The following is a 230,686-nucleotide window of genomic DNA, read 5'->3' on the forward strand; positions in this document are numbered from 1 at the left end:
TGACGACGGATCAGCTTAATGTGCAGCCGTTTCTGTTCTTTGTGCCGGCGTTGGCGATATTCGCGTTAGGATTGTTTTTCCTGAGGCTGTTCCCATGGCTGCTCAAGTTGTTCAACTGGCTCGGTCGCAAGTTCCTTCCCGTGCCGTTGTACTTGACGCTGACGCAGCTGTCGAGATCGTCCAAAGGGTATTACCCGTTAATGATTTTACTCGTGCTGACACTCGGTCTTGGCGTATACAATGCGTCTGCCGCACGTACGATTGATCTCAACTCGACCGAACGCACCCTATATAAATACGGATCGGATGTCATTATTCAGACCGTATGGGACGGAACCGCCGAAGTAACGCAGCCAAGCGGCGGCAATGGCGGTAACGGCGGCGGAGGCAACGGTGGCGGCGGCGGAGGCAACGGAGGAAGCCCCGGCGGCGGAGGAAACGGCGGCGGCAATGGAGGCGGAGTGCCGACACGTATTCTGTACAACGAGCCGCCATTCGAGATCTTCCGGACATTGGATGGCGTGGAAGCGGCCGCCCGCGTTCTGAAGTCCAAGGGCAATGTCGTTATCTCCGGCAAGTCGATCGGCCAAGGAACCATTCTTGGCATCGACAACAAGGACTTCTCCGAGGTTGGCTGGTTTCGGGATGACCTGTATCCGGTGCATCCGTTCCACTACCTGGCGAATCTTGGCCTAGTGGAGCATGCTGCGATCATTCCGACCGGAGTTGCCGAGAAGTATCAGCTTAAGCTGGGCGACACCGTATCCGTTGGTTTCACCGATGGCATGATCGATTTCTCGGTAGTAGGCATTCTGCCTTATTGGCCGAGTCAGTATCCGGACAAATCGCCATTCATTATTACGAATCTCGATTATATCTATGACCAGCTTCCGATCATGCCTTACGAAGTATGGCTTAAGATGGAGCCGGATGCGTTGGTCGCGCCAATCGTCGATAAGCTGCAGAAGGAAGGCATTGAGCTCGCGTCTGTAGATGATGTACGGACCGAACTCATAACCGAGTCCAAACATCCGACGCGCGGCGGGGTATTCGGCATTCTGAGCTTAGGGTTTCTTGTATCCGTCGTGATCACGCTTGCCGGATACATTCTATATTGGTTCTTTAATCTGTCCGGTCGTGTCGTGCAGTTCGGCGTATTGCGAGCGATGGGTTTGTCGCGTAAGCAGCTTACCGGTATGATGCTTCTGGAGCAGTTGTTCACCGCGGGGCTTGCTATAGCTCTCGGAATCGTGATCGGAAAAGTCGTCAGCTTGATCTTCCTGCCGTTCCTGCAGACTGCGGATAACGTCGCGGAGACTGTACCGCCTTTCCGGGTCGTGTTCGAGGCAAGCGATACGAATCAGTTGTTCTACGTCGTTGGTTTTATGATGTTCGTAGGCGCGTTGCTGCTCTTCCTGCACATCCGAAGATTGAAGGTACACCAAGCGGTCAAGATGGGAGAGGAGCGTTAACGGTCCATGATTCATTGCGAAGGGTTAGTCAAAATTTATAAAACGGATGATCTCGAGGTCGTTGCGCTTCAAGGCTTGAACTTGACGGTCGAGGATGGCGAGCTGATGGCGATCATCGGCAACAGCGGCAGCGGCAAGTCGACGCTCCTGAATACACTGGGCGGGCTCGACCGTCCCTCGGCAGGTCAGGTAAAGGTTGGACCTTGGGACTTGCTCAAAATTACGGAAGAGGAACTCGTCCAATACAAGCGCGAAACCGTAGGGTTTATCTGGCAGAACAACGCCAGGAACCTGCTGCCTTACTTGACGGCGCTTGAGAATGTCGAGATGCCGATGATGCTTTCCGGCAAGGTGGATCGCGAATATGCAAAGCAATTGCTGGAGTGGGTCGGCTTGAAGGAGCGGATGTACAACAAGCTCCATCAATTGTCGGGCGGCGAGCAGCAACGCGTGGCGATCGCCATCTCCTTGTCCAATCGTCCCAAGCTCCTGCTCGCGGATGAGCCGACCGGCTCCGTTGATACCGCGACGTCGGATATGATCATGGGGATCTTCCGGAAGCTTAATCGCGAGATTGGCGTCACCATCGTCATCGTTACGCATGACATGACGCTTGCAAGCAAGGTCGATCGGGTTGTTGCAATACGAGATGGACTAACGAGCACCGAATTTATTAAACGGAATCCGAATATCGGTCTAGATGGATCCGATTCCGTGCAGCCGACCGCGAAAGGTCTGACGGGCGTGCACGAAGCTTATGTAGTCGTCGACCGGGTAGGGCGGCTGCAAGTGCCCAAGGAATTTCTTACTGCACTGGGCATTAAGGATAAAGCAACAATGGAATTCGACGGAGAGCGGATTATCATCTCTTCGCCAAAATTATTGGGGGGTAATGGCAATGATAAATCCTAGTAAACAATCACGTTTCTCCAGATGGACTATGCTGGGCATGTCGCTGACATTGACTGCGGGCATGTTGTCCGCTTGTTCGGGCGGGAACGATCCTTCCGGGGCAGAGACCAGCGTTCTGCGTATTGGCGTCTTGTATGGCGGTTCTGACAATGAGCCGTACTTCCGTCAGCAGTATACCGATATGTTCGAATTCCAATACCCGAATGTCGCATTCGAGATCGTTGGGGCGATCAATTACGACAACCAACGATTTACGCAATCCTCGGAGCCTGGCAAGCCGGCTGATCAACCTGATCCTTACGAAGAAATGAAAAAGCTGATGGAAGGGACGAATCCGGTAGACGTCGTGGTCATCGATTACAATCTGCTCAGAAGATTTACGCAGGATAACCTGCTTAAGCCGCTTGACCCGCTCATTGCGCAGGATAAATTCGACCTGACCGATTATGTCCCAACGGTTATCGAAGGAATTAAAGCGGCAGGAGACAACAGCATCTATGCTCTGACTCCGACATTCACATCTTCTGCGCTCTACTACAACAAAAAGCTCTTCGCAGACAAGGGTGTTGAGCCGCCGACTGACAAAATGAGCTGGAACGACGTATTCGCCAAAGCTCGTCAGCTTGCAAACGGCGAAGGGGCCGACCGTACGTTCGGCTTCTCGTTCAACCGCTGGAATTCCGACGGCTTTAATGATGTGCAGAACTATAGCACTGCGCTTCAACTAAGAACATGGGATGACAAAGGCGAAAAAATGCTTGTCAACAGCGATCAATGGGCTGAAGTATTCGACACTGTGTCTGGTCTGTATAAAGAAAAAATTGTACCGGATCAAGAGTTCATCAATCAGATGTACGAAAAAATCGCCCAAGGGGGCGGCAATGATCCGTTCTACGGCGATCTGTTCGTGCAAGGCAAAGTAGCGATGATGATCAGCGAATCTTATTACGTCAGCGAATTAAAGAAATTCAGCGATAACGCTGCAAGCATCAAGGACTTCGAGATGGTAGACTGGGACGTCGTCACGGTACCAACTCATCCGACCAATGTCGATTCCGGCGGCAACATCAATTTGAGTCAGTTGATGGCGATTAATACGAAAGCTCAGAATCCGGACGGTGCTTGGGACTTTATCAAGTTCTCCAATAGCAGAGATTGGGCAAAGCTGAAATCCAGAAGCAACTACGAACTTGTAGCTCGTAAGGAATTCCTGAAGCCGGTAGGCGGCATGACGTACAATATCGATGCCTTCACGCTTCTGAAGCCGCTCCCGCCATCCTCTGTCAATGAAGAAGCGATTTACCGTGAAAAGCCAGGTATCTGGGAAGCGCGTCAAATTGGTTACGAAATGTTCCAGAAGGTGCTTGAAGGCACCATGGAGACAAAAGCGGCCCTGGCCGAGTGGGAGACACGAGGCAACGCGATCCTCGCCGGACAATCCGAGATGGGCGAAGGCGGCGGCGTCGGCATTCCGAGACCTTTAGATGACGTCAAAGTCGAGGCAACGGTTGAAGAAGCTGTAGTCGCTGAGTAAGCGGATCGTGAGAGTTTAATCGAAATCCCCATGCACATGTTAGCCTTGTGCATGGGGATTTTTTTCTTGAGGATATTTTTTCATGGAGATTTAACTATCGTGGAGCTGAAAAGACTGGTAAGCGGTCCAGCCACCTTGCTCCGTCTGGTAGAGCAAATGAACGCGATCGATAATCGTTGTAAGTTTCATCTGCTTCATTCTCAGGTTGCCGTACAGGTCATGCAGCTCTCCCGGGGGCATATTCCTGCCAATCGTAATATGGGGTGTGTAGACGTAATTGTGGAGCGTCTGTGCCAGCTGACCGGTGCAGATGGTCTCTTGAAGCGTCAAGACAGGAGCGGGGTCCTCCAGGGCGAAATAGAGCGTCGGCGTAACAGGAAAAAACGTGGATACCCGATTAAATGTGACCTTGAAAGGACTTAATGACGCAGTCGTCTTGGACAGATGATCGACAGCAAGCTTTAAAGTGGATTCATCCCATTCTTCGGCTTCCCGGATCGTCATATGAGGCGGAATATTGCAATAGTGGGGATCATGGCGAATTCGCCATTTATTTGCTTCGTCCTGGACGTTTTTCTCGGGAAAGACGCAAATACCGAACAGCATTCTGATCAACTCCTTTTCGGCAGGTGGTTATTTCTAATAGTATACCCATTAGACAGCTTTACTAAGAACTTCTGGCAACGGACGATTGTAATCAAGATGCAATGGATTTCCGGCTTTGGGGTAAACTAACTGCATATTACTCGTCGAACAGCGGGAGGGCATCATGATGAAGATACAATGGGTATATTGGCTGCGTTTATATGAGACTAAATTTCAAGCGGGCTGCTTGGTCAGGCGGATGGAAAATGATTGGTGGATCTACGGTTATGACTGCCCTCGCGAGGTAGAAGTATTCCGTTCCAAGAGAGGCAGATATGGCGTGCGATTTTTACCGTGAATTTTTTATAAAACTAATGCTTGACTGGAAAGGTTCACCTGTAGTATATTAATTGATGTCGCCATTAAAGATGTGGTGTTGAAAGTGGACAATTTCGCGGGGTGGAGCAGCTCGGTAGCTCGTCGGGCTCATAACCCGAAGGCCGCAGGTTCAAATCCTGCCCCCGCAACCAAACTCGACTATAACGTTATTATAACGTCTTCGAGGGCCCTTAGCTCAGTTGGTTAGAGCGGTCGGCTCATAACCGATTGGTCGGGGGTTCGAGTCCCTCAGGGCCCACCATTTTTCACACAAACTTTGCTATCCTGCCGGGGTGGCGGAATTGGCAGACGCACAGGACTTAAAATCCTGCGGTAGGTGACTACCGTACCGGTTCGATCCCGGTCCTCGGCACTTCTCGAAAAAATCCCGTAATTATGCGGTTTGCCAACGCTAAGCCAGGCGAAAGCAGACGTTACATATACGGTATTATATCAGAAAAATACGAACCGTAAAACACAAATCCTGACGCGGCTGCTATGTAAATGGTCGCTCAAGAGACACCTTATAACCGCGCAATATTCGGTTTAAACCGAAATACACGCGGAAGAGGTGTCTTTTTATTATCCGGAATCAAAGCGGAATTAGACGGAGAAATACTATTGCCGTTAGTGGGAGCGGCGCGACTAAATTACCAGCCGAGGCGGAAAGTTTCGAAGTAGCGGAGAGCACGTTTCTACGACACTGTAAGATTCGTAACTTATCCGGAGGTACGCTCATCTACTATCGAGACGTACTCGGAAGACTACGTAAGGAAATGTCGAAGGTGGGCATAGAACGGCCGATCGACGTTACCCACGACCATATTCACAGTTTCATGTTGGCTACGCGTGAATCTGGAGCCAAGGATGCGACTGTCGACAAATACATACGTGGGTGGAAGGCATACTTCAACTTTATGGCGACGGAAGGGTACATAGTTGACAACCCGTTCGATAATGTCGTGAAAGTAAAGTCGGAGAAACGGATTATCGAAACGTTCAGCAAGCCGCAGCTTAAAGCGCTGTTCGGGGCGCCGGATAAATCGAAGTTTACCGGATATCGGGACTACGTATTGATGCTGGTTTTGTTTGAGACAGGAATTCGTATTTCAGAGGCGGAGGGTATCACGATTAGCAACCTCAACTGGCGTGAGCGGCGAATTAAGGTATATGGCAAGGGACGGAAGGAGCGGTACGTACCGTTTCAGAAGACGCTAGATGGACACCTACGGCAATATGTCGAGATCCGCGGATTACTCGATCACGATTTCCTGTTCGTCAACATAGACAACACTCCGATGAAGGTTCGTACGATGCAGGAGAATATCCAGGAATACGGCGTCAGAGCCGGAATCAACGGCGTCAGGGTATCACCCCACACATTCCGTCACACGATGGCAAAAACATACGTTATGAACGGAGGCGATCCGCTTTCGCTGCAATTAATTCTCGGACATACTTCGTTAGACATGGTTAGAAACTACGTTACACTTTTTTCGAACGATATCGCCGAGAAACATGCGCGCCATAGTCCGCTTGAATCGTTAGGGGACGAATAAATATGAAAAAGCCCCGATATGTCCGGAAAACTCTCCGACGCCATACGGGGCTTTTTACGTTATTTACTACGTTGATCGTCGCGCTCATTTACGCCGAGATTCGACTTCAATCCGTCCTGTAAAATCCGCGAGAAGTTAACGTTATTCTCTACGGCTAAGTCGTCGAGCCACTTCGGAATCGTCAACGTTTTCTTAACAGCCCGCTGCTTCATTTCGCCGCTGAAACATGGAGGGAAACGTTAAGCCTCATATATTGATCCCATAAACTACCGCCTCAATACGGTTACCTACGACGGTATAATCGTATAGAGGTGGTTTTTATGTTCATCGAACCGATGTTACTCGGAAAGCGCGAAGAACCGTTTGACGACGATCGATACGTCTTTCAACCGAAGATTGACGGTCATCGTCTCATTTTATCGCGCGCGGCCGGAGTAACACGCTTATATACGCGCCATAATAACGATGTCACACGTCAATATCCAGAATTGCACAACGTTCCGATTGCGGCTGGCACGGATATCGTTTTGGACGGCGAAGTCGCACGAATGGATGATACGGGATGGATCGATTTCGAGGCGGTCATGGAACGGTTCCGGTTGACGAAGCAGGCGAGGATTGACACGGCAGCCATCGCAACGCCCGTTCATTACTACGTGTTCGATATTCTACGTCATAACGGAATAGACGTCCGGAGCTGGCCGCTATCGGACCGGCTGGCGTTGTTGGCGGAGGTATTGACGTCAAACCCGTACTATTCGAATGTTCTAACGGTCAAGGGAGGAGGGGCGGCGTTATTTGAGACGATAAAGGCACATCGGCTAGAGGGTATCGTAGCGAAACGGAAGGACAGCGTATACGTCGGGCGCCGGTCGGATAACTGGTTAAAGATCATCAATTACGAATACGCCGACGTCTATATCGCGGGCTGGCGAAAAGGTGACTTCGGATGGCTCGCGCATATGAACGGGCGGCCGGTGGGCGTTATCGAGTTCGCCGTTCCAGCCACGCATAAAAAGGCGTTCCGCAACGTTGCCCGCTCGTTAATAACCGGCGAGGACCGGAACTTCGTATACGTAGAGCCACGTATAAAGGCCCGCGTCCGATTCCGGAATTACTATAAGAGCGGCATGTTACGGACGCCTGAGTTCGTTGATTTCGTAAGCTAATCGGCGTAGGCGAACGTACAATTTGCGATAATAAACCGCTCATTCCCGATTCGCAGCGTCTCCGGACCAACGTCACTAACCCGGCCTGACCCGATTAACTCACCGTCCTGGAACGCGAGTATAACGGTACCGTCGATCGCGGCCGTATGGAAGTGGAGCGGAGACGTTAGCGTACGGAATCCTGCGTACCTTTTCGACATTATTCGTCACCTCAACGTAAAATATTCGGCATATTACCGGATATATCCTGCCGCCGACAACGAGAAAGCCCGCCATAATCGACGGGCGTTCTATCTGAAAATCGTATAAGATTCCCATAAACATCTTTAAAAGGATATATTCCAGAAACGAGACATATTAACCAAGTTGATGGTATAATGTTCCTAACCGAGGCGCCATAGAGAGAGGAGCCTTATGGGGATAACAGACGTTGTTAATATAATCTATCAGACCGCTGGGTTAATTGTTTCGTTAATGACGTTAATTGTCGCAATCATTGCGTTGTTCATAAATAGAAAATAGCCCGTCATCGGCCAAGATAACCGGGCTATCTTCTAGGTATAATAAAAATAAACGCTTTGGCCCTCGGTTTCAAAAGTATATACTTTTGTCAACGAAAAGGTTTACAGATAGTATACTACATAAAAAGAGAAAAATGTACTGATTAGTGTACTTATTTTACCTCTCTGTTTTTAATAGTGCACTAAGCCCGCCACCTTATCGGTTTACCCGCTGCGGTGGAGTTTCTGCATTCCCAGAAAATGTTCAAAAAAGCTATTCGTATTGTAAGTTTTCGATCGGAGAAAAAGACTTATGAGAGTCTCGGACCTCACTGCTAAACAAGTTAACATATGTTAGAACTTGGTTCATCGTACTATGCCCAAGGATTGATTGAAGAGCAAAGAGATTCGCCTTATTCTGGACACTCAACCGTGCGAATGTGTGTCGCATTGTATGAGGCGAGCAGCGAACGTTAGTAATTCCCGCCTTTTTACCGTACATATGTATCTGTTCGTGCACAGTACGACGATCGATTGGTTGTAGATTTCCACGTTTTATAAAGAGTATTCTATGGTGAATCTCTCCCCGTGATTGAATGTAAGTAGCAAGTTGGTTCCTCATCTTTTCCTGGAAGTATACAAATCGTTCCTTTGCACCTTTCCCGTTTATTTTTACTGACATTTCGTCCCAGTCGATGTCGTCAATACTAATGTCACACAGCTCCCTAACACGAACACCAGTCTCTAAAAGTAATAAAATCATCGTATAGTCTCTTACACCACTAAACGTATTTAAGTTGGGCTGTTGTAACAACTTGAAAAGTTGTTCATTAGTAAATGTGTTAACGATTGCCTTATTGTTTTTTAAAAGTCCGACATTGTCAAAGGGGTTTTCTATATCAACTATCAGCTTCTCATTAAATAGAAAATTAAATAAAGCCCTGGCTGCCCTCAGTAAGCAGTTAATCGTCGAAGCTTTCAACTCCTCTTCTTCGAGTAGATAGTATATTACATTCTTTTTTAACAAACCGGCTGTTATTTTTGAAGGCTCTGTAGACAGTCCTTGTTTTTCTAGGGTTCTACTCAACTTCAATAGCTCGCGTTTATAAAAATCAAGTGTGTGGGAGCTTAGATTGGAACATTTACGATCTCTTATGAAAAGCTGAACGGCTTCCTCAAACGTAAGGTTGTTCATTAAATAACTCCTTATCATTGAAATGAATTTTTTCATTTAATCCGTATTCATATATTTATCGGCATCTTATAAAAATACTTTAGTACTTTAATGCGTGAAACGGAAAAAACGCGAATTAATGACTAAGAAATAACGAAAGCTTGGCGAAAAAACGCCACATCGCTTATTTGCCAGCAGGAGGAGGAATGAAGCGTTGCCGTAATCGTTGGACGATCGTATTTAACCAATACATAAGGCGGACCTCCGATTATCCCCAAATAAACTTCTTAACTGACTCAGCTGCATGATCGTATAGTTGATCGCGCATCTCCCATACGTTCAGGCATACGATGGCAAAAATGTACGTCATGAACAGCGGAGACCCGCTGAGTCTTCAATTGATGGTATAGATTCACGGAATAAATTAATGCTATCACTCAACGTTATCAATATATATGGTTAGAATTATTAAATAAATCTACATATAGTTGTGTGAATGGAAAAATTCCAGTATAATGAAATTAGCACTCATATTGAGTGACTGCTAATAGGGAGGGGTGGCGACGTGAGAGTTCTACATATTAGTTACGATTTACATGCACCTGAGACACGTTCGGATTACCTGTTGCTTATAGGAGCAATTAAAAAGCTTGGGGAAGTTAGGAAGATACATCAATCTTTATGGGCGGTGAAGACCAGTAAAACCGCTAGTCAAGTACTTAATATGCTAAAATCCTTTATCGATTCTAACGACAGTCTTCTCGTAACAGAGGTAGTTGCATATGCATCAGTTAATATACCCCAGCAGGCGTCCTCGTTAATGAATTCTGCGTGGCGTCCTGCTCCACCTATGCCAACGTTTCCATCGGTAAACGGTACATTAGGTACAAAACTGCATAGCCAATTAAGACCCTTGCAAAGAAATTCTTTAGGATTGCTTCCTCAAAAGACAAATCGACTTTATTAGTTCAAAGAAAAAGAGCGTAAACCATAATCAACGAATAAGCTCGCCATAGTCGGCGGGCTTTTCTGCGTTTAAGTCTAGCGTTAAGCCGTGTAAAATCCGTTCTACGGCGTCTTGTGTCGTTCGGAAGGGGAACGGTAGGGCAGACGGACGAGGCCCTTATTTTACGGTGATTTTTGAACTTGAAAAAACCGCGCAACCTCGGCGGGCTGGCGGTCTACTTGTTACTTGTTTGCTTTTTTATTGTGTACCATCTCGTAGATGCGTTGTAAAGCCTCGAACTCTTCTTCCGATAAGCTGTCTAACCGCTCTTTTAGCGTTTTGACGGACTCGTCTTCTTCAGTTGTAAATTCCACGACATCTTGTATTTTGCACTCCAGATATTCGCATATACGAGCAATTACTGAGAGGGAGACGAACTCCCCGTTCGACATCTTAGCCAGTGTTGTGCCCGAGATATTCGCCTCGTCGCGTAAGTGCTTTTTGAGTTTATTTTTATTTACAAGGGTAACCTCTAGTGGCCTATATGAAGGTATTAGACTCAAAGTGGACTCCTCCTACGCCTTTATGGACTTATAGTAACATAAGTTGATTGGGAAATAAATAAAAGGCTTGACGCGAAAAACTTGATGTTATACTATAAGTCCATAAACACTTACTTTGAATTCAACATTACTAAATATTTATACACTATTAGGAGGTTTTGTCCCATGCCAAACGTACCAACGCTGTCCTCACGTCAGCTCACGCACCGTCTCCGTTATGCACTCATTAACAACGTATTCCGCGTCACGATCCTCGATTCCGATAATTGGACGTGCTTTGTCGTACAACCGCCATTCTTCCGGAGCGTGACCGGTATCGATGCCCGCCGCGTTCTCGGAACCATCCGTGTAACCTCTGCCCAATTGTCTGCGCTCACGGGCTTAATCCCCGGACGAAAGGAGGTAGACGCCAATGTTAGTCTTAGTCTCGTCCAACACGCCTAATCGTACCGCCGCTCGCACGCCGCGAAGCCGCTATATCGCCCGCATTCTTGGGCTTGTCGTAGGCGATTTCCTGCGCTCTATGTTCGGTGCCATGATCGGAGGGAACGCACGATGACCCGCTATAACATCCGCATTTTCAACTACGAAACTGGCGGCGTCGTAAAGCCGATCGCGGAACGCATCGCATTCTACACACGCAAGACTAACGAGTACGGGGCGCGCCGGTTCGATTACCTTCGGGGTCGAACGGTACAAGCTCCGCCTGCGTCCCGTTACCGCCGGTTGATTGCGTATCGTGACGGATTCCTTGCCCGGCTCGAAGCGGAGAGGGGGCAGCTTGCATGACGCTGAAACGCGTAACCTACATCGCCGGCCCGTTTGACGGGCAGTACGTTCAGCACGACGCGACTTTGATTGACCAGTTCAACCTTATGTACATCGACGTGGAAGGAACGCTCTGGATCGAGTCATGCAAAGCGGTCGACCAGTGTCCGGACTTGTATACAGCCGGTCGATACGGCGGATACATCCTCGCGCAAAACGTGACCCGCGGCGATATCGTCATTCACGAACTGGCCGCCAAGCTGAAGGAAATGACTGCGCTTGATTTCTTGACGAAAAAGCTGATGCAATCCGGCTGCGACTTCGAACTAGAGTTGGTGAAGTACCATCTCGAATAATTTCCGCTTGAATAAGAGCCGGATGGCAACCGGCCGAAACGGGGAAAGCTTTTTCCAAAGCTGGAAAGACCTTTCCTTGTCGCGGAAAGCCTCGTATGCCAGGGCCCGGCGTGCGGTAGTTTTCCTATGTGTTTCTACGCCGGCTTTGGCGAGCCGGTACGTTGTGTTGAGGAGTAGCTGCAAATGCTCCGAGGGTTTTTGCGGTTCATGCGGCGGCGTCAGCGGCAACTGGCGTTGGATTTGGCACGTATGAATCGGCGATTGACTTGACGTCCGGCTTCGGCTGCAACCGTTGTCCGGGCGTCTTACTATCTAACGAGGAGGAGTTACGGGGATGGAACGTGTTCATATCATTGGATATTACGAGGAACCGGATTTAGCCGTTCGGGAACGGACAGTCGAGGAAGGGACATTGATTGCTCCGGATGTGGCCGTGGTAACATGCACTAATACGATGTACTTCATGAACGTCAAGCCATCCGCCAGCGAACCGGGTATGTACGAAGATTGCGGCATTTTCGCGGACATCTGCGCACTGAATTATCAATTCGATATTGCTTCAATTCCGCCGGCTGCCGCGTTAGACTTCGCGTTGTGGGTTGCGGGCAAACCGGCGTTAGCTGCTGCGGTTTAAATAAAAACGGAGGTGCGTGAAATGAAACAAATAGAAGTCGTTTATTACCTCGAAGACCATATGGTCGAGGGCGGAATCTACCGTACTGTCGAGCGCGGCTACTTACTAACGCCTGAAATTGCTGTCACGCCTTGGACCGGTAAACTACTCTTTCTCAACGTCGCCCCATCGGTGACCGATCCGGGTTTTTACGACAATGTCGGCGACATTACCGAGATCGACGTTCCGGACGATGTGCCAGACCGGGTTGCGAGCTTGCCGCCGGCCGAGACGTTGTCCTTTGCGATGTGGGTCGCGGGAATATTGCCAAGTCGGCCGGCTAAGAACGAATTGCTTGCCGGGCTTATCGCCTAAAGGGCCGTTGGGTAACGGTTGATGCTGACGGAGGGGACGTTGGTAGCGTCTCTTCCCCGTTTTATACCCTGTAATACGAACGTATGTACGAGTGGTTTCAGAAGTTTCGAAAATAATTTCGATCGAATGTCCCAACTTTGCGAGAAAGTATAGTTATGTAAGTAGAAGAAAAAAACTTCTTACTAAAATGTGCGAAATCGCCGTTTTATCCGACTAAGAAAATGTAGGGTAATAATTCGGAGTTCACAAAATAGACACATATATCGTAAAAAGCCGGTACCTACTTGCCAAAAGCATGTACTTACTCTAGTAGTTGTAAAAACCACTCTAGGCAAATTGTGCGAAACGACCTGTAGTAACGGTTCTATAGGTATAGACGAAAGTTCAATCATAGCCGAAAAGGCTGTAAAGGAGACGGTAACATGAACGCACTTCAAAACGCAATCCAGCAACGCGAATACGAAACATCCAGCGTCAGCACGCAGGAGATGCGGGTTTACATCGCGGCGATGCGGACCGGCTACGGAATCACGACGTCAGCCCTGGCTAAGGAGATTGGCACGACGACGGACATGCTGCGGCGCTATGAACGTGGCGAGAACGTCTTTGCGTCCAAGTTGATCGAGAGAGCCGCGCAGCTATATTTTCGGCACATCCGGGAACGCGGCTACGTGTCGAGGCCAATCGGCGAAGTCACTGTCGATAGCGGGCAACTCGCGATTATCGATCCGTGTTACCTCGAACGTTGGCAGCACGGCGAGTACATGCCAGAAGTCAACGGTCCGGCTAACGACTTTGACTCGGCTTGCAAGGCGTCAGTATCGCGGCGGGGCTTCGGTCCGATCATGGACGAGCGTGGGATCGCGTTCAGCTCCGGACATGGTGACGGCGTGTATCCGGTGCGGGCGGTATTCGATGGGGACGGCCGAGTCGTTCGAGTTGAAATCGATATGAGCGTGGAGTAGACGGCAAAGTGTGCGAAGTGTTTGCGCTGGACGGGCAGTAGCTTTCCGGCAAAGTGTGCGGAAGCAAAAGTCGATCCGAATAATACGGAAGGAATGAAATATAGCGGTATGTGCGGGCGCGGGGTTAGCGGTGGATAGTTTAATGGGGACTATTTTTAGTGAAGCCGTGCGGAATGGGAGGGAGACTTTAGATACTACCGTTTGGGCGAAGTTTACGTGACACAAAACCAATCGAAGAGGAGCGATTATATGACGGTTCATCTAGCGTTAAAGCCTGGCGTGTACGTGGAAGAATGCGAAAGCTGCGGCGAGGTTCAACGTCCGCCAGCTAGAGGCTGCATCGTATGCGGATCGATGTTGTTCCGTGATTATGTGGCGCCGCGACCGGTTCCGGAAATCAAAGGCTACACGACGAACGAACTGGCGGAGCGTTGGCGGATTAAATACCGGAGATGGTACAAGGACGCGACGACCGCGGACATCGAGGAGAGCAAGGACAATCAGTCCGTTATTTTCGACATTTACATTGAAGCGCAGTCTTCTCCGGACATTTTTGTGCAACTCGTAAAGGACATGCGTGAGTATGCGGTCAAACGCGTCCAGTACTTACGGGAAGACTTCCCACATTATCCGGCGATTACAATGTTGGACGCATTACTAGCGATTACGGACGACTACTGGTTTTCGTCGTACATGCTCGACCTATACTCGACGCTAGACGACGCTTAGACAACTACGTGCCAATACTGGCGCTTCACATAGATAATAAATAATATAGGGGGAATGACGATTGGACAATTTACTGACGATTAGCGGAGTACGTGGTTATGTGGACGAAACGGGTACAGCGCAGTTGAACCTCGAAGACGTTGCGGCAGGACTTGGAATCGTCAAGATCGATAGGAAAGACGGGGTAGAGTACGAGAGGGTTAATCGACAGCAATTGAAGGCATGGTTAGCCTCTTTCGGAATTTCAAATTCCGAAAATGAGTTACCCACGTTCATCCCGGAAAACGTCTTCTACCGCCTAGCGATGAAAGCCCGAAACGCTGTCGCCGAAACGTTCCAGGCGAAAGTAGCCGACGAGATCCTGCCCGCGATTCGAAAGCATGGCGGATATCTGACGCCAGAGAAGATCGAGGAAGCGCTGCTCAATCCGGATACACTCATTCAGTTAGCGACGCAGCTCAAAACGGAGCGCGCGGAGAAGGAACGGCTGCAACTCGAAACCGAACGCCAGGCCGCCGTTATTACCGAACAGGCGCCGAAGGTTGAATATCACGACCAAATTCTCGCGTCGGAGGGAACGGTCAACGTTTCGCAGATTGCGAAGGACTACGCCATCATTGCGCAGGACCTTAACCTCATACTGAAACACGAAGGCGTACAGTTCCGACGTAACAAACAATGGCTGTTGACCGCGAAATACCAATCGCAAGGATTTACGGACTCTCACACGGGCTTAGCCGATAACGGATTCTCGTATGTCAATACGAAGTGGACGCAGGCGGGACGCCTCTTCATTCACCAACTATTGACTCGCAAAGGTATTCGCCCGTCACTCGGTCCGGACAGCACCGGCGAAGCGTATATAGAACGATTGCGGAAGGAAGAGGCTACACGTAAGCAACGGAAACGGCCAGCACGCCGCAGGGCCAGTTAATTACCGCGTTAGATAACGTAACATGGACGGCTGTCGTAGGCAAACGGCCGTCCTTCTTATATCCGAAAACGGGGAGGAATTTGCGTATGGGTAATGGATGGAATCAGCTCGCATGGAAACGCCGGTTTGACGCAGCTCCGCGATATTACCGGGCGCCGCGCGCTCAATTCGATCGGGACGACGAGACGTTCCTGCGCCGCGAGGAAGCGGTTGGCGATTATCGTATCGTCCTGCTGCAGACGAACAAGTACCGCGAGCGCACGAAACTATTCCGGGTCGAAACGTGGTCGGCCAGTCAAGACGTCGACGCGCCGGTAACCTATTACGAGGAGTCTACGCAAACGGCCGCCGAGATAATATTCGAGCGGATTGTATCGGAACTTACTGAAATCGTTACGGAAGGGGAGACGTGCGAATGAGAAGCCCGCGGTATCTTACGAAGCAAGTATACGTGTATAACGTTGACACGTCCGCCTTCTATACGGATGAAGAAGCAACTCTAGAGGCGGAAATTCGGAAGCTAAAACGAGAGAAGGACGAACTCGATGCGTCGGGAGCGGAGGAAGCGCGGGCCTTACGCGAGCGAATCAAGGAAGCGGATATGGCCTTGCGCGCGAGTATCGACACGTTTGCCGGCGTCCGGGCTCTCCGCGCTGACCGGATGAGCGACAAAGCGATCATATCGCTATTCGAATCGACGTTAACCCGGACGCTCGGCGTGGCGCCTGGTACGGTTACGAAGGACCTAATCATAGTCGAAACGTACTTCCAAAACGTCCTCCGATCGCTAATTATCAATGGATTTACGTACGATGGCGTTAAGTACGTCTGCTTCACTGCCGGCTCCGGGCAAATCCGAGAGAAGAAGACGGTATTTATCCGCGAGGAGGCGTGGATCAAGCACGAAAATACGCTAACGGCCGGCCTTAGTATCGACGCCATCAACGCGCGAGGCGGTACGAATACGAATAAGCTCCTCGCCTATCTCGCGTTGGCAAATTCGGCTACGGAACCATGGCGGAACTTCAGGATCGATCGGGCGATCGTGGTCGATGATATGGAGTTTCCGGTCGAAACGCTCGTTGAATATATCGACGGCGAGACGTTCGATATCACGCGGAAGGTTATGCCGGTAACGATTAACCATACGGACGGCTGCGGTATGATTCTACCACGTAAAAGCCGGAAGAGCTTCATGGTACGGATGCCGTGGATTAAGGGACTACTCGTTCCGTTTCCGTTCGATAAGTTCGCGAAAGAGCGCGGCGGGCAAGTCGTAACGGACATTTACGGCAAAGAATGGGACATCGTGCGCGACGATATCGAGGTCATATTTACACGGAGCCAGTTCAAAATGTGGAAGTTCTATGAGAGCTGGCAGCATTACGTCGGCTGCTTCAAAGAACACGGGTGCCAAGCCGCCAAGCGTGATGAGGAGCCCGATAACTTTGCGCAGGCAGAAATGAATTATCAAATGCTGCAGACGCTACCAGACCTATCCGACGAGGAACTGCGGAGGTTGACCGCGGAAACGGCGCAGGATATCGTTAAAATAGGCAGCGACCGTGATACCATGCTTAACGTAATGGGTGTGACAGTAGCGAATCAAAACAAGGACTACTACCAACAAGCACTCCAAATATACCCCGAGTTGCTGGCGGACGAGTACAGTCGACAGAGGCTAATGGACGTCAAGCGAAGTATCGTGAAGAAGGCGCGATCCGGTAAGTTCAAAATCGATGGCATATTTACTTACATCGTTCCGGATCTGTACGCGTTCTGCGAGTGGCTTTTCTTAGGCGATAAACGACCGAAGGGGCTGCTCGCAGACGGACAAGTATCCTGCAATGTATACGCGGCCGAGACGAAACTGGACTGCCTCCGGAGCCCGCACTTATACCGAGAACACGCCGTCCGGACCAACGTTATCACGGACGATACGCGCCGCTGGTTCAAATCTCACGGGCTGTATACGAGCTGCCATGACGCTATTAGTAAACTCCTGATGTTCGATTGTGACGGAGACAAAGCGTTCGTTATGCGAGACGAGACCCTGATCGCTGCGGCCGAACGGAACATGGCGGGGATCGTACCGCTACACTACGAGATGAAGTCGGCCACGACCGAAATTGTCAGCGGTGAGAGCATTTTTAACGGACTCCGAGCGGCCTACACTGGCGGAAACATCGGTGAGGTGAGCAATAACATATCGAAAATATGGAATAGCGAGAACATCGATCTCGACGCTGTGAAGATTATGTGCTGCTTAAACAACTTCGTCATCGACTACGCCAAAACGTTGTACAAGCCCGAGGTTCCGGACGCTGTAAACGTTAGGATTCGCGAGTTTAAAAGCGCTAAGTTACCGCATTTCTTCCGATATGCGAAGGATAAGGAGGTCGAGAAGGTTGCGCCGACTAACCGGTCAGTCGTGAATCGGTTGAGTACGATTGTCCCGAATCGCCGAATCAACTTCAACGCAGCCAATCTTGGACAATTCAACTACCAGACATTAATGCGGAATAAACGGGTAGCGCTTAAATCTGACGAGGCGCAGGCGATTATCACGAAGTATACGGAATTAGATACGGGAAAATTTATGAAGTCGTTCAAAAAATACGAAGAGGCGGCTATCCCGTATGTATACATGAACATTCGGAATCAAATCCTGGATACGAACTCCAACTTGAATTATGTCGTGGACGTTCTCGTAAAATACTTATACGTAGAGAAAGCGAGCAGCTACAAAACGACGTTATGGTCGAGTTTCGGTGACGTAATCGTGGCAAATCTGCGGAGGAATATCGAAGATGGGCTCGATAACGGCTTCATTCTATGTGCTGATTGCGGGGATCGTGCGCAGCTCGTTAGACAGCGTCAGACTCTATGCGATCCGTGTCAAATGGTGCGAACGAGGGAGAGGAAACGGATTCAAAAACGTCGCGAACGGGCAGCGGTAGTCGCCGTGAGTTAGTACGTAATCCGCGATAGGACGGGCTTTTGCGGTAGTATACGGGGAGTTTAAACGTCAAAAACGCCGGGAATCCGTACGTGGCGCGGGTTTCCGGCTTTTCTACTTATCCGTATTGAAGGGAGAGAAGCAAACCTAAATAACCACAAAAGAGAGGCGAGCTTTTCTTTTTTACCACAAACGTTATATTACCCCTGATAATATACTATCACCCGAAATCGGCTATGTCAAGCCAGTCGATCGGCCGCGGAGGAATTGCCATGAAGTATACCGTAGATAAGCACGGAATCGTCACGGTTATTCAAACGAAAGAAGATCGAAGCACGAACAAGCAAACGCGATAAATCATTATGGAGGCGATATTGGAGTGGATAGACGACAAGAGTTCTGTTTGCGAACGGAAGAGTTTATTAAACGCGTTGTAGATTTCCCACTAATGCGTTCCTTAACGGACGAAGCTTACGGCCGTTTCATCGAGAAAATGGTCATCCTTCTTAGCCGAGAAACGCATCCGAAGCACGTTTACAACTTAAATAAAGACGAAGTGCGCCGTATATTTACGGACGTGCTAACCGATATCACGCAGCCAAAGCGTATAAGCCTGGAGGATAAAAAGGCGTACAGCTACGCCACGCCATTCCGCGAGTACCGGCTAGTCTTCGCAAGATTCAAAAAAGAGGCTCGCGAAATCGCCCGTATGATTCCACTTAGCGTCAACACAATCGGCCGGCTAGATTCGCTGCAGAGGGTAGTCACGCTCGGCGACGCGTCATACATAACGGAATCCGGCGAGGAACGTCCGTGGGAACCGTGGGCACATACGATTAACCTATATGGAGTGGGGGAAACGATCGATGAGCGATAAGTATCTGTTCTGCTACGCGCCGGCTATGTACCAGTTCTTACGCGCGAGGGGTATACGCTATATCTGCGTTGGGGTCAACGAGAGATCCGGCGGCCGATTCTGGCTATTCGAGAAGAATGACGCAGTTAGGATGGCACTGGACGAGTATGGCGCGGATAAGCCTCGTAAGGAGGTGCGCTGACTATGAGTTACGATATCCCTACGTACTATGACGAGGACACAGGCGAATCCCTTATGCTTGTCGATTCTCAGAAGTATAGCGTTATGAGTCACGAGGAGATAGATGCGATCCGTGAGTCTCGTCGGCGCCAAAAGGTGATCGACAACGCCGGAAGCGGCCGAAGCTATGTCGTTTCCTATCACGAACCGATACGAAAGCTAAACGAAATTTTAACGCTTAACGAGATTGGCGTCATTATGAAGCTGATTCCGTACATGAGGTTCGACAGAGCCGGCGAGTTAATGGACGGGAAGCGCCGGATGGGAATCGACGAGATAATGAAGGCGATCGGTAAGTCGCGGCGTTGGACCGTAGAACTAGTAGGAAATTTGGCGAGGTTTGGCGTGCTGGTGGCGGAGAGATCGGGTAAGCGCAACGTATATAACGTTCACGAAAGCTACCATACAATCGGTTCGACGGTTGAGACCGGCCCGTTTACACGCGTATATCAAACGAAGACGCGGGCAGATATAGCGAACGTCTCAATTCAGGCGGCCGGACTACTGTATAAAATGATCCCGTATATTCACTACCACTACCTCTACCTTTGTTGTAATCCGAACGTTCGGAAAGCAGAGGATATCCTCCACCTATCGCAAAATAGGTTCGCGGCCGAAGTAGGAGTGGACGACGACACGGCAAGTCGCGGCATGCAAGAGTTGATACGGGCCGGATTCGTAATGCGATCGGAAGCGTTCGGCGCGAGGATTATACGGATGAATCCTGACGTTATGTTCCGGAAAAGACCGCGAAAGGAATACGACGATTACACGGAGTTTGTCCGTCAGGAGTTTCGCCAAGCTGCGCGCGCTTCCGTAACAGGTGACGCTGGAGAAATCGAGATAGATACGAAGGCACTTCCGTACTAGGTCGTACGGATTTCATCTTATATACTGCATAGCAAACGGATATTCCGTCTTATATACTGCATAGTTGGAAAGTCGCTTCGTCCCAATAACGGCGCGGCTTTTCGGCGTTTTCGTGTAATTCGTCCTCTTATTCTTAGAGAAGGACGGAACGCTGCGGTTCCTATGTTGTAGCGGTATTACAGTAAGCTCACGTTAACTCGGTTCGAGTTGTCGGCGAGCAGGGCGGGGTCATACAACATTACCGTCCTCTTTTAAAACCGAAAGAGGCCGGGACAAGTAAGGCAATGACTATTCTTGGCGTGGGTCCTTTTCCACGACAAGGGGTGAATTGGCGTAGCCAAGAGGGTCCCCTCATCTTGTATGTCCATGGTCAATCACATTGATTGTACGCGGACAAACGTAATAGGAACGGAGGTTGACGTAATAAATGACGAAACAATTAAGCGCGGATCAACTCGTAGCGATCGAATGGCTATCGTTACCGAGAAGAGGCGGTAAGACATACGAAGAGATTGCGGCTATATGCGGTGTTCATCCGAATACGATCGCTAACTGGCGTAAGAACGAAACGTTCCAACGCGAACTAAAGCGTGAGATGGTACGGAAGAACACGGAGCGATTACCGGAGCTGATCGAATCGTTAACGGATATAGCAATTACGGATCGGAACGCAGCGATGGCGAAGCTTGCGCTACAAGTCAGCGGAATGTTGACGGATAAGGTCGAGGTGGAGACGCGTGAGAGCGAAGGTACCGATGTGGAAGCATTGAAGCAACGGTTGATGGCGTTGAAGGCAGCGGGTCACAGCAGCGGAGATGATACGGAATAGGAACGTTATTAGATGTAGGGATACGTAGAGGGAACGTAAGGTAACGTTGTGAATCCGTGTGGAATGGGGCGGATTACTTGCAACGGACCTCTGACGGACGCCTGCCGAGAAATTTTCGAATGCGGCGCGAATATGCCGAAATCCAGCGATGGGATACGTAAAATAGTGCAAATTTCGGCCATATTAGCGGCTCGGCTGACGTTCAGCGAACGGGCGATAACGTCAAGAATGGCGTAACCATGCGGGTTATCGGCGATTTGGGAACGTCCTAGACTATTAGTCAAAATTCGGATTTTGCGCATATGTAGGTTGCGTTAATGCGTTAAAGCATTGACCCCAAGGCACCGACCGCAGGAGGCCGCTTTAGGCGACAGAAAAATCAACATATCAAAATTATCGTTTGAGACTACCAAATGATAGCTTTGTAATATGTAATAATGACGCCAGGCAGGAAAGCAATCCCGGTACCCCAAAGTAAGACTTGAATTGTCATTACCCACAACCACCAAAACGTAGTTCTAATATTTGGGGCTATCCAACGAACAATTTGATTGATAAATACTGCGAGCATGAAGAATGACAATATCGTTGCTAAGCTAGCCGTTGTTGCCATTACAGCACCGTAGTAGCCGGAGATACTGACGTTGTAAATTAAAGACAATACAGTAGGGGTAAATAGTAGACCGGTTACCACGGTTATAACGGTTAATATATTACTTATTATCGCTAGCTTGCCAGTGCCATTCGCGTTATTGAAATCTTGTAAGATATCTCGAAAGAATCTCATTCTATTCCTCCCAAGTAGCTGTCTATACCTAAGTATATCGTTCATTCGTCTTCGATTCGTTAACTCATAATATAAGCCGTCTAAAATCCTCTCAGACGGACGCAAGCATATCCGGAGTATAATCCGGGCTTACCGCCTGCAAGGCCGTCCACTTACGTAGTGAGGCGGTTATTTGACGTGAAATTTACGATCAATATCGCAATGGCCGTAAGGCTGAAAGGAGGCGAATCAATATCGCATGGTCACACGCCGACTCACGTTGGCTCACACGCCAGGATCGCGATACTAAACTAGCGGAATACACGGCGTTAATGGAATCGGCGGCCGATGCGGATATTGATTCGCTGCCTGACGATATCCTACGTGAGCTAGACGCGGCCGCCGCAGTGTACGAACGGCTCGACCGGATCAACCGGGCCGAAGACGACTTATTAACGTTTGCGCTCGAATACTTCTCGGAATACGGTAATCCTGGAAATATCGGTAATTGGGACGGATTTGACGCGGTTAGCGTTGATGATATGCCGGAGTTTCACCGCGAGATCGCTGATATTATGGACGACGTATCCAACAACGAAGTCAACGCGAAAATAGCGGTAGCGGCTCCGCGGTCGCACGCCAAGTCAACGTATCTGTCGAAGGCATTTCCACTCCGGGAAATATGCTACCGCAAACGGAAGTATACGATTCTCATATCGGAGACGCCTACCGTTTCCTCGGGTAACCTCGATTGGATCGCGACGCAATTGAAGCACAACGAAAAGCTCCGGCGCGACTTCGGCCCGTTGCTCTCCGTTAAGCAGCAGGAAAATGTCAAAGATAATTCAGCGGAGTTTATCGCGTCCGAACCGCAGCCTGACGGAACAAAACGGCCGTTAGCGCGAATAGAGGCGGCATCGACCGGACAAGCGCTCCGTGGCCGCAATTGGAACGGCGTACGCCCCGACCTAATCGTATGCGACGACCTCGAAGACAAGCGGAACACGAATACGGAGCTGTTACGGCAGGAAATGCGCGATTGGTTCTCGCAAGTTGTCATCCCGCTCGGCGATCCGAAAGGTAAACGGACGGCGATCGTATACATGGGAACAACGGTCCACCATGACGCACTGCTCGTCCGGATCTTAAAGGAGCGGTCGGACTTCCGGAACCGTGTCTACCGGGCGATCATCGAATGGCCGGAGCGGATGGACTTATGGGAAGCGTGCAGACTCGTATATAAAGATCCGGATCGACCGGTCGCGGAACGTGTTGCGGAAGCCGAGTCGTTATACGAAGCGAATCGAGCCGAAATGGACCGAGGCGCCGTCGTATTGTGGCCGGAAGCGCAGCCGTTATGGCGATTGTTTAAGTGGAAGTGGGACAACGGTTCGAAGGCGTTTAACACGGAGTATATGAACAATCCGATTGACGAAGAGTCAGCCGTATTCCATCCGGACAAGTTTACGTATTGGGACGGCAAGCAGGTCGATTACATGTCGGCCGAATATGACGTATATATGGGCGTTGACTTTGCAATGGGGAAAACGCGGGGAGACTACTCGGCTATCGTTACGGTCGCTCGGAATAGGAAGTCCGGTACGGCCTACGTTATCGATGCGTGGGGCGAGCGGGTACATCCTGACGTATTCCTTCGGGCGATTACCGATAAAGTTGTCCGATATCAGCCGGCTGGGATCGCGGCGGAAGCGCAGGCGGCCCAGGAATTCTTCGTGCAAAAACTGAAACAAGCGCTCACGGCCGCCGGTTATCCCGCGAGAGCCCGCGTCAAAGAGATATATCAGCGTTCGCGTAAAGAGTTACGTATTGAAGCGTTAGCCCCCGACATTGAGTCCGGGGCTATTCAGTTTTCTCGGCGGCATTCGTTATTGCTCGAGCAATTCGAGATGTACGGGACCGGATCGCATGACGACGTGATCGATGCGCTGGAGATGGCCGTAAGCATATCGAAGACTAGCCGGAAGAAAGTACGAAGCAAGCCGGCGGTGTTTTATCGGTAGAGGTCAGGTTATTTGTTGCGATTGACGTTAATTCCGCTTAACCCTATAGCCATAGCCAAAGCATCATCTTGAACTATAACACTTCTTACCTGCTTCTTGTGAAGTCTTTCTATAAGATCGTCTAGTGACAACAGCATCGATTTGGTAGTTTTACCGGACTTGTGGCTTTTGTAAAAGAAATAACCTGCAATGTCGCTTTCAAATACTTGCACTTTTGGCAACACACCGCCTCCTAACTAGAGTTGAATATATCATAGCACCGATTTACGAATCCCAAAATAAGAGAGTTGGTAGGATGTGTCTAAGCTTTTTCAAAAAGGCGCGCAATACCCTCCGGCTGCGGATATAGAGCGCATATCGAAGTATTACCGTGGCCGCACGATATTCGCCGGCAAACAAGCGGAAATTTACGAACGCGCGACGGAGATTCTAAAAGGCACGCCGCATGAAGCGCAGCTCAAGTCGCTCTATATCGCCGTCAACGTAATGGACGTTATGCTCACGAAGCCGGCCGATTTGATGGTAGCGGAACCGCCTACATTCGAATCCGGTAAAGCCGGCGATAGCGCGGAACAGGCTCGTTTAAACGCTATCGTCGAAGAGAATGATCTTACGCAGATGATTCACGAAACGGTTATCGGCGCCGGTTATCGGGGCGACTCGTTTATCAAAACGTACTACGCACCGCGCGCAGACGTAACAATGACAGAGGAGCTTGCGGCTGAGTACGAAGGAATCACGCTGCCGGATACGCCAGCCGAGCCGATTATCGAGGCAGTTGACGCGGCGATCGTGTTTCCGGAATTATCGCGGGGATCGCGTAAGAAATTCGCGGCCGTTAATATCGCGTGGGTCGAATGGGTCGAGGAACCGGCCGGATTCGTAGACTCGAAGCTGGGACGTATGAGTACGGTTGACGTACCGTACCTCAACGTTGAGCGGCACGTTCCGGGATATATTGTTCATGAGCGTTTTAAGCTATCAGAAGCCGGCGTTGTGAACGAGTACGGATATCCGTTGTCTACGTATACGATCGGTGACCGCGTTGCAACCGGCCGAGCGTCCGATATCGAACCGACAGGGATTCCGCAATTACTCGTCCATCACATACCGTACAAAACGACCGATGATGATTGGCGTGGAATCAGCGGTGTCGAGAAGATAGAATCCGTCCTGGCCGCGATTAACGACCGGCTTGTCCAGATCGACTATATCTTATGGAAGCATTCGGACCCGATTGCCTACGGGCCCGACGACATAGGCGACGACGACAGCGATGAGCCGAATGCGGTACGGTGGGGCGGCAAGTATATTCCCGTCGGCAAAGAGGATCAGATTCCGGGATATATGGTATGGAACGGGCAACTCGACGCGGCATTTAAGGAACTCGATATTTTACTCGGCCTCGTATTCCAAATGTCCGAAACGCCGCAGTGGCTATTCGGTACGACGTTGTCCTCCGATAAGGGTGGAACTGGTACGTCGCACACGGACGGGGGCGCCATCAAAGCACGGTTCATGCCGATACTGACAAAGGTTAAGCGTATCCGACATCACGTCGACAAGGTGGTCCGCGACGCACTATGGACGGCGATGCAACTCGAAAATGCCGCGAACGCCGGCGTAGAGGGCTACCGGCCGTATGACGCGGTTTATCCGAAGATAACGTGGCATGACGGTATCCCACGCGATGAAAAGGCGGAAGCAGAGGTATACGCGATCCGGACCGGTAACAAACCAACCGTCGACGTTAAGTCCGCTATTAAACGTATGGATGGGCTTGATGATACGCAAGCTGACGTAATTCTAACGCGAATAGACGACGACGAAGCGCGGGTGAATGGAACAGTTTACAGCAGCGTGTTTAACGAGGTTGTCGTTTAATGGCTACGTTTGAAAACGAAATCGCCGTCCTCGTCGCGGCTTATAAAGAAGCGATCAAACGGATTCGGGCGGAACTTTTATCGCTTGATATTATGGAGATGTCCCGAGCACACACGGAAGCCGCTCTCCGCGAGGTTGCGCGAATCCTTGCGTCGCTTAACGAAGAGTCGGCCGCCTGGGTCGCGAAATACGTACCGGAAGCCGGAACCGCCGGCGTCGTCGATACGCTGGTCGCGCTTGGCGTCGCCGAGTCCCGGAAAGCCGCGGCTGATATCGCGAAGTTTAATCGTATGAATAGTCGATACGTCAACGCGGTTATTGCCGATACGCAGGCGGATTTGCTAGCAGTAACGCAAAATGTTGACCGACGAGTTCGCGCTGCTATCCGACAGGTTACCGCCGAATCGATGCGTGCGAATATGGCAGCCGGCATTAACGGTCGACGGACGATCAATCGGGATACACTAGCCGGCATGCGGAAGGCACTAGGCGACGCGGTTGATACCGGAATAATTGACGCGGCAGGGCGCCGTTGGAAGCCGGAAACATACGTCGACATGGTGACACGTACGAAACTGGCGGAAACGGAACGGCAGACGGCAATGAACGAAGCCGTACAACGCAGTGCACTTTACGGAATCATATCGAGTCACGGTGCGACGGACGCCTGCCGGAACTATGAGCGGCTTATCGTTAAACTCGTACCGGATGCGCCGGGCGATTACCGTTATATTGGCGACTTACCGCGCCGGGAGATATTTCATCCGAATTGTCGCCATCAAGTTACGGCATTGCGTGACCCGGACCGCGTACTTGGCGAATCACGGACAGAGCCCGGAAACGCTCCGATTGAAAAATAATATTCAACGCTATTGGACCTACGATACGTCCTTAAACTGACGGATATTGGCGACGGCCATTAAACGGAGGTATGACGAATGAATGACGTAACAAAACGTAAGTATAGATTGCCGTTAAATTTGCAGATGTTTGCGGAAGGCGATCCGGAACCAACGCCAAATCCCGATCCAACGCCGCCGGAGCCGAAAACGGTCACGATGACGCAGGACGAACTCGACGCGTTGATTGGCCGCGAGAAGGCGAAGGCGAAGAAACCGTACGCGGATTACGACGAACTGAAAACGAAGCTTGCCGGACTTGAATCCGCGGAAGCTGAACGTACGAAAGCGGCTATGACGGAGGCTGAACGATTGCAGGCGGAACTCGCCGACGAGCGAAGGAAGCGTGAGGAATCGGAGAGTAAAACGTCAGGTCGGCTGATTAAGTCGGAGTTTAGAGCGCTAGCGAAAGAAAGCGGAATCCGTGCGGATGCTATCGAAGATGCCTTTAAATTGGCCGATATGACAAGCGTAAAGGTTAGTGATGAGGGTGATGTTGAAGGCGTAGCAGACGTGATTAAAACACTGCTCGAATCAAAACCATATCTCGCGGAAACAGCGAAGCCGGCGCCTCGCCCAATCGGCGGACCTGCCGGTGGGGACCCAAAACCGGAGAAGACGAAGGAAAAGCGATTATCAGAAGCAGCGGATAGGGCGCGCAAATCCGGACGTTTGGAAGACAAGGTTGCTTATGCGAGCCTCAAAGCAGAATTGAATAAATAAGCCGAAGGCCGAGCAATGGGGCCTTTTTGTTATACCCAAAATTATCCTTACAGGGGGAATTACCTACCATGCCAAAGATTTATGATTCGTCTCTTGTCGGTAAACGCGAGTCTGTAGTAGACGAGATTCTACTTCTCACCCCAATGCAGACTCCTCTATTGAACGCGCTGGGCTTTGCGGCTCCAGTATCGCAAGTTGAACACATTTGGTACGAAGACGAGACGTTTGCTACTGAGTCGGTAACAACGGCATCCGCTCTTATCGACGCAACAGCCGTTGTAGTCGCGGACGTTGAGCCTTTCCGTGTCGGCTCCGTTATTAAGATCGGCGAAGAGCTGCTATACGTTTCCGGCGTTAACGCTGGTACTAAAACGCTGACAGTTACCCGCGGATATGCTTCGACTACGGCAGCAGCTATCGCAAACGCCGCGAAGGTTGAATTTATGTTCGTTGAGGGCACGGAAGGCGCTGACGCTCGCGCAGCTCGTTACAAAGCGCGCGTACGTAAGTCCAATCTGACGCAAATTTTCGATGACTCGATCGAGATCTCCGGTACGGCGCAGGCGGTTACACAATACGGCATTGACGACTTGTACGAGTACGAGAAGCAAAAGAAGCAACTCGAACTGGCGCTGCAGCTTGAAAAAGCACTGATCAACGGCGTTTCGTACGAGTCCGGCGAGGTTCGTCAAATGAAAGGCATCCGCCAATGGATTACAACTAACGTAACGAACGTAGCTGGCGCGCTGACGTTGGGAGCGATTAATACGCTGGCCCAAGCAGTCTATAACGCGGGTGGATTCGCAACTGGCGGCGATTACAAGATTATGGTCGGGGCAAAACAGAAGATCGCGCTTTCCGGACTGGATGCGAATAAAATCGTAATCGAACGAGCGGAAAACGCCCGTGGTCAAGTTGTAGAGCGTATCGTTACGGACTTCGGTGCGTTCGATATCGTTTTGAACCAAAACCTCGCGGCCGACGAATTGATTCTTACGGACGCTAACCGTATGACTATCAAACCGCTGAACACGCGCGAATTCGGTCACACGTACCTGGGCGTTAAAGGCGATTACACGACCGGCATGCTCGTAGGCGAGTACACGCTGGAGTTCCGTCAGGAGAAAGCGCACGGTCGTCTGAAAGGATTGTCGTAATAATGGCGAAATTCGAGTCGCCGCGCTATCCGGAACTCGGATTTTACGTAAACGGAGGCTTCCGCAAATTTAGCGGCGGCCTCTATGTTACGGACGAACCGGCCGATATCGCGGTATTGGACGCTTTATCTGATGCGCGACGAGTTGACGAAGGAGTACCGGCACCCGAGCCGGAAGTAGTACCGGAGGATAAACCGAAGCAGCTCGCCAAAGGACGCAAGCCCTCCGTTAAATAAAGCAGAGGAGGCGGAATATGGCGATTACAATACCGAACGCGGATACGTACATTAACGCGAACTGTATCGATATTGAGGATTGGACGGACTCGGACGAGGCGAAAAAACAACGGATACTCAACGTCGCCGATCGGAAGCTGACGACCAAATACGCGCAGTATACGATACCTGACACGGCGGTTTACGAGTACGCGAACGAATTAGCAACGGCGTTTAACGATACGAACCGGTTGCAGCAACAAGGCGTCGCATCGTTCGGATTGACGGGAGTCGCTAATTTTACGTTTAAGGATTGGGCTAAATCCGGTCTCGACGCGTGGATTAGCGATACTGTGCTCGACTTGATATCGGAGGCCAATGGTGGCGTTAAGCTATCCAGGCGTGAAACGAAATGGACCGTCCTATGACCGGAGGTGTGATATAACATGGCGTTAATACCGCTGAAACAAACGATCACCGTTTATCCGCCTGGTAATGACGATCCGTGGAACCCGGTCCCAACTGTCCCATTTACGTTGCGCTGCCGGTTCCAAGAAGGAGTCGAAGTTGTTACGGATGAGCACGGCCGCGAAGTCGTATCGTCGGCGCAGATATTTTTCGATAAGTTTCCTGACATCACCGCCGCGCACACGTTCCGCTATACGGACGAGTCCGAAATCGAGCGCTCCTATGACGTTGCGAGCATAGGACGTAAGCGTTGGCTGAACGGCAAAGCGATTCTAACGGTGGTGTACGTAAAATGACGAATACAAACGGGATCTCGATTGATACGTCCGGGTTTGTCGCCTGGACTACGCAGGTGGAAGCGCGAGCCCGGCGCGGTGCCCGAAACGGAGTGTATGACGGAACGCAGGCGATACACGACGCAAGCCGACAACTGGCACCGCTCGAAAAGGGTACGCTCCGACGCGAAAGTTGGACGGAATATTCGGAAACGTCCGATACGATATCAGGCGAAATTTACTACAGCGCGACCGAAGACGGTAAGTCTGGCCGGTTTAATTACGCGTTGTGGTTGCACGAGTTCGGCGGGAAGACTTCGTTTGCGAATCCGACAACGCCGGGCACGCAACCGAAGTATCTCGAACAGCCCGTCAAGCAGCACGCGGACAAAGTATACGGCTGGATTGCGGACGAAATCCGGAAGGAGTTGGGGTTATAACGTGTTTACTATCGCGGAACTAAAATCATACGTCGAGTCCGTCGTACCGTACACGTACTATCACAACGAATTTCCGAGTTCGGCCGGCGACAACGCAGCGTATGTCCGCATATTCGGAGGGTACGCGCCAAGCCAATGGTTGCCTACACGACGGCCGTCGTTCCAAATTATCGTGCGTAACAAGTCGGGGCCGGCGGCCGAATCGAAAGCATACGAGTTATACGACGCATTCCACCGGCGGGCATCATACGTAATCGGCACGCAGCGTATCGTAGCATCATTCGCTGACCAATCCGCGCCATTGTATCTCGGACTCGATGAAAATAACCGCCCTACGTACTCCGTTAACTTTACGGCGACGTTAGTAGACGGGCAGAACATCTAATTTAATAATGGCAACGTTTAGGCTACGTCAATCTGGCGTGGCCTTTTTGCGTTGACCACATGAGGAGGCAATTCAATGGCAGTAGATGCAAACAAGATCGCGCTGGGTCCAGCACGCGTAACATTCGACTTTGGCGGTACATCTCCCGTCGTATTCGAGCAAACGCAGGGCGGAGTAGTCCTCACGTACGAGGAGACGACACGGGATATTCCGATTGATCAGCTTGGCACAACGGCAGCGGACGTAATTATCACGGGCCGGACTGCTTCGGTTGCGGTACCGATTGCCGAACGTGATCTCGAAAAGCTTTCGAAGATCATTCCTGGCGCGGTTCTCGTAACGGACGGAGCGGACCCGACAAAACAACGCGTCGACGTAAGCGCGGCCGTAGTTGCGCGGCTGTTCCCGTTCGCGAAGAAAGTAAAAATCGAACCGCTCGATATTTACGCTACGCCGGCCGATACGGTCATTCTCCACAAAGCGGCTCCGCAGTCCAATCTCAATTACACGTACTCGTACGATAACGAACTCATCACGAATACTACGTTCCGCGCGTTTCCGGATACAGCGCAAGACGGTTTGCTTATCTCGTTTGGTGATCCGGACGCCGACGCAGACGCAACTCCTTAATCAACGCTTACAGACGGTCCTTAACGGGGCCGTCTTCGTTTTTATCCGACACGATACGGATTGGAGATGAAAATTAACGTGCTATCACGCTTATTTAATAAATCGGCGGACTATACGGTTCTCGCCGGTAAGTCCGTCAAGATCCCGAAACTGACGCCGTCAAAGTTTAAGGAGTTGCTCGAACGGGTCGAAACGCTGCCTGCGATTATCCAGACTGTTTTTGCGGATCGTGACGTCGATTCCGCTATCGCAACTTTGATCACGGGACTATATCGCGGCATGGACGAGATTGCCGATATCCTCGCCGTGCTGTCCGGCCTAGAACGTGATGAGATAGCGGCGGAAGCGGATGCGGTCGAGATCAGCGAATTTATCCGGGCGACGCTCGAAAAGAACGATTTGCAGCGCGCGCTAAAAAACTTCCGAGCCGTCCTCGGTCACTTCCGGGCGAGTCCGGTGCCAACGGACGGCATTTAACGTTAGACGAATTTTTAACGCAGACAGCCGTAAGGCTCAACGTAAGCCAGCACGTTATCGAAACGGAATATTACCTCGTCGATTTGCCGGGCTTGCTTCGATATAAAGCGGCTACGTTAGCGGCGGATCGTTTGATGGCGTTAAGCATCGCGACTATCAGCCAAACAACGGACAAGGACGCGCGCGAGCGGTTTGTTAACGGACTACGCGCAGATATAGACGTGCACGGCGACGGTGAGACGAAGGAACCGGGACTCGACCGCTCAGCGTTGGCGGAGCTACGGAATAAGCTCGGAAGGAGGTAACGACAATTAACTACAGTCAAGGTACGGCAGCAGCGCAGGTCGGCGCAATTAAGGCGCGACTCGACCTCGATATCTCTGCGTTTAGCGCTAATAAGTCGAAAGCCGCACGTGAAATGGACGAATTGACGGCGAAAGCGAAGAAGACCGGAAGCGGATTTGACGAAGCAGCGGCCTCGGCGAAAAAACTGGCGGATACGCAGGGTCAAATCGGCAAACTTACGAATGTCCTCGATAATACGAACGCTAAGATCGATTTACAGCGGAAACGGCTGGCGGACTTGAAGCGTGCGTATGACGAAACGTTTAACGATAAGGATCGGGACAAACTACGCACGCAAATCGTACAGACGGAAGGCGCGTTGTTATCACTCGAGAAAACATCGGATGCAACCGCTAAGAAAATATGGGAACTCGAAGACAGTCTCAATTCGGCCGGAGATGGCGCAGAGAAGATGTCGGGTAAAATGGAGTCCTCCGTCAGTAAACTCGGCGTTGCCTACGGAGTTGTAGCCGCTGCAATGACGGCAATTATCGCTAAGTCTGTCGATACGGCGGCCGCGTTCGAGTCGTCAATGGCACGTGTACAGGCGATGTCTAGCGCGACGGCGGCGGAGTTTAAGCGGCTCGAAGATCAGGCGATTAGCCTCGGCGTCTCGACCGTATTCAGCTCGTCGCAGGTGGCGGAAGGTCAGGCGTTTTTGGCCGTAGCTGGGTTCAAGGCTAACGATATCATAGCGGCTATGCCCGGATTGCTCGATCTCGCGGCGGCTGCCCAAATGGATCTCGGTCGCGCGGCGGATATTACTTCGAACATACTGACGGGGTTCCGGCTTGAAGCGGAGCAGACTGGACGCGTATCGGATGTACTGGCGAAGGCATTTACGTCGTCGAATACGTCGATGGAACAGCTCGGCTACGCCATGAAATACGCGGCTCCAATCGCGGCTAGCCTCGGTATATCGATCGAGGAGACAGCGTCCGCCGTCGGTATCTTATCGAACGCCGGTATCCAGGGCGAAATGGCCGGTACGCAGCTCCGGGTGATGTTACTCCGGTTGGTCAATCCGGTCGGCGACGCGGAAAAGGTTATCGAACAACTCGGTATCAAGACGGCGGACGCGTCAGGCAAAATCTTGCCTTTCTCCGATATCCTCCGTCAACTTCAAACGGCTATGTCCGGTCTAACACAATCGGCGCAAGCTGAGGCGGCCGCTCTTATCGCTGGAACCGAAGCGGCTTCCGGCTTTTTGACGTTGGTATCGGTAGGTGCAGACGAACTGGAACGGTTTACGGGTGAACTCGAAAACTCCGGCGGCACGGCGCAGCAAATTGCGGAAATCCAGATGGATACGTACAATGGCGCGCTGGAAGAGATGCGGTCGGCCTTGGAAGGCGTAGGCATTGCGATCGGCGACGATTTTAAGCCGGCAATGCGTGAGGCAGCCGAAGAGATTACGCGAATGCTGCTCGGAATAGCGGAAATGGATGACGGAAGCCGGGCGTTTATCGTGACAATGCTTGCGGTCGGTTCCGGAGTAGGCGTACTCACAACTGGAATCTACGGCATGATAATCGCGTTAAAAGCGTTATCGGCAGCGGGGAAAGTTTCTTTGGTATCTCTCGGCTGGATCGCGGGGATCGCGGCGGTAGTCGGAATGGCGGCGGGCGCTTTCGTGTCCTATAAGGTGAATGTAGAACAGGCAGCGGCGGCACAGCGGGAACTAAACGAATTGATTGAAAAGTCACCGATGAATCGCACAGCCGGCGAGGTCCAGGAGATGCGCGACAAGGCCGCTGAACTGAACGATGTACTAAAGGAACGCGAAACAGTCGAGAAGCGCTTGATAAAATTACGCGAAGAGTTTGCGCGTCAACAATCTGAGGCCGCCGGCGGTTTCGTTGCGCCTTCGAAGGAACTGACGGAAGCATCGAAAGAGCTTGACCGCCTGAACAAAGCACTACAGGAGTACGGATTTACCACGGAACAAGCAGCGGCAAAGGTGCGAGAATTGAACGCTGCGGTTGAAAAGTCTGTTCCGGCGCTATTTGAACTAACGAAAGCCGAGCGTTCAGAACTCGACGTTAAGTTAGCGAAGATATCGGCGACAAAGGACTTGCGTTCTGAATACGACGAGCTGACGAAGGCGGAAAAGCTGAGCGAGGTACAATCTGCCCGGCTTACGGAGGTTGTACGCCAGCTCGCCGAACAGTACCCGCAGCTTAATCAGTACATCGATGACGAGCAACGGTTGCGTACTGACGGGCTTACGGTACTTGACGAAGCAGTTGGCGCTGAGGAACGGTACTACGGACGTAAAGCGGACTTGATGAAAGAAAACCTTCGCAATATGCGCGAAACAGCTGTCGCGGAAAAAGCGCTTATCGATGCACGAGTCGCTAGTTTGAAGGAGTTTGCGGACGTAGCTAAGCAAGCCCCCGCTAATCTTCCGCCAGCAGCTCGGATGGCTGCACGTACGACGGCGAGACTCGCTACCGATGACGCCGCGAAGGAACAAAATAAGGCGGATTTACTCGCACTTGCAATCGCAGATATCGACGCGGCAATCGCTGGCACTGCGATATCAAGCGGCAAACCGCCTTTAAGCACAGGCACCGGAACACTCGACCTTGGCGGAGGTAGTAGCGGTAAAAGCGAGAAGCAGCAGACAACGCCAGAACAGCTTGCGCAAACTGCGTACCGGGCCGCGCTACAGATGTTGGAGAAACGGCGCTTACTCGGGACTCTGACGGAGCAACAAGAGGCGGACACACTCGGTCGACTAGCGAAACAGTACGAAAAGTACGACGATATCTGGATCGACGCAGAGTCGCGTCGTCAGCGGGTCGTATCGCAGATGGCTGCGGCTTCCGCGAAGTCTGCCGAAGAGACGGCCCGCGCATCCGAAGTAGCTCAACGGGCTAGCTACGACAAGTCCGCGGAATGGATCGAGATGGAAACCCGCCGCATGACGGAGCGCGGCGAATCCGAACGCGACATTACGGAAATGACGCTCGAGGCATGGACGCGTGTCCGGAATCGCTACGGTAAGGATACGGAATATTTCAAGCGCGCGGATAAGGCGATGTACGACGCGCGGATGTCGCTACGCCGCCAAGACGAAGCCAGCGCTAAGGCGCTTGCCGATGATGCGGAAAAGGCCGCGAAAGCAACGACGAAGTCCGTACTCGATAATATCGACGCGCAACGGAAAGCGGAACTCGCGGCGTTGGACGAGCGGAAAAAGGCCGTTCAGAAGTACTACGACGATATCCTTCGTATCATCGACGAGTCGGAGCGCGGCCGGGAACGTCAGTCCATCGAAGCCGAAGCTGCTAAGTACCGGAACGCGACATCCGAGCAAGGCAAGAAACGTTACGCCGAGCTACAGGAACAACTCCGGAAGATGGACGTCGAGGACAACCGGCGGGCGCTACAGGACGAACGTGACGATAAGCTGGCGGCACTCGATCAGCAGAAACACGATATCGACGCATGGTACGGCGACTTGAAGACGGCGGCCGAATCGTTCAATGGCGACATGATTACGTTGTATCAGCTCACGGAAGATGAGCGGTTGAAGGCGTTCGTCTCAACAAACGCGGAGATTAAAGCGGAAATGCTTCGGTTTCAAACGGAAATGGCCGCAATTACCGCGAAGCAATCGGCAGCAGCCTCCGTAACCGATCCGCTCAAAGCGTCAACAATCGCGCAGATGAAGGCGAACGCGGCCGCTTGGCATACCGCAACGCCCGAAGTCAAGGCGCTGTTATCGGCGGATAATCAACGGCTCGGAACGTCAATCGGCGCTAATTACGACGGAAGCTCCGGTAAGTGGTTCGGTTCCGATGGGGCGTCACTGTTCCACACGGGCCGCGACGGACTGACCGGCCGGACATTCAACGCTGGCAACATGCTAATGCCGGACGAAATTACGGCGATTCTCCGACGCGACGAGTACGTATTTACACCAGGGCAACTCCGGAGTTTAATCGACGGGGCTGGCAGCGGTGGTGGTACGAACGTAACAATCGAACGAATCGTCGGCGTGGAAATGAACGATACGACGTTGGAAGACGAAATCGACGTACGGGCAATCGGACGGGTCGGCGTAGACATGGCGACAGAGATGGCGCGGAACAACTTTACGGGAGGTGCCTAGTAGTGGCGTATGGATTTACGTACAAGGGGCGGCATTGCTCGGAGTTGGGCGCGCGCCTTCTTCGCTATGTCGTAAATAGCCCGGAGCTGCGCGAGTATGAAGACGAACCGGCCGGACTGCCCGGCGTACTCGACTTCGGGACCGAACTCGGTAAACGCGAAATCGAAATCACCGTCGATATCGATCCCAACGCGGTCGAATTCAAGCGCCGGCAATCCGAAATATTAACGTGGCTCAAACCGACGGCGGCCGTGGGCATACTCGTATTTGATGACGTGCCGGACCGGTTTTACTACGCCAAGCTATCGGGACGTTTGGTTCCGGAGCAGATCGGACGCTACGGTGAGTTCCGGTTTACGATGAAATGTACGGACCCGTTCGCTTACGGACCGGAGCGGATACATGAGGACAGCCTAACGGCTAGTCCTTTTTTGTTTGCGCTGGAATCCGAAGGGTCCGAGCCGACGCCGCCAGTCATCGAATTAACGAATAACGGGGCGGGCACGATTAACGAGTTTACGTTGACGATCGAATATGAAACCGAATAGACGCGGAAGCGGCTACGGAGTAACAACTACGAAGGAGTGATAAACGATGGCATTAGCGGTATCTAATTATCTAGCGGACGCGCTACTTAACCAGGCGTTCCGCAACATCGCATGGACACGGCCCAGCACGGTATACATCACGTTGTACACGTCCAATCCGACAGCGGCCGATACAGGCACGGAGGTAACTGGCGGGGCGTATGTCCGGCGGGCGGTTACGTTTGGTGCACCGGCTACTGACGCAGGCAAGCGTACGATTAAAAACAGCGCGGAGGTTGCGTTTCCTACGGCTACAGCCGATTGGGGCACGGTAACGCACGTTGGCATCCGAGACGCAGCCACGGCGGGCAATCTGCTATTTTACGGTGCAGTCGGAAACCCTCGTACGCTGCTCGTGAACGACTTGCTTAAGTTCCCGGCAGATTCCGTCGCATTATCCCTTAACTAACGAAAAAATAACGAGGTGAAAACGATATGTCAACGTTATATCCCGCAATGGTCAACTCGCCAGTAACCGAGTTATCGGCGGCAATCGATGCGGCGGCAACGACGATTACGGTACTTAACGGTAATGCGCTGCCAGACGCGCCTAATATCGCGACGATCGGACAGGGCGATACGGCTGAGACGGTCCAGTACAGCGGCAAAACGGGGAATACGCTTAGCGAGGTTGTGCGTGGATTCGAAGGGACAGCGCGTTCGTGGACGTCGGGAACGAAGATAGCGAGGAATTTTACCGCGTACGATTACGATACGATTCGGACGAAGCTCGACGAAGGCCAAACAATCCCCGCCCCAATCGTACGTGGCCCCAACGTCATCAACGCTACACAGGCGAGCGGGGCTACGTTTAAGGTGCTGGGCTGTACACTCTGCAATTGGGCGGGTCGCGGCGGAAACTTTGAAACGGATAGTAATAGCGATGGCTTAGCGGATGGATGGCTAGCCAGCTTAAAGGGCGCTACTGCATCGTTATCCACGGAATCGGTCTCGTACGGTCTCCGAGCGCAACGCATTACGTCCACGGCTGGAGACACAAACGTCTCCCGCGATATATACCGCACATTCGCCGACCTTGATTCGACAAAGTACTATGTTGCAATCGTCAATGTTGTGACAGACGGCAGTACCACGGCTCGTTTGACAGTTGGGGCCGCGAACATCGAAACAACTGCTGCATCTGGCGTGCTGCATATTAAGTTTACGGGGGCTACTTCGGCAGTTGTGTACTTGACTAACCGCAAGGCGCTCGGACAAGTCGGATGGGTGCAATTCGATGGCTTCCGCCTCTTCGAAGTAACCACCGCCGAATACGCCGCCATAGGCACGACGATAACTGGCGAAGCGATTGACCGCCGTTGGCCTTACGTGGATAGTGTGCAGCATTTGCAGGGTGTGAGCGTTCGGAAGACGGGAAGAAACTTAGTACCGCCGTTCAGCCAATGGACGGTACATGCGAATGCGAAGGTATTAGAGCCGTATAAAATGCAGTTGGATGCAACTGGAGAGTTTCAAGCAACTATAGTATCAATACCAGTAGTTCCGAACCAGACGTATACATTCACTGTAAAAGGGCAACAAGCTGGTTGTTATTACTACGGTATTGAATACGATTCGGCCGGAGCCGTTATTACATCGGTTCTTTTCACTACTAACGGGCAGTCAGGCGACTTAGTAAGGCCTTTCACGACTAAAGCAAACGCTGCAAGTATCAGCTTTCGCGCTCTTAATCAAGGTCCTCCTCACAATACTGGCACGTTCATATTTAATCAGCCGCAAATTGAAATTGGTACAACATCCAGCCCATTCGAAGCACGCGTTGACCAATACGCCCACGCTCCAATCAAGCTTGCCAGCAACGTCGACCGAACGATTGCGGACAGCTACGACAGCGCGACGGGGCAAGTGTTTAGACGGTATGTGATGGATGTTAAGTTGGATGGAGCGTTAAGTTGGTCACTTCACGATGATCAAACAACCTTCAAGCGCATAAAGGTTAGCAATACGGGCTTGGGCGCTCCATGGGTTGCGGGTAGCGGGCGTATGGTCAAGTACAACGGCTCGATTATTCCTAACGGTTCGTCATCTGCTGGTGCTGACATTCATTCAAATCCATCTGACGGCATTCTGTACCTGTCGGTTGCTGACGCCGACTCCGGATGGACTGATACGCTTAACCCGAATGCCAACGCCATCAAGGCGCTCATGAACGGATGGAAGGCAAACGGCAACAACGGCACCGTATACAACTCGTGGGTATCGATTCTCGACGGCAGCGCCCCACCAACAAATACGGAAGCGTATGTCGCCGCAAACAAAGCGCCGGGATGGGACGCATACGCGACGCTCGACTACGTGCGGGCTACGCCGATTACGGAGACGCTGACGGGCGATCTTGGCGCGCTGTCGATGGTTAAGGGCGGTAATGCGGTCGAGCTGCTGGAGGGCGTGATTGTTCGCGAAAAGGCAACCGTGAGTTATAACCCAAACGGTGCAGGATTTTATCGCATCAATGTAACTGGACATCCAAGCTATACGCCTAACTCACCGCTTAGTCGACGTGCAGCCAGTATAATGTGCGTCTATAGAGATAATCTCCCGGATGATAGATGGAGTTTTCTAGCCGATCCCTACGCATACGGTTCAGTCGTGGCCCAAATCACAGCAGCAAATTACGATCCTGCCGCCGAATACTACGTCGATTACATCGTCCTGGACAAGTACCAGTATACGACCAACGCCGTAGACGCAACGCTTGTCTATCAATCCACGCTAGGCGGGGCAGTTGCGCAGAATACACAGGATATAGCGCGTATCAAAGCGCAAATGGGTGTTCACGAATGGCAACTGATGCTAGACGAGGCGTATGCGGATAACTTGCGGATGGATCTCGACGCAGCAACCGCCCGCGCAACTAACAATATACGCGCATTGTCGCAGGGAGGCATGATCTAATGGCAATCGGAGATCGCACACCAACAGAGCTGATCGCGCCAACAGCGCTATCGGCTACAGCTACGGTCCGCTACACCAACACGGCAAGCAATCGTACGCAGATGACCGCGCTTGTCCTGTCCAATACGGGCAGCTCGACGCGGGTCGTCACGATTTATAAAAACGGTACAGCCGCCACCAATCAAATTCTATCGTCCATTACGCTGGAGGCAGGCGCATCCGTCATCATCGACTTGGTCGGCAAGGCGCTCGTATTTACCGGGACGCAGACGCTTGCCGCCAAGCAGGATACGGGCACGGACGTAAATATCTACGCAACGGGCGTAGTCGAGCAGATTGCGTAAGGGGGATACGGCATGATTAGAGCGTTCGGAAACGTACGGGGCATCACGAATCAACCTCCGGGGCTACTTGTCGGCCTTGGGTCGGGTAACGCGGAGCCGGGCGAGGTACTGGCGGGCAAACGGTTTACGAACGATCGCGGGCAGCAGACGGGCACCATGCCGGACCGAGCGGGCGATACGGCGGCGTTATCGAGCGTAGTGAGCGGTACAACGTTACGACTTCGGGCGAGCGAAGGGTATCGCGACGGGACGAATGATTTTGTGACGATTACGGATGCGGACTTTGTGCCGGCGAATATCCGTAAGGACATGGATATGTTCGGTGTGACAGGAACGATGATACCCTCCGATGAAGCATTCCCAGGGGACTTCGAGATTCTGAGGGTTAACGAAGTCGAGGTAAGTAGGGACGGCGGTACTAGCTATGGGTTGGTAGGGGCGCCTGTATACGTGAATGCTGTTGGAACCTATCGAGTATCGTTTACTTTAAAATCAAACCTTTCGTACCCTGTGTGGGGTCACCTTTACTATAACGGTGAGCCAATTGCAGGTGGTCCCTCATCTGGCGGTTTGATTGGGGCTGAGTATACAATTGCTGCCGGCGGTGCATCACAAGTCTTCACCCAAGACGTTTTTATTGACCCGACAGGACTGACGAATTACCGGGTATATGTCGCGCTTCGTACCAGTACTTCAAGTGCATTCCCCGTCTATACTTCTAACCTAATTTTCAAGAATGCTGTGAAGCCTTTAGTATCGAAGGCCGTGGTCTAAGGAGGTTTAAACATGAGATACCGTTATCAATATACGGACGAAGCAAGCAAGCAATCTCTTATTCTCGAGCATGCAGATAAGAATTTGGTCGAGCAGCAAAATATTCAGGAGGGCGATTTTCTGGTATTTGCAGACGAACCTATCTCTACTCCACCGCAGCCACTCGAACAAGAAATTGCAGACCTTAAAGCGCAACTCGCACTTGTCCAGACTGCGCTTGATGATCTCATCCTTGGAGGTGGGCTGTAATGGCGGCATATATGGCACAAAGAATTATCGATGGAGTGTATACGTATGGGTATGTGATTGACCGCCGTCCTGACCTTAAAGACGGTATCGACACACATTTAACCGATAACGGTCATGCAGATTTGATTGAGGGCTCCGCATAAGCGGGGCCTATTTTTATTACGGAAGGAGGCGCGTATAAATGTTTAATCAAACGGCATTCGGCGCTACTCCGTTCAATCGGCCGTTCCTAACGGAAATATTCTTCGCTGCTACGTTATCCGGCGAGGGAGACATATCCGCTTCCCCTTCCGTCACCTATACGGCATCGCTCGTAATGTCCGGAGAGGGTACGTTGTCTTCCGATTATATCCGCGAGTTGACGTACGCCGCCATCCTAAACGGAGAGGGCACGTTATCAGCCGAGATGTCCCGCGAAATGATATCCGCCGCGATTATGTCCGGAGAGGGAACGCTAGTCGCTCGACCACGCAAGTATCACGTTCAATCGCTTACCGTGGACGGACCGTTCGGGCCCGGCGATAAGATTACGGTCGACTCCGGGCGGCTCCGCGTATTGCGTAACGGTGAATACACGGCGTACGACGGCGACTTTTTCGACTTGTATCCGGGCGAAAATACGTTGACATATTCGGATAGCAACGGGGCCAGAACGGTACAAGTACGCGTGACGTGGAGGGATCGCTTCCTATGATACGTAGCAGACTCGAAGTCCACTCGGTTATTAACGGTCAGCCGGCCCGGCAGATTCTCACGGCGGCCACGGACGTATGCGTGAAGGAGACGTTAAACGGTCAATTCTACGTCACCTTTTCGTACCCGCGACTACCCGACGACAATAGCCGGTATGCTGCGTTGGCCGAGGCGAATGAGGTCCGGTTTCCCTCCGATCTATCTGACGCAGGGCTGGCCGGTCAATACTTCGTTATCAAACGTGTCGATGAGGAGCGGCGGGGGCTCCGCGTATACAAACGTGTCGAGGCGCATCACGTCGCCTTCGATCTCAACCGTTATTTTTACGACGGATATATCGATTTCCTTGCCGCGCAGCAGCCGACGCATCAACTCGGATTACTTGCGTTAGGGACACCGTATACGTTTACCGTCGAGGGTACGTTCCCGGCAACGGATATATTCGAATGGGGCGAGAAGCGGCGGTTCGACTTGTTAAACGAAGTCCGGGCGCTCTATAACGGCGAGTTGGCGTTTAACAATACGGCAATCACGTTAACGACCCGACGCGGCGGTAATTACGGCGTTGAGATCCGTTACCGGAAGAATCTAACCGGTATCGTCCGGAAATCTCACGATATGGAACGGATTACGCGGCTGTATGGCTACGGTAAAGCTGGACTCACGATCGAAGGGTTGCCGGGACATTCCGTTAAGTATATCGATAGCACATACGCTACGCCCGGTCACATCTACGAGGGTTCCGTCGAGTTTCCGGATATCGACGATCAAGCCCGGCTGCTTGCGGAGATGCAACGTTATCTAGCGACCGTTGAGCTTCCGAAAGTGGCGTACGAAGTCGATTTCGTTGAGCTCGAAAAAGTCGACGTAGATTTCCGGGCGGAGGCGATCCGTAGCGTTGGCGACACGGTTACGATCATCGACGAATCGATGGGCTACCGGTTTGACGCGCGGGTTACGGAGTACGAACGTTATCCGTTTGAACCGAAGCGTGCCCGGATTGTCCTCGCCAATTTCCGCGAGCTGAAAACGGCCGATTACGTATTCCAGGCGACCGTCGGATCGAAACGGGCGATTACGTATACGACGAAGAATGCCGTACTCAAAGGCGTTAAATACGACGATTCGGTTACGCTCGTCGACGGATTCGGCATGCGGGTATCTGACGATATGAACCGGACGATGGTACGTTTGGGACAGACGGCGCCGGGCGAGTACGGATTAGCGCTGTTTAACAAGGCGGGCGTCCGTACGATATGGCAGGATAGCGCGACGGGGAACGCGTACTTCTCCGGGACGCTACAGGCGGCTAACGGGTCGTTTTCCGGATCGATTACGGCGACGTCCGGTACGATCGGAGGCTGGACGATTAATAGCGGAAGCTTATCCGGGTCAGGCTCGATTATCGGCGGGAGTATTATCGGGAGTAGCGTTTCGGGCGGCAGCGTTATGGGCACGACAATTACAGGTGGTACGATTACGGGGACAACAATTCAATCGGCTGCAAGCGGTGACTTCGTACGTCTAACGAGCGGATTTGCTACCATAACGATTCATAACGATAGTAACCTACAAGCTAGTTTGCAGATCCAAGGCGGAAATGCTGGCGGGCAAATCTGGAGTCCACGCGGAGGGCCTATTCAACTTGGAATTTCTGGAAACACAATCAACGCTGTTGGCGGTATGAATTTTTACAATTACACAACGTTCAACGCCGGTGTTCACTTTGACTTAGCGGCCACGGTTACCGGATTTACAATCGCACATGTGGCTGGGCTTCAGACACAACTCAATTCGCTTGATGCACGAATTACGGCGCTAGGAGGCTAGTCCGATAGTCTTACGATTCCAGCCGTTGTATAATGGTGGAAAACTATCGGAGGTATGCGCTATGAAAAAATTATCGTATTTTATCACAGGAACGCTTGTTGGCGCGGTTGTCATGACGGCTGGCTCCGCATTCGCTTCGGAGATTAAGCAACTTGTCGGCGCGAAAGTCGGCAGTGTTTGGGAGCTGCACGTCAACGGCGAAGTAGTCGGCGATGTACCGATTATCAGCGGTAGTAGCTACGCACCTGTCCGTCAGATTGCGGAGATTGCCGGAATGGACGTCGATTTCACGCAAGGAAAAGTGTTCCTCGAAACTAAGGAGGACGGTATAGAGATGGGTGAACCAACGAGGGTTGACGTAGTTGAATCACGGCTACGTTACTTAGATGCTATTATCACAGGCGAGAAGAACGCTATATTCGGTTACGAGACGTTAATCAAACAAGAGAGTTCGCCGAAGAACGAGGTCGTGGCAATTTACCGCGAGAAGATTGCGGTTATCGAGGCTCGGATCGCAACGCTCGAATCCGAAATTGCCGATCTCGAAGCGGAACTCGCCGAAATCGAGACAAATCCGCTATATACGCAATCCGGCACATCCGGTAACAATCCGCTACATGAGTAATGTTTGAATATTAATATGCAACGCCAACGAAGCCCTATCGGACCTAACCGTCTGATACGGGTTTTTTCGTTGTGCAAAAACGGAGGTATAACGTGGCTCATATTACGCCTAAACTCGAAATTCTCGTTAACGTCAACGAACCGGTCGCGGAGATTAATAACGTCATCTACGCGTTCCTGCAGCATCATCCCGGCCGCGAAACGGAGATCCTTACGGCATTACAAACGGAAATTACGGCAGCAATCGAACATTACAAGGGGGACGCGCAATGAATCTCGTAACTATTAACGGAACTACCGGAACACTGGCGTCGGCGGCTGGGGCAATTATAGCGTTCGCATTCGGACATTGGACGGAGGCGTTGACGTTCCTATTAATCGCGTTCGTCATCGATATTATTACGGGCATCTACGCCAGCCGAGCGGAAGGTCGCGGATTATCGTCTTCAATCGCAAGTATCGGGGCCGGCAAAAAGGGGCTCGCGTTACTCGTCATAATCCTGGCGCACCGGATCGATATCCTACTCGAACTCGACGCGATCGTGATGACGGCGGCCGTCTACTTCTACGTGGCTAACGAGTTGGTTTCGATTACGGAGAATCTCGGTCGTGCCGGTATGCCGTTACCTCCGAAAGTCATCGATATTATCGACGTGTTGAAGACGAAAGGTTCCGCTAAGAAGGAGGAGTAACGCATGAGCTTAACGGTAACGAAGATACGTGTATACGTGTCCGGCGGCAAGGTTTATCGCTGCGACGGTAACTATACGAAGAAAGCGACCGATGTCCGCTACGTCGTCATCACCGCAGCCGAATACGACATCAAAGCGGTCGCCCGGACTGGAGCGAAGCCTACGGTACTGGCGCGGGAGAATAACGCGGAATTGGCGATCAACTTCCCGTATTATAATGATGCTGACCGGGCATTACTCGGTACGGCTATCGTAAATTGGACAAAAGGGGCTACGCCCCTTGCATACGAAACGTCGAAAACGCGTGGCCGTGCGGAGTTATACCGTGAGCCGTCCGGTAAATACGGGATTGCCACGTCGCCGCCAGCCATCGTTGATTTTGCGGTACAGGGATCGCCGGAGTTGTTACGGGCTGGCGCCGTTGTTGTAGCGGAATCGCATAAACGGGATCAGCTGTCGATATCGCTCACGGACCGGAGTCAGCGTACAGCGGTCGGTATCCGCGCCAATGGAGACGTTGTATTCGTCGTATCGGACGGACGGACATCGTACGATATCGGGCTTACATTCGAGGAACTGGCGTTGGTATTCCGGGATCAACTCGGCTGTATTAACGCGATCAACGGCGACGGCGGCGGATCATCGATTCTGTACGTCAAGTCGGCCGGAGGTGCCGTTAACCAGGCGTCTAACCGGAACGCTGAACGTGGGACCGGTTGTGCACTCGTCGTCACGAAGAAGGCCGTCGTTGTCCCGCCGAAACCGGACGCTGGGCTTAACGTTGATATCGACGCCGGTCACGGTCCGAATACGGCCGGCAAACGTTGCCCCGACGATTCCATGCGTGAGTTTGCGTTTAACAGCGTAGTCGCCCGTTACGTTGCGGACGAGCTCGCCGGATATACGACAGATACGGGAAAACCTGTATCCACACGCTTCGTTCACGCAGCCGACGGAAGCCGGGACGTACCGCTGTCGGAGCGTGTGGCGTTCGCGAACGGTAAACCGGCAGACACTTACGTGTCCATACACGCTAACGCGTTCGGCTCCGGCTGGAACGACGCAAACGGAATCGAGACGTATGCGGCTACGGTGGCAAGCGCGACTTCCGTTAAATTAGCGCAGGCGGTACAAAAGGCGTTGATTTCCGCTACAGGACGTCGGAATCGCGGAATGAAGCGAGCGGACTTTACCGTTATCTCCAAAACGACGATGCCGGCTATACTTGTGGAGGCGGGCTTCATGAGTAATCGCGAGGAAGCCACGTTGCTCAAATCGGATAGCTACCGGAGGAAGGTCGCGGCCGCTATCGTTGCGGGGCTCGTTGACGTGTACGGGCTACGGCAGAAAATCGTTGCTGAACCGGAGAAGCCTACGAAGACGACGAAGGACGTAACGATTACGTCGGTGAACGTTGAGGTGAACGGGACGCGGGTCCTGGACGGACACATTATCGAGGGGACTTCGTATGTGCCGGCGCGGGCGGTTGCAGAGTCGTTAGGCGGGGCGGTCACGTGGGATGAGGTGGCGTGGACGGTTAAGGTAACGCGATAACGGTACGTCGTTATCATTCGGTAGACTGATGTTAGGGTAACGAAGTATGAAGGAAACTGGCGGTCGCTGACGGAATCATTCGTAGGTGGCCGCCATTTTTTCGTTTATGCTGAAAATAATGTGCTGACATTATTACGCTACGAATGTAGGCAGTGATTTTTTTTTACCACTTATATCGTTCGAGTATTGATTTATTATAAAATATAAACGAGGTAAAAAATAGGAGGCTTAATATGAGGTTAAAAAATATCTCTATTAGAAATAATCCAACACTTGGAGATCTAGACATTGATTTTTGTAACTCAGACGGGAAAGTTTGTGACACAATAATTTTAGCTGGGGAAAACGGAACTGGAAAATCAACTATATTGAACATACTTTTTGAGCTTTCTGAATTTCGTCCTATAACTGTACCTAAAGATGAAATTAGAACGTTTCAAATAGTTCTTAATGAAAGTGAAATTGAATTACTTTCAGGCTTGCAATCATTTACTGATGGCGTTCTTAATGGTGAGATAACTTTAAAAATTGACTACTCAATGGCTTTTAACTGGAAAGCATTTTCAATTATTTTTTATGACAATTATAATAATTCAAGAGAAATGGATGCTAGTGTATTGCAAAACCACAAATACATAATGAAATCACTTTATTCGGATGTTGAAATAAATTTTAATCCACAAGAGATTAATTCCGTCACATCCAAGGATGTTGATAAAAAACAAGAGGTCAGCATAAAATCAGATACGAATTTAGCTACAAATATAGCTCAATTATTAATTGATATAAAAAATATAGACGATTCAGATCTATCCGATTGGGTAGAAAACAACCCTGGAAAAATACCTCCCGATGAAATGAAGAGTATTAGAATGAATAGATTTAAAGATGCATTTCATTATATGTTTCCATTTAAAAGATTCAAAGGAATCACAAATAGATCTGGCAAAAAAGCTATCTTATTTGAGGAACATGGAAAAGAGATAAGTTTAAATGAACTCAGTTCTGGAGAAAAGCAAATCGTTTATCGCGGTGGCTTCTTACTAGAAGATATAAAAAGCAATCAAGGGGTACTTGTGTTAATTGACGAACCCGAAATAAGTTTACATCCTTCTTGGCAACTTAGAATTATGAATTTCTTTAAAAGGTTATTTACGAACGAAGATGGCAATCAGACATCACAAATAATTGTAGTTACGCATTCACCTTTTATTGTACATGAACAGAAAGGTTTAAATGAAAAAGTAATTATTTTGACTAGAAACGCTGCTGGCCAAGTTGAAGTATCTACTGAACCTCAATTTTACGGATGGACAACGCAAACGACTATCCAAAAAGCATTTAATATACACTTTGATTTAAAGCAGGATAAACCGGTGGTATTTGTAGAAGGTGAGACGGATGAAAAATATCTTTTGAAAGCAATGGAGGTATTTAATATTTCGTTAAAATCACTTGAAATAATATGGATAGGTAGGACTATTGAGAACGGTAAAACTGAATTTACTGGTGAGTCAGCATTGAGTCAAACTAAAATGTTTCTATTAGCCAATCCAAAATTCTTAAAACAAAAAACTGTTTTGTTATATGATTCTGACACCAAACAAAGAGAACAGGATTTTTCAAATCTATATGTAAGAATAATGCCATTTATTAGAGATTCTAATATCAAGAAAGGGATAGAAAATCTGTTGGTTTTCCCCTCGGATTTCCCAAGAAATCAATTTTATCGTACCTACAAATCAGTAAACGATTATGGTGGGGAAGCAACCCATGAGGAAATCCAAAAGGCTAGCCTTTGTGAATGGATCTGTAGTCTACCAGATAATGAATCAAGAACATATTTAACACACTTAAAAGACGTATTAGAGAATTTGAATAATTTATTATCCGAAACGGAAACAGTTATCTCTTAAGTCAATAACTTATTAGCAAGGTCTTATTCAGCTAATGTTGAAAATAAGTTCAATTTAATTACGTTGCTATCATGTGACGCGCACTTCTTGAAATCGAACGTATGTTCTTGTATCATGTAAATATACGATAAAAAAGGCGGTGGCGTCACATGATACAGGAAGACGTAGAGGCCGGATTAATACGCAGTTACGTGGCACAAACACACTTAATTATCGCGATTCAACGTAGTCAGGCGGATATGAATTCGACAAGGACAACGCTAAGTGGCGTATTGTTACGGTGCCTCGATTACTTTGCGCTCACGGCCCGCGAAGAGATGAACGTAATTAAACGTGACCTTTATCGTCAACGCATCCGCATAGAGGACGCCGTGGCCGCGCGGACGAGCGGGTTGTTCGAATATCGTTGCCGCGATCGCGTGGACACGGTCGAACTCCGACGCGACGAAATACAAGCGGAAGTGTCCGCGAGAATGGCGCGATATATGCAGGCGGTATCCGCGAGCTTCCGGGGAAAGCAGCGGGCGTAGACGTAAGGCGGAATAGGGCGGTCACCAACGTATTCTCTACGCCAGCAACCGCCCCTTTTTTAAAAGATTATGTAGTGTGTAAAGCAAGTGGGATATTATCATATTGATATAATTAAGGCCGGATAATCTGAGTAAGTGAATTATGGAAATTAAAGGTTTGAAGAACTCTAACTCACTTACTATACGAATCACGTGCTGCTATTATAAAGATTACTTCTTTGTGTTCGGTGTTGGTGGTTTTTGTACTTGTCCTGGTCGATTGGTAGATGTGCCCTCATTGAATTTATCTCGTTTTACTATAGTGGTTCCTTTTCCTTGCAGTGGATTATTCCCTTTATTACTATTAAAAGACGATCCTGAGTCACGTTGAAACATACTTAATTACCACCTCTACAATATAATGTAAAACGAAAATCAGAAATGACCAACTTATGTATTTGAGTCCGTTGTCGTAATCATCTGTCTTTTCTTCTATTCTCTGACGGTTTGCGATCACAGCATCTTTGTAAGTGGCAGCTATTGAGAGATGAGTGTCGTTAGCGGGTTCTAGAGCAGTTTCTTCATTAACTATATTTTCAAGAGTTAATTGGGCATATCCGTTAGATTTAAGAGATCTATAGAAGAAAAAAGCCGCAACTAGAAAAAAGACTACAACAACTGCTTTAAAAATAAGACTGTACGTAAGATAGCCTATGTCTTTATTTACAGGAGTGTTTGACACTGCAAACGTGATGAACCCACCAAAAAATATCCCAGCAAAAGCAAGTGCTATGTTTGTTTTTGCTTCTACTTGCTTAAATCTATCAATTTCTTCGTAGTACACGGTTTTAGCAGTATCTAGTATTGCAATACAGCTTTGTGAATCGTATTCTTTAGGGTTAACCTCGGGTGAGATGTGGATCACTCCTACGATTACATAATTTATACTATTATACCAGTAAAAAAAGCAATAAGAAAGCATTGCTGGGATGTATTGATAAAAAATATCATTAACCATAATATCGTAAAGGAGATTGATTGATCTATCGGTTGCGCTCCGATCTAGCAGCGTGGTACAATAATTTTGCGAGTTATAGGGTGCGCTTTACTCGACGATTACGAGTTTAGCCGCGTCAGGATTCGGATGCCGTCGTTAAGCCAACGTTTAAGCAACCGGAAAAAGTCTTACGGTCACTACCGAATATTACGAGATGGCCCGCACAGGAAACGCCTTACGACGCATGGCATAGACGGTTTTGTGCCAACGCCGTAAAACTTAAAATCCTGCGGTAGGTGACTACCGTACCGGTTCGATCCCGGTCCTCGGCACTTCAAATGCATTTAATGGAATTACATAGCGTTAGTTGTTTTAACATCAGTTAGAACACGGACACCTCCATCATATGATGGAGGTTTTTTGTTGTGCGAGTAGCGTTATCCTTCGCATGCAACCCCGTCGCCATCCCGATCAAGCTGAGAACGATAGCCAGGGTCGCCTTTATGCAGGGGAGCAGCTCCTGCTGCCTTGACCGCCGTACAGTTCGCGTAATACGTTTCCTTCGTAGGCTGCGGTTCTTGCGATTGCTCGGCCGTCTCCGGCTCGGGAAATAGCTTAGAGGGCTTATCAACGACGAATAAGACCTTCGTCCCATTGGCATATTCCGACAGTTGATTGCCTACCCAGCTCCCGGCCCCGCGATTATCGCTGGCATCGATGTAGGCGACACTGGCTCCTTTGCCGCCTTCCTCGCACATGGCCATCGGCCATTCATCACGGTCATAACCTGATCGGGTTTCAATACCGGCAAGCGATTCCTTGCGATTAGCTTCCGCGCCTTCACGATCAATTGTGCAGATATTGGAGAAACCCTGTTCAATAGCACCTTGAATATGAAGCGCTGTTTCCGGATATTTATCGCTGGGGAATACCAGCTCGATATCGTAGTCTGTCGGTTGTGATATGTTACTCCCCGTATAAGTGCTGCATGCTGTCAGAAGACACAGAAGAGCAATTATAATGATGTTTCTGCTTAACAAAAATTCTAAGCTCCTCTCATGATGACTAGACTGGCAATCGATCAACTTTGCCGATCTTTATGCGCTACTCCCCCTAGTGTAAAGGAATCCGGAAGTTTCTACAATATTGGCACGCACAAAAAAAACTCCCGGACAGGAGTCTTTATGACAACTGTCCAGAAGTTATTCTGCTTTCTTATTCGTTGCTGCTCACGCTATCGTCCGGGGAACCCGTGGAGCCGGGAGTCGAGGAGGCAGCCGCTGGAGCCAGTTCGGGCTTCAGCTTGGCATCCACGTACGTGGATACTTTGGCTTCGGTTATGACTTGCGGATACATTTTGTCTGGATCCGGTTGCACGACTTCAACGCTTATCAGCGCTTTATCGCCTTCGAAGGCGATAGAAGCAATGCGCAGCCCGTAACCTGGATGCGGCAGCTGAGCAGAAACCGTAACTTTGTTTACATCCGCATTAACGGCATCGACGCTAAGCTCGAAGTCGTAGGCTGGTTGCTCTGGCTCGGGTTCGATCGGCGTTTGCTCCTCCACGAACCGGATTCCGTCGAACAGCCAACCTGCCGCTTCGCCACGCGCAATTGCTTTAGTAGGATGGAAGTTTTGTTTGTCGTCCAGGGATACGATTTTGCTGATTAGCAGCTTCTGGATGCTGTCCATGTACTTCGAGTCGATGTCCGCCTCGTCATTAATAAGCATGAAGATTTCAATGAACGCGTAGTCGCCTTTGGTCATCATCGCTTTAAACAGGTGATGGGCGTATTGCTCTTTCGTAATTTTATCGGTCGCTTTCACGTCCTTGGGAATGCCCAAGTCGTAGAAGTCCGCAATAACGAAAGCCTGGGAGTACCAAGCATCATCTTCCAGATTAGGGTGGTTGTCGCTTGCCAGCGGCATACGAATAAAGCGTACATGATCAAGGTTAAGATCCAGGCCTTTCACGATCATGGAAATGGCAGAAGCGTAAGACAGTGTGCCATTCGGCTTGAACTCGCCATCCGCATATCCGGAAAGAATCCCTTTTTCCTTTAATGCGTTGATTTTGTCTGCATTCGGATCCTTGGATACGTCGGAGAAGGCCATGACGGATTGTCCCAACGTGAAGAGCAGGACCGCGACGATCGCCATAATAAACAACGGTTTCTTCTTCATCAATTTCACCTCTGATTTTGTTTTTTGCAGCTGCATTGTCATTGACGGGAAGTTTAACCAATAGGTTGCAGGGAGGAGGGGACAAATTATTATTACAATATTTTAAAGAAGCTATTGACTAGCTTATCCGGATTTGATATATTATATCTTGTCACTGCGATACGATCTGTTAGCTCAGCTGGGAGAGCACTATCTTGACAGGGTAGGGGTCAGTGGTTCGAGCCCACTACAGATCATACTGAAAACCCTTGATATTCAAGGGTTTTTTTCCTTTTTCATCTTGAACGATTTGGAATAGTAAGAGAGGCGTCGCGAACGGAGATCAGGACAAATTTGACTGATTACACTATTGGGCAATCAAATAAAAAATGATAAAGGGTGATCAGGCATGGCAAAAGATAAAGGACCGAAAAGGCCGACTAGAGATGAATATGTGTTAGAGGAATTAGGAGAACGCCTGGTAGAGGCTCATCAAGAAAAAGAAAATGTAGAACTGGAGATTTGGAATCAGGGATCGGTTGTCGGAAGGATTGTCAAGCTGGATTCCAGAACAAAATTGATTCATGTCGAGAAAGGAAATGGCGAAACAGAAAGAGTGCCGTTCATGGATATTATGAAGGTGGGGAATGCGGGATAGGCTCGATAGGTTTTTCCTTTTTTAGAAATTAAGGGGTTCTTACAGCGCTAAAGGCGTTGTTAAGAGCCCCTTTCATTTCTCGGATTAGCCCGGAAAAAATGCTATGGCCGTATGGTTACCCGAGTTCCTACAGGAACAAGAGACTGAAGCTCCATCACGTCTTGATTGTACATGCGTATACAGCCATGAGATACCAAGTGACCTATGGAGCTGGGATCGTTGGTGCCATGGATACCGTAATGCGGTTTGGAGAGTCCCATCCAGAAGGCGCCGAACGGTCCGCCAGGATTCAGCTGTTTGTTGACGATCGTGAATTCGCCCGCAGGCGTGCTCGTGACCATTCGGCCTATGCCAACGGGGTAACCGCGAACGACGGTATTATCCTCCAATAAATATAAGTGACGATCCGACAAATCAATGATGATTCTTCGATAGGGCATAGGCAATTTCCTCCTCGTCACATCTTACGAAGAAGCATACCAATTGGACTGGGTGAACGCACTAAAAGAAATGGGAATAAGGTTTAAATAATCAGTGTTCAACCCAACGATTTCAAGTATAATGAATTCATGGTTATTGCTGGATAAGTGACGTTAGATGAAACAAGGGGACTGGCATGAAGAAAACAATTGAGGTTAGGCCTTCGACGGGATTTGTGCCCGTTTTTGTATTTCTATTTTTTTTGTTCATTCAAATCTACTTATTCATCCGGACAGAACCAGAATGGGGCAGTCTTTTGCTTTTATTTATACTTAGCATCTTGATTGCCTTCAGTGCGGTTGTTGCTTATTTACTAAACGCAATCATTATGAATAAGAAGCCTGCGCAGTTACATATACATCAGTCAACGTTAGAATTATTTGGCCGTCGAATAGACGGCGAAGCAGTGGAAGCCATTTATTCGAATGGTTATTTTCGTCCTATCATCGGATTCAAACGTCATGGTAAAAAAATGATACCTCCAATGTTATGTTTCAGAATGAAGAACAGCGGCGAAGAGGATGAGTGTATGGAGGCGCTGAAACATTGGGCGATGAAGCAGGGCATTACAGTTAAATATAAGCGTTTTCCCCGTTGGTTTTAACCCATAACAATAATGAGGTGAAGAGCTTGAATGAAAACAATCCATACCCATCAACGAATTTCAATCCGGGCAACAACTGGGATCAACAGCAGCCCCTTCCGAACGATCCGGCTGGCTTCTGGATTCGGTTCGGAGCCATTTTGCTGGACGGCCTGATTATCGGAATCCCTCTAAGCGTTCTTTCCCTCATTTTAACAGGCGGTTCTTCAGGCGAATCCATCTTCACAAATGTGTTGTCTTTCTTGTATGCGTTATTACTGCCCGTCTTCTGGAATGGCTACACAATCGGTAAAAAAATATGCAGCATTCGAATCATTAGGGTCATTAACAATGAGCCGCCGCATATCGGTAACATGTTGATGCGCAATGTTGTATGGGCTGTCATTGTCGGAGTTACATTTGGAATCGCCTTGATTGTGGATTGGTTTATGGTGGGTCTTCGCGAAGACAAACGGGGCATCCACGATTTTATAGCAGGCACTCAAGTCGTACGCGTTTAAAAAATAACTAAAACAAGCACAGGAGGAGCGTGTGGCGATTCATCGCTGCCGCTCCTTTTTCGTTATCCATTCGCCCATACCTTATCCGCCTATCTGAATAGACTATTATCATAACTTTACTGACGGGCGGGATATATGGTCATGGCCAAATCTAAACGAGGAAGGGAGGCTGGAGCCTCCTCCAATACCATCAACAGCAATAACAAATCGACCATTTCATCTGATGATTTGGCGATTATTGCGGGTGTCGTCGTAGTAATTGGCGATCTTCTTGCCTTATGGGCTCTTCTTCTGGCGAAGCAGGAGGACGATGAACAAACCGAAGAAGAAGGATTGACCGCTTTGATATCCAGCAAAAAGTCTCGAAGGAAGAAGAGATGACTCTCCTCCCTTGTACGCAGTCAGCAGTTGTGGGAATAATCCGAAGGATGTCGAGGGAAGCTAATTCCGTACCGATTGTAAATATTCGGGAGGAGTGATCAGGTATGGATCAGAATCAAATTTCGGAAGATGCAAGAGAGACGATTGTAGCGGTACAGAAAAATGGTGACGGCGATTTAACGGCATTTAAAACGTCCTCGGGTCGTCAATTGGACTATGCAACGGCCTTGCAGGAAGTACAAGCAGGCCGAATCTCCGGCGTTAATGCTTTTAAAGGCAGGGATGGAGAAACGTATCTGCGCGGCGATGCCGATGGCGATCCAACCAATAACCTGGATCAGTTGCCGCTTTTCTAAATAACCAGTAAATCTGACGGTCAAACGAGTTGCGAGCGACCTCGATCTTCTATTGAATTGGTGCAAAGGAGTTCTTCTCCCGATCACCTGTTTATATGAAGGATCGGGGTTGTTTGGCTTGAACTATACCTTGTGTTTCTCGCCTTGCTCCACAATACGCATTGCCCCGATTTTTCCCCGGTAATTCTCAAGCGCGTCTCCATAATGCATGAGATAGATATGATCCTGGATTTCCCGAGGCAGCGTCAGCAGCTCGTCCAAGCAGGCATGGACAACTCCGGGCGATTCAAGCTGACAATCATGATAGATAGTCGTAACACCCGCTTGTACCAGGTTTGTTAGAAGCTCTCCATTAAACACCATGTCTGCCGTATAGAAAAATGTCTCATTAAAGAGGAAAGAGTAGCTGTCCTTGCATGGTATATGCTCCGTCTTTATTAATTTAACCTGCAGTCCCGGCGCAAGCTCGTAAGTTTGGCCGCGTGTCAGCGGTCGTACCTCGAAGAAATGATCAAGGGCATTAAGCTCTCCTTGCACTAATCCGCCTCTCAGCGTATGCTCCCAAAGCGGTTGGGCGAGCGACTCCTCGATATAAAGGAGGGGCTTGCGGCCGTATTTGAACATCATTTGGAACGCAAGCTCTTCGAGTCCTCCAACATGATCTGCATGAATATGGCTGATCAGCACCGCATCGATCTCTGCGAACGTGACTCCATGGTCGTGCAGAGCCTTGGGCAGCGTTATACCGCAATCCACAAGCAGACGATAATTTCCCGACTCTATTAAAGCGTTGTTATTATTGTATCGTTTGGCGAAAGCGCTGCCTGTTCCAAGCATCGTTATGTACATATATTCACACTCCTATTGCTCGTATGGTTATTTTTGCCGTTACTCTCTCTACTGTAACAAAATTTGCGAGAGCTTGCCATTTCGAGGTGCAACATTCCGTCCTCATTCATACGATGTTGAAGCTGGACCTAAAGGGAGAGGATGGTCAGGATGAGCAAAGGCGGCAAAGGAAAAAGCGTGAAGAAAAAAAAGGTGGCAAGCGACCACAAACAGGTTCATTATAAGCTGGTGTTGTCGGAGAGCTGCAGAGTATGCAAGACGCCTTGCGCCAAAGGGATGAACTACTTGGCGCGTATGCAAGAGCCTGGTGCAGTGGGCAAAGGGGTGCCGTGCATCCTGACCAGAACATACGGGTAATACTCTTTGATTGTATTTCCCAGGCAAGCGCAGTATTCAACAGCATTTGACAATGGATCGCATTTATGATTTTGACGAAAAAATGATAAAAATTGAGCGCAACTTTGTTGGACGGCATGAGTATAAATTTACATCCAGAATAGGCGGATGGGGGTTTATGCAGCGATGAAGTTCAGGAAAATTGCGATAATGCTGACGTTGCTGTCCATATGGGGTGGCACAATGATATTCGCGGACGCCACTACCCAGAAGGTACGCGTCATGATTAATGGCACAGAGCAGGATGAAGGCGGCGTATTATTGGAAGGAAAGACGTATTTGCCGCTGCGCCAGATTGCGGAAGCGATGGGAGCCATCGTCCGATGGGACGATAACAATAAGCGGGCGATTCTTTACAAGCCGAACGTCCATATGTTTCTGTACAATGGCAGTCAGCCGTTCGGCGGCGTGAACAAAGGATATCAGGGCAAAATTAAAGTATTCTCCCAAATTGACAATGTTAAGACCGATCTTGCTTCCGTTAAGGTAACGATTGAGGATCCGTCTGGCAAGGAGCGGTTTATTCAAAGCGAGAATGTGACGAACAACAACGATTCCTTCTGGTTCATCACGGATGAATTCGATTACAAGTTCGACGCCACGGGCAAATATAAAGTACGATTCTATATGCGACTGTCGAACTCGGAAGATTGGGTAGTCGTATCGGAGAAGCTCATCACTTCCTCATCCAAAGGTTAACTGCATTAAATATCAGGAGGTCCCTCCATGGAGGGGCTTCTTTCGTTTGACCCGCGATATACGAACATGTTAGGATAGACAGGTATGATTAATTAACGGAAGCGGGGTTGCAAACATGAGCGAGCATCAGCACGGACCGGATTGCGGCTGCGGTCATGATCACGATCACGAACACGAAGAGCATGTGTTCATTGTGACCAATGACGAAGGCGAAGAACGCGAGATGGTCATGGTATATACGTTCGAATCCGAGAACAATGCGTACGCAGTTTTGCTGGATCGTCAAGATCCGGAGCTGGACGGCGTTATATTCCGCATTGAAGAAGAGAACGACGAAGCATTTCTGGTCGGCATCGAAGATGATGCGGAGTGGGAGCGCGTAACGGCGATCTACGAAGAGATTGCGCGTACCGAGAACGAAGAATAATCGTGCAGCAATAATTAAACGGGCTGCGCAGCCGGGTATCGAACCTGACTGTGCAGCCCGTTATCGTTTTACTTGCGTGGATTGTAATAGATCGTTCTGCCGTTAAACATGGTGAGCTCTGCTTTTAGCTTCTTGGCCATATACTTGCATAGCTCGTTGCCCTTGGCCTTGTCGCCGTGTGTAGAGCCTTCCGGCAATACGACCTGAATACAGTTGACGTCAGAGCCGGCGACACTCGTCGTCACCGAAGTTCCCAAAATCATGTACTTATAAGGTCTGGCCGTTCCTTTAAGGTAGAACCATCGGTCGTCTCCGGCGGATTCTTCCGTGTACGGGAAGGCGGCGTTTGCGTAGTCCCAACCGAGTTGTTCGCCGGTTAAAGCAGTCTGACTCACATAATGCGCCAGCGTATCCCGAATGTCTTGAAGCGTAATGTCTTGAGCGGTTGAGCCTTCCACTAGCTTGATGTAAGCACTCTGACTCATCTATCATCACCTCTAAGGGCATCATAGCATGAGCTGGAAACCTTGACAATAAATATGGTTTATTAAGAGATAGCGGTTTCTTCGACGATTACCTTCACGTACTGGATGCTCCGATCTTCGGGACCCTTAACGGGCAAGCCAACCTCAACATGATCGACAATATAATCGATGTTCGCTTGCGAGATAACCTCTCCCGGCAGCAAGATCGGAATACCTGGCGGATAGACATAGATAAACTCGGCAATGATACGTCCTGCAGACTCCTTGAAAGGAATGACCTCCGTCTCCGCATAAAAGGCATCGCGCGGAGTAAGAGAGAGCTGAGGAATTTCCGGAATCTTAACGACTAACTCTCGGGCTTCGGCCCCTGCATGAAACGCATCGGATAAGCCCCGAAGAGCTTGAATAAGCTTCTCTACGGATTCAGACGTATCTCCAGGCGTAACTAGGCAAAGAATGTTATACATATCGCTAAGCTCGATCTCCAGATTATAATTGTCGCGAAGCCAGTTTTCGACGTCGTAACCTGTTACGCCGAGATGGCGCACATGAATCGTGACCTTGGTCGGATCGTAGTCGTAGGTCGCCTCACCGCCAAGTATTTCCTCGCCGAAGCTGTAAAGGCCTGGTATTTCGTTAATCTGGCGTCGAGCGTCCTGTGCCAACTCGATGACACGTTCAGCGATTTCGCGGCCGTTCAAGGCCAGATTGCGGCGTGAAGTATCGAGCGAAGCCAGCAGAATATAGGATGTGGACGTTGTTGTCAGCATGCTGATGATCGTCTGAACACGCTGGGGATTTACGCGTCCCTTGCGGATGTTAAGCACGGAACTTTGCGTCATGGAGCCGCCGAGCTTGTGCACGCTTGTTGCTGCCATATCCGCTCCGGCCTGCATAGCCGACATCGGCAGCTTGTCGTGGAAATGAATGAGCACGCCATGAGCTTCGTCTACTAGTACCGGAATATCGTAGCTATGAACCAGATCGACGATTTCCTTTAAGTTGGCGCAGATGCCGAAGTAAGTCGGATTGATAACGAGCACGGCCTTGGCGTCGGGATGACGCTCCAATGCACGGCGAACGGAACGGGTCGTGATGCCATGGTCGATGCCAAGCGTGCTGTCGCGTGCTGGCGAAATAAATACAGGTCTCGCACCGGCGAAAATAATAGCAGCCATAATCGACTTGTGCACGTTGCGAGGCACGATGATTTTGTCGCCGGGGGAGCAGACGGACATAATCATCGTGATAATCGCGCCGCTAGTACCCTGTACGGAAAAGTAAGTAAAGTCAGAGCCGAATGCATCCGCCGCAAGCTTCTGAGATTCTTCAATGACGCCTGTCGGTTGATGCAAGTCATCCAACGGAGCTATATTGATAAGATCGATCGACAACGCATTGTCGCCGATAAATTCGCGGAATTCTGAGTCGCTTCCGACGCCTTTTTTGTGACCTGGAATGTGGAATTGAACGGGATTATGCGCCGCATGTTTGCGTAGCGCAGTGAAGAGCGGGGTTTTATTATGATCCATCGCCGTATCCCTGCCTTTCATCAGATGTACAAACAAAGTTGAGTATAACAAAAACAAGCGGTTTTGCAAGTAAAGATTATCTGTAGAAGGCGCTCCAGGAGCGGGATTTATCGTATTTGTTACAAAATTGTTCATACTTGCACCGTTCCTACTTATGGTACGATAGTATGGTGGAGGGATTAACGGCATGAAGGATAAGCGTTTACTCATTGTAATGGGAATATTGATGATTACTTTTATCGGCTTCGGCATTATCATCCCGGTTATGCCGGAAATTATACAGGATGCCGACCCGGACAACGCGGAGCTTCACACGGGCTGGATGCTGGCGCTATATTCGGCGGTATCCTTTATATTGTCGCCGCTTTGGGGCAATTGGTCGGACCGGATCGGTCGCCGGCCCATCATTTTGATCGGTCTGCTTGGCTTCGCCGCGAGTTTTCTCTTGTTCGGCCTTGCTTCGGGCAATCTCGCGCTTATGTACGCTTCCCGGGCGATCGGCGGTTTGTTCTCGGGCGCAGTCGCGTCTGTCATCGTAGCTTATGTGGCGGACATTACTCCTCCGGAGCAGCGTACTAAGGGAATGGGGCTTGTCGGCATGTCGATCGGTCTCGGCTTCACGATCGGCCCGGGCTTCGGGGGGCTGCTCAGCGTCGTCTCGCACGAAACGCCGTTTTTTGCGGCAGCCGGCTTGGCGCTCTTAACTTTCGTGCTCGCGCTTCTCAAGCTAAACGAATCGTTGACACCCGAGCAGCGCAAGAAACCAGCCGAGAAGCGAACTTCGAGGTGGACGGCATTTCAGGGACCGCTCAAACATCTGTACGTGCTTGCCTTCTTCGTGACATTCACGCTTGCGGGCATGGAAGCGACTCTGCAATTTTTCGGGATGAGCCGATTCGACGTAACGCCGCTTGAGGTTGGCTTGCTCTTCTTCGTGTGCGGCATCGTTGGCGCGCTCGTACAAGGCGGAATCGTGAGAAGGCGAATTAAGAAAGGCGAGGAGCCGCGTTATATTGTGATCGGCTTAATCATCTCGGCCGCAGGATTCTTCTTGCTGCTGTTCGCGCACTCGCTGGCCTGGGCGATTCTGTCGCTCGCGGTGTTCGGCGTCGGCAACGCGCTGATCCGTCCTTGCGTAACGTCGCTCATTACCCAGAAGACGAAGGTCGGACAAGGCGTCGCATCGGGGTTAAGCTCGTCGATGGACAGTCTGGGACGAATCGCGGGCCCTCTGTTAGGATCGTTTATTTTTACGATTGGCGAAGGTCTGCCTTATTTGATCGGAGGCGTTCTGTGCATTGCCGCACTACTGTTTGTATTCCGTTTCCGTCAATTGGACGAACAAGAGCGAACCGTATCGGCAGAAGGATAGACCGTTATTTTACAACATTAGGAAATCAACATGTCATGCTTTCTCGATATTTCTCGGAGTGAAACGCGCTGCATCGCCAAAGGAAAGGGCAGCCGTTTCACCTTGAGCATGCCAGACTGGCTCCCCATTTCAATGGGGGGCTTTTTTTAAGTTTAAGAAATAGGCAACCTTAAGACTTGGGGATAGTAAGCAAGTTGTTCATGTGCAGATAAAAACGGTTGGGAAATCGAACAGATCTCAGCGGGATTGTTTGCGTCTTTGATGAAGCATAAAACATTGCTTCGTTCCACGTGGCTGGCTCAGGGAGTTAATGAAGTATAAAACTTTGCTTCATTGCATGGCTGGCTTGAAGAGCTAATGAAGCATAAAATATGCTTCATTTTCCACGTGGCTGGCTTCAGGAGCAAATGAAGTATAAAACTATGCTTCGTTTGCTGCATGGCTGGCTCGAGTAGCTAATGAGGTTTAAAACTATGATTCATTTGCTTCATGTCTGACTCGAGTAGCGCAAATGAAACATATAAATTCTTTCATCCACGTTAGTTGCCTGACCTGTCCCCGGCCTAGCCCAATAAATCGGATTTTTCCGCTAAAATATCGCCCCCGGCCCCAGTGGCATCGATCTATTTTTCTCGAAGGAACTACTTCCGCGGAGTTAAGTCGATCACACCGATCTATTTCCCTCCAAAGTGCTGCTTTGGCTAGTTTAAGTCGATCACACCGATCTATTTCCCTCGAAAGTGCTGCATTCGCTGATTTAAGTCGGTGGCGCCGATCTATTTCCCTCCAAAGTGCTGCTTTCACTAGTTTAAGTCGGTGCCACCGATCTATTTCCCTCGAAAGTGCTGCATTCGCTGATTTAAGTCGGTGGCGCCGATCTATTTCCCTCCAAAGTGCTGCTTTCACTAGTTTAAGTCGTTGCCACCGATCTAGTTCCCTCGAAAGTGCTGCTTTCGCTGATTTAAGTCGGTGGCATCGATCTATTTTCCTCGAAGGAGCTACTTCCGCGGAGTTAAGTCGATGACACCGATCTTTTTCTCTCGAAAGTGCCGCTTTCGCTAGTTTAAGTCGGTGGCATCGATCTATTTTCCTCGAAGGAGCTACTTCCGCGGAGTTAAGTCGATGACACCGATCTTTTTCTCTCGAAAGTGCCGCTTTCGCTAGTTTAAGTCGGTGACACCGATCTATTTCCCTCGTAAGTGCCGCTTTCGCTAGTTTAAGTCGATGGCACCGATCTATTTCCCTCGAAAGTGCTGCATTCGCTGATTTAAGGCGGTGGCGCCGATCTATTTCCCTCAAAATTGCTATTTTTGCAGAGTCAAGTCGATGACACCGATCTATTTACCTCGAAGATGCTGCTTCCGCGGAGTTAAGTCGGTGGCATCGATCTGTTTTCATCGCGAAAAAGGCGTATCCCCGACCAAAGTCTTGTTTTGCCTCCGGCTAACGGCGTGGCAATAATACCGTCTGAAGACGTTTTTGCAAGTTTTTCCTTGCCCGTATGATGGTAAAGACAAAACAAACAAAACCGGTTTCGGAAAAGGAGCAGATTTGAAAGCATGAACAGTATTACAGGTTGGTCGTTCCGCAATAAGGCGGCAATCGGGTTATTGGTCGTCATGGCGCTGGCGGTAGGAGTTATCAGTTACTTAAGGCTGCCGATGGAGTTCCTGCCTGCGGCGGATAATCCGCAGGTTATGATTACGTCCATCGGGCAAGGCGTCAATGCAAAGACGATGGAAGAGCGCGTCACGGAGCCGCTGGAGCAGGCGGTTATGTTCACGAAAGGAAAGACATCGTTGTTCTCCACTTCCGGGGAAGGATACTCGCAGATCAGTCTTAACTTCGATTCTTCCACGAACATGAAGGAAGCGAAAGCGGAGGTGGAACGCGCGGTAGCAGCCGTTCCGCTCCCAGGCAATGTGATGCCGCCGTTTGTCATCCAATTCCATACATCGATGATTCCGATCTCCTGGGTCACGGTTACGTTTGATGAGAGCGTAAGCGGACAAGAACGCGAAGAGCGGCTGACCGCCATTAAAAACGAGCTGCAAGGCATCGAAGGAGCCGGTCAAATATCCGTATCGGGCGGAGCGAAGGCGGTCATTCACATTCAGCCGGACGCTGACAAGCTCGCAGATGCAGGCATTCCAGTGCAGACGTTAATGGGAGTGCTGCAGGGCAGAGGCGCACAGACGTCGATTGGCGAGAGAAGCATTGACGGTCAAGCCGTCAGTCTCAACGTTACGGAAACGATCGGCACGCTGGAGACGCTAAAGCGTCTGACCGTTCTGCCCGGAGTCGAGCTTGGGGATGTCGCCGGGGTGACGCTGGCGAATGAGAAGGAGAATGTCAGCCGCATGAACGGGAAAGACGCCGTCTTGCTGACCATCTCGAAGGCAGCCGATGCCAATGCGGTGTCGGTCGGCAAGTCCATACAAGAGAAGGTCGAAGAGCTTGGCGCGGAGAGCGGCGGCGTAAACGTTTCGGTACTGCTAAGCAGCGCGGAATCCGTGGAGCATTCCGTTAACAGCATGCTGCGCGAAGTACTGCTTGGCGCTTTGTTCGCTACTATTGTCATCTTGTTGTTTATGCGCAACTTCAGAGCGACGATCGTAACGATCGTATCTATTCCGCTTTCGCTGGGCATCACACTTTATTTGCTGCAGCTGTCCGGCGTTTCGCTGAACATTATTACGCTCGGCGGCGTAGCGGTTGCCGTCGGACGACTCGTGGACGACAGCATCGTCGTCATCGAGAATATATACCGCAGGTTGCAGAAGGAGGCCTTCTCCGTCTCGCTTATTACAGACGCGACAAGGGAAGTCGCGTCTGCGATTACATCTTCGACGATCGTAACGGTAGCGGTGTTTCTGCCTATGGGGCTGCTACGCGGTTCGTTGCAGGCGTTCCTGCTGCCGTTCGCTTTGACGGTGACATATTCGCTGCTCGCCTCTCTGCTTGTCGCTTTGACCGTCGTTCCACTGCTTGGCGCATGGCTGCTGAAGGGTACGAAGGAGAAGGAGCACGGAGGAGCGCCTCGCTTCGCGAAGTTCCTGGCATGGAATTTGCAGCGTAAGTGGATACCGCTAACGCTGGCGGTGGTTCTGCTGGCCGGGTCGGTTGGCGCATACGTCACCATGCCGAAAGCCGCATTGGATTCCTCCAGCGCGGAGAATTTAAGCGTAACGTTGGAGTATCCTAACGACACGCCGGAGAATGAGGTGCTGGCGGGCGGAACGAAGCTGGAGCGCTATCTTGTTGAGCGGGCCGATGTGGAATGGACAATGATGTCCGTTGGCAACAGCTCTGACGACGCACAGTTCGGAGCCGTGTCGTCCCCTACATTAATCTCTTATCTAGTGGGCATGAAGAAAGGAGCCGACGCGGAGAAGACGCTTGATGCCCTTCGGGCTCGGGCCGGCGAATATCCGGATGCCGAGCTGCTGGCCAACGCGACGGATTTGATGATGGGCGGAGGCTCTACGACGGTGTTCGTCGACGTGACGGGCGAAGAGTCGAAACTCGCCGAGGCTGCGGGCATGCTGGAGGAGGCTCTGGCGAAAATAGAAGGCGTAGAGAAGGTCGAGAGCAGTCAGGAGGATTTGAAGCCGGTTTATTCGTTCCAGGTCAAGCCGGAGCAGGCGCGCGGCGAAGAGATAGCCCAACAACTTCAGCTCGCGCTGAATCCCGTCCCTATCGGCTCCATATCGTTGAATACGGGCGAGACGCCGGTATGGCTGCAGCCTGTCGTCGATCCGCAGTCGGAGAGCGAGCTTGGGTCTCTTACCGTCATGACGGAAGCTGGGGCGGTTCCTGTCTCTACGGTGGCTACGTTAATTCGGACGGAAGAACCCACCTTGTATTACCATAAGGAAGGCAAACCCTATTTGCGGGTGACGGCTAGCGTTGATCCATCGAAGCTGTCTTTGGTAGGAACCGAAATTTCCAAGGCGGCAGATGCCTTGCAGCTTCCGGAAGGCGTGGAGTTCTCGGTAGGCGGCGCTTCCGCGGAACAGGCCGGCGACTTCGCGGACCTCGGCATGACGGCTCTTATCTCAATCGGTCTCGTCTATCTGATCATGGTTCTAACATTCAAAACGCTGCGGGCTCCGCTTGCGATCATGATCTCCTTGCCGCTAGCCGCGATCGGTGCGGTCACAGGGCTTCTAGTCTCAGGCGTTACGCCGGACTTCACAGCCATGTTCGGAGCGCTGATGCTAATTGGCATCGTGGTTACGAACGCCATCGTGCTCATCGACAGGGTCAAGCAAAACGAGCAATCAATGACGATCCGCGATGCTTTGCTAGAAGCAGCCTCGACAAGATTGAGGCCGATCATCATGACGGCGCTTGCGACGATCTGCGCGATGCTGCCTCTCGTATTCGGCTCGCATGAATCCGGGAGCATCGTATCCCAAAGTCTGGCGATCGTCGTCATCGGCGGCTTGGCTGCAGCGACTCTGTTGACGTTAATCATTGTTCCTTGTGTATACGAGCTGCTGTTCTTCCGCAAATCGAGGAAGGAACGAAAGGCAGCTAACGATTCGCTAATGAAGGAAGCGGCAGCGGGAACGGAAGTTTGAAGTTGCAGCTCTTTTAATTAACCTTGAGTAAAAACAAAGAAAGCCGGAGAAATCAGCACATGCGCGCTGGTTTTTCCGGCTTGCTTGTCTGCTCTGCACACGATGTGCCCCGCAGAACTCAGCAGGAGGTTCGTTTTATCGCGATCGGTTGCAAGCCAGCTCATACAGCGGAAGCAGTATTTCGTAGGTGCTCAGAGCGTATCGCAGCAGCTTTTCGCCCTCCTGCAGCACAGGATCGTCCGCCGGGAGATGGCGACCGACAAGCAGCTCAGCTTTGCCGACGTCCCGAAATCTTACGAGCGCCGTCTTCCAGGCCGCTTCATCCATTTCCCCGACTTCCTGAGCTTCCTTCTTCATATGGTCAAGCGACATCATGAAGTCGGACGGGACAGTTTCGATAACGTCGTCGAGCTGCTCCAGATAGGCGGATGCGATCGCTTTTTTGTTTGGCACCTCGTAGATCAGGGCGAGCCAGATAAAGACATGGTCGTCGAACAGGCCGAGCTGGAAGTGGGGATGAGACTTGTAGCCGCGCTTGTTGTCGCAGATCGACAGCCAGGTATCCTTGGGCGCGTTAACCGTCCTTCTCGCGTGTTTTGCGATATGGAGGTACATCTCGCGTCCCGTTAGCCGGGACAGCTCGTCCACGATTTGCTCCCCCAAGGCGCGGAATTTGGGCTGGATGAGAGTCTGTATGCCATGCATGCGTGCTTCGAGACCTTCCAACCGAAAAACGTCAAAGTCGGCGGCGGCGAAGCCTTCCAGCGGAGCGTGAGCGGTATTTTTATGGGCGGCAGTTGTAATTGTCATTTCGCGCATTCTCCTTAATACATTATAATTGGGAAGTGGATGAGAAGCTTTATTATTTTAGAATGATTATAACATAATTCAAGGGAAATGCCTATCTGAATAGGTAAAGCTAGGGGGCGAGGGGGAGGAGAACCGACAGTATTGCAGAATGGGCAACCCAGACTTAAAAATTAGTCAATAATCCAAGTTGCCAGAACATAAGATGAAGTATAAGATAGTGGTAAGAACAAATTGTCAGAACATTTCGTCAAATAACACTAGGTTAAGGGAGGGATTGCCGTGAATAAGAGCTACGAAGTCGAATATTGTAATCTGGAGCTGCGATTCGAACGCCGGCAAATCCAAAATCTCATCCGGGATCTCATTCAGGAAGGTTATTCCTTATACTGGAGCGAGACGGAAGGGCAGTTCCTCGTATCCATTCGGACCGGCAGGAAGCTCGTGAAGCTTCAGTTCCACCGAATGAACACCCGTTACAAAATTGTAGGCGATTATGTGATCAAAGACGAAAAACTGTCGGAGCTTCTGGAGAAATTGATTAACGATACACGGGGTCATGCAGTCGTTAAACGAATCAAGGATCGGCAAATCGTAATCGAGAACATTATGTTCGGCGAAATCATACGACTTGTGGAGGTGTCAGGCATGGAGCATCGGATTATTTATCAAAAGAAACCATTCGTGACAATAGAGGAAATGATCAAGGCGTTCCAATCGAAACGCGCGGAAGAGCGTGCGGCGGTGCTGAGGTTCGAGCTTGATTATGAGCTGCTGGTGCTGCACGAAGCGCTTGAGGCTCAAAATGAGGAAGCGGTTGCAGAATCTAAGGAAAGGTTGGTTGCGCTTCGTTCGGAGATGCTGCAGCTAGAGTTGTGAGGGAATGGCGAGAAGAGTAAATCTTAAGCTTTAAAGAAACGATCATGCAGTCGCCCGGAACGGCGCGGCGCGCAGGGTCGTTTTTTGCTATAAGAATAACGCAACCTTGCTCTCGGTTATTCTTATGGATGAGGACGGCCAATCAGGTTTTCTTCCGGGTGTAAAAAGAGTAGAATAAAGCTATTGTAAGACTTTAAGTGCGAGTTCAAAAAGTTCGGTTATCAGTACCGAGAAGATTGGATGAAGCTAGGACCTGAGGAGCGGAGCGTAGTGGAAGCTACGTGAGCACCGGAAGGTTCGGCTGCATTCAATATTCGACGTCGAGTACGCTTCTTGGATGACTTCGTAATGGGAAGCGAACTTTTTGAACAACCTCTTAAAAATATATTGGAAAAGGATGGAAGAAACTCATGTCTAAGCAGCAAATCGGGGTTATCGGCATGGCCGTTATGGGCAGAAACCTTGCCCTCAATATCGAGAGCAGAGGATTCACCGTCTCCGTGTTCAACCGCTCGCGGGAGAAAACGGACGAGCTTATCAGCGAATCCGCAGGCAAAAACCTGGTTCCGACCTACACGATCGAAGAATTCGTCGCTTCTCTTGAAGTGCCTCGCAAAATCCTCATCATGGTGCAAGCCGGAGCGGGTACGGACGCAACAATCGACTCCCTCGTGCCGCATTTGGATCAAGGCGACATTATCATTGACGGCGGCAACGCTTATTTCCCCGACACGCAGCGCCGCAGCAAAGAGCTTGAAGCAAAAGGCTTCCGTTTTATCGGCACTGGCGTATCCGGCGGCGAAGAAGGCGCGCTGAAAGGCCCGTCCATCATGCCAGGCGGCCAGAAATCCGCTTACGAGCTTGTAGAGCCGATACTGACGGCTATTGCAGCCAAGGTAGGCGAAGACGCTTGCTGTACTTACATCGGCCCGGACGGCGCCGGCCATTACGTAAAGATGGTTCACAACGGCATCGAATACGGCGACATGCAGCTCATCTGCGAAGCTTACGACCTGCTTAAAAACGTGCTTGACGTCAGCACGGAAGAACTGCACGAAATCTTCACCGAGTGGAACAAAGGCGAGCTCGACAGCTACCTGATCGAGATTACGCGCGATATCTTCTCCAAATACGATCCGGAAACGGGCAAACCGATGGTTGACGTTATTTTGGACTCCGCCGGCCAAAAGGGTACGGGCAAGTGGACAAGCCAAAGCTCCCTGGACCTTGGCGTACCGCTGTCCATCATTACGGAATCCGTATTTACCCGCTTCCTGTCGGCTATGAAAGAAGAACGCGTAGCGGCAAGCAAAGTGCTGAGCGGTCCTGCAAAAGCTCCGTTCCAGGGCGATAAAGCGGCATTTATCGAAGCTGTACGCAAGGCGCTGTTCGCGAGCAAAATCTGCTCTTACGCGCAAGGCTTCGCGCAAATGCGCGCCGCTTCAGACGAATACGGCTGGGATCTGCGCTACGGCGACATCGCAAAGATCTTCCGCGGCGGCTGCATCATCCGCGCGCGTTTCCTGCAGAACATCACGGACGCTTACGACCGCGATCCGGGTCTTCGCAACCTGCTGCTTGATCCTTACTTCAAAGAAATCGTTGAGTCGTACCAAGGCGCATGGCGCGAAGTGATTACTTCCGCCGTAACAAACGGCGTGCCGGTACCGGCATTCTCCAGCGCGCTGGCTTACTTCGACAGCTACCGCACGGAGCGTCTGCCAGCGAACCTGTTGCAAGCGCAACGCGATTACTTTGGCGCCCATACGTTCAAGCGCGTGGACAAAGAAGGTTCGTTCCACTTCAACTGGCTTCAATCCTAATCGCTAGCGCTGTTAAGCCAGGCCATGGGACGCTTCGCGCAGCCAATCGCGCAGGCGGTCCGCCTCCTGGTCGCTGCAGTGCCTGCGCTGGATGAGCGCCATGGCCGCTTCGGCGAAGTATAAAAAGTTTTTCATGAGACGTGGCTGCGACAGATCCATGAATGCGGGATCTTCGTCAGCCACCTTTTTTTTAATGTAACCTAACATCCATACAACATCGTCGCGGCAGAGCGGGTGTTCCGGGCTCAGGATGGTACGGATTCGCAGCTCCGTCGGGTGCATGGGACGGGTGGGACTGTTCATCATGGGATCACTCCTCGGCATAAAGTTTGCATCATTAACATACATACGGCTAATCCAACTTTTTTATACACCGAATCTGCAAAAAAATGATATGATATGGAAGAATTGCTTTCGAGAGAAACACGGCAAAGGATGATTGCTCAGATGGAAGTGAATAAGCTCGTGCTGGTCGGATTTATGGGAACGGGCAAGTCCAGCGTCAGCCGCGAGCTGTCGGCGAGACTCGGTTGGGCGAGGCTCGACAGCGACGAGGAGATTGTAAAGCGCGCAGGACAAAGCATATCGGATATATTCGCCACCGATGGAGAAGGCCGGTTCCGGGATCTGGAATCGGAAGCCATTGCCGATCTGCTGGACAAGGAACAACCGGGAATTATCGCGACAGGCGGCGGAGCCGTGCTGCGCGAATCCAATAGAAGCATCATGCTGGAGAAGAGCCTCGTCGTTGCATTAATGGCGGATGCCGAGAGCATTATCGCCCGCGTCTCGAAGGATGAGGAGCGTCCCCTCCTGCAAGGCGATGCCCGCGAGCGGGTATACAAGCTGCTGGAACAACGCCGCGGCGCTTACGACTTCGCCCATCTTGCCATTGATACAACGGGCCTGTCCGTTCAGGATGTGGCGGAGAGAATTATTGCATGCAAGAACGAGTGGAACGCCCCTGGTCCTACAGGCGGCTCTGGCGATGCAACCGAATAATGGAATGGCAAAGGAGACTTAACCGATGGATGTTATCGTAACACCGACTCCCCGTCTAGCGGGAGAAATTCAAGCGCTTTCCTCCAAAAACTATACGACTCGCTACCTGCTGGTCGCTGCTCTTGCAGAAGGGACAAGCACGATCTACTATCCGGCCCACAGCGAAGACAGCGACGCCATGCGCCGCTGCATCCGCGATCTTGGCGCGATCGTCGAAGAAGACGACGAGAAAATCGTGATTACGGGCTTCGGCCGCAATCCCAAGCCTGTGGAACAGCTGGATGTGGGGAATGCCGGCGCCGTCCTGCGTTTCTTGATGGCGATTGCTTCGTTATGCCCGGATGTCACGTTCATAAACCGTTACCCCGATTCGCTGGGCAAACGTCCGCATGACGATCTTATCGAGTCATTGACGGCGATGGGCGTAAAGATCGAGCACCGCGAGGGCAAGCTGCCGATCCGCATTCAAGGCGGACAACCGAAGGGCGGCCATATTCAAGTATCCGGCAACATCAGCTCCCAATTCCTCAGCGCGCTGTTGTTTCTCGCTCCGCTGCTGGAAGAGGACAGCGAGATTGAAGTGCTGCACGACTTGAAGTCCAAGGTCGTCGTAGGACAGACCTTGGAGGTGCTGGAACAAGCGGGCATCGTCATTCATGCCGATGAGGATTACATGCGCTTCCGCGTTCCCGGTGGACAGAAGTATGCGGCCAAGACGTATTCCGTGCAAGGCGATTATCCGGGTTCCGCGGCCATTTTGGCGGCAGCAGCCGTTACGGAATCGGACATCATTGTTCATCGTCTCGTGGAAAACAGCAAACAAGGCGAACGCGCCGTTGTCGACGTGCTGCGTATGATGGAAGCGCCGCTGACACACGAAAACGATATCGTCCGAGTAAAGGGCAACGGCAAGCTGAAAGCCGTGGAATTCGACGGAGACCACGCGACGGATGCCGTGCTGGCAATGGTTGCGGCGGCGGTATTTGCCGAGGGCACTTCCCGGTTCTACAACGTCGAGAATTTGCGCTACAAAGAATGCGACCGCATTACGGATTACCTGAACGAGCTTCGCAAGGCCGGAGCCAACGTGGAAGAACGCCAAGCGGAAATCATTGTGCATGGCAGACCGGAAGGCGTGGAAGGCGGCGTAGAGATCAACGCGCATTACGACCATCGCGTCATCATGGCGCTGACAATCGTGGGCTTGCGTTCCAAGTCCCCGATTCGTATCCGCGACGCGCATCATGTGGCGAAGTCGTATCCGATTTATTTTGACCACCTGAAGGCGCTTGGCGCGAACGTGGAATGGGTACAGTAGATTGTAGGCGCAGCTGTCAGCATGCCGGCTGCCGCATTTAATCCAAGACGGAGGTGCACGATTCATGACATTCAGCAATCCAACCAGAGAACGGTTGAAGGAGATCTTGCAGGCAAGCCAGAACATCGCGGTAGTCGGCTTGTCGGACAAGCAGGACCGCGTCTCGTACATGGTATCCGAGGCGATGCAGGCAAAGGGATATACGATCATTCCCGTCAATCCGGCGGCAAAAGGTCCTATTCTTGGGCAAACGACCTATGCGGCCCTCAAGGATATCCCTGTACCGGTCGATATCGTGAACGTATTCCGCCGCAGCGAGCATACGCCGGAGGTGGCGGAGGAAGCGGTGGCGATCGGAGCGAAGACGTTGTGGCTCCAGCTCGGCATCGCGAGTGATGAAGCGGCTGCTATCGCGGAAGCGGGAGGGCTGGAGGTTGTCATGGACCGCTGCATCAAAGTGGAGGATTCCATATTGCTTCCGCATGGCAAGTCAGGACAATGAAGCAAATTTAGAACATACGGAAGCGGGCCGACTCGGCCCGCTTTTTTCGTTTAATTAATGCGGCAAGCGTAGGCTTTGACAAATAGGTAGCCAGCGCTTAACATCAAATAAGACATATTACCGATTTTCAGTACATGAGGGTATCTCATAAACGAAGCAACCGGCCAACAGGAGGTTAAGAACGAAATGAAGTTTATAGGGAGCTTGCAGCAATTAGGCAGAGCGTTTATGCTGCCCATGATTGTGCTTCCTGCCGCAGCAGTGTTTCTTAGCTTGAGCCAATTGCCCTGGGACTGGATCGGTTTGCCCGGCATGGCGGAGCATCTGCGCGCGGCAAGCGATATTATTTTTGTGTACCTGCCCTTTATATTCGCTTTGGGCATCTCGTTGGGATTGACCGGAAACGCCTTGTCGGCCGGAATCGCTTCGCTCGTCGGTATGGCCATCTATGTGGGCATAACAGCAGAAGCAAGCGCCGAAATTGAGCCTACCGTTCTGATTGGCGCCATGATCGGCATCGTCTCCGGCGTGAGCTATGAGCGCTTTAAGGATCTGCGATTGCCCGAATACATTCAGTTTTTTGGCGGTCCGAGATTCGTGCCGATATTTGTAAGCGTGCTCTCGCTTCTCTTTTCCATCGGGATGGTAAATCTTGCTCCGACCCTTCAGCATTTGATGGTGGAGCTCGGCGACGTCGTCGCTTCGGGCGGAGGTTTCGGCATATTTCTGTACGGCTTCATTCACCGGATTCTTGTCGTATTCGGCCTTCATCACCTCGTCAGCCACGTATTTTGGTTCCAGATCGGCGGCTACGAGACGGAAGGAGGAACGATGGTATACGGCGATCTGCCGCGATTCTTTGCCGGCGATCCCGAGGCGGGCGTTTTCATGGCGGGCTTGTATCCCACGATGATGTTCGCACTGCCGGCTATCGCTTTTGCTATCATTCACGAAGCAAGGGAAGATCTGAAGCCGAAGATTCGCAAGACGTTCCTGTATGCGGCTCTCGCCTCGTTCCTGACCGGCGTGACGGAGCCCGTGGAATTTGCGTTCCTGTTCGTCGCTCCGTATCTGTACGTCGTACACGCTATATTGTCCGGCGGTATTATGTGGCTGACATACGAGCTTGGCATCAGACATGGCTTCTCTTTCTCCGCGGGGGCCATCGACTTTTTAATTAACAAACATTTGGCGACGAGGGGATGGCTTATTCTTCCCATCGGCATTGTTGTGTTCGCGGTATATTATCTGCTTTTCCGCTGGGCGATTACCAGATTCCAGATTCCTACTCCAGGCCGCGAAGAAGGCTCGCAGCTCGACGAATGGGCAGGCGACATTCCTTATCGCGCTCCGCTTATTTTGCAAGCGATCGGCGGCAAGCAGAATATCGTGCAGATGGAATCCTGCATAACAAGGCTGCGACTGAAAGTGTCGAACGATAAAATCATTGACGTCAACGCGCTGCGCAATCTTGGCGCAGCAGGCGTTATCCGGCTTGGCGGAGGTCACGTTCAGGTCGTGTTCGGCACGTTTTCGGAGCTGATCCGCGAGGAGATGCTCAAGGCTATTACCCGCGATCAAGCCCAAGTGTTATTCCACTCGCCCGTTCAAGGCCGCATGATTTCGCTTGATGAAGTACCCGACCCTATCTTCGCTGGCAAGCTCGTCGGCAACGGCGTTGCCTTTTTGCCGGACAAGGGGGAACTGGTGTCTCCCGTAAAGGGAGAAGTCATCCATATTTACCCCACAATGCATGCGATCGGCATTCGTACGCCGGAAGGACTGGAAGTGCTGCTGCATATCGGCATCGACACCTCCAAGCTGTCAGGCAAGTCTTATTTCGAAGCGGTCGTGAAGGAAGGAGACTCCGTGCTGCCCGGCGCGCTGCTGATCAAGTTCAACCTGCAAAGGGTGCGTAAGGAGAGCAAGTCCTTGGCTACACCAATGGTCATTACCAACTCCGATATTGTCCATTCCTGGCGTTACGCACCGTTTAAGGCGGTGAAGAAGGGACAGTCTTCGGTTATGTCAGTCGTACTTAAAGAGAGCAATGGTGGAGGGGAACGTACATGATTCAAGGGATTGGCGCTTCAATGGGCATCGCTATCGGCAAGTCTTTCGTACTCCCCAACTGGGAGTGGGAGGTACCGGACAACAAGGTCGATGTCGCGGATTTCGCCAGAGAATTCGAGCGGGTGTACGAGGGGATTCGGACTTCCAAGTTCGAGATTCAACAGATTAAGGACGAACTGAGGGAAGTCGTCGGCTCGGATGAAAGTCAAATCTTCGACGCGCATCTCGCCATTCTCGACGATCCCGTATTCATGAATGAAATTCAAGGCATCATCCAACGCCAATACAAAGCGGCCGAAGTAGCGGTCAAGGAGGCCATCGATCACTTCGTAACCATGTTCGATCTGCTCGACGACGACTATATGAAGGAGCGGGCACTCGATATCAAGGATGTAGGCAACCGGCTGCTCAAGCATCTGCTTGGCGTACCCGAAGTAACGCTGCCTTCGGATACGCAGCCGTTTATCCTTATTGCCAAGGAGCTGTCGCCGTCGCAGCTGGCCCACATTAATCCGGATCATGTGCTGGGCATTGTCACATTGGCAGGCAGCATAACTTCCCATTCCTCCATTATGGCGAGAGCGCTTGGCGTACCGCTTGTAGTAGGGGTGGAAGCCAGTTTGACGGAGCCGATCGTAACGGGGCAGACCCTCATTATCGATGGCAGCGACGGAACCGTCTATATTGATCCAAACGAAGATATTATCAGTCTGTACAACGAGTTGCATGATCGCCAGACGGAGGCCAAGCGGAAGCTTCAGCATTTTGCGGAATGCAACGCGGAGACGCCGGATGGCAAGTTTTTGCGGTTAGAGGCGAATATCAGCTCGCTTAAGGAGCTGGAGATTGCGCTTGCGGGCGGAGCGACGGGCGTAGGTTTGTTCCGTACCGAGTTTCTCTATATGGACCGAAGCCGTTTCCCTAAAGAAGAGGAGCAATATGAGGTATACCGTAGCGTAGCGGAACGGCTCGGCGGCGAACCGCTTGTCATTCGAACGCTGGATATCGGCGGCGACAAACAACTGGATTACTTCGAGATTCCGGAGGAAGACAATCCCTTCCTGGGTTATCGGGCTATCCGGATCTCTCTGGATCGCAAGGATTTGTTCAAGACACAGCTTCGGGCGATTCTCCGGGCCAGCATTCATGGTGCCGTCAAAGTGATGTATCCGCTCGTGACCTCTGTGGACGAAATCCGTGCGGCTAACGTCGTGCTTGCCGAAGCTATGAGAGAACTGGATGCGGAGGGCATTCCATACGAACGCAATATCCCTGTCGGAGTCATGATCGAGGTGCCGGCAGCTGTTATCATTGCCGACCTGCTCGCGCAAGAGGTGGATTTCTTTAGCATCGGTACAAACGATCTGCTTCAATTCACGCTGGCGGTTGATCGAATGAACGAAGAAATATCGCATCTTTATGATCCGTTCCACCCGGCTCTGCTGCGAATGATCAAAACGACGGTGGAGGCGGCCAAGGAACGGGGCATCAAGGTAGGCGTATGCGGGGAGCTTGCGGGAGATATGAGGGCGCTCCCGATCTGGCTCAGCCTGGATGTCGACGGGCTCAGCATGTCGGCGCATTCCATCTTGCCCATTAAGGAACGCTTGCTCTCGACAAGGCAGGATGAATGCAGGGAAGTGTGGAGGAACCTCCAGCAATGCCGGACGAGTTCGGAAATTATCGGCAAGCTGGAGGCGTTTATGGAGCTCAAGGACGAGCAGACGGCGAACGGTTAGCCCATTCGCTGCTGGAGCGCGTCCACGAACGCTTTGGCGTATGGAGGAAGATCGGGCGGACGGCGCGCGGAGATCAGATTGCCGTCGACCACCACAGCTTCGTCATACCAAACAGCTCCGGCGTTTTCCATATCGTCGCGAATACCCGGAGTGGAGGTCACTTTACGGCCTTCCAGAATTTTCGCAGAGACGAGCACCCATCCCGCATGGCAGATTTGGCCGATCGGCTTGTCCGCCGCATTTAGCTCCTGTACGAGGCTTAGCACTTTGGGGTACCGCCGGAGCTTGTCCGGCGCCCAGCCGCCCGGCACGAGCAAGCCGGCAATGTCGGCCGCGTTCACTTCGTCAAAAGACAAGTCGGCGACGGCGGGGACGCCATATTTGCCGATGTGCTTTTTGCCTTTCTCCGGACCGGCGTACAGAACTGTCGCCCCGGCTTCGCGCACGCGGTAAACGGGATACCATAATTCCAGGTCCTCGAATTCGTCATCGAGCAGACAGATGACCGTTTGATTATTCAACGACATATTTACCTCTCCCTTCGATGATTGATACCAGTTGACAATAAGTTATTCATTCCTATTGTATCCAAGGAGCAGATATGAATCAAACCGTAACAAGCAGCTCTTCGAGGCGTTTGCGCCAACTTATCCGATGGCTGCCAGCCGTTGTATGGATGGCCGTCATCTTTGCGTTATCGTCCAGGACCGGCGATGAGTTGAACACGATGTTGCCTTTCTTCCAACGATGGCTCCCCTGGATGACGGACTTTAATTGGGGACACTTCGTTGCTTATTTCATTCTCGCTGCGACATTCGATTACGCGCTCGGGGTCAAGGCGGAACGTCCTTTGATCAAGGTGTTCATTGTCGTTCTATGCGGTTTATACGGCGTGACGGACGAGCTCCATCAGTCGTGGGTCGGTGGTCGGATGATGGATGCGGCCGACGTTCGAAACGACTGTATAGGCGCGTTAGGCTGGACGGTTGTCGCGGCTATTCCACCTGTAAAGCGCTTATGGTGCAAGTTCAAAAAGTTCGGTTCTCAGTACCGAGAAGATTGAGGGCAACTAGAAACTGAGGAGCGGAGCGTAGCAGAGCTACGTGAGCACCGGAAGGTTCGGTTGCGTTCAATATTCGATGTCGGGTAAGCTTCCGGGCATACTTCGTAATGGGAATCGGAATTTTTGAACAACCGCTTATGGAGAAAAGTTGTGAAGTAGTAAAAATTTCATGGGACGATTAAGCAGGACTTTTCGCAAAAAAGGTCGAATCCTCTATACATTCCCGAGGCTGCACTCAAGCAGTGAGGTAAGCGGCTGAGCCGCATGAATAAGGAGCTGACCCATTTTGCGTAAAACATGCCATTGCGGCGAGATCATGACGATGAAGCTGCGTACGGTGATCTATTCCGGCAAAGTCGAAATCGATAATGTCCCCATCTTCTCCTGTACTGCTTGCAGCAGAAGCGAAGTCATTCCTGAAGTGAAACCCGATCTAACGGGGCTGATCGCCAAGCTCGGAGCCGAGCCCGACAAACAAACCTTCCTGTTTAACGAATGCAACGAATGGGCGGATCTGCTCGTCGAAGCCAAAGTGAACAAGAAACCTCCGGAGCCTCAGGACGTGGAAGCCTTGATTCAACATCGAATCAATAATCTGCTGGACTTGTACCTGTTGGCCCAATCGCTGGAAGACGAGGATTGGATCGCAGACCTGAACAAGCGATTGCAGCAGCTTAGCCGACGCTCGATGCTTACATAAGCTTGAACGTTTCGTCAAAACGGCTGCCGCATGGCATGTTCTCATCCGAAGTCCATTTGTTGCCGTTTATTCGCTCACATTGCGAAAAGTAATATTTTGTCGTATGATTACGTTAATAATCGGCGTGCGATACATATGCGTGAACCTTGCAGTCGGGTACTGCCCGATGGTGTATGTAGGTTGAACCATAGTGATGTAATCCAAATCTGAACAAATGGAGAGAGAATCCGTGACGGTAACCATTTATGATGTAGCAAGAGAAGCAGGAGTGTCCATGGCTACGGTTTCCAGGGTTGTCAACAATAACCCTAACGTGAAGCCGGCAACAAGAAAAAAAGTATATGAAGCAATCGAACGTTTGGGCTACCGTCCCAACGCGGTTGCGCGCGGACTGGCCAGCAAGAAGACGACCACAGTCGGCGTCGTGATTCCCGATATTTCCAATGCGATCTTCGCGGAGGTAGCGCGCGGAATCGAAGATATCGCGAATATGTATCATTACAATATTATTTTGTGTAACGCGGACAAGAAGAAGGATAAGGAAATCCGCGTTATCAACACCCTGCTGGAGAAGCAAGTCGACGGCCTGCTGTTCATGGGCGGCGCTGTGACGGACGAGCATCTGCAAGCGTTCAAGACGGCGAATGTACCGATCGTTTTGTGCGCCACCAGCGATGATAACAACCAGATCCCTTCCGTGGATATCGATCACGAGGAGGCGGCATATGATGCCGTTATGAAGCTGATAGGCAAAGGTCACAAACGAATTGCGATGATCAGCGGCACGCTTCAGGATCCATCCAACGGATATGCCAGATTCCAAGGCTATAAGCGCGCGCTTGAAACATCGGGTCTGCCATACGATGATACTTTAGTTCGTATTGGCAACTACAGATACGAGTCCGGTGCAGAAGCGATGAAATATTTCATCGATCTGAACGAGCGTCCGACAGCTATATTCTCGGCCACGGACGAGATGGCTATCGGTGCGATTCATTGCATCCAGGATGCCGGCCTGCAAGTGCCAGGCGATATCTCCGTCATCAGCGTCGACAACAGCCGAATGGCATCCATGGTTCGCCCGCAGCTTACTGCGGTAGCACAGCCTATGTATGATATCGGCGCCGTGTCGATGCGCTTGTTGACCAAATTAATGAAAAAAGAAAACGTAGAGCATGCCAGGGTCGTATTGCCGCATGAAATCATCGTTCGGCAATCGGTCGGAGCCATTTAAATAGAATGACGGCATCTAAGATTGGCATCATCGGAGCAATGGCCGAAGAGATCGAACGGCTGCATGAGCATGTCAGGGTAACAAACACGTTCACCAAAGCCGGTATTACGTACTACGAAGGCAAGCTTCATGGCAAAAGTGTCATCTATTGCAAGTCGGGCGTCGGCAAGGTAAATGCAGCCGTCTGTACGCAATTGCTGCTGGATGCCGGAGCAAGTCGTGTTTTGTTTACCGGAGTTGCGGGCGCGCTGGATCCAAGACTTGACATTGGCGATATCGTTGTGTCGAGTTCTTGCATCCAGCATGATATGGATTGCTCGCCGCTGGGTTACCAACAAGGCGAGATTCCGTACCACCCGAACTCGGTGTTTCGGGCTGATCCCGGACTGATCGAGTTAGCTGCAAGCGCGAGCGAGAGACTTTTCCCGGGCCGCTGCCTGACGGGAGTCGTATTGTCCGGCGACCAGTTCATTGCAAGCAAAGAGAAAGTAGAGGAGCTGCATCAGTCTCTTAAGGGAGCATGTGCAGAGATGGAAGGCGCCTCTGTCGCGCAGGTATGCGAGATGAACGGCATTCCGTTTGTCGTCATCCGCTCCATGTCGGATAAGGCTGACGGCTCTGCGCATGCCAATTTTGCTGACTTTACAGTGCAGGCTTCGAACCACTCGTATCGCATAATTGACGATATCCTGCAGCGTATATAACAATAAAAAGAGCAATCAGCGGCCCATAAGGCTTCGCCTGGTTGCTCTTTGTTGTAAATATGGCAGTATGAGGTTGAGTGGACTTTTTGAACTACCTTATAGATCCTGCGTGACGATGCCTTGCGTAATGCGATTGCTCTCCACGATCTGTGAGCGCCTCGGGACGGGAGGGATGTCGTCCGCGCCATCCAGCCATGCCGTCGGCAGGGGAGCGGGGCTCTGGTCCTTCCAGCGGGCTATCCAGCTTTGAGGCAGCAGAGGGCTGTCGGGGCCGCGAAATTGGCTTGCCAGAGGATGGTCGTTCATTTCCAGCCAGATCATGGACCAGGCGCGGGGGACAACTCTCCATATGTCATATCCGCCGCCGCCGAGCGCGACCCACTTTCCGCCTGTGTACGTATGCGCTAGCTCATGTATAATGGCCGGAATTTCGCGATAGATATTCATGCTGCAGTGAATATGGGAGAGAGGATCGTACGCATGCGCGTCGCAGCCATGCTGGCTCACGATGATATCCGGCTTAAAGGTTGCGATGACCTTGCGCAGCGTATTGTTGAAGCTCTCCAGCCAGGATTCGTCTTCCGTAAACGGTTCCAACGGCATATTAAAGCAAGTCCCGAAGCCGCTGTCCGCTCCTTTCTCGGCTGCATATCCTGTACCCGGGAATAGATATTTGCCTGTTTCGTGTATGGAGTAGGTGCACACATGGGGATCGGCGTAGAACACCCACTGGACGCCGTCGCCGTGATGAACGTCCGTATCGATATACAAGACTCTTGCTCCATAACGCTCACGGATGTACTCTATGGCGATTGCCGCGTCGTTATAGACGCAGAAGCCCGAAGCTTTGTCCGGGAACGCGTGATGCAGACCGCCGGCCAGATGAAAGGCGTGCAGCGTCTGACCGCTCATTACGGCGTCAGCGGCCGCTACTGAGCCGGACACGATCGCTGACGCCGCTTCGTGCATGCCGGAGAAAAAAGGGGTGTCCTCCGTCATGAGACCATATTGCTCGGCGGTTACCGCCCGACTGCGAGGATCGGCTTCATTGTTTAATGCTTTGACAGCGTCTACGTAATCAGGCCGATGAACGAGCTGCAGCAATTCGTCGTTGCAGACGATATTTGGAGATAGCAGCTCGCGATCCGTTAAGGCGCCCGCTTCCTTAAGCAGGTCGATCGTCAACGTCTGGCGTATGGGGTCAAAAGGGTGGTCCTCATTAAATTTGTAACGGGATGAATCGGAATGATGGATGAAGATAGCGTTGGATACCATTTTCGAATGCCATTCCTTTCTCGCGGAGAATATCGTTACGGTTAATACATATATCGATTACGGAAACGGACACGGTCGAATTGCTCGATGGATGATAACGGAACTTCCTTGCCGATCCGCACCATGAGGCAATTGGCGGGATGCGAGCAGATCTCGGGATCGTCCGTCGCGTACCAGATCATGCCCGCGGACTTCATCAATCGTTCCATCATATTACGATAATCCCATACGTTAAGCTTGGTGCCTTCGAGGTCCCAGTGCCAATAATATTCCGTCGTAAATACGATCATGTTCTCCAGCTGCTCCTCGGCGAAAGCCAGAGCGATCAGTCGTTTGCCGATTCCGTATGCGCGGTAGTCATTCGCAACCTCGATTGCGCCAAGCTCTACAAGGTCGGCCATGCCGCCCTCCGACCATCTCTCTAGTTCATCGGGATAATGAAAGGTTACATATCCAACAATCAAGTCATCCTCTCGGGCGATGATGATGCGCCCTTCCGCAAGTCCCGCGATTTCAACCAGCGCTTCATGCTGCTCTGCTGGACGTCGGAAGGCATCAAGCTTTGCATGCATCTTGTAATCCGCGAGTCTGGAAGGAGGGACAGGACCTTCGAGGACAAGCTCCCGGCTATCGTTTATCGGGATCGTCTCGGTCTGGAGCCGTTTGCGATGTTCCAAGTGATCAACACCTTTCTTTCGGGAAAGTTATTATTGTGATCGCTTTTTTCTTTATTTTGATTGCTTCTTACTACTCTTTATATCAAACAATCAAGAAAATGAAAAGCGTAGTCGAATAGAATAGACTTATGTTATAATAGGAAAAGTGTTATGTAAGCGCCTTCCTATGATGGCGATTTCCAGATTTGATGGGAGAGTGATAGTATGAGCAACTTACATCAAGAGCGTATACCCGCAACGGCAACAAACCCCAACCTTAAAAATTACGAAGAAGCGGCCGCTTCCTTCTCGTGGGATCAGATCGAACGAACGTTCAGCTGGACCGAGAACGGCAAGGTCAATATGGCATACGAAGCGATCGAGCGCCATATCGAGAACGGTAAGGGGGATAAGATTGCCCTTCATTACAGCGACAGCGAAAGGGATGAAACATACACGTTCCGCCAGCTTAGCGAGCAATCGAATCGCTTCACGAACGTTCTTCGCGGCCTCGGAATCGGCAAAGGCGAACGTGTCTTCATCTTCATGCCGCGCACGCCGGAGCTGTACTTCAGCGTTCTCGGCGTCTTAAAGATCGGCGCCGTAGTCGGTCCGTTGTTCGAGGCGTTTATGGAGACGGCCGTCAAGGATCGTCTGCAAGACAGCGAAGCGGTCGCGATCGTGACGACGCCCGCCCTGCTGCATCGCATTAAGCGAGACGAGTTGCCCGCGTTAAAACATATTATCGTCTTCGGCAACGATGTTCCGGAAGAGGAAGGCATCGTGAACTTCAAGCGCGAGATGTCCGCAGCTTCCGATAAAGCCGAGATCGAGTGGCTGGACCGTGAAGACGGACTTATCCTCCATTATACATCAGGTTCCACTGGCAAGCCAAAGGGTGTGTTCCACGTTCAAAACGCCATGATTCAGCACAAGTATACCGGACAGATCGTCCTGGATCTTAAGGAAGACGACGTATACTGGTGCACGGCCGATCCGGGCTGGGTCACAGGCACATCTTACGGCATATTCGGACCATGGCTTAACGGAGCTACCAACGTCATTCGCGGCGGTCGATTTAGCCCCGCAGACTGGTACAACGTCATTCAGAAGTACGGCGTCACGGTATGGTACAGCGCGCCTACCGCGTTCCGCATGTTGATGGGAGCAGGGGACGACCTGTCCAAGCAGTATGACCTGTCGAGCCTGCGACACGTGCTGAGCGTCGGAGAGCCGCTTAATCCAGAGGTTGTACGTTGGGGGATGAAGGTATACGGTCAGCGCATTCACGATACTTGGTGGATGACGGAAACTGGCGGACAGCTCATTTGCAACTATCCGAGCATGGATATTAAGCCAGGCTCCATGGGCAAGCCGCTTCCGGGCGTTCGCGCTGCGATCATTGACGACAACGGCAACGAAGTGCCTCCTTACCGGATGGGCAATCTGGCCATTCAGACGCCTTGGCCTGCCATGATGCGCAAGGTATGGAACAATCCTTCCAAGTACGAGGAATATTTCCGCTTGAAGGGGTGGTACGTGTCCGGTGACTCTGCATATATGGATGAAGACGGCTACTTCTGGTTCCAGGGACGTATCGACGACGTTATCAATACAGCAGGCGAACGCGTAGGACCGTTCGAGGTTGAAAGCAAGCTCGTCGAGCATCCTGCCGTAGCGGAAGCGGGCGTCATCGGCAAGCCGGACATGGTGCGCGGCGAGATTATTAAGGCGTTCATTGCGCTTCGCGAAGGCTACGAGCCGACTGAGGAACTTAAGAAGGAGATTTCCCAATTCGTCAAGGTCGGCTTGTCGGCACATGCCGCTCCTCGCGAGATCGAATTTAAGGATAAGCTGCCTAAGACACGCAGCGGCAAGATTATGCGGCGCGTACTGAAGGCGTGGGAGCTTAACCTGCCGACGGGAGATCTGTCCACAATCGAAGATTAAGTTTAAGGACATTAAAAAGGGTTATTCCCAGGTCACGACCTCGGAATAACCCTTCTTTCTGTTTGATTCTGCAGCAGATTCGGCGTCAGCCCACGATCTTTATCTTCGAGGAAGGGGACGAATGGCCTGCCGCATTTTCCGCTACGATGTAATAGGTGCCTGTCGCAAATGGCGAGACATGCTCGTAATTCGTTTGCGATGTCGAGCCCAGCAACATGTAATTGTCATCATTGCCGGAGCTGTAATAGATATGATAGGTGGTGACTTGGTCGGACACCGGGTTCGCAGCCCAGCTCACCACTACGCTTAGAGCAGAGCTTTCGGCCTGCAAGCCGGTAGGAGCGGAAGGCGCAGCTCCCGTCTCCGAACCGCCGTTACCCTCGTTGCCGCTTTCATTGCCGTCGCCAGGCAGTCCTGGGATGGAAGGGATTTCTGGTAAGCCAGGCACCACGCCGTTTGACATAATCGCGCTAGGAGCCGATTCCTTGCCGACAACGTCGACCGCCACAACATAATAGGTTGTGCTCTCAGTCGCGGACGCCGTAAAGGATGACGAATAATCATCTCCGAACAGCAGCGAGCTGCCGAACTTCTCGTAAGCCCCCGCATTCGTAGAGCGGTAGATTCGATAACCGACCACATCCGCCGACGGGCTGTCCTTGAACGTAATCGTCAGCGAGCCATTGCCGCCTTGAGCCATCTTTACGTCGACCGGCGGAGCAGGGGCTGCGCCGTCATCACTGCGCGGATCCGTCTTGGACGGAGCATCGTTGCCCGCATCAGCCGGAATATAGATTTCCATTGGACGTCTGCTGCTGGCCGGCAGCTTCGCTTGCGCTGCTTGAATTTCATCCATAAGTTCGTCCAACGGCTTTTTGCGCTTAATGACGACCTTTTCCTTGAGCATATCGTCCGGCGTAAGCTCGTTAGGCACGTAGTTGATGCCTTTGTACGTAATAAGCTTCATACTGACGAGTGCGTCGTCCTTCTTCTTAGGCAAAAACTCCTTGTTGAACCAGTCCGTGACGGACATGCCTGCCGAACTCGTCAGCGAGCTTGGCAGAAGACCGCTTGCCGATGATACGGTAGCCTTGACGATGCCGTCCGGCTTCGGGAATTCTTCTGTATTAAACAGGCCGGGCTTCTGTTCCGACACCTCGTTCATAATTAGCGTCCAGATCGAACGTGCCCTTGTTCGGCCGTTGTTGGACAGGGAATTGACTTGCTCCTCATAGCCGGCCCAAACGCCTAGCGTAACATCAGGAGAGAAACCCATGAACCAGACATCGCCGTAGCTTTGCGTAGAACCTGTTTTGCCTGCGATCGGAATTTTGCCATATTGTTTGAATTGCTTCGAGATGGCGTTGCCTGAGCCCGAAGGGCTGGAAATAACCGTCCTCAACATGTCGGTCATCAGGAAGGCCGTCTGCTCCGAAAATACTTGCTTAGGCTGAGCTTTATGCTCGTATACGATCTTGCCATTTGCGTCCGTAATTTTTTCGATCATGTATGCGTCGTTGAATACGCCTTGATTCGGGATGGCGCCGTAAGCATTGGTCATCTCCTCCACCGAGACGCCGAGCCGCAGTCCGCCGATAACGCCGGTCTGGGAATACGCGTCCTCAGGCTGCAGCGTGGTGATGCCGAGCTCCCGGACGAACTCCCAAGCCTTTTCGATCGTTACTTCTTCGTTGAAAATTTTCAGTGCCGGCAAGTTCATGGAGCGGTTTAGCGCGTCGCGCGCCGTTACGAGTCCCGTGAACTTCCGATTGACGTTCATCGGGATATGATAACCCTTCTGTCCGTCGCTGAGCACGAGCGGGGCATCGTCGATGATGCTCGCCGGCTGGATTATGCCGGAATCGATGGCAGGCAGATAGGCAGCCAGCGTCTTCATCGTGGAGCCCGGCTGGCGGATCATCTGCGTCGCGAAGTTCATCTGCTCCTCGTAGAAGTCGCGCCCTTCCAGCATGCCGATAATGGCGCCGGTCTTATGATCAAGCATGATAGCGGCAGTCTGCTCCAGACCCTTCTTCTCGCTGTAAGGCGTGAAGTTTTCTTCGTTGCTGCCGATCTTGCGCATGATGTCGTACACTTGCTTGTCGATCGTGGTGTAGACGTGATATCCGCCACGAAGCAACTGTTCCCTTGCCTGCTCGATCAGCTCCGCGTTCTCCTTGCCGCGAAGAGCTTCTTTCGTCAAGGTAGGGTCCTCCTGCATGAGCAGGGCTTCGGCCGCCTGACGCTCCGCCTCCAGCATGAGGTAAGGGTAAGTCGTATAGGCTTTCTCGCTTGGCGGAGCAATTGAGGCTCTTGTATCGAATTTAATCGCTTCATCGTATTCCGCCTGCGTAATTCTGCCCGTTTCCAGCATTCGCGACAATACGAGCTGCTGACGCTTTACTGCGCGTTCGAAGCCGGCTTCATTAAATTTGCCCGTCCCCGTGAAAGCATTGTACAAGGATGGGAGTTGCGGCAAGCCGGCCAGATAAGCCGACTGGGCAATATTGAGCTTGCTGAGATCGCTGATTCCGAATATGCCCTTGGCAGCGGCTTGAATGCCGAATACCTGATAACCGTTGGATCCGTTGCCGAACGGCATCTTGTTCAAGTAGGCAGCCAATATTTCTTTTTTCGTTAAGTACCGTTCCATCCTGAGCGACAAAAATATTTCTTTGATTTTGCGGCTGTCCGTTTTGTCCAGGTTGAGAAACACCCGTCTGGCGAGCTGCTGGGTCAGCGTACTGCCGCCCGTCTGCGTATCTTCATTAAACAGCTTTTGCTTGACGGCGCGGCCGAGACCGTTGACGCTTACGCCTTTATGTTCGAAGAACTCATTGTCCTCCGTTGCCAGCAGCGCGTTAATGACGCTCTGCGGGATGTCGTCGTATTCCACAACGATCCGGTCTTCGTCTGTCCGGAGCTGGCCGACCAGCGAGTCGTCGTTGAAGTAGACATAACCCGTCATCGAATATTCGCCGACTTTGTCCTGAATGACGGATTGCGGCCGTACTTCCTCGTCTTTGACGAGAGCGGCGACATAACCCGTTACGGCTCCTCCTGCGAGCAGGCCGAAGAAGATGCCGAAGTAAATAATCCATTTTACCGTGATAAATGATACTAGTCCGAACATTCGCCATTTGCCGTAGGGCTTCCGCGATGGCTTTGTATCCTCTTGCATGCTTATAACTCCTCCTCCAAAATAGCATTACCATTATAGCACAAAACGATATTCGGTTCATGTATCCGGCCGTTCAGCAGAGCTGTGCCGTTACAGTTCGTTACGGATTGGCGGCAAGAAAAAAGAATCTTATCTTATTGTTAAACGCATGACGAGGCGGAAAAGTTTTGTATAATAAGTAAAGGGGGAGAGTTTTCATGTCATTAATTGAAAAAAGCCTGAAAGAAAGTGAAGTTTGTCGAATTTTTTTAGCAACTTTTGTAGCAGGTCGGCCGTATTAATTACGGTAAAGATTACAGGTTCTGGAGACCATGGGATGGAGGTGGAAGATGGAAACGTTATTTTTATCCTGTCTGGCGCTAGGCATCCTGTTCGCGATTGTCAGCGTCATATTCGGAGATTGGCTCAGCCAAGCCATGGAAGGAGCGCTTGACTTCTTGTCGCTGGAAGGTCCCGCCTTCCTGAGCCCGATGACTTTGTTCGGGGGCATTACGGCTTTCGGAGGAGCCGGACTTATGCTGACCCGCTACACATCGCTAGGCGAATGGATTGTCGTGCTGCTCGCCGTCCTGATTGCCATCGCTCTTGGAGCGGCGGTGTTCTTCCTGTACGTAAGGCCCATGGAGAATAGCGAGAACTCCATTGCGTTCACGCTCCAATCCCTGGCCGGCACGCTCGGCGAGGTAACGATTCCGATCCCTGCGACAGGTTATGGAGAAGTGATGATACGGGCAGGTGCGGGCGTAACGAACCAAATCGCGGCCAGCTTCGATCAGCAGCCCATATCCGGTTCGGCGAAAGTCGTCGTCGTGGAAGTGAAGGACAGCGTGCTGTACGTCTCAGAAGTGAATCTGTCGGTCTAGCGAGGCAGACGAAAACAAACTTTAATGCGAGAGGAGTCATGCTGTACATGAATTTGCCAGAATATTTGATCATTCCCCTTATCGTTGTAGGTGTGCTTGTCGTATTGGGTCTTGCCTTCTGGGCGAGGTACAAGACGGTGAGTCCGGACGAGGCGATGCTCGTCACGGGATCGTTCCTTGGATCCCGCAACTCGCTCGTGGACGAATCGGGCCGCAAGGTAAAAATCATTCGAGGCGGAGGCGCCTTCATCCTGCCGGTATTCCAGAAGGCCGAGTACTTGTCGCTCTTGTCCCACAAGCTGGACGTATCTACGCCGGAAGTATATACGGAGCAAGGCGTTCCCGTCATGGCCGATGGCGTGGCGATCATCAAGATCGGCGGCGCGATGGAAGACGTGGCGACTGCCGCGGAGCAGTTCCTTGGCAAGCCGACAGAAGGATTAAAGAGCGAAGCCCAAGAAGTGCTTGAAGGTCATCTGCGCGCGATTCTCGGTTCAATGACGGTAGAAGAAGTGTACCGTAACCGCGATAAGTTCGCGCAAGAGGTGCAGGGCGTGGCGGCGAAGGATTTGAAGAAGATGGGCTTGCAGATCGTTTCGTTTACAATCAAGGATCTGCGCGACAAACACGGTTATCTGGATGCTCTCGGCAAGCCGCGTATCGCAGCCGTCAAGCGCGATGCCGACATCGCAGAAGCCGAAGCCGTACGGGATGCGAGAATTCAGAAGGCGCATGCAGCGGAAGCCGGACAGAAGGCGGAGCTGCTGCGCGATACAAACATCGCGGAAGCCGAGAAGGATAAAGAAATGAAGGTAGCCTCCTTCAAGCGCGATCAGGATACGGCAAAGGCGGAAGCCGACCAAGCGTACTCTATTCAAGAAGCGCGTGCGAAGCAAAGCGTAGTCGAGGAGCAAATGAAGGTAGAGCTCGTCCGCAAGGAACGCGAGATCGACCTGGAAGGCAAAGAGATTCTGCGTCGCGAGAAACAATATGACGCCGAGGTCAAGAAGAAGGCGGACGCCGATCGTTACGCCGTCGAACAAGCGGCGGAAGCAGACAAGGCCAAGCGGATTCGCGAGGCCGATGCGCTGCAATACCGGATTGAAGCGGAAGCCAAGGCGTCAGCGGCTCAGAAACGATTGGAAGGTCTTGCGGTGGCGGAAGCGGAGAAAGCCAAAGGTACGGCGGAGGCGGAGGTTATCCGGCTGCGCGGTCTCGCGGAAGCCGAGGCGAAGGAAAAGCTGGCGGAAGCGTTCGCGAAGTTCGGAGAAGCGGCCGTCCTGGATATTATCGTCAAAATGCTGCCAGAGCTCGCTGGCAAGGTTGCCGAGCCGATCAGCTCGATCGATAAGCTGACCGTTGTCGATACGGGCAACGGAGAAGGAGCGGCACGATTAAGCAATTACGTAACCTCGTTGATGTCGACAGCGCCTGAGATGCTAAAAAGCGTATCCGGCATCGACGTGAACCAGTTGATTCAAGGGTTGACGTCGAAGGCGATCGCTCCGTCAGCGCCGGTTGCACCTAATACTGTGGAAGCCGCTATAGCGAAAATCAAGCCGGCTATCGCTCCCGCAGCAACGGAAGCACCAAAAACAGACAAATAGCAGAGGGAACGTATCCAGCGAATGTGCCTCTGGGCAACTACTAAAAAAGCCTTGAACCCGGCCGGGTTCAAGGCTTTTTCTTCGTAAATAGCGTTCTTCAGGCGATTAACGACTGTAGAACTCGACGATTTGTTTCTCATCGATTTCTTGCGAAAGCTCGGCGCGGTCAGGAAGACGCACGTATTTGCCTTCTACAGCTTGCTCGCTGAATTCCAGGTAGTTCGGGAGGTGATGACGACCTTCCAGAGCTTCCTTGATGGATTTCAGGCCGCGGCTGCGCTCGCGAAGACCGATAACGTCGCCAACTGCCACTGTGTAGGAAGCGATGTCGACTTTTTTGCCGTTAACGGTAACGTGACCGTGGGCAACAAGCTGACGAGCGCCCGCACGGGAGTTCGCGAATGCCAGACGGTATACCAGGTTGTCCAGGCGGCTTTCCAGCAACGCCATGAAGTTTTCGCCGGCGATACCTTTCATTTTGGCAGCTTTGTCGAACAGATTGCGGAATTGCTTCTCGTTCATGCCGTACATGTGGCGAAGCTTTTGTTTCTCTTGCAATTGAACGCCGTAGCCGCTAAGCTTTTTGCGTTGGTTAGGGCCGTGCTGTCCCGGAGGGAAAGGGCGTTTCAAGTCTTTGCCAGTACCGCTAAGGGAAATGCCAAGGCGGCGGCTAAGTTTAAATTTAGGTCCTGTATAACGTGCCATGTCTCGTATTAACTCCTTCAACAAAGTAAATTTTGAGAATGGGGTTGTGTTTCGCGGAATAACGTTCGGGTGGACAAGTCAATTCTCGTCCCTGATGACACTTCAGCCGCTGGCCATGCAGCGAACCTTATTCCTGAGGGTGACACAAAACCGTACGCCCATGTATTCAACAATAAATATTATATGATTTATAGCGGAAAAGTCAAGGAGGATTGTGCGGATAGCAGAATCGTCTTCGAATTTCAAAACCCTATCACTCCATAAAAGGTGGCTAAAGTCCTATAAAATATGGAAAGACTAGTGCAAAAATCATAAAAATAAAGTATGATGTTGATAGAATTAGCAATCTCATCGCCCTGTTACAACTGAGGAAGGGTAAGGTGCTGCATGGTCAATGACCGAAAGGAACGCCATTCCATCTGGTTAGCCAATGAAGATATTCATGATGCGGACGAGCCTTATCTTCCTGCCTTGTTAGAGGAAGCATTTCTCGAATGGAGCGCGGAGGCATCGGGCATGACGGCATTCCGAAGCGGTCAATACGGAATATACGGCAAAGATGCGAAGTGCCACGGCTCGGCAGGCGCGAGCGAAAGTTCAACCTTAGCGGGAACCGGAATCGAGGAAATTGTACAAACCGCCGTAAGGTCCGTTCTGGACAACCTTGCGTTTTATAGTATGGAGTATGGGGAGTGGTTCGTTGCGGGAACCCCGATCTTCCGTCGCCATTGCGATAAATTATTCGCTATTCTTGTGTACGTCGCTCCTGCGGGTACGCAATTGGGGGAAGGGGAACTTGGCGCGCAAGCCCTGCATTACCGGGGATGCTTCTACCGCGTATTCGAGCGGGTGTATGTAAAGGATCTGCTGCTCACGCAGGAAAGGAGCAGCCGGGATTCCAACCGGAGGGACGAGCTCTTTCAGGCGGCCAAGCGGTTGTACGACCAGATCGACGTTACATCCGTCCTAAACGAGATGCTCCGCAGCCTGGAAACGTTATATCCGCAATCGGAAGTATATCTCTATCTGTCCCAGGATTATGTGGAGGGCGACCCCCGCATTCGTCCGCTTGTCTTTAAAAATACGGCTCATGATATTGTGGCCAAGGCTTTCCTGGACGGTAATCCCGCAAAGGAAAAGGATCGAGACGGCAATACCCGCGTGGCGATCCCGTTATCCGGCAAGCAAGCTGCGTATGGCGTATTGTGTATTATTATTAGTGCGGGGAAAAGGAGCGACGAGCTCGATCTCCCCGCGTTCCTGCTTATTGCCGACACGGCAGGCTCGGCCTTCGAGAACGCGAAGTTGTACGAGCAGTCCAACCTGCTGATCAATGAGCTCCGTCTTATTAACGATATGACCAAGCGTCTCAATCAGTCGCTTAAGCTGAGGGAGATATTCCAGTTCGCGACGACGGAGCTGCTTACGATCTTTGATGCCGATTATTGCTGCGTGCTCCAGCTTAATCCCAAGAAAGACGTGTTCGAGGTGAAATCAAGCAACATACCCTCGATGGCCAGCGAGACGTTCTCGCCGGAGTACGGTTTCTGCGGAATGATCTATCGAACAAAGGAGCCTCTAATTATATCCGATTATTGGAATACTAGAGTCGTATCCTCCAGGCTGATGGACAATACGGGCTCGCGCTCCCTGATCGCTGCGCCGATCTTCGGCGACGGAGAAGTAATTGGCGTTATTCTCGTGACCCATAAGCAACAAAATTTCTTCTCCTATGAGAACTATAAGCTGCTGCAGGTCATGAGCACCCATATCGGATTAGCGGTGACAAACGCGTCGCTGCATGCCGAGGTGCGAAGAATGGTGATCACCGACAATTTGACGGGGCTGCATGCCAGGCACTACCTGGACGAGCAGATTCAGCGCCGTCAGCGCAAGGATCCGTTCGGTTCGCTAATCCTCGTCGATATTGATCTCTTCAAGCGTGTAAACGATACGTACGGCCATCAAGTAGGGGATCGGATTCTCATCCAGGTAAGCCGTATTATTGCGGGGGCGATTCGCCAGGACGATATCGCTGCCAGGTGGGGCGGGGAGGAGCTTGCCATCTATCTGCCCGGTGTTCGCACGGAGCAGGCGCTGCGAGTCGCAGAACGTATCCGAAAGCAAGTCGCCGAAGAAACGGAACCGTCCGTAACGGTGTCCTGCGGCGTCTCGGAGTGGACCTTTGACCAGGAGAAGGTAAGCGTAGAATCCTTGTTCTATAGAGCGGACATGGCCCTGTACGAAGCCAAGAACAAAGGCAGGAACTGTATCATAGTCGGCAGTTCGACATAAATAGATTGTAATCTGACGGGCGCCTCTTGCGAGGCGCTTTTCTTTGTACCATTGGATTGTTCAGTTCTTCGAATTAACGCATAACATAGGGCTTATGTTGGGAGGATAGAAGCAGAAGCGGGAAATCAGGGAGGGAATGGATTTGTGTAGGAAGTCGGTGCGAATGAGAGCGTTCGCCGCGTTACTGTTGACGCTGACAATGTCGGTTGCTGCTGCCGGCTGCGCAGCTGATGCGGATCATAGATCGCCGGAGGAGTGGCTGTCGATGGCCTATTCTGGTCTGGCCGCCATGGATCAATACCATTTCACGGGAGCGATCAGCATGGGGATGAACGAGGAGCTGATGTTCAAGCCGCAGATGTTCGAAGGCAAAGTTACCCGCCATAAGCAACTAACGATTCAATCCGATGAGCAGGACCCCGTAAGCTGGAATCCGGTGGATGTACTTGGCAAGCTTAATGATGCCAATGCGGACGTAACGATTATCCATGAGGGCGTGACGGAGACGGAATCGGGAGCAATCAAGACGTTGACGATTCGGGTCGAAGAGAAATCGGACGTTACAACGGCTCGCTGGGACAGCTTGCTTCGGCAGCAATTCGACGATATCGCGGGCGTTTCCGGAGCGGACACATTAATTGCTTTAAACGTATCCGAGAAGCGGGATACCATCCTCGCGCAGTCCAAGAAGGAGCTGGAGGAAATGTTGTCACGGCTTCATGCGACTTCTCGTTACGATATCGTCATCGACAAGCAGCGCCTGCTTCCCATCAAGATGGAGGAATTAACAAGCTTCGAATACGAACGCGGCGGTACGCCGATTAAGGAGTCCCGGCATACGTCCGTCCGATTCGAGAAGTTCGAGGGCTCTGCCGAAGACTCTGTGCAATGAAGCAGGAATCATGTTAGGATGAAGATGGATGCCCGGGGAATCATTGGCAGGCCTTGGGCCGAACACCATCAGAAGGAGCTGATACGCACATGAGAGATCCAAGATTGCAGAAGCTGGCCCAGAACCTGGTCCAGTATTCGGTGAACATACAGCCAGGGGAAAACGTCTTAATCGATATGATAGGCGGCGAAAAGGAATTGACCAAATGTTTGATCGAGGAGGTCGCCAAGCGCGGCGGGAGACCGTTCGTAGAATACAGCGACCGATCCATTTTGCGAACGATGCTGATTCATGCGTCGGAGGAGCAACTTCGGCTTTGGGCTGAGCTTGATCTGGAACGTATGAAAAATATGCAGGCGTACATTGGGGTTCGATCCGGCGACAATGCAAATGACTTGTCCGACGTGCCGGACGATAAAATGAAGCTGTATGATCGAATCTACCGGAATCCCGTACATATGGAACAACGCGTAAAGAAAACCAAGTGGGTCGTTCTAAGGTATCCGAACCCTTCCATGGCACAGCTTGCGAAAATGAGCACGGAGGCGTTCGAGGATTTTTACTTCGACGTATGCAATCTGGATTATTCCCGCATGGAGAAGGCGATGGACCCGTTGCAGGCGTTGATGAACCGGACGGACCGCGTGCGCATAGTATCCCCGGGCACGGATCTCCGCTTCTCCATCAAGGACATCGGTTCCAAAAAATGCTGCGGCCATCGCAACATCCCCGACGGAGAAGTATTCTCTGCGCCGGTGCGGGATTCCGTAAACGGCACTATTGCCTACAATTCGCCTAGCGAATATTCCGGCACCTCGTTCCAGAACGTGACGCTGACGTTCGAAAATGGGCGGATTGTCAAGGCGGAGAGCAACGATTCGGCACGCTTGAACGAAATACTGGACAGCGACGAAGGAGCGCGCTACGTCGGCGAATTCGCGATCGGCTTCAACCCTTACATTTTGCATCCCATGAACGATATTTTGTTCGATGAGAAGATTGCAGGCAGTCTGCACTTTACGCCGGGTCAGGCGTACGAAGAGACGGACAACGGCAACCGCTCCTCCATTCACTGGGACCTCGTGCTCATCCAACGTCCGGAATATGGCGGCGGCGAAATTTATTTTGACGACGTGCTGATCCGCAAGGACGGATTGTTCGTTCTGTCGGAATTGGAAGGATTGAACCCGGATCGCTTGAAATAATTGCTAATGAAGCGTTTTTTTCACCAGCCCCCTTGATGGATACCACGATTCAGAGTATCATGGTGACAAAGGAAAGCATTACTAATTCAACTGGAGGGAACGCCCATGTCCAATAACGCAGCAATTGTAGAAATCTCCCAAACAGCCAGCCAATTTACTTCATCGATCGTATTACAAGCCGAGAGCAAATATATCGACGTAAAGAGTATCCTGGGTCTGTTCACGACTTTGGTCGGCGGTCATTCCTACGAGCTTCATGTACACGGACCGGACGCGGAAGAGGCTAAAAAAGCAATGGCAGCCGTGTTCGCGAAACACAATCTTAACGTTAATGTTATTTCGGATTAATCTTTAGCACGGGCGTGACCAGCGCTTCTTCCGTATGGAGGAGGCGCTTTTTCTGTTTTATCCTTGTTTATTCCGATGATTTCGTCTAATATAAAAGGTATATATGCTGGAGGCAAGAGTCACAGGGGGGAGAAACATGTCCGCACCGGAAGTTGCTGATAAGTTGCAGGAGAGAGCGTTGCGCCTTCTACAGGAAGATGCAAGTAAGATAGAGAAGTTGATTGAGGTGCAGATGGAGAACCTGACAACTCGTCAGTGCCCTCTGTACGAGGAAGTGCTCGATACGCAGATGTATGGATTCTCGCGCGAGGTCGACTTTGCCACGCGTGCCGGTCTCATAACGGAGCAAACGGGCAAGGAGATCGTCAGCAGGTTGGAGCGCAATCTCGCTGTGTTATATGAAGCGCTTGATCGGAAGGGCAGCCTTTAGAGGGCTGCTTTTTTCATGCCAATAAACCGATTAGCTCGGAGAGGTATTTTTACCATTTGTCAGTGATACTGCTCCTTGCTTCATTACGCCCATTCCTTTACAATACATGATATATGGTAAATTTGAGGAGTGATAGACATGACCGAGGATCTTCAAACAGGCATTATCCGAATTTCTGACGACGTTGTAGCGACTATAGCAGGACTTGCAGCTCTTGAAACTCCAGGCATTGCCGCCATGTCGGGCGGGATCTCCGAAGGGCTGGCAAAGCGTCTCAGCGGCAAGAATGCGCAGAGAGGCGTATCGGTCGAGGTTGGGCAGCTCGAAGCGGCCATCGACTTGCGAATTATCGTTCATTATGGCATTCCGATTCAGGAAGTGTGCCGTCAGCTTCAATTAAACGTGCGAGAATCCGTCGAAAATATGACCGGCTTGCAAGTGGTAGAGGTAAATGTGAAGGTGGAGGGCGTTGCCTTCAAGGAAGAAGAACCGGAAGAGATTCAGCAACGGTTGAAATAAGCGATTTTTATATACATGAAGAAGGCACTTTCCCTGTTATCCGGGCAAGTGCCTTTTTGATTGTGCGCGCAGCGCCTCAGTGCGGCCTTATTAACCTCGTCGATTGTTTCTCTGTCTTCTCCGGCAAACGATTGGACTCGCGGGAGATGCTGAGCAGAACGCCCATGCTCATGAGACTGACGAGGAGCGAAGATCCGCCGGAGCTTATAAAGGGCAGCGTGACGCCGGTTATCGGAATGGTTCCGGTTACGCCGCCGATATTGATAAATGCCTGGATCGCGAAGAGGCCGACGATGCCCGCGCCTACGACAGTGCCGTACAAATCCGGGCAACGAAGCGCGACGAGCAGTCCCCTCCACAAAAACACCAGGAAAAACAATAAAAACAATGCACTGCCGATAAATCCGAATTCTTCGGCAATAACGGCAAAAATAAAATCGTTATAAGCGTAATCCAAATAGTGCAGCTTCTGCACGCTTCCCCCGAATCCGGCGCCCGTCAGACCGCCATGTCCAAGCGCTTGCAAAGCGGAGATCAATTGGAACGCGCCATCCTGCGCGTTGCCCATGGGATCCATAAATGCCGTGAAACGGTTTACCCGATATTGCCATGGCGCGGGATTGATCGCCATCGACACGCTTACCATCAACGTGATGGCGACAGCGGCGACCGAGCCGGCAAGCAGCACTTGTTTGAGATTGGCGCCGCCTGTCAGTATCATAATCGTTGCGCACGCGGCCAGTACCATACTGGAGCCTAAATCCGGCTGGAGCATAATAAGACCGCAGAAGAAGCAAATGATGAGAATGACAGGCAATAAGCCCCGTTTGAATTCCCGAAACTTCTCTTCCTTCTTCGTGATCAGAGATCCGAGATAAAGGATAAGCGTCAGCTTGGCAAATTCCGTCGGCTGCAGCCCGATCGGGCCAATGTGAAACCAACTGCGGGCACCATTCACTTCCTCGCTGACGAACGGTACGAGCAGCAGCATCAGCAGGACCGGGATCAGAAGCAAAACGAACCCGCGTTTAAAAAACTGATAACGCAGGTTCATAATGAAAAACATCATAAATATGCCAAATATGGCGAAGACAAGCTGCCGCTTGGTGAAGTATAGGGCATCATTGTCGAATTTCGGCGATAATACCGCGATTCCGGAGCTGGCGCTGAACACCATCACAAGTCCAAAGCCTACGAGCATCAGTGTCATGATGAGCAGCAGAAAGTCCGGTCTGCCTCTGCTACCGTTCCCTGTCGCCTTCATGCCGACACCTCTTACAGAAGTTGTTTCTTCAGTTGGTCTAGACGCTGCGCAGCCGTATCCATGATATGCTTCGGAACCGGGGACTCGTATTCCATGCCGTGCGGGAATGTAGAGCGTCCGATATAGACCGCTTCGATATTGAGAACGGCATGCGGGTTCTCCAGCTTGCCCTCGATCGCGCGCGTGTTGATGCGCAGGAAGTAGTCGGAGCCGCTGGCCCGATCCGTTAATTTCAAATCATATGTAGCGCGATAATATTCCCATTGCCAACGAACGAAACCGACCTTTTCGGCCGCATCGTCCAGATGGTGCAGCTCGCTCTGAACGCCGTTTAATCCGGAGTTTTCAATAATCATTTCTGTTCCTCCCAAATTCACAAGACATAGTTGTACATTCTTTACTCATGATAGTATGTTTCCCCAGTCAGCGCAAGCCTTACTCCAGCAGCTTGGGACTAATGTTCGTGACATTTTTGAGAATTATGGTCGGCTGTCTAATTGCCGGGCAAGCACTTCCTTATTGGCGGCGATCTTGCTAAACTAGAAAATAGAGGTCAATTATGGCGAAAACCTATGCTTTCCGATATTCGTACAAAGGGAGGGGTTCGAAAATGACCATACAACAACAGTATACAGAGAGCGCGCTACAGCATCAATTCTCGAAGATGGTGGCCTGGCGCAGGCATATGCATCAGTATCCCGAGCTTTCATTCCGAGAGCGGGAAACTTCGTCGTGGATAGCTGGAAGGCTGAAGGAGCTAGGATGCGAGGCAAAGACCGGCGAGTACGGAAACGGTATTGTGGTGTCGATCGCCGGGGAGCAAGAGGGTCCGTGCATCGCGCTGCGCGCCGATATGGACGGGCTGCCCATTCAGGACGAAAAAAACTGCGACTACAGCTCGAAGGTGCCGGGCGTCATGCATGCTTGCGGACATGACGGGCATACGTCGACGTTGCTTGCGATTGCCGACTATTACAATAGCAACAGGGACAAGTTCCGCGGCGAGCGGAGATTATTATTCCAGCATGCGGAGGAGGTAACGCCGGGCGGCGCGATCGAGATGGTCAAGGCCGGCGTACTAAACGGTGTTGATGCGGTATATGGCGTGCATTTGTGGACGCCTCTCCCATACGGGACAGTGGCCTCCAGGCCCGGACCGTTCATGAGCGCCGCGGACGAGTTCGTCATCGACATCGAGGGTAAGGGCGGACACGGCGGAATGCCGCACGCCACCGTCGACACGATCGTCATCGGCTCCGCAATGGTACAGGCGATTCAGTCGATCGTCAGCCGCAATGTCAATCCGATACATCCGGCGGTCGTGACGATCGGTTCTTTCCAGGCGGGCACCACGAATAATGTGATCGCGGAGAAATGCAGGCTGAAGGGGACCGTCCGCTCCTTTGACGAAGACACCAGGAGGCAGATACACGAGCGGCTGGCGGCGATTGTCCAACAGACCTGCGAGATGTACGGAGCGGCTTGTCAGTACGAAATGCGCATCGGTTATCCGCCGGTCGTAAACGACGGGCAGGAGGCTGAGCGGTTTTTCCGGGTAGGGAGCGAGCTGTTCGGAGAGGAGTTCGTCATTAACGCGGACCCCATCACCATCGCCGAAGACTTTTCCTATTACCTGGAGCGTGTTCCGGGCTGCTTCATGTTCGTGGGAGCGGGCAATCCGGAGACGGGAGCGAGCTTTGCCCATCATCACCCTCGTTTCGATATCGATGAAAGAGCAATGCTCGATGCCGCGAGACTGTTGATCGGCATGGCGGAGCATCGAGCGAATACGCCAGCATAAAAATGAGCTTGCCGCGGGCAAGGGAGATTATTGATCCTCCCATACCGCGACAAGCTCATTGTTTTCGTTATACAGTTCGCCGGGATCCGGCTCGTTATTGTTCCAAACGTTGTCGACTTCCCAAATCAGCATGTTTTTTGAATCGGGAGCGGCGTTCTTTTCGCTGGAGGAAATCTGCAGCGTGCCTTGCGAAGGCAACTGGACGGAGTCGAAGGTATAGGTCTGATTGCCCCGAACGCTGATCAGCTTCCAGCCTTCCAAGTTGATGCTGTCGTATGTCGTATTTTTGATCGTGACCAGCTCGGCGCGTTTGTCCACCTTCAACTCAATGCCGATCTGGGCAGCTTTCTTAACGGGAATGTCGGTCTGGCTTTTTTCATGCCCGGAACTCCAAATTCCGATCATATCGTGTTTCGCTTGCTGCTCCAATCCCTTATAGACGTTTTCCATCTTTACGTTGGGCTCTACGATCATGACTTTAGCCAAGCCCTCTTGCAGCAGAAGCTCGTTCAGGATGCGTCCGTCTTTAAGCTCGACTATGGCCAGCGTCCTGCCGTAATGATCCTTGCTCTCCTTGTCGAAGGTCAGACGAACCTCTCCCGACTGCTCCAACAGCTCCTTCGTATAAGAGGACGCTTCGTCGCCGTAAGGATCGGAGCCTTCATCTTCATTATGGATCTCAGGCGTGTCCACATATAGCAAGCGTACCGTCACCGAATCTTTTCCGCTCTTGACGCGGAACGTATCGCCGTCGATGTAATCAGTTACCTCCAGCCATTCGCCCGCCTTGGCCGTGCGATCGATTGCGGCAGGAGATGAGGCGCAGCCAGCCAGCAACATGGAGAGCATGATGAGCAGGAATAAATAAATACGATTCAAACATGTAGCCTCCCACGTACAGATTGTCAGGCTTTAACCGAGATTACGTCTCATTATTATAACATATATTGTGCCTATAATCGAAGTAAAGTAGAGCATTACGGATAAAATGCCCCCGTTCCATTCATACTGATGACATGAGACTGGATGGGGAGGTAAATGCTGGATGGTTGAAGCCAAAGATCGGGCATTGATCGTGCAATCCGACCTGACTGTGCTATTGGATGAAAGAGCGGCTGATGGCCAAGCTGCCAGAGAGCTGCTGCAGAGAGTCGCGGAGATGACGAAACGGACGGGGGACGTGCATACGTACCGGATTACGCCTGTAACGCTTTGGAATGCGTTAAGCGCCGGCGCAGATGCAGCCTCCGTCTTGGAAGGACTTAAACGCCATTCGCGCTACGATCTCCCGCTCCAGGCGTCGGCCAGCATCAGATTGTGGGCTGGAAGGTATGGCAAGCTTCAATTGTCCGAGGATGCCGGAAGGCTGCTCGTCACGGGAGACGAGGCTGTCATGGAGCAACTTGCGCTGTACTCGTCCTTGTCCGCGTGCAGGAAAGAAAAGCTGCATAGCGCTATATGGGAGCTGTATCCCGAAAACCGCGGCGAATTCAAGCAGGAATTGGCACGATTGGGTTACCCTGTGCTGGACCATGCCGGATATCGAAGCGGAGAGTCGCTGCCTGTCCGGCTTCTGACGGATCGTGGCAACGGCACGGGCTTTGCGCTAAGAGATTACCAGCAAGAAGCGGTGGATCGGTTCCTGCTAAACGGCAGCGTGCAGGGAGGCAGCGGAGTTGTCGTGCTGCCCTGCGGTACAGGCAAGACCGTGGTAGGAATCGCCTCGCTAACTCAGCTTGGCACCGAGACGCTCGTGCTTACTTCCAGCGTCACCTCGGCACAGCAATGGAAAAATGAGCTTCTGGACAAAACGACGCTGACCGAGGAGCAAATCGGTCTTTATTGCGGCGCTTATAAACAGGTGCGCCCGGTAACGATCAGCACCTATACCCTGCTCACGCACCGCAGCTCGAACAGCGGCGATTTCGCGCATATGAAGCTGTTCTCCGAACGGGATTGGGGGCTAATCATCTACGATGAGGTGCATCTGCTTCCCGCGCCGGTGTTCCGAATGACGGCGAAGCTGCAAGCAACAAGAAGATTGGGACTCACAGCGACTCTTGTACGGGAGGATGGCTGCGCCGAAGACGTTTATTCGCTAATCGGGCCCAAGCTGTACGACATGGAGTGGAAGAAGGCTGAAGCAGGGGCTTATATATCGATAGTCAATTGTACGGAAATTCGTGTCGGACTTCATGATTCTCATAGGTCCGAATATGCGAATTCCGGGGCAAGGGGCAAGCTCAGAATAGCGGCGGAGAATAAGAACAAGCTTACTGTCGTTCGCAAGCTGTTAGGTCGCCACGACGGGAAACCCACGCTTATTATAGGACAATATTTGGAGCAGCTTTATGCCATCGCAAAAGAATTGGATGCCCCTTTGTTGACAGGAGAGGTTCCGCAGGAGGAACGCGCCATCCTGTATGACAGCTTTCGAAATGGCGAAATCGGGGTGCTCGTCGTCTCGAAGGTCGCTAATCTGGCCGTGGATCTGCCCGACGCTGCCGTAGCGATCCAGGTATCAGGCAGCTTTGGCTCCAGACAAGAGGAGGCGCAAAGGATCGGCAGGTTGCTGAGACCGAAGCGCGGAGGAAACGAAGCCTGGTTTTATACCGTCGTGACCGAAGGGACCAAGGAAACGGAATTTGCCTGGAAGCGGCAGTTGTTCATGATGGAGCAAGGCTATATATACGAGCAGGACACGATGAAGGCACTGCCGGATGAGTCGGAGAATATACGGCGCGAAAGGGGAGAGTGCACTTGCTGATTCAACAAATGATGGTCAGGCTGCCCTCCGAATGGCACCGTAAAGTGATTGGAACGCCAATCGGCGAGCTGGCCTCAAACTTGTCGGATGGGCAGTCCGCTGCTGCAATTGCAGCAGCGGTCGCTAAAACCTGCGAAGGGTTGCCTCCATATGCGATGAAGGTGTTAGGCGCCATGCTGCTTATATGCGGACCATCGCCGATGGAAGAGGAGAAACTGACGGCTATGCTCCGTCAACATACTGCGCGGCCAGGAGCGGAGATCAGAAGCGGACTTGCCCGTCTAGGCGAGGCGGGGATCGCATTTGCGATTCGTAAAGGATGGGGAGAGCGATGGTGGGTGATGCCATCCGATGCGTATGTTCCCCTCATGAACCGTATCTACGAATGTCTGCCGCTATCCGAGGCTGTGCCGGCAGACGCCGAGGTACTGCCGCCTATGGACAAGAACGGCGTTTTTCAGTCCTTGCCTGTACCTTACGAACGCATTTTCTTATATGGTCTTGCTTTGCTTGACAAGCTGGATACTGGAGTGACGGCAAAAGGACTGTTGGCCAAAAAAACGATTGACCGTCTGGCGGCCCTATTCCGTCCCATCGAAGTGGCTCTGGAGCCGTTCGGTCTGCAAAGGACGCACGATATCCATTATCCCATGGGAGCAGCCCTGTTTCTGGAGGGCGTTCACGCGCTCGATCTTGTAGAGCTCCGCAACGGAGAAGAACTGCGTCTTCGCAAGAAGCAGTTGCATAAGTGGCTGCAGCTTCATTCTACAACTAGAGCCAGACAACTGCAGGATTGGCTGATCAGCAGGCTTACGGAAGCCGCTGGATCCGATTCGGCCATCTGCGCCGCTATTGTGGGTCAGCGGACTCGAGGAGGCGGGGATTGGGGAAGGGAGGGCTTGCTGCGCCAATGGGAGGCGCGTCGCAACGGTGTCCTTCAGAGGGACTTCGGACACGGGAGCGCGGATTTGACGCTGGAAAGCCGATGGCCGGATATTTGGCTGCAGCTCTTTTACGACTTCGGCTGGCTGGAGCTCGGACGGCTAATGATCGACGGCGACACCGGCGAGGATTTGTTCCGCTGGCGATCGGAGCCTGCTCCGCTTGAAGGAGAGTTAATCGTGCAGCCGAGCGGGGAGCTGATTGCGGGACCAGGCTGCCCTTATGCCTGTCGGTGGGAGTTGGAAGCTATTGCCGAGCGCAGGGGAGACGGCGAGCTGACGGAGTATGTTCTTACGGCAGCCTCCATCGCCGCGGCATTGGAGCATGGCTGGACACGCGATGCGATAAGCCGCTTCCTGCAGGAAGCGGCCGTAATGCCAAGCTTGCCTGCTGCGCTGGAATCGATGTTGGAGCAATGGGCAAGCCGCGCCTGCCAATTCGAATTCACGCAGGCTACCCTCCTTCGGTGCGGCTCGGAGGACCGCGCCGACTGGCTTGCCGCACAGGTGCAATCTCAGCCCTTCGAGCTGCAACGAATAGGTCCTGCAGTCTTCGTTGTGGATGCGGCGCATGTCAGCCCTTTGCGCAAGCTGCTGCAGCAAGCCGGATTCCCTCCTCGCAAAGGCGTGTCGCCAAAATGGCGGGCTCCGGAAGAGGAGTCTTTTGCGTCAATTATCAATGCAGAGGATGCAGAGGACGCAGAGGATGCGGAATGGCAGCCCGTTATTCCGGTTCCTGGCGTTGAAGGTTTGTATGTTGCCGATCACGCGTCCATTCGCCGATGCGAGCTGGCGAGCGATCCCGTTCCGGAAAGGCTTCTCGCAGCGGACTGGTCTTCGGTCCCGCAGATGTGGTCCAGGCAGCTGCGCGATTATCATCTGTCCACGCGTAAGGAATTGCTGCAGAAAGCGATCACGCTAGAAACATCTGTCCGTATAATGACGAACCAAGGTATGCGGACATTTGTTCCTGAACGTCTTGAAGGACGAGGCGGCATGGAGTGGTCGGTAGCCGGTTCTTGGGGCGATAACGTATCCGATCAGCTTGTCAGACTTACTCCCGACATGTGGGGCGAAATGGGAATTGACTTGCCTGACGGGATTACGACCTGACAACACATCAAGTACGTGTTCAAAAAGTCCGGTTTTCAGCACCGAGAAGATTGGATGAAGGTAGAAACTGAGGAGCGGAGCGTAGTGGAAGCTACGTGAGCACCGGAAGATTCGCCTGAATTCAATATTTGACGCCGAGTAGGCTCCAAGGCATACTTCGTGATCAAAAGCGGACTTTTTGAACAACCTCATCTATTGGCTAAAACCCTGTAATATGATAATGTAATAGCAAGCACGAGGAAAGAGGTGTATTCATGCCAATTGCCGAACCTTATTTGATGTCGATGGCAGATGGGCAGGGGGACGCCGCCGAAGCAACGCTTGACATGGCGTCTTTGCTGCTCAGCGCTTACGAATTGGGAGACTGGATTAATCAATCGGCAGAAGTTGCCGAGTACACATACTGGAAGACGGCAGTAAGTCAGAATGAAGAAGCGGCGCTTCGGCAGCGGGAATTCGGGAAGGCGAAGGAGCTGTTCGCCGAATGCCAGCGCTTTGGCAGATTCCATCCCGACTATCATGAGGCCAAGGACAAGATGAAGGCAGCCGAGAAGCGGCTGGATGAGGTGGAATGCGTCAAGCGTTTCAAGCTGGCTGAGCAAGCGGTTGACGAAATGCTGCACGAGGTTGCGGTTATTATCGCCGAATCGGTATCGGATACGATTAAGGTGCCGAGCAATGAAAAGGGATCGGGGAGCGGCTGCGGTGGCGGCGGATCTTGCAGCTGTGGCAGCGGAGGCTGCGGATAGCGAGCAAGGCGGCTTGGCGCGATTGTTAAGGGGGCGTATAGAGGATGTTGCCGGAACGAACGGGTTTTATTATATGGGTCAGCGACTTAAAAGCGGCAAGGGCATTGGAGCGCTTCGGCAGTGTCCACTACATGTCCAGAAAGCTGCATTATGTCGTACTGTACATGAATGCGGACAGGGCGGAGGAAGCCGTGCGGCAGATGACTCGCCTGCCCTACGTGCGCAAGGTAGAGCGCTCCTATCGCAATGAGATCAAGACGGAATATAGCAAGGACAGCGAGGACAAAACAAGGTTTTACAGCTTGTAGCCAGTCATGGGAAACGCTTGAGCCCTTCGGTATGGGCTTGGGCGTTTTTTTTTGACCAGTTATACATATTTTGCTATATTTGGCCTGACTTTATTTTATTGTTGAAATCTTGGACAGCCGTGATAGAATGATAGTATATACATAGGTTAAAAGCCCTGGTTCCTTGGGAGGAGTAGGTTGCGAGATGAAGGATAAAATGACGAGAAGATGGAGTACTTATGAGTCGTTTTATGTTGAGCTCGGCGACAAGAAGGTGGTTGACATCATCATTACCAACCACGCGAAGAGCCGGTGGCTTGACCGTATCGAGACGGAGAAGACCGGATACGACGATATTGCCGAATTTTTATGGGAATGTTTAAAAAAGGACCGAATTGAACCATACTATCGCAATGAGCAAGATGTATATTTGATCGACGACGATCTGGTGTTTGTCGCGGAATTTTCGGATTCGCTTACCGAACGGGATTTGCTGGGCAACCCGCTCCATAAGATGATCGTAGTGACGTTTCTGGGACGAATGTCGGAGACGATCGAGCTCCGCGATCTGAAGTCGTATTACTCCTGGTTAAGACATTCCAGACGAATGACGCTAATCAAAAATAGCCGCAAACGCAAATAATACAATTCATACCAAACTTAAATATTATTAATTGGATCGGAGCGCACAGTCGACAAGACATGCGCTTTTTTGTCGTATCCCGATCAATCCTATTGTATAATAAGGGCAAAGAAAGGACGGGTTATTATGGCGCTTAATTTCCATCAGTTGCATATATTCCATACGGTTGCGGAACGGGGGAGCTTCTCGGCCGCCGCGCAATCTCTTCATATGACGCAGCCCGCGGTAACGATGCAGGTGCAGTCGCTCGAGGAATATTTCGGCACGAAGCTGCTGCAGCGTTCAACCAAGCGGATCGAGCTCACCGAGGCTGGCAGGGCGCTCATGCCTTTTGCCAAGAGCAGCATCGAGCTTATCCGGGATACCGATCAGGCAATGTCGACATTTACGAAGCAGCTCAAAGGCAAGCTGCAGCTTGGCTCCAGCTTAACGATCGGCGAATACATTTTGCCCCGGCTGCTGGGACCGTTCGGACAGGAGTACCCTCATATCTCCATCAGCATGAAGGTTATGAACACCGCTCAAATAATGGAAGATATTCTCAATCATCAATTGAATTTCGGATTAATCGAGGCGCCTGTTAATCATCCCGACATGTATATGGAAGCGGTGATGAACGACGAGCTCGTATTAGTGGTCCATAAGGACCATCCTTTGGCGGAAGTCTCGGAAACCACTCTTGCGGATGCGCTGCAGTATACGTTCGTGCTGAGGGAGCAAGGCTCGGGGACAAGACTTGTCATGGAGGATGAGCTGCGGAACAAAGGATTCGATCCTTCCGCCATGAAAATCGTGATGGAGCTCGGAAGCACCGGCGCAGTCAAATCGGCTGTAGAGGCGGGGCTCGGCATCTCGATCTTGTCGACCTCTTCGGTCAAACATGAGATGGCCCTCGGATTGATCAAGACGGTCAAGCTGACGGATGCCCGGTTTCACCGGCAGTTCTATTCGATCTACCTCAAGTCCGCGCTGCTGCCGATATCTGCGGTGACGTTCCTGACGTTTCTGAGAGAGAGGGATTTGAAGCAATGGCTGTAACGAATAAATGGGCAAAGAAAACCGCCGACAACGGCCGAGTCGATCTTCATTGCCATACGACGGCTTCGGACGGCATGTTCGCTCCCGCTGAGATAGTCCGCAAGGGCCAAGCGGCGGGATTGTCCGCCATCGCCATTACGGACCATGATACGGTAGCGGGTGTCGCCGAAGCGGCGGAGGAAGGCGAACGTCTAGGCATAACGGTTGTGCCTGGCATAGAGATCAGCACATATGCGGAAGGCGCGGACATTCATGTACTGGGCTATTTTACAGCCAATGACAATGAGTTGTGGCAGGAGCGTCTGTCCAGCCTCAGAGGCGTAAGAGGGAACCGAAACGTTCTCATCGTGGAGAAGCTCCGGTCGCTCGGAATTGCGATCGCCTGGTCGGATGTAGAAGGGATAGCCAATGAAAGAAGGCCGGCCGACGGGACGAAAGGAAAAAGCATCGGGCGTCCCCATATTGCCGAAGCGTTAATTCGCAAGGGCGTCGTTGCTACCATGGGCGAAGCGTTTGATCGGTATCTGGCGCCGGGGGCGGCCGCATATGTGGAGATGCCCAAGGTCCACCCCGTAGAAGCGCTGCGCTGGATCAAAGAGGCGGGCGGCGCCGGCGTCATTGCGCATCCCGGCTTATACGGGCGGGACGCCTTGGTAAAAGAGCTGATTGCAGCTGGAGCGGATGGGATCGAGGTCTACCATCCCGATCATGACGCGGAGAGCGAGCAACGTTATTTGGAGCTCGCCCATCTTCATGGCATTTTATCGACCGGGGGTTCGGATTATCATGGAGAGCGGAACGGCGAAAGCTATCATGGCGCCATTGGCAGCAGGTACGCACCTCGCGATACGATTCGTGCCTTGCTGGACAAGATATTGCAGAGAAATGGGACATTGTAACGTTAACCGAAAAAACGGCGGAGCGCGTTTGCTCCGCCGTTTGGCGTTCAGAACATCTGTCTAGCTTAAGATTTGATTTCGAAGGCCAGCGATTTCAGCCGCGCCGTGTCCGGCGTAATAAACAGCGTCTTTTGATTGTCGTAGATGACGAAGCCCGGCTTTGCGCCGTTCGGCTTTCGCACATGCCGGATTAGCGTATAGTCGACGGGCACCATGCTGGATTCCTTTGCTTGGCTGTAGAAGGCGGACAGCATCGCGGCTTCCTCCAGCGTGGCGTCGCCGAAGTCGCCGCCCCGAATGACGACGTGAGAACCCGGAATGTCTTTCGTGTGAAGCCAGGTATCCGACGGAGCAGCCAAGCGATTGGTCAAATATTCGTTTTGCGTATTATTTTTGCCGACATAGACGGGAATGCCTTCTGAAGATGTATAACAGAGAAGGGCCGGGCGTGTCGGCTTTTTGCGTTTAGGCCCTCTGCGATTCCGTTCCCTCATATAACCTTGCTGGACCAGCTCGTCCCGAATTTCCTCGATATCCGCAAGCGAAGCGTTGTCCAGCTGTTGCAGCAAAGCTTCGAAATAACGGATTTCTTCCTCCGTCAGACTCATCTGCTCTCCTACAATCGATAAACTGTTGCGATGTTTCGTATATCTGCGGAAGTAACGTTGAGCGTTCTCTGATGGATTGAGCTGCGGGTCCAGCTCAATCGTCACTTCCGCCGCGTTCTCGTCGTAGAAGTTGACAAGCGTAATAGAGCTGTCGCCCCGATTGATCTGATGCATGTAAGCCGTCAACAGCTCGCCCAGCACTCTGTATTTCTCCGCGTCCCGAGCCACCTCAAGCGTCTCTTGAAGCTTTTTGATCTTCGCAACGTTTTTGGCTTTTTCGTTTTGCACGAACCGGATCAGATCCGCGGCCCGCTGCTTTACCGTATCGCGTTCCGCTTTATCGCCGTAGAACGACTCCAAGCACTCGCTAACGCTGTCGTAAGGGGACCATTCGCCATGAATATGGGTTAAGCGCGTAATAGAGAAGCTTGACTTGCCCGTTCCGATATCGGTCACGATACCCGGATTATAGCGGTGTCCGCGAACCTGTTCTATCATGTCCCGGAAGCTGTTCCATAATGAACCTTGGCTGCCGTCTTCCTTGGATCGGAACACGATTTCCTTGGCAAGAAGGGGGCTGAGACCGCTAAAAGCGGCAACCAAAGCTTGGGCATCGGTAATGGCAGTCCGATCCTCGCCCGACGCAGCCGCCATTAGCGAGCGGAATTCCGCCTCTTCGGTCACGTCGATAGGGTCTCGTTTGTTCTGATCCGGCGGAGCCGTATAAGCACTGCCAGGCATGACGATCCGGAAAGCGCTGATGGCAGGCGTGACATGGTGAATGCCGTCATGGATAAGACCCGTTCCGGCATCCATCAAAATGATGTTGCTATGGCGGCCCATGATCTCGATAATGATGCGTTTGCTTGACAGGTCGCCAAGCTCGTCGCGATGCCTCACGTCGATATGAATGATCCGTTCATTGCCAACCTGGCTGACTGCTTCGATGACGCCGCTCTCGCAATGCTTTCGAAGCAGCATGCAGAACATGGGAGCCTCCAGCGGGTTGACATACGTCCCCATCGTCCAGTGGACGCGAGGATAAGTGGGATTGGCGGAGAGCAGCAGCTTGCCCTGTGCTCCGCCGCCCCGAATGGACAACACGAGATCGTGCTCCGTCGGTTGATGTATTTTATGAATGCGTGCGCCTACGCAGCGCTGAAGGTCTTGCACGAGTGCGCGTGTTACGATTCCGTCGAGTGCCATTGTCGTTATGTACCTTTCTTTTTGCAGGATGTCTCTATCATGCCATATTCGGGACAAAAAATTAAGTGCGGTGGGATATTTTACGGGCTGTCCGAATACATTTGTCCTAAGCGGTTGTTCACTATAATTCTCGGATGGAAACGCGCTGCGCCGCCAAGGACGGCGACAGCCGTTTCACCTTGGGACATGCTCGGGGCGGCTGACTGCTGGACCGGCAACAAACGGGAGGGAGTCGTGAAATGGAACAGTTGAAATGGCATCAATACGGCGTAAACGATTTGACCGAGCGGCTGGGCAGCTCGCTGCAAGAAGGGCTTAAGCCTTCCGCAGCGGCGGAGCGGCTGGAGGAAAATGGCGCGAACGAGCTGACAGAAGGGAAGCGCGTTCCGCCGATTCTGTTGCTCCTGAATCAATTCAAGGATTTTATGGTGCTGATCCTGATGGGAGCCACGCTGATTTCCGGACTGCTCGGCGAATATCTGGACGCCATTACGATTATTGCTATTATCGTTATTAACGCAGTGCTCGGTTTCGTGCAGGAATTCCGCGCGGAGCGTTCTCTTCGCGCGCTCAAAGAACTGTCGGCTCCCTCGGCCAAGGTGCTGCGCGGAGGCGAGCTGATTACGATAGCGGCACGCGAGCTGGTTGCCGGAGACATTGTTTATCTGGAAAGCGGGGATCGCGTTCCTGCGGATGTGCGCCTGATCGAAACGAACAGCTGTTACGCGGAGGAATCCGCATTAACCGGGGAATCGGTTCCCGTCGGCAAATACGCCGCTCCGATACCCGACGGCGATCTGCCGCTAGGCGATCAACGGAATATCGGCTTTATGGGGACGATGCTTACGCGAGGCACCGCTAAAGGCATCGTCGTACGGACGGGCATGGAGACGGAGATGGGCAAGATCGCGGGTCTCATTCAATCGACGGAATCTATGGAGACTCCGCTGCAGCATCGTTTGGAGCAGCTGGGCAAGCTGCTTATCATGGTCGCGATCGGGCTTACGATCATGGTCGTCGTCGCCGGCATCCTGCACGGGCAACCCGCATACGGCATGTTCCTCGCGGGGGTTAGCCTGGCGGTGGCCGCCATCCCGGAAGGGCTGCCCGCAATCGTCACAATCGCTTTGGCGCTTGGCGTGCAGCGCATGATCAAGCGGAAGGCGATCGTTCGCAAACTGCCTTCCGTGGAGACGCTCGGGTGCGCGTCCGTCATTTGCTCCGACAAAACGGGCACGCTGACGCAGAACAAGATGACCGTTACCAACGTGTGGCTTAGCGACCGCCGTCTGGAAGTGAGCGGAGAAGGATATGACCCCACAGGGGCGATCTACGAGAACGGAAAGGCGATTGATCCGAAACACGATCTTCATCTGAAGCGGCTTCTGCAGGTGGGGGCGCTTTGCAACAACGCGCAGGTCGAACGGGTAGAGGAGCCCTCAGGCAAGCGGCGCAGAGGAGCGGCCGCGGAGCCTGTCTCCGAGTGGCGCCTCAAGGGCGACCCCACGGAAGGGGCTTTGGCGGTGCTCGCCGCCAAGCTGGGATCCTCCGCGAAATCGCTGGAGACGCTTTATCAGCGCGTGAAGGAGTTCCCGTTCGACTCCGAGCGCAAGCGGATGTCCGTCATTGTCTCTCATCAAGGAGGCAGACTCATTTGTACGAAAGGCGCTCCGGACGTGCTGATGGAGCATTGCTCCTACGTGTTGTGGGATGGCAAGGTCGTTCCGTTTACGTCGACGCTCAAGCGCAAGTGCGCCGAAGCGGGCGAAGCCATGGCGGGTTCCGCGCTTCGGGTGCTGGGCCTTGCGTACAAGGATGTCCGTCCGGCAGAAAAGGTCGAGACGGAGGACGACGCGGAGCAAGGTCTTGTCTTTATCGGTCTTGCGGGAATGATCGACCCGCCTCGCCGGGAGGTAAAGGACGCTATCGCGACTTGCCGCAGAGCGGGCATCAAAACCGTCATGATCACCGGCGACCATCAGTTGACGGCGGAGGCGATCGCGGGCCAGCTCGGCATTATGTCTCGCGGCGCCGTATCGGTGACGGGCAAGCAGCTGGAAGAGATGACCGACGAGGAGTTGGAGAAGCGCGCCGATGACATCAGCGTCTATGCCCGCGTATCTCCGGAGCATAAGCTGAGAATCGTGAAGGCGCTGCAGCGAAGGGGACATACGGTAGCCATGACGGGCGACGGCGTTAACGATGCCCCTGCCATCAAGGCAGCCGATATCGGCATCGCGATGGGCATTACGGGAACGGATGTTTCGAAGGAAGCATCGGCGCTCGTGCTCAGCGACGACAACTTCTCGACGATAGTCGCCGCCATAGAGGAAGGCCGAGGGATCTACGAGAATATTCGCAAGTTCATTCGATATCTCCTTGCCTCTAATGTAGGCGAAATCATGGTCATGTTCCTGGCCATGATGGCGGGTCTGCCATTGCCGTTGGTGCCGATCCAGATTTTATGGGTCAACCTCGTCACGGACGGATTGCCCGCGATGGCGCTTGGCGTCGACCAGGCAGAGAAGGATCTCATGCAGCAGAAGCCTCGCCAGGCCAAGGAAAATATTTTCGCCCGGAGGCTGGGATGGAAAATTATCAGCCGGGGCATTTTGATCGGCCTTTGCACGCTCGGCGCGTTCTGGATCACGTTGGTCGCCGAAGGCAACGATCCGCAAGGTTTGATGACGGCTCAGACAGTCGCGTTCGCCACGCTAGTGATGGCGCAGCTCATCCATGTGTTCGACTGCAGAAGCTCAAGGTCCATCTTCCACCGCAATCCGTTTCAGAACAAATACCTGGTGCTCGCGGTTCTGTCGTCTCTGCTGCTTATGGTCGGCGTGCTGTATATCGAAGCGCTGCAGCCCATCTTCAAGACGGTGCCGATCGGCTTCCGCGAATGGTGTCTCGTCTTCGTAGCGGCAGGCATTCCGACGTTCATTATGGGCATCGGCAGCGTGCTTGGCAAGACGAAACGCAAGCCGGCGGGCAAGTGGCCGCTTGGTCCCCAGACGGTATCGCGCTAATCCGCACCGTGGATTTGTGCAAATGTTGATGTAAAAAGTGAATAGCCTTTCTCCACCTTTTGCGGTATGCTAGTAGGAATGAGTAATAGAGAAATCATCCATACTAGCAGCTGTTGCAAGGGAGAGAACGATAGATGAATTTCACGAAAATGCATGGCTTGGGCAACGACTTTATAATAGTAGACGGCGAGCGTCAGCTGCCGGACAATGCGTCCGAGCTGGCGCTTGACGTCTGCGATCGGTTCTTCGGCATAGGCGCCGACGGTCTTGTCTATATTCTTCCTTCCGAGAAGGCGGACTTCCGCATGCGCATCATCAACTCCGACGGTTCGGAAGCGGAGCAATGCGGCAACGCGATTCGCTGCGTGGCGAAGTACGTCTACGATAACGGATTGACGAACCGCGAAGAAATTACGGTCGAGACGTTGGGCGCCGGCGTGCAGAAGGTTCAGCTAGCAGTAGAGGGCGGCAAAGCGGTAAGCGTGCGCGTCGATATGGGCGAGCCGATTTTGGAAGGGCTTAAAGTGCCGACGACAATCGATGCGGAGCGTGTTATCGAACATCCCATCGAAGTGGACGGCCGGACGTTCTCGTTTACGGCGGTATCTATGGGCAATCCGCATTGCGTTATCTATGTGGACGACGCCGCGAACTTCGACCTGGATACCTGGGGACCGAAGCTGGAAAAACATCCGATGTTCCCCCGCAAGATCAACGTGGAATTCGTAACGGTTAATTCCCGTTCGCAAGCCGACATGCGCGTCTGGGAACGCGGCGCGGGTCCGACGCTTGCTTGCGGCACCGGCGCTTGCGCGACTCTCGTCGCATCCGTGCTCACGGACGCGACAGACCGTACCGCTACGATATCTCTCAAAGGCGGCGATTTGTTTATCGAGTGGAACGAAGCCGACAATCACGTTTATATGACCGGACCTGCCGCGGAAGTATTCCGCGGGTCCTTGGAGGTGTCCCGATGAGCGGCGCGTTGGCAGCAAAACTTAGTCTGAGAGAGGCGCTCGCAGAGCGCATCCTGACCGGGGACGGGGCGATAGGAACCTATCTGTACCAGATGGGGTTTCCGGTTGGCGTTTCCTATGAGGAATTCAACGTATTGAAGCCGGATGTCATTGAGAACGTACACCGCCAGTATTACGAAGCTGGCGCACGCGTTATCGAGACGAACACGTTTTCCGCGAACTCCGTCAAGCTGTCGAAGTACGGATTGGAGAGCGAGATGGAAGCGATCAACCGTGCCGGCGTCCGAATCGCGCGGGCCGCGGTTGGTCCGGATGCCTATGTCGTAGGCGCAGTCGGCTCCATCCGGGACGGCAAGCTAAAGAACTTGCGGACTTCTCTCGTCGCGGATGCCTACGAGCAACAGATGAAGGCGCTGCTCGAAGAGGGAGTCGACGGATTGCTTCTGGAGACCTTCTACGACCTTGCGGAGATGAAGCTAGCCATGTCGATTGCCCGCAAGCTTACCGATGTCGCGGTCATCTGCCAATTCGCGGTCGAGGACGTCGGGCGAACGCTGGATGGCGTCGCGCTGTCCGATGCATTCCGCGAGCTTAAGGAGATGGGAGCCGATGTGATCGGCTTTAACTGCCGCAGCGGCCCGAACGGCATTATGCGCGCCATCGATTCCATCGGCGAGAGACCTGAGAATTTGCCCATGTCGGTCTATCCGAATGCCGGAATACCCGACTACGTCGATGGTAAATATGCGTATTCGGCCGGACCGGAATATTTTGCGGAGAGCGCGAAGCGCTTCGCAGATCGCGGCGCCCGCATTATCGGCGGATGCTGCGGAACAACGCCCGAGCATGTAGCCGCAATGGCCGCGGCTCTTGCCGGATACGTGCCTGCGGCGCCTGGCGCGAATCAGGCAGAGTCAGCGGCAATATCCGTCACGGAAACTCTTGCGGGAGGCACCGGCGAGGGGGATAGGGATGAGACTCCCAACATCGTGGATCTTGTAAAGCAGCGCCACACGGTCATCGTAGAGCTGGACCCGCCTCGCGATCTCGATATCAGCAAGTTTATGACGGGGGCAGCGGCTCTTAAAGAGATTAAAGCGGACGCGATTACGATGGCGGACAACTCGCTCGCCGTTACGCGCATGAGCAATCTGGCGCTGGCCGCTCTGCTCAAGGAACGCGTGGACATTCGCCCGCTCGTTCATATCGCTTGCCGCGATCGCAACCTGATCGGAACGCAGTCCCACATGATGGGTCTGGATGCGCTTGGCATCGACCATGTTCTGGCCGTGACGGGTGATCCGGCGCGATTCGGCGACTTGCCGGATTCCAGCTCCGTGTACGACCTGACTTCGTTCGAGATGATCCGTATGATCAAGCAGTTGAACGACGGCATTGCTTTCTCCGGCAAGCCGCTGAAGCAGCGTGCGAAGTTCGTTGTAGGGGCGGCGTTCAACCCGAACGTCAAACATCTAGACAAGGCTGTGCAGCGCCTGGAACGCAAGATTGCTTCCGGAGCCGATTACATCATGACGCAGCCGGTTTATGATCCCGAACTGATCGCGCGTATCGCTGAATCCACTAAACATCTGGAAGTGCCGGTATTCATCGGCATTATGCCGCTTGCCAACGGAAGAAATGCCGAATATCTTCATAATGAAGTGCCGGGCATTCAGCTGTCCGACGAGGTGCGGAGCCGAATGGCCGGATTGGAAGGCGAGGCAGGCCGCGCGGAAGGCGTTCGGATCGCGAAGGAGCTGCTCGATGCGGTGCTCCCTCACTTTAATGGCATTTATCTCATAACGCCGTTTATGTTCTACGATATGGCCGTGCAATTGACGGAATATGTTTGGCAGAATACGAAGCAACTTAGCTAATCCTCATGTTATTTACGCCGCGCGGCTATTTTCTGCTTGTTCGCGCGGCGAAAATCAATTAAAATAGGGCGTACAGTTGGAACAGCGCAATGGAAACGTATGCTCCATCCTTTTTTTGTCAATAATAAAGCAATGATTCTGTTCATTTTAAGATTGCAGCGCTAAGTGCGCATGGGATGATCGTAAGCGCGGAGGGGGACCTGGCTTGGCTATTAAGCTCATTAATATCGGATTCGGCAACATTGTATCCGCAAATCGCATTATTTCCATTGTTAGTCCGGAGTCGGCGCCGATCAAACGGATCATTCAAGAGGCTCGCGACAGGCATATGTTGATTGACGCCACATACGGTCGTCGGACGCGCGCGGTCATTATTACGGACAGCGATCATGTTATTTTATCAGCGGTTCAGCCGGAAACGGTTGCGCATCGCTTATCCACCAAGGATGACGATAACGACGAATAGTTACGGGGAGCTATGGAACAAATGGGATTGTTAATAGTTTTGTCCGGTCCTGCCGGAGTGGGGAAGGGCACGGTATGTACCGCGCTGCGGAGCAGAATGCCGGAGATCGTGTATTCCGTGTCGGCAACAACGAGGCGGCCCAGACAGGGCGAGGTTGACGGTATCAACTATTTCTTTAAGACGCGAGAGCAGTTCCAGGATATGATTGCGCGCGACGCGCTTTTGGAACATGCGGAATACGTAGGCAATTATTACGGCACGCCGCGCGATTTCGTAGACAAGACGCTTGCCGGCGGCAAGGACGTCATTCTCGAGATCGAGGTTCAGGGCGCGCTGAAAGTGAAAGACAAGTTCCCGGAAGCCATTTTTATTTTTTTGCTGCCTCCATCCTTGGACGAGCTAAAGCAGCGCATTACCGGACGGGGCACGGAAACGCAGGATATCATCAACACGCGGATGAACGTGGCCGTGGAGGAGATGAGTTTGCTGCAGCATTATGATTATGCCGTCATTAACGACGAGATTGACGCCGCCTGCGACCGTATTCGTAGCATTATCATTGCGGAGCATTGCCGCAGAGATCGATTTTTACCATATGTGTCGGGTATGAAAACTGCAATCGAGAAAGCTTGAGTGAGGAGAATCAGCCATGTTATATCCATCCATTGACGAAATGGTCAAAAAGGTCGACAGCAAATATACGCTGGTCGTAGCCGCTTCCAGAAGAGCACGCATGCTGCGCAACGGCGAGAAGTCGGAATTGTTGAGTCCGCGTTCCCACAAATTCGTTGGCGTCGCTCTCGAAGAAATTTACGGAGACATCATTCAAGTGGAGAAAGTCGCGACGAAGGAAGACTAATTAAATACTTTTCAACGGAAGGAGAGACCTCGCGACTGGAGCTCTCCTTTTTTTGTAGCTGGAAGCGGCTGTAATATTATATTTCCATTGAAATACAAGTTCAAAAAGTTCGGTTTTCAGTACCAAGAAGATTGAATGAAGCTAGAAACTGAGTAGCGGAGCGTAGTGGAAGCTACGTGAGCAACGGAAGGTTCGGCTGAATTCAATATTCGACGTCGAGTAAGCTACTAGGATTACTTCGTAATGGGAAGCGGACTTTTTGAACTACCTATCGAAGAAGGGCGGTTGCAAACGATGGAACGTCATTGGACCAACATGCTTGTGCGCGTCTCGGACGACTGTCCTGCCGAGACAGGCGTGATCCCGCCTCAAAGGCGGGCCGAGAAGTCGGCGCATCTCATTCAATATGAGCTGTTATCGGAAAATCCCTACTGTTATACGTTTGAAGAACAGCTATTCGAGGTACATATTCGTCATAAAGCGCTGCTCGGGACATTATCCGAGGTCGAGCTCGAAGAAGAACGTGCGGCGCTGCTGGCGAAAAGCCATCCTTGCATGAGAGCGTCGATGCTGCCCAAGAAATTCGGCTGGGGCGTGCATTACAACGACGAGGGTAAAATTGCGTTGTATGGCAAGGAAACGGAAAAATATCAGAACCTGCTCAAAGCGGGGGAAGCCGGCGAACTGGAACTTCAAGCTGGCATGCGAAGCAGCAGGGCGAAGGGTTAAAGCAACCGTAGGTTTGTTCGTGTGCAACTTCATCTTGCCCGATATTTTTTGCATTACGATATGTTATGATAGGAGAATGACTCGCCGCTTGCGGCCGCACGCAATTGTCGGGCCGAGACTTCGGCTGATGCCGTCAGAGGACGGCGCTTGAAAGCATATACTTGGGAGGGATTTGCATGGAGCAATTGCGTTATCCAATCGGACGTTATCTATTCGAAGGCATGAATAATGCACAGCGAGACAAGTGGATTGCCGAGGTCGAAGCTTTGCCGGGGCAACTGCGGGCCGCTCTGGACGGACTGGACGACGGGCAGCTTGACACCCCCTACCGAACGGGAGGGTGGACGGTTCGCCAAGTGACCCATCATCTCGCGGACGCAGGCATGAATTGCTTTACACGCTTCAAGCTGGCGCTGACAGAGAACAATCCTACCATCAAACCATTCGAAGAAGCTCCCTGGTCCCAGCTGCCGGATGTGTTGAAAGCGCCGCCTGAAGTCAGCTTGACTATTATTGACGGACTATACGCCCGTTGGTCGCTGCTATTGCGTTCGATGGATAGGGAGCATTTTGAGAAGGAGTTTTACCATCCCGAGCGGGGCATGCAAATGAAGCTGTCGTACTTCCTGGGATTCGTTGCCTGGCATGGTCGTCATCATTTGGCTCATATTACGAATTTGCGCGAACGGTTGGAATGGTAATAGACGATATATAGCAACGCATCAGCCGCGCCAAAGAAGCGCGGCTGACGCTTGGAATAGGAGTGGCATCATGTTGCAAGGAAAAAGAATAGTGCTCGGCATTACGGGCGGCATCGCCGCTTACAAGGGAGCGGCATTATGCAGCAAGCTGGTGCAGGCGGGCGCGGAGGTGCACGTCATTATGACGGAATCCGCGACGAAATTTATTACGCCGCTGACGCTGCAGACTCTCTCGCGCCATGTCGTACATATCGATACATTTGACGAACGCGATCCATCCGTTGTTTCCCATATCCATCTGGCTGATCACGCCGATCTGATCATTGTCGCGCCGGCGACGGCGAATGTCATCGCGAAGCTGGCAGGCGGCCATGCGGACGACATGCTCAGCACGACGCTGCTAGCCGCGACCTGTCCGATTGTGATAGCGCCGGCCATGAATGTACATATGTATGAGCATCCCGCCGTCGTAATCAATATGGAATTGCTTGCCGAAAGAGGCGCGATGTTCGTAGAACCGGGAACGGGACAGCTTGCCTGCGGATACGTAGCGAAGGGAAGACTCGCGGAGCCGGAGGATATCGTCGCGGCCGTTCAGGCTTGGTTCGCCAGAGGCAAGACTCTCAACGGCAAAAAGGTGCTGGTGACGGCTGGCGGCACGATCGAACGTCTGGATCCCGTACGATATCTGACCAATGATTCTTCGGGCAAAATGGGTTTTGCGCTTGCCGAAGCGGCAGCGCTTCTTGGCGCCGAAGTGACGGTCGTAGCAGGCAGAACGACGGCATCGCCGCCGGGTGGCGTCCGGCTCGTCCGCGCGGAATCCGCGGGAGAGATGCTGGAGACGGTGCTTAACTTGTACGATGAGATGGATATCGTTATCAAAGCAGCCGCGGTAGCGGATTACCGTCCTGTGCATACCTATGAGCATAAGCTTAAGAAGACGGGAGAGCGTCTCGTGCTTGAGCTGGAACGGACGACCGATATTCTGCAGACGCTGGGCGAGCGGAAGCGCCATCAGCTGCTGGTAGGATTCGCGGCAGAGACGGGGAATCTTGAAACTTATGCGCTGGATAAGCTCAATCGCAAGAAATGCGATCTGATCGTCGCAAATGATGTCAGCTCCGAAGACGCGGGCTTCAACGTGGATACGAACGCCGTGCGAATCTACGGTCCGGAAGGACTTGTGGAGGATGTTCCTTTATTATCCAAAAGAGAGACCGCCGCTCGCATAATGGATGTCGTCGTACGCCGCATGAAAGCGTCAGGCGGAGGTTCCGCCTCATGATCGCCAGAGTCATTGTCGATGTGCCGAGCCGCCAGACGGATCGGCCTTTTGATTATTCCGTGCCGGACGGGATGGCGGAATGGATTGAAGTCGGCAGCCGGGTCGGCGTACCATTTGGCGGAAGGGTGCTCCAGGGCTTCGTTATCGCGATTGCGGACGAGACCGAGGTCGACCGTTCCCGTCTTAAGCCCGTCGCCGAGCTGCTAGACGCGCTCCCTCCGCTGCTGCCGGACATGATTGATCTGTCGCGTTGGCTTAGCGAGAAGTATTGCTGCTCATGGACGCAAGCTCTCCAGGCGATGATCCCCGCTGCGCTAAAAGGCAAGGAAGAGCGGTTTGTCGGCTGGTCTCAGGATGAGGATGCCGGAGACGGCCTTCCTTCCGAGCTTGCGGATTGGCTGGATGACGCGTCGGGCAAAGTGAAGCTGGAGACGCTGCTGACGAAGTTCCCTCAGCACACCCGAGTCGTAAAGGAGGCGCTGAGGAGCGGCGCTCTTGTCCAGCAATCGCTTATCAAGGACCGTCTGTCCGTGCGCAAAGTGCTGACGGTATTTCTGGAGGCTACGCCCGAAGACGCCGCTGCGGCGCTCTCGGACATTCCGAAGCGTGCGGCGAAGCAGCGCGACGCTTTGGCATTTATGCTGGAGCACGGGGGTCCGATCGCTTTGCAGGCGCTTGTCGCTCAGGCAGGAGTGACGCCGGCGAGCGTGAAAGCATTGGCGGACAAGGGAGTGCTTGCGCTGCGAGAGGTCGAGAGGGAGCGGGATCCTTACGCTCATCGGTCATTCGCGAGAACATCACCGCTGCCGCTGACGGAGGGACAACAGGAGGTTTTCGGCGCTATCTCCGCCGCATTGGAAGCGGGGGAGGCTCACACCATGCTGCTGCACGGCGTGACGGGCAGCGGCAAGACGGAGGTTTACCTGCAGAGCATTCAGCTTTGTCTCTCGCAAGAACGCCAGGCGATCGTGCTCGTACCGGAAATTTCGTTGACGCCCCAGATGGTAGAGCGATTTAAGAGCCGGTTCGGCGACGCCGTCGCAGTGCTGCACAGCCGTCTGTCGAGCGGCGAGCGGTTCGACGAATGGCGCAAAATCCGCAGCGGCCGCGCGGAAGTTGCCATCGGCGCCCGTTCCGCGATATTCGCGCCGTTCGAGCGAATCGGATTGATCATTATCGACGAGGAGCACGAGTCGTCCTATAAGCAAGAGGAGAGCCCGAAATACCATGCGAGAGATGTCGCCGTGCGCAGAGCCCGGCAGCATGGGGCCGCCGTCGTGCTGGGCTCGGCCACGCCTTCGCTGGAATCGTACGCGGCCGCCAGCCGCGGAGCGGGACGTGCAGGGGCAATAGCTGCAGGTGGGGGAACCGGCGGGCCGCCTTCGCTGCTTCCCATGCCCGACCGCGTCGGGGGCAGGCCGATGCCTGAAGTTTCGGTCGTCGATATGCGCGAGGAACTCAGGGACGGCAATCGGTCGATGTTCAGCCGGCCGCTCCACGCGGCGCTGCTCGAGCGGCTGGAGCGGGGAGAGCAGTCGGTGCTGCTGCTTAACCGGAGAGGTTATTCGACGTTCGTGATGTGCCGCTCCTGCGGCTTTACTTCGACCTGTCCGCATTGCGACATCTCTCTAACGTATCATCAAAAGTCGAGGGTATTGCGCTGCCATTATTGCGGTCACGCAGAGGGAGCGCCATCGAAATGCCCTTCCTGCGAGAGCGAGCATATCCGTTATTTTGGCACGGGGACACAGCGCGTGGAGGAAGAGCTGGCCAAGCTGTTTCCCGGCATCAGGGTCATTAGGATGGACGTGGATACGACATCGGAGAAGCACGCACACGAAAAATTGCTGGGCCAGTTCGGCGAACGCAAGGCGGATGTGCTGCTTGGGACGCAGATGGTGGCCAAGGGACTGGATTTCCCGTATGTAACGTTAGTAGGCGTTATCGCGGCCGACACTTCGCTGCATCTGCCCGATTTCCGCGCCGCAGAACGCACGTTCCAACTGTTGACGCAGGTGGCGGGCCGGGCCGGGCGGCATGAGCTGAAGGGCGAGGTCATCGTCCAGAGCTACGCGCCTGAGCATTATGCCATCACAACGGCGCAGAAGCATGATTATGACGCCTTCCTGCGGGAGGAGCTCCGCCACCGGGCGGTCATGGCTTACCCGCCGTATTGCCGGCTCGTGCTGGTTACAATGTCGCACGAGCAGCTCGCGCTGCTCTCATCGACCAGCGAAGCTTTCGCGGCCGAATTGCGCGGTCTTGCCGAGCATGAGGGGCTTCTCGTGCCGCTCGCGTCGGGTTTGCCCAGAGCGCTTGAGGTGCTGGGTCCGGTCGCCTCTTCCATTCCGAGAATGAAAGATCGCTACCGTTTTCAATGTGTGGTAAAATATCGGGGAAGCATCGACGTCTCCGCCCTTATACGAAGAGCGCTAGCTTCCTTCGAGGAGGCGCCGCCGCAGCGGAGGGTCCTGTTCAGCGTCGATGTAGACCCGCAAGTCATTATATAGGCAATGATAGAGACTATAGGATTAGAAAAGGATGATATGAAATGGGCATCAGATTAATCGTAAAGGACCCGGACCCGGTATTGCGCGAGGTCGCGAAGGAAGTGACGAAGTTCAACCCAAACCTAAAGAAACTGCTCAAGGACATGGCCGAGACGATGTACGACGCCGAAGGCGTCGGTCTTGCCGCGCCGCAGATCGGCATCTCCAAGCGGGTCATCGTCGTGGATGTGGGAGACGAGAACGGACTTGTCGAGATGGTTAATCCCGTCATCGTCGAGCAGGAGGGGGAGCAGCTTGGTCCCGAAGGCTGCCTCAGCATTCCGAACCTGAACGGGGAAGTCCGCCGCGCCGAACGGATAGTCGTACAAGGACAGAACAGCGACGGGGAGTCCATCACGGTCAATGCTTCCGGTTACTTCGCGCGCGCGTTCCAGCATGAGATCGACCACCTGAACGGCGTACTGTTTACGGATCTCGCCGAGAGCGTCTATGATATTTCCGATAGACCGAGAAAAGGCGGCGAATAATTGATGCGTATTGTATTTATGGGGACGCCGGACTTCGCCGTCCCTTCTCTGCGTTTGCTCGTGGACGGCGGTTACGACATCGCGGCTGTCGTTACCCAGCCGGATCGTCCCAAGGGTCGCAAAAAAACGTTGACGCCGCCCCCCGTCAAGGAAGCGGCGCTTGAGCTTGGGCTGCCGGTGCTGCAGCCGGAGCGGATGCGCAGCCCGGAAGCCGTGGAAGTCATCCGGGAGCTGGCTCCGGAGCTCATCGTGACGGCCGCCTACGGTCAAATTTTGCCCAAGGCGGTACTGGACATTCCGCGTCTTGGCTGCATTAATGTGCATGGCTCGCTGCTGCCCAAGTATCGCGGCGGCGCACCGATTCAGCGTTCTATCATAAATGGAGAGAGTTCGACCGGCGTAACGATTATGTACATGGCCGAAGGTCTGGATACCGGAGACATGATCAGCGTGGTGGAGCTGCCGATAACGGATGAGGACACGTCGGGCACGATGTTCGAGAAGCTTAGCCAAGCCGGCGCGAAGCTCCTCGGCGAGACGCTGCCGTCGATCATCGACGGGACGGCGAAGGCCGTGCCGCAGAACGACGCGGAAGCGACCTACGCCCCCAATCTGACGCGAGACGACGAACGTATGGATTGGAGCCGTTCCGCCCGAGAGCTGTTCAATCAAGTGAGAGGGCTGTCGCCGATGGCCGGCGCGTTCACCTTCCTTGGAGGAGAAGTGTTTAAGGTGCGGGCTTGCGAGGTTGCCTCCGGCAAACATGCCGCCTCCGGCGTCTCTGCCCAGCCTGGAACGGTCGTTGAGGCAGGACCGGACGGAATTGTCGTGGCAGCCGGCGAAGGCAAGCTGCTTCTCACGGAGATCCAGCCCGCCGGCAAACGCGCGATGAACGCAGCAGAGTGGCTGAAAGGCGCGCGGCTTGAGCCCGGGACGGTATTCGGCGACGAAGGAGGCTCGTTATGAGCGGCAGAGAAGGTGATCGGCGCGCGCAGCCGACCGGAACCGGCAAATCGGCCGCAAGGAGCGCAGGCAGCGCAGGCGGCCGCCCCAAAGGCGGTCAAGACGCCAAGACGGGCAAGCCGGGCGGACAGCGCGGGGCACAAGCGCAAACGCGAAGCCATGCCGGCCGAACCGGCGCTGCTCCCGCTTCTCGCCGTCAGGTCACGCCTCGCGAGATTGCCCTGGATATACTCACCAAAGTCGCTGGAAGCGGCGCGTACAGCAATCTGCAGCTTAAGCGAGCTCTGCAGGACTCCGAGCTGTCGAGGCCTGATGCCGCGCTTGCGACGGAGCTGGTCTACGGCACGATAGGGCGGCAGGCGACGCTGGATCATTGGCTTGACAAGTTCGTCGCCAAGGGGGTAGCCAAGCTACAGCACTGGGTGCATCAGCTTTTGAGACTGAGCGCCTATCAGCTGCTTTATCTGGATCGCATTCCGCCCCACGCGGCGGTTAACGAAGCCGTCTCAATCGCAAAGCGCCGAGGCCATGCAGGCATATCCGGCATGGTAAACGGCGTGCTGCGAAGCATGGATCGCGGCCGCTCCGAGCTGACGCCGTCCCGCATTAAACTGGACGATCCCATCGCGACGATCGCGCTGCGCCATTCCTATCCGGAGTGGCTCGTCCGCCGCTGGGCGGACGCGTACGGATACGAAGTTGCCGAGAGCATCTGCGAAGCGGGCAATCGTTCTCCGCATGCAAGCATCCGCGTCAACCCGTTGCAAGGAAGCCGGGAAGAGCTTCTGGCAGAGCTAGGCGAAGCGGGACTGGAAGCGAAACCTTCCGCGCTTGCGCCGGCCGGCATAGTCGTGGAATCCGGGGGCCATCTGGCAGAAATGGCCGGCTTCCTATCGGGACGCTGGTCGCTTCAGGACGAGAGCTCCATGTTAGTCGCCGAGGTGGTAAATCCCCGTGCGGGCATGAAGGTGCTGGATTGTTGCGCTGCGCCAGGAGGCAAGAGCGCGCATCTGGCGGAGCTGATGGAAGGCAAGGGCAAGATATGGGCCAATGATCTGCATGCGCACAAGCGCGAGCTGATCGTACAGCAGACGGAGCGGCTCAAGCTTCGCAACGTCGAAGCCATCACCGGCGACGCCTCGACGCTCGGCGAGCGTTTCGCTCCGGAATCCATGGACGCGGTGCTGCTGGACGCGCCATGTTCGGGCTTCGGCGTCATCCGGCGCAAGCCGGAGATCAAGTGGACGAAGACCGAAGGCGACATCGCGGAGATTTGCGCCGTGCAGCGCAAGCTGCTGGAGTCTGTCTGCGGCCTGGTCAAGCCGGGCGGCACGCTCGTCTACAGCACTTGCACGATGGAGCGGGCGGAGAACGAGGAGCAAGTCGCCGCGTTTCTGAAAGACCATGCCGAATTCCAATTGGATCCCGAATGGCCGGAGGAGCTGCTCGCGACGTTTCGCGAAGCGGGACTCATTGAGGGCTCCTTCGAGGGGCAGCTGCAGTTGCTGCCGCAGCATTACGGAAGCGACGGCTTCTTTATCGCGCGCATGTCGAGAGTCCGTTGATGGCTTGGCTTGGGCGTTTGTGGTAAAATAAATCGACGACGGCGACAGGCCGGGAATCGGAGCTCCCGAAAATTAGTGCCGTCTACTTTGCAGATACAGGTGTGATGAAGATGAAACCCATTATTTATGACTATACGCTGGAAGACTTAAAGGATTGGATGAAGGAGAACGGCGAGCCCGCTTTCCGCGGCGATCAGCTGTTCGATTGGATCTATGTAAAGCGCGTCAAGAGCTTTGAGGAGATGTCCAACCTGCCGAAGCCGCTGCGCGAGAAGCTGGAAGCTGAGTTCCAGTTTATTACGCTTACCGAAATTACGAAGTTCGAGTCCAAGGACGGCACGGTTAAATTTCTGTTTGGACTGCATGACGCTCATGCGATCGAGACGGTTATTATGCGTCACAACTATGGCAACAGCATTTGCGTGACCACGCAGGTCGGCTGCCGGATCGGTTGTACGTTCTGCGCCTCTACGCTCGGCGGACTTAAGCGCAACTTAACCGCTGGCGAGATCGTGGCTCAGGTCGTCACGGCCCAGCAGATGCTGGACGCTACGGGCGAGCGCGTCTCCAGCATCGTGATTATGGGCTCCGGCGAGCCTTTCGAGAACTACGAAGCAACGATGACGTTTCTGCGCCTCATGATTCATGAGAAAGGGCTCAACATCGGTCAGCGACATATTACCGTATCGACAAGCGGCATCGTGCCAAGCATGTACAAGTTCGCAGATGAGAATACGCAGATCAATCTCGCGCTGTCCATCCATGCGCCTAACGACAAGCTGCGCTCTAAGCTGATGCCGGTCAACCGCCGCTTTCCGTTCGAAGACGTTATGGAGGCATGCCGCTATTACATCGCGAAGACCGGTCGCCGGATTACGTTCGAATACGCTTTGATTGGAGGCGTTAACGATCAGGCGGAGCATGCGCAAGAGCTTGCCGACGTGCTAAAGGATCTGCTCTGTCACGTTAATCTTATCCCGGTTAATCACGTCCCCGAACGCAATTACGTCCGGACGCCGCGCGAGGATATTTTCGAATTCCAGCGTATTCTGGACCGCAACGGCATCAACGTGACGATCAGACGGGAGCAGGGACATGACATTGCGGCGGCATGCGGACAGCTGCGTGCCAAACATATGGAGTCTACGACGAGGTGATGAGCGTTGTTAACGGCAACTCTTAGTAATATCGGACGAGTGCGCCAGGTGAACGAAGACCAGTGCTGGGTAGGCGCGCTCGGCGGCGACATCGCGATTGCCATGGTGGCAGACGGGATGGGCGGTCATCAAGCCGGCGATGTGGCCAGCCAGACGGCCGTCGATACGTTCCGCGGCGCCTTCGAGCAGCATGCGGACAAGGCGTCCCTATCCGCAGCGGAGGGCAAGATGCTGATTCGCCAGGCGATTGCGGAGGCAAACGAGACGATCTATGCGATGGCATCGCGCAACGAACGATATCATAATATGGGAACTACGGTCGTTGCAGTCTTGATGTTGCCGGGTACGGCCGTCATCGGCCATGTAGGGGACAGCCGCGCTTATCGTATAGGAGGGAACGGCATGGAGCAGCTCACGATGGATCATTCGTTAGTGAATGAGCTCGTGAAGTCTGGTCAACTGAGCGCCGAGGAAGCCGTTCATCATCCGCGCCGTAATGTGCTGACAAGGGCAATCGGCACCGATCCCGAGGTGGAGATCGACGTCCAGTCGATCGAATGGTATCCGGAAGACGTGCTGCTGCTATGCAGCGACGGCTTGACGAACATGGTCAGTGAGGGGCAGATCGCCGAGGTGGTGGCGGATCCATCGCAGGAACTGGAAGCGAAGGCGGATCATCTCATTCAGCTGGCGCTTGAGGGCGGAGGAGACGACAATATTACGGTCGTGCTTCTGCAAGAGCAGCGCACTGGCGAAGCGAGAGGAGCGAGTGCATGATCGGACATGATTTGGCAGGACGTTACGAAATCATAACCCGCGTCGGCGGGGGCGGCATGGCGCTGGTATACAAAGCGCACGACGTGTTGCTCAACCGCTATGTCGCGGTTAAAGTACTGAGGCAGCAATTCGTGGGCGATGAAGAATTCATTCGCCGGTTTCGCCGCGAGGCGCAGTCGGCTGCGGCATTATCGCACCCGAATGTTGTCAGCATCTACGATGTAGGTCAGGAAGACGATATCCACTACATCGTCATGGAGTATATCGAAGGAAGCAATCTGAACGAGATTATTCAGGAGAGAGCGCCGCTCCAGACGGACGAAGCGGTGCGCATCGCCATGCAGATCTGCGACGCGCTGGATCATGCGCATCAAAATCATATTATCCATAGAGACATCAAGCCTCATAATATACTTATCGGGAACAACGGCAGAGTCAAGGTAACGGACTTCGGCATCGCCCGCGCGGTGACCTCGTCGACCATTACGCAAACGGGTTCCGTTATCGGATCGGTCCATTATTTCTCTCCCGAGCATGCCAAGGGCATTAATACCGGCGAGAAGTCCGATCTGTATTCCCTGGGGATCGTTTTGTATCAGATGCTGACGGCCAAGCTGCCGTTTTTTGGAGAAAGTCCAATCAGCGTAGCGCTCAAGCATCTTCAGGAGCCGTTCGAGGAGCCGCGCGTCGTCAACCCGCACATTCCCCAGAGCGTAGAGAATGTTATTTTGAAGTCGATGCGCAAAAACCCGGCAGAACGTTACAGCTCCGCCCACGAGATGTTCCTTGATCTTGATACCTGCCTGCGGCCGGATCGTCTAAACGAGCCGCGCGCCGAGTTTACGGTCAATCATGATCTGGAGGAGACGCGGGTTATGCCTGCCATTCGCGGAAGCGTAGCTGCGGCGTCGTCGGATACGGCCGTGCGCAGCGAGTCCAAGGCGACCGTCAGCGATACGACGAGCGTGAATTGGCAGGAGGAGGAGAAACGGCCGAAAGGCTGGAAGAAACCTTTGCTGGTGGTGGGCATTACTTTGCTGCTCCTCGCGTTGCTGCTCCTGGGCTTCCGATGGGTGCTGGGCCAGTTGGACCCCGGCGAGGCTGAAGTGCCTTATGTTATCGGGAAGACGGAATTGGAAGCCCGTGCGATGATTGCCGAGAAGGGACTTAGGGTCAAGGAACCTCCTTTACGGGAATTCAATAAGGATGTTCCGAAGGACGTGGTAATCGAACAATCCAAGAAAAACATTTCAGTCAAAAAAAATTCATTTATCGAACTGACGATTAGCGACGGGCCCGAGTTAAAGACGCTGAAATCCTACGTCGGCCAAAAGCTGCAGGCCGCCAAGGATGAGCTGATCGCCTTGGGCATTACGGAAGACCGCATCAAGGTGACGGAAGAACACAGCGAGGAAGAGGCCGGCACGATTCTGGAGCAAACGCCGGATGAGGGCGCGGAACTCAATCCCGAAACGGCAGAGGTGTCGTTCGTCGTTAGCATGGGCCGAGAGACGGTGCTAATGGAGGATCTTGCCGATATGCGCCTCAAGGACGCCAGAAGCTGGCTGAAATCCAAGGAGCTTGTATTCGAAGAGTCCGATACCATCTACGAGGCTAGTTATTTGCATGAGAAAGATCATGTCATCAAAGTAGAAAACTACAATCCCGGCGATCAAGTTCCGAAAGGGACCAAGATCGTTTTGCGCGTCAGCTCCGGGCCGCCGGCGGATTCCAAAACGTACCAGTTCAACGTTCGGATATCCCCTGCGCAATCGGGCAAATCAAGCGAAGTGAAAATCATGTATTCCGACGCTACGGGCGAGAATATCGAAGGCGTCAAACGGACGATCAACAGTACCGTCGATATTCCCGTAACCGTTATTCTGTCGCCCGACACGGTAGCGCGAGTGACGGTCATGCGCGACAATCAATTCATGGATACGGTGGAAATCCACTACGACGAAATCGGAACAGGCAACGATTCGCCGAACCTGAACATACCAGGCTCGGAAGCAACGGAGCCGCCGCAACCGGAAGCTCCGGGAGACGATCAGGAAGTGCAAGCGGAGGTAGATAACAGCAATGGCGAAAATGGAACGGAAGGCGAAGAAAACGCCGGAGGACAATAGGGAGCCCGTTGTAGCCGGCGACAGTCGAGAAGGCAGAATCGTCAAAGCGTTAAGCGGCTACTATTACGTGAAGGACGACGAGAACGACTCCGGAGACACCGTGCAATGCAGGGCGAGAGGCGTGTTCAAGAAACGCGGCCTCAGCCCGCTGGTCGGAGACCGCGTTGCCTACGTCTTGACGGAAAACGGCGAAGGAACGGTCACGGAGCTGCGCGAGCGTTCCTCCGAGCTCATACGTCCGCCCGTGGCCAACATCGATGTAGCCATCCTCGTCTTTTCCGTGACGGAGCCTGTGCTTAACCTTCAATTACTGGATAAGTTTCTCGTTCATATCGAGCATGCCGGCATCCCGGCGGTCTTGTGCCTGAGCAAGCGGGATCTGGAAGCCGAGGGAGAAATGACGGAGGAGGCCGCGGAAGCGGCTTCTTCCGTTCAGCGCATCTATCGAAAGCTGGGCTACGAGGTGTTCGGGACAAGCTCCCGCAAGCATTCCGGCATCGAGGAGCTGCAAGCAAGACTCCGGGGACATCTTGCCGTGTTCGCAGGGCAATCCGGAGTTGGCAAATCTTCGCTCCTTAACGCGATCGTGCCGGGTCTGACGCTGGAAACCAACGAAATAAGCAATCGGTTGGGGCGCGGCAAACATACAACTCGCCATGTGGAGCTTGTAGACATCGGCGGCGGTTACGTCGCGGATACGCCGGGCTTTAGCCAGCTTGACTTCGGCGAGCTTGGCATCGAGGATCTTGGCTACTGTTTCGTGGAGATGCGAGAGCTGTCCCCTTCTTGCAAGTTCCGGGGCTGCACGCATGTCCACGAACCGGGCTGCGCGGTGCTGTCGGCGCTGGAGGATGGAGACATCGAGCGGAGTCGTTACGATAACTACTTGTTGTTTCTGGAGGAAATGAAAGATATTAAACGGAGGTACTAACGAACATGACGATTATCGCTCCTTCCATTTTATCGGCTGATTTCTCGAGGCTCGGCGAGGAGATCGCGGCTGCAGAGGCGGCCGGCGGGGATTGGATTCACGTGGATGTGATGGACGGGCACTTCGTACCGAACCTGACGTTCGGACCGCCCGTCATCGCCGCAGTGCGCTCCGCCACTACGCTGCCGTTCGATGTCCATCTCATGATCGAACGGCCGGAGCTGTCGCTCCACGATTACATCGCTGCCGGGGCCGATCGCATCACGGTTCATGCGGAGACCTGTAAGCATCTGCACCGTACCGTTCACTCCATTAAGGAGAAAGGACTGCCTGCGGGCGTCGCTCTTAATCCCGGCACTCCTGTCTCCGTTCTGGAGCCTGTCATTCACGACCTGGATCTGGTGCTTATTATGACGGTAAATCCGGGCTTCGGCGGCCAATCATTCATTCCGTATTCTCTCGTTAAGCTGCGCCAAGTGAAATCGATGCTCACGGAGCGAGGACTCGAAGGCGTACATGTGCAAGTAGACGGCGGCATTAACGCGGAGACGGCTCCGCTCGTGCGCGAGGCTGGCGCGAACGTGCTGGTGGCCGGCAACGCCGTATTCGCCCAGCAAGACCGCGCTGCCGCAATCGCGGCGCTGCGCTAGGGAGGGACAAGGTTGAAGGATTCTGTACGTACGAGTTTCTGGGTCATCTTGTATTCGTTTTTGGCCGGCGTTTCGCTTGCTTTGTTCGCGAATATTCCCGATCTGATCAAATACGTTTTTTCCTTGCTGGCGCTTTATATCGGCATCCGTTTTTTTCGTCGGTTCGAGACGGTCGGCTTGCGAGTAGCCTTTATTGTGCTTGCCATCGTATTCTACTTTCTCGCAGCGTTATGTTACGCCATGTATGTGTACATCAAGGACAACCCCATCCCGGCTTAATCGGCCGACACGACAAATAACCGCTCCCGTTCTATCGGGAGCGGTTGCTTGCGTTTGCGGCGATTGCCAGGCTTCGGTTGGAATAGGACATGGAATATTCGCATAGGATGGTTACATGAGCGCGGGATAGGTCACGGATCAATTTCATGAGCGTGTCTGAGGAGGGATGAGGCATGAAATTCTATACAATAAAACTGCCGAAATTTCTGGGCGGATTTGTCAAGGCGATTCTGAATACGTTCCAAAAAAGTTAATGCCGATGCAGCGCGCAGCCTGGTCCATTCAACCAAGATATGAGGGGAAAGCGAAAAATAAAAGCACCTGAGCGCTCAGGTGCTTTTGTCTATGGCGTGAGCCATGATTATACGCGAGTAACTTTACCGGATTTCAACGCGCGAGCGCTGACATAAACGCGCTTAGGCTTGCCGTCTACAAGAATGCGCACCTTCTGCACATTGACGCCCCAAGAACGACGTGTCTTGTTGTTCGCGTGGGAAACGTTATTGCCTTGACGCGGCGATTTGCCAGTGAGATAACATTTGCGGGACATGACTACACCTCCTTAACATTTTGCCAGAGACAAAATCAACTTCGAGAGACCACTCTTATTAAACACACTCGAATATCGTATCATAAACTTCCATTCCGTTCAAGCCAAATTTATAGGTTCATGGGGGAATTGTTGTACGGACTTCAATATCACGTTTGTTTATAGTACAATGGTTCTTAGTCCATAATAGATAACAGTAAGGAGTGAATTTCCATGTCACTGCAGCTAAGCACCGAACTAGGTTCCGTTCATGTTACCGATCATTGCATTGCCGTTTTGGCCGGCTCGGCGGCTATGGATTGTTATGGACTTGTAGGAATGGCTTCGCGCAAAGGTCTCAAAGACGGGATCGCGGAGTTGCTTGGACGGGAGAATATGTCCCGCGGCGTGGAAGTGCGGCGCGAGAACGACGGACTGCATATCGACCTCCATATTATCGTAAGCTACGGAACGAAGATTTCCGAAGTGGCGCACAACATTCAATCCAAGGTGAAGTACGTCCTGAATAATGTCATTGGCTTACAGGTAAATGAAGTCCATATATTTGTACAAGACGTAAGGGTATCCAGGTAGCGGGAAGGGGAATTTTCATTGGGTAAGCGCTCTATTAACGGATCGGATCTTGCCGGAATGGCATTGCTCGGAGCGGAGCTATTGCAGCACAACGCGGAACGCGTAAACGCATTAAACGTATTTCCTGTGCCTGACGGCGACACCGGCACGAATATGAATTTGACGATGAGCTCCGGGGTCAGAGAGCTGCGATCCAGACCGTCCGAAGACATCGGCAAAGCGGCGGAGGCGCTGTCGAAGGGCTTGCTGATGGGCGCGCGCGGCAATTCCGGCGTAATTCTGTCCCAGTTGTTCCGGGGCTTCGCGAAATCGCTTGCGACTTTGAAAGAAGCAACGGCTGCGGATTTGGCTGCAGCTCTTCAATACGGCGTAGATATGGCGTACAAGGCCGTTGTAAAACCGGTAGAGGGCACGATTCTGACAGTAGCCAAGGAAGGCGCAAAACATGCGGTTCAATACGCCAGACGCAACAGCGAAGTGCCCGACTTGATCAGAGAGCTGCATCGCAGAGCGGATGAGGCATTGCAGCGGACTCCGGATCAGCTGCCCGTTCTTAAGCAGGTCGGCGTTGTGGACTCCGGCGGTCAAGGTCTCGTATACATCTACGAAGGATTCGTCCGTTATTTGACCGATCTGGAGTCGGGTCATGACATGGATCCAATGTATGTCGCGACGGAAGCCGCAATGCCGGAGGAAGTGCCGATGCCGGTCCCGAAGCCGAGCGAACGAAGAGCGGAACCAAGCTCCGCTCAAGCGCGTCTCGCAACGGAGGACATCGAATTTCTGTACGACATGGAATTTTTTATCAATCGTACCCGCAGTGGTAAATCCATGATGTTTTTTGATGAATCCGCTTACAAAAAGGCGCTCGAGAAGGATGGAGACTCCATTCTCGTCATCGAAGATGACGATGTGATCAAAGTTCATGTCCATTCCCGTCGTCCGGGCGATGTTTTTAATCTATCGCTTCCTTACGGGGAGCTTACCGATATCCATATTCTGAACATGCGGGAGCAGCATCGCGATATCGTCGAGCATGATGCCGTCATCGCGGGTTCGATCGGATCCGCGGATCTGTCCGGGGCTGAGCTGCTGTCGGGACAAGCCGCGAGCGAAGTCACGCCCGTGCAAGCGTTCGAGCGCGCACCGTACGGCATTATTGCCGTTGCAATGGGAGAAGGCATAGCGGAAATGTTTCTGGCGAGCGACGTGGATACGGTATTATCCGGCGGACAGACGATGAATCCCAGCACGGAGGACTTCCTTAAGGCGATCGAAGCGCTTGCCGCGGACCATATATTCCTGCTTCCGAACAACGGCAATATCATTCTTGCCGCCGAGCAGGCCGCGGAGCTGTCCAATAGCAACGTGACCGTCATTCCGACACGCACAATCCCGCAAGGGCTTGCCGCCGTGCTCGCGTTTAAGGAAGACCAACGGCCGGAGCGCAATCGCGACTGGATGAAAGGCGCGGCGGAGGCGGTCGTCTCCGGCCAGGTGACGAAGTCCGTTCGCGACACCTCCATCGATGGCGTCGATATTCGGGAAGGCGATTATATAGGCATCAAGGAGAAGGCCATCGTCGTTTCCGATGGCGACCTTCTTGCAGCGTGCCAGCAATTGCTGGGCAGCATGCTGGAAGGCGGCGGAGAGCTGCTGACCGTCATAGCCGGAGCCGAAGCCGAAGCCGAGCTTACCGCTACGTTATGCGAGTGGGCGGAAGGGGAATATCCCGATCTGGAGATCGAAGTACAGCCCGGCGGGCAGCCGCTGTATCCATACTTGTTCGCGGTAGAATAACATTGATTAAGTATTCGGTGGAGGGGTTGCTATGGGCAATGTAAGAATTGTAACCGACAGCACGGCGGATATACCCGAGGAGCTTAGGAAGAAGCTCGGGATTACGATGGTGCCGCTCAAGGTGCTGTTCGGCGAAGAAACTTATGTGGATGCCGTGACGATTACGGCGGATCAATTCTACACGAAGCTGAAGCTTGCGCAGACTCTTCCTACCACGTCCCAGCCTTCGCCTATGGAATTCTCCGAGGCATACGAACGGCTGCTTCAGGAGGACCCGGACTCGCCGATTATATCCATTCATCTGGCCGCGTGCCTGAGCGGCACTTATCAGTCCGCCACGATCGCGCAATCGATGCTGGAGCAGGAGGCGGACATTACGGTCGTCGATTCCAAGTCCGCTTCTTACGGCATCGGAACGCTGGTTGTGCGCGCTGCGGAGATGGCTCTGGCAGGCAGCGACAAGGAGAGCATTCTGGCGGAGGTTCAGCGGCTGCGGGCCGATCTGACGATCTACTTCCTGGTTGACAGCCTGGATCACCTGCACAAGGGCGGGCGGCTCGGTCGCGCCTCGGCGCTGATCGGTTCGATTCTCAATATTAAGCCGATTCTGTCGTTGGATTCGGAGGGCGGCATCCATGCGGTAGACAAGGTGCGCGGCACGAAGAAGGCGATGGCCCGGATTGCCGACATGGTCAAGGAGGGCTACGGTTCTGATCCCGTCGCGCTTACGATTTTCAAGACTGATAACGAAGCGGCCGCCCAGGAGCTGGGCGATCGGGTAAAAGCCGAGCTGAACGTGCAGCGAATCGGTTACGCGACGGTAGGGCCTGTCATCGGCACGCATGCCGGTCCCGGTACGACGGCCGTACTTATTCATAGGGTGTGAGTACAACCATGTTGACATTAGATGAACGATCCGTTAGACAGCTGAAAGGCGTGAGCGCCCTCAAGGAGGGGGAGCTTCACGCCTTTGGCATACATACGATATCCGATCTGTTGAATTACTTCCCGTTCCGTTACGAGGACTACCGCGTGCGTGAACTTGCTGAAGTCAAGAGCGGCGAGAAAGCGACGATTATGGGGATCGTGCGTGGCGCGCCAATCATGCAGCGCTACGGTCGGGCGAAGTCGAGGCTCACCTGCAAGATCGAATCGGGCGGCATGTTGATTACGGCCGTCTGGTTCAACCGAACGTATATGCAAGAACAACTGCGTCCGGGAAGAGAAATTATGCTGACAGGCAAGTGGGAGCAGCATCGCTTGCAGATAACGGTAGCCGATTCCGAATTTCCCGATTCGGCGAAGGCATCCAAAACCGATTCGCTGCAGCCCGTCTACCACGTCGGCGGCAATATTACGCAAGCCTGGATTCGCAAGATGATCGCTGCAGCTCTTACTCAATACGGTCCCATGATCGAGGAGGTGCTGCCTTACGAGCTTATGGAGCGCTACGGCTTCATGTCACGTTCGGAGGCGGTGGAGGTCATCCATCATCCCGGCGACGCGAGTAGAGGCCAGGAAGCAAGGCGGCGCATGGTATACGAGGAGCTGTTCCTGTTCCAGTTGAGGCTGCAGGCCTACCGTGGGCTAAATCGGGGACGAGCGGACGGCGTGGCGCAGCCGATCGGCAGCGAGACGATTCGGGAGTTCGCTGCGACGCTTCCCTTCGCCCTCACAGATGCGCAGAAAAAGGTCATCAATGAAATTCTGACGGACATGCGCCGCAATTACGCGATGAACCGGCTGCTCCAGGGCGATGTTGGCTCGGGCAAGACGGTAGTCGCTGCGATTGCGTTGTATGGCGCTGTCCGCGTAGGCCATCAAGGAGCGTTGATGGTTCCGACCGAAATATTGGCGGAGCAGCATGCCAAGTCGCTTGCCCGTCTGTACGAGGGTACCGGCATCCAGGTAGGACTGTTGACAGGGAGCCTGACCGAGCGGAAACGGAGAGATTTGCTCGCAGGCTTGCAAATGGGACTGATCGATGTCGTCGTAGGCACGCACGCGCTCATTCAGGATGACGTGTTTTTTCGGAGTTTGTCTCTTGTCGTGACGGACGAGCAGCACCGCTTCGGAGTGAACCAGCGAAGCGTGCTTCGGCGCAAGGGGATTAATCCCGACGTGCTGACGATGACGGCAACGCCGATTCCGAGAACGCTGGCCATTACGGCATTCGGCGACATGGACGTCTCCACGATCAAGGAGATGCCGAAGGGACGCAAGCCGATCAAAACCTATTGGGTGAAACATGACGCGTTCGACCGCGTGCTGGGTTTTATACGCAAGGAAGCGTCGGCGGGGCGTCAAGCTTATGTCATCTGTCCCTTGATCGAGGAGTCCGAGAAGCTGGATGTGCAGAACGCAATCGATACCTATATGCAGATTCAGCAGTCTTGTCCGGATTTGACCATCGGATTGCTGCATGGCAGGCTCTCCACCGCGGAGAAGGACGAAGCGATGTCGCGGTTCGCCGCGAACGACAGCCAGGTGCTTGTCGCTACGACTGTCGTGGAGGTAGGCGTTGACGTGCCCAATGCGACACTCATTATAATAATGGATGCCGAACGATTCGGCTTGTCCCAGCTCCATCAGCTGCGAGGACGCGTCGGACGAGGCGAACATCAGTCGCATTGCATTTTGATCGCGGATCCAAAGTCCGAGACGGGACGAGAGCGGATGAAGGTCATGACGGAGACGAACGACGGCTTCGAGGTCGCGCGTCGCGATCTGGAGCTTCGCGGGCCAGGCGATTTCTTCGGGACGAAACAGAGCGGTCTGCCGGAGTTCCGCATCGCCGACATGGTGGCCGATTACGAAACGTTGGAGCAAGCCCGGGAGGATGCGGGAGAGCTGACCGAACGGGATGATTTCTGGAGCAATGAGTCTTACGCCCGGCTGTGGGAGATTTTGCGTCGGGAAGGTTTATTTCAAGGGGAACAGCTGGACTAGGCAACTATTCTCCTCCTTCGGCATATAGTTAAGCGACTAGGTCGTGTCTGAAAACCCGCTCTGGGGCATCTTTCATACGGCAAAATCTGCTCCCCTCGGAGTATTCAGACACGCCCTAGACTGGATTGCCGAATGGAGGTGTCTGCCGCTGTGAGTTATCAGAATTACGGCATTCGGCCGCAATTGGTTGAACGCGTGAAACTCAAGCTGAAAAACCCCGTTGTTAAGGACAAGATACGGCAGCTGCTTGGTAATGTGACCAAATATGATTTGCAGGATCGGGCGAAGGTGCGCAAGTTAGTCAAGTCTGCCGCCGTCATCCTGCAAGAGAAGCTGACCGATGCGCAAGAGGATGGGATCGTCGCGTTTATACTGGCGCAAAAGATCGATCCCAATAACACCTTCCATCTGCTGAAGCTGTGGGGGATGTTTCGCTGACCGTGAGGTCGGCGTTTTTTTTTCTGATTGAAAATCTAACAGACACCAGCGACGCTCACCACAACTCCATCTGCCCCTCAACTTTATTAGGCGCTATAAGCGACGAATCGTCATTACGAACGTTGCCGACAGCGGCGCCGACAGGATACGCTTCAAGCTCGCGCTCCGGATAAGGAACGAATAACGTTTTTAACCGTTTGCTGTCCTGCATGCTTCGATCCAGCCATAATGCTTCGTTTTCGGGTCGCAGAATGACCGGCATCCGGTCATGTATGGGAGCGACGACATCGTTAGGCTCCGTCGTCAGAATCGTGCAGCTGCTGATCTTCTCTCCATTGGGAGACAGCCAGGTCTCGTAAAGTCCCGCGATGCTAAAGACGGAGCGGTCGCGTTTCAGGATGCGCATGGGCTGTTTGCGCTTGCCGCCGTCTTCCTTCTGCCACTCGTAAAAGCTGTCCGCCGGAATGATGCAGCGCTTCCGCTGAAGCGGCTCGCGAAAGGCCGGTTTGTCCGCTGCCGTCTCCGCGCGAGCATTAATCATCATGTATCCAATCTTTGCATCATCCGCCCAGGGAGGAATCAAACCCCACTTTAGTTCGCCAAGCCGGTTGCGCTTGCCGTCGTGAATAACGGCGAAGATGAATTGACCGGGGGCGACGTTATATTTGGGCCTGTGGAAAGGAACTGAAGTCTCGTCGATCATATAACGCAACATCAGCTCTTCGAGCGAGATTGTAATCGTATATCTTCCGCACATAAAAAAACCTCCTGCATAGAGGGATATGTATTTATTATACCGTTATTATCGGCATCGGAGAAAGCACGAGATGCTGGAAAGAGGCGTGACGTCGGGTGCGTGCGGTGTATGGGGAGCCGATTCTTCGTGGATAATGGTGATAATAGGGAATGCAGTTGGCTGCGGTGATAGGAGGGAGTGGGCGTGAAAAATGGGCATGAAGGGAAAGCGGGAGGGAGCGGCGCTGTGCTGATAAGTTGGATTCGCCATATTCTGGCGCTGCCAGGAGCAGCTTGGGCTTATGCAACCGGGAAGTGGCATGCCATGCAGGCATCGCAATCGATGCTGGAATCAGCAGAGCCGCTTGCGCTGCCGTCTTCTTCTACTGCCAAGCTTATGGCGGCGTGGGGCAAAGCGTCGACGTCTCCCGGTGATCCACCTAGACCGCCTGTTGTCTTGTCGAACGATGAAGAGGCGCTGATTGCGCGAATTCGGTTAGAAACTGAGGAGCTTAATCGGAATAATGTGACACGCACGGAGGGGTATCGTAATATATATTTTCGTATGCCCGAGCTTCATTGGGCGCTGCTCGCACATATGGTATCGCGCAACGGCGGTTGGAACATGACCGATTTGCAGGGAGAATGGCTTCCTAGACTGCTGAACGAACGACAACGAAAGGATGTATACCTGTTCCTGGAGCGGGCCAATTGGCTGATCTTCGGCGATGCCTATCCACAGCTTCTGCTGTATGAATGGAGCCGCAGGCTGGGGCGCAGTCTGTTCCATCTGCTGCCGGCGTTCGGCGTATCTTCGTTTATGGAGCCCGTTTGGCGTCATTTCTGGAGGGACGGCGACTCTGCCATGTTGTCGACAGCGCTCATTGTGAACGAGCAGCATTACATCGACGAGCGGGTCGCGCGCCATCCCTATTTCGAGGAGCGGGTTCTGGGGACGATGTTCTTTGGCCTGCAGTCGCTGCTGCAAATGAATGCGGTGTTTTTCCCTTATCGCTGCGGGATGGATAATAGAGGGGAAGAGCTGCAGCTCGCTGGGCTCATTCTGGAACGTTTTCAGTCGCTGGATGAACGAATCGAATTCGGCAAAAGACTTTACGCCATGTTATTCGGCATTCCCCGCGTATTGGACGGCGTGCGTAACTTCGCTGCGGCCGTTAAGCATACCGGATCTCGCGCGGACTACGCGTCCGGCTTGTTCCAGCCGATTCGGCATCAGCCGCCGGAACGATTTTATGCAGAGAAGTTGCTTGGCGGCAAGCTGAAGCCGGGCTCCACGCCGCTCTACAGCCCGCCGCTGCACGCCGCATGGGGAGATCACGAGCCGGAGCCGCCGGAAACCGGCGATTGGTTCCTGGGACCGGAGCAGGTGGGCAAGTATTTTCAAAAACTGACTTTCCCGCCGAACTTCGAGATTACTAATGAATACGGTCTGCTGCTGAACAAGCTGGAGCTTGCCGTGCTGGCCGCGCAACGAGGAGCCGCTTCTCCTTTGGCGTAGTAGAAATACGACAATGAAGAAGCGGCTAACAACTGCCAGCATTTGCGGTGCCGTCGCTAGGTCTTGGTTTTGTTGAAATAATTTTCGTTATATCGGATGCTGGGATGATCGGGATTAAACGTCATGGCTAGGCGATGATGCTCCAACGCCTTGGCGCTGTTGCCTATACGGTCGTAGCAGACGGTTAGTTGCAGATGGGGCAGCCAGGTGGACGTTGCGTGGTCGGTGGATCCCATGTTGCCCGCTGGCCGTTCTACCGTTAACGCTTGCCCGAACCAGTAAATAGCCTGTTCGAACCGTTCTTGCCGGATGAAGACGCTCCCGAGCTCGCAGCAAATTTCGGGACGCGGAGTGTCATAGCCGAAGGAACGGAACAGAGAAGCCAGTTGGCCCTTGCTGTTCTTGAGCCGTCCGTAGCAATCCGCCTGCTTCATGCAAGCTCCGATATTATCCTCCACCCAGCCCTTGCCGCCGTCCAGAAATCGGCCGTACCACTCAATGGCCTCCTCGTTCCGGCGGTTATCCCGAAGCTCGTTTGCAAAATAATATTGGTCGCGCGGAGAGAAGGTTTCGCCGGCATCCCGACGCTTAAGATAAATGCGCAGATTTCTGTCGGTATGAAACCGCTCCTTGCGATGGGTAACGGCGATATCGCTATGGAGGATACGGCCGAAGACAGCCAAATATTCATGTACGGGACCGATCCAGCGGAAGCCGAGGCTGCGTCTGACCAGCCGATTGCGGCGCAGACTGAAGACGGGGTTGCCCTTATGATCAAAGGTAAGGTGGTAATTCATGGAGACGCTGTCGTAAGGGAAATCCTCGTCGTTCTCTTCCTTGAGGGTCTTAAGCCGCGCTCTGTCCTCCGGCTCGACTACGTCATCGGCATCCAGCCATAAAATGAACGGCTGCGTCGCTCGATCGAAGGCGTAGTTGCGAGCGGCGGCGAAGTGATCGATCCACTCAAAATCGTAGATTGCCGCGCCGAAGGATGCTGCGATCTCTTTGGTGCGGTCCGTGGAGCCGGTATCAACGATCACGATTTCGTCGACGACGTCCCGCACCGAGGACAGGCAGCGGCCGAGACTTTCTTCCTCGTTCTTGACAATCATGCACAAGCTAATGCCGAGCATTGACCCAACTCCCTTTCTTCCTGACGGTTCGTTGTAACATTGTATTAGCGCGCGAGCGGGATGGTGCCATACATAATCTCAGCAAGAAAGTGCCAACATAAGGGCATTATGGAAACAGAGGGTGCGCCATGAAACAATCCGAAACATCCCGTGAAAGGCCGTTCCAATCTTCGCTGAAAGCGAACGTGCGAGCGATTAACGAACGATTTGGAGGAAGCAGCGACCTCGTCGTCAGACTGTTCCGCAGCGATGCAGCTCCGGAGCGCGAGCTCGCGCTCATGTACATAAGAGGAATCGTTGACGAGTCGACTATTAATGAATCAGTGCTGAGTCCGCTCATGTCCATGCAGCTTCCGAAGCCCTTCGGCAAAGAAGAGCCCGGGTTGCTGGAAGCTCTCCGGACAAGCATCTTATCCGTCGGTCAGGTAAAAGACGTGTTGATGCTGGAAGAGGCGATCCAGCTAATGACCGGAGGCATGTGCTTGATCGCGGCGGAAGGCCATGCGGCCGTGCTTATGGCGGGCGTAGGCGGAGGCGAGCAGCGGTCGGTCGACAGCGCGCTGACGCAGACGGTCATTCGCGGTCCGCAGCGGGGATTCGTGGAGGATTTAAATACAAACGTCAGCTTAATCAGACGTATTATTCGTTCTCCTAACTTGCATGTGCAAACGCACAAAATAGGGAGCGAGACTCACACGGATGTAGCAGTCCTCTATATGAACGGGATCGCGGACGAGGCAGTCGTCAAGGAGGTGTACCGGCGGCTCGCCGATATCGAGATCGACGGCGTGCTTGAGAGCGGTTATATCGAAGAGTTTATCCAGGACGAAACGTTTACGCTGTTCCCTACGCTTATGAACACGGAGCGCCCCGATACGGTAGCCGCATCCTTGCTGGAGGGCAGGGTTGCAATTGTCGTAGAAGGCACTCCGACCGCGCTGATTGCGCCCATTACGTTCTTCAACTTCTTCCAGTCGACGGAAGATTACTACCATAGGTTTGACATCGCTTCGTTCGTTAGGATGATTCGTTATGGGGCATATGCGGTGTCCATGTTGCTCCCCGCGCTCTATATTGCGGTGACTACCTTTCATCAGGAGTTGCTGCCCACAACGTTGCTCATCAGCTTGGCTGCCCAGAGGGAGGGGATTCCGTTCCCAGGTCTCGTGGAGGCGCTGCTTATGGTGCTTGCCTTCGAGGTGCTGAGCGAAGCCGGATTTCGCATGCCGAGAGCGATCGGCTCTGCCATCTCCATAATCGGAGCGCTCGTGCTTGGACAAGCGGCAGTCCAAACGGGAATCGTGTCGGCAGGCATCGTCATTGTCGTATCCTTTACGGCGATCGCAAGCTTCGTCATGCCGGAATTCAACATTGCCGCGACTTCCCGCATCATCCGGTTCGGATTGATGCTTGTGGCTGGGTTTCTCGGTTTTTTCGGCCTTTTTATCGCCATATTGTTCATTCTGGTTCACCTTGCTTCGCTGCGCTCCTTCGGAGTACCCTACATGACGCCAATGGCTCCCGGAACCAGCGTCAGAAGCTTATGGCGAGACGTATTCGTACAAAACCCGTGGTGGGCCATCGTGCTTCGTCCCCAGGATCTGAAGCTGCGTAATCCCAAACGATTGAAGCGCTCGAAGTGGCCGATTGCACAAAGGCAAATCAAAAAGCCGTAAGGAGGGAGTGCGTTGAATACGATAAGGGCGGTGCTTCTGCTGGTCGTGCTGGCCACTCTGCCGGGCTGTGGAAACCGGGCGGAGCTTAACGAAATTGCGATCGTATCCGCGACGGGCGTCGATTGGGAGGATGGCGAGTGGGTGTTGACCTACCAGACCATCATTCCGAAGGCGATATCCGGCCCATCAGGCGGAAGCCGGGGAGCGGCAATCAACGTTTTCTCCTCGCAAGCGGAGAACTTTCGGTCTGCGATTAGCAAGGCGAGTCAGGAGACGTCCAGGCGGCTGTATTTCTCGCATAACCAGATTGTAATTGTAGGACAGGATGCCGCTCGCAAGGGGCTGGGGCAGCTGCTGGAAACGTACCTTCGCAATCTTGATTCCAGAGAGAACGTCAACGTATTTTTGTCCAAAAGCAACGCGCGCCAATTGCTCGAGCAGTTGATGCCGCTCGAACAGAATCCCGGCGAAGCTATCCACCGGATGATCGGCAACGAGGAGACGAACAACTCCTCACTCCGTCAAATGACGATCAACGATGTCCTGATGGATTTGCTCAGCGGCGTGCAGGCCACCGGTCTTCCCGTGCTCTCCCTGGCAGAAACGGAGGGCGGCACGGAACGCGGTCAGCAGCTGGGACAGTCGTCTTCGCCATCGAAGATCCGGCTGAACGAGCTGGGGCTCATCGTGGGAGATAAGCTGGTAGGATGGGCGGATCATCGGGAAAGCAGCGGCATTAATTGGCTAAACAATACAGTCGGCAGGACGACGGTCGGCTTCGCGTGCTCGGATCGAAAGTCCGCCAAAAAGGATTCCTCCATCCGCGTCGTACAGGCGGAGTCGAAACGGATCCCGAGCTTCAAGGACGGAAAATGGCGAATCGACGTGGACATCAAGGCCGAGGGCTCGCTGCTGGAGTACAATTGCAAGGGCGATATTAGCAAGCCGGATAAGATCGAAGCAATCGAGCGGAAAATCGAGGAGGAAATCCGTTCCACCGCCTTGAGCGGCTGGAGAGCGATCAGCGCGAACAAAGCGGATGTCGCCGGCTTCGGCAATCTCATCCACAAAAAATATCCGAAGTTATGGAAGCAGGAAGTCTCGAACTGGAGAGAGACTTTCCCGGCGACGACAGTATCGGTTAATGTGTCTTTCAAACTGTCCACAACCGGATCAAGCGGCAACAACTTTAAGCAAATACAGGAGGATACGGGCAAGTAGCGAGGCGCCGGAATCGAATGAAGGGAGGGATGGCTTTGCGACAGCAAATCGGCAAGAGTCAGCTTGCGCTGCTGATTATATTGTTCCTGATCGGCAGCACGCCGCTGTTCGAGCTTGGCATCAAAGCGAAACAAGACTCATGGATCGCCATGGCAATTGCCGCGGCGACGGGACTTCTATTGACGACCATTTATCTGTTTATTCAGCGAAGAGCGCCGGATGCTGGCCTTGGGGAACTGTTGAAAATCCATTTCGGCAAACCGATCGGCGCCGCGCTGGGCTGCGTTTTTGCGTTGTGGTTCGCATACGAATGCATGAGGAACGTACGGGATGTCGGCGAGCTGACGTCCGTAGCTCTGCTGCAATTTACGCCGCAATGGGCGATTATGTTGTGCATCCTGCTTGTTGCGGCATATACGGCTAGCAAAGGCGTGGAAGTATTTGTTCGGGTCGTGCAGATGTTGTTCCCGATTGCAGCCGGTAGCTACCTCATCATTGTATTCCTGCTGTTCTTTAGCGGCGTCGTGAAACTGGACCAGATCCTTCCCATCATGGAAAATGGACCTTTGCCCGTACTCCAAGCGGCTTTTCCTGATCTTATTTCCTTTCCGTTCGGGCAGCTCTTCGTCATGTTCGTTTTCTGGAGTCTGGTCAATGAAAAAAAATCGATAACCAAAATTACGATATGGTCGCAAGGCGGCGTATCCCTGTTCCTTATCTTCATGAATATGCTGATTCTATGCGTGCTGGGTCCGGCGCTTGCCGGCGCTACCTCATTGCCGCTGCTGCAAGCTGTGCAACTGATCCGGTTGGCCAATTTCTTGGAACGCCTCGACGTCATCGTGACCTTGCTTCTGTTTATCGGACTGTACGTGAAGATAACGGCTCTGTACCTTGCTTCCGTATTCGTCTTTCACAGCTCGACAGGCATCGAGACCCGTAATCTGCTGCTCCCCATCGGAGTCGTCGTCTATGCGATGTCGTTTATGGAGCCCATTAATACGTTTCATATTTGGCTGGGACTCGACGTGACGTTGAAGATGATGCCCATCTTCCAGGTCGCCATTCCGCTGATCATGGTTGTGATCGGAGTGCGGAAGCGGTATAAAAAGTTGCCGGCGAGCGAATAGAACGATAAACATGGGAAAATAATGCTGGCATTACCCGCGGAGTCTGCTATAATTGGTTACGTAATTGACGAAACCGAATATGCTCCGGGGAGCTGGTTAGGCCGGCTGAGAGGGAATGACAACATTCCGACCCGTATACCTGATCCGGATAATGCCGGCGTAGGAACGTGAAGCGAGCGCTTCTTCGTGATTTGGCGTACAGTCGTTGGGACTGCGCGCGAATCTTGATGCCAAGCGCGTACCAAGCCGATTGCAACTCGCCCTCCTGAATCAGGAGGGCGAGTTTTTTTGGAATAAGGGGAAGAGCAGGAACGTCAATCCAGAAGACATAGAAGGCGGAGAGGGGAAGTACGCATGCTGCACAAGAAGAAGGGATTATGGGGAAGAGGGCTCACGGCGACGGTGCTGGCCTTGACGTTGACGATCGCCGGTTGCGGCGGCAACGAGCCGGAAGGCGATGGCGGCGCTGGTGGCGAGAAGGAGCTTAAGAAGGTGAAGGTCGTTCTCGATTGGACGCCGAACACGAATCATACGGGATTATATGTCGCTCGGGACAACGGTTTCTTTGAGAAGCACGGCCTGGACGTCGAGATTATTCAGCCGGGACAAGACGGCGCCGATGCGATGGTCGCTTCCGGCGATGCCGCGTTCGGCGTCAGCTACCAGGAGTCGGTCACGATGGCCCGCATCGCTGGCGTGCCGATCGTCTCCATCGCCGCGGTCATTCAGCATAACACCTCGGGTTTCGCCTCGCCGAAGGCGAAAGGCATCGATTCGCCCAAAAAATTTGAAGGACAGCGTTATGGCGGCTGGGGAGCTCCGGTAGAAGAATCCGTCATCGACGCCCTTATGCAGGCGGACGGAGGCGATGTCAGCAAGGTCGACATTATGAGCATCGGCGACAGCGACTTCTTTGCGGCCGTGGAGCGGGATATCGATTTCGCTTGGATCTACTATGCCTGGACTGGCGTCGAGGCAGAGCTGCGCGGCGAAGAGCTGAACATGGTTTATCTGACGGACTACAGCGACAAGCTGGATTATTATACGCCGGTCTTGGTGACGAACGAGGAGCAGATCCAGTCGGATCCCGAGACGGTGAAGGCGTTCGCGGCGGGAGCGGCCGAAGGTTATCAATTCACGATCGCCAATCCGGAGGATGCGGCTGAAGTGCTGATCAAGGCGGAGCCGGATCTGAACGCGGATCTTGTGCGTGCCAGCCAGAAGTGGCTCAGTCCGAAGTATCAGGACGACGCGCCGCGCTGGGGCGAGCAGAAGCTGAGCATATGGGAGAATTACGCAAACTGGATGTTCGATCATGGACTGCTCGAGGGCAAGCTGGAAGCAGAGAAGGCGTTCACGAACGAGTTCCTGCCGGAATAACGGGAGTAACGGGAGTCAGGCATATAAGGACGGATCGACCAATGAAGCGGATGCTCCGGTCGGATTTGAAGATAACTTCGGAGAGGGGAACAAACAGATGGCAAACGCGCTGGTAAGCATTCAAATATTGCCGAGCACGCCGGGAGGGGCAAGCGTCCTTCCTTTCGTGGATCGCGCTATCGATATCATTAAAGAGTCGGGCGTAACTTATCGGGTGGCTCCGCTGGAGACGACGATGGAGGGGGAGCTGTCCGAGCTGCTGAACATCGTACAGCGAATGAACGAAGCGATGACGGAGATGGGCTGCGCTTCGGTCATTTCCCAGATTAAAATATATTACAATCCGGAAAATGGCGCCTCCATGGGCCGACTGCTGGAGAAATACCCGGATGGCCAGTAGGAAAAAGTCCGGAACGGGAGCGTGGGCCAAGCTATGGCCGCCCGTGCTTACGCTGGGCGCTCTGATCGCGCTTTGGCAGGCATCCGCCTCGCTGGGAATCGTGGATGCCTGGCGCATCCCGGCTCCGTCGGCGGTTGTACTGGAGGCGATCGAGATCTGGCCGCGCCTCATGGCGCATACGTGGGCGACGCTGAAGCTAATGATGCTGGGCTTTACGGGCGGTTCGGCGGCGGGCTTTGCGCTCGCCGCTTTGCTGCATCTGCTGCCGGGAGTGCGCAGAGGCGTCTACCCGCTGCTCATCCTGTCTCAGAACGTGCCCGTCGTCATTTTGGGACCCATCCTGACGATGTTGTTCGGCTATGGCACGCTGCCCAAGACGCTGCTCGTCATGCTCGTCTGTTTCTTTCCCGTATCGGTCGCCATGCTGTCGGGTCTTGCCAGCGCGGATGCCGGACTGCGTCATTATATGCGCATGATCGGAGCGGGCAAGGCGGAGCTGTTCTGGAAGCTGGAGCTTCCCAGCGCCGCCGTTCATCTGTTCTCCGGCCTCAAGATTGCCGCGACGTACAGCATGTTAGGGGCGGTCATCGCCGACATGCTGGCCCCGAAGCTTGGCCTCGGAGGTTTTATGGTTCTGTCCTCGCGCGGATTCATGCCGGAGCGGGCGTTCGCCGCCGTTATTCTGATCATTATCGTAAGCATGGTCATGTTCGGACTCGTAACGTGGGCGGAACGAATCGTCATTCGCTGGCGTCCGCCGGTCAAGGAAGGGGGAGAGCGGCATGAAGCTTGAAGTAAATGGCGTTGGCATAAGCTTCGGAACAAAGGAAGTGCTGCGCGACCTGACCTTGCGAGTGGAGGACGGAGAGTTCGTCTCGCTGATCGGACCATCAGGCAGCGGCAAAACAACGCTGTTCGGCGTTATTGGCGGGCTTCGGCAGCCGGATGCGGGAGAGATCCGCATCGAGGGCCGCATCACGACCGGCGAGCGCGGCCATGTTGCTTATATGCCGCAGCAAGCCGCCCTGCTTCCTTGGCGATCCGTCTCCGGCAATATCGAGATGGCGCTTAAGATCGCCGGCATCGACAAGGGGACGGCGAAGGCCATGACGTTGGAATGGCTCTCACGCGTGGGACTGGCGGAGTATGCGGGAGCTTATCCGCATGTGCTGTCCGGCGGAATGCAGCAGCGCGTCTCGTTTTTGCGCGCGCTTTTGTCGCCGCGTACGCTGATGCTGCTCGACGAACCCTTTGGAGCGCTGGATGCTTTGACGCGGCTTCATATGCAGAAGTGGCTCCTGTCGATCTGGGAAACGCATCGCAAGTCGGTACTGCTCGTCACGCACAGCATCGAAGAGGCGCTTTACCTTTCCGACCGGATTATCGTTCTGTCCGCATCGCCTGCAACCGCGGCAGACGAGATCGTCGTGCCGTTTGAGCGGCCGCGCCGGGAGGATCTGTGGACCGACCCCAGATTTAATGAATTGAAGGCTCGCATCTACGGACATCTGCAGGGCGACGGAAAGGCGGTGGATGATCTTGTCTGATAGCTTTCCCGTCGTGGATGCTCACCTTCATGTCGACCTTTATCCCTCCGAAGAGCAAGAGGAGCTGCTGGCGGAAGCGTTTAGCCAAGGCGTGGAGACGGTCGTCGCCGTATCGATGGATCTGGCTTCCTCGATCCGAACGCGCGAGATGGCGTTCCGCCATCGCGGGCGTGTCCATCCCGCTTATGGCTTCCATCCGGAGCAAGAGGCGCCTTCCGAGCTTGAGAGAGAGGAACTGCTAACCTGGATAAGGGAGCGGCATGCGGCTGGCGAGGCATTTGCGATTGGCGAAGTCGGCTTGCCGTATTACAAGCGGACGGAAGCCGAGGAGGCGGGGGAGCCTTTCGACGAGACGCCGTATTTGTTGCTGCTTGAGAGTTTCGTCGCACTCGCTGCGGAGCTGGATCGCCCGATCGTGCTTCATGCCGTCTACGAGGACGCCGACAAAGCCTGTTCGCTGCTTGAGCGATACGGCGTGCGGAAGGCTCATTTTCACTGGTTCAAGGGCAGCCCGGATACGATGAGACGGATGGCGGAGGCGGGGTATTACATTTCCGTTACGCCGGACATTGCTTACGAGGATGAAATCGTCGAGGTCGTTCGTCGTTATCCAGTGGAGCTAATGATGGCGGAGACCGACGGACCATGGCCTTTCGAAGGCCCCTTTAGCGGCAGAGCAACCGTGCCCGAGATGGCTCGGGAGTCCGTGCTCGGCATCGCAAGAGTTAAAGGGATCGCGCCCGAAGAGGCTGCGCGCGGACTGTTTTTACAAAGCATGAAATTTTATAACTTGTAAGTAGCTTTTTGAACAACCTCTTATGATGACGGCTCTTCGTCCAACAGGACGGGGAGCCGTTTCCATTTGCCAAGCCGGCGCATACACAGGTAGAGAGAGCGTAGAAGCCAAAGGAGGTAAAGCAATGGCAAAAATGACGAGAGAGCAGTTTTTTGCGGCAATTGCGCCTACGGTTCAGCTCGTATGGTCGGAGGGGTACAGAATGTTTCCGTCGGTGCGAATGGCGCAGAGTCTGCTGGAATCCGGCGGGGAGATCCATGCCTGGAACAATCTGGGCGGAATCAAGGTCGGCAATGGCCCGATCAATCCGTATTGGCAGGGACAGGCGGTCGTCAAAGGCACTTGGGAGTATATCGATGGCAGGACGGTAAGCATGCAGGCTGCGTTCCGGGCTTACAAAAGCCTCTATCATTTTTACAAGGATTTGGATTTGTTCCTGGAAGCTCCGCGGTACGAAAGAGTGCGCTCCGCGAACACGCCGGAACGTCAAGCTTCCATGCTTTTGGCTAGCGGTTATGCGACTGACCCGGCTTATGCGACGAAGCTGATGAGAATCATTGAGCAATACGGTCTGAGAAGATATGATCTGCCGACTGTGCCGCAGACAATGGTACGAGGATTCGAAGACGCGTCGATCATTCCGGTCACTTGGCAGGGCGGAGTCATCGGCACGGGCTATTTAACAGAAGGGGTAACATGGGTGCCGGCGCGAAAAATCGCCGAAGGGTTGGGAGCAATAGTGGGCTGGACGGGCACGGCGGTGACCGTCAACGGCGTGGAGTTGACTTCGAGACTGTCGATGTCGGTTGGCTACGTCAAAGCCAGGGAGCTTGCCATGCTGCTTGGCGTGCCGATCGAATGGGATCCCAGAGCGAGAGTCGTCCTGCTGGGATAACAATCGCCCTCCCCCTTAACGGCGTTCCGGCATATGCTATAGGACGTCGGACGAGAGAGAGGAGGATATCCTGTTGTATACGTATATCGTAGACCACATCCCAAGATCGACGCCGAACAATAGACGCCCCGGCTTGCCGCTGAACGCAACTACGATCACGATCCACAATACGGCCAACTCTTCCAGCACCGCAAGGAACGAAAGAAACTGGCTGACGAATCCGTCAAATTCGGCTACAGCCTCTTATCATATTGTGATCGACCAGAAGGAAGCGATCGAATGTATTCCGCTTACCGAGGTCGCCTGGCATGCGGGGGATGGCAACTCTGCAACCAGCGGCAATCGGACATCGATCTCCATCGAAATAACCGAAAGCGGCAATTATAGCGCTACGTTAGCCAATGCCGCCGCTTTAACCGCTTCCATGCTTAAAGAACGAGGCTGGGGGACGGACCGCTTGCGCCGCCATTATGACTGGAGCGGCAAAAATTGTCCGAGAAAGATGAATCAAGACGGGGACTGGGGCGGATGGGACAGCTTTGTTGCCCAGGTCAATACCATATTGCAGGAGGAGGAAGAGGAGATGCTGGATCCGAAGGATGCCAATAACATCATCCGGTTTCTGAGCGCCGCCTATATGGCGACAACCGATCCTGAGGCAAGAGCGGAGTTTAACCGCCTTGCCAACGAGCTGCGCCGCGTGAGCGGCCAGAATCCTGAGCCGGGTTGACGCGAACAGTTGAGCAAAAGTAATGTGGCGGCAGGCCTGGGGCTTGCCGCTTCTTTAATCGCTGGTTTTAATTCATTCGTTTCTGCGTAATAATTGTCATGCGATGATACTACTGTACTGCCCTTCATCCAAAATATGCTAATATGTATACATAGAATACAGGGAGCTGGTGACTGTGGAATCAAACAAAATAGAAGTCGTAAAGATGACCAGCAAGTATTGCGACTTCGAGCACGAGTGTATTGTCATCGACGGCTGGACTGGGTATCGCACGAGAAAGATTCGGCCTTTGTTTTAAGCAGACATCGCTCCTCTAAAGCATTCGTACGTCTGCCGATTCTGATGTGCCCTGACGATTGCGATGTCTGGTGTACGTTGCTGATCGCAGACGTGGAAAGGGAGGGGACGACAGTCTATTGGCACAGAATCGGAATCGACCAAACGACTGCTGAGGAGTTAACGGCAGATTACGAGCTTATTGGTAATCGGGTGGAATGGCTGAACAAGGTGGCAGCAATGAGCTTTTCGCAAAAGAAGTACGACGCTGAGATGCAGAAGTTGTGGTGTCAGGAGAAAGTATAGATAGAATAAAGGGAATACGAAAGCAGGATAGTCGTCAAACAAAGCAAAGGAGGCGGGGAAGTTGGAAGTGACATGTCCATGGTGCGGAAACGAGGTTCGGCTTAGCGGGGATATTTGTCCGGAATGCAAGCATGAAGTGCTGCCCGAACATTTGGAGGAAAAAGAGAGCGGGATGTTTGGCGAAGGGGAAGCGCAAAAGGCGGAAGATTATGAGGAAGATATAAACGAAATCCACGCCATCGAAAACAACTTTGTTTGCGCCAAATGCGGACACAATGAATGTAAAGCTGCCGAAGTGGCTATGACGGGAGCGGGTCTAAGCAAGCTTTTGGATATCCAGCATCACCATTATCTGTTCGTGTCATGTCTGCGCTGCGCCTCGGTCGAGATTTATGACCCCAGCGTGCTGAGAGGCCGTCAGGCTGGAGCATTCGGAACTTTTCTGGATGTGTTGTAATTCCTATCGGTCGCGTTCGGAGTGATCATTGTGCCGTAATATGATACACTAAGGATCGACAAGATGGATGGAAACGGAGAGAGAGAATTGGCGGCGCAAGAAACAATAATCCGAATTACGGACCAACTTCGACAAGTCGACGGCGTAAAGGCGATCGTGCTTGGCGGATCAAGGGCAAGAGGCACAGGACACGCGCTGTCCGACATAGATATTGGCATATATTATGAAGGTGGCGAAGGGCTCGATATTTCCGGGATTCGGCGAGTTGCATCAATTCTAGACGACGAGCAGCGAGAAGATATCATTACGGAGATCGGCGAATGGGGGCCGTGGATTAACGGCGGAGGTTGGCTTAAGATTGATGGCCAGCCTGTCGATTTCCTCTATCGCGACATTGACCAAGTATCGATTGTCTTGGAGCAATGCATCGCCGGAGACATAATGATAGAATATCAACCGGGCCATCCGCATGGTTTCGTTAATGTCGTTTATGCGGCGGAAGCGGCATTGTGCAATATTTTATGGGATCCGTATGGAGCTGTCGGGACAATGAAGGCGAAGACGGTTCAATATCCAAGCAAGATGCGGGAAGGTATCGTTAGGCGGTTTTGGTGGGAAGCGGGCTTCTCGTACGAGGGGGCCGGGAAAGGGATTTACAAAAAGGATTTATCATACGTGGCTGGACAACTTTATCGGACGATATCCTGCTTAAATCAAGTGTTGTTTGCTATTAACGAAACGTATTGGATGAACGAAAAAGGAGCGGCAGCCATCGTCGATTCCTTCCCACTCGCACCACATGCCTATACGAAACGAGTAAATGAAGTTATTAGTCTGATTACGGAAAAACCTGCCGACTTGGACAATGCAATGGCGACAGTGGGAGATTTGATCCGCGAAACAGATGGTTGGATTCGTCGGGCTGGAGGTGCGTCATGACTTTCGGAGCTCGTATGTTGAAAACGGGAATAGCGGTCACATTGGCGCTGTACGTCAGTATGTGGCTCGAATTTACTCCGCATGTTATCGCGGCGGTCGCGGCGATTTTCGCGCTGCAGCCGACGATCTATCGATCTTGGCGATATTTCCTTCAGCAGGTTCAAGCGAACACGCTCGGCGCCATCATCGCGTTGCTCGCAGGCACATATTTTTCGAACGAGCCCATTGCGATTGGCGTTGTCTGCATACTTGTGATCATGATTTGCATGAAATTAAAAATGTCGGAGTCCATCGGCTTGACGCTTGTAACGGTCGTCAGCGTGATGGAGGCATCCGGCGACTGGGAGTTCGCGCTCAATCGCTTCTTGCTCAGCCTGATCGGCATCGTAGCGGCTTTTCTGGTTAATATATTTTTCGTGCCGCCGGATCCAAGAGAACAATTTACGAAGCAGATCCATCGGGTATTCAACCAGCTTTCTTTGCTGCTCCGTACTGCTATATCCGACGAGATTAAGGAAAAAGTATTCCGGGAACAGAAACAGGAGCTGGCGGACGGTCTGCAAGCGCTGACGGACAAGTACAAGCTGCTGGAAGAGGAACTCAAAAAGCTGAAGAGGGTAAAGTATCGACAGACTCGGCAGGTAGTCGTCTATAAGCAATTGCTGCACAATTTGCAGAAGGGCTATGAGGTGCTCGAAACCGTACAGGAACACTATTTTCAATCAGAGCGAACCAAGGAGATCAATCGGAGATATGACCGGCATTTGGAGAGCTTGATCAAGTTTAACGAATACGTTCTACTTAAGTTCGAGGAAAAAGTCAAGCCGGAAAGCTGGAAGGCCGAATCCATCGAAGAAGAGAACAACGCGTTTATGAAGGAAGCGACGTCAGACAGCGACGACAGCAGGGAAAGCGCACACCGACTGTTCATTGTAGCCGCATCGATCTACGAATACGGTCATCAGACGATTCGATCCGATCGTCTCGTGGAGCGCAAGGGACACGATGACGAAGAGTCGTCCGCTTTGTTGGAATAAAATTCGACTGAACGACCCGAAATAGGACGGACAAGAAGGCAGCTGTAAATTTCAGTTGCCTTTTTCTTTTTTAAATCTAGAATGCCATGAGAGGAAGTGAGTGACATACGTAAGCTGAAATTTTCGAGACGTTTATGGTTTATTGGGCCCATTGCAGCGATAGCAGCTCTATTACTTTTGGCATCGCTATCTTATATCTACGAAAAACCTGGTGGATTGGCCGATTGGAGATATTCGCGAGCTACAGGCTTGAATGAAACAATAAGAATCCCCATTGGTCGAACACCGGAGGAAGCCGTTCAGAAATTTCGTGATTTTAACAAAAAAGTAGTTCATAAGGAATTTTTGAACGGAGGCGCGCTGTTATTTCTTGAAGGTTTCAAAGAAAAGGGAAGAACAAGTCTACAGCTTGAATTCGTACGTGAAACATGGATTGGCGGCTGGAAATGGGAGATGGGCGGAGGTTATGGAATTTCCGTTTATCCTGATACGCATCTCTTAAATTATATGAGCATGCCCAGCAATAAAGGTATAAAAGGCACTTTCCCGATTGTATTCGGAGAAGTTGTCAACCCAAGTGTGTCAAAAGTGAAGGTAATTATAGAAGGTGAAGGGAGCGGCGAAAAAGAAGCCAAGATTGTTGACTACGGAAGGGAACAGCAATTGTGGTATGCGGTGCTTCCGAAAACAGCCTCCACACCTTATACAATTGAAGCGCTGGATGAAAAGGGCGAGATCATTGCCAGTCAGACGGTTGAAGATCAAAGTGATTCTGACAGCATTCCAAGCATGTCGGCTGCCGTTCGATAAAGCACTCATAAGGAGAAGAGAGGCTACCCTTCGATAGGGGCGGCCTCTTTCAATTTTCGAATGCGATAAGCGTTCGTCGCGGATTCACGCAGCTCCTCGAGGATTGTGTAATTGGCCCAAGCACCGGCTACCGCGCCAATACCCGGAACCATCTGGAGCATTTTCCGGAAGTCGATAGCATCGCGGTATTCCTTCTGGAACGTTTCCCAGTCCATGTTTTTGGAGTAATCGGCATCCGAATGCCATTGCAGCTTCTCCACGTCCCAACGTTTGATGGAGTCCAACAGTCTAGCTCGTTGTTCTGGCCCGGAGAACGTCAACTGGAATACCTTTAGAATGAAAACGCGTTCCGAAAAATGTTTAGTATCGTAACCGTATACATGAGCTAATTCAAACAAGTATTTCATCTTGATCGCGATTAGCGCGGGGAAATCCACAACGTTTAGAAAAATGCCGCCAGCTCCCGTGCCGGCGCCTTCGGCTACTGCGATTTTCTGATATAACGAAAACAATTGTTGGGCGTCTTGATCGGCAAGTTCCAGATCGGATGACCGTTGCACGGGTCTTTGAGGTGTATATTCAGCGCCGAACAGCGCCGTGCGCACAATCGACTTAATGGTTGTTGTAATAATATTGTGAACTTTAGGAGGAATCAGGTTGTTGATTCGAGTTCCGATCGTTTTTGATGTTTTTTCCAGCCAGCCTGGAGGTTTAAATAGCTGGCGCTCCCACTCGATAATTTCGTTGATCACTTTCTGTTCGTAATTCATGAACAATCGCTCCTTCAAAAGACATAACTCCATTGTAACGGATATCTTCATAATTAGGAACGGACTGCAGCAGGTGGCGGAACCGGACGAAAGTCGAGGATTTGACACTAACTTGGAAAAAGCCCATTTCCCTGGAAAACCTGACGGAAATGCTTAAAGGGGTGCTTGAGGGCTCCTATCGTAGACACTATCCGTGCTCTATTGTCTAGCCAACCGGCAGGCAATGAAATCTGCCATTATTAAACTAAGGGCAGGTTACCGCAACATACTGGTTATTATGTGCGTCTATTGTTATGGAATTATATGTAACTGTGGGGTGGGAGACAGATGAAGCTGGTTGAACTTGATTGCTAATCCACATTCACAGTACACAAGAGATAATTGGAAAGCCTTTTATCTTTCAAAAATTCAGAGTATGGAATAAGTCTGACAGGTTTTTAATGATTGGTTTGCACTTTGTGAAATCCATATACCTGCTAAAAATAAAGGTGTTATAAGGAAAATGGTGATGATAGAACAATATGGACAATAAGAAAAATATTGAGCCAATTAAAAGAGAAAATGTCTAATTGGCATAAATTGAGTGATGAAGAGCTGTTTCTTGCTGTAAAAGAGTTTGAGAAAACGCCCAGGTTAGAGGTTTCAATTTATTATCAAGATTTATTTAATGATCCGAAGTTTTCTCAAACCCTTCTTGATATCTATAATAAGCATAAGGATGTTACTAAACTTGTAGTTCTACTTGTTTCAGCAATTGGGAATATGATTCAGAGATATGATCTTCCGGAAACTAAGGAAGTTTACGAATTCATGCTGGAAAATTCAGATAAAAAAACATAGGACCTTATGTCGCGTTATTCCTACCTAGGTTTAAACATTTTGAAAGTTATGATAAAAAGTGGGAATATTTTATGGATATTAAAAAAATGTCTCCCAAAAAAGTAGCCGAAAGTTCTTTTGAAACGATAATGGATTTGTATTTAGAAAAAATTCCGGAAAAATATAAAAATGAGGCCATAGAATATTTTAATAAAAAAGTAGAAGAGTCTAACAATGAATACGGTAAACAATATTATCGGGATACCATTAATAAAATTCAGTTAAATAGGCTTTGCTAAATGATCGGAAAATCGCTTGTTTCTGGAATCCCGAATTATGATGCAGTATCAAGCACCATGTGCAGGTAGAGAGCGGCTTGCGTGTCATCATGGACCAGCGAAACATTTGGGAGTTTTGGCGGTGGTGCATATGCCTTCTGCCGGTTTAAAGTAGCTTGGACCGATTACTGGAAGGAGTAGGACAGATGAATATTACCTACGATTTTATAGATGAACAGTTCCGGACGTTCCTATTGGAATCGTATTGCGGCGGCCGGGATTCGATTCAAACAAGTGATGTGGAAGGGATTGTCGAACTGCAAATCTCGCACAAAGACATCGCAAGCCTGAACGGACTGGATCATTTTACGTCGCTGGAGGTTCTGAATTGCGGATACAATAAGTTGACTGAGCTGGATATTAGCCGCAACACACGTTTGGTGGACTTGGAATGCAACGGCAACGAGTTGTATGCGCTCAATACTAGCCACAATTCTGCGCTAAAGCGGCTGCACTGCAATTCTAATGCGATTTTGGCGCTAGATCTGTCGGCGAATGCAGCGCTGGAATCGTTGGATTGCGGATTCAACCGGATCCGCAATCTGGACGTGAGCCACAACCCTATGCTGACGGAGTTGATTTGTTACTGGAACATCTTGTCCAAGCTTGAATTGGAACACAATCCGCTGCTGCGCCATCTGCAGTGCGGCTATAACGCCTTGTTTACCTTGGAGTTGGACCATCACTCGATGCTGGAGAAGCTGGACTGCGGCAGCAACCATTTGATCCAACTGCGGGTGACGAACTGTGAAAATTTACTGGAACTGCGGTGCAACGGTAATCATTTGACCGAATTGGACATCAGCGGAAATCTGAGGTTGGAAAGATTGCGCTGTTTTCAAAACCATCTGTCGAAGCTGGAACTGAACCACCCTGAGCTGGTCGAAGTGTACTGCTCGGATAACAAGATTGCGGTACTGGACACAAGCGAGGCTCCAAAGCTCGAACGGCTGGATTACGCCAACAACCTGATTCGTGAACCGGACCATACCGTAAAAGGATTCGGGACATTTACCTATGATGTGTCGATGTCAGACTACAAGTTGACACTGCCGTTTCACGGAACCGACATTCACGTTACAGTAGCAGTGCGCACAAAGGCGGAAATGAAACGGCTGTCACCGGTCATGAAGAAAACGTGGGACAACATGGCGACGATGCATGATCAAGCATTGACACTCATTGCAAATATACATCCCGAAGAGGATGTCAGTACTCTATCGTTGTCTGAGCTGGTGTTCGAGGAACTTGGCACCATTCGACTTGGTTACGATGCAGGAGGAACGCCGGCAGGACAGCTGTTCATCTACGCTGTCTTTCAGAAAACATTTCAACTCGACGACACACTTGTGTATGAAACATATTGATGGGTGATACAAATGAGTCCGTTACATAATTTTATTAGTAACCTTTTTGAACGTGGAATGTTGGTCACGGAGGCTACTCGGCAATACGAAGCCGAGAAGTTTTTATCAGAAATATTTACCACATCCCAGGCTGTTACATATGCACTAGGGATGAAGAATACTTTCGGCACAGTCACATGGCAGCTTTTGTTCAACTAACGGGCACTATAGTTCAAACAACCGACGATATGTATCGGCAGCCTCGTTGCGCTAACGGGTAGGATGATTCGATCATTTGGATAATCACCAAAATTATGGGATATTGAAATGGGGGATTATTTTGCTGGAAATTCAAGCTGCTTTTGTGGATCGTGATGGAACATTAGGTGGGAATGGTCATTTCATTCATCCTCGCGACTTTGAGTTATTTCCTTCAACTTTAGAAGCATTGCAGTTATTAAAAGAACATGGAATTAAAATATTTGCCCTCACTAATCAACACAACATTTCAAACGGCTTAGCAACGGAATCAGATTTTCAAAAAGAATTTGAAAGATATGGGTTCGATGCGTCATTTATCTGTCCCCAGGAGCCTGTGGAGGGCTGTAAGTGTCATAAACCACGTCCTGGCATGCTTCAAAAAGCGGCGTCTGACCATGAACTAGATCTGACTAATTGTGCAGTTATTGGTGACGTGGGTTCAACAGACATGCTTGCAGCTGCCGCGGTAGGAGCCAAAAGAATCCTTGTAGAGACAGGGTGGGGTAAGCAGTCTTTGGAAAAATACCGCCATAAGTGGTATGAGCAAGCATCACCTGATTTTATTGCAAAGGACCTCTTAGATGCTGCGAAATGGATAGTTGGCAACAACCGTAGCGAATAAGTGTAGGTACGATCCTTTCTAACGGAGAACGATAGTTCAAAACAATAAAAGCGGGAGCCGATCAGAAGATCAGCAGTTAAAAGAAGGATGATTTTGCATAATGGCGGTAAAGAAATGTACCGATTGTGGGAATCAAACGCTGAAGGTTTGTTAATATTTGATATTTGTGGTAGATAGTGCTTAAATTGTTGATCCATATTGAGACAGAGAGGAATAAAAACCACCTCTCTTATAAGGCGGTCAATTGAACTATCGTCTCCCATTAGTGTAATTCATTATCTGCTTCCTATAACTATAACTAGTCCAGCCTACCCATTCTTGTTTAAAGGAATTTCAGCAATTACTTTGTTACCCAATAGTACGAGCAATGTAGAATCAAGTGCGGACTTTCGCACCTCTTCATAATTGACGTCCTTTTTAATGGCGTACTCAAGACTAATTGTTTTTTCAGTATCGGCACTTGAATTTCCCGATTCACCACCGCCACGTATTACCATTTTCACATACTTTGTCTTGGATTCCATCTCCATAAGTGATGTTAAGGCGACTCCTGGTCTTACAGCAAAATTCAAAACTTCACCGTGATTAAACAAACGATGACCTGGTGAATCAACTGCCTCTTTGCCGTATAACTGTAATTCCTTAGTTTTCTCTAATACAATGTCATACCGAAGAATGTTTGCTGTCTTTATTACATTGACTTCAACATTCTTTACAACAAAAGGATTTTCTCTGCTGAATGCGGTCAGAAACGTTAGTAAAATTAGAAGCATAAATGTAATAGTTTTTTTGTTTCGCATTAAGACTCTCCTTTATTGAGATCGAGTTTTCACTAATTTAACCATCCATTGAAAGAATATTCATTAACTGCACGTTAGTTTAATCTCCTTTTCCAGTAACGAGTAATGTGTCGAAGTTCGACGATTATGTTCCTCAATATCGAAGGACTTGGAGGATGTTACTCCTCCTTGTCCTCAACTAAATCGTCTTGATCGCTGCCCCAAATGTAATCAAAACCAGGCTTAATAAGCGGCGTATCATTTTCGACTTTTGTTTCACTCTCTAGCGATTCTTTATCTTTTTCGTTGGGCATTAACAGATCCTCCTTAAATTAATTACTCAGTCTAATATGCCCATTTATACAATAATCAGACGCTCCCGCAGCCAGCTACGGCCGTAGGAGGGATTAAAAGCATGGATGACGATGAACAACAAGGGAGCAACAGGGTTTGGCGGTGATGGGGATATGACAAGAAACAAAATCAATCCCGTTTCAGGATTTCGAAAACCAATTTAACTTTTTCAAAAATATCCGGGTTTTGTTTCGCAAATTCATGGAACGCTTCCTGCAATAGGGCACCCTTCTCTTTCTTGGTAACAAATGACCACGTGTATAAAGAGTTCAATAAAATCATTATCGAATCTGAAACTTGTTGTTGTATCGGATTTTGCCATTAGGTCCACAAATAGCTAAAGTAACGGGAGACAATAGTTGAATAAATGACGTAAATGAAGCTGCCGGTGCTGACCTGCAGCTTCATTACGTTAACGAGGTTAGTTCTATAAAAAGGGTTCAAAAACCATTTAGATCATATTCACCTAAATGGTTTTTAGTTTGTTTTTTTAGTACGTACGTACTAAAATAAAAACATGAGTAAAAAAAATATACCAACTAACCAAAAACAAATGTCGTTCATCGAAAAAGCTCGTAGAGCTCAAATTGTGGAATGTGCGATTGAGACAATCGCAGAAGTAGGTTACACTCAAGCCTCTTTAGGAGAGATTGCAAAACGTGCGAAAATCAGTAAGGGGGTTATCTCTTATCACTTTGCAAATAAAGAGGAATTATTGGAGCAAATAGCTATCGAATACTATATAGCTTGGCAATCCTACATTGCTCCACGAATAGAAGCTCAAAAATCTCCTAAAGAAATGCTTCGAGTGTATATTGAATCCAATCTTGCATTTGTAGTTGAAAATCGGCAGCATGTTTTCGCTGTTATAGAATTGGGTTCTAAAAAGATAACTGCTGATGGTAAACTCCAGTTTGCAGCAGACCATGATGAAGCTATTTTACTCCCAATTGAAAATATTCTCGCCCTAGGAGTTCGTGAAGGGCTTTTTCGGGAATTTACCAAACCATCGGCAAGGGTGATGGCGTTAACAATTAGAAATGCCATTGACGGGTTTACTATGGAATTAATGAGAAAGCCTCATTTAGATGTTCAGGAATATTCGAGAGAACTGGTTACAATCTTCGATATATCAACTAAAAAGTGATGTGTCACCAAGGGGGTTACCAATGTTTTACTACGATGTACTTTGCAATAATTGTAAAAAAACATTCAGGGTATACGAAGGTTCACTAAAATATAAACAAGCTAAGGAAAGAAAGGATAAGTTTTTTTGTTGCGAAGATTGTGCTGATAAAATACGCATTGAAGCAATTTTAAATTTTATGCGCGGGATTAATCGTTTTTAATTTTTGATTTTCTCAACGATTATCGTCAAATAATGCACTAAAAAGCCGCGGCAACAATTAAACCGAGCAACTTCCGTCCTTACGAATTTTTTTTATGGGAGATTAAGCTAACGGGGAACTTTAGTTCAATTCTATATGGGGCTGTGGCTTTAGAATCGTTGGGTTGATATCGACTTTTTCATCAGGCGCTACACAGAAAAAATTGACGAGAACGGAATTCAGTTTAGGATATGATTCGACTACGCAAAAGGGAAACTTCGATTTTTAAAAACGAACCTTATCGAAAAGGATGCAAATCATGCCGATTAACTCTTTTGAAAATTATCCAATGAGCTGGAAGCCATCCATTGATAAAACGAATAAGCCGATTTATCGGGCGATCGCCAAGCAACTGCAGCAGGATATTATAAACGGGGTTTTATTGCCCGGAACAAAGCTCCCCCCGCAGCGCGAACTGGCCGATTTCTTGGACTTAAATTTAAGTACCATTTCAAAAGCGTTTAAGATGTGCGAGTTGAAGGGTTTATTAAGCGCATCTGTCGGAAGCGGTACATTCGTATCATACGATGCCTTATCGAATGCTTATTTGCTCGAAGATACGAAGCCGATGCATGTAATCGAAATGGGGGCGACGCTACCGGACAAAGCCTCATACGAGCCGCTGCTTCTCCAGCTGAAAAGCATGCTGCAGGAGACCGATTATGAAAATTGGTTCGGTTATGGCCGGGCAGGCGACAACAACTGGCAGAAGGACGCGGCTGTAAAGCTAATCCGAAGCTGCGGGTTTAAAGCGAGCGCTGAAAGCATTTTATTTGCCAATGGAGGACAGAACGCTATAGCCGCCACGCTTGCAAGCCTATGCAAGCCCGGAGACCGTATTGGATCCGATCCTCATACATACCCGGGCTTAAAAACGGCAGCGGCAATGCTCAGCATTCAGATCGTACCGATTAAATCGGAGAACGGTCAAATGAGTCCGACTGCCTTCGAATACGTGTGCAAGAATGAAAACATTAAAGGCATCTACTTGATCCCGGATTACCATAACCCGACAGCCAGCATAATGACGGTTGAGAATCGCAAAAGAATTGCGGCGGTTGCCAAGACGTACAATCAATTCATCATCGAGGATTCGGCATATAGTCTCCTGAACGAACAATCGCTTCCAGCCGTCGCCTCTTTCGCTCCCGAGCAGACCATCTACATTGCCAGCTTATCCAAAGCGATCGCGCCGGGGCTGCGGTTGGCCTATGTAGCCGTTCCGAATCGATTCAAAGAGCCCATTTCGAAGGCGCTATATAATTTGAATGTTTCCGTCTCGCCGTTATTTACGGAGCTGGCTGCGCGTACGATCGTCTCGAATCAGTATGAGGTCTTAATTAAGAATCATCGGGAACAAGCCAAGCGTAGAAACGAAATCGTAAAAAGATTCTTGGCTGATTTTACATGTTATGGAATTGAAACAGGCATCTTCCGTTGGCTGCTGCTGCCAGGCAACATTACAGGTGCTGAATTCGAGGCGTTAGCGGCACGGCGGGGTGTACAGGTTTATGCGGCTGAGCGTTTTGTCGTGGGGAATAGCTCGCCGGAGAGGGCGGTAAGGATCGCCGTCAGTGCGCCGGAGAATCTTGAACAGCTCGAGGAAGGATTAACGATCCTGAAAAATTTGCTAGACGAGCTTATGTAATATTGTTCGCCATACAATTATAATATTGTATGGTTTTTTTGTGCATGTTATGATTGGGCAAATCTTGTTGAAGGGTTGCTAGCGGCCCTTACCATAGGAAAGAGGAAATCATATGAATCATCCTGTCGTTATCATTGGAGCTGGCATAAGCGGCTTACGTGCTGCTTCCTTACTTACTGCGCAAGGCATTTCATGCAGAGTTCTAGAGGCTAGAGATCGTATAGGCGGCCGAATCTTGACCGTTTCTGACGTTAACAGACCGGATCTAGGCAGCTTCGATCTCGGCCCGACATGGTACTGGCCGCAGTACGAGAGCGTGATCACCAATCTGGTTAAAGAATTGAACTTGGAAACATTCGTCCAGCACACCGTAGGGGCCATGCTAATGGAACGGTCCCAACACGAACCGCCAGAGCGATATATCGTTCCTGAAAATGCCAATTCCAGGTCGGTTCGATTCAAGGGAGGCGCGCAGACGCTTATAGATGCAGTAGCAGCAACGATTCCGTCAGGAACAATCGCGTTAAAAACAAGGGTGACTGCCATTCGGCTGGACCAGGCCGGCGTCATCTCGATTGAAGCAGAAGCAGCAGGCGCGAAGAAAGAACAGATACCGGCCAGCGCCGCTATCCTTGCGTTGCCGCCGCGAATCGCGGCGAGACGCATAACATTCTCGCCTTCTCTTCCTCCCAATCTGATGACGGGTCTTATGAACAAACCGACTTGGATGGCAGGGCAGGCCAAGGCCATCGCCATATACGACCGTCCTTTCTGGAGAGAATCAGGACTCTCGGGCTTCGTATCGAGCCGGATCGGACCTTTGCAGGAAATCCATGACTCTTCACCCGATACAGGCTCTGGAGCGTTATTCGGTTTCTTCGGCCTACCGGCAGCCATGCGCCATGAACTTGGGCAGAATCGAATAAAACAATTGGTCATCGGCCAATTGGCTAGACTCTTCGGGCCATCGGCGAAGCAAGTCAATTCCTTTCTATATAAGGATTGGTCCGATGATGCCGAAACAGCTGTAGAGGAAGACCTTGAACCACTGAGATATCACCCGCTGTACGGACAACTGCCGGTAACTGGAGTATGGGAGAAGAGCATCTTTTTTTCAGGTACGGAGACGAATTCGCCATTCGGCGGGCATCTCGAGGGCGCGCTCCGTTCAGCCGAACAGGCGGTTAATGAGCTCAAAGGAGGACTTATTCGATGAAAAGGATGAAGGCTATTCAAATTCCGGCCAAAGGAGAACCGATGAAGCTTGTGGAGATTCCGGTGCCATGGCCGAGAGAAAGGCAGGTCCTGCTCCGCGTAGAAGCGTGCGGAATATGCAACGGAGACTCGGCAGCCATAAGAGGGGGTTCACCGTCGTATCCTCGCATTCCCGGTCATGAGGTGATCGGTATCGTTGCGGAGCTCGGCGCCGGTTCGACGAAATGGACGATCGGGGATCGCGTCGGCATCGGATGGCATGGAGCGGACAACCATGTAACAGGCTTGACCATAGACGGCGGTTATGCGGAATACATGGTGGCTTATGAAGATAGTTTGTGCAGCATCCCGGATAAATTGTCCGCATTAGAAGCGGCGCCACTTATGTGCGCTTGCGAAACAACGTTTAGCGCGCTAAGGAATAGCAAGGCTCGGGCTGGCGATCTCGTAGCCATTCAAGGCATTGGAGGACTTGGTCACCTGGCAGTTCAATATGCCCAAAAAGCAGGATTCCGCACGGCAGCGATTTCGCGGGGAACCGACAAGGAAAAAAAGATCCTTCAGCTTGGAGCGCATCATTATATTGACTCGGAAAGTCAAGACCCGGCTAAGGCGCTGCAGGAATTGGGCGGTGCCAAGGTCATCCTGGCCACTGCTCCGAACGCCAAGTCGATTTCTAAGTTAATTGGCGGTCTAGCTCCAGACAGCGAGCTTATTATTGTAGCTGGTGCCGGTGAGAAGTTGGAGTTGTCGGCAAGAGATTTCCTGAAGGGACCGAATACGGTCAGAGGGTCGTTTACCGGACATTCGAAGGAAATACAAGAAGCCCTTAACTTCAGCATGCTCACTCATGTAAGGCCATGGATTGAAGTTTTTCCGCTAGAACGAGCAAGCGAAGCCTATGAAAAAATGATGGCAGCATCTACACGGTTTCGAGCTGTTCTCCAAATTAATAAACACAACGAATAGTACCGACTGGGGGAAAACGTCGATGCAAACGGCATTGAGCAAAGAAAAAATAGCAGGCAGGGGAGAGTCACTTAGCATCTATATTGAATCCCCAGAAAAACAACATAAGTTATATAGAAGAACGATGGCCATCGTAATCGCTTCACAAGTTTTTGGCGGGGCGGGATTGGCTGCGGGGATTACGGTGGGGGCCCTGCTCGCTCAGGACATGCTCGGAACGGATAGCTATGCCGGAGTTCCGGCGGCGTTGTTTACTTTAGGTTCTGCCGCCGCGGCGCTGATCGTTGGCCGCCTGTCCCAACGATTGGGGCGTCGTGTGGGACTCGCCGCGGGTTTCTTGACAGGCGGACTCGGCGCAGCAGGAGTCGTCCTTGCAGCCGTTCTTAACCATGTAGCGCTGCTTTTTGTGTCGCTGCTGGTTTATGGCGCAGGTACGGCTACCAACTTACAGGCAAGATACGCCGGAACGGATATAGCGCCCCCGACAAAGCGGGCCAAAGCGATCAGCGCTGCTATGATGTTTACGACTTTTGGAGCAGTTGCCGGCCCTAACTTTGTGAATATTACCGGGAGTGTCGCCACTTCTATAGGCGCTCCAGCATTGTCTGGTCCATTCATGTTGGCAACGGTCGCTTATCTTTTAGCAGGCTTGGTTCTGCTTATTTTCTTACGGCCCGATCCTCTAATCGTGGCTAAAGCCATTGCAGAAGCACAACAATTAAAAGACAGCCAAGACAGCACGAAACCATTGCATGCACTGGAAGCCGGCATCAATAAAAGGGGGATCATAGTCGGGGCTTCGGTAATGGTGTTAACCCAAATCGTCATGATCGCCATCATGACGATGACTCCCGTGCACATGAAACATCACGGACACGGACTAGGAGAGGTCGGTCTCGTGATCGGCATCCATGTTGCAGCCATGTATCTGCCTTCGCTGCTCACAGGATATCTTGTAGATAAGTACGGACGAATGCCAATGTCCTATGCTTCCGGCGTAACCTTGCTTTTGGCTGGCTTATTAGCAGCCTTTGCGCCGGGCGACTCCATGGTGCTGCTCATTCTTGCGCTTGCACTCCTTGGTTTGGGTTGGAACTTCGGCTTAATTAGCGGAACAGCAGCGATCGTCGATGCCACTTCTCCGCAAATACGTGCAAAGACTCAAGGAACCGTGGATGTTCTGATCGCACTTGCCGGGGCATCAGGAGGAGCTTTGTCCGGCATGGTGGTAGCTCAGTCAAACTATTCGACCCTTTCCCTGGCCGGGGGAGTTCTTTCCTTGCTTCTTATACCGGTTGTCCTGTGGTCTCGGAAAAAGCCGCAGGATGGGTTGCCTAAAGGTTCTAAATAAGACTGATCGTTCTCTTAAGAATCTAATTGTGATTGAATCTAATGATAAGCAAGTTTGATTGATGATGTTCTATTGTTGAGGTAACGGCGAACGATAGTTGAATTATGACGGATCTGGATAAAATCGTTGTGTAACAAGCTAATTGATGTTAAAATCAACCTAATTCCAATATATTCCTATTAAAGGCACTGATGAGAGAGAGTACTTGGACATAATCTTTTCCAGAGAGCCCCTGTTCGCTGAAAGGGGGTAAAGATTAGCTCAATGAAAATGGTCTCTGAGCTGCACTTCGAAACCGCTTGGGAGTAGGATGTGACGGGCGCACCCGTTATAGTGCTAGGGTATAAACTGCTTTTTGAAAGTCGTACCCGAAAAAAGATCGATGCAAAGCATTGATGAACTTGGGTGGTAACACGGAGTCTAACTCTCGTCCCTTTATGGGGACGGGATTTTTTTTATTCTCATTTTTATAAGGGAGGTTAAGGAATGGAACGAAAAAACACCTTTAATGAAATTGCAAACGAATATGACAAGTACAGACCACCTTATCCAGAACAACTTTTTAGAGATATTTTGGAGTTCGCAGAATTAAAAGCGAATAATGAGATACTTGAAATTGGCTGCGGGACTGGTCTAGCACCTACAGGGTTTGTTAATTTGGGGTATTCCAATATTACCGCCATTGAGTTAGGCGAGAATCTGGCGGAACTTACCCGGCAAAAATTTAGAAATAAACAAGGTGTCAAAATAATAAATTCCCAGTTTGAGACCTGGAATCATGAAAATGAAAAATTCAATTTGGCGATTTCGGGTACAGCGTTTCATTTCGTTCAGCCCCAAGAATTTGGATATAGAAAAGTTTTCGATCTGCTTAGAGATCAAGGGACAATCGGCTTTTTTTGGACTGTTCATGTTCCTTCATACATTGAGCCTTACAATGAGATTCGTGAAATTTACAGAAAGTATGATCCGCAACTCGATGATACTCAAAACCCGTCGCTGGAACAGATTATTAAGGACAGGTCAAAATTAACATTAATGGACGGACTGTTTAAGGATCTGGAAGTTAAGCAGTATACTTGGGATCACCACTTTACAGCCAGTGAATATATTTCCTTGCTAAATACGAATTCTCGGCATAGGCTAGTTCCAGAAGACGTTCGAAATGAATTATTTGGTGAGATTAGAGAAGTTATTGAACGATATGGGGGCAACCTTGTAAAGCCACAAGCAGTTGTGTTGTTCCTTGCAAAGAAGAGACCTTGATGAGGTATCGTTAAGCTATCAGGAGACGCTAGCTCAATCAATCATGCAGACCGGTTAAAGCCAAGCAACTGGCTGTTTAACGCAACAAACTCTTTAGTATTTGCGTATTAAGGATGTGTGGTAAAATATGGTGGGATATGTGTGAGAACCTTTTAGGGAGTGAACAAAGAAAATGGACTACTCTAGAGGCTTAAAATTATTGATTGGTGCTGTGGTTTTCGTTTCTGTCGGAGTGGGTGGTGCAGTAGCATACCAGAATTTATATGCAAAAAGTGCAACTGCTCAAAGTAGCGTTAGTCCGCAAACCTATTCTCTAAATGAAAGTGGACAGACATATGGTTCTGCTGGAGATACCACTCCCGATAAAATGTTACCCGATTTAATACATAGTGGAAGTGTGGATGGCCTTGCAGGATATGTGTTGAAAAGCGATTATTTAAAAGGTGGAACTGATGTCCCTCTATATGATGTAGAAGGGAAAACCATAATTGGCTCCATTCATATTGCCGGCGCTAAGAGTTTAGACTTCTATCCTGAAAATGAAAATGGACAGACTTACGGTTCTGACGCAGATGCTACTTCCGAAGAAACGAGACCTGATTTAATCAGTGCCATGGGTGTGGATGGCATTGAGGGATATGTGATGAAAAAAGACTTGGACGGTGAGCAACCCAAAACACCCGAGGAAGCCATTGCGATACAGAAAAGTAGATCACCAGGAGGTCGCGATATTCCGCTGTATGACGTTGATGGTGAAACCGTAATTGGTGTGTTTCATGTTGGAGGAAAGTAAAACAGTATATTAAGTATGTTCAAGGTTACGCTAACGGCGAACACTAAATAAACGATTAGGGGAGCAGCTTGCCACGGCAGATGCCCCTTCTTTTATTAGGCTAGGCAGGATAGCTTGGAGATATTAGAAGGGGTTGAACTATAAACCGCGAAATATAGCTGTTATATGTAAAAGCGAAAGGATAATGATTTTGATAAAACTTTTGAACCTCTTAAAAAAACACAGGTATAAGATGGTCAGTATCTATGTAAGCAAGCACGATGTCTTGTATATGATTCCAACAGGATCATCAAAAAAAAAGGAGGAGCAGTTGAAATTAACATTGTAAATGATCTGAAGTCTCCATACACAAGTGATGCTCTTGAAGAGTTGTTACTATTAACATTTAATCAATGTTACACCAGAAATCCAGATGAATTATTAAATACTACACCAATCGATCAATATTTAAATATTAAAGGATGGTATAATGCTGTTCGAAATATGAAGCTTATCAGTTGTTCTTGGGATGATGATATAGGTTATGAGATTACACCGACCGACAAAATCCCCTACAAAGGGTATCAGCATCAAAAAGGGATTGTATTAGGCAAAAAAGTTAACCCTGGTGATTTAGCGGAGGCTGTGAAAATAGCGATTAAAAAATCAAGGATTTAACGAGAAATTGGTGATCTGTTAATTTATGTAGGATACTTGAAGAAATTTATTACGCTAACGGGAGACTTTAGTTTAAAGGTTTTAAAACGAAATATAAAAAAACGCGAATCCAGTAATATCAAGGGCTCGTGGGGATTTTCGAATTTTTCAAAAACTTTCTTATATAACGTAATGGCGTCCCAGGAGGACGCCATACTGTCCTTACTGTTTGTTATTTATTAGTCGTGAACGCAAATATTAGGTTGCCTTAGAAAAAGATTTTCCGATCCCGCTCCTCCTTCAAAATTTCCACAGCTTCCCTAAACCTTAGCGAATGAACAATTTCGCGTTCCCGTAAAAATTTGAGGCTGTCCTGCAAGTCTACGTCATCCGTCAAGTCGATCAGCCACTGATAGGTGGCCCTGGCTTTTTCCTCGGCAGCAATGTCCTCATAGAGGTCCGCAATGGGATCGCCTTTAGCCTGAATATAGGATGCCGTCCATGGTACGCCCGCAGCGTTGTTGTAGAACAGTGCGCTGTCGTGCGCCGCGTAGTGAGCGCCAAGCCCAGCCGCCTTCAGTTGCTCCGGAGTCGCATCCTTTGTCAGCTTATAGATCATCGTTGCAATCATTTCCAAGTGGGCGAATTCCTCGGTACCTCTAAGATATCAGTGATAGTATACCGTGGAGTTTCACCCCGATATTAAACTAACGCTATATTTTGGGCGATAAATGAGAAGGTTGGCATTTGGTAAAGAATCAAGATTTAAGTATAATTCATGAAGAAAAATCACCACAAAAAAAGAACCCCTGTAAAGAGGTTCAGTTTGACATTAGTTATTCAATAAATCCTAGTTTCTTTAAATCAGCACGATTAAAATATAGGTTCCCATTAACATTACTAGGTTTATATTGATATCTTACATCATTACCTGAATAAATCTTATCTTCCTCTAACTCGTTTGGGACATTTTCTATTAAATAAATTTCTTTTCCATCCTTATAGAAGTTAATACCATCAATGCGAGCTACCGAAATTGAATATTCTTCATATAAATAATCATCGCTTATCCAAGTTGCGTAGAATTCATTTGATGGGGTGGGGTGAATTGGATAATTTGATCCAAATCCCTCTCCTATAGTGGGCTTATTTAATGTATTCTCTTCTACCACTACTACTGCATCTGGTGTTAGGGTTATATTACTACCAGCGGACGGGGTAGTTTGTTCGAAGTACGCCTCAACCCAACCAACTGCCTCATTCTCATGTGCATAGCCTTCTTGCCATTCGGTAAAAACCTTTCCAAACGTATCAAGGTACCACTGTTCCGTAAACGTATAATCCGTATACCCTAAATATTTAATTAAACCAACCGAATCCACAAAGAATGCATGTAAGTCTTTCTTGGACGTTTTGTAGGTTTTACCGTTATGTGTCCATGTCACCATTTCATTTAGATTGATTCCTCTTAAATCTTCTGTTGTTACATGGAAGGAATTAGCGTTTCCTTTGAAATAGATTGCATACTTACTGGAATCGGGATATCCTTTCAACTGTTTATATCCAGCATAATTCCCTTTTCCTTCTGTTACGCTGAGTTTTGCTGTTTCATTACCCGGTTTTGGGCTAGTCGTACCGCCCTTGGTTGAGCCTGTCGCTATTTCAACCCGTTTTAATGATTCGTTCCAGGTGTAGTTCACGCCTGTGATATCCCCTAATTTTGCCAAAGGTACGTATGTGTTACCGCCATAATTTAATATGGGTCTTTCCTTGTCAGAGTAAGCAACGCCGTCCACATAAATTGGATATGAGGCCTCGGTCAATAGATACTGTTTGATTGCCGCTGTTGTTACGCTGAGTTTTGCTGTTTCGTTACCCAGTTTTGAGCTAGTCGTAACGCTTTTGGATGATCCTGTCGCTATTTCAACCCTTTTTAACGAATCGTTCCAAGTGTAGTTCACGCCTGTAATATCCCCTAATTTTGCCAAAGGTACGTAAGTGTTACCGCCATAATTTAATATGGGTCTTTCCTTGTCAGAATAAGCAACGCCGTCCACATAAATTGGATATGAGGCCTCGGTCAATAGATACTGTTTGACTGCTGCGTAGCCTGTTGTTGCTCCGATCAATAGCAATGCCCCAATAAGGAATCCTATTGAGATGTTTCTAACTCTTCTCAAGTTCAAACACTCCTCGAATCTACTATTTTTCTACATATTACCACATACTACGCAACTATTCTATTTCCGTTTCGGCGTAGCTTGATGCTTACGTTCAGCTTTAATACGCAGCTTAATGCACCATATTAAAGCGACGCTATTCATGGCCCCCAGCGTCGAAAACGCCGCCGGCATGGAGGGAGTTGCACCTTATATATTGCCTTCAGGTGTCTCTACACTGAATCTGGAAACTACAGAATGGGAATTTCTTCGTGATATTGGAATAGAACTAGGCGTACCCGAAAATGCAATCCTGCGTGAAGATAAAGCAACTAACACCTTTGAAAACTCAAGATTTTCGAAGCATGTACTTCAACAAATGGGGATTCATCCCACTAGGGCGATATTAGTTTGTAAATCATATCATGCTCGACGAGGATTACTGACTTAATTGTGATTCGGCAGCTGCCCCATTTTACATTAAGCTTAAGGGCAGGATACTAATGTTACTCATCATTAATAATTGTTTTGTGATAAAAAAAACTATCAATGCGATAGTAATAACAAAGTATTATTTATCGAAGATTTATGGTACTATACCACTATCTGGAAAAGGTGGTGGCTGTATTGGATATCAATGTGCTATCTGAACGTTTTAGGATTTTTGCAGAAAGGGAATGTAAAGACTCAAGCAGTCTTTATGAACATCTTGCAGGGAACATTGCAAATGACTTGGACTTACTTAAACTGGCTGCACATTCGAAACCAGGACAGCCTGTACCTAACCTCTTACTTGGGGCAGTTCATTATTTGCTTTTAAGTGGGATAGATCATGAGTTGACAGCGTATTATGCCAGCATAGTAGATGAACCAAAGGAATCTTCAGGAGCAATAAATTGTTTCAAGGATTTTTGTATGCAGAACGAAAATGAGATCGTTCAACTTTTAGAAAACAAACTTGTCCAAACTAACGAAGTTAGACGATGCGCATATTTGTACCCCAGCTTTTGTCATATTTATAGAATAACAAAGAAACCATTAACCCTTATAGAAATAGGAACAAGTGCGGGCTTACAACTCTTGTGGGATAAATACACCTACTCTTATAAATCCAATCAAAAGTACGGATCTGAACAATCAACTTTAGAAATAAGTGCAGAAATTAAAGGAGATAACCTCCCAAAATTGTTTGAGCATAGTCCACCTGTAATACGCAGAATCGGTTTGGATTTACACGTAAATAACCTAAATGATTCTGAAGATTACCTTTGGCTAAAAGCATTGATTTGGCCTGAACATAAGGAGCGTAATTCATATTTTGAAAAAGCTGCTCATTGCTTAAAAAGCCAGCCTATAGAGCTAATTGAAGGAGATGGCGTATCTATTCTCCCTGATATAGTCCCAACCGTTTCTCATGAGTCAACAATATGTATTTTTCATACCCATGTGGCAAACCAGATACCGGTCGATGCTAAGAAGAAATTGAGTGAACAAATTCAATTCTTAGGTAAGGAACGGGAAGTGTTTCATCTCTATAACAATATGTGGGACCTAGACCTTCATCTTGATTATTACGTTAATGGGGATGAATACAGTCTAACATTGGCAGAAACAGACGGACACGGTCGTTGGTTTAAGTGGAAATTATAATTCGTCATTCAACTAACGGGAACGATAGCCTCGTTAAGCTATTTGGCAGTAGAGGTGAATATTAAATATATCATTCTAACAGCAAAGAAAGGGGGATTTTGGATATAAATCGAATAAGAAAAGGACAAAAAAATTGGGGAGTGGATTCAATGGAAATTGAAATCGTTCAAACTAGCAGTATCTCTACATATGTTGGGGTAAGGGCGAGTGCTCATATGTCAAATCTAGGGGAAAGCATTGGACGTGCTTTTGAAGAATTGATAAGAAGACGTAATGAAATTAAAAACATAAAAAACCCAAATGTGACCTACGGTATATCTCCTCCAAACTACAAAGGAAGCACTGGCACAGTAGACTTTTATTGCTGTTATGAAGTAGATCCACTCGAAAACTTACCACATGGAATGATTCATATCCATCTATTGCCACGTACTTATTCAAAGACTCATTATAGGGGACCAGCTAGCAAAACGGTAACCGCTTATGATTACACGACTAAGTGGATGAATGAAAATGGCTACACCCATGATGATGTTTCTTATTATTTTGAAAGATACGATGAGAAGACAATAATAGAATCAGATGATGAACGAAATGAAGTAAAAATATTTTGTCCTGTAAAGAAGACATGAGCATTAAGCTAACGGGAACTTTAGTTCAATCTTTGGAAAATCTAAAGTTTTGAGTGAATTGACGACGGAACAAAAAGAGGTAATAGCACTGATCGCCCAATCGGCTCGAGATGGCGGGATTCATGATGTTCTTGTATATCTGACAGATCAAATCAATCTTGAAGGGCTTGAAATCGTGAAAAATGACGTAAAAATGGAAACGGATCCCTTCGACTCGGGTATGCATTATGATTGGGTATGCCGCAGAGAAGGAGATTCATGGCCGGATCAAAATAGCTAATTTCCTCGATTATGCATTAAGCTATCGGAGAACGATAGCTGAATAAACGACCAGGATGAAGCTGCCGGCGCAGATTGGCAGCTTCATTGTGTTAACGGTTTTAGGGCAGCCTCTTTTCAGCCTTAACCTCACTCAAATCACCGATAAAAACGATGTGCGCATAATCCTCGTTACCTCTAAGATATCAGTGATAGTATACCGTGGAGTTTCACCCCGATATCCTAACGGGCAGAATAGTGCAATAAACGAGCTAGAATTTGGAACATTTTCTATCTCCAAAACGTTAACTTTTTGAAAGTACTACATTTTGAGTTCGGTTGTGTAATGAAAAGTTAGACAGGAGGAATTACAATGCTGCTGAAAGATACAGATCAACTGGACGATCTGAAGGGTTTTCTAATCAGCTGGTACGGAAGGTATGACAGTTCCTTCGGTGTGCCAGTGGACGAGATTCCAACGTATCTGCCAAATGCGTTGTATGAATTATATGCGTTTGCAGGACGCTGGAAAGATGGTTCGGACGACCACCTCGAGAACTCTCCAGAGATATTTCAACAGCAGGATTGTCTTTATTCGGTGGAGCGACTGAAGAAGGATCAGGAGAAGGTCACGTTTCTTGAAGAAAATCAAGCAAACTGGACTTGCCAAGTGGAGGCAGGCAACAACGATTCTCCTGTCTACTGTGACGAGCACTTGCTTTGGGATGACAATGCAGAGGGATATACCATTGTAAATGACTCTTTATATCATTTTCTGAAAAGTTTTTGTTTACAGGAGGTTGTTTTTGGCTGCAAACATCTTTATCTGATAGAAGGAAAAGTAGACCATATACAGATGTTGTTTGATAAGTCGATTGAAGCAGTGTGGTTAAATGGGTACTATATTAGTCCCAAAGAAGAAGGGCCTACTCATACCTTTTACCGGTGCGGGGACGTGCTGATCATGGAGCGCTATGGTGACTTTTGGTTAGGTTCTAACTCTGATTTGCCTGCAGCATTGAACGATGATGTCCTGTCTTCAATCAAACTGAGAAAGATTAAACCCGATTGAGTCGGTCGCGAAAGTCGTAAGTCTGGAAAAAAACTGATTTTCGAGTCGTCTGCATTTGTGTGATTATTCAAACGGCATAAGGATAGCAATTTTCTAGGAGGGATCATGTTGCAGCAGCTCTTTAACGACTTGATTAAGCAGGACGTAAAGCCGTTCCTTTCCAAGCATGGCTTCGCAAAGAAGAGTTTAAATTTCAGTAAGGTAACAGAAAACCTCATCTACATGTTCAATTTCCAAAAATCCTCTGGCAATTCAGCGGATAATGTCATGTTTTATGTGAACTGCGGTATTTATGCAGCGGAGTTGGCACAGATACAATCGAGAGCGATTCTGACAACACCTCAAGAAGCGGAGTGTCACTTCAGAGCAAGAATTGGGGAAATTGCCGAGTCTGCTCCAGATCGATTTGTAATCACACCCGATACGAATATGGATGATTTAAGAAAAACGCTGCTAGGTGGATTAGAAGATGTTATTCATTTCTATAATACTATGACCAGTGCCAGATCGATTGTTGATTATTACACTTCAGGTCCATTTTTACATCTGGGCGAAGAGAGCTTTCATTTGCTATTGCGATCCAATGATTTAGCAGCGGCTAAACATTATTTGAAGGCTTTGCAGGAAAAGTACGGAACAGAAAAGAGATGGGCTATATTCGAAAATAAATACGAGGCCATCTTCAATAAGTACAGTGTGGAATTCGTTAAACTATAAGTCAGCATAGTGAACGGAAGCGAGAAAAATAATGAAATTAAAGAGATGAAGTAATGAGAGCACATAAATTACGTCCTTTTGTGCCATCGGGTTCAGAATATGGAATGATGTGTGTGCTACATGCCATCGACCCATTGCGCTTCCTGGAATGATTGAGACGCCAGGAATACGGCGTTTTATGCTATATGCTCCGGGAAGATCGATCGACGGTCACCACTGTCGTTTTGTGCATTATATAAACAGGCGTTGTCACCGTGATAACTACGCTCTGTCGACATTGATCGGTTGAACTAACGGGACACGATAGTTCAAATTATGCAATAGGCTGCCTGCATTTATGTCAGCCTCTTTTCAGTCTTAATCTTACTCAAATCACCGATAACAACGATGTGCGCATAATCCTCGGTACCTCTAAGATATCAGTGATAGTATACCGTGTAGTTTCACCCTGATATCCTAACGGGAGACAATAGTTGAATAAATGACGAAAATGAAGCTGCCGGTGCTGACCTGCAGTTCTACCCTGCGGCAACGATGGAGATGCTCGAACAGCGTTTTGTACAAAAGACTGATGAAAAGGCTTATTATGATTCGGAAGTTGACATAATTGATCTATACGTAAGTCTTGATAAAGCCGCCCTGGATACATACAGTTTAAACTCCAAAGTATATGTCGGTGAATTTAATGGTTGGGTAAGCTTTTTGCATTCCGAGTTTTCTTGGGGTACGGTGGAGGAGTATGCACTTTCCTTATCTCTGGATTTGCATGATCCCGTGCTGGCAGTATCGTATTTCGACGACGATATCCTATCCATAGGAGTATACTTAAAGGGTACGTTGGTCAATCAGCATATTAAATCTTACGGAAATTACGGCATAGACGACAAGGAAATGGATATTTGGTCATTTATTCAGACACTTGATATACAGGTAACGCCAAAAGAGGTGCGATTTGCTTTGTTCAATCATGGTATACAGAAGCAAGTTGAGGAGCTTGAAAAGTTACTATGTCTTCCCCTCTGGATCGATGCGGAATGGATAGGTGAAAGCGATCTAGAGTATTACGAAGAAATCGGAAATCGGGTCTAACGGAAAGCGATAGCACTTCGACACAACGGCAGCCGGCCACGCGATCGGTTGCCGTTATTCGTTGAGGTAACAGGCAGGATAGTTACAATATGTGGTATATTGAAAAAAGGCTAAGACTTGTTGTTAGGAGGCTATAAATGAAGAGGCAACAATGTCCCTGTTGCGATTTTTATACTGTAGATAGTGAAGATGAAGTTATTGTAGATATCTGTGATGTTTGCTTCTGGCAATACGATCTAATTGCACATGAGCTACCTGATAAAAATATTGGCGCTAACCATATTTCATTAAATCAGGCTAGAGAAAATTATAAGTTATTTGACGTTTGTAAACAAGAATTCCGGCATTTAGTTAGAGATCCAATAGAAGAAGAACTACCTGAAAATAATATAGGATGAGGGTCTACGGGGGCTCATTAATAGCGTCGCAACATGACGGTAGCCGACCACGCGATCGGCTACCGTTGATCGTTGAAGTAATGGGCAGTTTAATTCCAATATGTGTTAAAATACAAAGGTAAGAAAGTGTACTTGTTCGACCCTTAAATAAAGGAGGGAAATATGGGAGCGAATTTTTCAGCGGTAATAGAACATAATATTCGGAATAAAAATAGCCTCGAAAAGTTTCTAGAAGATTTGATTTCTCGATCAGACCTATTTCCAACCATTCATAAATTAACAAACCATGAAAATGACCAGTGGGAGTGGATTCGGGAATTAGACATACCTATCTCCTTCGGAAAACAAATGACCAGTTGGGTAAAGGACTTGAAAAGAAAAGTAGAGGAGACTAAATTACAGAAGAGATACAAGTATTCGAACGTTTGGGAAGAACTCATCAGTGAAGACAGATTAGAGTTAAGTGGACCCGATTCAATTCTTGAAATGAAATTTAACATACATATCCTTGAGCTCTCTTCTTATATTAGGTGGCGTTCTTTTTTAATGGATATGGAGACGCAATCGATATTAAGAAATGTTTGCAAAGAACTTTGCTCTTATTTCGATACCAATTACTGTATCTATATGTCGGATGAGTTCTGTGCAACTGATTCGATATATGAAGGTAAGTCAATGAGCCAATACAGGGAAGAATTGATGAGAAGATTCGGGCAATCAAAACAAACAATAGATGACATGTACATAAAACTTGAAGATAGTTGGACCACGGAAGGATATTTTATTGAGTACTTTTAGGGATTGTAAAAAGCAAGAGCGTCGGTCGATTAAACAAAAGGGGAACGATAGCACCAAGACACCTACGGCAACCGGCCACACGACCGGTTGCCGTTACTTGTTGAAGTAACGAGCAGATTAACGTAATATCTAACCGTTTCTGATATACTTTTTAGAGATGGTTTTAAGGAGGGCTGTTATTGTACCTAAGTAAGAAAAAGAAGATTAGAGGCTGGAGAAGACATGTCCGAAAAATTGAAATGTGGAAGCAACGAGTAATTAATTTAGACATAAGACATCTGTCTCGATATCAAAGGGATTATGCTAAGCTTTGGATTCATCCTTTTTACGCTATCCCTCGTAAGAATCCTCCACGGTGGTATAATCAGCTTCTCCTTGAAGCAATGTTGGAGGTTTATCAAAGTTGGCTTGAAAAGTTCACCCGTTTAGATGAGAGCTTTTATCTCAAGTTATGGATATACGAGCCTCACTTTATAAATTCGCAAGTGGTAACTGCTTATAAAGATTGCCTTCATTTTTATGACCGAACTTTCGATATTGGAACTCAAGATAGGCAGTTCCCGTTTCACAAATACCCTTACCTGAAAGAAAAGTTACAAAGATTAGATTGGCGACTACATATTGATTGTGATGTGTATACTGAGAGCGACCTTGTTGATAATATTTGCCGCGGTTGGATGAGCTTTGATGAGTCTGATGCTATTAAAGCGAAGGCTCACAAAGTTGAAGAAATTCGTCTTACAGATGGTGGTATAGATAAAAAGTACAGTGTTAAAGTCGGGGACGTTTGGGTCGGTTCCCTAAAGAACTAGGAAATTGAACTAACGGAGAACGATAGCTCAAACTTTAAGGGAGGAAAATCATGTTTGAGTTTCATGGTTGGGTTGTATTGAGGTACCACACTCATGACACAAATGAAACCTTTCAGGATAAGTCTTACAGTGATTTTATTAATTATTTGAAAGATGTAGATACCGAAGGATTGTCAAATATCACACGAAGAAACGGTCTGGATTCTTGGACAATCACTGGATTACATAATCATCGTTCAAATTATGTGCTCGATATATTTCGTTGGGTGTCTGAGAACATACCTGGCTCATATGGGTTATTATACGTACATGATGATGAAGATGCAGAAGATAACAACAGGTTCGTTGTATGGAAGTTAGCTCGCGGCATTTTAACTCATGAATCGGATAATTTACTGTCACCATATATTCCAGTAGTTGAGGACGAGTATAATCCCGAAAGAGCTGATTGAGCTAACGGAGAACGATAGTTAAACAAAAGCAAAGGCCATCCACACTTTTGAGTTCAGAGGCTGGTTAGCAACCGGCAGTGATTATGTGATAGTCGAAATTGATGGTTTTTTCGAGAATGTACTTATTTCTGGCAAGACATGTTCAAGTGCGGAATTAAGGGATAGGTACAGAATAGCCAAAGAGCAATGTGCCAGCATACGGGATTTTACTGATATCTTTTGCAGGCTTTTTCAATATGAGCGGGTGCCTTTATCGCATCAGGAGAGTGTCCGGCCTGACTTCGTAATTGATACCGATACGCATTTATACGCCAAGGTATTGAACTATCGGGAGACGTTAGTTCAACAACAACAGCTGTCTAGGACTTTATTATCTAGTCCATGACGGCTGCATTTTTTCATTAAGGTTCAGTCTAATACTTATACTTCGGCTATGTAGTTTAGCCAATAAAAGTAAGGGGCGAGATGGTCGTGAGTTTAATGGAATCATATTGCGATCTTGTTCAGCTAAACAAACAACGCAATGAGTGGAATAATTGGCTTGATGATGAAGCGACTTGGAAATTTGTTTATTCGCTCACTGAAGAAGAGAGATTCAAAGAAATTATGGATTACGAACTATCGGCAGACTTTCTACCGTTTATATTCCAACAATTTAACATACAAAGTAATGATGTTAATCATATCGAGGTATTCTCCGATCTAATGGACCTTCTATATCGAAACCTGAAGATTAATGTTTCTGACGATTGGATCATGATACCTTTAATCGATGCCGAGTTGGGTAAAAGTATTGAAATTAATAAAAGTGCGTTTGTGATAGCTGGAGATAGAGCGGACAAAATTAATGAAATTAGTCATCTTGTAGGTATTGATTCTAAAGAACTGACAACTCGTACTGAGCATACTGAAAATTCAAGATCACCAGATTTTTTACATGATCCTTTACTCATGTTAAAGACAACCCATCAACAGCAGATTGTTCAACGGAGCGCTGAAAGCATTGCATTTTATGCAGTGAATTTTCTTAACGTACTATACTGGGGGCATATTTTCCCTAAATTCACCGCTTCAAGATTCAATGTATTGAACCTTCATAAAAAGAGACATATAAATCAGCATTTGGTTATCCAAAACATCAATGGTTCGAGGTGGGGGCATAGGCCAATACAATTTGATTATTCATGTAAGTTCGAATTGGACTGGCTAAATGATGATGTGATGAAAGAACGCTTTGGCCAATTAATGAGATTGAATCATATCAATTTCAAACACAATGAGTTGTCGGAGCGTTTTCTGAGGGGGATTCGCTTTTTTGTTAGGGCTATCTATACAAAAAACAACAATCGTTTTTTTGATATGGAGGCTGACAGAATACTGTTGCTTAATATTGCGACGGAATGTGTTTTATTACAGCAAAATGAAGAATTGAAATCGGCGAAATTAAAAAGAAGATTAGCCAGATTAGGTGATCTTGAAGATTTAAGATTGAAGGATCGGAAGGACATCATTTATCGAATGACGGGACTTAGAGGAGGATATGTCCATGAAGGTGTACTTTTATACGAGGTTAATAATAGTTCCAGGAATGATAAGGATTTGATGACAGACCTAAACAATTACTGTAGGATGGTAGCGAGATTTTTAAGCAAGGCATATGTACTGACAGAAGAAAGTAATATAAGTGCGAGTGAGAACCATAAGGACATAGAAGAATGGTTTGATTATTTAAAAAGTAAATCTTGAGAACGGATGTAGTGTTTAAACAGTTTGTCGGGAATTAGCAATCAAATTGCTGACGAAGGTCTCGCTAAGAGTGCGGCCTTTTATTTTGTTTATAACTGATCCAGGTACTTCCCGACCGTTTTGCGTTCGCGCACAAGCTTCATGGTTGTATAAGTTGTAGACCGTGAAAATAAAATATTTGAATGACGATGCTTCATTAAACTAAAGGGAGACTTTAGTTCAATCTTTGGAGAAACAAAACCTATAAAGAATTCTATAATGGGGGAAACAGATGGAGAAGCAAGCATTAGAACTTTATAAGGAATTCATTGATGATTTAGTAGAACTACGCCCATGTGTATTACCACGCTGGATAACGGGTAATGGCTGGCCGAAAACCGTTGAAAACGAGAAGATCAATAAAGTTTTGAGTGAATTGACGACAGAACAAAAAGAGGTAGTAGCACTGATTGCCCAATCGGCTCGAGATGGCGGGATTCATGATGTACTTGTATATCTGACAGATCAAATTAATCTTGAAGGGCTTGAAATCGTGAAAAATGACGTAAAAATGGCAACTGATCCCTTTGACTCTGGTATGCATTATGATTGGGTATGCCGCAGAGAAGGAGATTCATGGCCTGATCAGAATAGATAATTTTCTAGATTACACTTTAAGCTCCCTCGGAGATCTTTAGCTTAATGATCTAGGGGAAGATTGCCTGAACGGCAGTTTCCCCGTAGGTGATCCGATTACAATTATTGCAGGCTATGTCATGCAATTTAAGAGCGTCCTATGAGGGATGTCAAATATAACAAAACACCTGCGGCTCTATTCTAATAATCCCATGCGTTTGGGTTTAAAAAATAACAATAACAACATGTCACTGAAAATAACAAAAAAATAACGAAAATTCCGGTTGAATCTGAAAGAAACTGAAACAAACGGCAAGTCAAGAAGTTAAATAACCAGTTTTTAAAAGAAAAATGAAAGAGGATGAAAGAAATTGAAAGAGGATGAAAGATGGGCGGCATGATGTAATATAGGCTGAAAAGCCTTGATTTATAAGGGTTTTAAGGTGTCGAGGTGTCCTGAGGCTAACTAAAGGGTAACATCGGCAGAAAACTAGAGGTTTCTCATGAGTTCACCGAACTTGTGGGAGGCTTCTTTTTTCGTTGGTTTGGTTACGTGCAGATATACGTTCTTTGTGGTATTGGCTGGGCGTCGAGTTCAGTCTAGACTGATTTCAGGAGTTGAGACTTGCGGTTATGGACTTGCTGGGATACTCAGGGTAGCTCGAATTAGCTTCTGTCGTCTTGGTGAATACAAAGTCGTGATCGTGAAGGTTGAACGAAGTGAAACTTAATGATCTTTTGCTCAGTCCTCAGTCGAGGAATTCAACCGTTTGCAAAGGTGAAGGCTTAGTCGCAGCAATAAGCCAGGAAAGACTCCCGTTGCTATCTCCGACCAGGAGGAAATGGTTATAAAGGCCTAGAACTATTATGAATAGCGTGATTTTATGGAGGCGATAGATTGGAACTGTTATTCCGAAGCATAGACCAAATTTATAAAATGATACTAAAGAGCGGGGCTAAAAACACGTTAAACGCCGTGGATCAACTCATCTATTTCTGGTACTTGCACTGGCGTAGTGACCGGAGAGGAGATCTGTTATCACCTTCGCAATTATCTTGGCGCACCCTTATCGAGCTGAAGGAAAGAGCGCTGAACGAGATTATGCTTGAAGTCGGAGGTCTTTCTAGCCGGAATAAGGACAGCCTTGAATATATAATGGGGGAAGCCGTTAAGAGCATTACATTGGATCATTTTCAATGTCAGGATGTGATTTGGGAGCTTAATTCCTTTCAAATCGAACTGAATCATATGACTCGTAGGACGGGATACGATAAAACGAAGCTGGAGTTGGATTGCTTCGTGCATTTGCTGCAACAATTGAGTCAAGACGCGTATCCGACGCTGTTGCCGACACCGAAGGCGGTCGTGTCCGCGATTTCCGATATGATGGTTGAAGTATCTGGCATTTTTATTCATGAGTATGCCAAGGATATGACAGTTTACGATCCTTGCTGCGGGACGGGCGCTCTTTTATGGGGAGCGTCGGATAAATTACGTGATGCTGCCCGAATTCCATTAACGACGGTTGTGGGACGCGATTTATCGCCAGCAATGGTCCGAATAAGCTTAATGCGGTTTATGTTGGGGGATCGGGAACCGGACGGCGTTGATTCGCATTTTCTAGCTTGCAATGTGCTGGCTAACCGTAACTATAACTCTCTCGCGAGCAAGCGGTTCGATTTCGTGGTACTGCATGGCCCATTTAGCGGGACTGAACAATTGTCAGGCGTTTTAAAAGAATATTTGGAGTTTCTTACGGATCGCGCAGAGCTTTTATTATTGACACATGCCTGCATTCAGCTTCGAGACGGAGGCTTCCTGTTTGCACTCATACCGGAGCATGTGATGACGTTCAAAGGCGAGGAGTATGAAGGCTACCGGAGCTGGCTGTTCTCTAGATATTCGCTTCATGCTGTCATTACGTTGGCCCCTGGCTTATTACATGAGAACGAGAGTTCGGCATCTTGTCTGATCGTGTTGCAAAATTTGGTGCCCGAACAAGGAATGGCGCCGAACGTTTTCATCGACGACGTGGCCCGTAACAAGGAGTCGGATTGGAAAAAAATGCTGTTCAGCTGGCGGAACCATATTCAGATGGTAAAGGGAAATGCTTCTGCCATTACCGAGAGTGTAGCGACAGTTACTTATGAAGAAATGATGCGGAAAAATTGGAACGTATCGGCTTACCAGCACCTTTTGTCCAATAACGTAAGCGGCAAGCTGAAAAAGCAGAAATCGATACTGCTCGAAGGGATAATGGAACATATTTCACGATCAGAGTCTTTCATGTGTGAAAAGGGAACGCTTCCGGTGCATAGGGACGAACTGACTGAGCAACTGATCTACCCCTTCACCAATGCGGGACTGGCGGGAGCTCTGAATGTCCCCGTTGATCGGTTGCAGCCTTTGCTGCAATTATTGATTGTGAAGGGGAAAATCGAGGCAGTCCACGTTCAAGGGATTGTCTTGTATCAAATGAGTGATACAGATTGGCAGTACAAAAGAATTTTTAAGCAGAAGCATTCTCCACTCCTTAAACATTTGGCTCAAGAGCAACGAAGCTTATTTGAGGCTATTAGGGATGCCTCGAAGCCACTTGCGATTCATGAAGCCAGGCGGAAGATGAAGGTCTCCGATAAGCTCCGCGAGCAATTCAGCATACAAAGCGTGAAGCAGACGATTGAGCTATTTCATCGACTCGGGCTTATAGAGCCTGTTTATAGTTTTTTTGACTGGGATGAAAGAGTAGGTGGACAGTTGCAGGCTCTGGATCTATGGAAACCGGTGGAAGAGGGGGATCGAACGTGGAAATTCATAAAATAATGATCAGGCATTATAAGCAGCTTCGCAATTTCCAACTGGCATTCGCTGAAAACGATCGCTCTCTTTCCGAGCTAGCGATCAAATTTTTGATTGGCGAGAACGGTTCGGGCAAATCTTCGCTTATTGAAGCGATTGGCTTGATCTTTACAAGAGCGGTCCACGACGAATCGCCCGGCTTTGAATATGAGCTTATTTACAGCATATTTGATAACAAAGGTGAGCGCGTTTATGTTTATTTAACGAATCAGAAGAAAAAGAAATTGACTTACCGTTTGCAGGTTAGGACACACACCGATTTTAATAAGGTGGGGAAGGCAGGCATACGGGATTATCGCTTTAGCGAACAAACCGAGTTGCACCCAAACAAAATATTATCGTTTGCTTCAGGCCCGAATAATGAGCTTGAGGATGTGCTGTACCATTCGGCGTTAAAGTCGCTGCACAGTGATATGTACGATGCAATGGATAACGGAAAAGAGGCGATACTCGATCATCTGGAAAGTCTCGGCGCTTCGTTCGTTTATGAACCGAATTTCCTGAACTTTGACAACCGCTCCGCTATCTATATTTTACTGGCACTTGTGTCGTCGGTGCCGAATCGTCCGCAGCTTAAGGAAACTTATCTAGCCAAGCGCCGTAAATTGCTGAATAGCGTGCCTGGCTTCAATCCGCTCGGTTTTTCGCTGACGATTGACGAGTCGAAAATAGATAAGCTTCATCTAGGACAGTCTGGCAGCGTGCAGAAATGGCCGCGATACTTGTCACTGTTTCGGCAATGGCTTGGCTCGACATGGAAAGAATCTAGTGTTGCGATTCGCCACAGCTCTGACGGGCAGCCTCCGCGTGTTCAACGGACGTTTTATTTTTCTCTATCGAAGGAGCAGGCAACGGACGACGACTACGGGCTTTTTGACAAGTTCCCGCCTGATGACTTGCACCTGGCACCGTTGGAATTTTTGAACATGCTGATGGTAGCTTACCGTTCAGGCTACATTGCAGATGCACATCTGCAGTATACCCTCAGGGGCTCGGACCACGTGCTTGAAGATGGCGAGTTAAGCGATGGCGAATGGCTGTGGTTGTGCCGCATGGGACTCGTACTGCTTGTGCAGCAGGAGAGTATCGACAATGTCTTGTTTCTGTTCGACGAGCCGGACGTATTCTTGAACGAAAGCTGGATAATGAAATTTGTTGAAGAACTCTATCGATTTGGGAATGTTCCGATATTCAATGGTTCGGAATATATAGACGGCTATATGAACCATGAATATTTTATCGCGACGCATTCCACGCTTCTGCTTACCGATGCGATGAGGTCTCAAACGTACGTGTTCCATAAGTCGCTTAATGAGCAGAACGGCGTTACCATAGAAGCTGAACAGGTCAATATGCCGACGTTCGCCGCCGATCGGGCTGAAATTAGCGCACGGCTATTTACCAAGCGGAACCGTACGGGCAATTATGCAAGGCAAAGAATCAATCGAGTGATTAAAAGTAAAAGCATCGCTGATCTGAATAAGCTGATCGCCGAAGTCGGGCCAGGTTATGACCGTTTTAGGCTGGAGCATTTGCGCGTGAGCTTGCAGTCCGAAGAAGAAGGGGAACCATTCGATGCTGATTGATCTTAAGCCTCCAAAGACATTGCATGGTGAAATGAGCATCGCTTCCGAGTTGATGGTAGAAATTTTCAACCATTGCCAGACTTACCCGATAACTGACGGCAAGACGAAAGACAAAGCCAACTTTATCAAGCTTTACGCCAAGTCGAAGGATTGCTGCCTTCTGTTGCCTCAAGGCGAGTGGATTTTTAATCGAGTAACAGAATTTATCAATGGCGTTAAAAATCCTGCTTTACGAGCCGACATCATCGCTGCAATACGGCTGGATTTGGACTATGCGAAGAACCTGGACTGCAGCGCTTTCTCGTTTGCATCCTATGGCATTTTTGCCAAGTTAAATGAAGTTGAGAAAGCTGCGTGTCAAAAAATATTCGGCGATTTTTACGATCGCTTTTTTAGCCATAAAACATCCGGTGGAACAATGAACAACCGTCACCGATTCAAAGAAGAATATGAAGCCGAAAATCGGTTGGTATCTAAAATATGCCCAGCGTGTCTCGGAAATATGGATTTGGGCAAGGCTCAATTGGATCATTACTTTCCCAAAAGCCATTTTCCTACGCTTTCGGTCCAGCCGTTTAATCTTGTACCGGTTTGCAGCGATTGTAATTCCACCGTCGGCTCGGAAGAAGATAAAGGAAAGGGTAATACTGTGCCGACTTCTCCCTTGGATGAAACCAGGCACAACACTCCAGGCTGTCTTAAGCATATTTTCATTCCTTATCATCGCTCCGGCCAAAAGAAGATCATTGCGAAGGTGGAAGGGTCTCCTACTCACCCGGCGATTAGAGTTCAAGCGTTGCAGAAGGAATCAGCGGACACCCGGCAGCAAGTCGCCAACCATGTCGCGACCTACAAGCTCGACCGAGTGTGGACGCAAAAGCTGCCTATCGTCCATCTTACGTTGATTGAACAAGCTATAGTTGACTTGAAAAGCGAGTATTTTAGGCGAAAAACAGAAGGGCATCCACCGGGAGAGTTCGAATCTGAGGAGTTAACGCACTACTTGATGGGGAAATATGTGTTCAACAGTGACAAGGTCGTGTATAGAATCAGCGACCGTTTTCTACTGTCGAATTACGCGATGTGGCTTACGCAGTCCGCGGATGCTATGACTGCATTCTCCAAAGAGCTTAATAGACGATGTGAAGAAGAAGGGGCAAATGAGGGGGACGTCCTTCCGCATTATTACGAGGATCTAGAGGAAGCATAGAGACTGTCTTTAAAATATCCACAGGTCCTTTGTAAGCCAACTTACAATGGACCAAATCTACAAGGCATTACTGAGGTAGTTTCTATATAAAATGGGTAACAAAAGAGTAACGCACACCTATGATAAACCATTATCTTTTATTAACGATGTTACTCCGACAATTCACGAAAACGCTGATTTGACGCGCTCTCGTGAACTACCGTTAACAATGTTACTGTTTGTGACCTAATGGGCGGCATGATGTAAATAAGGTGACAAAATTATAAGGGTTTTGAGATGAGGGATTTACATGCTATCAGATTTTCCAACGCAAAATGTGGAGTTAACGTTTCATTTAACTGTGCATTCTTCAGCAATTGGAGCATCTGTGGGATGTTTTTATTATTGCATCGTTAAGATGATTGTCGAAGGGGGGAGTTGCGCATTGTAGCTTCTTCTTTTTCGAGAGTAAGTTATGTAGTAATGTTCTGTATATTATAGGAGGCAATCCCCCTCGAGTCCCTGTCCCAATCTAATTATTATCAAGGTTTTTAAGTGGATTACTTTAAGCTTAACGGCTAATAATATCGAGTTAGTTGAGTCCTAACCCTCAAGATTGCAATGTGTACCTTTTGTGTACTGGATTTATAAAACCTATGATATTCTTATGCATTCTCAGCAAAATCTCTAAACAACAAAAATCCCCGCGACCCCAGTAATATCAAGGGATCGCGGGGATTTCTCTATTTATCAAATTCATTCTTATGCAACGTAATGGCGTCCCAGGAGGGATTCGAACCGGTTCCAGCTTTTAAATGTCGCCTTGACTAGTTTCGCAAAGACACCATTAAAGCTCCCCTCAAGTCCGTCAGCCACGGCAAGACGATTTGAACTTCGCTACACACGAGAAGGGAATATATCGGAACCTTTTTCTTGCCAATCACGTACGAGCTCTCTGAAGCAGTTTTAAGGCGGTTTAATGAAGACTGGAGAGGCATGCTGGTAACTTATATTATGATTGCTTAGAATCAACTCTCCAGCTACCAGATACTGCAGTTCGAACTATTCACTGAACCTCACATAAATATCGAGTAAGAAAAAACACCGGATACCATAAGAATCGGATGACAACTTTGCTATTATGAAGGTGTCGTCGATTCTTGACAGTCGGTTCCGCGAAAACCAACTCGTCGAATAGGAAGTCGTAAAAAATGAGAAATCTCGATGAGAACGAGCTTGAATTTATGGTCAAGTGTATTGCTGAGCTTTTTTTGATGAGTGTTTTTTTCTTTATGCATTAACTGCGTCTACCCACGAATTTTATTAGCCCTAATTAGCCCCGAAATTAACCCCAAATCAATGCTTTTTTATGCATTATCTTGCGTACTTCAATAATGCAAGAAACCCCAGAATTCCCTTGTAACAAGGGAGTTCCAGGGTTTCTGCGATACTTTGTTGCAAAGTCCGTCTATTAGCGGCTGTAACACTTGACGAAGAGAAAGGTCTCGAGTTTGTTAGTTATTAGTCGTTGAAGCACGAACAGTAGGTTTACTTAGAAAAAGATCTTCCGATCCTGTTCCTCTTTCAAAATTTCCACAGCTTCCCTAAAGCGTAGCGAATGAACAATCTCGCGTTCCCGTAGAAATTTGAGACTGTCCTGCAAGTCTACGTCATCCGTCAAGTCGATCAGCCACTGATAGGTGGCCCTGGCTTTTTCCTCGGCAGCAATGTCCTCATAAAGGTCCGCAATGGGATCGCCTTTAGCCTGAATATAGGATGCCGTCCATGGTACGCCCGCAGCGTTGTTGTAGAACAGTGCGCTGTCGTGCGCCGCGTAGTGAGCGCCAAGCCCAGCCGCCTTCAGCTGCTCCGGAGTCGCATCCTTTGTCAGCTTATAGATCATCGTCGCAATCATTTCCAAGTGGGCGAATTCTTCTGTCCCGATATCCGTCAGAAGTCCAATCACTTTGTCCGGTATCGTGTAACGCTGGTTCAAGTAACGCAACGCTGCAGCAAGCTCGCCATCGGCACCGCCATATTGCTCCATCAGAAATTTGGCCATAAGCGGATCGCATTTGCTCACTCTTACGGGATATTGAAGTTTCTTCTCATAAGCCCACATCGGTTGACTTCCCCCCGCTTTCCCATTGGACTTCAAACTCGTTGCAGTTGGCATGCGAGTTCCGGCCTTACCTGCTTTCAGACTATCGTCGTCATGCTCCGCGCGGCTCTACACTTGCCATGGCCAAGGAGCCTCTTTCCATTGCCACGGGGTTTTGGACATGCTGTGACCGAAGTTCATGAGCGGTCCGTATGCCTCTTCGTATTGTGCGGCTATTCGTTTGCGAAGCTCCGCATATTGGTTGAATTGGGCGATTGCGGCTTCGTCCTCTGGATGCGTATCCAGGTATAGATTTAATTCGACTAATACGAAGTCGACCGCCTGCAGATCGTGCAACAGCTTGTAATAGGCTTCATCAAGCAGTGTCTCAGCCATTTACATATCGCCTCCCGTTACCCTCGTCGGAGCAGAAGGATCTGGATATGGGGCAAATAAGGCCGGCCATAACGTCCCGTACTTCAAAGCATCGTAGGCCGAGAATTGGGGCAGATTGGGGGGCTGAAAGGTAATAAATAATTGCGGCGGCACGTTGTAGCTCTTTTCTCTGATTGGAGGACAGGGATCATGCGGTCCGACAAATGGGCGATAGGTTCGGAATTGATCGCTCGCATTCATAGCTATGCTCCTTTCCAAATCGTTCCTTGCCCAACTATATGACGGACGGCTTGGGCGTTATGCAAAGTTAAGCAAGTTCTTATTTCTGACTAGAAAACTAGCATTTTGAATAGAAAAAAATGAGATTAGCAGGATTTTCCTCGCTTACCGTCGAAACTTGCAGAGACATATTTGCGAAAACGGGGGAGATTGAGCGTTGAAACTGAGAAATGCATTACTGGGTGGCGCTGCAGCCATTCTGTTGTTGTCGGGTGCGGAAAATGTCGCATTTGCTTCTACTGTCAAGGCTGGTTCAACACTCAATGCAAGTCAGGTTGGCGGGAAACAAGCTAAGGTTGTACATATTGTCGCTGTAACCAACCTGCGCAAGGGGCCGGGAATGGATTACAAGATCGTGGCTAAGGCGCAACCTGGGGACAGCTTTGCTATAGAAGGCAGCGATGGCGACTGGTATAAGGTCGGACTTCCCGGTGGAGGCAAAGCCTACATCGCGAATTGGGTCGTGGAGACGGATGCGGAGGAGCAAGTCGCAATCGAGGGACCCGGTGAAGTGCAACAATCCGACAACAGTCCGAAGGCGACTGAGATTCAAATCCTGGGAGTCACCAATTTGCGAAGCGGGCCCGGGATGGATTACAGCGTCATTGCCAAAGCGCAAAGCGGCGATACGTTCCGAATCGATGGCTCGGAAGGCGAATGGTATCGCATCGTTTTGACGAACGGCGGACAAGCGTATGTTGCCAAGTGGGTTGTTCAAACGGAGGAAGTGCCGGATAGCGACAGCAGGGTCTATATCTACCATACTCATAATCGCGAATCATGGAAAAACGTTGCACGCAGTACTGCCGGCGGCGCGTACGATGACAAAGAAGTAAATATTACGCTGGTCGGCAAACATATGGCTTCCGCCCTGAAGCAGAGAGGCATTTCAACCATCTCGGAGAATGCGGATATTGCCGCAAGGTTAACGGAGCAAAAACTGAACTATTCGCAATCATACGCGGAATCAGGCAAAGCTGTAGCAAATGCGATCAGCTCCCATGCTTCCTTGTCTTATTTTCTGGATATCCATCGGGATGCGGATTTGCCTCGCAGCACAACAGCCGTAACGATCGGCAAGAAGACATACGCTCGCGTTATGTTTGTGATTGGCATGGCCAATCCCAACTACAAGGAAAACAAAAAGCTTGCGGATGCTTTACACACATTGCTGAATAAAAAATATCCCGGCTTGTCCAGGGGAGTGTTGCTCAAAGGCTCGAGCAACGGCAATGGCGAATATAACCAGTCGGTATCGAGCGGCAGCCTGCTTCTTGAATTCGGAGGCGTCAATAATACGCTTCAAGAAAATTTGAGCACGGCCGAAGCGTTTGCAGATGTGTTTGCGGACTATTTAAAGCAGAAGAAATAAGTTGATTTGAAGTTCGGACAAGCGGGAAATACAGGGCTTCTGGATGTACAAGCGAAAAACGTTTGAAAGAAAGCATGGGTAGGCTTCGTCAAAAAATAAATACATGCAAAAGGACTCTCCGCGGAGAGTCCTTTTGTATGTATTAAATTATGGATAGCCTAACAATATGGCTTGCTACTCCGTTTAACAATTCAGCAATCCGTAAGCTCGAATTCGGTATAGCAATGTTCATAAAATGTTCAGTAACATGCTATAGAATTACGTCTTATCAAGGAATTATGAAATAGCGGCAATTCGGCAACAATACAAATGTCGAACAATAATGATTGTTCGACTTTAAATGAGTCGATATACCTATTGTTTTATCCATTATAAACCAACTCTTCGGTCATAACAATACATTTTTCATCATATTTTGCATGCTTTCTGCAACAAAATCTGTCGCGCTTTTTTTCATTAGGTCCACAGTATGCAAATATCGTTGCGTCGTGTTGATTTGTGCATGGCCAAGCGTTTGCTGAACTTGTTGAAGCGAGGCGCCGTTCAGGAGCGCCAAAGTTGCGTTCGTATGTCTGAACCAATGCGGCGTCACTTTTTTTGCAATGCCACATTCTCGGCAGGATTGATGGACAATCCGTTCTACTTGGCGGCTTGTAATAGCAAATACCCGGTTGTTGCGCTCCCTGCTCACGTTACTGGTCCGCAGGCATAGTCGAATGGCAGGGTCGTTATGCAATTTCCATAGCGCCTCCGGTATCTTTACTTGCCTCGTTTTTCCGCCCTTTCCATTAACTATCGTTAACCATGCATTGCTCTCCGTTATATCAGTATGAAAATCGCTCCATTTCATCTGCACCAGCTCCGAAACGCGCAATCCCAATATAACCATATACAAAACCATCATCCATTCCCTTGTGTTCTTGCGGCTTAAATACGACAACAAATTCATAAGTTCTCGCTGGGTCAAAAAATGGTTCTCGCTCGTCACTTGAACTTTCGGCAAACGAATGCAAGAAGCAGGATTATGTTCGAATATCCCTATGTTGACGTTGCTACCCCACTTGTAGAACGATCGCAGGGGGGAAATCAAGGTAGCGATAGCAGCGGCTGTCAGTGGCTTATTTGCAGTAGTGCCTTGCTGCAAGACTGTCTTATATCGTTCCAAATCATGCCAGGTTACCTCGGCAAATGACTTTGCGCCGATAAACGTTCGGAAATTGTTAAGCGCTCTCTCGTAATTGCGGATCGTATTGGGTCTGTGATATCCGGCTAGAAAGCTTTGAATGATTAGCTCCTCGCTCATTAAGGGAGCATCTCTCGAAACCCGGTGTTTTTTGCTTTCCGTATTCATGACATTCCAGTCTCCTTTCGGCTTGACTTCGAACAATCATTATTGTTCGACCTTCTATGTTCAAGCGATCATGCCGCTATGTACACAGAACAGGAAGTGATCTTTTGAAAAGGCGGGATAGGAATGAAATCAACAACTGCTTACGCACTTAAACCGGGACAAACGCTTGCCGTTCCGGTATTAAATCAAAACGGCATTGTTATGTTAGGCGCCGGCACCCAGTTGACAGAGAAATATATCGAACGGCTGCTCAACATGAAAATTTCGGAAGTTTACGTTGAGGAAGAAGCCTCTGCACTAGTCGGGATTGGAAAAAGCAATATTTGGAATCCAGCTTCGATTCCACACGATCAGCTAGTGAACGATCAAAGCTGGCGCGATTCCAAGGCATTTGTGGAGGAGTCGATGTTGGAGCTGAAAACCAATTCGACCTTACGCAGGCGAGTGTCTGTGCCCATGCTTGGCGATCGATTTTTTCGTAACTATCAAAGCATCATTGGCGAGTTGGCCAAGGTTGAGTTCATTAGGGACAGCCTGGCGTCTATGCATCGGAAAGATCCATCACTTCTCGAACATGCACTAAACGTAGCGACATTGTCTGCCATTATCGGATTCGCAAATAAATATAGCGAAAAGAGATTGTACGAATTGACCGCCGCCGCTTTGCTGTACGATATCGGAATGATCAGTCTTCCCAAAGGGCTATTGACTAAAAAGGGCAAACTTACGACTGTAGAGAGAAAAAGAATCGAGAACCATACAATCGAAGGTTATCGAATGCTCATAAATCGGACAGATATTTCAGATACGGCGGCTATTTGCGCCTTGCAGCATCACGAACGTTATGACGGTTCGGGGTATCCTTACCGGAGTAAATATCCCGATATCCACGAGTTTGCCGAGATCGTGGCGATTGCGGACAATTACGATGCACTGGTATCGGAGCGACACCATCGACGTTCTTATGCGCGCGGTAACGCCATTGAATATCTGCTAGGATCCGGCAACAGATTGTTTAATTTATCCCTTGTTAAATTGTTCGTTGGCCACATATCCATTTATCCAATCGGAAGCAAAGTAATGCTCAACAGCGGTCAGGTAGCAGTCATTACATCTGTGGATTCCTCCTTTGTTCAACGTCCGATTGTAAGAATCATTCGAGAAAGCAATGGCAGCAGGGTCACCTCTCCATACGAAATAGATTTAAAGGTACAGCTTGAATTGGTGATCGTGAATGCAATCGTGTGAAGATGACAGATGGCAGATAGACGACAAAAGACCGTCCCGAAATGGAACGGTCTTGTTCTCAAGCTGTCGTTAATCTTGGTGATGATTCCGGTCATGTTCGGCGGCTCAGCCGCCATGGATAATCACCTTTAGGCCTGAAGCTTTGCGTCCCCGACTTTCGAACGGGTTTGCCAGTCTCGTATGTGTGGTCTTTATACCAGGAACATTATACCTATAACAAGATCAAAATACAAGACTTTAGTAGGAAAGACTATAGAATCAGATTAGCGCCTTTAATGCCCAAATCCCAGCAGTCTGGGCTGGCGCAAAATGCCGCCGTCCGTAAACTCGAGGGCAGCGACTCGGCAAGGAAACGGCGCGCCGAGCCAGAGGACGTCTGACTTGAGCATGCCAGGGGTCAGTTTCTCGAACGGGCAGTCGCCAGGATGCTGTTCGGCGAACTGCGTGAGCAGGGACTTGGATGCTTGGTCAAGTCCCGATACGTGTCCGATATAGCGGCCCTCGTAGCTGAGTACCAGGCTGGCGATGACGCCGTTGTTGCGTTTTAAACCGACAACATTTGCTACAAGTCGAATCTCTTTTCGTTTTTTGAACCAATCCTCATGATGCTTGCCTGCAGAGTATGGACTGTCGAGCCGCTTCGATACGACGCCTTCCCATCCCTTTTCGTTGACCCAGTCCCATAAAGCATGGCCGTCCGTATACAGTTCCGAGACGAACAGCCGCTTTTGCGGTTCGGAAAATTTGGCCGAGAGTCTTTCGAACCGTTCCCTAAGCGTCAGCCCCCGAAGGTCCGTGCCATCCGCATGAAGTAGATCGAAGAGCACGTAGATCAAGTTTTCGTTATTGTATCGAGATCGCCCCATCAGCTTTCCTCGCTGAAAGTTCGGCCTGTTTCCGTCGAAATACACAATTTCGCCATCCAGCAGGCACGGACCGATCCGCAGCGGCTCGAGCAACGAGATGATTTCGGGGAAAACCTCGTTTTTGAGCTCAAGCCGTTTCGAAAACAATTCAACGCTGCCTTTTCCGTCCAATCTGGCCAGTGTTCGAACACCATCCCATTTTAGCTGGTATACCCATTCTGGCCCTTCGGGGATGATGGGTAAAACGATAGGCGACATGGGCACCTTGGGAAGCGGAATGTCGCTCAGTGTCACGAAGCGGTTCCTTTTTTAGCTTTGGCCGCCGCCTTCGTTTTGCTTTTTGCTTTAACGGGTTTGTCCGTCGTCTTGCCGGAATCTACAGGAATCTTGACGGCATCAAGACTTGCTTGCAAAGCAGCCATGAGATCGACGACATTGCTGCCTTTGTCAGCAGGAGCGGCTACGATATCTAGGCTCTCGCCGCTAATTTTGTGTTCGATTGCCTCCAGCAGAGCGACCCGGTAATCATCCGTGTATTTGTCCGGCGCAAAGGGTTCTGAAAGCTGCTCGATGAGAAGCTTGGCGATTTGCAGCTCTTTCTCGTTAACTGAAGTCGACTCCGGCAGATTAGGGACGTTCGCGATCGACCTGATTTCGTCCGGGAAGTGCATCGTCTCCAGGCAAAGACAGTTGTCCACGACTCGGATGGCGGCCAGGCTGCTTTTGCTCCGAATGGAGATTTTGGCAATGCCGATCTTGCCGGTCTGTTTAATGGCTTCCAGCAGCAAGCCGTAGGCGCTGCCTCCCGCCATATCAGGAGCAAGATAATACGGCTTGACGAAGTAGATGGGGTCGATTTCGTCTAAATCGACGAAATCCAGGATCTGAATGACCCGGGCGGAGTCCGGCTTAAGCGAGTCGATTTCTTCTTCGGTGAACAAAACGAATTTTCCTCGCTCGTATTCGAAGCCTTTGGAGAGCTCTTCGGGTTCGACATCCTGATTGCAATGCGCGCATCGGCGCGTTTGCGAAATGGGGGTGCCGCAGGCTTTGTGAATAGTACGGAACCGAATATCCTTGTCTTCGGTGGCGGTAAACATTTTGACGGGAACGTGGACGAGTCCGAAGCTGATCGCGCCTTTCCAGACCGTATGCATGTATGAATCCTCCCTTGATGCGTTGTCGTTACGGATAGGATAACCACAAGGCGAGAAGGAAATGCTTATACTGCGAAAAGAGGAGTATCATGGCTAACCGATCCCGCATTCCCGGCCGCGACATGACAAGTTTCCTTGCTCGAATGGGGGAAGGGGAATATGTACAAAATAATGTGTACACAATTGCCAAACATTCGGCTGTTCGACGAAAATACGGATCTGGGATGGGATGAAAATTGAAAAAGAACAGTTGGTGTCACGGATTGATCGGCATGATCAGCATTGTCTTGCTGTGCGGGTTTGCGCCGCAAGCCCATAACCGCAATTATTATGAGATGCGAGGCGAAGCCATGTGGGAGGTGGCAACGGATGAGCAACTCATCGCATTTACATTCGACGACGGTCCCAACGCGAACATCACGCCTCTTATTCTGGACTTATTGAAGGAATACGAGGCCAAAGCGACCTTTTTCGTCGTGGGTAACCGCATCGACAAAAATGTCGATATTATAAGGCGGCAAGCCGATGAAGGGCATGAAGTAGCCAATCATACATTCAGCCATGTGTTCTTCAACGGGAATCAATCTCTTCAAGCCATCGATGACGAAATTTTGCAAACCAAACATAAAATCGAAGAGGTGACGGGGCAGGATTCCCCATGGTTTCGCCCGCCGGGCGGATACATCAACGATTCCGTCATTTCCTCCGCTCGCAAACATGGCTATACCGTCACGTTATGGTCGTGGCATCAGGATACGAAGGATTGGCGTTCTCCCGGCGTAGACGCCATCGTCAAAAAAGTGCTGAACAATGCGCACAACGGCGACATCGTCCTCATGCACGACAACGTGCAGGGTTCGACTCAAACCTACCGCGCCCTCAAGATCATTTTGCCTGAGCTGAAGGCCCGCGGTTTCCGCTTCGTGACGATATCTGATTTGGTAAAGTCCAAACGTTCGAACGAGGCGCATCAGGGGGATGTGGGGGAGTAGGATGGTTGGCAACAATCGAATGTAAACGGAATCCGGTCTGGAGAGGGGCCGGATTTTTTTGTGTCTCTACATTTTTAAAAAAAGTCTTTAAAAATTGTTGAAAATATATAATGATATCGGCTATCACACAGTCTCGGTCAATTAGGCTTTCATATGCTAATTGGAGTAACTAGGAGGTGAGGCGGGTGGATAACCATCCAAAGAAAAAAAAGACCATGAAGTTACTGAGCAAAAAAAGCAATATAAAGAGGGACCTTGGTAAAAACAAGAAGCATGAATGCGATAAGTCAAAGGGACACGAGCATCATGATATTTTGTTTCGTGTGATCGGGCCAAACGGTGAGGCTCCGGTTGAGGAATGTGGCAATCTCACTTTCGAATCCGATACGATTGATATTACCGTAACGGAAGGTTCTGCGAGAGTACGTCTCGAAGCCGAAAGAGGAAGACGCGGGAAACGCGGGAAACGTGGCAAACGCGGGAAACATGGGAAACATGGGAAAAGAGGCGAAACGGGGGCCTCAGGAGCAACAGGCGCGACAGGTGCTGCAGGCGCCACGGGCGCAACTGGAGTAGCCGGGCAGACGGGGGCGACAGGTGCTGATGGTCAGACGGGTGCAACTGGCGCAGACGGTCAGGCAGGAGCGACAGGACCGACTGGTCCAACGGGGGCAGATGGAGCGACAGGCTCGACAGGAGTAGCGGGAGCAACTGGAGCAACAGGTGCAGATGGAGCAGCGGGCGCAACTGGAGCAACAGGTGCAGATGGAGCAGCGGGCGCAACAGGTGCAGATGGAGCAGCGGGTGCAACTGGAGCAACAGGTGCAGATGGAGCAGCGGGTGCAACAGGAGCAGACGGAGCAGCGGGTGCAACAGGAGCAGACGGAGCAACGGGGGCAACTGGAGCAACAGGAGCAGACGGAGCAGCGGGCGCAACTGGAGCAACTGGAGTAACAGGCGCAGATGGAGCAGCGGGCACAACTGGAGCAACTGGAGCAACAGGTGCAGATGGAGCAGCGGGCGCAACTGGAGCAACGGGAGCAACAGGTGCAGATGGAGCAGCGGGAGCAACAGGTGCAGATGGAGCAGCGGGCGCAACTGGAGCAACGGGAGCAGACGGAGCAACGGGAGCAACAGGTGCAGATGGAGCAGCGGGAGCAACAGGAGCAACTGGAGCAACAGGGGCAGATGGAGCAACGGGAGCAGACGGAGCAACTGGAGCAACAGGAGCAGACGGAGCAGCGGGTGCAACTGGAGCAACAGGGGCAGACGGAGCAGCGGGCGCAACTGGAGCAACTGGAGCAACAGGGGCAGATGGAGCAGACGGAGCAACGGGAGCAACTGGAGCAACAGGTGCAGATGGAGCAGCGGGAGCAACGGGAGCAACAGGTGCAGATGGAGCAGCGGGTGCAACTGGAGCAACGGGAGCAGACGGAGCAACTGGATCGCCTGGTGCCGATGGTGCAACAGGTTCAACAGGTTCAACAGGTCCGACGGGCCCAACTGGAGCAGACGGAGCAACAGGCTCGACAGGAACAGCAGGTGCAACAGGAGCGACAGGAGCAGACGGAGCAACGGGGCCGACTGGCCCGACGGGTGCAACGGGAGCGGATGGAGCGACAGGCTCGACCGGTGCTACAGGCCCAGAGCCAACTTTTTTTACCAAAGTGATAAACTTTGGAGGTAACACCGCCGGTTTCCAGCGTATTGCTGGATCGCCAGGAGCGCTTTCTAATGCAATTCCTTATGTTGATGCCGCAGACGGTAGCGTAGTTGCATTTTCGAGTGCGATTTCTGTGAACAACTTACCTGCTGGCGTTTATCTATTCCGTGTTTGTTTTGATGTCATTAATAATGCAGCTGCGCCGTTACCTGCTAATTTTATCTCTACTATTACTTTGACAACTACGGCCGTATTGACTGGAACACTTATTTTCTCAATCAGACCAACCGATGTCGGGGCGCAGCCCGTACGAATCTCGAATGGTGCGGCATATGTTGTTACACCAAGCGCTACCGTGACCTGGACCAGTAATATTCCTGGTAATCCAGTAACAAGAAACGATGCTATTTCTGTATTCCTGAACATGAACGTCACTCAGAACGCTGTTTATTCTGTCTATATTTCAACATCTGTGTAGTGAATGAAATCTTATCAGACAAAGAATATCACATCCGTAGAGCCGCATGGTCAAAATCATGCGGCTTTTTTATTTTTTGCCGGGAGATACGATAGGGAATGCCATTATAGCGTTTTTTATGTAAACAATTGGACTGAAGTGTTTAAAATCCCCGTTACTTGGGTACTCAACAATAGTGGTGAACAACAACGCGGTTCGTACACTTGAAACTAAAGTAGATGAGGGGTATATAGATGAATTACGAATGTATATTATGCAAAGACTCGGGTAGTTTCGGAGGGAAAAGCGGACACGAATTTATTTGTTATTGCGTGTCATTAAATAAATGCGGGCATGATCAGCGGAACAAAGTGGAAGGGGAATCGAATTGCAATGGGAAGAACGATGGTAAGGAATAGAATAGAGGATTAGTCAACTAAAATGCTGGCACATAGCATAACCGGATAACGAGCATAATAGGGCTTGAGCCTCCGCGCAGCATCCATTCCGGCAGAGGCATCCAGCGTGAATGGAGGCGAAGACGAATGTCCGAGCAGCAATATGGCGATAGCAGCTCTCTGATGGAAAAAACGCAAAAAGAGCGCAATCAAAAAGGGTTGACCGGCGACATTACGCCGCAAGCTAAGAACAGGCAGCCAAAGACGATCAACAAGCCGTCCACCTAATAGAAAGCCCGCTGACCGTAATTGGTTTAGCGGGCTTTCTTGCTTTATTGCAAATTGAGCGACCCTTCCAGGACGCACCGAATTGCCATGCTCAAATTAACTTGTTATTGTCTGATAATCAAAATATCGCTTGGGAGGGTTACCGGTACGCTGGATCTCTCGAATTTGGGCATTTGTAAGATTGCGTCCAACTAGAACTAATGAAGAAGTTAGATATATTCTATGATTTTGCCAAAGAAAGGTTTGGATGAGTATGCAAGGCGAAATCATTATTTATTAACGCAAATCCTCCTCGCCATTCTTGGTTCAATAAGTTGTGATTTAGAGGAATAATCTGACTGGGTGTCGAATGACCCATATGTAGGAAAATAGATCTAAATAACATATGAGGAGTAGAGTATGAAAAAATCAATTGTTGTACTAATTGTACTATTACTTTCGATCGCGGGTATTTCCGTGCCGGCGCATGCTGCAACCAGTAACGCAATATCTGTTACTATTGACGGTAAAAAACAATCGTTTTCTTCTTCGCCAGTCTTGAAGGACGGTTCCGTGATGGTACCTTTCCGCAATTTATTTGAAGCGCTAGGAGCAACAATCGATTACGAGCCTAACACAAGAACGATCACCGCTACGAAAGATTGGATCATTGTCGTTTTGCAGATAGGGTCGAAGGAAGCTACGATTAGTGAAAAGCCTTTAATCTTGACACAAGTTCCTTACACTGATAAGGGAGTGACATATGTCCCGGCACGATTTGTGGGTGAGGCGCTAGGCGGAATCGTGGATTGGGATTCCAAGTCTCGTACAGTCGTAGTTAAATCAGCCAAGTCGGTCAATACTGACCTACAGTCGTTGATGTCAAAGTCTGATGTTAGTCCATCGGCGATAAAACCGCTGTTGACTTCCCAAAGTTTTGAATATGCATTATTACTTGCACTTCAATACGGTCGCTCAAATGCCATTATAGACGTAATAATTGAATCGGGATCGGCATCGGACTTCATACTTAGAGATGCAATTGCTCATCGTCATAAATATGCGATTGAAAAATTACTTAAAAAAGGCGTTTCTCCAAACGCTGAGCAACCAAAAGACATGGCGTTGTTATTTGCAACTGAAGACTGGAAGGTTAGGACATACGATGCATCTGGAAAAGCGGTTGATGTAGAGAAGCCTGTTGATCTATCTATAGTCGAGTTGTTGCTTGAATATGGAGCAGAAAAAACGCCTGATATCTTGGCGAATGCTGTAAAATATTCATTCTTTAATCACGAAGTAGTAGCGTTTTTGCTGGAGAATGGATTTGATCCTAATGCATCGGTGTTTAAACGCGTATTCTATAATCAAGCTACAAATGGTATTCGTTTTTATAGCGTTGGACAAGAAGAACTAATCATGAAAGAACACGGGGAACAATATGAAACAATTATAGAGACGGCTGCAGCTGTCGCAAGTTGGAATCCGGATATTGTGGCGTTGAAAAACGTTGATGCTCTCGTGAAGCATGGTGCTGATATCAGCGTGTTAAGCCAAGAAATGCTGGATAGATTGCTTTATCTAGCCAAGTGGAAAGAGTTGCCTGAACTTGTTCAAGCTCTTCAAGCAGCTGGAGCTAATTCATAAAATGAGCCTGTAGGCGAGCCCGCTGACCATCTCGGTTAGTGGGCTTTTTACGTTTTATAGTAAGGATATGGAAGCCTTTATGATGGTGCAGCCACGTTTAACACTATCACGCAATACGACGAAACCAAAGGGCTGAAACGTTTAATGCTTCGAAAGCAGTTCAATTTTGATTCGAACAATTCTCCAAGCAGTGATAACTAGAAGATTTGCAATGAAATATGAAATAAAAGTCCATCCTATATTCCAACCATTGCTATATGTCACTAAGTCAAATTTCAAAGCCACAAATTCCATCAAAGTATTAAGTAAACTGAATACCAGCAGAGTGACGATAGGATGAATCCCAAAAGGTTTTCTGATTAAAGTGTAAATCAATAAAGCTCCCAGCACTGCGAATAAACCCACATCCAGTGGCATGGCAGAAATGGTTTCGATTTTTTGAAATTCAGGTTTGTAGTGCCAAAAGTCAAAATAGAAGCCTACGACATTAATGAAAATCGAAATAACTGCGGTTATCGGGCTTATCACAATGAATAATCGCGGCTGCCTAATAACCAGTGGACTGACGAATACCCAGGGAATGATAAAACCAAAAAGGATATTGTTAAACAGGATTTAGTCACTCCTATATAAGTATTTACTCTCCAGTCTAGGCTCATCTTTAGTTTTCTATTCTTGATCTAAAAATGTTGCACAGTTTGACGATATTGATTCGATCCATATTGCGAAGAATGAAAGATAAAAGGCCCACTAACATTAAGTTTGCGGGCTCCTAAATGTGTATTGGATACATGAACGGAATATGCAACGACAAACTTTAAGGAATAATCGACTCCGTCCAATTGGGCCACCACTGTTCATCATTCATACGGAATCATAGGGGAATTAAGTATTTCATAGAACCACCAAAATACTAGAAAGGGGACACAACAAATCAATAAAATCAAGATGACAATAATCTTACTTCTGTGTTGTCTCTTCATTTCTTGCCTCCGCCTCCGCTAATATCAAACTACCTGTCTTAACGAATAATCATGAGTATTTGTTTCAGTTAACAGTTTGAGGGAGCTAGATTGAAGACACTTTAGTAGCGAAGTAGGTTCGCAGTTCGACGAGAAAGGCGAACGAGTGATCCATATTGCGACAGAGGGGAATAAAAAAAACCGCTTCTCTCATAAGGAGGTCAATAGAACTATCGTTCTCCGTTAGACTTAGCGGAAGTCAGTAATGGACCAATAATCATCTGCTTGACTTAGATTTTTAAATACTTCGTGCGCTACTTTGTCGTAAATATTCCCAAAGAAAGTACGTTTGTCATATCTAAACCATTCGTCCTTATCTCCAATTCTCTGCCTATTATTGGGATGTAAATCATGTGCGGTTACTTTATTTGGAGGGACTTTTTCTCCCCAATGATGGATGTGACCCTCTGGTGGACAATCGGCTATTTCGATAATGAAACCACCACCATATTTATCGAATTGAAATGTTAGGAGGTCTATTTTCTTTTCGGTTACTCTTCGAAAATGTGGGAATGTACCCTTGAAGCCACGCTCAGGTAAGCTGGGAATAACGATGTCTTTCAGTGAACTTATCATTTTATCTCTTTCTAAAGACAACTAAATCCCTCCAACTTATTACTTAGACATAGGAATCGATTAGTTTAATCTCCTTCTCCAGTAAGGAGTAAGTGTCGCAGTTCGCCGAACGGAAGCAACGATCCATACTGCGAAGTGAAATATTATTTATCAGATCTACCTGAATTTCTTACAAATGTCACATAGTTCAATTTCATTAACTGACATTGGTTTGAAGAATCGCCTAAGATTACTAGCAGCTGCCGACATGTTTATTCCATCGTATGTAGCCAACTCAAGCGGTAAATTAGGCTTATAACCGATTGATTGGCAGGCGTTGCATTGGTTTATCCATTTCATCAGGTTAGGGTACATCTTTAAATATTCTTCACCTTTTGTCATTACGCTAGCTCCTTGTTTTCTCCATTTGATATCGCTTTGAATATATCAAATTCCCTATCTGATTAACATTGGCAAAATATATTATTTAACTGTATAGATATTGTTCAAACACCCGAACTACACTTATGACAAGACATCAAGTTAAAGGGTGAAGAGGATGGGGAAGAGTGAGGAACGGCCATTACGGGAAAGACATCTTATAGCCGATGAATACTATGAATATGATATCAGAACGCTTGAGCAATTTTTGATGGAACAAGATGATAGCCAATTGTTCGTCCGTATAGTCAATGCGCTAAGAAAGTCAGGGATAATCACACTTGGAAGTTTGCTGAATTCGAGCGACTATGACTTGATTAATATTCGCGGGTTGGGTCCGAACAGTTACAAGTTAGTTCATGGATTACTTTCAAGAGCTGCTGGATCGGATCAAATACAAATGATCGAACCAATGATTCCGAAGCCGAAATTAAAACCCGATCCAATCGCCAGATTAAAAGAACGCTATTTGAGAAGGACAATGAATATAAAAGACGATCATGATTGATGAATTTATCTGAGCACTTACCCCGATAATGGGGTGAGTCTAATTAAAGAAGTAATGAAAACCCGCCGTCCTATTGGATAGCAAGCTTTACCTCCTCTCTTTACTTTAATTATATACGAAATCCGTTATATAACCAACTAAAATCGTAATATATGTACGATAATAGTTTATAATTTACGAAATTCGTATTACAATAAGTTATGCGAAGGGAGCTGTTTAACGTGCTACGATTGAAACTAGATAAAGTACTTTTTGAACGGCGTATAAATGCAAACCAACTCTCGAAAATGACTGGCATTCGATATCCAACGATTTTAGATATGGAATCCAACAAATCAAAAGCATGGTCGCCTGAGAACTTGGATAAGATCATGAAGGCACTGGAAATAGAAGATGTTACCGAATTGATTGAGTATGTAAAAGAAAAATCAAATTAACAAAACAAAAAAGCCTCGCTTACCGTAACTGGTTGAGCGGGCATTTTTTTATTTTTCAAGGCTATACTTTTCAATCTGCTCGGGTATTTTGGGAACAAACGTTCTTATCTGGAGGGTTGTGGATGATTGCTGAAAAATTGACCGGAAGGCCCGATGCTAACGAGTCGGAGATGATCCGCGCATGTTTACGATAGGCGGTGACTACCGTCGGATCAAGCAGGAGATGAGGCGGCGTTGGAATCAAAGTGGTCGAGGAAGACGGCAATGATTGTATCCTACACTTCCGATATTTCTGCAGGGCTATGAAGAGAGATTTGGCATCTTGCAGGAGACTTTGCGGACGGAGATCATCCTTAAGCTGACCAACTACACTAACGACCTTGGGCTGCAATTAAAAAAACCGCCCGTAGGCGGTTAGAATCTTACTGCAAGCTATCCAAAGCCTTTTGGATCTCGATCGCTGATTTTTGCATTTGTTTTTCGTTTGCCTGCACGGATTCACTCTCTGGAGTCTCAACACCACGGTAAACGTATTTCACGTTTTGCATAAAGTCGAATGCAAATGCATCAAGCGGAAGCTGCTCAGCATCATCTATTAAATGCTCTACTGCGGCCGCTCTAAAGATTGATGACAGCATATATTCGTCGTTTTCTGGATCGGCAAGATAAGTATCTTTGGCGAGCTCATCTATCATAAAGTGAGCGAACTCAAATGCCTCAGTCTGCGTCAGTTGGTAGTTTTTCGCTATGATCGCCACTGCATCAGCCTTCTCCGTTTTAGAAGTATCGCCATTCGCAGCAATTTCTTTAACCACCGTTTGCCAGTCAGCTGGTGCAGACACAGGAGCTTCAGTGGCGGGAGCTTCTGTTGCCGGCGCCTCTGTCGCGGTAGGCTCAGGCGCCTTCGTTACTTGCTCTGTAGGAGATGGATCGACAGCAGCCGTTTCCCCTTCTTTTTCGTCTTGATTTCGCAAAGCCCCTCCGATAATGATTACCACGATAAGTGCCCAAAACCATACCTGTTTGTAAAAGGGTTTCTGAACTTTCTCCTTCAATCTATTTCCTCCTAATTGTAATATAATCCAATAGTACTACATGCTACATAATTTGCCTATTAGGATTTCGGAAAATGAAGGAAATTAGCATGAAATGTCGAAAACCTCCACAAGAGGTGATTCAATGGAGATAGTTAAATTCGGATGCATCAACGGCAAGAAGGTTAGGGGATTTGTGCCTGAAGAACATCAAATAAAGGCTGTGCTAATTATTTCAGACGAAGTAACTTCTATCAGTTATATTATTAATTATTGTACTGAAGAGAAGGTTGCCAATAATTAGATTCCATTATATATTTATCATTGGATTTAGAGGAGCACATTTTCTGAGTGTTGAGGGAGTTAATTATGCCAAAATTTGAATACGACAATATATCGAAATTTTTAGTGTCATTAGGCATCTTTGTTCTATTGATTCCCTTCATATTTGCATGGGCTTGGCTTAAAACACCGTTTGATTTAACAATTGAAAAATCAAAAATCCAAAAGTTAACGCCTTTGGCACAGCAAATAATTAACGATAGACAGTCCATTATCGGTGTTTTTACAGATGTATTTCCATATATGTTCATTATATTAATTATTGTGGGATGTTCAATAATTTGGGTGGGAATTAGTTCATGGAATAGACGGCAGAAGCTTTTAGATGATCACCAAATATTAACAAATAAAAAGCTTGAAATGGAAATTGCACCTTCTGTTGAACTTGGAGAAAAAGTAAACAAAGAAATAGAACAAATGGCAAACGAATTTCCAGACTCACCACCTCCAACAATTGATAGTTATATCGCTGTAGAGAGTTTAGTAAATGACAATGTTAATCGGTTATTTAGTGACAAATTTTATATCTTTACAAATAAGCGCTTAGGGCAATATGAGTATGACGTAATAATGCAAGGAAAAAGTAAATTGACAAAAGATTACATAATCGAGGTAAAGTATTATAAACGAATTAGTTCTGATTTATTAACCAAAGCAATGAATCATATAATGGGGAAATCAAAGTATTATATTGACTTAACAAATGCTATCCCTTTGTCAGTACTGTTTATGGTTGCTATTGATTCAGCAACCAAAGAAAAGATTGAGAGATTAATTTATGAATATAAAGCGAGTAACCCTAAAAGTAAATTGAAATTTATTGTTATTGAAAGGCCTGACCTAGAAAGCCTTGATGATAAAATTCTTACCAGCATAATTGGATAATAAAAAAAGACTACAATAGAGTAGTCTTTTTTTATAGATAACTTTATCAGAATCTGGCGGTCAAATTGTTGGTCAAAAATTTCATGGTAGTGCTGTAGATAAAGAAAAAATCGGCTCAACTAGGACATCTCTTTATGGGAGATAAGAGTAAATGGTCAACAATTGGTCAACAGTGATTGGAGTTTTGATTTTTTTATTTTGAATAACTCAGTTGTATCAAGGTTTACACAAAAAAATCGGGCGCCCCTTTCGGGACGCCCTTTTCATGGGAGAGGAGAAACCGGACGAAGAACTTATGGGGAAACGTAAGTCTTCTCCGCGGTTGTCTACGACATCTTGCGACGCCGATAATTATAGCTTCTCCGTTTCCGGAAAGTTTATACATCCGGTTTTTGAAAAAAAGCTCATGTGAGCTTTTCTTTATTTGGTAAAGGAAAATATGGTACGATAGGCAAGATAGCATGGAAAGGGGTAATTGGAGTGAGAGTCATCTCCGGAACGGCCAAAGGCAGGCCGCTGAAGGCCGTGCCTGGCAACAACACGAGGCCGACGACGGATAAAGTGAAGGAAGCTATTTTCAGCATGATCGGTCCTTACTTTGACGGGGGAACGGCGCTGGATCTGTTCGCGGGAACCGGCGGACTCGGCATCGAAGCTTGGAGCCGTGGCATGGAACGGGTTATTTTCGTAGACCGGGAAAAAATCAGCATAGACGTTATCCGTCATAATGTTGCAGCCGCAGGAGCGGAGCAGGCCGTCGAGATTTATCGCAATGATGCCGAACGCGCATTGAAGGCGCTTGCGAGGCGAAAAATCCAGTTCGATCTTGTATTTCTGGATCCGCCTTACCGCATGTCGACGATGGACGAACTTATGTCGGAGATGGCGAAGCTGGATTTGCTGGCGCAGGACGCCGTCATCCTGGTGGAACATGATGCCGAAATATCTTATCCGCAAGAAATCGCATCGTTCAGGCAGGTTAGGGAAGCCAAATACGGCGATACGGCCGTCACCATATACGAATACTTAAGCAGCAATGATAGCGCCGATAGGGGAGATTCTAGTGACGAAGAACAATGACAACGGTCAGGAACGCGGAGAGCTCGATAATGAAGGAAGCGTCGGAAAAAGGGAGCGAGTCGCCGTCTATCCCGGCAGCTTCGATCCCGTGACCTACGGGCATCTCGATATTATTAAAAGGTCGGCCAGACAGTTTGATCGGCTTGTCGTGGCGGTTCTCAACAATACGAGCAAAAATCCTTTGTTCTCGGTCGAAGAGCGCAAGGAGCTCCTTGCCGAGGTGACCAAAGACCTTCCCAACGTAGAGATCGACAGCTTTCGGGATCTGACGGTTCGTTTGGTAAAGTCCAAAAATGGGGATGTCATCATTCGGGGCATTCGTTCGGTGACGGATTTTGAATATGAGCTTCAGCTGGCGTCGACCAACCATTTGCTCGATCCCGACATCGATACGATGTTTATGATGACGAATCCCAAATATTCTTATTTGAGCTCCAGCATCGTCAAGGAAATCGCCATGTTCGAAGGAGAGGTTCGCGAGCTTGTGCCGCCCGAGGTCGAGGTACGCCTCAAGGAAAAGATCGCATTGCGAAAAAAATAAACGGCCCGAATGGCGCGACCGTGTTTCTTCTATAAAAAGAAAGTTAAAATCAAAAGCGATTTTTTAATTATCTATTTATGTTCTGTAGCCCTTATGTGATGCTGCGAACCTTCCCAACGTCCAGTACATACATAGCGTCAGTAATCCAAGCCCGACGGCAATGACTGCTCCATAAGGCCATAAGCTTGGCAAATTGCTTGCAGCAATGGTTTCGGGCTGGAATCGGATGCCCGAAGAAGAGTCGTAGTAGAATCCATCCCAGATAACCGGGAAGCTGACATTCGGATTAAGCAGACGGACTAGGGCGCCCGCCGGGTGCCAGAGAAGCAACGTGAGCATGAAGGCATGCAAGGCGTGATTTAGCCGGTGCAGAACAAAAGGGAACAATGACAGATCGGTGCCAGATACCGAGTATCCCGCCTGCATAACGCCGCTGAGACCGCCCCACGCAAGAGCAGCTGCAATGACCGCGCACACCATGGCGAGGTCCGTGCCAGGCAGTTCCCATACGGCAGCTGCATAAGCGCCGAGATGTCCTTCAAAAAGGGCTGGTCCCAGGAAGGACAGTCCGAGCTTCAGCGCCGGGGCGAACAGGGGCTCGGTCAAGCGCGCAGTCATGGAAGCAATAATCATGAAGCCGCCTACCATCATCAGTCTTTGGACGCTAACAGTGACGGAGTCTCCCAGTACTTTGCCGAGGCTGCGCCCGTCGCTAATTCGTCCTTGCAGCATCGCATCGGAGGCTTGCCGAAGCAGGCTTCCTTGCGGAGCTTCGGAGCGCTGCCCGTTCTCCTCGGCAGCTGCTCCCGCTGCACCGGCAAGCGAATGGGCGGTAGTCGTCTCCGTCGAACGATTTCCTCTCCAAATGGAACCAAGGAGTGTCAACCAAATAGCGGAGAGCCAGACGCCGCCTGCGATAAACATGCCTGCAAGAGGCTTTTGCAAGAAGCCGGCGCCTACGATGACCAGCATGAACAGCGGGTTCGGCATATGCGCGAGCGCGAGCAGACGCTGCCCTTGGCTGCGATTGACGAGCTCCCTCTTGCGAAGGGAGGCTACCGCCTCGGCTCCTGCCGGATAGCCGCCAAGCCAACCGATGACAACAGGCATCACGGCTTCTCCTGGCAGGTTGAATAATCGTTTCATCGAAGGCTGGAGAAGGACTCCCATGCCGTGGGCAAGTCCGAAGGCTAACATGATTTCGAATAAAATGAGAAACGGGAGCAGACCGGGGAATACCAGGTTCCACCAGACGGTCAGCCCCTTAAGCGATGCTTGGAAGGATGCATCCGGCTGCGCGATAATGGCTCCGACGAGCAGCAAGGATAAAGCAGCGAATATGATCGTTTTGGCCATAACCGTTCAACTCCTCTTGGACAACCGTATCATTCATTAGTACGCGATTGTTGGAAAAGTTAGACCAGTCCTGCATCATCATCATTAGCATCGGGGGAAGAATTGGGGGATTAGAAATGGGGGAGAAGTGGTCTACGGCAAGGCGCATGATGCTGGCGGGAGGTGCGACGGCTCTTGCCATGTGGCTGCTGTTATACGCGCCGTCTCCGTATGTTGTCTATGAGCCTGGCATTGCGGTTCCCGTCGAGTCTATGGTCGTGCTGGAAAGTGCGAACAGTGATGAAGAAGCATCCGGAGAAGGTGATTTTGTGCTGACGGCCGTTCGGCTGACGGCTCCTAATATTTGGGGCGTGATCAAGGCCGGCGTGGATCGCAATATGGATGTTCGCTGGAAGAGGCAAGTGTTCGGAGGGAAAACGAAAAACGAATATGTCGACCGTTTGAACGAAATTATGAGCGGTTCCCAGAATACGGCTCTGCAAGCGGCTTACAATTATTCGAAAATCAATTACCGTGTCGAAAATGGAGCTGTCATACCCGAGCAAACGGCTGACGCCATTACGATTAAAGCGAACGAGATCGGCGGACCGTCCGCCGGATTGGTGTTCGCGCTGCAAGCGATCGAGCTGCTGGAGCAAGAGGATCTATCCAGAGGACTAAAGATAGCGGCTACCGGGACGATCGACGTCGCTGGCAATGTCGGCGCGATCGGGGGCGTCAAGCAGAAGACCGTATCTGTCACCGGATATGGCGCGGATCTGTTCATTGTCCCCAAGGGGAATGAAAAGGAAGCCCGCAGGACAGCCAAACGATTGAACGGCGACACGGTTATCGTAGGCGTTACGTCACTTGCAGAAGCAGTGCGGGCTATATCGGCATTCGCGGTCGACCGGACAGGTTAAGCCGAGAAAAGGGGCCGATACAGCCACTTCGCAGTGTTGGTCGAAGGCCGCCATTGTCGGGGAACATTATACGATGATGGGGCGATCTCGGAAGTCGCGATATAAATCCGCAGCGGAAGCGCCCGGAACGCCAAGCCAATAAGCGGCGCTTGCCGCCGTATCCAATTCCAGATAACGGTAAGGCTGCGGCGGTCGTGCCGCGCTCATTAAAACGGGAACGGCTGCCGTACGCTTCATACATCTCAAAAGCTCCCTGCCCTTATCCGTAAAGCCAAGCACGCGTATATATTCCGTTCCTGAGCGAAGCTGTTCTGCAGTGAAATCGTCCTTGGCATGACCTAACAGCACGGACAACAGCGCCCGTTGGAGCTTCGTTCTCGTATACCGCTTCGTCTTGAGTTGCTCCAGCAGCGATTCGAAAGTGCAATCCGCAAGCTGCGGAATGCTCTGGAGCAAGCGATTCTCCAGTCCTTCGGCAAGCTCGTGCAGCTGGCTCAGTTGCTCCGCGCTCCTAGTCACTATGCCGTTCAGGAGCGGATGAATATAGTTGTCCCAGCTGACGGGGGCAAGCCCTCGTTCGATGCTCTCTGCAAGGAGGTCGCAAGTCGACGTTGGAACGTACGAAGCAGCTTCAGCCAACGAACCTTCGCCAAGCACGAGCTTGCGGATGGCAGTGGCGCTGGCGATCCGAACGTCCGTTATCGTCGTTTGGTTATAATCGGCTTTCTCTCGGGCAATCGTGTAAGGAGTCATCCTGCTTCCGAGACGGCGATGGGCGATCAAATAGTGCAAACCAAGCGTATGGTTGGGTTTGTCAAAAGGAAAGCCTGCTGAATCTTCGTCGCCTTGCTGGGCCAAATACGCTGCTATCGCTCCGCTGTAGGCTTGAGGATAAGCAACACCGGTGTCGAGCCGTTCCTTCAGCAATCGCTTAAACGGCTCGGGTTCATGCGCCGCAAGCTCCGCGGCTATCCGTAAGGGCGACAGTTGTCCGCTCTCCGTACCGAAACAGAAGGCGTCGACGACTCCCGTCGATTCCAGGAGGGACACCGCGCCGTAGGCGAACCATTCGGCTGCTTGGGTCGCGTAAGCGACGGGCAGCTCGATGACGAGATCGCAGCCGCCGGCAAGCGCCATTCGAGTTCGTGTCCACTTGTCGACGAGCGCGGGTTCGCCGCGCTGCAGAAAGTTGCCGCTCATGACGGCGACGACGGCATCGGCTTCCGTTATTTTGAGCGACTGTTGCAAATGATAAGAGTGTCCGTTGTGGAAGGGGTTATATTCGACGATCAGACCTACGGTACGCATGCCTCGACTCCTCGCTGTCGTTGGATGATCCTTCCACTATAGCACAAAGCCCTCTGCTACATACAGGCTTAAGCCTCGCTCGGGCAAATCCAGCAGGGGCGCAAAGTAGAGAGCGTGAAAATGTTGACAAAACGCTAGCGGAATAGATATAATAATCTTTGTTTGTTTGGGGTGATGATATGTTGTTTCAAATGCGAGAGATGATGGCTAAAGGCTTAAAGACGACGGTTAAAGAAGAGCTTGACTTAAACGATCTGTTCAAGGGACGTTCGGACGTGATTCATGCAGGACCGCTTCATGTATCGATTGAAGTGACAGGCCACGACGGTTACATAACTGCCGAGGGAGAATTGTCCGCCGATCTGGAGCTGGCGTGCTCGCGTTGTCTTGAACCAACGAAGGAACGAACCGTCATACCATTTTACGAGCAGTTCAAACCAACTGAGAAAGATTCTTCGGATAACGAAGAGTCCGACGAGGACGAGAACGACGAGTTCGTGGAAGTGGCGGGAGACAAGCTGGACCTGAAACCTTATCTGGAAGAGTCGCTTCTGCTCTTCATGCCGTTCGCGCCGCTTTGCGACAAGGATTGCAAGGGACTGTGCCAGGTATGCGGGCAGAATCTCAATGAGCACACATGCAGCTGCAAAAACGAGAAGATCGACCCGCGTTTCGCAGCTCTCAAGGATTTGTTTAAAGAGTAGAGTTTTAAATCAAGGTTCAAAAAGTTCAAGATTCGACGCCGGGTAAACCTCAGAGCATGGCTTCGTGATCAAAATTGGACTTTTTGAACTTCATTAAGTGAAGGAGGTGGGAAAGATGGCAGTACCTCAACGTAGAACATCCAAAACTCGCCGCGACAAACGTCGTACGCATTTCAAGCTGGCAGTACCGGGCATGGTGAAATGCGAGCAGTGTGGAGAACTGAAACTGGGTCACCACGTTTGCAAAGTGTGCGGATATTACAAAACAAAAGAGATCATCTCCCAATAAGATGATACTCGAGTAACGATAGCATCTCATCTTTGATGAGATGCTATTTTTTTGAACTCCGATTGAATCGCGTTGCTCCTCAGAGGACGGCGTCAACCGGTTTCGCCTTGCGCTCGTGCAGGTCTGTTCCATCCTCCGTGAAGATCTGGATCAGGAGGTTTTTGTCATTCGCATTGCGCGGGACGAGTTTTTTTTATATACTGTTTTAGTACCAGGTGATAAAATGAGCTCCTATACATATAACATTAAGAAGCGCGAGAGGCGGTGCCGATCATGGAACGAATGCCCAAACGGCAGCGGCATCAGCAGCTGTCTCAATATATAGATGAGAATCCCTTTATTACGGACAGGGAATTGACTCGTCTGCTCAAGGTGAGTATCCAGACGATCAGGCTAGACCGAATGGAGCTTGGCATTCCCGAGCTCAGGGAACGGATGAAGCTGATGGCGGAGCGTTCCTATGATTCCGTCAAGTCGCTGCCTTTGCACGAGGTGATCGGGGAGATCGTAGATCTGGAGCTCGATAAGAGCGGCATCTCGATCTTCGAAATTCGCGAGGAACATGTCTTTTCCAGGACGTCCATCGCCCGCGGACATCATGTGTTCGCTCAAGCGAATTCGCTGGCCGTAGCGGTGATCAATGACGCCATCGCGTTGACGGTGACAGCGGATATCCGCTTCGTCCGCCCCGTGCGGCTGGGCGAGAAGTGCATCGCGAAGGCATATGTCCGTTCCATCTCCGGTGAACGGAGCAAGTCGAAGGTGGAGCTGTTTACTTATGTAGGGGACGAAATGGTGTTCCAAGGCAATTTCGTCATTTTCAGATCAGCAGGAAATTCAGAGGATAAAGGGGGCGAGGACCATGCGAATCGCGATTGATGCCATGGGCGGGGACCACGCGCCGGATCTAATCGTAAAGGGTGCGCTCGAAGCCGCCGCGGAGTGGCCGGATACGGAGCTGCTGCTGGTCGGAGATACGGCGGCGATTGAGCCGCTGTTCGGAGGGACCAAGCTAGGCAACGTGACGATACACCACGCGGATGACGTAATAGGTCCAGATGACGAACCCGTTCGCGCGGTGCGCAGAAAAAAAGGCGCTTCCATGGTGGTCGCGGGAACGCTCGTGAAGGAAGGGCATGCCGAGGCGATGTTGTCCGCAGGCAATACCGGCGCGCTGATGGCTACCGGATTGCTTGTTGTAGGCCGCATGGAAGGAATTGAACGGCCGGCGCTGGCGCCCATGATGCCCACGATGGACGACAAGGGCGTACTGGCGCTCGATCTAGGCGCCAACATGGATGCGAAGCCGGAGCATTTGCTCCAGTACGCCATAATGGGCAGCATCTACCGAGCCAAGGTGCATGGAATGGATAAGCCTAGGGTCGGGCTCCTGAACGTCGGAACGGAAGCGATGAAGGGCAACGAAATTTCCAAGGCGACGTTCGAATTGCTGGAGAAAGCCCCCATTAACTTCATCGGCAACGTGGAGGCACGCGATGTGCTTAACCGCAACTGCGACGTGCTGATCTGCGACGGCTTCGCGGGCAATATCATGCTTAAGGCGATGGAGGGCGCAGCTGGAACCATCTTTACATCGCTAAAGGATGCGTTTGGACAATCGTTATTGACGAAAGTGGCAGCTGCGATCATGCTGCCGAGGTTGAAGCAGCTTAAGAAGAAAATGGATTACAAGGAACATGGAGGAGCCCCACTGCTCGGCCTTAATGGACTTGTAGTGAAATGCCATGGATCATCTGATGTCGTAGCGGTCAAAAACGCGGTCCGTCAGGCGAGAGTCGCCCTACAAGCGAAGTTAATCGACTCGATTACCGCAGAAATCAACGGGAAGTGAGTGTGTACGATGAGTTTGCAGCCTGTCGGCATTATCGGCACGGGCAAATACGTGCCCGAGCGTATTCTTACGAATCATGAATTGGAACAAATGGTGGAAACGAACGACGAGTGGATCGTTACGCGGACGGGCATTCGCGAGCGTCGCATCGCAGACGTTGCGGAAGCGACGTCCGATCTCGCTTACGAAGCGGCCAAGCGCGCAATAGCTGCGGCTGGAGTCACAGCGGAGGAATTGGATCTGATTCTCGTGGCGACGATCACGCCCGACATGTTCTTTCCGTCCACTGCGTGCCTGCTGCAGAACAAACTGGGCGCCAAGAAGGCTGCAGCGTTCGACTTGTCGGCTGCATGCTCCGGCTTTATCTACGGATTGGCAACAGCCACGAACATGATCGCAACGGGCATGTACAAGCATGTGCTCGTCGTTGGCGCGGAGACGTTGTCCCGCATCACCGATTACAGCGATCGCAATACTTGTATCCTGTTCGGCGATGGCGCCGGCGCCGTCGTGTTGGGTCCCGTAGAACAAGGACGCGGATTCCTGTCGTTCGAGCTTGGAGCCGACGGAAGCGGAGGAGAGCTGCTTAAGGTCGGAGGCGGAGGCTCGCGTCTGCCCGCATCCGCAGCTTCTATTGAAGAGAAGCAGCATTATATTTATATGGCGGGCAATGATGTATTCAAGTTTGCGGTGCGCATTATGGGCAGCGCGGCCGAGGACGCGCTGGCGAAGGCTGGGAAGACCAAGGAAGACGTCGATCTGCTCGTCCCGCATCAAGCAAATATTCGTATCATCCAATCCGCCCTTAACCGGCTGAACTTGCCGGAGGAGAAAGCAATGATCAATCTCGACAAGTACGGCAATATGTCCGCCGCATCGATTCCTGTTGCGCTGGCGGAAGCCGTGGAGCAAGACCGCGTCAAACCAGGCGATTGCATGGTGCTCGTCGGGTTCGGAGGCGGCTTGACATGGGGTTCATCCGTCCTTATTTGGTAATGATATAGATCTGTCATGGGGGGAACAGTCATGGGGAAAACTGCGTTTGTGTTTCCTGGGCAAGGCGCCCAGGCAGTGGGAATGGGCAAGGACGCCTTCGAGGCGAATGAAGCGGCGCGTTCCGTGTTCGAGAGAGCGAACGAGGCGCTGGGCTTCGATCTGACGAAAATGATTTTTGAGGGACCCGAAGAAGTGCTGAAACAGACGGCCAATACGCAGCCTGCATTGTTGACGGTCAGCGTTGCCTATCTGGAGCTGCTGAAGGAAAGCGGACTTGCGCCGGATTACGTGGCAGGTCATAGTCTGGGCGAATACAGCGCATTGGTCGCAGCCGGCGTTATCGGCTTCGAGGACGCGGTTTCGACCGTACGCGCACGAGGAGAATACATGGAGCATGCCGTTCCTGGCGGACTTGGCGCAATGGCGGCCGTTCTTGGCGGCGAACGCGAGGATCTGGCGAAGCTGTGCGGTGACGTTACGGCAAGCGGTACGGCTGTTGAGCTGGCCAATATCAATTGCCCGGGTCAGATTGTAATTTCCGGAACCGCGGCCGGCGTGCAAGCGGTTGTGGAACGCGGCAAGGAAGCCGGCGCCAAGCGCGTCATTCCGCTGGAAGTAAGCGGACCCTTCCATTCCTCGCTCATGAAACCTGCGGCGGAGCGTCTCGGCGAGAAACTTGCCGGTATCGCGCTAAACGACGCGGCTGTGCCGGTCGTCGCGAACGTGACGGCTACAGCGGTAACGGCAGCGGCTGACATCCGTCATTTGCTCGTGGAGCAAGTTTATTCTCCCGTCTTGTGGGAGGACAGCGTTCGTTATCTGATCGACCAAGGCGTTGACACTTTCGTCGAGATCGGCTCCGGCACGGTGCTGGCGGGTTTGATCAAGAAGATCGACCGCGGCGTGCGCGTATTATCCGTAAACAGCCTGACATCGCTAGAAGCACTTCAAGAGGATATTCAATTGAACCAATCATAACGATGAGCGCTCGCTCAGGATAGATGTTGAATTCGTTAAAGGAGGGGAAAGGTATGACGGTATTTGCAAGCCTGGAGGGCAAAAAAGCGCTCGTAACAGGTGCTTCCCGCGGAATCGGACGAGCGATCGCGATCGCGCTGGCCGAGGCTGGCGCCGACGTGGCTGTCAACTATTCCGGCAGCGAAGCTGCCGCAGCCGAGACGGCGAAGGCGATAGAGGAATTGGGGCGCCGCGCAATCATTGTAAAAGCAAATGTCGGCAAATCAGGCGAGTTCGATACCATGGTCAAAGACACGATCGAGCAGCTTGGCGGACTCGACATTCTGGTGAATAACGCGGGCATTACAAGAGATAATTTAATTATGCGCATGAAGGAAGAGGAGTTCGATGAAGTCATCGAGACGAACCTCAAAGGCGTCTTTAACGGCGTGAAGGCTGTAACCCGCCATATGATGAAGCAACGTTCCGGCCGGATCATCAATATTTCGTCCGTTGTCGGGGTACTGGGCAATCCCGGTCAAGCCAATTATGTAGCTGCGAAGGCCGGCGTCATCGGTCTGACGAAAGCCAGCGCTCGCGAGCTTTCATCGCGCGGCATTACGGTGAACTGCGTGGCTCCGGGCTTTATCCAGACGGATATGACGGACAAGCTGCCGGAGGAGACGAAGACAGCCCTGTCCGGCCAAATTCCGCTGGCGCGCCTCGGCGATCCAGCCGATATCGCGAACGCGGTAAGATTTCTGGCTTCCGATGCCGCGGCATACATGACCGGCCAAACCGTCCATATAGACGGCGGCATGTACATGTAAGAGAGTTCGGCTAAATTCAATATTCGACGTCGAGCAGACTTCTAGAGTTACTTCGTAATGGGAAGCGGACTTTTTGAACAACCTTGGTAAGGTAAAGATGGTATTTTGCATGTAATTCTCGTATAATACGGTGGAGGAGGTGAACCGGATGTCCGAAGTAGTAGATCGCGTTAAACGTATTGTCATCGACCGCCTTGGCGTAGACGAAGCAGAAGTCACGCTCGAAGCTTCCTTTAAAGATGACCTCGGCGCTGACTCTCTTGACGTAGTAGAATTGGTCATGGAGCTGGAAGACGAGTTTGATATGGAAATCTCTGACGAAGATGCAGAGAAAATCACGACGGTGGGAGAAGTTGTAACTTACATACAATCTCATACCTAAGGATGGACAAGTCCCGTTTCAAGGAGCGGGACTTCTCTTCCATGTTAAGCGCTTTTATCGTCACTGGCTTATGAACCGAACCGTACTGCCCAAGAGGCGTTCGTATCGCCTTAACCGCTACAATGTAGCTTAATCGCTATTTATATAGTATTACACGGCCGAGATGCCGTGATATGTCTGTTGCTGAGGTGAATGGAATGAAACATAGAGTAGTCGTGACGGGCATGGGGGTAATGACCTCGCTCGGTTCTGACATCGAACAATTCTGGAACAACCTGCTGGAAGGCAAATCGGGCGTATCCGTCGTTGAAGCGTTTGACTTCTCCGAATATCCGACTCGAATCGCCGCAGAAGTGAAAAACTTCAATCCGGAGGATTACGGCATTGATCGCAAGGAAGCGCGCAGGATGGACCGCTTCGTGCAGTTTGCATCCGTGGCGAGCAAGCTGGCCGTTGAGAATTCCGGTCTGGATATCGGGGTTAACGCCGACGCCGAACGCGTGGGCGTGATGATCGGTTCCGGCATCGGCGGTCTGGGCACTTGGGAGGATCAGCATAATGTGCTTCTGGAGAAGGGACCCAAGCGAGTGAGCCCGTTCTTCATCCCAATGATGATCGCGAACATGGCTTCCGGCCAGGTATCCATGTTGACGGGAGCTAAGGGGCCCAACAGCACGGCGGTAACGGCTTGCGCGACCGGCACCCATTCCATCGGAGACTCTTACAAATTGATCCAGAGAGGCGACGCTGACGTGATGATCGCCGGCGGCGCGGAAGCGACGATTCGCCCGACGGGCATGGCGGGCTTCTGCTCCATGCGCGCGATGTCGACTCGCAACGATGAGCCCGAGAAGGCGAGCCGGCCGTTCGATGTCGATCGGGACGGCTTTGTAATGGGTGAAGGAGCCGGCGTGCTCGTGCTGGAATCGCTGGAGCATGCGAAGGCTCGCGGAGCGAAGATCTACGCGGAAGTGATCGGTTATGGCATGAGCGGCGACGCTCATCATATGACGGAGCCGGATCCGGACGGCGCTGCGCGCTGTATGGTCAAGGCGCTGCGCGATGCCGGGATCGAGCCGTCAGAGGTCGATTACATTAACGCACACGGAACATCGACACCGGTTGGCGACCGCTCGGAGACAACTGCGATCAAGAAGACTTTCGGCGATCATGCGTACAAGCTGGCCGTCAGCTCGACGAAGTCCATGACGGGCCATCTGCTCGGCGCAGCAGGGGGAGTAGAAGCCGTTATTTTGGCGCTAACGCTGCAAAATGGCGTCATCGCTCCGACCATCAACTTGGACAATCAGGATCCGGAGCTGGATCTGGACTACGTTCCGAACAAGCCGCGCAAGGCGAATGTCCGTAAGGCGCTGTCCAATTCGTTCGGCTTCGGCGGGCATAATGCCACGATTGTGATGAAGGCGTATGAAGCATGATAATTTTGACGAGCTGCAGCGAAAGCTGCAGCTCGATTTCAAACGCAGCAGGCTGCTAAGACAGGCATTTACCCACACGTCGTATGTCAACGAACATAAGCGCGGCTCCGTACAGGACAATGAGCGGCTGGAATTTCTCGGCGACGCCGTCTTGCAATTGCTTGTATCGGAGTATCTGTTCTCTACATACCCCAAGCGTCCTGAGGGTGAGCTGACACGGATGCGGGCTTCCGTTGTTTGCGAGCCGTCGCTGGCCATGTTCGCCGAACGACTGGAGCTTGGCAAGCATGTTCTGCTCGGCCGGGGCGAGGAGCAGCTCGGCGGGCGTCAGCGGCAGGCGCTGCTTGCCGACTTGTTCGAATCATTCGTTGGCGCGATCTTTCTGGACTTCGGCATCGAGCGGACACGCGACTTCCTGTCGGAGCATATGTTCCCGCATATCGAGTCGGGCGACTTCGGTCTGCTGATGAAGGACGCGAAGTCAAAGCTGCAGGAGCGCGCGCAGCATTACGGTCTCGGACCGGTGGAATACCGGGTCGTCGAGGAACGCGGACCCGCCCACGACCGGGAGTTCATCGTCGAGGTGTACTTGGGCGAGGAACGTTACGGTCTCGGAGCCGGCCGCACCAAAAAGGAAGCCGAGCAGCGCTCCGCCGCCGAAGCGTGGAACGGGCTGGCACTGGATGCGGACAAGTAAATGGCTGACGTTTTTCTATGTCGTGTGGATGCATAGTTGTAGGACAAACCGCCGGATCGCAGCGATCCGGCGGTTTGTTGATGTCAGCGAATTTTCGCAGACGGCAATTGACCCGAAAAGGGGCTTGACGGGGCCGGAAATGAGTAACGCAATTCATGAAAATATGTTACAATGTGGGGTGAGGTGAAACCCAAGTCATGTTTCTGAAACGGATTGAATTAGCGGGCTTTAAGTCCTTCGCCGATAAGACGGAGATGGAATTCGTCACCGGCATTACGGCGGTTGTCGGACCGAACGGCTCGGGCAAAAGCAATATCTCCGACGGCATCCGTTGGGTGCTCGGCGAGCAAAGCGCGAAGAGTCTTCGCGGCGGCAAGATGGAAGACATTATCTTCGCCGGCAGCGACGCGCGCAAAGCGGTCAACTACAGCGAGGTTTCGTTGACGCTGGACAATGGGGACGGGGCTCTCCCGCTGGAATATAATGAAGTAACGGTCACGCGCCGGGTACACCGGAGCGGCGACAGCGAATATTTGATTAACAAGCAGCCATGCAGATTAAAGGATATAACAGAGCTTTTCATGGATACTGGCATCGGCAAAGAAGCTTATTCCATTATCGGACAAGGCCGTATCGAAGAAATTCTGAGCACTCGCTCCGAGGATCGCCGCGGCATCTTCGAGGAAGCTTCCGGCATCGTGAAGTACAAGTCGCGCAAGCGGGAAGCGCAGAAGAAGCTCGACGAGACGGAGCAGAATCTGCTCCGCATTCACGACCTTGTATCGGAGCTGGAGGATCAGGTGGAGCCGCTGCGCAAGCAGTCGGAGAAAGCCGTCCACTTCAAGGCGCTGAAAGAAGAGCTGAAGACCAAAGAAATTTCGATGTATGTACATAATATCGAGACGGTGCACCGCGCCTGGTCGGAAGCGACGGACAAGCTGGAGAAGCTGCAGGAAGAGCAGCTTAAGCTGTCCACGGTCGTCAGCAAGCATGATGCGCATCTGGAGCAAGACCGGCAACAATTGCGGGATATAGAGCTTCAATTGGACGAGCTGCATGCTTCTATGCTTCAGCTAAGCGAAGACGTGGAGAAATGCGAGGGCTACGGCGAGGTGCTTAAGGAGCGCAAGCGCAACCTGGAAAACAACAAACGCGGATTGGAAGAGTCGATCGCGGTACAGGATGCCAGAATCGTCGCTCTGACCCAGGAAGAGGCGGATTTTCGCAGCAAAGCGGCAGCGCTGGAGCTTTCTCTGGCGGATCTTCGCGTTAAGCTCGCGGCCGAGGAATCGAATCTCCTTGGCGTAGCAGGCGGTGCGGTTGTCGATGCCGAAGAGAAGCTTAAGAGCGAACTGCTTGACGTACTGAGCGCAATGGCGCAGACGCGCAATGAAATCAGGTATGCCGCTCAGCAACAAGAAACGCTGCAACGTCGGATGGAGAGGTTAAACGACGACGAATCCAAGTGGACGGAGCAACAAGCACGGCTGGAGGAGCGTAAGGCGGTGCTGGAGAAAGGACTCCAATCCACGCTGACGGCACTCGAGAATGCGAGAAACCGCATGCTTGAAGAGACGGAAGGCAGTAAAGCCGTTGCGTCTGGCCTGGATGAAGTTATGGCAGCGATCCGGAAGTGGGAGCAGCGGCTGGACAGCCATATTTCCAGACGCGATACGATGAAGGAAATGCAAGACGCGCTGGACGGCTTTATGCAAGGCGTTAAGGAAGTGCTTAAAGCCGCGCGTCGCGGTTCCGGCGGCATAGCCGGCGTCCATGGCGCCGTTGCGGAGCTGATTCGCGTGCCTCAACGCATCGAGGTTGCGGTGGAGACCGCCCTCGGAGGGGCGCTTCAGCATATCGTCATGGAAGACGAACTTTCGGCGCGTGCGGCGATCGGTTTCCTGAAGCAGCGTCAGCTGGGGCGGGCAACATTCTTGCCGTTGGATGTCATTCGCGGCCGAATGGTGCCCGAGCATGACAAACGATCCTTCCAATCAGAGGATGGGTTCGTAGGAGTCGCGGCGGAATTGGTGGGCTGCGACGAGCGTTACCAGGCGATCGTAAACAATCTTCTCGGCAACGTTCTGCTTGCGGAGACGCTGGAGCAGGCGAACCGGATAGCATCAAGATGTCAATACCGATACCGTGTCGTTACGCTGGAAGGAGACGTCGTTAATGCCGGCGGTTCCATGACGGGCGGCAGTCTGCAGAAGCGCGGGGCGAGTCTGCTCGGTCGCGGCCGTCAGATCGAATCGCTTAATGCCGAGATCAAGGAAGCGGAGACAACGGTGGCGCAGTTGAAGGCGAAATTAAGCGATCTGCGCAAAGAGCAGTCAATCCGTTCGCAGAACGTGGAAGAGCTTCGCGCGCAAGCGGAGAAATGCCGGATTGACGAGCAGGGCATTCGATCCGAGCTTCAGCAAGTGAAGTCGGAGGAGAAGCTGCTTACGGAGCAGCGCTCCGTGTCCGCTTCCGAGCTGACGTCGCAGTCGAATGAACGCGAGCAGCTCAGCAAGATGGCGAAGGAAGCGGAAGAGCGGCTGGAGGGCCTTGTAAATGACGAGGCGAGATTGCAGGAAGCGATCCGACTGGCGGAGGAGCGGCGCAAGGCGAGCGAATCCGCCAAGGAAGAGCTCCAGGTTCAATTAACGGATCTAAAGATTGCCGTCGCCAAGACCGACCAGGAGAAGATGAGCTTCGAAGATCAGGCGAACCGCGTGCGCAGCGATATTGGCCGGGCGAAGCAAGAGCTCGCCAATCTGCGTTCGGTATCCGCTCAGCAGGAAGAAGAACTGGTCCGTCACAGCGAAGAAAGCGTGGCGCAGATTGCTCAGCTCAACGACCTGCGCATTAAGAAGACGAGTTGCGCGGAACAGACGGATCTTAAACGCGCTGCCCGCGCGCATCGGATTACGGAGCTCGACAAAGGCGAGAGCGAGACGAAAGAGCAGCGCGCTCAACTGCGCGTCGTCGAGGATGCCATGCGTCAGACGGAGATTGCGCTGAACCGGCAGGACGTGGAGCTGGACAATCTGCTGCGCAAGCTTAGCGAGGAGTACGAGTTGAGCTACGAGTTGGCCAAGGAGCAATATCCGGTGCCGGAGGATGTGCAGGGAACGCAGGTAGAAGTGCGCGAGTTAAAGCGCAAAATATCGTCGCTTGGCGAGGTCAATTTGGGCGCCATCGAAGAATACGAGCGCGTAAAGGAACGTTACGAGTTCCTCTCCGAACAGAAAAACGACTTGATCGACGCGAAAACGGCGCTTTACCAGGTTATCAAAGAGATGGACGACGAGATGTCCAAGCGGTTCCGGACGACGTTCGAGGCGATCCGCAAACATTTTGTCGTCGTGTTTGGCAAGCTGTTCGGCGGCGGACGCGCCGATCTCGTGCTCGTGGATCCGGATCGGGTGCTGGATACGGGGATCGACATCGTCGCTCAGCCACCGGGCAAAAAACTGCAAAATCTGCAGTTGCTCTCCGGCGGAGAGCGCGCTCTTACAGCGATCGCGCTGTTGTTTGCCATTTTGCAGGTCAAACCTGTGCCGTTCTGCGTGCTCGATGAGGTTGAGGCGGCGCTGGACGAGGCCAATGTGGCAAGATTCGCGCAGTATCTGCGCGAGTTCTCCGGGCTCACCCAATTTATCGTGGTTACGCACCGCAAAGGCACGATGGAAGAAGCCGACGTCCTTTACGGCGTGACGATGGAAGAAGGTGGCGTGTCCAAGCTCGTTTCGGTGAGGCTGGAAGAGGACGGAGAAGACGAAGAACCGGTGTCGGCTTAAACTCGGCATAAAACAATAGACAACGAATGGCAGGATGGGGGACGGAACGTATGAGTTTTTTTAAGAAACTGAAGGAAAGCATCGCGGCCAAGACGGAAGCGGTAACGAACGTCTTCAAGGAAGGCCTGTCCAAGACGCGGACCGCGTTCGTGGAGAAGGTCGAGGAGCTTATTACCCGGCGCAAAAAAATCGACGAAGAGTTCTACGAAGAGCTTGAAGAAATTCTGATCGGCGCCGATGTTGGCGTGAACACGGTCATGACGCTGATCGACGATCTGCGCGCCGAGGTGAAAAAACGCAAAATCGAACAAGCGGCCGACCTGCAGCCGATTCTCTCCGAGAAGCTGATCGGCTTGCTTAAGGGAGACGACCACGCGGAGCTGCGCATGGCCCCCGAGGGTCAAATTACGGTCATCCTGTTCGTCGGAGTCAACGGCGTCGGCAAGACGACAACGATCGGCAAGCTGGCGCACAAGTTCAAGAGCGAAGGCAAAAAGGTGCTTATGGCCGCGGGAGATACGTTCCGCGCCGGCGCAATCGAGCAGCTCGAGGTTTGGGGGCAGCGCGTAGGCGTCGACGTTATTAAACAATCGTCCGGCTCCGATCCGGCCGCCGTTATGTTCGACGCGGTCCAGGCGGCCAAGCAGCGCAAAGTGGACGTACTGCTTTGCGATACCGCCGGCCGCCTTCAGAATAAGACGAATCTCATGGAAGAGCTTAACAAAATTTTCCGCGTCATTCAGCGGGAATTGCCCGAAGCTCCTCATGAGGTATTGCTTGTGCTGGACGCAACGACAGGCCAAAACGCGCTTAGCCAGGCCAAGCTGTTCGGAGAGAAAAGCGGCGTAACGGGACTTGTGCTTACGAAGCTGGACGGCACGGCCAAAGGCGGTATCGTCATTGCGATTCGCAATGAAATGAACTTGCCGGTTAAGCTGGTCGGATTGGGCGAGAAAATGGGGGATTTGCAACAATTCGATTCCGAGCAATTCGTTCATGCTTTGTTCGCCGGATTGATCGGCAAAGAAGAAGAGAAGTCGGGAACGACCGGAGAGTAACAATGGGCGACAGGGAAGGGACGGCGTCGGCAAGCGGCGATTCGTCCTTTTTCTTTTGCCGGTTGAAGTGACAAGGAAATAAACTTGACAGTGTCGTAGTCGATCGTGTATCATAAGTGACGTTGAGCAATCTGTAAAGGGTAATGCCTTGACGGGTCGGGATTGGATCAGCGGGAGGAGGCTTGGCGATGGAGATAGAACAATCGGATGCCTTGACTCGGACGACGAGAGTGAATTTGCTGTTCGACTTCTACGAAAACCTGCTGACCGAAAAGCAACGGACGATACTGGCTTATTATTACCACGATGATTTCTCCCTGGGAGAGATCGCGTCGGAATTCGGCATTAGCCGGCAAGCCGTCTACGATAATATTAAACGTGCCGAAGGCGCACTCGAAAATTACGAGGACAAGCTTCTGTTGGTCAAGAAGCATGAACGCCTGATGGAAGCCGCGAACCTGCTGGAACGCGGCGTCGAAGAGATCGTAATGAAAGAATCGGATAGAAACAAGCTGATGGCAGTCATAGCGCGGCTCAAGACCGCGGAACAAACGGCGAGAGAAGGAGGCGATGATTCGTGGCAGCATTCGAGAGCTTAAGCAGCCGATTGCAAAATGTGTTCAGCAAGCTGAAAGGCAAAGGCAAAGTATCGGAAGCCGATGTCAACGACGCGATGCGCGAAGTTCGGCTTGCCCTTCTGGAAGCCGACGTCAACTTTAAGGTCGTTAAGGATTTTATTGCCAAGGTTAAGGAGCGGGCCATCGGCCTGGATGTATCGAAAAGCTTCACGCCGGGCATGGTGATCATCGACATCGTCAATAAAGAATTGACGGAGCTGATGGGCGGCACGCAGGCGAAGCTTGCCAAGGCAAACAAACCGCCGACGGTCATCATGATGGTCGGTCTGCAGGGCGCGGGCAAGACGACGACGTCCGGCAAGCTGGCGAAATTGCTTCAGAAGGGCAATCATAAGCCGCTTCTTGTTGCGTGCGACATTTATCGTCCTGCTGCGATCAAGCAGCTGCAAGTGCTGGGCGAACAGATTAAAGCGCCAGTGTTCGCGTTGGGAGACCAGACTTCGCCGGTCGAGATTGCGAAGCAAGGCTTGCAGCATGCCAGAGAAAACGGCAATGATTACGTGATCATCGATACCGCAGGCCGTCTACATATTGACGAGACGCTAATGGAGGAGCTTAAGCAAATCCATGGGAACGTCAAGCCGGATGAAGTGCTGCTGGTCGTAGACTCGATGACGGGACAAGATGCCGTCAACGTGGCGCAGAGCTTTCACGAACAGCTGGAGCTAACTGGCGTTGTTCTTACCAAGCTGGACGGAGATACGCGCGGCGGCGCGGCCTTGTCGGTCAAAGCCGTAACGGGACGTCCGATCAAGTTCGCGGCGATGGGCGAGAAGATCGATTCGCTGGAGCCGTTCCATCCGGAGCGGATGGCATCTCGTATTCTCGGCATGGGCGACATGCTGTCGCTTATCGAGAAGGCGCAATCGAACATCGACGCCGAGAAGGCTGCCGAGATGGAACGCAAAATGCGTACCGCGGAGTTCACGTTCGATGACTTCCTGGAGCAAATGGAACAGGTCCGCAAGCTGGGGCCCCTCGACCAGATCATGGATATGCTTCCCGGAATGGGCAAGATGAAGGGCGCCATGAAGGATATGAAGGTCGATGAAAAGCAGATCGGCCGCGTCGAAGCGATCGTCCGTTCCATGACGAAGGAAGAGAAGGCGAAGCCGGAGCTGTTGAACCACAGCCGTCGCAAGCGTGTCGCGGCGGGCAGCGGCACGACGATCGTGGAAGTGAACCGCTTGATCAAGCAGTTCGACGATATGCGCAAAATGATGAAACAATTCTCGGGGATGATGGGACCTAAGGGGCCCAAAGGCTTGAAGGGCGGCAAGAAGGGCCTGAAAGGCATGCTCGGCAAAAATATGCGGTTCCCGTTCTAAACGGCAACCGGATTGATTACTCGAAGGAGGTGAATTAATCATGGCAGTACGTATTCGCTTGAAACGTATGGGTGCTCACAAAGCTCCATTCTACCGCGTAGTTGTATCGGATTCCCGTTCGCCGCGTGACGGACGTTTTATTGAAGAGATCGGTACTTACAACCCGGTTACAGTTCCGGCTCAAGTATCCATCGACGAGGAAAAAGCTCTTAAATGGCTGCAAACAGGAGCGCAAGCTTCCGACACGGTTCGCAACTTGCTTTCCAAAGCTGGAGTTCTTAAGAAATTCCATGAGCTGAAGCAACAGAAATAATCGGAGAGAGAAGCGGAGGGCTTTGTTATGAAAGATTTAATTCTTGTCATTGCGAAGGCTTTGGTGGATCATCCGGACGACGTGCGTATCCACATCAAGGATGATGATCGCGCGACGACTTATGAGCTTTCCGTTCATCCAGAGGATGTTGGCAAGGTCATCGGCAAACAAGGGCGGATCGCCAAGGCGATGCGCACGGTCGTGACCTCTGCTTCGGTGAAATCAAGTAAGCGCGTCATTGTCGACATCATCTCATAAGGGGCACGAAGCAGGGGGGTCGGGACAAATGTCCCGGCCCTCTTGTACGTGTTATAATACATACAAAATGGTTTAGGAAAAGGAATGATGGCATGGACGGTAAATGGTATACAGTCGGCAAGCTTGTCAACACGCATGGCATTCGCGGCGACGTGAAGGTGCTACCGCAGACGGACTTTGCGGAGAAGCGGTTCGCACCAGGCAGCAAGCTGATGCTGGTTAACGAGGAGAACGGCAAAAGTCTGCAAGTGAAGGTGACTAACTCCAGGCTGCAGAAAAATGTGTATATTGTGAAGCTCGAAGGATTTAATAATATAAATGAGATTGAACCTTACAAAGGTTGGACACTCAAAATAGCGGAGGCGGAACAAGGCAAGCTCGAGGAAGGCGAATATTATTACCATGAAATCATCGGCTGCCGAGTCGTGACGGAAGAGGGCGAAGAGCTTGGGGAAATTACCGATATACTGAGCCCTGGAGCGAATGATGTATGGGTTGTGAAAGGCGCCGGTCCGAAAAGGAAGGAGATCTTGCTTCCGGTCATCGACGATGTTGTGCTTACAATTCAGCCGGCTGACAAGCTTGTTACCGTTCGTCTGATGGAAGGGCTGATCTAATTTCATGAAAATTGACGTGTTGACGCTGTTCCCCGAGATGTTCGATGGCGTGTTCGGCGCGAGCATATTGGGAAAAGCGAAGGAGAAAGGCATTGTATCGCTGCAAGCTGTCAATTTCCGGAATTACTCTAACAACAAACATAACACGGTAGACGACTATCCATATGGGGGCGGCGGCGGAATGGTGCTGAAGCCCGAGCCCGTCTTTGCGGCTGTCGAAGATTTGGCGGTCGAGCCAGACGTTGCTCCTAGGGTCATCCTGATGTGCCCGCAAGGCGAGACGTTTACCCAGCGCAAGGCGGAGGAACTATCGCGGGAGCGGCATCTCGTACTCATTTGCGGCCATTACGAAGGTTATGACGAACGAATCCGGGAGCATCTCGTCACGGACGAGTTGTCGATCGGCGATTATGTGCTGACGGGCGGCGAAATTCCCGCAATGACGGTAATCGACAGCGTCGTACGTTTGCTGCCTGGCGTTCTGGGCAACGAGTCTTCCGCCGTCACGGACTCCTACAGCACGGGTTTGCTGGAGCATCCGCATTATACGAGACCGCCGGAATTCAGGGGATGGACGGTACCTGACGTCCTGATATCCGGTCACCATGGCCGAATCGACAGCTGGAGGCGCGAGCAATCGTTGCTCCGTACTTTGATTCGCCGGCCCGAACTTCTTGATAAGGTGGAGCTAAGCAAAAAGGAGCGGTTGTGGCTGGAGGAGCAAAGAAAGGCATTACGCACTGAGTATGAAACGGAATAAGGGAATGCGGCTTCCGATCGGAGGCTGCATTCCCTTATTCGTTTTTAAATTATAGGAAAGCATATGTTCTCTCCATACTTGACCTTTAATTATCGTAACGAAACGCTCTGTGCAGCCAAAGGACTGCTGCGATAGCCGTTTCACCTTAAGGCGTATAAAAATTTTGCGTAAAATAAGTGCCGTAGGATCCTCCGAAAGCGACACCGACGCCAAGTCGGGTGTATTGGTTATTAAGGAGATTCTCCCGGTGATTCTCGGAATTAAGCAGCATATAGTGGGCGAATATGCTATTGGGCGAGCCTGCCGCCAAGTTTTCCGCTGCTTTTGTGTACGCGATGCCGACGCTTTTCATTCGATCGAATGGCGATTTGCCGCTTTTATTCGTATGGCTGAAGTAGTTGTTCTTCATCATATCGATGCTATGGGCTCGAGAGGAGGATCCTGCGAGTTTGTCCCATTGCAATAGGTCAATACTCCTCTGAGCCCGCTCCGCATTGACCATATCAAACATTCCTTGCTCCATGGCCGTGCGTTCTTTTTCTCCGTATAAGGAGATTTGGCGAGCTGTAAAGTTGTCCGACTGCAGGAGCAATGCCGCGACCCGATTGTCCTCATGGCTGTCCAGAAACAACGTGTGCCGGATTCCGCCGGATCGATAAGCGTAATAATGATCAGCTTGCTTGGCGATAGCCTTGACGCTTGCGGGAAGCGAGGCGCTAATGGCGGCCAGCTTGATATCTACCTTGGCGCCGCCAGTATCTCGCCAACCGCCTTCATCATTCGAGAAGAGAGCTGCTATCGTGCCGTTCCGAACGCCGAACATGGCGTACGCAGCATAATCGCTGCGATATACATACCATTCATAATCATATTCGCTGGCATCGATTCGAGTGGGCTGGCCCATTCGGTACAGAAGCTCGCCGATGTTTTCGCCAATCGAGATGCCATTAAGCGAGGCGGAGGAGCTCTTCTGGATCGGCTTGTCTGATAATGCGGCGACCTTTTCTTTCATTATATAGACGAATGTGAGCGCTTCCGCCCTTTTTACGCCTCCGCCGGCTTCGTATCCGGCAATCGTTGGGGACGAACGTCCTTGCGAGATACCGCTATCCAGAAGCCACTGAATAGCTTCGTCCCTCTTATGCGACTTGCCGTTTGCGGCGGCTGCAATCAATAATGCTGCTTGTCCCCGGTTGAATTGCCCTCGCTGATTATTGAAGGTCACCGGCCATCCAAGACGTTCCGCGTGGTTGTAATAGCTGCGGCTCCAGTCGGAAGCCGGTTCATCCTTGCGCGTGACGCTTCCGTAAGCGCGGAGCATCATCGCAAGAAACTCGATCTCGGTCACCTTATCGTCCGGACGGAAGCTCCCGTCCTTATAACCTTGAGCCAAGCCGCTGTCAACGGCCCAGTCTATGTATGAATTAGCCCAGTAGGAAGGTGCTACATCGTTGAAGGATGCTGCGCTGGCTGTATAATCGGATAGCGGAATGGCAAGAATGAGCATAATGATGCAGATACGTTGTTTGATGTTCAACATAACTTCTCCTTGTCGATTATTGTCGTTGCCAATCATATACAGTATACTAGATAGAGGCCATATGAGAAATAGGTTGATTTGTCTATTTAACTATGGTAAAATTTCTAATGTTGTTCGTAAAGTCGGACGGTCCGCTATAAGTGGAGATCGGTTCCCAGGGAACCAGGAGCTTACATGAACGTCTATGGTGGAAGGAGTGAACTCAATCAATGAATATCGTACAAGCAATTTCACAAGAGCAACTGCGTAAAGATCTTCCTAACTTTCGCCCAGGCGACACGCTGAAGGTGCATGTTAAGGTTATCGAGGGTTCGCGCGAGCGTATCCAGCTGTTCGAAGGCGTCGTTATCAAACGTCGCGGCGGTGGAATCAGCGAAACTTTTACAGTTCGCAAGATTTCTTACGGCGTAGGCGTAGAGAGAACGTTCCCGCTTCATTCGCCGAAGATCGACAAGATCGATGTGGCACGTCGCGGTAAAGTGCGTCGCGCTAAGCTGTACTACCTCCGCAATCTGCGCGGTAAAGCGGCTAGAATTAAAGAAATTCGTTAAGATCAAACGACAAGAGGGGCTTGCGCAAACAAGCTCCTTTTCGTTTTCTACGGGAAGGAATACATAACTTCAGAGACGAAAGAAGGCTGAACTGATGGATTCGCAGCACCGCAACGACGATGGAATGAAGGAGACGGATACGGGCGTCAGCTCGTCGGACGAGCGGCAGCCCGCCTCGGAGAGCATGCCTGAACGGGCAAAAAGCCATGGAGCTGCGTCAGCAAAAAAAGGCGGCGCATCGAAGGAAATCGTAGAATGGATCAAGGCGCTGGTCATCGCCGTCGTTCTGGTCTTCTTCATTCGCATGTTTCTATTCGAACCATTTATTGTAGATGGTCCTTCCATGGAACCAAACTTCGAATCGGGCGAACGCCTAATCGTGAACAAAATTTTATATTCGATCCGCGAGCCAAGGTTTGGCGAGGTTGTCGTGTTTGACGTGCCAGAGCAAGGCCGCAAGTTTATCAAAAGAGTGATCGGCGTATCCGGGGACAAAATTCGTGTCGAAGGCGACGATCTGTATATTAACGACGTAAAGGTCGAAGAGCCTTATATTGCCGAAGCGATCGAAGCGGCAAAGGCGGCGGGCGGCATGTATAATGGCAATGGTCCGCGTTATAATTTCCCTAATGATACTGTGACCGAGATGACGGTACCGGAGGGAGCGGTATTCGCCATGGGCGATCATCGGGACAACAGCACCGACAGCCGGATGATCGGCTTTGTAAAGGATGACGAGATCGTCGGCCGAGCGGACGTTATCTTCTGGCCTCTGAACAAGCTGGAGTTCATCAAGCACAAATACTAGACTAAGGCAAGCGAAAGCAATCGAGGTGAAAGCATGGCGATTCAATGGTTCCCGGGTCATATGACCCGCGCCAAGCGGCAAATTCAAGAAAAGTTAAAACTGATCGATATCGCGATCGAACTGCTGGATGCGAGGGTCCCGCTATCAAGCCGGAACCCGATGGTCGACGATATTTTGCATGGGAAGCCGCGGCTGATCGTGTTAAATAAATCCGATCTTGCCGACCCGCGCACAACGGAGCAGTGGATGGATTATTTCGCGCATGAGGGACACCAGTGCGTCTCCGTTGATTCGCAAACGGGTACCCGTGTCAACGAGATCCCTGTCAAGGCCAAGGAGATTTTGCACGACAAGATCGCGCGTCAAATCGCCAAAGGAATCAATCCGCGCGCGCTGCGCGGACTGATCGTCGGCATCCCGAACGTCGGCAAGTCGACGCTTATTAACCGGTTGGCCGGACGCAATATTGCGGCTACCGGAGACAAGCCCGGCGTTACGAAGGGACAGCAATGGATTAAAGTCGGATCCGAGATGGAGCTGCTGGATACGCCGGGCATATTATGGCCGAAGTTCGAGGATCAGCTTGTCGGGTACAGGCTGGCGATGACGGGAGCGATCCGGGAACAGATTCTT

235 protein-coding genes, 4 tRNA genes, 3 pseudogenes, 2 riboswitches and 1 other annotated feature (2 of these 245 only partly in view) are annotated in these 230,686 nt (G+C 50.8%); of the genes and pseudogenes, 196 read left to right on the forward strand and 46 right to left on the reverse strand.

What is annotated here, in order from left to right:
- The 3 genes in view from H7F31_RS17865 to H7F31_RS17875 are tightly spaced (at most 6 nt apart) and all read left to right on the forward strand, a layout consistent with a single transcriptional unit that may run on beyond the window.
- Positions 1–1,472: the 3' portion of an ABC transporter permease gene (locus H7F31_RS17865; protein ID WP_187099879.1), read on the forward strand. The gene continues 1,426 nt to the left of window position 1, outside the view; only the last 1,472 of its 2,898 coding nucleotides appear in the window; its start codon lies off the left edge, out of view; the stop codon is at positions 1,470–1,472.
- A 6-nt stretch (positions 1,473–1,478) separates the two neighbouring features.
- A complete protein-coding gene (locus tag H7F31_RS17870) occupies positions 1,479–2,384 on the forward strand; it encodes an ABC transporter ATP-binding protein (RefSeq protein ID WP_087567718.1) in 906 nt (301 codons plus the stop codon).
- Positions 2,371–3,918, forward strand: a complete 1,548-nt coding sequence (locus H7F31_RS17875) for an ABC transporter substrate-binding protein (protein WP_187099880.1) — start codon at positions 2,371–2,373, stop codon at positions 3,916–3,918. Before H7F31_RS17870 ends, H7F31_RS17875 begins: the two co-directional genes overlap by 14 nt.
- A 90-nt stretch (positions 3,919–4,008) precedes the next feature.
- On the opposite strand, the gene H7F31_RS17880 is transcribed toward H7F31_RS17875, so the two are convergent.
- Positions 4,009–4,524: a 2'-5' RNA ligase family protein gene (locus tag H7F31_RS17880; protein WP_187099881.1), complete on the reverse strand. Its 516-nt coding sequence runs from the start codon at positions 4,522–4,524 to the stop codon at positions 4,009–4,011.
- A 163-nt stretch (positions 4,525–4,687) separates the two neighbouring features.
- Between H7F31_RS17880 and H7F31_RS17885 the strand changes: the two genes are divergently transcribed.
- The 6 genes from H7F31_RS17885 (at position 4,688) to H7F31_RS17910 (ending at position 7,609) form a co-directional block, all read left to right on the forward strand.
- Entirely contained in the window at positions 4,688–4,861 is a 174-nt protein-coding gene (locus H7F31_RS17885) for a hypothetical protein (RefSeq protein WP_179215494.1), read from the forward strand.
- Positions 4,862–4,956: 95 nt separating this feature from the next.
- Positions 4,957–5,033, forward strand: a tRNA-Met gene (locus H7F31_RS17890).
- 33 nt (positions 5,034–5,066) lie between these two features.
- Positions 5,067–5,143 (forward strand) — tRNA-Ile (locus H7F31_RS17895).
- A gap of 25 nt (positions 5,144–5,168) precedes the next feature.
- A tRNA-Leu gene (locus H7F31_RS17900) sits at positions 5,169–5,254 on the forward strand.
- Between the two features lie 412 nt (positions 5,255–5,666).
- Entirely contained in the window at positions 5,667–6,440 is a 774-nt protein-coding gene (locus H7F31_RS17905) for a tyrosine-type recombinase/integrase (protein WP_187099882.1), read from the forward strand.
- Between the two features lie 320 nt (positions 6,441–6,760).
- Entirely contained in the window at positions 6,761–7,609 is an 849-nt protein-coding gene (locus H7F31_RS17910; protein WP_187099883.1) for an ATP-dependent DNA ligase, read from the forward strand.
- Here H7F31_RS17910 and H7F31_RS17915 read toward each other — a convergent pair.
- The 4 genes from H7F31_RS17915 to H7F31_RS17930 all read right to left on the reverse strand — a co-directional run bounded on the left by H7F31_RS17915 (position 7,606) and on the right by H7F31_RS17930 (position 11,155).
- Positions 7,606–7,809 carry a hypothetical protein gene (locus H7F31_RS17915; RefSeq protein WP_187099884.1) on the reverse strand — a complete coding sequence of 68 codons (204 nt, stop codon included), beginning with the start codon at positions 7,807–7,809 and terminating at the stop codon, positions 7,606–7,608. The two genes, H7F31_RS17910 and H7F31_RS17915, sit on opposite strands and share 4 nt — an antisense overlap.
- 574 nt (positions 7,810–8,383) lie before the next feature.
- Positions 8,384–9,304 (reverse strand): tyrosine-type recombinase/integrase, encoded by a 921-nt coding sequence (locus H7F31_RS17920; RefSeq protein WP_261800036.1) that lies wholly within the window; start codon positions 9,302–9,304, stop codon positions 8,384–8,386.
- Between the two features lie 1,167 nt (positions 9,305–10,471).
- Entirely contained in the window at positions 10,472–10,792 is a 321-nt protein-coding gene (locus tag H7F31_RS17925) for a helix-turn-helix domain-containing protein (protein WP_187099886.1), read from the reverse strand.
- A 189-nt stretch (positions 10,793–10,981) separates the two neighbouring features.
- Positions 10,982–11,155: a hypothetical protein gene (locus tag H7F31_RS17930; RefSeq protein WP_187099887.1), complete on the reverse strand. Its 174-nt coding sequence runs from the start codon at positions 11,153–11,155 to the stop codon at positions 10,982–10,984.
- Between the two features lie 49 nt (positions 11,156–11,204).
- Here H7F31_RS17930 and H7F31_RS17935 point away from each other — a divergent pair, with 49 nt between their 5' ends.
- From H7F31_RS17935 to H7F31_RS17995, 13 genes are all read left to right on the forward strand, one after another.
- Positions 11,205–11,351, forward strand: coding sequence for a hypothetical protein (locus H7F31_RS17935; protein ID WP_187099888.1), 147 nt, complete (start codon positions 11,205–11,207; stop codon positions 11,349–11,351).
- Positions 11,348–11,581, forward strand: a complete 234-nt coding sequence (locus H7F31_RS17940; RefSeq protein ID WP_187099889.1) for a hypothetical protein — start codon at positions 11,348–11,350, stop codon at positions 11,579–11,581. The genes H7F31_RS17935 and H7F31_RS17940 overlap by 4 nt, the downstream gene beginning before the upstream one ends.
- On the forward strand, positions 11,578–11,916 hold the full coding sequence (locus H7F31_RS17945) for a hypothetical protein (protein ID WP_187099890.1): 339 nt from the start codon (positions 11,578–11,580) through the stop codon (positions 11,914–11,916). Before H7F31_RS17940 ends, H7F31_RS17945 begins: the two co-directional genes overlap by 4 nt.
- Positions 11,917–12,250: 334 nt before the next feature.
- Complete coding sequence (locus H7F31_RS17950; RefSeq protein ID WP_187099891.1) at positions 12,251–12,550, forward strand: hypothetical protein; 300 nt, start codon at positions 12,251–12,253, stop codon at positions 12,548–12,550.
- 21 nt (positions 12,551–12,571) lie between these two features.
- Positions 12,572–12,904 carry a hypothetical protein gene (locus H7F31_RS17955; RefSeq protein ID WP_187099892.1) on the forward strand — a complete coding sequence of 111 codons (333 nt, stop codon included), beginning with the start codon at positions 12,572–12,574 and terminating at the stop codon, positions 12,902–12,904.
- Positions 12,905–13,326: 422 nt separating this feature from the next.
- Entirely contained in the window at positions 13,327–13,869 is a 543-nt protein-coding gene (locus H7F31_RS17960) for a DUF4241 domain-containing protein (protein ID WP_187099893.1), read from the forward strand.
- Positions 13,870–14,118: 249 nt separating this feature from the next.
- Complete coding sequence (locus H7F31_RS17965) at positions 14,119–14,598, forward strand: hypothetical protein (RefSeq protein WP_187099894.1); 480 nt, start codon at positions 14,119–14,121, stop codon at positions 14,596–14,598.
- Positions 14,599–14,659: 61 nt separating this feature from the next.
- Positions 14,660–15,532: a phage antirepressor KilAC domain-containing protein gene (locus H7F31_RS17970; protein ID WP_187099895.1), complete on the forward strand. Its 873-nt coding sequence runs from the start codon at positions 14,660–14,662 to the stop codon at positions 15,530–15,532.
- Between the two features lie 86 nt (positions 15,533–15,618).
- A complete protein-coding gene (locus tag H7F31_RS17975) occupies positions 15,619–15,951 on the forward strand; it encodes a hypothetical protein (RefSeq protein ID WP_187099896.1) in 333 nt (110 codons plus the stop codon).
- Positions 15,948–18,506 (forward strand): hypothetical protein, encoded by a 2,559-nt coding sequence (locus tag H7F31_RS17980; RefSeq protein WP_222622713.1) that lies wholly within the window; start codon positions 15,948–15,950, stop codon positions 18,504–18,506. The genes H7F31_RS17975 and H7F31_RS17980 overlap by 4 nt, the downstream gene beginning before the upstream one ends.
- Before the next feature lie 364 nt (positions 18,507–18,870).
- Positions 18,871–19,368 carry a hypothetical protein gene (locus H7F31_RS17985; RefSeq protein ID WP_187099897.1) on the forward strand — a complete coding sequence of 166 codons (498 nt, stop codon included), beginning with the start codon at positions 18,871–18,873 and terminating at the stop codon, positions 19,366–19,368.
- Between the two features lie 183 nt (positions 19,369–19,551).
- Positions 19,552–20,457 (forward strand): helix-turn-helix domain-containing protein, encoded by a 906-nt coding sequence (locus H7F31_RS17990; protein ID WP_187099898.1) that lies wholly within the window; start codon positions 19,552–19,554, stop codon positions 20,455–20,457.
- Positions 20,458–20,884: 427 nt separating this feature from the next.
- Positions 20,885–21,286 (forward strand): helix-turn-helix domain-containing protein, encoded by a 402-nt coding sequence (locus tag H7F31_RS17995; RefSeq protein WP_187099899.1) that lies wholly within the window; start codon positions 20,885–20,887, stop codon positions 21,284–21,286.
- Between the two features lie 406 nt (positions 21,287–21,692).
- Here H7F31_RS17995 and H7F31_RS18000 read toward each other — a convergent pair whose 3' ends face one another.
- Positions 21,693–22,073, reverse strand: a complete 381-nt coding sequence (locus H7F31_RS18000) for a hypothetical protein (RefSeq protein ID WP_187099900.1) — start codon at positions 22,071–22,073, stop codon at positions 21,693–21,695.
- A gap of 311 nt (positions 22,074–22,384) precedes the next feature.
- Here H7F31_RS18000 and terL point away from each other — a divergent pair, with 311 nt between their 5' ends.
- Positions 22,385–24,073, forward strand: a complete 1,689-nt coding sequence (gene terL, locus H7F31_RS18005; RefSeq protein ID WP_261800037.1) for a phage terminase large subunit — start codon at positions 22,385–22,387, stop codon at positions 24,071–24,073.
- A gap of 8 nt (positions 24,074–24,081) precedes the next feature.
- Here terL and H7F31_RS18010 read toward each other — a convergent pair whose 3' ends face one another.
- Entirely contained in the window at positions 24,082–24,294 is a 213-nt protein-coding gene (locus H7F31_RS18010) for a hypothetical protein (RefSeq protein ID WP_187099901.1), read from the reverse strand.
- 76 nt (positions 24,295–24,370) lie between these two features.
- On the opposite strand from H7F31_RS18010, the gene H7F31_RS18015 reads away from it, so the two are divergent.
- From H7F31_RS18015 to H7F31_RS18150, 28 genes are all read left to right on the forward strand, one after another.
- On the forward strand, positions 24,371–25,957 hold the full coding sequence (locus H7F31_RS18015) for a portal protein (protein WP_261800038.1): 1,587 nt from the start codon (positions 24,371–24,373) through the stop codon (positions 25,955–25,957).
- Positions 25,957–26,817, forward strand: coding sequence for a phage minor capsid protein (locus H7F31_RS18020; protein ID WP_187099902.1), 861 nt, complete (start codon positions 25,957–25,959; stop codon positions 26,815–26,817). Before H7F31_RS18015 ends, H7F31_RS18020 begins: the two co-directional genes overlap by 1 nt.
- Before the next feature lie 78 nt (positions 26,818–26,895).
- Positions 26,896–27,579, forward strand: coding sequence for a phage scaffolding protein (locus H7F31_RS18025; RefSeq protein ID WP_187099903.1), 684 nt, complete (start codon positions 26,896–26,898; stop codon positions 27,577–27,579).
- Positions 27,580–27,647: 68 nt separating this feature from the next.
- The gene (locus tag H7F31_RS18030) at positions 27,648–28,736 is read left to right on the forward strand and encodes an SU10 major capsid protein (protein ID WP_187099904.1); all 1,089 of its coding nucleotides are present in this window, start codon (positions 27,648–27,650) and stop codon (positions 28,734–28,736) included.
- Between the two features lie 2 nt (positions 28,737–28,738).
- The gene (locus H7F31_RS18035) at positions 28,739–28,972 is read left to right on the forward strand and encodes a hypothetical protein (protein ID WP_187099905.1); all 234 of its coding nucleotides are present in this window, start codon (positions 28,739–28,741) and stop codon (positions 28,970–28,972) included.
- Between the two features lie 17 nt (positions 28,973–28,989).
- On the forward strand, positions 28,990–29,379 hold the full coding sequence (locus H7F31_RS18040; RefSeq protein ID WP_187099906.1) for a hypothetical protein: 390 nt from the start codon (positions 28,990–28,992) through the stop codon (positions 29,377–29,379).
- Positions 29,380–29,397: 18 nt separating this feature from the next.
- Positions 29,398–29,715, forward strand: coding sequence for a hypothetical protein (locus tag H7F31_RS18045; protein ID WP_187099907.1), 318 nt, complete (start codon positions 29,398–29,400; stop codon positions 29,713–29,715).
- Entirely contained in the window at positions 29,712–30,134 is a 423-nt protein-coding gene (locus H7F31_RS18050; RefSeq protein WP_187099908.1) for a hypothetical protein, read from the forward strand. The genes H7F31_RS18045 and H7F31_RS18050 overlap by 4 nt, the downstream gene beginning before the upstream one ends.
- Before the next feature lies 1 nt (position 30,135).
- Complete coding sequence (locus H7F31_RS18055; protein WP_187099909.1) at positions 30,136–30,519, forward strand: minor capsid protein; 384 nt, start codon at positions 30,136–30,138, stop codon at positions 30,517–30,519.
- A 75-nt stretch (positions 30,520–30,594) separates the two neighbouring features.
- The gene (locus H7F31_RS18060) at positions 30,595–31,149 is read left to right on the forward strand and encodes a hypothetical protein (RefSeq protein ID WP_187099910.1); all 555 of its coding nucleotides are present in this window, start codon (positions 30,595–30,597) and stop codon (positions 31,147–31,149) included.
- 78 nt (positions 31,150–31,227) lie between these two features.
- Positions 31,228–31,626 carry a hypothetical protein gene (locus H7F31_RS18065; RefSeq protein ID WP_187099911.1) on the forward strand — a complete coding sequence of 133 codons (399 nt, stop codon included), beginning with the start codon at positions 31,228–31,230 and terminating at the stop codon, positions 31,624–31,626.
- A gap of 134 nt (positions 31,627–31,760) precedes the next feature.
- Positions 31,761–31,931, forward strand: coding sequence for a hypothetical protein (locus tag H7F31_RS18070; protein WP_187099912.1), 171 nt, complete (start codon positions 31,761–31,763; stop codon positions 31,929–31,931).
- Positions 31,932–32,044: 113 nt separating this feature from the next.
- Positions 32,045–36,091: a phage tail tape measure protein gene (locus H7F31_RS18075; protein WP_187099913.1), complete on the forward strand. Its 4,047-nt coding sequence runs from the start codon at positions 32,045–32,047 to the stop codon at positions 36,089–36,091.
- Positions 36,092–36,093: 2 nt separating this feature from the next.
- Positions 36,094–36,639: a distal tail protein Dit gene (locus H7F31_RS18080; protein ID WP_187099914.1), complete on the forward strand. Its 546-nt coding sequence runs from the start codon at positions 36,094–36,096 to the stop codon at positions 36,637–36,639.
- A gap of 46 nt (positions 36,640–36,685) precedes the next feature.
- Positions 36,686–37,087: a phage tail fiber protein gene (locus H7F31_RS18085; RefSeq protein ID WP_187099915.1), complete on the forward strand. Its 402-nt coding sequence runs from the start codon at positions 36,686–36,688 to the stop codon at positions 37,085–37,087.
- A 26-nt stretch (positions 37,088–37,113) separates the two neighbouring features.
- Positions 37,114–39,594 (forward strand): hypothetical protein, encoded by a 2,481-nt coding sequence (locus H7F31_RS18090; protein ID WP_187099916.1) that lies wholly within the window; start codon positions 37,114–37,116, stop codon positions 39,592–39,594.
- Positions 39,594–39,938: a hypothetical protein gene (locus tag H7F31_RS18095; RefSeq protein ID WP_187099917.1), complete on the forward strand. Its 345-nt coding sequence runs from the start codon at positions 39,594–39,596 to the stop codon at positions 39,936–39,938. The genes H7F31_RS18090 and H7F31_RS18095 overlap by 1 nt, the downstream gene beginning before the upstream one ends.
- A gap of 12 nt (positions 39,939–39,950) precedes the next feature.
- On the forward strand, positions 39,951–40,712 hold the full coding sequence (locus H7F31_RS18100) for a hypothetical protein (RefSeq protein WP_187099918.1): 762 nt from the start codon (positions 39,951–39,953) through the stop codon (positions 40,710–40,712).
- 12 nt (positions 40,713–40,724) lie between these two features.
- Positions 40,725–40,961: a hypothetical protein gene (locus H7F31_RS18105; protein ID WP_187099919.1), complete on the forward strand. Its 237-nt coding sequence runs from the start codon at positions 40,725–40,727 to the stop codon at positions 40,959–40,961.
- Positions 40,961–41,104, forward strand: coding sequence for a hypothetical protein (locus H7F31_RS18110; protein WP_187099920.1), 144 nt, complete (start codon positions 40,961–40,963; stop codon positions 41,102–41,104). The genes H7F31_RS18105 and H7F31_RS18110 overlap by 1 nt, the downstream gene beginning before the upstream one ends.
- A gap of 38 nt (positions 41,105–41,142) precedes the next feature.
- Entirely contained in the window at positions 41,143–41,655 is a 513-nt protein-coding gene (locus H7F31_RS18115; RefSeq protein ID WP_187099921.1) for a phage distal tail protein, read from the forward strand.
- Entirely contained in the window at positions 41,652–43,484 is a 1,833-nt protein-coding gene (locus H7F31_RS18120) for a phage tail protein (RefSeq protein WP_187099922.1), read from the forward strand. Before H7F31_RS18115 ends, H7F31_RS18120 begins: the two co-directional genes overlap by 4 nt.
- A 61-nt stretch (positions 43,485–43,545) precedes the next feature.
- Entirely contained in the window at positions 43,546–44,109 is a 564-nt protein-coding gene (locus tag H7F31_RS18125; protein ID WP_187099923.1) for an ABC transporter C-terminal domain-containing protein, read from the forward strand.
- Between the two features lie 92 nt (positions 44,110–44,201).
- Entirely contained in the window at positions 44,202–44,381 is a 180-nt protein-coding gene (locus H7F31_RS18130) for a hypothetical protein (protein WP_187099924.1), read from the forward strand.
- Positions 44,378–44,800 (forward strand): phage holin family protein, encoded by a 423-nt coding sequence (locus H7F31_RS18135; RefSeq protein ID WP_187099925.1) that lies wholly within the window; start codon positions 44,378–44,380, stop codon positions 44,798–44,800. Before H7F31_RS18130 ends, H7F31_RS18135 begins: the two co-directional genes overlap by 4 nt.
- A gap of 3 nt (positions 44,801–44,803) precedes the next feature.
- Positions 44,804–46,354 (forward strand): N-acetylmuramoyl-L-alanine amidase, encoded by a 1,551-nt coding sequence (locus H7F31_RS18140; protein WP_187099926.1) that lies wholly within the window; start codon positions 44,804–44,806, stop codon positions 46,352–46,354.
- A gap of 233 nt (positions 46,355–46,587) precedes the next feature.
- Entirely contained in the window at positions 46,588–48,270 is a 1,683-nt protein-coding gene (locus H7F31_RS18145; RefSeq protein WP_187099927.1) for an AAA family ATPase, read from the forward strand.
- Between the two features lie 149 nt (positions 48,271–48,419).
- Positions 48,420–48,800 carry a YhjD family protein gene (locus H7F31_RS18150; RefSeq protein ID WP_187099928.1) on the forward strand — a complete coding sequence of 127 codons (381 nt, stop codon included), beginning with the start codon at positions 48,420–48,422 and terminating at the stop codon, positions 48,798–48,800.
- Positions 48,801–49,161: 361 nt separating this feature from the next.
- Here H7F31_RS18150 and H7F31_RS18155 read toward each other — a convergent pair whose 3' ends face one another.
- The 4 genes and pseudogenes from H7F31_RS18155 to H7F31_RS18165 form a co-directional block, all read right to left on the reverse strand.
- The gene (locus tag H7F31_RS18155) at positions 49,162–49,623 is read right to left on the reverse strand and encodes a hypothetical protein (protein ID WP_187099929.1); all 462 of its coding nucleotides are present in this window, start codon (positions 49,621–49,623) and stop codon (positions 49,162–49,164) included.
- Positions 49,624–50,213: 590 nt separating this feature from the next.
- Positions 50,214–50,315, reverse strand: a pseudogene (locus H7F31_RS34220) (excalibur calcium-binding domain-containing protein); the annotation flags it as partial.
- Positions 50,316–50,405: 90 nt separating this feature from the next.
- Positions 50,406–50,774 (reverse strand): annotated as a pseudogene (locus tag H7F31_RS34225) (DNA-entry nuclease); the annotation flags it as partial.
- A gap of 217 nt (positions 50,775–50,991) precedes the next feature.
- Positions 50,992–51,960, reverse strand: a complete 969-nt coding sequence (locus tag H7F31_RS18165; protein WP_261800039.1) for an S-layer homology domain-containing protein — start codon at positions 51,958–51,960, stop codon at positions 50,992–50,994.
- A gap of 163 nt (positions 51,961–52,123) precedes the next feature.
- Here H7F31_RS18165 and H7F31_RS18170 point away from each other — a divergent pair.
- Positions 52,124–52,196, forward strand: a tRNA-Val gene (locus H7F31_RS18170).
- 152 nt (positions 52,197–52,348) lie between these two features.
- The gene (locus H7F31_RS18175) at positions 52,349–52,597 is read left to right on the forward strand and encodes a YolD-like family protein (RefSeq protein ID WP_187099931.1); all 249 of its coding nucleotides are present in this window, start codon (positions 52,349–52,351) and stop codon (positions 52,595–52,597) included.
- A 101-nt stretch (positions 52,598–52,698) separates the two neighbouring features.
- On the opposite strand, the gene H7F31_RS18180 is transcribed toward H7F31_RS18175, so the two are convergent.
- Complete coding sequence (locus tag H7F31_RS18180) at positions 52,699–53,037, reverse strand: L,D-transpeptidase (protein ID WP_087567723.1); 339 nt, start codon at positions 53,035–53,037, stop codon at positions 52,699–52,701.
- A 176-nt stretch (positions 53,038–53,213) separates the two neighbouring features.
- On the opposite strand from H7F31_RS18180, the gene H7F31_RS18185 reads away from it, so the two are divergent.
- From H7F31_RS18185 to H7F31_RS18200, 4 genes are all read left to right on the forward strand, one after another.
- The gene (locus H7F31_RS18185) at positions 53,214–53,681 is read left to right on the forward strand and encodes a hypothetical protein (RefSeq protein ID WP_187099932.1); all 468 of its coding nucleotides are present in this window, start codon (positions 53,214–53,216) and stop codon (positions 53,679–53,681) included.
- Between the two features lie 26 nt (positions 53,682–53,707).
- Positions 53,708–54,181, forward strand: a complete 474-nt coding sequence (locus tag H7F31_RS18190) for an RDD family protein (protein ID WP_187099933.1) — start codon at positions 53,708–53,710, stop codon at positions 54,179–54,181.
- 141 nt (positions 54,182–54,322) lie between these two features.
- Positions 54,323–54,562 (forward strand): hypothetical protein, encoded by a 240-nt coding sequence (locus H7F31_RS18195; RefSeq protein WP_187099934.1) that lies wholly within the window; start codon positions 54,323–54,325, stop codon positions 54,560–54,562.
- Between the two features lie 104 nt (positions 54,563–54,666).
- The gene (locus H7F31_RS18200) at positions 54,667–54,918 is read left to right on the forward strand and encodes a DUF3892 domain-containing protein (protein ID WP_087567726.1); all 252 of its coding nucleotides are present in this window, start codon (positions 54,667–54,669) and stop codon (positions 54,916–54,918) included.
- A gap of 123 nt (positions 54,919–55,041) precedes the next feature.
- Here the strand turns inward: H7F31_RS18200 and H7F31_RS18205 are convergent, their stop codons facing one another.
- On the reverse strand, positions 55,042–55,767 hold the full coding sequence (locus tag H7F31_RS18205; RefSeq protein ID WP_187099935.1) for an MBL fold metallo-hydrolase: 726 nt from the start codon (positions 55,765–55,767) through the stop codon (positions 55,042–55,044).
- Between the two features lie 150 nt (positions 55,768–55,917).
- On the opposite strand from H7F31_RS18205, the gene H7F31_RS18210 reads away from it, so the two are divergent.
- From H7F31_RS18210 to H7F31_RS18220, 3 genes are all read left to right on the forward strand, one after another.
- Positions 55,918–56,124 carry a hypothetical protein gene (locus H7F31_RS18210; RefSeq protein ID WP_087567728.1) on the forward strand — a complete coding sequence of 69 codons (207 nt, stop codon included), beginning with the start codon at positions 55,918–55,920 and terminating at the stop codon, positions 56,122–56,124.
- Between the two features lie 165 nt (positions 56,125–56,289).
- The gene (locus tag H7F31_RS18215; protein WP_087567729.1) at positions 56,290–56,862 is read left to right on the forward strand and encodes a stalk domain-containing protein; all 573 of its coding nucleotides are present in this window, start codon (positions 56,290–56,292) and stop codon (positions 56,860–56,862) included.
- A gap of 115 nt (positions 56,863–56,977) precedes the next feature.
- Complete coding sequence (locus H7F31_RS18220; RefSeq protein ID WP_087567730.1) at positions 56,978–57,289, forward strand: DUF1292 domain-containing protein; 312 nt, start codon at positions 56,978–56,980, stop codon at positions 57,287–57,289.
- A gap of 68 nt (positions 57,290–57,357) precedes the next feature.
- On the opposite strand, the gene H7F31_RS18225 is transcribed toward H7F31_RS18220, so the two are convergent.
- Both H7F31_RS18225 and H7F31_RS18230 read right to left on the reverse strand, forming a co-directional pair.
- On the reverse strand, positions 57,358–57,774 hold the full coding sequence (locus H7F31_RS18225) for a DUF1885 family protein (RefSeq protein WP_187099936.1): 417 nt from the start codon (positions 57,772–57,774) through the stop codon (positions 57,358–57,360).
- Positions 57,775–57,836: 62 nt separating this feature from the next.
- Positions 57,837–59,306, reverse strand: a complete 1,470-nt coding sequence (locus H7F31_RS18230; RefSeq protein WP_187099937.1) for an aminotransferase class I/II-fold pyridoxal phosphate-dependent enzyme — start codon at positions 59,304–59,306, stop codon at positions 57,837–57,839.
- 187 nt (positions 59,307–59,493) lie between these two features.
- Between H7F31_RS18230 and H7F31_RS18235 the strand changes: the two genes are divergently transcribed.
- Together H7F31_RS18235 and H7F31_RS18240 are read left to right on the forward strand one after the other, a co-directional pair.
- On the forward strand, positions 59,494–60,678 hold the full coding sequence (locus H7F31_RS18235; protein WP_187099938.1) for an MFS transporter: 1,185 nt from the start codon (positions 59,494–59,496) through the stop codon (positions 60,676–60,678).
- A 1,559-nt stretch (positions 60,679–62,237) separates the two neighbouring features.
- Positions 62,238–65,264 carry an efflux RND transporter permease subunit gene (locus H7F31_RS18240; protein WP_187099939.1) on the forward strand — a complete coding sequence of 1,009 codons (3,027 nt, stop codon included), beginning with the start codon at positions 62,238–62,240 and terminating at the stop codon, positions 65,262–65,264.
- A 135-nt stretch (positions 65,265–65,399) separates the two neighbouring features.
- On the opposite strand, the gene H7F31_RS18245 is transcribed toward H7F31_RS18240, so the two are convergent.
- Positions 65,400–66,074 (reverse strand): DUF1054 domain-containing protein, encoded by a 675-nt coding sequence (locus H7F31_RS18245; protein ID WP_187099940.1) that lies wholly within the window; start codon positions 66,072–66,074, stop codon positions 65,400–65,402.
- 279 nt (positions 66,075–66,353) lie between these two features.
- On the opposite strand from H7F31_RS18245, the gene H7F31_RS18250 reads away from it, so the two are divergent.
- The gene (locus H7F31_RS18250) at positions 66,354–66,950 is read left to right on the forward strand and encodes a hypothetical protein (RefSeq protein WP_187099941.1); all 597 of its coding nucleotides are present in this window, start codon (positions 66,354–66,356) and stop codon (positions 66,948–66,950) included.
- 410 nt (positions 66,951–67,360) lie between these two features.
- Positions 67,361–68,773, forward strand: coding sequence for an NADP-dependent phosphogluconate dehydrogenase (gndA, locus tag H7F31_RS18255; RefSeq protein WP_087567736.1), 1,413 nt, complete (start codon positions 67,361–67,363; stop codon positions 68,771–68,773).
- A gap of 12 nt (positions 68,774–68,785) precedes the next feature.
- Here gndA and H7F31_RS18260 read toward each other — a convergent pair whose 3' ends face one another.
- A complete protein-coding gene (locus H7F31_RS18260; RefSeq protein ID WP_397372572.1) occupies positions 68,786–69,079 on the reverse strand; it encodes a hypothetical protein in 294 nt (97 codons plus the stop codon).
- A gap of 141 nt (positions 69,080–69,220) precedes the next feature.
- Here H7F31_RS18260 and H7F31_RS18265 point away from each other — a divergent pair, with 141 nt between their 5' ends.
- The 5 genes from H7F31_RS18265 (at position 69,221) to ptsP (ending at position 75,407) form a co-directional block, all read left to right on the forward strand.
- The gene (locus H7F31_RS18265) at positions 69,221–69,775 is read left to right on the forward strand and encodes a shikimate kinase (RefSeq protein ID WP_187099942.1); all 555 of its coding nucleotides are present in this window, start codon (positions 69,221–69,223) and stop codon (positions 69,773–69,775) included.
- Positions 69,776–69,800: 25 nt separating this feature from the next.
- A complete protein-coding gene (gene aroA, locus H7F31_RS18270) occupies positions 69,801–71,093 on the forward strand; it encodes a 3-phosphoshikimate 1-carboxyvinyltransferase (protein ID WP_187099943.1) in 1,293 nt (430 codons plus the stop codon).
- A gap of 64 nt (positions 71,094–71,157) precedes the next feature.
- The gene (locus H7F31_RS18275; RefSeq protein WP_187099944.1) at positions 71,158–71,595 is read left to right on the forward strand and encodes a CoA-binding protein; all 438 of its coding nucleotides are present in this window, start codon (positions 71,158–71,160) and stop codon (positions 71,593–71,595) included.
- 186 nt (positions 71,596–71,781) lie between these two features.
- Positions 71,782–73,668 carry a glucose PTS transporter subunit IIA gene (locus tag H7F31_RS18280; protein WP_187099945.1) on the forward strand — a complete coding sequence of 629 codons (1,887 nt, stop codon included), beginning with the start codon at positions 71,782–71,784 and terminating at the stop codon, positions 73,666–73,668.
- Positions 73,665–75,407 (forward strand): phosphoenolpyruvate--protein phosphotransferase, encoded by a 1,743-nt coding sequence (gene ptsP / locus H7F31_RS18285; protein ID WP_187099946.1) that lies wholly within the window; start codon positions 73,665–73,667, stop codon positions 75,405–75,407. Before H7F31_RS18280 ends, ptsP begins: the two co-directional genes overlap by 4 nt.
- On the opposite strand, the gene H7F31_RS18290 is transcribed toward ptsP, so the two are convergent.
- Positions 75,404–75,934 carry a type 1 glutamine amidotransferase domain-containing protein gene (locus H7F31_RS18290; RefSeq protein WP_187099947.1) on the reverse strand — a complete coding sequence of 177 codons (531 nt, stop codon included), beginning with the start codon at positions 75,932–75,934 and terminating at the stop codon, positions 75,404–75,406. The genes ptsP and H7F31_RS18290 overlap by 4 nt on opposite strands.
- A 74-nt stretch (positions 75,935–76,008) precedes the next feature.
- On the opposite strand from H7F31_RS18290, the gene H7F31_RS18295 reads away from it, so the two are divergent.
- The 4 genes from H7F31_RS18295 (at position 76,009) to H7F31_RS18310 (ending at position 79,108) form a co-directional block, all read left to right on the forward strand.
- Positions 76,009–76,470: a VanZ family protein gene (locus tag H7F31_RS18295; RefSeq protein ID WP_187099948.1), complete on the forward strand. Its 462-nt coding sequence runs from the start codon at positions 76,009–76,011 to the stop codon at positions 76,468–76,470.
- 286 nt (positions 76,471–76,756) lie between these two features.
- Entirely contained in the window at positions 76,757–77,170 is a 414-nt protein-coding gene (locus tag H7F31_RS18300) for a hypothetical protein (protein WP_087567745.1), read from the forward strand.
- A 229-nt stretch (positions 77,171–77,399) separates the two neighbouring features.
- On the forward strand, positions 77,400–78,404 hold the full coding sequence (gene ccpA, locus H7F31_RS18305; protein ID WP_187099949.1) for a catabolite control protein A: 1,005 nt from the start codon (positions 77,400–77,402) through the stop codon (positions 78,402–78,404).
- Positions 78,405–78,409: 5 nt separating this feature from the next.
- Entirely contained in the window at positions 78,410–79,108 is a 699-nt protein-coding gene (locus H7F31_RS18310) for a 5'-methylthioadenosine/adenosylhomocysteine nucleosidase (protein ID WP_187099950.1), read from the forward strand.
- Between the two features lie 96 nt (positions 79,109–79,204).
- On the opposite strand, the gene H7F31_RS18315 is transcribed toward H7F31_RS18310, so the two are convergent.
- The gene (locus tag H7F31_RS18315; protein WP_187099951.1) at positions 79,205–80,383 is read right to left on the reverse strand and encodes an acetoin utilization protein AcuC; all 1,179 of its coding nucleotides are present in this window, start codon (positions 80,381–80,383) and stop codon (positions 79,205–79,207) included.
- Positions 80,384–80,424: 41 nt separating this feature from the next.
- Positions 80,425–81,060 carry a GNAT family N-acetyltransferase gene (locus H7F31_RS18320; RefSeq protein WP_261800040.1) on the reverse strand — a complete coding sequence of 212 codons (636 nt, stop codon included), beginning with the start codon at positions 81,058–81,060 and terminating at the stop codon, positions 80,425–80,427.
- Positions 81,061–81,264: 204 nt separating this feature from the next.
- Between H7F31_RS18320 and acsA the strand changes: the two genes are divergently transcribed.
- A complete protein-coding gene (gene acsA / locus H7F31_RS18325; RefSeq protein WP_187099952.1) occupies positions 81,265–82,989 on the forward strand; it encodes an acetate--CoA ligase in 1,725 nt (574 codons plus the stop codon).
- Between the two features lie 85 nt (positions 82,990–83,074).
- On the opposite strand, the gene H7F31_RS18330 is transcribed toward acsA, so the two are convergent.
- On the reverse strand, positions 83,075–86,170 hold the full coding sequence (locus tag H7F31_RS18330) for a transglycosylase domain-containing protein (RefSeq protein WP_187099953.1): 3,096 nt from the start codon (positions 86,168–86,170) through the stop codon (positions 83,075–83,077).
- Positions 86,171–86,499: 329 nt separating this feature from the next.
- Between H7F31_RS18330 and H7F31_RS18335 the strand changes: the two genes are divergently transcribed.
- On the forward strand, positions 86,500–87,033 hold the full coding sequence (locus H7F31_RS18335) for an NfeD family membrane protein (RefSeq protein WP_187099954.1): 534 nt from the start codon (positions 86,500–86,502) through the stop codon (positions 87,031–87,033).
- A gap of 47 nt (positions 87,034–87,080) precedes the next feature.
- Positions 87,081–88,640, forward strand: a complete 1,560-nt coding sequence (locus H7F31_RS18340; RefSeq protein WP_187099955.1) for a flotillin lipid rafts scaffold protein FloT — start codon at positions 87,081–87,083, stop codon at positions 88,638–88,640.
- A gap of 105 nt (positions 88,641–88,745) precedes the next feature.
- On the opposite strand, the gene rpsD is transcribed toward H7F31_RS18340, so the two are convergent.
- On the reverse strand, positions 88,746–89,345 hold the full coding sequence (gene rpsD / locus H7F31_RS18345; protein WP_087567753.1) for a 30S ribosomal protein S4: 600 nt from the start codon (positions 89,343–89,345) through the stop codon (positions 88,746–88,748).
- Between the two features lie 387 nt (positions 89,346–89,732).
- Between rpsD and H7F31_RS18350 the strand changes: the two genes are divergently transcribed.
- The 6 genes from H7F31_RS18350 (at position 89,733) to H7F31_RS18375 (ending at position 95,034) form a co-directional block, all read left to right on the forward strand.
- Positions 89,733–91,640, forward strand: a complete 1,908-nt coding sequence (locus tag H7F31_RS18350) for a sensor domain-containing diguanylate cyclase (protein WP_187099957.1) — start codon at positions 89,733–89,735, stop codon at positions 91,638–91,640.
- 163 nt (positions 91,641–91,803) lie between these two features.
- Complete coding sequence (locus H7F31_RS18355) at positions 91,804–92,532, forward strand: hypothetical protein (protein WP_187099959.1); 729 nt, start codon at positions 91,804–91,806, stop codon at positions 92,530–92,532.
- A gap of 89 nt (positions 92,533–92,621) precedes the next feature.
- On the forward strand, positions 92,622–93,737 hold the full coding sequence (locus H7F31_RS18360) for an aminopeptidase (RefSeq protein ID WP_187099961.1): 1,116 nt from the start codon (positions 92,622–92,624) through the stop codon (positions 93,735–93,737).
- Positions 93,738–93,842: 105 nt separating this feature from the next.
- On the forward strand, positions 93,843–94,085 hold the full coding sequence (locus H7F31_RS18365) for an HPr family phosphocarrier protein (RefSeq protein WP_087567757.1): 243 nt from the start codon (positions 93,843–93,845) through the stop codon (positions 94,083–94,085).
- Between the two features lie 136 nt (positions 94,086–94,221).
- A complete protein-coding gene (locus H7F31_RS18370) occupies positions 94,222–94,515 on the forward strand; it encodes an Fpa/YlaN family protein (protein WP_087567758.1) in 294 nt (97 codons plus the stop codon).
- A gap of 138 nt (positions 94,516–94,653) precedes the next feature.
- Complete coding sequence (locus H7F31_RS18375; RefSeq protein WP_087567759.1) at positions 94,654–95,034, forward strand: Asp23/Gls24 family envelope stress response protein; 381 nt, start codon at positions 94,654–94,656, stop codon at positions 95,032–95,034.
- 76 nt (positions 95,035–95,110) lie between these two features.
- On the opposite strand, the gene ftsW is transcribed toward H7F31_RS18375, so the two are convergent.
- Positions 95,111–96,298: a putative lipid II flippase FtsW gene (ftsW, locus tag H7F31_RS18380; protein ID WP_087567760.1), complete on the reverse strand. Its 1,188-nt coding sequence runs from the start codon at positions 96,296–96,298 to the stop codon at positions 95,111–95,113.
- A gap of 11 nt (positions 96,299–96,309) precedes the next feature.
- Positions 96,310–96,654: a YugN family protein gene (locus tag H7F31_RS18385; RefSeq protein WP_187099963.1), complete on the reverse strand. Its 345-nt coding sequence runs from the start codon at positions 96,652–96,654 to the stop codon at positions 96,310–96,312.
- A 254-nt stretch (positions 96,655–96,908) separates the two neighbouring features.
- Here H7F31_RS18385 and H7F31_RS18390 point away from each other — a divergent pair, with 254 nt between their 5' ends.
- Entirely contained in the window at positions 96,909–98,099 is a 1,191-nt protein-coding gene (locus H7F31_RS18390; protein WP_187099965.1) for an amidohydrolase, read from the forward strand.
- A gap of 27 nt (positions 98,100–98,126) precedes the next feature.
- On the opposite strand, the gene H7F31_RS18395 is transcribed toward H7F31_RS18390, so the two are convergent.
- Positions 98,127–98,978, reverse strand: a complete 852-nt coding sequence (locus tag H7F31_RS18395) for a thermonuclease family protein (RefSeq protein WP_187099967.1) — start codon at positions 98,976–98,978, stop codon at positions 98,127–98,129.
- A gap of 166 nt (positions 98,979–99,144) precedes the next feature.
- Between H7F31_RS18395 and H7F31_RS18400 the strand changes: the two genes are divergently transcribed.
- The 7 genes from H7F31_RS18400 to H7F31_RS18430 all read left to right on the forward strand — a co-directional run bounded on the left by H7F31_RS18400 (position 99,145) and on the right by H7F31_RS18430 (position 106,536).
- On the forward strand, positions 99,145–100,866 hold the full coding sequence (locus H7F31_RS18400) for a DNA repair helicase XPB (protein WP_187099969.1): 1,722 nt from the start codon (positions 99,145–99,147) through the stop codon (positions 100,864–100,866).
- On the forward strand, positions 100,860–102,920 hold the full coding sequence (locus H7F31_RS18405) for a helicase-associated domain-containing protein (RefSeq protein ID WP_187099971.1): 2,061 nt from the start codon (positions 100,860–100,862) through the stop codon (positions 102,918–102,920). The genes H7F31_RS18400 and H7F31_RS18405 overlap by 7 nt, the downstream gene beginning before the upstream one ends.
- A gap of 254 nt (positions 102,921–103,174) precedes the next feature.
- On the forward strand, positions 103,175–103,669 hold the full coding sequence (locus H7F31_RS18410; protein WP_261800041.1) for a YlbF/YmcA family competence regulator: 495 nt from the start codon (positions 103,175–103,177) through the stop codon (positions 103,667–103,669).
- A gap of 44 nt (positions 103,670–103,713) precedes the next feature.
- A complete protein-coding gene (locus tag H7F31_RS18415; RefSeq protein WP_087567766.1) occupies positions 103,714–103,977 on the forward strand; it encodes a YlbG family protein in 264 nt (87 codons plus the stop codon).
- Between the two features lie 184 nt (positions 103,978–104,161).
- Positions 104,162–104,599 carry a hypothetical protein gene (locus tag H7F31_RS18420; protein ID WP_087567767.1) on the forward strand — a complete coding sequence of 146 codons (438 nt, stop codon included), beginning with the start codon at positions 104,162–104,164 and terminating at the stop codon, positions 104,597–104,599.
- A gap of 126 nt (positions 104,600–104,725) precedes the next feature.
- Positions 104,726–105,637 (forward strand): selenium metabolism-associated LysR family transcriptional regulator, encoded by a 912-nt coding sequence (locus tag H7F31_RS18425; protein ID WP_187099973.1) that lies wholly within the window; start codon positions 104,726–104,728, stop codon positions 105,635–105,637.
- Positions 105,628–106,536, forward strand: a complete 909-nt coding sequence (locus H7F31_RS18430) for a PHP domain-containing protein (protein ID WP_187099975.1) — start codon at positions 105,628–105,630, stop codon at positions 106,534–106,536. The genes H7F31_RS18425 and H7F31_RS18430 overlap by 10 nt, the downstream gene beginning before the upstream one ends.
- 65 nt (positions 106,537–106,601) lie before the next feature.
- On the opposite strand, the gene H7F31_RS18435 is transcribed toward H7F31_RS18430, so the two are convergent.
- Positions 106,602–108,350, reverse strand: a complete 1,749-nt coding sequence (locus H7F31_RS18435; protein WP_187099976.1) for an Rqc2 family fibronectin-binding protein — start codon at positions 108,348–108,350, stop codon at positions 106,602–106,604.
- Between the two features lie 239 nt (positions 108,351–108,589).
- On the opposite strand from H7F31_RS18435, the gene H7F31_RS18440 reads away from it, so the two are divergent.
- The 20 genes from H7F31_RS18440 (at position 108,590) to spoVM (ending at position 130,015) form a co-directional block, all read left to right on the forward strand.
- Entirely contained in the window at positions 108,590–111,376 is a 2,787-nt protein-coding gene (locus H7F31_RS18440; protein ID WP_187099978.1) for a calcium-translocating P-type ATPase, SERCA-type, read from the forward strand.
- 134 nt (positions 111,377–111,510) lie between these two features.
- Complete coding sequence (dapF, locus tag H7F31_RS18445; protein ID WP_187099980.1) at positions 111,511–112,353, forward strand: diaminopimelate epimerase; 843 nt, start codon at positions 111,511–111,513, stop codon at positions 112,351–112,353.
- A complete protein-coding gene (locus H7F31_RS18450; RefSeq protein ID WP_187099982.1) occupies positions 112,350–114,230 on the forward strand; it encodes a bifunctional homocysteine S-methyltransferase/methylenetetrahydrofolate reductase in 1,881 nt (626 codons plus the stop codon). Before dapF ends, H7F31_RS18450 begins: the two co-directional genes overlap by 4 nt.
- Positions 114,231–114,435: 205 nt before the next feature.
- The gene (remA, locus tag H7F31_RS18455; RefSeq protein WP_005548256.1) at positions 114,436–114,696 is read left to right on the forward strand and encodes an extracellular matrix/biofilm regulator RemA; all 261 of its coding nucleotides are present in this window, start codon (positions 114,436–114,438) and stop codon (positions 114,694–114,696) included.
- 21 nt (positions 114,697–114,717) lie between these two features.
- Positions 114,718–115,329, forward strand: a complete 612-nt coding sequence (gmk, locus tag H7F31_RS18460; protein WP_187099984.1) for a guanylate kinase — start codon at positions 114,718–114,720, stop codon at positions 115,327–115,329.
- A gap of 16 nt (positions 115,330–115,345) precedes the next feature.
- Entirely contained in the window at positions 115,346–115,555 is a 210-nt protein-coding gene (rpoZ, locus tag H7F31_RS18465) for a DNA-directed RNA polymerase subunit omega (RefSeq protein WP_087567776.1), read from the forward strand.
- Between the two features lie 294 nt (positions 115,556–115,849).
- The gene (locus H7F31_RS18470; RefSeq protein ID WP_187099985.1) at positions 115,850–116,284 is read left to right on the forward strand and encodes a DUF6157 family protein; all 435 of its coding nucleotides are present in this window, start codon (positions 115,850–115,852) and stop codon (positions 116,282–116,284) included.
- Between the two features lie 176 nt (positions 116,285–116,460).
- Positions 116,461–116,985, forward strand: coding sequence for a YfiT family bacillithiol transferase (locus H7F31_RS18475; RefSeq protein WP_187099986.1), 525 nt, complete (start codon positions 116,461–116,463; stop codon positions 116,983–116,985).
- 70 nt (positions 116,986–117,055) lie between these two features.
- A complete protein-coding gene (gene coaBC, locus H7F31_RS18480; protein WP_187099987.1) occupies positions 117,056–118,273 on the forward strand; it encodes a bifunctional phosphopantothenoylcysteine decarboxylase/phosphopantothenate--cysteine ligase CoaBC in 1,218 nt (405 codons plus the stop codon).
- Positions 118,270–120,783, forward strand: coding sequence for a primosomal protein N' (gene priA, locus H7F31_RS18485; protein ID WP_187099988.1), 2,514 nt, complete (start codon positions 118,270–118,272; stop codon positions 120,781–120,783). Before coaBC ends, priA begins: the two co-directional genes overlap by 4 nt.
- A gap of 41 nt (positions 120,784–120,824) precedes the next feature.
- A complete protein-coding gene (gene def, locus H7F31_RS18490) occupies positions 120,825–121,310 on the forward strand; it encodes a peptide deformylase (protein ID WP_187099989.1) in 486 nt (161 codons plus the stop codon).
- A gap of 3 nt (positions 121,311–121,313) precedes the next feature.
- Positions 121,314–122,276, forward strand: coding sequence for a methionyl-tRNA formyltransferase (gene fmt / locus H7F31_RS18495; RefSeq protein ID WP_187099990.1), 963 nt, complete (start codon positions 121,314–121,316; stop codon positions 122,274–122,276).
- A complete protein-coding gene (rsmB, locus tag H7F31_RS18500; RefSeq protein WP_187099991.1) occupies positions 122,273–123,838 on the forward strand; it encodes a 16S rRNA (cytosine(967)-C(5))-methyltransferase RsmB in 1,566 nt (521 codons plus the stop codon). Before fmt ends, rsmB begins: the two co-directional genes overlap by 4 nt.
- Before the next feature lie 110 nt (positions 123,839–123,948).
- Complete coding sequence (gene rlmN, locus H7F31_RS18505; protein WP_187099992.1) at positions 123,949–124,995, forward strand: dual-specificity RNA methyltransferase RlmN; 1,047 nt, start codon at positions 123,949–123,951, stop codon at positions 124,993–124,995.
- Between the two features lie 6 nt (positions 124,996–125,001).
- Entirely contained in the window at positions 125,002–125,772 is a 771-nt protein-coding gene (locus H7F31_RS18510) for a Stp1/IreP family PP2C-type Ser/Thr phosphatase (protein ID WP_187099993.1), read from the forward strand.
- Positions 125,769–127,901 carry a Stk1 family PASTA domain-containing Ser/Thr kinase gene (gene pknB / locus H7F31_RS18515; RefSeq protein WP_187099994.1) on the forward strand — a complete coding sequence of 711 codons (2,133 nt, stop codon included), beginning with the start codon at positions 125,769–125,771 and terminating at the stop codon, positions 127,899–127,901. Before H7F31_RS18510 ends, pknB begins: the two co-directional genes overlap by 4 nt.
- Positions 127,864–128,832 (forward strand): ribosome small subunit-dependent GTPase A, encoded by a 969-nt coding sequence (gene rsgA, locus H7F31_RS18520; RefSeq protein WP_108991663.1) that lies wholly within the window; start codon positions 127,864–127,866, stop codon positions 128,830–128,832. The genes pknB and rsgA overlap by 38 nt, the downstream gene beginning before the upstream one ends.
- Before the next feature lie 5 nt (positions 128,833–128,837).
- Positions 128,838–129,482 (forward strand): ribulose-phosphate 3-epimerase, encoded by a 645-nt coding sequence (rpe, locus tag H7F31_RS18525; protein WP_187099995.1) that lies wholly within the window; start codon positions 128,838–128,840, stop codon positions 129,480–129,482.
- Between the two features lie 12 nt (positions 129,483–129,494).
- The gene (locus H7F31_RS18530; protein WP_246608618.1) at positions 129,495–129,761 is read left to right on the forward strand and encodes a hypothetical protein; all 267 of its coding nucleotides are present in this window, start codon (positions 129,495–129,497) and stop codon (positions 129,759–129,761) included.
- Positions 129,762–129,934: 173 nt separating this feature from the next.
- Positions 129,935–130,015, forward strand: coding sequence for a stage V sporulation protein SpoVM (spoVM, locus tag H7F31_RS18535; protein WP_040711006.1), 81 nt, complete (start codon positions 129,935–129,937; stop codon positions 130,013–130,015).
- A 107-nt stretch (positions 130,016–130,122) separates the two neighbouring features.
- On the opposite strand, the gene rpmB is transcribed toward spoVM, so the two are convergent.
- Positions 130,123–130,311, reverse strand: coding sequence for a 50S ribosomal protein L28 (rpmB, locus tag H7F31_RS18540; RefSeq protein WP_068683988.1), 189 nt, complete (start codon positions 130,309–130,311; stop codon positions 130,123–130,125).
- Positions 130,312–130,524: 213 nt separating this feature from the next.
- Between rpmB and H7F31_RS18545 the strand changes: the two genes are divergently transcribed.
- From H7F31_RS18545 to H7F31_RS18565, 5 genes are all read left to right on the forward strand, one after another.
- Complete coding sequence (locus tag H7F31_RS18545; RefSeq protein WP_087567787.1) at positions 130,525–130,884, forward strand: Asp23/Gls24 family envelope stress response protein; 360 nt, start codon at positions 130,525–130,527, stop codon at positions 130,882–130,884.
- Between the two features lie 57 nt (positions 130,885–130,941).
- Positions 130,942–132,684 (forward strand): DAK2 domain-containing protein, encoded by a 1,743-nt coding sequence (locus tag H7F31_RS18550; protein WP_187105422.1) that lies wholly within the window; start codon positions 130,942–130,944, stop codon positions 132,682–132,684.
- A 31-nt stretch (positions 132,685–132,715) separates the two neighbouring features.
- Positions 132,716–133,570, forward strand: coding sequence for a DegV family protein (locus H7F31_RS18555; protein ID WP_187099996.1), 855 nt, complete (start codon positions 132,716–132,718; stop codon positions 133,568–133,570).
- 8 nt (positions 133,571–133,578) lie between these two features.
- Entirely contained in the window at positions 133,579–135,633 is a 2,055-nt protein-coding gene (gene recG, locus H7F31_RS18560; protein WP_187099997.1) for an ATP-dependent DNA helicase RecG, read from the forward strand.
- Between the two features lie 150 nt (positions 135,634–135,783).
- Positions 135,784–136,071 carry a stage VI sporulation protein F gene (locus H7F31_RS18565; protein WP_087567790.1) on the forward strand — a complete coding sequence of 96 codons (288 nt, stop codon included), beginning with the start codon at positions 135,784–135,786 and terminating at the stop codon, positions 136,069–136,071.
- Between the two features lie 55 nt (positions 136,072–136,126).
- On the opposite strand, the gene H7F31_RS18570 is transcribed toward H7F31_RS18565, so the two are convergent.
- Positions 136,127–136,828 (reverse strand): SOS response-associated peptidase, encoded by a 702-nt coding sequence (locus tag H7F31_RS18570; RefSeq protein ID WP_187099998.1) that lies wholly within the window; start codon positions 136,826–136,828, stop codon positions 136,127–136,129.
- 183 nt (positions 136,829–137,011) lie between these two features.
- Here H7F31_RS18570 and H7F31_RS18575 point away from each other — a divergent pair, with 183 nt between their 5' ends.
- Positions 137,012–138,325: a DUF2515 domain-containing protein gene (locus H7F31_RS18575; RefSeq protein ID WP_261800042.1), complete on the forward strand. Its 1,314-nt coding sequence runs from the start codon at positions 137,012–137,014 to the stop codon at positions 138,323–138,325.
- 56 nt (positions 138,326–138,381) lie between these two features.
- Here the strand turns inward: H7F31_RS18575 and H7F31_RS18580 are convergent, their stop codons facing one another.
- Positions 138,382–139,458 carry a glycosyltransferase gene (locus tag H7F31_RS18580; RefSeq protein ID WP_187099999.1) on the reverse strand — a complete coding sequence of 359 codons (1,077 nt, stop codon included), beginning with the start codon at positions 139,456–139,458 and terminating at the stop codon, positions 138,382–138,384.
- Positions 139,459–139,586: 128 nt separating this feature from the next.
- Here H7F31_RS18580 and H7F31_RS18585 point away from each other — a divergent pair, with 128 nt between their 5' ends.
- The 15 genes from H7F31_RS18585 to H7F31_RS18655 all read left to right on the forward strand — a co-directional run bounded on the left by H7F31_RS18585 (position 139,587) and on the right by H7F31_RS18655 (position 153,058).
- Positions 139,587–141,134, forward strand: coding sequence for a spore germination protein (locus H7F31_RS18585; RefSeq protein WP_187100000.1), 1,548 nt, complete (start codon positions 139,587–139,589; stop codon positions 141,132–141,134).
- A 12-nt stretch (positions 141,135–141,146) separates the two neighbouring features.
- Positions 141,147–142,355 carry a Ger(x)C family spore germination protein gene (locus tag H7F31_RS18590; protein WP_187100001.1) on the forward strand — a complete coding sequence of 403 codons (1,209 nt, stop codon included), beginning with the start codon at positions 141,147–141,149 and terminating at the stop codon, positions 142,353–142,355.
- A 35-nt stretch (positions 142,356–142,390) separates the two neighbouring features.
- Positions 142,391–143,485, forward strand: a complete 1,095-nt coding sequence (locus H7F31_RS18595) for a GerAB/ArcD/ProY family transporter (RefSeq protein ID WP_187100002.1) — start codon at positions 142,391–142,393, stop codon at positions 143,483–143,485.
- 75 nt (positions 143,486–143,560) lie between these two features.
- Positions 143,561–143,669, forward strand: a riboswitch (TPP riboswitch).
- Positions 143,670–143,839: 170 nt separating this feature from the next.
- On the forward strand, positions 143,840–144,865 hold the full coding sequence (locus tag H7F31_RS18600; protein WP_187100003.1) for an ABC transporter substrate-binding protein: 1,026 nt from the start codon (positions 143,840–143,842) through the stop codon (positions 144,863–144,865).
- Positions 144,866–144,962: 97 nt separating this feature from the next.
- Positions 144,963–145,265 (forward strand): thiamine-binding protein, encoded by a 303-nt coding sequence (locus H7F31_RS18605; protein ID WP_187100004.1) that lies wholly within the window; start codon positions 144,963–144,965, stop codon positions 145,263–145,265.
- The gene (locus tag H7F31_RS18610; RefSeq protein ID WP_187100005.1) at positions 145,255–146,058 is read left to right on the forward strand and encodes an ABC transporter permease; all 804 of its coding nucleotides are present in this window, start codon (positions 145,255–145,257) and stop codon (positions 146,056–146,058) included. Before H7F31_RS18605 ends, H7F31_RS18610 begins: the two co-directional genes overlap by 11 nt.
- Positions 146,048–146,812 (forward strand): ABC transporter ATP-binding protein, encoded by a 765-nt coding sequence (locus H7F31_RS18615; RefSeq protein ID WP_187100006.1) that lies wholly within the window; start codon positions 146,048–146,050, stop codon positions 146,810–146,812. The genes H7F31_RS18610 and H7F31_RS18615 overlap by 11 nt, the downstream gene beginning before the upstream one ends.
- Positions 146,799–147,608: a TatD family hydrolase gene (locus H7F31_RS18620; RefSeq protein WP_187100007.1), complete on the forward strand. Its 810-nt coding sequence runs from the start codon at positions 146,799–146,801 to the stop codon at positions 147,606–147,608. The genes H7F31_RS18615 and H7F31_RS18620 overlap by 14 nt, the downstream gene beginning before the upstream one ends.
- Before the next feature lie 124 nt (positions 147,609–147,732).
- The gene (locus H7F31_RS18625) at positions 147,733–148,503 is read left to right on the forward strand and encodes a glucosaminidase domain-containing protein (RefSeq protein WP_187100008.1); all 771 of its coding nucleotides are present in this window, start codon (positions 147,733–147,735) and stop codon (positions 148,501–148,503) included.
- Positions 148,504–148,576: 73 nt separating this feature from the next.
- Positions 148,577–149,233, forward strand: a complete 657-nt coding sequence (locus tag H7F31_RS18630) for a peptidoglycan recognition protein family protein (RefSeq protein WP_187100009.1) — start codon at positions 148,577–148,579, stop codon at positions 149,231–149,233.
- A 237-nt stretch (positions 149,234–149,470) separates the two neighbouring features.
- A complete protein-coding gene (locus H7F31_RS18635; RefSeq protein ID WP_261800043.1) occupies positions 149,471–149,815 on the forward strand; it encodes a hypothetical protein in 345 nt (114 codons plus the stop codon).
- Positions 149,816–149,882: 67 nt separating this feature from the next.
- Entirely contained in the window at positions 149,883–150,272 is a 390-nt protein-coding gene (locus tag H7F31_RS18640; protein WP_261800532.1) for a zinc ribbon domain-containing protein, read from the forward strand.
- A gap of 63 nt (positions 150,273–150,335) precedes the next feature.
- Positions 150,336–151,211, forward strand: a complete 876-nt coding sequence (locus tag H7F31_RS18645) for a nucleotidyltransferase domain-containing protein (protein ID WP_261800044.1) — start codon at positions 150,336–150,338, stop codon at positions 151,209–151,211.
- Positions 151,208–152,248, forward strand: a complete 1,041-nt coding sequence (locus H7F31_RS18650; protein WP_187100010.1) for an FUSC family protein — start codon at positions 151,208–151,210, stop codon at positions 152,246–152,248. Before H7F31_RS18645 ends, H7F31_RS18650 begins: the two co-directional genes overlap by 4 nt.
- Before the next feature lie 177 nt (positions 152,249–152,425).
- A complete protein-coding gene (locus tag H7F31_RS18655) occupies positions 152,426–153,058 on the forward strand; it encodes a hypothetical protein (protein WP_187100011.1) in 633 nt (210 codons plus the stop codon).
- 23 nt (positions 153,059–153,081) lie between these two features.
- Here H7F31_RS18655 and H7F31_RS18660 read toward each other — a convergent pair whose 3' ends face one another.
- A complete protein-coding gene (locus H7F31_RS18660) occupies positions 153,082–153,828 on the reverse strand; it encodes an EcsC family protein (RefSeq protein WP_187100012.1) in 747 nt (248 codons plus the stop codon).
- Positions 153,829–154,368: 540 nt separating this feature from the next.
- Between H7F31_RS18660 and H7F31_RS34230 the strand changes: the two genes are divergently transcribed.
- From H7F31_RS34230 to H7F31_RS18675, 4 genes are all read left to right on the forward strand, one after another.
- Positions 154,369–154,668, forward strand: coding sequence for a hypothetical protein (locus tag H7F31_RS34230; RefSeq protein WP_261800045.1), 300 nt, complete (start codon positions 154,369–154,371; stop codon positions 154,666–154,668).
- A 71-nt stretch (positions 154,669–154,739) separates the two neighbouring features.
- A complete protein-coding gene (locus H7F31_RS34235) occupies positions 154,740–154,946 on the forward strand; it encodes a hypothetical protein (RefSeq protein ID WP_261800046.1) in 207 nt (68 codons plus the stop codon).
- Between the two features lie 185 nt (positions 154,947–155,131).
- Positions 155,132–156,352 (forward strand): leucine-rich repeat domain-containing protein, encoded by a 1,221-nt coding sequence (locus H7F31_RS18670; protein WP_187100013.1) that lies wholly within the window; start codon positions 155,132–155,134, stop codon positions 156,350–156,352.
- A gap of 274 nt (positions 156,353–156,626) precedes the next feature.
- Complete coding sequence (locus H7F31_RS18675) at positions 156,627–157,214, forward strand: HAD-IIIA family hydrolase (RefSeq protein ID WP_261800047.1); 588 nt, start codon at positions 156,627–156,629, stop codon at positions 157,212–157,214.
- Between the two features lie 308 nt (positions 157,215–157,522).
- On the opposite strand, the gene H7F31_RS18680 is transcribed toward H7F31_RS18675, so the two are convergent.
- Both H7F31_RS18680 and H7F31_RS34240 read right to left on the reverse strand, forming a co-directional pair.
- Positions 157,523–158,014, reverse strand: coding sequence for a hypothetical protein (locus tag H7F31_RS18680; protein ID WP_187100014.1), 492 nt, complete (start codon positions 158,012–158,014; stop codon positions 157,523–157,525).
- A 158-nt stretch (positions 158,015–158,172) separates the two neighbouring features.
- Entirely contained in the window at positions 158,173–158,307 is a 135-nt protein-coding gene (locus tag H7F31_RS34240; protein WP_256975607.1) for a hypothetical protein, read from the reverse strand.
- A 557-nt stretch (positions 158,308–158,864) separates the two neighbouring features.
- Between H7F31_RS34240 and H7F31_RS18685 the strand changes: the two genes are divergently transcribed.
- From H7F31_RS18685 to H7F31_RS18720, 8 genes are all read left to right on the forward strand, one after another.
- Positions 158,865–159,494 carry a TetR/AcrR family transcriptional regulator gene (locus H7F31_RS18685; RefSeq protein WP_187100015.1) on the forward strand — a complete coding sequence of 210 codons (630 nt, stop codon included), beginning with the start codon at positions 158,865–158,867 and terminating at the stop codon, positions 159,492–159,494.
- 500 nt (positions 159,495–159,994) lie between these two features.
- Entirely contained in the window at positions 159,995–161,383 is a 1,389-nt protein-coding gene (locus tag H7F31_RS18690; protein WP_187100016.1) for an aminotransferase-like domain-containing protein, read from the forward strand.
- Positions 161,384–161,495: 112 nt separating this feature from the next.
- Positions 161,496–162,599, forward strand: a complete 1,104-nt coding sequence (locus H7F31_RS18695) for a flavin monoamine oxidase family protein (RefSeq protein WP_187100017.1) — start codon at positions 161,496–161,498, stop codon at positions 162,597–162,599.
- Positions 162,596–163,567, forward strand: coding sequence for an alcohol dehydrogenase catalytic domain-containing protein (locus tag H7F31_RS18700; protein ID WP_187100018.1), 972 nt, complete (start codon positions 162,596–162,598; stop codon positions 163,565–163,567). The genes H7F31_RS18695 and H7F31_RS18700 overlap by 4 nt, the downstream gene beginning before the upstream one ends.
- A gap of 22 nt (positions 163,568–163,589) precedes the next feature.
- The gene (locus H7F31_RS18705; RefSeq protein WP_187100019.1) at positions 163,590–164,918 is read left to right on the forward strand and encodes an MFS transporter; all 1,329 of its coding nucleotides are present in this window, start codon (positions 163,590–163,592) and stop codon (positions 164,916–164,918) included.
- A gap of 179 nt (positions 164,919–165,097) precedes the next feature.
- Positions 165,098–165,356: a binding site (T-box leader), on the forward strand.
- Between the two features lie 48 nt (positions 165,357–165,404).
- The gene (locus H7F31_RS18710) at positions 165,405–166,184 is read left to right on the forward strand and encodes a methyltransferase domain-containing protein (RefSeq protein WP_187100020.1); all 780 of its coding nucleotides are present in this window, start codon (positions 165,405–165,407) and stop codon (positions 166,182–166,184) included.
- Between the two features lie 172 nt (positions 166,185–166,356).
- A complete protein-coding gene (locus tag H7F31_RS18715) occupies positions 166,357–166,977 on the forward strand; it encodes a hypothetical protein (RefSeq protein WP_187100021.1) in 621 nt (206 codons plus the stop codon).
- 369 nt (positions 166,978–167,346) lie between these two features.
- Entirely contained in the window at positions 167,347–167,634 is a 288-nt protein-coding gene (locus tag H7F31_RS18720; protein WP_187100022.1) for a hypothetical protein, read from the forward strand.
- A gap of 247 nt (positions 167,635–167,881) precedes the next feature.
- On the opposite strand, the pseudogene H7F31_RS18725 reads toward H7F31_RS18720, so the two are convergent.
- Together H7F31_RS18725 and H7F31_RS18730 are read right to left on the reverse strand one after the other, a co-directional pair.
- Positions 167,882–168,271: pseudogene (locus tag H7F31_RS18725) on the reverse strand (manganese catalase family protein); the annotation flags it as partial.
- 178 nt (positions 168,272–168,449) lie between these two features.
- Positions 168,450–169,793: a stalk domain-containing protein gene (locus tag H7F31_RS18730; RefSeq protein ID WP_187100023.1), complete on the reverse strand. Its 1,344-nt coding sequence runs from the start codon at positions 169,791–169,793 to the stop codon at positions 168,450–168,452.
- 172 nt (positions 169,794–169,965) lie between these two features.
- On the opposite strand from H7F31_RS18730, the gene H7F31_RS18735 reads away from it, so the two are divergent.
- From H7F31_RS18735 to H7F31_RS18810, 16 genes are all read left to right on the forward strand, one after another.
- On the forward strand, positions 169,966–170,223 hold the full coding sequence (locus H7F31_RS18735) for a YdcF family protein (protein WP_261800533.1): 258 nt from the start codon (positions 169,966–169,968) through the stop codon (positions 170,221–170,223).
- A gap of 137 nt (positions 170,224–170,360) precedes the next feature.
- Positions 170,361–171,422: a DUF2332 domain-containing protein gene (locus tag H7F31_RS18740; RefSeq protein WP_187100025.1), complete on the forward strand. Its 1,062-nt coding sequence runs from the start codon at positions 170,361–170,363 to the stop codon at positions 171,420–171,422.
- A gap of 149 nt (positions 171,423–171,571) precedes the next feature.
- A complete protein-coding gene (locus H7F31_RS18745) occupies positions 171,572–172,054 on the forward strand; it encodes a GyrI-like domain-containing protein (protein ID WP_187100026.1) in 483 nt (160 codons plus the stop codon).
- 49 nt (positions 172,055–172,103) lie between these two features.
- Positions 172,104–172,334, forward strand: coding sequence for a DUF6547 family protein (locus H7F31_RS18750; protein ID WP_187100027.1), 231 nt, complete (start codon positions 172,104–172,106; stop codon positions 172,332–172,334).
- A gap of 351 nt (positions 172,335–172,685) precedes the next feature.
- Positions 172,686–173,384, forward strand: coding sequence for a hypothetical protein (locus H7F31_RS18755; protein ID WP_187100028.1), 699 nt, complete (start codon positions 172,686–172,688; stop codon positions 173,382–173,384).
- A 105-nt stretch (positions 173,385–173,489) separates the two neighbouring features.
- Positions 173,490–174,101: a DUF4304 domain-containing protein gene (locus H7F31_RS18760; RefSeq protein ID WP_187100029.1), complete on the forward strand. Its 612-nt coding sequence runs from the start codon at positions 173,490–173,492 to the stop codon at positions 174,099–174,101.
- 534 nt (positions 174,102–174,635) lie between these two features.
- Complete coding sequence (locus H7F31_RS18765) at positions 174,636–175,190, forward strand: hypothetical protein (protein ID WP_187100030.1); 555 nt, start codon at positions 174,636–174,638, stop codon at positions 175,188–175,190.
- Positions 175,191–175,327: 137 nt separating this feature from the next.
- On the forward strand, positions 175,328–175,588 hold the full coding sequence (locus H7F31_RS18770) for a CPCC family cysteine-rich protein (RefSeq protein ID WP_187100031.1): 261 nt from the start codon (positions 175,328–175,330) through the stop codon (positions 175,586–175,588).
- A gap of 162 nt (positions 175,589–175,750) precedes the next feature.
- Positions 175,751–176,386: a hypothetical protein gene (locus H7F31_RS18775; protein WP_187100032.1), complete on the forward strand. Its 636-nt coding sequence runs from the start codon at positions 175,751–175,753 to the stop codon at positions 176,384–176,386.
- A gap of 179 nt (positions 176,387–176,565) precedes the next feature.
- The gene (locus tag H7F31_RS18780; RefSeq protein ID WP_261800049.1) at positions 176,566–177,198 is read left to right on the forward strand and encodes a hypothetical protein; all 633 of its coding nucleotides are present in this window, start codon (positions 176,566–176,568) and stop codon (positions 177,196–177,198) included.
- Positions 177,199–177,248: 50 nt separating this feature from the next.
- On the forward strand, positions 177,249–177,650 hold the full coding sequence (locus H7F31_RS18785) for an Imm7 family immunity protein (protein WP_108994936.1): 402 nt from the start codon (positions 177,249–177,251) through the stop codon (positions 177,648–177,650).
- A gap of 471 nt (positions 177,651–178,121) precedes the next feature.
- Positions 178,122–179,396, forward strand: coding sequence for a HEPN domain-containing protein (locus H7F31_RS18790; protein ID WP_187100033.1), 1,275 nt, complete (start codon positions 178,122–178,124; stop codon positions 179,394–179,396).
- Positions 179,397–179,667: 271 nt separating this feature from the next.
- On the forward strand, positions 179,668–180,033 hold the full coding sequence (locus H7F31_RS18795; protein ID WP_187100034.1) for a DUF6547 family protein: 366 nt from the start codon (positions 179,668–179,670) through the stop codon (positions 180,031–180,033).
- A 1,227-nt stretch (positions 180,034–181,260) separates the two neighbouring features.
- Positions 181,261–182,835: an HsdM family class I SAM-dependent methyltransferase gene (locus H7F31_RS18800; RefSeq protein WP_261800535.1), complete on the forward strand. Its 1,575-nt coding sequence runs from the start codon at positions 181,261–181,263 to the stop codon at positions 182,833–182,835.
- Complete coding sequence (locus H7F31_RS18805) at positions 182,817–184,457, forward strand: ATP-binding protein (protein ID WP_187100036.1); 1,641 nt, start codon at positions 182,817–182,819, stop codon at positions 184,455–184,457. The genes H7F31_RS18800 and H7F31_RS18805 overlap by 19 nt, the downstream gene beginning before the upstream one ends.
- Entirely contained in the window at positions 184,447–185,667 is a 1,221-nt protein-coding gene (locus tag H7F31_RS18810) for a hypothetical protein (RefSeq protein WP_187100037.1), read from the forward strand. Before H7F31_RS18805 ends, H7F31_RS18810 begins: the two co-directional genes overlap by 11 nt.
- Positions 185,668–187,198: 1,531 nt before the next feature.
- On the opposite strand, the gene H7F31_RS18815 is transcribed toward H7F31_RS18810, so the two are convergent.
- From H7F31_RS18815 to H7F31_RS18825, 3 genes are all read right to left on the reverse strand, one after another.
- The gene (locus H7F31_RS18815; protein WP_187100038.1) at positions 187,199–187,768 is read right to left on the reverse strand and encodes a manganese catalase family protein; all 570 of its coding nucleotides are present in this window, start codon (positions 187,766–187,768) and stop codon (positions 187,199–187,201) included.
- 108 nt (positions 187,769–187,876) lie between these two features.
- Complete coding sequence (locus tag H7F31_RS18820; protein WP_187100039.1) at positions 187,877–188,143, reverse strand: spore coat protein CotJB; 267 nt, start codon at positions 188,141–188,143, stop codon at positions 187,877–187,879.
- Positions 188,144–188,383: a spore coat associated protein CotJA gene (locus H7F31_RS18825; protein WP_187100040.1), complete on the reverse strand. Its 240-nt coding sequence runs from the start codon at positions 188,381–188,383 to the stop codon at positions 188,144–188,146.
- A gap of 196 nt (positions 188,384–188,579) precedes the next feature.
- On the opposite strand from H7F31_RS18825, the gene spoIIP reads away from it, so the two are divergent.
- The gene (gene spoIIP / locus H7F31_RS18830) at positions 188,580–189,794 is read left to right on the forward strand and encodes a stage II sporulation protein P (RefSeq protein WP_187100041.1); all 1,215 of its coding nucleotides are present in this window, start codon (positions 188,580–188,582) and stop codon (positions 189,792–189,794) included.
- Positions 189,795–190,182: 388 nt separating this feature from the next.
- Here the strand turns inward: spoIIP and H7F31_RS18835 are convergent, their stop codons facing one another.
- Positions 190,183–191,145 (reverse strand): tyrosine-type recombinase/integrase, encoded by a 963-nt coding sequence (locus tag H7F31_RS18835; RefSeq protein ID WP_187100042.1) that lies wholly within the window; start codon positions 191,143–191,145, stop codon positions 190,183–190,185.
- 123 nt (positions 191,146–191,268) lie between these two features.
- Here H7F31_RS18835 and H7F31_RS18840 point away from each other — a divergent pair, with 123 nt between their 5' ends.
- Both H7F31_RS18840 and H7F31_RS34250 read left to right on the forward strand, forming a co-directional pair.
- Complete coding sequence (locus H7F31_RS18840; protein WP_187100043.1) at positions 191,269–192,393, forward strand: HD-GYP domain-containing protein; 1,125 nt, start codon at positions 191,269–191,271, stop codon at positions 192,391–192,393.
- 9 nt (positions 192,394–192,402) lie between these two features.
- A complete protein-coding gene (locus H7F31_RS34250; RefSeq protein WP_261800050.1) occupies positions 192,403–192,525 on the forward strand; it encodes a hypothetical protein in 123 nt (40 codons plus the stop codon).
- Positions 192,490–192,575: riboswitch (cyclic di-GMP riboswitch) on the reverse strand. (Overlaps the previous gene by 36 nt.)
- A 90-nt stretch (positions 192,576–192,665) precedes the next feature.
- Here H7F31_RS34250 and H7F31_RS18845 read toward each other — a convergent pair.
- Both H7F31_RS18845 and H7F31_RS18850 read right to left on the reverse strand, forming a co-directional pair.
- Positions 192,666–193,553, reverse strand: coding sequence for an ATP-dependent DNA ligase (locus H7F31_RS18845; RefSeq protein ID WP_187100044.1), 888 nt, complete (start codon positions 193,551–193,553; stop codon positions 192,666–192,668).
- Positions 193,550–194,416 carry a non-homologous end joining protein Ku gene (locus H7F31_RS18850; RefSeq protein ID WP_187100045.1) on the reverse strand — a complete coding sequence of 289 codons (867 nt, stop codon included), beginning with the start codon at positions 194,414–194,416 and terminating at the stop codon, positions 193,550–193,552. The genes H7F31_RS18845 and H7F31_RS18850 overlap by 4 nt, the downstream gene beginning before the upstream one ends.
- A 236-nt stretch (positions 194,417–194,652) precedes the next feature.
- On the opposite strand from H7F31_RS18850, the gene H7F31_RS18855 reads away from it, so the two are divergent.
- The 6 genes from H7F31_RS18855 to H7F31_RS18870 all read left to right on the forward strand — a co-directional run bounded on the left by H7F31_RS18855 (position 194,653) and on the right by H7F31_RS18870 (position 199,840).
- A complete protein-coding gene (locus H7F31_RS18855) occupies positions 194,653–195,408 on the forward strand; it encodes a polysaccharide deacetylase family protein (RefSeq protein ID WP_261800051.1) in 756 nt (251 codons plus the stop codon).
- A gap of 729 nt (positions 195,409–196,137) precedes the next feature.
- Entirely contained in the window at positions 196,138–196,362 is a 225-nt protein-coding gene (locus tag H7F31_RS34485) for a hypothetical protein (protein ID WP_315970502.1), read from the forward strand.
- Between the two features lie 9 nt (positions 196,363–196,371).
- Entirely contained in the window at positions 196,372–197,079 is a 708-nt protein-coding gene (locus tag H7F31_RS34490) for a hypothetical protein (RefSeq protein ID WP_315970503.1), read from the forward strand.
- Positions 197,080–197,204: 125 nt separating this feature from the next.
- Entirely contained in the window at positions 197,205–197,549 is a 345-nt protein-coding gene (locus tag H7F31_RS34495) for a hypothetical protein (protein WP_315970504.1), read from the forward strand.
- 524 nt (positions 197,550–198,073) lie between these two features.
- Positions 198,074–198,214 carry a hypothetical protein gene (locus H7F31_RS18865; protein ID WP_179215512.1) on the forward strand — a complete coding sequence of 47 codons (141 nt, stop codon included), beginning with the start codon at positions 198,074–198,076 and terminating at the stop codon, positions 198,212–198,214.
- 399 nt (positions 198,215–198,613) lie between these two features.
- Entirely contained in the window at positions 198,614–199,840 is a 1,227-nt protein-coding gene (locus H7F31_RS18870) for a copper amine oxidase N-terminal domain-containing protein (RefSeq protein WP_187100046.1), read from the forward strand.
- A 141-nt stretch (positions 199,841–199,981) separates the two neighbouring features.
- Here H7F31_RS18870 and H7F31_RS18875 read toward each other — a convergent pair whose 3' ends face one another.
- Positions 199,982–200,368: a CBO0543 family protein gene (locus H7F31_RS18875; protein ID WP_187100047.1), complete on the reverse strand. Its 387-nt coding sequence runs from the start codon at positions 200,366–200,368 to the stop codon at positions 199,982–199,984.
- 683 nt (positions 200,369–201,051) lie between these two features.
- Positions 201,052–201,459: a DUF4304 domain-containing protein gene (locus H7F31_RS18880; protein WP_187100048.1), complete on the reverse strand. Its 408-nt coding sequence runs from the start codon at positions 201,457–201,459 to the stop codon at positions 201,052–201,054.
- A 517-nt stretch (positions 201,460–201,976) separates the two neighbouring features.
- Between H7F31_RS18880 and H7F31_RS18885 the strand changes: the two genes are divergently transcribed.
- The gene (locus H7F31_RS18885) at positions 201,977–202,366 is read left to right on the forward strand and encodes a DNA-directed RNA polymerase subunit alpha C-terminal domain-containing protein (RefSeq protein ID WP_187100049.1); all 390 of its coding nucleotides are present in this window, start codon (positions 201,977–201,979) and stop codon (positions 202,364–202,366) included.
- Positions 202,367–202,587: 221 nt separating this feature from the next.
- The gene (locus tag H7F31_RS18890; protein ID WP_187100050.1) at positions 202,588–202,803 is read left to right on the forward strand and encodes a helix-turn-helix domain-containing protein; all 216 of its coding nucleotides are present in this window, start codon (positions 202,588–202,590) and stop codon (positions 202,801–202,803) included.
- A 422-nt stretch (positions 202,804–203,225) separates the two neighbouring features.
- On the opposite strand, the gene H7F31_RS18895 is transcribed toward H7F31_RS18890, so the two are convergent.
- Positions 203,226–203,858, reverse strand: coding sequence for a hypothetical protein (locus H7F31_RS18895; protein WP_187100051.1), 633 nt, complete (start codon positions 203,856–203,858; stop codon positions 203,226–203,228).
- Between the two features lie 124 nt (positions 203,859–203,982).
- Between H7F31_RS18895 and H7F31_RS18900 the strand changes: the two genes are divergently transcribed.
- From H7F31_RS18900 to coaD, 4 genes are all read left to right on the forward strand, one after another.
- Positions 203,983–204,141 carry a hypothetical protein gene (locus H7F31_RS18900; protein WP_187100052.1) on the forward strand — a complete coding sequence of 53 codons (159 nt, stop codon included), beginning with the start codon at positions 203,983–203,985 and terminating at the stop codon, positions 204,139–204,141.
- 65 nt (positions 204,142–204,206) lie between these two features.
- Positions 204,207–205,064: a hypothetical protein gene (locus tag H7F31_RS18905; RefSeq protein WP_187100053.1), complete on the forward strand. Its 858-nt coding sequence runs from the start codon at positions 204,207–204,209 to the stop codon at positions 205,062–205,064.
- Between the two features lie 480 nt (positions 205,065–205,544).
- Positions 205,545–206,144: a 16S rRNA (guanine(966)-N(2))-methyltransferase RsmD gene (rsmD, locus tag H7F31_RS18910; RefSeq protein ID WP_261800052.1), complete on the forward strand. Its 600-nt coding sequence runs from the start codon at positions 205,545–205,547 to the stop codon at positions 206,142–206,144.
- A complete protein-coding gene (coaD, locus tag H7F31_RS18915) occupies positions 206,128–206,685 on the forward strand; it encodes a pantetheine-phosphate adenylyltransferase (protein WP_261800053.1) in 558 nt (185 codons plus the stop codon). Before rsmD ends, coaD begins: the two co-directional genes overlap by 17 nt.
- A 75-nt stretch (positions 206,686–206,760) precedes the next feature.
- Here the strand turns inward: coaD and H7F31_RS18920 are convergent, their stop codons facing one another.
- Entirely contained in the window at positions 206,761–208,041 is a 1,281-nt protein-coding gene (locus H7F31_RS18920; protein WP_187100055.1) for a nucleoside recognition domain-containing protein, read from the reverse strand.
- A 116-nt stretch (positions 208,042–208,157) separates the two neighbouring features.
- Here H7F31_RS18920 and H7F31_RS18925 point away from each other — a divergent pair, with 116 nt between their 5' ends.
- Positions 208,158–208,943, forward strand: coding sequence for a S16 family serine protease (locus H7F31_RS18925; RefSeq protein WP_187100056.1), 786 nt, complete (start codon positions 208,158–208,160; stop codon positions 208,941–208,943).
- A 66-nt stretch (positions 208,944–209,009) separates the two neighbouring features.
- Here H7F31_RS18925 and H7F31_RS18930 read toward each other — a convergent pair whose 3' ends face one another.
- Positions 209,010–210,251: a nucleotidyltransferase gene (locus H7F31_RS18930; RefSeq protein ID WP_187100057.1), complete on the reverse strand. Its 1,242-nt coding sequence runs from the start codon at positions 210,249–210,251 to the stop codon at positions 209,010–209,012.
- 179 nt (positions 210,252–210,430) lie between these two features.
- Between H7F31_RS18930 and H7F31_RS18935 the strand changes: the two genes are divergently transcribed.
- From H7F31_RS18935 to trmD, 18 genes are all read left to right on the forward strand, one after another.
- Positions 210,431–210,955: a YceD family protein gene (locus H7F31_RS18935; protein ID WP_087567848.1), complete on the forward strand. Its 525-nt coding sequence runs from the start codon at positions 210,431–210,433 to the stop codon at positions 210,953–210,955.
- Positions 210,956–211,070: 115 nt separating this feature from the next.
- Positions 211,071–211,244, forward strand: a complete 174-nt coding sequence (rpmF, locus tag H7F31_RS18940; RefSeq protein WP_015845071.1) for a 50S ribosomal protein L32 — start codon at positions 211,071–211,073, stop codon at positions 211,242–211,244.
- A 282-nt stretch (positions 211,245–211,526) separates the two neighbouring features.
- Positions 211,527–212,123: a transcription factor FapR gene (fapR, locus tag H7F31_RS18945; protein WP_179215988.1), complete on the forward strand. Its 597-nt coding sequence runs from the start codon at positions 211,527–211,529 to the stop codon at positions 212,121–212,123.
- Complete coding sequence (gene plsX / locus H7F31_RS18950; RefSeq protein ID WP_187100058.1) at positions 212,107–213,096, forward strand: phosphate acyltransferase PlsX; 990 nt, start codon at positions 212,107–212,109, stop codon at positions 213,094–213,096. Before fapR ends, plsX begins: the two co-directional genes overlap by 17 nt.
- A 9-nt stretch (positions 213,097–213,105) precedes the next feature.
- Positions 213,106–214,092 (forward strand): beta-ketoacyl-ACP synthase III, encoded by a 987-nt coding sequence (locus tag H7F31_RS18955; RefSeq protein ID WP_087572607.1) that lies wholly within the window; start codon positions 213,106–213,108, stop codon positions 214,090–214,092.
- 30 nt (positions 214,093–214,122) lie between these two features.
- The gene (gene fabD, locus H7F31_RS18960; protein WP_187100059.1) at positions 214,123–215,070 is read left to right on the forward strand and encodes an ACP S-malonyltransferase; all 948 of its coding nucleotides are present in this window, start codon (positions 214,123–214,125) and stop codon (positions 215,068–215,070) included.
- Positions 215,071–215,123: 53 nt separating this feature from the next.
- Positions 215,124–215,879, forward strand: coding sequence for a 3-oxoacyl-[acyl-carrier-protein] reductase (fabG, locus tag H7F31_RS18965; protein WP_187100060.1), 756 nt, complete (start codon positions 215,124–215,126; stop codon positions 215,877–215,879).
- A 148-nt stretch (positions 215,880–216,027) separates the two neighbouring features.
- Positions 216,028–216,261: an acyl carrier protein gene (acpP, locus tag H7F31_RS18970; protein WP_087572610.1), complete on the forward strand. Its 234-nt coding sequence runs from the start codon at positions 216,028–216,030 to the stop codon at positions 216,259–216,261.
- A gap of 197 nt (positions 216,262–216,458) precedes the next feature.
- Positions 216,459–217,700, forward strand: coding sequence for a beta-ketoacyl-ACP synthase II (gene fabF / locus H7F31_RS18975; protein WP_187100061.1), 1,242 nt, complete (start codon positions 216,459–216,461; stop codon positions 217,698–217,700).
- Positions 217,690–218,397, forward strand: a complete 708-nt coding sequence (gene rnc, locus H7F31_RS18980; protein ID WP_087572612.1) for a ribonuclease III — start codon at positions 217,690–217,692, stop codon at positions 218,395–218,397. The genes fabF and rnc overlap by 11 nt, the downstream gene beginning before the upstream one ends.
- A gap of 197 nt (positions 218,398–218,594) precedes the next feature.
- A complete protein-coding gene (gene smc, locus H7F31_RS18985) occupies positions 218,595–222,182 on the forward strand; it encodes a chromosome segregation protein SMC (protein WP_187100062.1) in 3,588 nt (1,195 codons plus the stop codon).
- 50 nt (positions 222,183–222,232) lie between these two features.
- Positions 222,233–223,240, forward strand: coding sequence for a signal recognition particle-docking protein FtsY (gene ftsY, locus H7F31_RS18990; protein ID WP_187100063.1), 1,008 nt, complete (start codon positions 222,233–222,235; stop codon positions 223,238–223,240).
- A 188-nt stretch (positions 223,241–223,428) separates the two neighbouring features.
- The gene (locus H7F31_RS18995; RefSeq protein ID WP_397372625.1) at positions 223,429–223,839 is read left to right on the forward strand and encodes a putative DNA-binding protein; all 411 of its coding nucleotides are present in this window, start codon (positions 223,429–223,431) and stop codon (positions 223,837–223,839) included.
- Complete coding sequence (ffh, locus tag H7F31_RS19000) at positions 223,818–225,206, forward strand: signal recognition particle protein (protein WP_087572615.1); 1,389 nt, start codon at positions 223,818–223,820, stop codon at positions 225,204–225,206. The genes H7F31_RS18995 and ffh overlap by 22 nt, the downstream gene beginning before the upstream one ends.
- Before the next feature lie 40 nt (positions 225,207–225,246).
- The gene (gene rpsP, locus H7F31_RS19005; RefSeq protein ID WP_087572616.1) at positions 225,247–225,519 is read left to right on the forward strand and encodes a 30S ribosomal protein S16; all 273 of its coding nucleotides are present in this window, start codon (positions 225,247–225,249) and stop codon (positions 225,517–225,519) included.
- 27 nt (positions 225,520–225,546) lie between these two features.
- Positions 225,547–225,777 (forward strand): KH domain-containing protein, encoded by a 231-nt coding sequence (locus tag H7F31_RS19010; RefSeq protein ID WP_087572617.1) that lies wholly within the window; start codon positions 225,547–225,549, stop codon positions 225,775–225,777.
- Positions 225,778–225,869: 92 nt separating this feature from the next.
- A complete protein-coding gene (rimM, locus tag H7F31_RS19015) occupies positions 225,870–226,394 on the forward strand; it encodes a ribosome maturation factor RimM (RefSeq protein WP_187100064.1) in 525 nt (174 codons plus the stop codon).
- A gap of 4 nt (positions 226,395–226,398) precedes the next feature.
- Entirely contained in the window at positions 226,399–227,154 is a 756-nt protein-coding gene (trmD, locus tag H7F31_RS19020; RefSeq protein ID WP_087572619.1) for a tRNA (guanosine(37)-N1)-methyltransferase TrmD, read from the forward strand.
- Positions 227,155–227,299: 145 nt separating this feature from the next.
- On the opposite strand, the gene H7F31_RS19025 is transcribed toward trmD, so the two are convergent.
- Entirely contained in the window at positions 227,300–228,691 is a 1,392-nt protein-coding gene (locus H7F31_RS19025) for a CAP domain-containing protein (RefSeq protein WP_187100065.1), read from the reverse strand.
- Between the two features lie 212 nt (positions 228,692–228,903).
- Here H7F31_RS19025 and rplS point away from each other — a divergent pair, with 212 nt between their 5' ends.
- From rplS to ylqF, 3 genes are all read left to right on the forward strand, one after another.
- Positions 228,904–229,245 carry a 50S ribosomal protein L19 gene (gene rplS / locus H7F31_RS19030; RefSeq protein ID WP_087572621.1) on the forward strand — a complete coding sequence of 114 codons (342 nt, stop codon included), beginning with the start codon at positions 228,904–228,906 and terminating at the stop codon, positions 229,243–229,245.
- Between the two features lie 184 nt (positions 229,246–229,429).
- Complete coding sequence (gene lepB / locus H7F31_RS19035) at positions 229,430–230,053, forward strand: signal peptidase I (RefSeq protein WP_246608816.1); 624 nt, start codon at positions 229,430–229,432, stop codon at positions 230,051–230,053.
- A 33-nt stretch (positions 230,054–230,086) separates the two neighbouring features.
- Positions 230,087–230,686 carry the 5' portion of a ribosome biogenesis GTPase YlqF gene (gene ylqF / locus H7F31_RS19040; protein ID WP_187100066.1) on the forward strand. It continues 294 nt past the right edge of the window, so only the first 600 of its 894 coding nucleotides appear in the window; it begins with the start codon at positions 230,087–230,089; its stop codon lies beyond the right edge, outside the window.

The organism is Paenibacillus sp. PAMC21692 (genome assembly GCF_014303795.1).
In the GTDB taxonomy this organism is placed as follows: Bacteria; Bacillota; Bacilli; order Paenibacillales; family Paenibacillaceae; genus Pristimantibacillus; species Pristimantibacillus agaridevorans.

What these genes read in the sequence shown, in the direction of transcription:
- H7F31_RS17870 (WP_087567718.1), top strand. Translation starts at nt 1,479, where the DNA reads ATGATTCATTGCGAAGGGTTAGTCAAAATTTATAAAACGGATGATCTC.
- H7F31_RS17875 (WP_187099880.1), top strand. Translation starts at nt 2,371, where the DNA reads ATGATAAATCCTAGTAAACAATCACGTTTCTCCAGATGGACTATGCTG.
- H7F31_RS17880 (WP_187099881.1), bottom strand. Translation starts at nt 4,524, where the DNA reads ATGCTGTTCGGTATTTGCGTCTTTCCCGAGAAAAACGTCCAGGACGAA.
- H7F31_RS17885 (WP_179215494.1), top strand. Translation starts at nt 4,688, where the DNA reads ATGATGAAGATACAATGGGTATATTGGCTGCGTTTATATGAGACTAAA.
- H7F31_RS17910 (WP_187099883.1), top strand. Translation starts at nt 6,761, where the DNA reads ATGTTCATCGAACCGATGTTACTCGGAAAGCGCGAAGAACCGTTTGAC.
- H7F31_RS17915 (WP_187099884.1), bottom strand. Translation starts at nt 7,809, where the DNA reads ATGTCGAAAAGGTACGCAGGATTCCGTACGCTAACGTCTCCGCTCCAC.
- H7F31_RS17920 (WP_261800036.1), bottom strand. Translation starts at nt 9,304, where the DNA reads ATGAACAACCTTACGTTTGAGGAAGCCGTTCAGCTTTTCATAAGAGAT.
- H7F31_RS17935 (WP_187099888.1), top strand. Translation starts at nt 11,205, where the DNA reads ATGTTAGTCTTAGTCTCGTCCAACACGCCTAATCGTACCGCCGCTCGC.
- H7F31_RS17940 (WP_187099889.1), top strand. Translation starts at nt 11,348, where the DNA reads ATGACCCGCTATAACATCCGCATTTTCAACTACGAAACTGGCGGCGTC.
- H7F31_RS17945 (WP_187099890.1), top strand. Translation starts at nt 11,578, where the DNA reads ATGACGCTGAAACGCGTAACCTACATCGCCGGCCCGTTTGACGGGCAG.
- H7F31_RS17950 (WP_187099891.1), top strand. Translation starts at nt 12,251, where the DNA reads ATGGAACGTGTTCATATCATTGGATATTACGAGGAACCGGATTTAGCC.
- H7F31_RS17955 (WP_187099892.1), top strand. Translation starts at nt 12,572, where the DNA reads ATGAAACAAATAGAAGTCGTTTATTACCTCGAAGACCATATGGTCGAG.
- H7F31_RS17960 (WP_187099893.1), top strand. Translation starts at nt 13,327, where the DNA reads ATGAACGCACTTCAAAACGCAATCCAGCAACGCGAATACGAAACATCC.
- H7F31_RS17965 (WP_187099894.1), top strand. Translation starts at nt 14,119, where the DNA reads ATGACGGTTCATCTAGCGTTAAAGCCTGGCGTGTACGTGGAAGAATGC.
- H7F31_RS17975 (WP_187099896.1), top strand. Translation starts at nt 15,619, where the DNA reads ATGGGTAATGGATGGAATCAGCTCGCATGGAAACGCCGGTTTGACGCA.
- H7F31_RS17980 (WP_222622713.1), top strand. Translation starts at nt 15,948, where the DNA reads ATGAGAAGCCCGCGGTATCTTACGAAGCAAGTATACGTGTATAACGTT.
- H7F31_RS17990 (WP_187099898.1), top strand. Translation starts at nt 19,552, where the DNA reads ATGAGTTACGATATCCCTACGTACTATGACGAGGACACAGGCGAATCC.
- H7F31_RS17995 (WP_187099899.1), top strand. Translation starts at nt 20,885, where the DNA reads ATGACGAAACAATTAAGCGCGGATCAACTCGTAGCGATCGAATGGCTA.
- H7F31_RS18000 (WP_187099900.1), bottom strand. Translation starts at nt 22,073, where the DNA reads ATGAGATTCTTTCGAGATATCTTACAAGATTTCAATAACGCGAATGGC.
- terL (WP_261800037.1), top strand. Translation starts at nt 22,385, where the DNA reads ATGGAATCGGCGGCCGATGCGGATATTGATTCGCTGCCTGACGATATC.
- H7F31_RS18020 (WP_187099902.1), top strand. Translation starts at nt 25,957, where the DNA reads ATGGCTACGTTTGAAAACGAAATCGCCGTCCTCGTCGCGGCTTATAAA.
- H7F31_RS18025 (WP_187099903.1), top strand. Translation starts at nt 26,896, where the DNA reads ATGAATGACGTAACAAAACGTAAGTATAGATTGCCGTTAAATTTGCAG.
- H7F31_RS18030 (WP_187099904.1), top strand. Translation starts at nt 27,648, where the DNA reads ATGCCAAAGATTTATGATTCGTCTCTTGTCGGTAAACGCGAGTCTGTA.
- H7F31_RS18035 (WP_187099905.1), top strand. Translation starts at nt 28,739, where the DNA reads ATGGCGAAATTCGAGTCGCCGCGCTATCCGGAACTCGGATTTTACGTA.
- H7F31_RS18040 (WP_187099906.1), top strand. Translation starts at nt 28,990, where the DNA reads ATGGCGATTACAATACCGAACGCGGATACGTACATTAACGCGAACTGT.
- H7F31_RS18045 (WP_187099907.1), top strand. Translation starts at nt 29,398, where the DNA reads ATGGCGTTAATACCGCTGAAACAAACGATCACCGTTTATCCGCCTGGT.
- H7F31_RS18050 (WP_187099908.1), top strand. Translation starts at nt 29,712, where the DNA reads ATGACGAATACAAACGGGATCTCGATTGATACGTCCGGGTTTGTCGCC.
- H7F31_RS18060 (WP_187099910.1), top strand. Translation starts at nt 30,595, where the DNA reads ATGGCAGTAGATGCAAACAAGATCGCGCTGGGTCCAGCACGCGTAACA.
- H7F31_RS18070 (WP_187099912.1), top strand. Translation starts at nt 31,761, where the DNA reads ATGGCGTTAAGCATCGCGACTATCAGCCAAACAACGGACAAGGACGCG.
- H7F31_RS18075 (WP_187099913.1), top strand. Translation starts at nt 32,045, where the DNA reads ATGGACGAATTGACGGCGAAAGCGAAGAAGACCGGAAGCGGATTTGAC.
- H7F31_RS18085 (WP_187099915.1), top strand. Translation starts at nt 36,686, where the DNA reads ATGGCATTAGCGGTATCTAATTATCTAGCGGACGCGCTACTTAACCAG.
- H7F31_RS18090 (WP_187099916.1), top strand. Translation starts at nt 37,114, where the DNA reads ATGTCAACGTTATATCCCGCAATGGTCAACTCGCCAGTAACCGAGTTA.
- H7F31_RS18095 (WP_187099917.1), top strand. Translation starts at nt 39,594, where the DNA reads ATGGCAATCGGAGATCGCACACCAACAGAGCTGATCGCGCCAACAGCG.
- H7F31_RS18100 (WP_187099918.1), top strand. Translation starts at nt 39,951, where the DNA reads ATGATTAGAGCGTTCGGAAACGTACGGGGCATCACGAATCAACCTCCG.
- H7F31_RS18105 (WP_187099919.1), top strand. Translation starts at nt 40,725, where the DNA reads ATGAGATACCGTTATCAATATACGGACGAAGCAAGCAAGCAATCTCTT.
- H7F31_RS18110 (WP_187099920.1), top strand. Translation starts at nt 40,961, where the DNA reads ATGGCGGCATATATGGCACAAAGAATTATCGATGGAGTGTATACGTAT.
- H7F31_RS18115 (WP_187099921.1), top strand. Translation starts at nt 41,143, where the DNA reads ATGTTTAATCAAACGGCATTCGGCGCTACTCCGTTCAATCGGCCGTTC.
- H7F31_RS18120 (WP_187099922.1), top strand. Translation starts at nt 41,652, where the DNA reads ATGATACGTAGCAGACTCGAAGTCCACTCGGTTATTAACGGTCAGCCG.
- H7F31_RS18125 (WP_187099923.1), top strand. Translation starts at nt 43,546, where the DNA reads ATGAAAAAATTATCGTATTTTATCACAGGAACGCTTGTTGGCGCGGTT.
- H7F31_RS18135 (WP_187099925.1), top strand. Translation starts at nt 44,378, where the DNA reads ATGAATCTCGTAACTATTAACGGAACTACCGGAACACTGGCGTCGGCG.
- H7F31_RS18140 (WP_187099926.1), top strand. Translation starts at nt 44,804, where the DNA reads ATGAGCTTAACGGTAACGAAGATACGTGTATACGTGTCCGGCGGCAAG.
- H7F31_RS18145 (WP_187099927.1), top strand. Translation starts at nt 46,588, where the DNA reads ATGAGGTTAAAAAATATCTCTATTAGAAATAATCCAACACTTGGAGAT.
- H7F31_RS18150 (WP_187099928.1), top strand. Translation starts at nt 48,420, where the DNA reads ATGATACAGGAAGACGTAGAGGCCGGATTAATACGCAGTTACGTGGCA.
- H7F31_RS18165 (WP_261800039.1), bottom strand. Translation starts at nt 51,960, where the DNA reads ATGAAGAAGAAACCGTTGTTTATTATGGCGATCGTCGCGGTCCTGCTC.
- H7F31_RS18175 (WP_187099931.1), top strand. Translation starts at nt 52,349, where the DNA reads ATGGCAAAAGATAAAGGACCGAAAAGGCCGACTAGAGATGAATATGTG.
- H7F31_RS18180 (WP_087567723.1), bottom strand. Translation starts at nt 53,037, where the DNA reads ATGCCCTATCGAAGAATCATCATTGATTTGTCGGATCGTCACTTATAT.
- H7F31_RS18185 (WP_187099932.1), top strand. Translation starts at nt 53,214, where the DNA reads ATGAAGAAAACAATTGAGGTTAGGCCTTCGACGGGATTTGTGCCCGTT.
- H7F31_RS18195 (WP_187099934.1), top strand. Translation starts at nt 54,323, where the DNA reads ATGGCCAAATCTAAACGAGGAAGGGAGGCTGGAGCCTCCTCCAATACC.
- H7F31_RS18200 (WP_087567726.1), top strand. Translation starts at nt 54,667, where the DNA reads ATGGATCAGAATCAAATTTCGGAAGATGCAAGAGAGACGATTGTAGCG.
- H7F31_RS18205 (WP_187099935.1), bottom strand. Translation starts at nt 55,767, where the DNA reads ATGTACATAACGATGCTTGGAACAGGCAGCGCTTTCGCCAAACGATAC.
- H7F31_RS18210 (WP_087567728.1), top strand. Translation starts at nt 55,918, where the DNA reads ATGAGCAAAGGCGGCAAAGGAAAAAGCGTGAAGAAAAAAAAGGTGGCA.
- H7F31_RS18215 (WP_087567729.1), top strand. Translation starts at nt 56,290, where the DNA reads ATGAAGTTCAGGAAAATTGCGATAATGCTGACGTTGCTGTCCATATGG.
- H7F31_RS18220 (WP_087567730.1), top strand. Translation starts at nt 56,978, where the DNA reads ATGAGCGAGCATCAGCACGGACCGGATTGCGGCTGCGGTCATGATCAC.
- H7F31_RS18225 (WP_187099936.1), bottom strand. Translation starts at nt 57,774, where the DNA reads ATGAGTCAGAGTGCTTACATCAAGCTAGTGGAAGGCTCAACCGCTCAA.
- H7F31_RS18230 (WP_187099937.1), bottom strand. Translation starts at nt 59,306, where the DNA reads ATGGATCATAATAAAACCCCGCTCTTCACTGCGCTACGCAAACATGCG.
- H7F31_RS18235 (WP_187099938.1), top strand. Translation starts at nt 59,494, where the DNA reads ATGAAGGATAAGCGTTTACTCATTGTAATGGGAATATTGATGATTACT.
- H7F31_RS18240 (WP_187099939.1), top strand. Translation starts at nt 62,238, where the DNA reads ATGAACAGTATTACAGGTTGGTCGTTCCGCAATAAGGCGGCAATCGGG.
- H7F31_RS18245 (WP_187099940.1), bottom strand. Translation starts at nt 66,074, where the DNA reads ATGACAATTACAACTGCCGCCCATAAAAATACCGCTCACGCTCCGCTG.
- gndA (WP_087567736.1), top strand. Translation starts at nt 67,361, where the DNA reads ATGTCTAAGCAGCAAATCGGGGTTATCGGCATGGCCGTTATGGGCAGA.
- H7F31_RS18260 (WP_397372572.1), bottom strand. Translation starts at nt 69,079, where the DNA reads ATGATGAACAGTCCCACCCGTCCCATGCACCCGACGGAGCTGCGAATC.
- H7F31_RS18265 (WP_187099942.1), top strand. Translation starts at nt 69,221, where the DNA reads ATGGAAGTGAATAAGCTCGTGCTGGTCGGATTTATGGGAACGGGCAAG.
- aroA (WP_187099943.1), top strand. Translation starts at nt 69,801, where the DNA reads ATGGATGTTATCGTAACACCGACTCCCCGTCTAGCGGGAGAAATTCAA.
- H7F31_RS18275 (WP_187099944.1), top strand. Translation starts at nt 71,158, where the DNA reads ATGACATTCAGCAATCCAACCAGAGAACGGTTGAAGGAGATCTTGCAG.
- H7F31_RS18280 (WP_187099945.1), top strand. Translation starts at nt 71,782, where the DNA reads ATGAAGTTTATAGGGAGCTTGCAGCAATTAGGCAGAGCGTTTATGCTG.
- ptsP (WP_187099946.1), top strand. Translation starts at nt 73,665, where the DNA reads ATGATTCAAGGGATTGGCGCTTCAATGGGCATCGCTATCGGCAAGTCT.
- H7F31_RS18290 (WP_187099947.1), bottom strand. Translation starts at nt 75,934, where the DNA reads ATGTCGTTGAATAATCAAACGGTCATCTGTCTGCTCGATGACGAATTC.
- H7F31_RS18295 (WP_187099948.1), top strand. Translation starts at nt 76,009, where the DNA reads ATGAATCAAACCGTAACAAGCAGCTCTTCGAGGCGTTTGCGCCAACTT.
- H7F31_RS18310 (WP_187099950.1), top strand. Translation starts at nt 78,410, where the DNA reads ATGACGGCATCTAAGATTGGCATCATCGGAGCAATGGCCGAAGAGATC.
- H7F31_RS18315 (WP_187099951.1), bottom strand. Translation starts at nt 80,383, where the DNA reads ATGGTATCCAACGCTATCTTCATCCATCATTCCGATTCATCCCGTTAC.
- acsA (WP_187099952.1), top strand. Translation starts at nt 81,265, where the DNA reads ATGAGCAACTTACATCAAGAGCGTATACCCGCAACGGCAACAAACCCC.
- H7F31_RS18330 (WP_187099953.1), bottom strand. Translation starts at nt 86,170, where the DNA reads ATGCAAGAGGATACAAAGCCATCGCGGAAGCCCTACGGCAAATGGCGA.
- H7F31_RS18335 (WP_187099954.1), top strand. Translation starts at nt 86,500, where the DNA reads ATGGAAACGTTATTTTTATCCTGTCTGGCGCTAGGCATCCTGTTCGCG.
- H7F31_RS18340 (WP_187099955.1), top strand. Translation starts at nt 87,081, where the DNA reads ATGAATTTGCCAGAATATTTGATCATTCCCCTTATCGTTGTAGGTGTG.
- rpsD (WP_087567753.1), bottom strand. Translation starts at nt 89,345, where the DNA reads ATGGCACGTTATACAGGACCTAAATTTAAACTTAGCCGCCGCCTTGGC.
- H7F31_RS18350 (WP_187099957.1), top strand. Translation starts at nt 89,733, where the DNA reads ATGGTCAATGACCGAAAGGAACGCCATTCCATCTGGTTAGCCAATGAA.
- H7F31_RS18355 (WP_187099959.1), top strand. Translation starts at nt 91,804, where the DNA reads ATGAGAGCGTTCGCCGCGTTACTGTTGACGCTGACAATGTCGGTTGCT.
- H7F31_RS18360 (WP_187099961.1), top strand. Translation starts at nt 92,622, where the DNA reads ATGAGAGATCCAAGATTGCAGAAGCTGGCCCAGAACCTGGTCCAGTAT.
- H7F31_RS18365 (WP_087567757.1), top strand. Translation starts at nt 93,843, where the DNA reads ATGTCCAATAACGCAGCAATTGTAGAAATCTCCCAAACAGCCAGCCAA.
- H7F31_RS18370 (WP_087567758.1), top strand. Translation starts at nt 94,222, where the DNA reads ATGTCCGCACCGGAAGTTGCTGATAAGTTGCAGGAGAGAGCGTTGCGC.
- H7F31_RS18375 (WP_087567759.1), top strand. Translation starts at nt 94,654, where the DNA reads ATGACCGAGGATCTTCAAACAGGCATTATCCGAATTTCTGACGACGTT.
- ftsW (WP_087567760.1), bottom strand. Translation starts at nt 96,298, where the DNA reads ATGAAGGCGACAGGGAACGGTAGCAGAGGCAGACCGGACTTTCTGCTG.
- H7F31_RS18385 (WP_187099963.1), bottom strand. Translation starts at nt 96,654, where the DNA reads ATGATTATTGAAAACTCCGGATTAAACGGCGTTCAGAGCGAGCTGCAC.
- H7F31_RS18390 (WP_187099965.1), top strand. Translation starts at nt 96,909, where the DNA reads ATGACCATACAACAACAGTATACAGAGAGCGCGCTACAGCATCAATTC.
- H7F31_RS18400 (WP_187099969.1), top strand. Translation starts at nt 99,145, where the DNA reads ATGGTTGAAGCCAAAGATCGGGCATTGATCGTGCAATCCGACCTGACT.
- H7F31_RS18410 (WP_261800041.1), top strand. Translation starts at nt 103,175, where the DNA reads ATGCCAATTGCCGAACCTTATTTGATGTCGATGGCAGATGGGCAGGGG.
- H7F31_RS18415 (WP_087567766.1), top strand. Translation starts at nt 103,714, where the DNA reads ATGTTGCCGGAACGAACGGGTTTTATTATATGGGTCAGCGACTTAAAA.
- H7F31_RS18420 (WP_087567767.1), top strand. Translation starts at nt 104,162, where the DNA reads ATGAAGGATAAAATGACGAGAAGATGGAGTACTTATGAGTCGTTTTAT.
- H7F31_RS18425 (WP_187099973.1), top strand. Translation starts at nt 104,726, where the DNA reads ATGGCGCTTAATTTCCATCAGTTGCATATATTCCATACGGTTGCGGAA.
- H7F31_RS18430 (WP_187099975.1), top strand. Translation starts at nt 105,628, where the DNA reads ATGGCTGTAACGAATAAATGGGCAAAGAAAACCGCCGACAACGGCCGA.
- H7F31_RS18435 (WP_187099976.1), bottom strand. Translation starts at nt 108,350, where the DNA reads ATGGCACTCGACGGAATCGTAACACGCGCACTCGTGCAAGACCTTCAG.
- H7F31_RS18440 (WP_187099978.1), top strand. Translation starts at nt 108,590, where the DNA reads ATGGAACAGTTGAAATGGCATCAATACGGCGTAAACGATTTGACCGAG.
- dapF (WP_187099980.1), top strand. Translation starts at nt 111,511, where the DNA reads ATGAATTTCACGAAAATGCATGGCTTGGGCAACGACTTTATAATAGTA.
- H7F31_RS18450 (WP_187099982.1), top strand. Translation starts at nt 112,350, where the DNA reads ATGAGCGGCGCGTTGGCAGCAAAACTTAGTCTGAGAGAGGCGCTCGCA.
- gmk (WP_187099984.1), top strand. Translation starts at nt 114,718, where the DNA reads ATGGGATTGTTAATAGTTTTGTCCGGTCCTGCCGGAGTGGGGAAGGGC.
- rpoZ (WP_087567776.1), top strand. Translation starts at nt 115,346, where the DNA reads ATGTTATATCCATCCATTGACGAAATGGTCAAAAAGGTCGACAGCAAA.
- H7F31_RS18470 (WP_187099985.1), top strand. Translation starts at nt 115,850, where the DNA reads ATGGAACGTCATTGGACCAACATGCTTGTGCGCGTCTCGGACGACTGT.
- H7F31_RS18475 (WP_187099986.1), top strand. Translation starts at nt 116,461, where the DNA reads ATGGAGCAATTGCGTTATCCAATCGGACGTTATCTATTCGAAGGCATG.
- coaBC (WP_187099987.1), top strand. Translation starts at nt 117,056, where the DNA reads ATGTTGCAAGGAAAAAGAATAGTGCTCGGCATTACGGGCGGCATCGCC.
- priA (WP_187099988.1), top strand. Translation starts at nt 118,270, where the DNA reads ATGATCGCCAGAGTCATTGTCGATGTGCCGAGCCGCCAGACGGATCGG.
- def (WP_187099989.1), top strand. Translation starts at nt 120,825, where the DNA reads ATGGGCATCAGATTAATCGTAAAGGACCCGGACCCGGTATTGCGCGAG.
- fmt (WP_187099990.1), top strand. Translation starts at nt 121,314, where the DNA reads ATGCGTATTGTATTTATGGGGACGCCGGACTTCGCCGTCCCTTCTCTG.
- rsmB (WP_187099991.1), top strand. Translation starts at nt 122,273, where the DNA reads ATGAGCGGCAGAGAAGGTGATCGGCGCGCGCAGCCGACCGGAACCGGC.
- rlmN (WP_187099992.1), top strand. Translation starts at nt 123,949, where the DNA reads ATGAAACCCATTATTTATGACTATACGCTGGAAGACTTAAAGGATTGG.
- pknB (WP_187099994.1), top strand. Translation starts at nt 125,769, where the DNA reads ATGATCGGACATGATTTGGCAGGACGTTACGAAATCATAACCCGCGTC.
- rsgA (WP_108991663.1), top strand. Translation starts at nt 127,864, where the DNA reads ATGGAACGGAAGGCGAAGAAAACGCCGGAGGACAATAGGGAGCCCGTT.
- rpe (WP_187099995.1), top strand. Translation starts at nt 128,838, where the DNA reads ATGACGATTATCGCTCCTTCCATTTTATCGGCTGATTTCTCGAGGCTC.
- spoVM (WP_040711006.1), top strand. Translation starts at nt 129,935, where the DNA reads ATGAAATTCTATACAATAAAACTGCCGAAATTTCTGGGCGGATTTGTC.
- rpmB (WP_068683988.1), bottom strand. Translation starts at nt 130,311, where the DNA reads ATGTCCCGCAAATGTTATCTCACTGGCAAATCGCCGCGTCAAGGCAAT.
- H7F31_RS18545 (WP_087567787.1), top strand. Translation starts at nt 130,525, where the DNA reads ATGTCACTGCAGCTAAGCACCGAACTAGGTTCCGTTCATGTTACCGAT.
- H7F31_RS18550 (WP_187105422.1), top strand. Translation starts at nt 130,942, where the DNA reads ATGGCATTGCTCGGAGCGGAGCTATTGCAGCACAACGCGGAACGCGTA.
- H7F31_RS18555 (WP_187099996.1), top strand. Translation starts at nt 132,716, where the DNA reads ATGGGCAATGTAAGAATTGTAACCGACAGCACGGCGGATATACCCGAG.
- recG (WP_187099997.1), top strand. Translation starts at nt 133,579, where the DNA reads ATGTTGACATTAGATGAACGATCCGTTAGACAGCTGAAAGGCGTGAGC.
- H7F31_RS18570 (WP_187099998.1), bottom strand. Translation starts at nt 136,828, where the DNA reads ATGTGCGGAAGATATACGATTACAATCTCGCTCGAAGAGCTGATGTTG.
- H7F31_RS18580 (WP_187099999.1), bottom strand. Translation starts at nt 139,458, where the DNA reads ATGCTCGGCATTAGCTTGTGCATGATTGTCAAGAACGAGGAAGAAAGT.
- H7F31_RS18585 (WP_187100000.1), top strand. Translation starts at nt 139,587, where the DNA reads ATGAAACAATCCGAAACATCCCGTGAAAGGCCGTTCCAATCTTCGCTG.
- H7F31_RS18600 (WP_187100003.1), top strand. Translation starts at nt 143,840, where the DNA reads ATGCTGCACAAGAAGAAGGGATTATGGGGAAGAGGGCTCACGGCGACG.
- H7F31_RS18605 (WP_187100004.1), top strand. Translation starts at nt 144,963, where the DNA reads ATGGCAAACGCGCTGGTAAGCATTCAAATATTGCCGAGCACGCCGGGA.
- H7F31_RS18610 (WP_187100005.1), top strand. Translation starts at nt 145,255, where the DNA reads ATGGCCAGTAGGAAAAAGTCCGGAACGGGAGCGTGGGCCAAGCTATGG.
- H7F31_RS18615 (WP_187100006.1), top strand. Translation starts at nt 146,048, where the DNA reads ATGAAGCTTGAAGTAAATGGCGTTGGCATAAGCTTCGGAACAAAGGAA.
- H7F31_RS18620 (WP_187100007.1), top strand. Translation starts at nt 146,799, where the DNA reads ATGATCTTGTCTGATAGCTTTCCCGTCGTGGATGCTCACCTTCATGTC.
- H7F31_RS18625 (WP_187100008.1), top strand. Translation starts at nt 147,733, where the DNA reads ATGGCAAAAATGACGAGAGAGCAGTTTTTTGCGGCAATTGCGCCTACG.
- H7F31_RS18645 (WP_261800044.1), top strand. Translation starts at nt 150,336, where the DNA reads ATGGATGGAAACGGAGAGAGAGAATTGGCGGCGCAAGAAACAATAATC.
- H7F31_RS18650 (WP_187100010.1), top strand. Translation starts at nt 151,208, where the DNA reads ATGACTTTCGGAGCTCGTATGTTGAAAACGGGAATAGCGGTCACATTG.
- H7F31_RS18660 (WP_187100012.1), bottom strand. Translation starts at nt 153,828, where the DNA reads ATGAATTACGAACAGAAAGTGATCAACGAAATTATCGAGTGGGAGCGC.
- H7F31_RS34235 (WP_261800046.1), top strand. Translation starts at nt 154,740, where the DNA reads ATGGATATTAAAAAAATGTCTCCCAAAAAAGTAGCCGAAAGTTCTTTT.
- H7F31_RS18670 (WP_187100013.1), top strand. Translation starts at nt 155,132, where the DNA reads ATGAATATTACCTACGATTTTATAGATGAACAGTTCCGGACGTTCCTA.
- H7F31_RS18680 (WP_187100014.1), bottom strand. Translation starts at nt 158,014, where the DNA reads ATGCGAAACAAAAAAACTATTACATTTATGCTTCTAATTTTACTAACG.
- H7F31_RS34240 (WP_256975607.1), bottom strand. Translation starts at nt 158,307, where the DNA reads ATGCCCAACGAAAAAGATAAAGAATCGCTAGAGAGTGAAACAAAAGTC.
- H7F31_RS18685 (WP_187100015.1), top strand. Translation starts at nt 158,865, where the DNA reads ATGAGTAAAAAAAATATACCAACTAACCAAAAACAAATGTCGTTCATC.
- H7F31_RS18690 (WP_187100016.1), top strand. Translation starts at nt 159,995, where the DNA reads ATGCCGATTAACTCTTTTGAAAATTATCCAATGAGCTGGAAGCCATCC.
- H7F31_RS18695 (WP_187100017.1), top strand. Translation starts at nt 161,496, where the DNA reads ATGAATCATCCTGTCGTTATCATTGGAGCTGGCATAAGCGGCTTACGT.
- H7F31_RS18700 (WP_187100018.1), top strand. Translation starts at nt 162,596, where the DNA reads ATGAAAAGGATGAAGGCTATTCAAATTCCGGCCAAAGGAGAACCGATG.
- H7F31_RS18705 (WP_187100019.1), top strand. Translation starts at nt 163,590, where the DNA reads ATGCAAACGGCATTGAGCAAAGAAAAAATAGCAGGCAGGGGAGAGTCA.
- H7F31_RS18710 (WP_187100020.1), top strand. Translation starts at nt 165,405, where the DNA reads ATGGAACGAAAAAACACCTTTAATGAAATTGCAAACGAATATGACAAG.
- H7F31_RS18715 (WP_187100021.1), top strand. Translation starts at nt 166,357, where the DNA reads ATGGACTACTCTAGAGGCTTAAAATTATTGATTGGTGCTGTGGTTTTC.
- H7F31_RS18735 (WP_261800533.1), top strand. Translation starts at nt 169,966, where the DNA reads ATGGAGGGAGTTGCACCTTATATATTGCCTTCAGGTGTCTCTACACTG.
- H7F31_RS18740 (WP_187100025.1), top strand. Translation starts at nt 170,361, where the DNA reads ATGGTACTATACCACTATCTGGAAAAGGTGGTGGCTGTATTGGATATC.
- H7F31_RS18745 (WP_187100026.1), top strand. Translation starts at nt 171,572, where the DNA reads ATGGAAATTGAAATCGTTCAAACTAGCAGTATCTCTACATATGTTGGG.
- H7F31_RS18755 (WP_187100028.1), top strand. Translation starts at nt 172,686, where the DNA reads ATGCTGCTGAAAGATACAGATCAACTGGACGATCTGAAGGGTTTTCTA.
- H7F31_RS18760 (WP_187100029.1), top strand. Translation starts at nt 173,490, where the DNA reads ATGTTGCAGCAGCTCTTTAACGACTTGATTAAGCAGGACGTAAAGCCG.
- H7F31_RS18765 (WP_187100030.1), top strand. Translation starts at nt 174,636, where the DNA reads ATGGAGATGCTCGAACAGCGTTTTGTACAAAAGACTGATGAAAAGGCT.
- H7F31_RS18770 (WP_187100031.1), top strand. Translation starts at nt 175,328, where the DNA reads ATGAAGAGGCAACAATGTCCCTGTTGCGATTTTTATACTGTAGATAGT.
- H7F31_RS18775 (WP_187100032.1), top strand. Translation starts at nt 175,751, where the DNA reads ATGGGAGCGAATTTTTCAGCGGTAATAGAACATAATATTCGGAATAAA.
- H7F31_RS18785 (WP_108994936.1), top strand. Translation starts at nt 177,249, where the DNA reads ATGTTTGAGTTTCATGGTTGGGTTGTATTGAGGTACCACACTCATGAC.
- H7F31_RS18795 (WP_187100034.1), top strand. Translation starts at nt 179,668, where the DNA reads ATGGAGAAGCAAGCATTAGAACTTTATAAGGAATTCATTGATGATTTA.
- H7F31_RS18800 (WP_261800535.1), top strand. Translation starts at nt 181,261, where the DNA reads ATGACTCGTAGGACGGGATACGATAAAACGAAGCTGGAGTTGGATTGC.
- H7F31_RS18810 (WP_187100037.1), top strand. Translation starts at nt 184,447, where the DNA reads ATGCTGATTGATCTTAAGCCTCCAAAGACATTGCATGGTGAAATGAGC.
- H7F31_RS18815 (WP_187100038.1), bottom strand. Translation starts at nt 187,768, where the DNA reads ATGTGGGCTTATGAGAAGAAACTTCAATATCCCGTAAGAGTGAGCAAA.
- H7F31_RS18820 (WP_187100039.1), bottom strand. Translation starts at nt 188,143, where the DNA reads ATGGCTGAGACACTGCTTGATGAAGCCTATTACAAGCTGTTGCACGAT.
- H7F31_RS18825 (WP_187100040.1), bottom strand. Translation starts at nt 188,383, where the DNA reads ATGAATGCGAGCGATCAATTCCGAACCTATCGCCCATTTGTCGGACCG.
- H7F31_RS18835 (WP_187100042.1), bottom strand. Translation starts at nt 191,145, where the DNA reads ATGAATACGGAAAGCAAAAAACACCGGGTTTCGAGAGATGCTCCCTTA.
- H7F31_RS18840 (WP_187100043.1), top strand. Translation starts at nt 191,269, where the DNA reads ATGAAATCAACAACTGCTTACGCACTTAAACCGGGACAAACGCTTGCC.
- H7F31_RS34250 (WP_261800050.1), top strand. Translation starts at nt 192,403, where the DNA reads ATGGCAGATAGACGACAAAAGACCGTCCCGAAATGGAACGGTCTTGTT.
- H7F31_RS18850 (WP_187100045.1), bottom strand. Translation starts at nt 194,416, where the DNA reads ATGCATACGGTCTGGAAAGGCGCGATCAGCTTCGGACTCGTCCACGTT.
- H7F31_RS34485 (WP_315970502.1), top strand. Translation starts at nt 196,138, where the DNA reads ATGGAGCAGCGGGCGCAACTGGAGCAACAGGTGCAGATGGAGCAGCGG.
- H7F31_RS34490 (WP_315970503.1), top strand. Translation starts at nt 196,372, where the DNA reads ATGGAGCAGCGGGCACAACTGGAGCAACTGGAGCAACAGGTGCAGATG.
- H7F31_RS18865 (WP_179215512.1), top strand. Translation starts at nt 198,074, where the DNA reads ATGTCCGAGCAGCAATATGGCGATAGCAGCTCTCTGATGGAAAAAACG.
- H7F31_RS18870 (WP_187100046.1), top strand. Translation starts at nt 198,614, where the DNA reads ATGAAAAAATCAATTGTTGTACTAATTGTACTATTACTTTCGATCGCG.
- H7F31_RS18885 (WP_187100049.1), top strand. Translation starts at nt 201,977, where the DNA reads ATGGGGAAGAGTGAGGAACGGCCATTACGGGAAAGACATCTTATAGCC.
- H7F31_RS18900 (WP_187100052.1), top strand. Translation starts at nt 203,983, where the DNA reads ATGGAGATAGTTAAATTCGGATGCATCAACGGCAAGAAGGTTAGGGGA.
- H7F31_RS18905 (WP_187100053.1), top strand. Translation starts at nt 204,207, where the DNA reads ATGCCAAAATTTGAATACGACAATATATCGAAATTTTTAGTGTCATTA.
- H7F31_RS18920 (WP_187100055.1), bottom strand. Translation starts at nt 208,041, where the DNA reads ATGGCCAAAACGATCATATTCGCTGCTTTATCCTTGCTGCTCGTCGGA.
- H7F31_RS18925 (WP_187100056.1), top strand. Translation starts at nt 208,158, where the DNA reads ATGGGGGAGAAGTGGTCTACGGCAAGGCGCATGATGCTGGCGGGAGGT.
- H7F31_RS18930 (WP_187100057.1), bottom strand. Translation starts at nt 210,251, where the DNA reads ATGCGTACCGTAGGTCTGATCGTCGAATATAACCCCTTCCACAACGGA.
- H7F31_RS18935 (WP_087567848.1), top strand. Translation starts at nt 210,431, where the DNA reads ATGTTGTTTCAAATGCGAGAGATGATGGCTAAAGGCTTAAAGACGACG.
- rpmF (WP_015845071.1), top strand. Translation starts at nt 211,071, where the DNA reads ATGGCAGTACCTCAACGTAGAACATCCAAAACTCGCCGCGACAAACGT.
- fapR (WP_179215988.1), top strand. Translation starts at nt 211,527, where the DNA reads ATGCCCAAACGGCAGCGGCATCAGCAGCTGTCTCAATATATAGATGAG.
- plsX (WP_187100058.1), top strand. Translation starts at nt 212,107, where the DNA reads ATGCGAATCGCGATTGATGCCATGGGCGGGGACCACGCGCCGGATCTA.
- H7F31_RS18955 (WP_087572607.1), top strand. Translation starts at nt 213,106, where the DNA reads ATGAGTTTGCAGCCTGTCGGCATTATCGGCACGGGCAAATACGTGCCC.
- fabD (WP_187100059.1), top strand. Translation starts at nt 214,123, where the DNA reads ATGGGGAAAACTGCGTTTGTGTTTCCTGGGCAAGGCGCCCAGGCAGTG.
- fabG (WP_187100060.1), top strand. Translation starts at nt 215,124, where the DNA reads ATGACGGTATTTGCAAGCCTGGAGGGCAAAAAAGCGCTCGTAACAGGT.
- acpP (WP_087572610.1), top strand. Translation starts at nt 216,028, where the DNA reads ATGTCCGAAGTAGTAGATCGCGTTAAACGTATTGTCATCGACCGCCTT.
- fabF (WP_187100061.1), top strand. Translation starts at nt 216,459, where the DNA reads ATGAAACATAGAGTAGTCGTGACGGGCATGGGGGTAATGACCTCGCTC.
- rnc (WP_087572612.1), top strand. Translation starts at nt 217,690, where the DNA reads ATGAAGCATGATAATTTTGACGAGCTGCAGCGAAAGCTGCAGCTCGAT.
- smc (WP_187100062.1), top strand. Translation starts at nt 218,595, where the DNA reads ATGTTTCTGAAACGGATTGAATTAGCGGGCTTTAAGTCCTTCGCCGAT.
- ftsY (WP_187100063.1), top strand. Translation starts at nt 222,233, where the DNA reads ATGAGTTTTTTTAAGAAACTGAAGGAAAGCATCGCGGCCAAGACGGAA.
- H7F31_RS18995 (WP_397372625.1), top strand. Translation starts at nt 223,429, where the DNA reads ATGGAGATAGAACAATCGGATGCCTTGACTCGGACGACGAGAGTGAAT.
- rpsP (WP_087572616.1), top strand. Translation starts at nt 225,247, where the DNA reads ATGGCAGTACGTATTCGCTTGAAACGTATGGGTGCTCACAAAGCTCCA.
- H7F31_RS19010 (WP_087572617.1), top strand. Translation starts at nt 225,547, where the DNA reads ATGAAAGATTTAATTCTTGTCATTGCGAAGGCTTTGGTGGATCATCCG.
- rimM (WP_187100064.1), top strand. Translation starts at nt 225,870, where the DNA reads ATGGACGGTAAATGGTATACAGTCGGCAAGCTTGTCAACACGCATGGC.
- trmD (WP_087572619.1), top strand. Translation starts at nt 226,399, where the DNA reads ATGAAAATTGACGTGTTGACGCTGTTCCCCGAGATGTTCGATGGCGTG.
- rplS (WP_087572621.1), top strand. Translation starts at nt 228,904, where the DNA reads ATGAATATCGTACAAGCAATTTCACAAGAGCAACTGCGTAAAGATCTT.
- lepB (WP_246608816.1), top strand. Translation starts at nt 229,430, where the DNA reads ATGCCTGAACGGGCAAAAAGCCATGGAGCTGCGTCAGCAAAAAAAGGC.